General features: G+C 66.5%; 202 protein-coding genes, 1 tRNA gene and 12 pseudogenes (2 of these 215 cut by a window edge). 139 read left to right on the forward strand and 76 right to left on the reverse strand.

Features of this window, described 5'->3' with window-relative positions; translation table 11 throughout:
• From AQ610_RS21850 to AQ610_RS21860, 3 genes are all read right to left on the reverse strand, one after another.
• On the reverse strand, window positions 1–1,358 hold the 5' portion of the coding sequence (locus AQ610_RS21850) for a cytochrome P450 (RefSeq protein ID WP_043283072.1). It extends 91 nt beyond the left edge of the window; only the first 1,358 of its 1,449 coding nucleotides appear in the window; its start codon is at window positions 1,356–1,358; its stop codon lies beyond the left edge, outside the window.
• A 656-nt stretch (window positions 1,359–2,014) separates the two neighbouring features.
• Window positions 2,015–2,452, reverse strand: a complete 438-nt coding sequence (locus AQ610_RS21855; RefSeq protein WP_197417886.1) for a lipocalin-like domain-containing protein — start codon at window positions 2,450–2,452, stop codon at window positions 2,015–2,017.
• Window positions 2,453–2,597: 145 nt separating this feature from the next.
• Entirely contained in the window at window positions 2,598–3,623 is a 1,026-nt protein-coding gene (locus AQ610_RS21860) for a TauD/TfdA family dioxygenase (RefSeq protein WP_009916225.1), read from the reverse strand.
• A 1,088-nt stretch (window positions 3,624–4,711) separates the two neighbouring features.
• Here AQ610_RS21860 and trpC point away from each other — a divergent pair.
• From trpC to AQ610_RS21875, 3 genes are all read left to right on the forward strand, one after another.
• Window positions 4,712–5,497, forward strand: a complete 786-nt coding sequence (gene trpC / locus AQ610_RS21865) for an indole-3-glycerol phosphate synthase TrpC (RefSeq protein ID WP_006028568.1) — start codon at window positions 4,712–4,714, stop codon at window positions 5,495–5,497.
• Window positions 5,498–5,788: 291 nt separating this feature from the next.
• Window positions 5,789–7,822: a patatin-like phospholipase family protein gene (locus AQ610_RS21870; protein ID WP_043283073.1), complete on the forward strand. Its 2,034-nt coding sequence runs from the start codon at window positions 5,789–5,791 to the stop codon at window positions 7,820–7,822.
• Window positions 7,823–7,854: 32 nt separating this feature from the next.
• On the forward strand, window positions 7,855–8,217 hold the full coding sequence (locus AQ610_RS21875; protein ID WP_009916227.1) for a hypothetical protein: 363 nt from the start codon (window positions 7,855–7,857) through the stop codon (window positions 8,215–8,217).
• Between the two features lie 151 nt (window positions 8,218–8,368).
• Here the strand turns inward: AQ610_RS21875 and AQ610_RS36325 are convergent.
• The 3 pseudogenes from AQ610_RS36325 to AQ610_RS34475 form a co-directional block, all read right to left on the reverse strand.
• Window positions 8,369–8,617 (reverse strand): annotated as a pseudogene (locus AQ610_RS36325) (IS110-like element ISCARN26 family transposase); the annotation flags it as partial.
• Window positions 8,618–8,721: 104 nt separating this feature from the next.
• Window positions 8,722–9,021: pseudogene (locus tag AQ610_RS21885) on the reverse strand (transposase); the annotation flags it as partial.
• A 193-nt stretch (window positions 9,022–9,214) separates the two neighbouring features.
• Window positions 9,215–9,511 (reverse strand): annotated as a pseudogene (locus tag AQ610_RS34475) (IS630 family transposase); the annotation flags it as partial.
• Window positions 9,512–9,609: 98 nt separating this feature from the next.
• On the opposite strand from AQ610_RS34475, the gene AQ610_RS21890 reads away from it, so the two are divergent.
• On the forward strand, window positions 9,610–9,858 hold the full coding sequence (locus AQ610_RS21890; RefSeq protein ID WP_144411852.1) for a type 2 periplasmic-binding domain-containing protein: 249 nt from the start codon (window positions 9,610–9,612) through the stop codon (window positions 9,856–9,858).
• Window positions 9,859–9,901: 43 nt separating this feature from the next.
• Here AQ610_RS21890 and AQ610_RS21895 read toward each other — a convergent pair whose 3' ends face one another.
• A complete protein-coding gene (locus AQ610_RS21895; protein ID WP_006028572.1) occupies window positions 9,902–10,534 on the reverse strand; it encodes a VUT family protein in 633 nt (210 codons plus the stop codon).
• Between AQ610_RS21895 and AQ610_RS21900 the strand changes: the two genes are divergently transcribed.
• The 5 genes from AQ610_RS21900 (at window position 10,533) to AQ610_RS21920 (ending at window position 14,512) form a co-directional block, all read left to right on the forward strand.
• Window positions 10,533–11,006: a hypothetical protein gene (locus tag AQ610_RS21900; protein WP_006028573.1), complete on the forward strand. Its 474-nt coding sequence runs from the start codon at window positions 10,533–10,535 to the stop codon at window positions 11,004–11,006. The two genes, AQ610_RS21895 and AQ610_RS21900, sit on opposite strands and share 2 nt — an antisense overlap.
• Window positions 11,007–11,101: 95 nt before the next feature.
• A complete protein-coding gene (locus AQ610_RS21905) occupies window positions 11,102–11,278 on the forward strand; it encodes a hypothetical protein (protein ID WP_231749049.1) in 177 nt (58 codons plus the stop codon).
• Between the two features lie 249 nt (window positions 11,279–11,527).
• Window positions 11,528–12,952 (forward strand): purine-cytosine permease family protein, encoded by a 1,425-nt coding sequence (locus AQ610_RS21910; protein ID WP_006028575.1) that lies wholly within the window; start codon window positions 11,528–11,530, stop codon window positions 12,950–12,952.
• Complete coding sequence (locus AQ610_RS21915) at window positions 12,949–13,872, forward strand: NAD-dependent protein deacetylase (RefSeq protein ID WP_006028576.1); 924 nt, start codon at window positions 12,949–12,951, stop codon at window positions 13,870–13,872. The genes AQ610_RS21910 and AQ610_RS21915 overlap by 4 nt, the downstream gene beginning before the upstream one ends.
• Window positions 13,835–14,512: a DUF938 domain-containing protein gene (locus AQ610_RS21920; protein WP_009916232.1), complete on the forward strand. Its 678-nt coding sequence runs from the start codon at window positions 13,835–13,837 to the stop codon at window positions 14,510–14,512. The genes AQ610_RS21915 and AQ610_RS21920 overlap by 38 nt, the downstream gene beginning before the upstream one ends.
• A gap of 234 nt (window positions 14,513–14,746) precedes the next feature.
• Here AQ610_RS21920 and AQ610_RS34480 read toward each other — a convergent pair.
• Window positions 14,747–14,891, reverse strand: a pseudogene (locus tag AQ610_RS34480) (6-phosphogluconate dehydrogenase).
• Between AQ610_RS34480 and gnd the strand changes: the two are divergent.
• The 4 genes from gnd (at window position 14,880) to AQ610_RS21940 (ending at window position 18,413) form a co-directional block, all read left to right on the forward strand.
• Window positions 14,880–16,295, forward strand: coding sequence for an NADP-dependent phosphogluconate dehydrogenase (gene gnd / locus AQ610_RS21925; protein WP_009916233.1), 1,416 nt, complete (start codon window positions 14,880–14,882; stop codon window positions 16,293–16,295). The pseudogene AQ610_RS34480 and the gene gnd sit on opposite strands and share 12 nt — an antisense overlap.
• 198 nt (window positions 16,296–16,493) lie before the next feature.
• A complete protein-coding gene (locus AQ610_RS21930; protein WP_009916234.1) occupies window positions 16,494–16,826 on the forward strand; it encodes a DUF4148 domain-containing protein in 333 nt (110 codons plus the stop codon).
• Window positions 16,827–17,168: 342 nt separating this feature from the next.
• The gene (locus AQ610_RS21935; RefSeq protein WP_009916235.1) at window positions 17,169–17,531 is read left to right on the forward strand and encodes a cupin domain-containing protein; all 363 of its coding nucleotides are present in this window, start codon (window positions 17,169–17,171) and stop codon (window positions 17,529–17,531) included.
• Window positions 17,532–17,657: 126 nt separating this feature from the next.
• Window positions 17,658–18,413, forward strand: a complete 756-nt coding sequence (locus tag AQ610_RS21940) for a peptidoglycan DD-metalloendopeptidase family protein (RefSeq protein ID WP_080595207.1) — start codon at window positions 17,658–17,660, stop codon at window positions 18,411–18,413.
• Window positions 18,414–18,519: 106 nt separating this feature from the next.
• On the opposite strand, the gene AQ610_RS21945 is transcribed toward AQ610_RS21940, so the two are convergent.
• Complete coding sequence (locus tag AQ610_RS21945; RefSeq protein WP_006028582.1) at window positions 18,520–19,155, reverse strand: Pr6Pr family membrane protein; 636 nt, start codon at window positions 19,153–19,155, stop codon at window positions 18,520–18,522.
• A gap of 261 nt (window positions 19,156–19,416) precedes the next feature.
• Here AQ610_RS21945 and AQ610_RS21950 point away from each other — a divergent pair, with 261 nt between their 5' ends.
• The 5 genes from AQ610_RS21950 to AQ610_RS21970 all read left to right on the forward strand — a co-directional run bounded on the left by AQ610_RS21950 (window position 19,417) and on the right by AQ610_RS21970 (window position 25,260).
• Window positions 19,417–19,953 (forward strand): cytochrome b, encoded by a 537-nt coding sequence (locus tag AQ610_RS21950; protein ID WP_009915702.1) that lies wholly within the window; start codon window positions 19,417–19,419, stop codon window positions 19,951–19,953.
• A gap of 160 nt (window positions 19,954–20,113) precedes the next feature.
• Window positions 20,114–20,509 (forward strand): DUF2946 domain-containing protein, encoded by a 396-nt coding sequence (locus tag AQ610_RS21955; protein WP_043283075.1) that lies wholly within the window; start codon window positions 20,114–20,116, stop codon window positions 20,507–20,509.
• Window positions 20,510–20,595: 86 nt separating this feature from the next.
• Window positions 20,596–22,800: a TonB-dependent copper receptor gene (locus AQ610_RS21960; protein WP_006028585.1), complete on the forward strand. Its 2,205-nt coding sequence runs from the start codon at window positions 20,596–20,598 to the stop codon at window positions 22,798–22,800.
• A 327-nt stretch (window positions 22,801–23,127) separates the two neighbouring features.
• Window positions 23,128–24,222, forward strand: coding sequence for a triacylglycerol lipase (locus AQ610_RS21965; protein ID WP_043283076.1), 1,095 nt, complete (start codon window positions 23,128–23,130; stop codon window positions 24,220–24,222).
• A gap of 3 nt (window positions 24,223–24,225) precedes the next feature.
• Window positions 24,226–25,260, forward strand: a complete 1,035-nt coding sequence (locus AQ610_RS21970; protein WP_006028587.1) for a lipase secretion chaperone — start codon at window positions 24,226–24,228, stop codon at window positions 25,258–25,260.
• Window positions 25,261–25,278: 18 nt separating this feature from the next.
• On the opposite strand, the gene pdxR is transcribed toward AQ610_RS21970, so the two are convergent.
• Entirely contained in the window at window positions 25,279–26,808 is a 1,530-nt protein-coding gene (gene pdxR / locus AQ610_RS21975; RefSeq protein ID WP_006028588.1) for a MocR-like pyridoxine biosynthesis transcription factor PdxR, read from the reverse strand.
• A 108-nt stretch (window positions 26,809–26,916) separates the two neighbouring features.
• On the opposite strand from pdxR, the gene AQ610_RS21980 reads away from it, so the two are divergent.
• The 4 genes from AQ610_RS21980 (at window position 26,917) to AQ610_RS21995 (ending at window position 31,381) form a co-directional block, all read left to right on the forward strand.
• Entirely contained in the window at window positions 26,917–28,029 is a 1,113-nt protein-coding gene (locus tag AQ610_RS21980) for an ABC transporter ATP-binding protein (protein WP_006028589.1), read from the forward strand.
• Window positions 28,030–28,103: 74 nt separating this feature from the next.
• Entirely contained in the window at window positions 28,104–29,150 is a 1,047-nt protein-coding gene (locus AQ610_RS21985; protein WP_006028590.1) for an ABC transporter substrate-binding protein, read from the forward strand.
• 100 nt (window positions 29,151–29,250) lie between these two features.
• Window positions 29,251–30,510 carry an ABC transporter permease gene (locus AQ610_RS21990; RefSeq protein ID WP_006028591.1) on the forward strand — a complete coding sequence of 420 codons (1,260 nt, stop codon included), beginning with the start codon at window positions 29,251–29,253 and terminating at the stop codon, window positions 30,508–30,510.
• A gap of 31 nt (window positions 30,511–30,541) precedes the next feature.
• Window positions 30,542–31,381, forward strand: coding sequence for an ABC transporter permease (locus AQ610_RS21995; protein WP_006028592.1), 840 nt, complete (start codon window positions 30,542–30,544; stop codon window positions 31,379–31,381).
• A gap of 71 nt (window positions 31,382–31,452) precedes the next feature.
• Here AQ610_RS21995 and AQ610_RS22000 read toward each other — a convergent pair whose 3' ends face one another.
• Together AQ610_RS22000 and AQ610_RS37955 are read right to left on the reverse strand one after the other, a co-directional pair.
• The gene (locus AQ610_RS22000; protein WP_043283077.1) at window positions 31,453–33,201 is read right to left on the reverse strand and encodes a S53 family peptidase; all 1,749 of its coding nucleotides are present in this window, start codon (window positions 33,199–33,201) and stop codon (window positions 31,453–31,455) included.
• Window positions 33,202–33,547: 346 nt separating this feature from the next.
• Window positions 33,548–33,682, reverse strand: coding sequence for a hypothetical protein (locus tag AQ610_RS37955; protein ID WP_009915691.1), 135 nt, complete (start codon window positions 33,680–33,682; stop codon window positions 33,548–33,550).
• Window positions 33,683–33,879: 197 nt separating this feature from the next.
• On the opposite strand from AQ610_RS37955, the gene AQ610_RS22005 reads away from it, so the two are divergent.
• The 3 genes from AQ610_RS22005 (at window position 33,880) to AQ610_RS22015 (ending at window position 37,284) form a co-directional block, all read left to right on the forward strand.
• Window positions 33,880–34,242: a hypothetical protein gene (locus AQ610_RS22005; RefSeq protein ID WP_045554764.1), complete on the forward strand. Its 363-nt coding sequence runs from the start codon at window positions 33,880–33,882 to the stop codon at window positions 34,240–34,242.
• 226 nt (window positions 34,243–34,468) lie between these two features.
• Window positions 34,469–34,843, forward strand: coding sequence for a DUF2784 domain-containing protein (locus AQ610_RS22010; RefSeq protein ID WP_015603733.1), 375 nt, complete (start codon window positions 34,469–34,471; stop codon window positions 34,841–34,843).
• Window positions 34,844–35,127: 284 nt separating this feature from the next.
• Window positions 35,128–37,284, forward strand: coding sequence for a c-type cytochrome (locus AQ610_RS22015; protein ID WP_231749051.1), 2,157 nt, complete (start codon window positions 35,128–35,130; stop codon window positions 37,282–37,284).
• A 353-nt stretch (window positions 37,285–37,637) separates the two neighbouring features.
• On the opposite strand, the gene AQ610_RS22020 is transcribed toward AQ610_RS22015, so the two are convergent.
• Window positions 37,638–38,507 carry a LysR family transcriptional regulator gene (locus AQ610_RS22020; RefSeq protein ID WP_009915687.1) on the reverse strand — a complete coding sequence of 290 codons (870 nt, stop codon included), beginning with the start codon at window positions 38,505–38,507 and terminating at the stop codon, window positions 37,638–37,640.
• A 136-nt stretch (window positions 38,508–38,643) separates the two neighbouring features.
• Here AQ610_RS22020 and AQ610_RS22025 point away from each other — a divergent pair, with 136 nt between their 5' ends.
• The gene (locus AQ610_RS22025; protein ID WP_006028598.1) at window positions 38,644–39,816 is read left to right on the forward strand and encodes a multidrug effflux MFS transporter; all 1,173 of its coding nucleotides are present in this window, start codon (window positions 38,644–38,646) and stop codon (window positions 39,814–39,816) included.
• A 307-nt stretch (window positions 39,817–40,123) separates the two neighbouring features.
• Here the strand turns inward: AQ610_RS22025 and acnA are convergent, their stop codons facing one another.
• The 5 genes from acnA to AQ610_RS22050 all read right to left on the reverse strand — a co-directional run bounded on the left by acnA (window position 40,124) and on the right by AQ610_RS22050 (window position 47,296).
• The gene (gene acnA, locus AQ610_RS22030; RefSeq protein ID WP_006028599.1) at window positions 40,124–42,841 is read right to left on the reverse strand and encodes an aconitate hydratase AcnA; all 2,718 of its coding nucleotides are present in this window, start codon (window positions 42,839–42,841) and stop codon (window positions 40,124–40,126) included.
• 47 nt (window positions 42,842–42,888) lie between these two features.
• Window positions 42,889–44,340 (reverse strand): bifunctional 2-methylcitrate dehydratase/aconitate hydratase, encoded by a 1,452-nt coding sequence (locus tag AQ610_RS22035; protein ID WP_009915685.1) that lies wholly within the window; start codon window positions 44,338–44,340, stop codon window positions 42,889–42,891.
• A gap of 84 nt (window positions 44,341–44,424) precedes the next feature.
• Complete coding sequence (locus AQ610_RS22040) at window positions 44,425–44,934, reverse strand: hypothetical protein (protein WP_006028601.1); 510 nt, start codon at window positions 44,932–44,934, stop codon at window positions 44,425–44,427.
• 130 nt (window positions 44,935–45,064) lie between these two features.
• Window positions 45,065–46,108: an HpcH/HpaI aldolase/citrate lyase family protein gene (locus AQ610_RS22045; RefSeq protein ID WP_006028602.1), complete on the reverse strand. Its 1,044-nt coding sequence runs from the start codon at window positions 46,106–46,108 to the stop codon at window positions 45,065–45,067.
• 204 nt (window positions 46,109–46,312) lie between these two features.
• Window positions 46,313–47,296: a malate dehydrogenase gene (locus tag AQ610_RS22050; RefSeq protein ID WP_006028603.1), complete on the reverse strand. Its 984-nt coding sequence runs from the start codon at window positions 47,294–47,296 to the stop codon at window positions 46,313–46,315.
• A gap of 297 nt (window positions 47,297–47,593) precedes the next feature.
• Between AQ610_RS22050 and AQ610_RS22055 the strand changes: the two genes are divergently transcribed.
• The 7 genes from AQ610_RS22055 (at window position 47,594) to gltA (ending at window position 53,514) form a co-directional block, all read left to right on the forward strand.
• A complete protein-coding gene (locus tag AQ610_RS22055) occupies window positions 47,594–48,394 on the forward strand; it encodes a GntR family transcriptional regulator (RefSeq protein ID WP_080595196.1) in 801 nt (266 codons plus the stop codon).
• A 199-nt stretch (window positions 48,395–48,593) separates the two neighbouring features.
• Window positions 48,594–49,010: a succinate dehydrogenase, cytochrome b556 subunit gene (gene sdhC / locus AQ610_RS22060; protein WP_006028605.1), complete on the forward strand. Its 417-nt coding sequence runs from the start codon at window positions 48,594–48,596 to the stop codon at window positions 49,008–49,010.
• A 4-nt stretch (window positions 49,011–49,014) separates the two neighbouring features.
• Window positions 49,015–49,383, forward strand: coding sequence for a succinate dehydrogenase, hydrophobic membrane anchor protein (gene sdhD, locus AQ610_RS22065; protein WP_006028606.1), 369 nt, complete (start codon window positions 49,015–49,017; stop codon window positions 49,381–49,383).
• 4 nt (window positions 49,384–49,387) lie between these two features.
• Window positions 49,388–51,163, forward strand: a complete 1,776-nt coding sequence (gene sdhA / locus AQ610_RS22070) for a succinate dehydrogenase flavoprotein subunit (protein ID WP_009915682.1) — start codon at window positions 49,388–49,390, stop codon at window positions 51,161–51,163.
• Between the two features lie 21 nt (window positions 51,164–51,184).
• A complete protein-coding gene (locus tag AQ610_RS22075; RefSeq protein ID WP_006028608.1) occupies window positions 51,185–51,886 on the forward strand; it encodes a succinate dehydrogenase iron-sulfur subunit in 702 nt (233 codons plus the stop codon).
• A 1-nt stretch (window position 51,887) separates the two neighbouring features.
• On the forward strand, window positions 51,888–52,160 hold the full coding sequence (locus AQ610_RS22080) for an FAD assembly factor SdhE (protein WP_006028609.1): 273 nt from the start codon (window positions 51,888–51,890) through the stop codon (window positions 52,158–52,160).
• A 52-nt stretch (window positions 52,161–52,212) separates the two neighbouring features.
• The gene (gltA, locus tag AQ610_RS22085; protein WP_009915680.1) at window positions 52,213–53,514 is read left to right on the forward strand and encodes a citrate synthase; all 1,302 of its coding nucleotides are present in this window, start codon (window positions 52,213–52,215) and stop codon (window positions 53,512–53,514) included.
• A gap of 97 nt (window positions 53,515–53,611) precedes the next feature.
• Here gltA and AQ610_RS22090 read toward each other — a convergent pair whose 3' ends face one another.
• Complete coding sequence (locus AQ610_RS22090) at window positions 53,612–54,580, reverse strand: helix-turn-helix domain-containing protein (protein WP_006028611.1); 969 nt, start codon at window positions 54,578–54,580, stop codon at window positions 53,612–53,614.
• Between the two features lie 75 nt (window positions 54,581–54,655).
• Between AQ610_RS22090 and AQ610_RS22095 the strand changes: the two genes are divergently transcribed.
• Both AQ610_RS22095 and AQ610_RS22100 read left to right on the forward strand, forming a co-directional pair.
• Entirely contained in the window at window positions 54,656–55,045 is a 390-nt protein-coding gene (locus tag AQ610_RS22095) for a VOC family protein (protein ID WP_015602997.1), read from the forward strand.
• A gap of 233 nt (window positions 55,046–55,278) precedes the next feature.
• Window positions 55,279–56,523 (forward strand): DUF1479 domain-containing protein, encoded by a 1,245-nt coding sequence (locus tag AQ610_RS22100; RefSeq protein WP_009915676.1) that lies wholly within the window; start codon window positions 55,279–55,281, stop codon window positions 56,521–56,523.
• Between the two features lie 90 nt (window positions 56,524–56,613).
• Here the strand turns inward: AQ610_RS22100 and mdeB are convergent, their stop codons facing one another.
• Entirely contained in the window at window positions 56,614–59,346 is a 2,733-nt protein-coding gene (mdeB, locus tag AQ610_RS22105) for an alpha-ketoglutarate dehydrogenase (RefSeq protein WP_006028614.1), read from the reverse strand.
• 169 nt (window positions 59,347–59,515) lie between these two features.
• On the opposite strand from mdeB, the gene AQ610_RS22110 reads away from it, so the two are divergent.
• From AQ610_RS22110 to leuB, 5 genes are all read left to right on the forward strand, one after another.
• Window positions 59,516–60,043 carry an Lrp/AsnC family transcriptional regulator gene (locus AQ610_RS22110; protein ID WP_006028615.1) on the forward strand — a complete coding sequence of 176 codons (528 nt, stop codon included), beginning with the start codon at window positions 59,516–59,518 and terminating at the stop codon, window positions 60,041–60,043.
• A 197-nt stretch (window positions 60,044–60,240) separates the two neighbouring features.
• Window positions 60,241–61,650 (forward strand): 3-isopropylmalate dehydratase large subunit, encoded by a 1,410-nt coding sequence (leuC, locus tag AQ610_RS22115; RefSeq protein ID WP_006028616.1) that lies wholly within the window; start codon window positions 60,241–60,243, stop codon window positions 61,648–61,650.
• The gene (locus tag AQ610_RS22120; protein WP_373281606.1) at window positions 61,647–61,796 is read left to right on the forward strand and encodes an entericidin A/B family lipoprotein; all 150 of its coding nucleotides are present in this window, start codon (window positions 61,647–61,649) and stop codon (window positions 61,794–61,796) included. The genes leuC and AQ610_RS22120 overlap by 4 nt, the downstream gene beginning before the upstream one ends.
• A 77-nt stretch (window positions 61,797–61,873) precedes the next feature.
• Window positions 61,874–62,524, forward strand: a complete 651-nt coding sequence (gene leuD, locus AQ610_RS22125; RefSeq protein WP_006028617.1) for a 3-isopropylmalate dehydratase small subunit — start codon at window positions 61,874–61,876, stop codon at window positions 62,522–62,524.
• A gap of 96 nt (window positions 62,525–62,620) precedes the next feature.
• On the forward strand, window positions 62,621–63,688 hold the full coding sequence (gene leuB / locus AQ610_RS22130; RefSeq protein ID WP_009915672.1) for a 3-isopropylmalate dehydrogenase: 1,068 nt from the start codon (window positions 62,621–62,623) through the stop codon (window positions 63,686–63,688).
• Window positions 63,689–63,869: 181 nt separating this feature from the next.
• Here leuB and AQ610_RS22135 read toward each other — a convergent pair whose 3' ends face one another.
• Complete coding sequence (locus AQ610_RS22135) at window positions 63,870–64,031, reverse strand: hypothetical protein (protein ID WP_009915671.1); 162 nt, start codon at window positions 64,029–64,031, stop codon at window positions 63,870–63,872.
• Between AQ610_RS22135 and asd the strand changes: the two genes are divergently transcribed.
• From asd to AQ610_RS22205, 14 genes and pseudogenes are all read left to right on the forward strand, one after another.
• A complete protein-coding gene (gene asd, locus AQ610_RS22140; protein ID WP_009915670.1) occupies window positions 64,030–65,151 on the forward strand; it encodes an aspartate-semialdehyde dehydrogenase in 1,122 nt (373 codons plus the stop codon). The genes AQ610_RS22135 and asd overlap by 2 nt on opposite strands.
• A 135-nt stretch (window positions 65,152–65,286) precedes the next feature.
• Complete coding sequence (locus AQ610_RS22145) at window positions 65,287–67,707, forward strand: FimV/HubP family polar landmark protein (RefSeq protein WP_006028620.1); 2,421 nt, start codon at window positions 65,287–65,289, stop codon at window positions 67,705–67,707.
• Window positions 67,707–68,519 carry a tRNA pseudouridine(38-40) synthase TruA gene (gene truA, locus AQ610_RS22150; RefSeq protein WP_009915663.1) on the forward strand — a complete coding sequence of 271 codons (813 nt, stop codon included), beginning with the start codon at window positions 67,707–67,709 and terminating at the stop codon, window positions 68,517–68,519. The genes AQ610_RS22145 and truA overlap by 1 nt, the downstream gene beginning before the upstream one ends.
• Window positions 68,516–69,277 carry a phosphoribosylanthranilate isomerase gene (locus tag AQ610_RS22155; RefSeq protein ID WP_006028622.1) on the forward strand — a complete coding sequence of 254 codons (762 nt, stop codon included), beginning with the start codon at window positions 68,516–68,518 and terminating at the stop codon, window positions 69,275–69,277. Before truA ends, AQ610_RS22155 begins: the two co-directional genes overlap by 4 nt.
• A gap of 72 nt (window positions 69,278–69,349) precedes the next feature.
• Window positions 69,350–70,543: a tryptophan synthase subunit beta gene (gene trpB, locus AQ610_RS22160; RefSeq protein WP_006028623.1), complete on the forward strand. Its 1,194-nt coding sequence runs from the start codon at window positions 69,350–69,352 to the stop codon at window positions 70,541–70,543.
• A gap of 10 nt (window positions 70,544–70,553) precedes the next feature.
• Window positions 70,554–71,414, forward strand: coding sequence for a DNA-methyltransferase (locus tag AQ610_RS22165; protein WP_006028624.1), 861 nt, complete (start codon window positions 70,554–70,556; stop codon window positions 71,412–71,414).
• Between the two features lie 42 nt (window positions 71,415–71,456).
• Window positions 71,457–72,272: a tryptophan synthase subunit alpha gene (gene trpA / locus AQ610_RS22170; protein ID WP_009915661.1), complete on the forward strand. Its 816-nt coding sequence runs from the start codon at window positions 71,457–71,459 to the stop codon at window positions 72,270–72,272.
• Window positions 72,273–72,353: 81 nt separating this feature from the next.
• Window positions 72,354–73,226, forward strand: coding sequence for an acetyl-CoA carboxylase, carboxyltransferase subunit beta (gene accD, locus AQ610_RS22175; RefSeq protein WP_006028626.1), 873 nt, complete (start codon window positions 72,354–72,356; stop codon window positions 73,224–73,226).
• Between the two features lie 111 nt (window positions 73,227–73,337).
• Entirely contained in the window at window positions 73,338–74,651 is a 1,314-nt protein-coding gene (folC, locus tag AQ610_RS22180) for a bifunctional tetrahydrofolate synthase/dihydrofolate synthase (protein ID WP_006028627.1), read from the forward strand.
• 119 nt (window positions 74,652–74,770) lie between these two features.
• Window positions 74,771–75,505 (forward strand): SPOR domain-containing protein, encoded by a 735-nt coding sequence (locus tag AQ610_RS22185; protein ID WP_197417887.1) that lies wholly within the window; start codon window positions 74,771–74,773, stop codon window positions 75,503–75,505.
• 6 nt (window positions 75,506–75,511) lie between these two features.
• The gene (locus tag AQ610_RS22190) at window positions 75,512–76,006 is read left to right on the forward strand and encodes a CvpA family protein (protein ID WP_006028629.1); all 495 of its coding nucleotides are present in this window, start codon (window positions 75,512–75,514) and stop codon (window positions 76,004–76,006) included.
• Window positions 76,007–76,058: 52 nt separating this feature from the next.
• Entirely contained in the window at window positions 76,059–77,594 is a 1,536-nt protein-coding gene (gene purF, locus AQ610_RS22195) for an amidophosphoribosyltransferase (protein WP_006028630.1), read from the forward strand.
• Window positions 77,595–77,860: 266 nt separating this feature from the next.
• Window positions 77,861–79,063, forward strand: coding sequence for an O-succinylhomoserine sulfhydrylase (locus AQ610_RS22200; RefSeq protein ID WP_009915656.1), 1,203 nt, complete (start codon window positions 77,861–77,863; stop codon window positions 79,061–79,063).
• Window positions 79,059–79,295, forward strand: a pseudogene (locus AQ610_RS22205) (cupin domain-containing protein); the annotation flags it as partial. The gene AQ610_RS22200 and the pseudogene AQ610_RS22205, both read left to right, overlap by 5 nt.
• Here the strand turns inward: AQ610_RS22205 and AQ610_RS22210 are convergent.
• Genes AQ610_RS22210 through AQ610_RS22220 form a run of 3 tightly spaced genes read right to left on the reverse strand, consistent with a single transcriptional unit; the run spans window position 79,280 to window position 82,372 of the window.
• Window positions 79,280–80,248, reverse strand: coding sequence for an NAD-dependent epimerase/dehydratase family protein (locus AQ610_RS22210; RefSeq protein ID WP_006028633.1), 969 nt, complete (start codon window positions 80,246–80,248; stop codon window positions 79,280–79,282). The pseudogene AQ610_RS22205 and the gene AQ610_RS22210 overlap by 16 nt on opposite strands.
• Window positions 80,235–81,278, reverse strand: coding sequence for a GDP-mannose 4,6-dehydratase (gene gmd / locus AQ610_RS22215; protein WP_006028634.1), 1,044 nt, complete (start codon window positions 81,276–81,278; stop codon window positions 80,235–80,237). Before gmd ends, AQ610_RS22210 begins: the two co-directional genes overlap by 14 nt.
• Window positions 81,279–81,313: 35 nt before the next feature.
• Window positions 81,314–82,372, reverse strand: coding sequence for an acyltransferase family protein (locus AQ610_RS22220; protein ID WP_009915652.1), 1,059 nt, complete (start codon window positions 82,370–82,372; stop codon window positions 81,314–81,316).
• Window positions 82,373–82,465: 93 nt separating this feature from the next.
• Between AQ610_RS22220 and AQ610_RS36330 the strand changes: the two genes are divergently transcribed.
• From AQ610_RS36330 to AQ610_RS22240, 4 genes are all read left to right on the forward strand, one after another.
• Window positions 82,466–82,771 (forward strand): hypothetical protein, encoded by a 306-nt coding sequence (locus AQ610_RS36330; RefSeq protein ID WP_156436736.1) that lies wholly within the window; start codon window positions 82,466–82,468, stop codon window positions 82,769–82,771.
• A 170-nt stretch (window positions 82,772–82,941) separates the two neighbouring features.
• The gene (locus tag AQ610_RS22230; protein ID WP_006028636.1) at window positions 82,942–85,098 is read left to right on the forward strand and encodes an NHL repeat-containing protein; all 2,157 of its coding nucleotides are present in this window, start codon (window positions 82,942–82,944) and stop codon (window positions 85,096–85,098) included.
• Between the two features lie 48 nt (window positions 85,099–85,146).
• The gene (locus tag AQ610_RS22235; RefSeq protein WP_006028637.1) at window positions 85,147–86,613 is read left to right on the forward strand and encodes an oligosaccharide flippase family protein; all 1,467 of its coding nucleotides are present in this window, start codon (window positions 85,147–85,149) and stop codon (window positions 86,611–86,613) included.
• Window positions 86,610–89,072: a glycosyltransferase family 4 protein gene (locus AQ610_RS22240; RefSeq protein ID WP_006028638.1), complete on the forward strand. Its 2,463-nt coding sequence runs from the start codon at window positions 86,610–86,612 to the stop codon at window positions 89,070–89,072. The genes AQ610_RS22235 and AQ610_RS22240 overlap by 4 nt, the downstream gene beginning before the upstream one ends.
• 425 nt (window positions 89,073–89,497) lie before the next feature.
• Here the strand turns inward: AQ610_RS22240 and AQ610_RS22245 are convergent, their stop codons facing one another.
• Window positions 89,498–90,670, reverse strand: a complete 1,173-nt coding sequence (locus AQ610_RS22245; protein WP_009915645.1) for an acyltransferase family protein — start codon at window positions 90,668–90,670, stop codon at window positions 89,498–89,500.
• Window positions 90,671–90,888: 218 nt separating this feature from the next.
• On the opposite strand from AQ610_RS22245, the gene AQ610_RS36945 reads away from it, so the two are divergent.
• From AQ610_RS36945 to galU, 3 genes are read left to right on the forward strand one after another with little or no spacing between them, the layout of a single operon-like run.
• Window positions 90,889–91,032 carry a hypothetical protein gene (locus AQ610_RS36945; protein WP_009915643.1) on the forward strand — a complete coding sequence of 48 codons (144 nt, stop codon included), beginning with the start codon at window positions 90,889–90,891 and terminating at the stop codon, window positions 91,030–91,032.
• Window positions 91,033–91,314 carry a hypothetical protein gene (locus AQ610_RS38200; RefSeq protein ID WP_009915641.1) on the forward strand — a complete coding sequence of 94 codons (282 nt, stop codon included), beginning with the start codon at window positions 91,033–91,035 and terminating at the stop codon, window positions 91,312–91,314.
• Window positions 91,308–92,195, forward strand: coding sequence for a UTP--glucose-1-phosphate uridylyltransferase GalU (galU, locus tag AQ610_RS22250; RefSeq protein WP_009915639.1), 888 nt, complete (start codon window positions 91,308–91,310; stop codon window positions 92,193–92,195). Before AQ610_RS38200 ends, galU begins: the two co-directional genes overlap by 7 nt.
• Before the next feature lie 146 nt (window positions 92,196–92,341).
• Here galU and AQ610_RS22255 read toward each other — a convergent pair.
• Window positions 92,342–93,744, reverse strand: a pseudogene (locus AQ610_RS22255) (acyltransferase family protein).
• On the opposite strand from AQ610_RS22255, the gene AQ610_RS22260 reads away from it, so the two are divergent.
• Window positions 93,743–94,186 (forward strand): HU family DNA-binding protein, encoded by a 444-nt coding sequence (locus tag AQ610_RS22260; RefSeq protein WP_015603490.1) that lies wholly within the window; start codon window positions 93,743–93,745, stop codon window positions 94,184–94,186. The pseudogene AQ610_RS22255 and the gene AQ610_RS22260 sit on opposite strands and share 2 nt — an antisense overlap.
• Before the next feature lie 785 nt (window positions 94,187–94,971).
• Here the strand turns inward: AQ610_RS22260 and AQ610_RS22265 are convergent.
• The 3 genes from AQ610_RS22265 to AQ610_RS22275 form a co-directional block, all read right to left on the reverse strand.
• Window positions 94,972–96,126: a porin gene (locus AQ610_RS22265; protein ID WP_043283081.1), complete on the reverse strand. Its 1,155-nt coding sequence runs from the start codon at window positions 96,124–96,126 to the stop codon at window positions 94,972–94,974.
• A gap of 460 nt (window positions 96,127–96,586) precedes the next feature.
• On the reverse strand, window positions 96,587–97,510 hold the full coding sequence (locus AQ610_RS22270) for a YihY/virulence factor BrkB family protein (RefSeq protein WP_006028645.1): 924 nt from the start codon (window positions 97,508–97,510) through the stop codon (window positions 96,587–96,589).
• Window positions 97,511–97,660: 150 nt separating this feature from the next.
• Window positions 97,661–97,894, reverse strand: a complete 234-nt coding sequence (locus AQ610_RS22275) for a DUF7661 family protein (RefSeq protein WP_009915633.1) — start codon at window positions 97,892–97,894, stop codon at window positions 97,661–97,663.
• Window positions 97,895–98,173: 279 nt separating this feature from the next.
• Between AQ610_RS22275 and AQ610_RS22280 the strand changes: the two genes are divergently transcribed.
• Entirely contained in the window at window positions 98,174–99,196 is a 1,023-nt protein-coding gene (locus AQ610_RS22280; RefSeq protein WP_006028647.1) for a succinylglutamate desuccinylase/aspartoacylase family protein, read from the forward strand.
• A gap of 265 nt (window positions 99,197–99,461) precedes the next feature.
• Here the strand turns inward: AQ610_RS22280 and AQ610_RS22285 are convergent, their stop codons facing one another.
• From AQ610_RS22285 to AQ610_RS36335, 7 genes are all read right to left on the reverse strand, one after another.
• The gene (locus AQ610_RS22285; protein WP_006028648.1) at window positions 99,462–100,220 is read right to left on the reverse strand and encodes a GvpL/GvpF family gas vesicle protein; all 759 of its coding nucleotides are present in this window, start codon (window positions 100,218–100,220) and stop codon (window positions 99,462–99,464) included.
• Window positions 100,208–101,008, reverse strand: a complete 801-nt coding sequence (locus tag AQ610_RS22290; protein ID WP_009915632.1) for a GvpL/GvpF family gas vesicle protein — start codon at window positions 101,006–101,008, stop codon at window positions 100,208–100,210. Before AQ610_RS22290 ends, AQ610_RS22285 begins: the two co-directional genes overlap by 13 nt.
• A complete protein-coding gene (locus AQ610_RS22295; RefSeq protein ID WP_006028649.1) occupies window positions 101,005–103,146 on the reverse strand; it encodes a CDC48 family AAA ATPase in 2,142 nt (713 codons plus the stop codon). Before AQ610_RS22295 ends, AQ610_RS22290 begins: the two co-directional genes overlap by 4 nt.
• A 7-nt stretch (window positions 103,147–103,153) precedes the next feature.
• A complete protein-coding gene (locus tag AQ610_RS22300; protein WP_009915629.1) occupies window positions 103,154–103,663 on the reverse strand; it encodes an Hsp20/alpha crystallin family protein in 510 nt (169 codons plus the stop codon).
• Window positions 103,647–105,047: a sigma-54-dependent transcriptional regulator gene (locus tag AQ610_RS22305; protein ID WP_006028651.1), complete on the reverse strand. Its 1,401-nt coding sequence runs from the start codon at window positions 105,045–105,047 to the stop codon at window positions 103,647–103,649. The genes AQ610_RS22300 and AQ610_RS22305 overlap by 17 nt, the downstream gene beginning before the upstream one ends.
• A 13-nt stretch (window positions 105,048–105,060) precedes the next feature.
• Window positions 105,061–105,663 carry a hypothetical protein gene (locus AQ610_RS22310; protein WP_006028652.1) on the reverse strand — a complete coding sequence of 201 codons (603 nt, stop codon included), beginning with the start codon at window positions 105,661–105,663 and terminating at the stop codon, window positions 105,061–105,063.
• A gap of 62 nt (window positions 105,664–105,725) precedes the next feature.
• The gene (locus AQ610_RS36335) at window positions 105,726–106,115 is read right to left on the reverse strand and encodes a hypothetical protein (RefSeq protein WP_144411851.1); all 390 of its coding nucleotides are present in this window, start codon (window positions 106,113–106,115) and stop codon (window positions 105,726–105,728) included.
• Window positions 106,116–106,138: 23 nt separating this feature from the next.
• Here AQ610_RS36335 and gvpA point away from each other — a divergent pair, with 23 nt between their 5' ends.
• The 24 genes from gvpA (at window position 106,139) to AQ610_RS22445 (ending at window position 128,604) form a co-directional block, all read left to right on the forward strand.
• Window positions 106,139–106,360, forward strand: a complete 222-nt coding sequence (gene gvpA / locus AQ610_RS22315) for a gas vesicle structural protein GvpA (protein WP_009915627.1) — start codon at window positions 106,139–106,141, stop codon at window positions 106,358–106,360.
• 74 nt (window positions 106,361–106,434) lie between these two features.
• Window positions 106,435–106,716, forward strand: a complete 282-nt coding sequence (locus AQ610_RS22320) for a hypothetical protein (RefSeq protein WP_006028655.1) — start codon at window positions 106,435–106,437, stop codon at window positions 106,714–106,716.
• 92 nt (window positions 106,717–106,808) lie between these two features.
• On the forward strand, window positions 106,809–107,756 hold the full coding sequence (gene gvpN / locus AQ610_RS22325) for a gas vesicle protein GvpN (RefSeq protein ID WP_231749053.1): 948 nt from the start codon (window positions 106,809–106,811) through the stop codon (window positions 107,754–107,756).
• 108 nt (window positions 107,757–107,864) lie between these two features.
• A complete protein-coding gene (locus AQ610_RS37570; RefSeq protein ID WP_006028657.1) occupies window positions 107,865–108,035 on the forward strand; it encodes a hypothetical protein in 171 nt (56 codons plus the stop codon).
• 10 nt (window positions 108,036–108,045) lie between these two features.
• Window positions 108,046–108,279, forward strand: a complete 234-nt coding sequence (locus AQ610_RS22335; protein WP_009915625.1) for a hypothetical protein — start codon at window positions 108,046–108,048, stop codon at window positions 108,277–108,279.
• A complete protein-coding gene (locus AQ610_RS22340) occupies window positions 108,266–109,015 on the forward strand; it encodes a GvpL/GvpF family gas vesicle protein (protein ID WP_006028658.1) in 750 nt (249 codons plus the stop codon). The genes AQ610_RS22335 and AQ610_RS22340 overlap by 14 nt, the downstream gene beginning before the upstream one ends.
• Before the next feature lie 8 nt (window positions 109,016–109,023).
• Complete coding sequence (locus AQ610_RS22345) at window positions 109,024–109,251, forward strand: gas vesicle protein GvpG (protein WP_006028659.1); 228 nt, start codon at window positions 109,024–109,026, stop codon at window positions 109,249–109,251.
• A complete protein-coding gene (locus AQ610_RS22350) occupies window positions 109,248–109,505 on the forward strand; it encodes a gas vesicle protein (protein ID WP_009915623.1) in 258 nt (85 codons plus the stop codon). The genes AQ610_RS22345 and AQ610_RS22350 overlap by 4 nt, the downstream gene beginning before the upstream one ends.
• On the forward strand, window positions 109,502–109,864 hold the full coding sequence (locus AQ610_RS22355) for a gas vesicle protein K (protein WP_006028661.1): 363 nt from the start codon (window positions 109,502–109,504) through the stop codon (window positions 109,862–109,864). Before AQ610_RS22350 ends, AQ610_RS22355 begins: the two co-directional genes overlap by 4 nt.
• 10 nt (window positions 109,865–109,874) lie before the next feature.
• The gene (locus tag AQ610_RS22360; protein ID WP_045554694.1) at window positions 109,875–110,195 is read left to right on the forward strand and encodes a gas vesicle protein; all 321 of its coding nucleotides are present in this window, start codon (window positions 109,875–109,877) and stop codon (window positions 110,193–110,195) included.
• Between the two features lie 496 nt (window positions 110,196–110,691).
• Complete coding sequence (locus AQ610_RS22365; protein ID WP_006028664.1) at window positions 110,692–111,243, forward strand: GNAT family N-acetyltransferase; 552 nt, start codon at window positions 110,692–110,694, stop codon at window positions 111,241–111,243.
• A gap of 69 nt (window positions 111,244–111,312) precedes the next feature.
• Window positions 111,313–112,260 carry an ABC transporter substrate-binding protein gene (locus AQ610_RS22370; RefSeq protein ID WP_043283085.1) on the forward strand — a complete coding sequence of 316 codons (948 nt, stop codon included), beginning with the start codon at window positions 111,313–111,315 and terminating at the stop codon, window positions 112,258–112,260.
• A gap of 60 nt (window positions 112,261–112,320) precedes the next feature.
• On the forward strand, window positions 112,321–113,319 hold the full coding sequence (locus AQ610_RS22375; protein WP_006028666.1) for an LLM class flavin-dependent oxidoreductase: 999 nt from the start codon (window positions 112,321–112,323) through the stop codon (window positions 113,317–113,319).
• A gap of 59 nt (window positions 113,320–113,378) precedes the next feature.
• A complete protein-coding gene (locus AQ610_RS22380) occupies window positions 113,379–114,701 on the forward strand; it encodes an LLM class flavin-dependent oxidoreductase (RefSeq protein ID WP_006028667.1) in 1,323 nt (440 codons plus the stop codon).
• 139 nt (window positions 114,702–114,840) lie between these two features.
• Window positions 114,841–116,706 (forward strand): amino acid ABC transporter permease/ATP-binding protein, encoded by a 1,866-nt coding sequence (locus AQ610_RS38000; RefSeq protein WP_006028668.1) that lies wholly within the window; start codon window positions 114,841–114,843, stop codon window positions 116,704–116,706.
• A gap of 178 nt (window positions 116,707–116,884) precedes the next feature.
• Window positions 116,885–117,823 (forward strand): ABC transporter substrate-binding protein, encoded by a 939-nt coding sequence (locus AQ610_RS22400; RefSeq protein WP_006028669.1) that lies wholly within the window; start codon window positions 116,885–116,887, stop codon window positions 117,821–117,823.
• A 216-nt stretch (window positions 117,824–118,039) separates the two neighbouring features.
• Window positions 118,040–118,807, forward strand: coding sequence for a YdcF family protein (locus AQ610_RS22405; protein WP_006028670.1), 768 nt, complete (start codon window positions 118,040–118,042; stop codon window positions 118,805–118,807).
• 479 nt (window positions 118,808–119,286) lie between these two features.
• Complete coding sequence (fdnG, locus tag AQ610_RS22415) at window positions 119,287–122,358, forward strand: formate dehydrogenase-N subunit alpha (protein WP_082262298.1); 3,072 nt, start codon at window positions 119,287–119,289, stop codon at window positions 122,356–122,358.
• 10 nt (window positions 122,359–122,368) lie between these two features.
• Window positions 122,369–123,283, forward strand: a complete 915-nt coding sequence (gene fdxH, locus AQ610_RS22420; RefSeq protein WP_006028673.1) for a formate dehydrogenase subunit beta — start codon at window positions 122,369–122,371, stop codon at window positions 123,281–123,283.
• Entirely contained in the window at window positions 123,280–123,906 is a 627-nt protein-coding gene (locus AQ610_RS22425) for a formate dehydrogenase subunit gamma (RefSeq protein WP_006028674.1), read from the forward strand. The genes fdxH and AQ610_RS22425 overlap by 4 nt, the downstream gene beginning before the upstream one ends.
• Window positions 123,907–124,088: 182 nt before the next feature.
• Complete coding sequence (fdhE, locus tag AQ610_RS22430; RefSeq protein WP_006028675.1) at window positions 124,089–125,048, forward strand: formate dehydrogenase accessory protein FdhE; 960 nt, start codon at window positions 124,089–124,091, stop codon at window positions 125,046–125,048.
• Window positions 125,045–126,487, forward strand: coding sequence for an L-seryl-tRNA(Sec) selenium transferase (selA, locus tag AQ610_RS22435; RefSeq protein ID WP_006028676.1), 1,443 nt, complete (start codon window positions 125,045–125,047; stop codon window positions 126,485–126,487). The genes fdhE and selA overlap by 4 nt, the downstream gene beginning before the upstream one ends.
• Window positions 126,484–128,409: a selenocysteine-specific translation elongation factor gene (selB, locus tag AQ610_RS22440; protein ID WP_015602516.1), complete on the forward strand. Its 1,926-nt coding sequence runs from the start codon at window positions 126,484–126,486 to the stop codon at window positions 128,407–128,409. The genes selA and selB overlap by 4 nt, the downstream gene beginning before the upstream one ends.
• Window positions 128,410–128,508: 99 nt before the next feature.
• Window positions 128,509–128,604, forward strand: a tRNA-Sec gene (locus tag AQ610_RS22445).
• A 78-nt stretch (window positions 128,605–128,682) separates the two neighbouring features.
• On the opposite strand, the gene AQ610_RS22450 is transcribed toward AQ610_RS22445, so the two are convergent.
• Window positions 128,683–129,399 carry a tyrosine-type recombinase/integrase gene (locus tag AQ610_RS22450; RefSeq protein ID WP_006028678.1) on the reverse strand — a complete coding sequence of 239 codons (717 nt, stop codon included), beginning with the start codon at window positions 129,397–129,399 and terminating at the stop codon, window positions 128,683–128,685.
• 248 nt (window positions 129,400–129,647) lie between these two features.
• Here AQ610_RS22450 and AQ610_RS22455 point away from each other — a divergent pair, with 248 nt between their 5' ends.
• The 7 genes from AQ610_RS22455 to AQ610_RS22485 all read left to right on the forward strand — a co-directional run bounded on the left by AQ610_RS22455 (window position 129,648) and on the right by AQ610_RS22485 (window position 137,793).
• Window positions 129,648–131,954: a dermonecrotic toxin domain-containing protein gene (locus AQ610_RS22455; protein ID WP_231749055.1), complete on the forward strand. Its 2,307-nt coding sequence runs from the start codon at window positions 129,648–129,650 to the stop codon at window positions 131,952–131,954.
• Window positions 131,930–132,652, forward strand: coding sequence for a flagellar biosynthetic protein FliR (locus tag AQ610_RS22460; RefSeq protein ID WP_009916373.1), 723 nt, complete (start codon window positions 131,930–131,932; stop codon window positions 132,650–132,652). The genes AQ610_RS22455 and AQ610_RS22460 overlap by 25 nt, the downstream gene beginning before the upstream one ends.
• Window positions 132,649–133,401, forward strand: coding sequence for an EscU/YscU/HrcU family type III secretion system export apparatus switch protein (locus AQ610_RS22465; RefSeq protein WP_009916372.1), 753 nt, complete (start codon window positions 132,649–132,651; stop codon window positions 133,399–133,401). Before AQ610_RS22460 ends, AQ610_RS22465 begins: the two co-directional genes overlap by 4 nt.
• A 6-nt stretch (window positions 133,402–133,407) precedes the next feature.
• Entirely contained in the window at window positions 133,408–135,501 is a 2,094-nt protein-coding gene (locus tag AQ610_RS22470) for a flagellar biosynthesis protein FlhA (protein WP_006028682.1), read from the forward strand.
• Window positions 135,498–136,847, forward strand: a complete 1,350-nt coding sequence (locus AQ610_RS22475) for a FliI/YscN family ATPase (protein ID WP_006028683.1) — start codon at window positions 135,498–135,500, stop codon at window positions 136,845–136,847. Before AQ610_RS22470 ends, AQ610_RS22475 begins: the two co-directional genes overlap by 4 nt.
• A gap of 28 nt (window positions 136,848–136,875) precedes the next feature.
• Window positions 136,876–137,334, forward strand: a complete 459-nt coding sequence (locus AQ610_RS22480; RefSeq protein WP_006028684.1) for a hypothetical protein — start codon at window positions 136,876–136,878, stop codon at window positions 137,332–137,334.
• A 159-nt stretch (window positions 137,335–137,493) separates the two neighbouring features.
• Window positions 137,494–137,793 (forward strand): hypothetical protein, encoded by a 300-nt coding sequence (locus AQ610_RS22485; RefSeq protein WP_009916371.1) that lies wholly within the window; start codon window positions 137,494–137,496, stop codon window positions 137,791–137,793.
• A 135-nt stretch (window positions 137,794–137,928) separates the two neighbouring features.
• Here the strand turns inward: AQ610_RS22485 and AQ610_RS34535 are convergent.
• From AQ610_RS34535 to AQ610_RS22520, 9 genes and pseudogenes are all read right to left on the reverse strand, one after another.
• Window positions 137,929–138,225: pseudogene (locus AQ610_RS34535) on the reverse strand (hypothetical protein); the annotation flags it as partial.
• 145 nt (window positions 138,226–138,370) lie between these two features.
• Entirely contained in the window at window positions 138,371–139,522 is a 1,152-nt protein-coding gene (locus AQ610_RS36340; RefSeq protein ID WP_144411850.1) for a ParB/Srx family N-terminal domain-containing protein, read from the reverse strand.
• A gap of 266 nt (window positions 139,523–139,788) precedes the next feature.
• The gene (locus AQ610_RS22495; protein WP_230479339.1) at window positions 139,789–142,101 is read right to left on the reverse strand and encodes an ATP-binding protein; all 2,313 of its coding nucleotides are present in this window, start codon (window positions 142,099–142,101) and stop codon (window positions 139,789–139,791) included.
• A 69-nt stretch (window positions 142,102–142,170) separates the two neighbouring features.
• A complete protein-coding gene (locus AQ610_RS22500) occupies window positions 142,171–143,016 on the reverse strand; it encodes a response regulator transcription factor (protein WP_231749058.1) in 846 nt (281 codons plus the stop codon).
• 272 nt (window positions 143,017–143,288) lie between these two features.
• Complete coding sequence (locus AQ610_RS22505) at window positions 143,289–143,969, reverse strand: LuxR C-terminal-related transcriptional regulator (RefSeq protein ID WP_015602605.1); 681 nt, start codon at window positions 143,967–143,969, stop codon at window positions 143,289–143,291.
• Window positions 143,970–144,359: 390 nt separating this feature from the next.
• Entirely contained in the window at window positions 144,360–145,619 is a 1,260-nt protein-coding gene (locus AQ610_RS22510; RefSeq protein ID WP_009916369.1) for an immunoglobulin-like domain-containing protein, read from the reverse strand.
• Between the two features lie 268 nt (window positions 145,620–145,887).
• Window positions 145,888–146,705, reverse strand: a protein-coding gene (locus tag AQ610_RS34540; protein WP_085954769.1) for an IS5 family transposase whose coding sequence is annotated in 2 segments (ribosomal slippage) — window positions 145,888–146,357 and window positions 146,357–146,705 — 819 coding nt in all. Because the reading frame shifts where the segments join, the coding sequence is not laid out codon by codon here.
• Window positions 146,706–146,864: 159 nt separating this feature from the next.
• Entirely contained in the window at window positions 146,865–147,173 is a 309-nt protein-coding gene (locus AQ610_RS22515; protein WP_043283088.1) for a hypothetical protein, read from the reverse strand.
• Window positions 147,174–147,360: 187 nt separating this feature from the next.
• Window positions 147,361–148,455 carry an IS5-like element ISButh5 family transposase gene (locus tag AQ610_RS22520; RefSeq protein ID WP_006029868.1) on the reverse strand — a complete coding sequence of 365 codons (1,095 nt, stop codon included), beginning with the start codon at window positions 148,453–148,455 and terminating at the stop codon, window positions 147,361–147,363.
• Between the two features lie 1,068 nt (window positions 148,456–149,523).
• Here AQ610_RS22520 and AQ610_RS22530 point away from each other — a divergent pair.
• Window positions 149,524–150,770, forward strand: a pseudogene (locus AQ610_RS22530) (IS256 family transposase).
• Between the two features lie 42 nt (window positions 150,771–150,812).
• Here AQ610_RS22530 and AQ610_RS22535 read toward each other — a convergent pair.
• From AQ610_RS22535 to AQ610_RS22560, 7 genes and pseudogenes are all read right to left on the reverse strand, one after another.
• The gene (locus tag AQ610_RS22535; protein WP_043283095.1) at window positions 150,813–151,553 is read right to left on the reverse strand and encodes a hypothetical protein; all 741 of its coding nucleotides are present in this window, start codon (window positions 151,551–151,553) and stop codon (window positions 150,813–150,815) included.
• A 294-nt stretch (window positions 151,554–151,847) separates the two neighbouring features.
• Window positions 151,848–152,054 (reverse strand): hypothetical protein, encoded by a 207-nt coding sequence (locus tag AQ610_RS36345; protein WP_009915605.1) that lies wholly within the window; start codon window positions 152,052–152,054, stop codon window positions 151,848–151,850.
• The gene (locus tag AQ610_RS22540; protein WP_006028694.1) at window positions 152,045–153,475 is read right to left on the reverse strand and encodes an amidase; all 1,431 of its coding nucleotides are present in this window, start codon (window positions 153,473–153,475) and stop codon (window positions 152,045–152,047) included. Before AQ610_RS22540 ends, AQ610_RS36345 begins: the two co-directional genes overlap by 10 nt.
• A gap of 412 nt (window positions 153,476–153,887) precedes the next feature.
• Window positions 153,888–154,379: a DUF1842 domain-containing protein gene (locus tag AQ610_RS22545; protein ID WP_009915603.1), complete on the reverse strand. Its 492-nt coding sequence runs from the start codon at window positions 154,377–154,379 to the stop codon at window positions 153,888–153,890.
• Between the two features lie 468 nt (window positions 154,380–154,847).
• Window positions 154,848–157,040 carry a beta-glucosidase family protein gene (locus AQ610_RS22550; RefSeq protein ID WP_006028696.1) on the reverse strand — a complete coding sequence of 731 codons (2,193 nt, stop codon included), beginning with the start codon at window positions 157,038–157,040 and terminating at the stop codon, window positions 154,848–154,850.
• 400 nt (window positions 157,041–157,440) lie between these two features.
• On the reverse strand, window positions 157,441–158,694 hold the full coding sequence (locus AQ610_RS22555; protein ID WP_009915602.1) for an MFS transporter: 1,254 nt from the start codon (window positions 158,692–158,694) through the stop codon (window positions 157,441–157,443).
• 114 nt (window positions 158,695–158,808) lie between these two features.
• Window positions 158,809–159,426: pseudogene (locus tag AQ610_RS22560) on the reverse strand (IclR family transcriptional regulator); the annotation flags it as partial.
• A gap of 168 nt (window positions 159,427–159,594) precedes the next feature.
• Between AQ610_RS22560 and AQ610_RS22565 the strand changes: the two are divergent.
• From AQ610_RS22565 to nosK, 5 genes and pseudogenes are all read left to right on the forward strand, one after another.
• Window positions 159,595–161,946 (forward strand): cytochrome P450/oxidoreductase, encoded by a 2,352-nt coding sequence (locus tag AQ610_RS22565; protein WP_006028699.1) that lies wholly within the window; start codon window positions 159,595–159,597, stop codon window positions 161,944–161,946.
• A gap of 88 nt (window positions 161,947–162,034) precedes the next feature.
• Window positions 162,035–162,560: pseudogene (locus tag AQ610_RS22570) on the forward strand (MFS transporter); the annotation flags it as partial.
• A gap of 495 nt (window positions 162,561–163,055) precedes the next feature.
• Complete coding sequence (locus tag AQ610_RS22575) at window positions 163,056–164,057, forward strand: patatin-like phospholipase family protein (protein ID WP_009915597.1); 1,002 nt, start codon at window positions 163,056–163,058, stop codon at window positions 164,055–164,057.
• 281 nt (window positions 164,058–164,338) lie between these two features.
• Window positions 164,339–165,769 carry a nitric oxide response regulator c-di-GMP phosphodiesterase NosR gene (gene nosR / locus AQ610_RS22580; protein ID WP_009915596.1) on the forward strand — a complete coding sequence of 477 codons (1,431 nt, stop codon included), beginning with the start codon at window positions 164,339–164,341 and terminating at the stop codon, window positions 165,767–165,769.
• Window positions 165,770–165,970: 201 nt separating this feature from the next.
• Window positions 165,971–166,654: pseudogene (gene nosK / locus AQ610_RS22585) on the forward strand (nitric oxide sensor histdine kinase NosK); the annotation flags it as partial.
• 55 nt (window positions 166,655–166,709) lie between these two features.
• On the opposite strand, the gene AQ610_RS22590 reads toward nosK, so the two are convergent.
• Both AQ610_RS22590 and AQ610_RS22595 read right to left on the reverse strand, forming a co-directional pair.
• Window positions 166,710–167,108 (reverse strand): hypothetical protein, encoded by a 399-nt coding sequence (locus AQ610_RS22590; RefSeq protein ID WP_006028704.1) that lies wholly within the window; start codon window positions 167,106–167,108, stop codon window positions 166,710–166,712.
• Window positions 167,105–168,502 (reverse strand): MFS transporter, encoded by a 1,398-nt coding sequence (locus AQ610_RS22595; protein ID WP_006028705.1) that lies wholly within the window; start codon window positions 168,500–168,502, stop codon window positions 167,105–167,107. The genes AQ610_RS22590 and AQ610_RS22595 overlap by 4 nt, the downstream gene beginning before the upstream one ends.
• A gap of 108 nt (window positions 168,503–168,610) precedes the next feature.
• On the opposite strand from AQ610_RS22595, the gene AQ610_RS22600 reads away from it, so the two are divergent.
• The 4 genes and pseudogenes from AQ610_RS22600 (at window position 168,611) to AQ610_RS36350 (ending at window position 170,892) form a co-directional block, all read left to right on the forward strand.
• Complete coding sequence (locus tag AQ610_RS22600; protein ID WP_009915589.1) at window positions 168,611–169,531, forward strand: LysR family transcriptional regulator; 921 nt, start codon at window positions 168,611–168,613, stop codon at window positions 169,529–169,531.
• Between the two features lie 168 nt (window positions 169,532–169,699).
• A pseudogene (locus AQ610_RS38425) lies at window positions 169,700–170,027 on the forward strand (LysR family transcriptional regulator); the annotation flags it as partial.
• 36 nt (window positions 170,028–170,063) lie between these two features.
• Window positions 170,064–170,591, forward strand: coding sequence for a (R)-specific enoyl-CoA hydratase RipB/Ich (gene ripB, locus AQ610_RS22605; protein ID WP_009915588.1), 528 nt, complete (start codon window positions 170,064–170,066; stop codon window positions 170,589–170,591).
• A gap of 118 nt (window positions 170,592–170,709) precedes the next feature.
• On the forward strand, window positions 170,710–170,892 hold the full coding sequence (locus AQ610_RS36350) for a hypothetical protein (protein WP_144411899.1): 183 nt from the start codon (window positions 170,710–170,712) through the stop codon (window positions 170,890–170,892).
• Window positions 170,893–170,901: 9 nt separating this feature from the next.
• Here the strand turns inward: AQ610_RS36350 and sctT are convergent, their stop codons facing one another.
• From sctT to AQ610_RS22645, 8 genes are read right to left on the reverse strand one after another with little or no spacing between them, the layout of a single operon-like run.
• Entirely contained in the window at window positions 170,902–171,786 is an 885-nt protein-coding gene (gene sctT, locus AQ610_RS22610) for a type III secretion system export apparatus subunit SctT (RefSeq protein WP_009915586.1), read from the reverse strand.
• Window positions 171,783–172,301: a type III secretion protein HrpB7 gene (locus AQ610_RS22615; RefSeq protein WP_085954771.1), complete on the reverse strand. Its 519-nt coding sequence runs from the start codon at window positions 172,299–172,301 to the stop codon at window positions 171,783–171,785. The genes sctT and AQ610_RS22615 overlap by 4 nt, the downstream gene beginning before the upstream one ends.
• Window positions 172,298–173,626, reverse strand: coding sequence for a type III secretion system ATPase SctN (sctN, locus tag AQ610_RS22620; protein ID WP_006028710.1), 1,329 nt, complete (start codon window positions 173,624–173,626; stop codon window positions 172,298–172,300). Before sctN ends, AQ610_RS22615 begins: the two co-directional genes overlap by 4 nt.
• Window positions 173,623–174,339: a type III secretion system stator protein SctL gene (gene sctL, locus AQ610_RS22625; protein ID WP_043283096.1), complete on the reverse strand. Its 717-nt coding sequence runs from the start codon at window positions 174,337–174,339 to the stop codon at window positions 173,623–173,625. The genes sctN and sctL overlap by 4 nt, the downstream gene beginning before the upstream one ends.
• Window positions 174,324–175,016, reverse strand: a complete 693-nt coding sequence (locus tag AQ610_RS22630; protein WP_006028712.1) for a type III secretion protein HrpB4 — start codon at window positions 175,014–175,016, stop codon at window positions 174,324–174,326. Before AQ610_RS22630 ends, sctL begins: the two co-directional genes overlap by 16 nt.
• Entirely contained in the window at window positions 175,013–175,852 is an 840-nt protein-coding gene (gene sctJ, locus AQ610_RS22635; RefSeq protein WP_015603946.1) for a type III secretion system inner membrane ring lipoprotein SctJ, read from the reverse strand. Before sctJ ends, AQ610_RS22630 begins: the two co-directional genes overlap by 4 nt.
• Window positions 175,853–175,854: 2 nt before the next feature.
• The gene (locus tag AQ610_RS22640) at window positions 175,855–176,271 is read right to left on the reverse strand and encodes a type III secretion protein HrpB2 (RefSeq protein WP_015602697.1); all 417 of its coding nucleotides are present in this window, start codon (window positions 176,269–176,271) and stop codon (window positions 175,855–175,857) included.
• Window positions 176,272–176,284: 13 nt separating this feature from the next.
• Window positions 176,285–176,860 (reverse strand): HrpB1 family type III secretion system apparatus protein, encoded by a 576-nt coding sequence (locus tag AQ610_RS22645; RefSeq protein ID WP_006028715.1) that lies wholly within the window; start codon window positions 176,858–176,860, stop codon window positions 176,285–176,287.
• A gap of 235 nt (window positions 176,861–177,095) precedes the next feature.
• Here AQ610_RS22645 and sctU point away from each other — a divergent pair, with 235 nt between their 5' ends.
• The 13 genes from sctU (at window position 177,096) to AQ610_RS22715 (ending at window position 188,707) form a co-directional block, all read left to right on the forward strand.
• Window positions 177,096–178,178 (forward strand): type III secretion system export apparatus subunit SctU, encoded by a 1,083-nt coding sequence (gene sctU, locus AQ610_RS22655; protein ID WP_006028716.1) that lies wholly within the window; start codon window positions 177,096–177,098, stop codon window positions 178,176–178,178.
• Window positions 178,175–180,247 (forward strand): type III secretion system export apparatus subunit SctV, encoded by a 2,073-nt coding sequence (sctV, locus tag AQ610_RS22660; protein WP_006028717.1) that lies wholly within the window; start codon window positions 178,175–178,177, stop codon window positions 180,245–180,247. The genes sctU and sctV overlap by 4 nt, the downstream gene beginning before the upstream one ends.
• Window positions 180,244–180,849, forward strand: a complete 606-nt coding sequence (sctP, locus tag AQ610_RS22665) for a type III secretion system protein SctP (RefSeq protein ID WP_006028718.1) — start codon at window positions 180,244–180,246, stop codon at window positions 180,847–180,849. The genes sctV and sctP overlap by 4 nt, the downstream gene beginning before the upstream one ends.
• A gap of 34 nt (window positions 180,850–180,883) precedes the next feature.
• On the forward strand, window positions 180,884–182,122 hold the full coding sequence (sctQ, locus tag AQ610_RS22670) for a type III secretion system cytoplasmic ring protein SctQ (protein WP_043283117.1): 1,239 nt from the start codon (window positions 180,884–180,886) through the stop codon (window positions 182,120–182,122).
• Window positions 182,109–182,759: a type III secretion system export apparatus subunit SctR gene (gene sctR, locus AQ610_RS22675; protein ID WP_006028720.1), complete on the forward strand. Its 651-nt coding sequence runs from the start codon at window positions 182,109–182,111 to the stop codon at window positions 182,757–182,759. The genes sctQ and sctR overlap by 14 nt, the downstream gene beginning before the upstream one ends.
• Before the next feature lie 26 nt (window positions 182,760–182,785).
• Entirely contained in the window at window positions 182,786–183,049 is a 264-nt protein-coding gene (gene sctS / locus AQ610_RS22680) for a type III secretion system export apparatus subunit SctS (RefSeq protein ID WP_006028721.1), read from the forward strand.
• Complete coding sequence (locus AQ610_RS22685; protein ID WP_043283099.1) at window positions 183,046–183,927, forward strand: hypothetical protein; 882 nt, start codon at window positions 183,046–183,048, stop codon at window positions 183,925–183,927. Before sctS ends, AQ610_RS22685 begins: the two co-directional genes overlap by 4 nt.
• Before the next feature lie 183 nt (window positions 183,928–184,110).
• Window positions 184,111–185,118, forward strand: a complete 1,008-nt coding sequence (hrpD5, locus tag AQ610_RS22690; RefSeq protein ID WP_006028723.1) for an HrpD5 family protein — start codon at window positions 184,111–184,113, stop codon at window positions 185,116–185,118.
• A 27-nt stretch (window positions 185,119–185,145) separates the two neighbouring features.
• Entirely contained in the window at window positions 185,146–185,397 is a 252-nt protein-coding gene (locus tag AQ610_RS22695; protein WP_009915561.1) for a hypothetical protein, read from the forward strand.
• A gap of 176 nt (window positions 185,398–185,573) precedes the next feature.
• The gene (locus AQ610_RS22700) at window positions 185,574–185,765 is read left to right on the forward strand and encodes a hypothetical protein (protein WP_009915560.1); all 192 of its coding nucleotides are present in this window, start codon (window positions 185,574–185,576) and stop codon (window positions 185,763–185,765) included.
• A 90-nt stretch (window positions 185,766–185,855) separates the two neighbouring features.
• A complete protein-coding gene (locus AQ610_RS22705) occupies window positions 185,856–186,311 on the forward strand; it encodes a CesT family type III secretion system chaperone (RefSeq protein ID WP_006028725.1) in 456 nt (151 codons plus the stop codon).
• A 346-nt stretch (window positions 186,312–186,657) separates the two neighbouring features.
• Window positions 186,658–187,080 carry a hypothetical protein gene (locus AQ610_RS22710; RefSeq protein WP_009915558.1) on the forward strand — a complete coding sequence of 141 codons (423 nt, stop codon included), beginning with the start codon at window positions 186,658–186,660 and terminating at the stop codon, window positions 187,078–187,080.
• Between the two features lie 175 nt (window positions 187,081–187,255).
• Window positions 187,256–188,707, forward strand: a complete 1,452-nt coding sequence (locus tag AQ610_RS22715; RefSeq protein ID WP_009915557.1) for a helix-turn-helix transcriptional regulator — start codon at window positions 187,256–187,258, stop codon at window positions 188,705–188,707.
• A gap of 126 nt (window positions 188,708–188,833) precedes the next feature.
• Here AQ610_RS22715 and AQ610_RS22720 read toward each other — a convergent pair whose 3' ends face one another.
• Window positions 188,834–189,319 (reverse strand): HrpB1 family type III secretion system apparatus protein, encoded by a 486-nt coding sequence (locus tag AQ610_RS22720; RefSeq protein WP_006028727.1) that lies wholly within the window; start codon window positions 189,317–189,319, stop codon window positions 188,834–188,836.
• 290 nt (window positions 189,320–189,609) lie between these two features.
• Here AQ610_RS22720 and AQ610_RS22725 point away from each other — a divergent pair, with 290 nt between their 5' ends.
• The 4 genes from AQ610_RS22725 (at window position 189,610) to AQ610_RS22740 (ending at window position 193,730) form a co-directional block, all read left to right on the forward strand.
• Entirely contained in the window at window positions 189,610–190,158 is a 549-nt protein-coding gene (locus AQ610_RS22725; RefSeq protein ID WP_009915553.1) for a hypothetical protein, read from the forward strand.
• Between the two features lie 128 nt (window positions 190,159–190,286).
• Window positions 190,287–191,375, forward strand: coding sequence for a sensor histidine kinase (locus AQ610_RS22730; protein WP_006028729.1), 1,089 nt, complete (start codon window positions 190,287–190,289; stop codon window positions 191,373–191,375).
• A gap of 37 nt (window positions 191,376–191,412) precedes the next feature.
• Window positions 191,413–192,162 (forward strand): response regulator transcription factor, encoded by a 750-nt coding sequence (locus tag AQ610_RS22735; RefSeq protein ID WP_015602941.1) that lies wholly within the window; start codon window positions 191,413–191,415, stop codon window positions 192,160–192,162.
• Window positions 192,159–193,730, forward strand: a complete 1,572-nt coding sequence (locus AQ610_RS22740; RefSeq protein WP_006028731.1) for a secretin N-terminal domain-containing protein — start codon at window positions 192,159–192,161, stop codon at window positions 193,728–193,730. The genes AQ610_RS22735 and AQ610_RS22740 overlap by 4 nt, the downstream gene beginning before the upstream one ends.
• A gap of 173 nt (window positions 193,731–193,903) precedes the next feature.
• Here the strand turns inward: AQ610_RS22740 and AQ610_RS22745 are convergent, their stop codons facing one another.
• Window positions 193,904–195,007, reverse strand: a complete 1,104-nt coding sequence (locus AQ610_RS22745; protein ID WP_009915542.1) for a type IV pilus twitching motility protein PilT — start codon at window positions 195,005–195,007, stop codon at window positions 193,904–193,906.
• Window positions 195,008–195,331: 324 nt separating this feature from the next.
• On the opposite strand from AQ610_RS22745, the gene AQ610_RS22750 reads away from it, so the two are divergent.
• From AQ610_RS22750 to sctC, 10 genes are all read left to right on the forward strand, one after another.
• Window positions 195,332–195,829: a toxin co-regulated pilus biosynthesis Q family protein gene (locus tag AQ610_RS22750; protein WP_006028733.1), complete on the forward strand. Its 498-nt coding sequence runs from the start codon at window positions 195,332–195,334 to the stop codon at window positions 195,827–195,829.
• Window positions 195,829–197,592: a PilN family type IVB pilus formation outer membrane protein gene (gene pilN, locus AQ610_RS22755; RefSeq protein ID WP_006028734.1), complete on the forward strand. Its 1,764-nt coding sequence runs from the start codon at window positions 195,829–195,831 to the stop codon at window positions 197,590–197,592. The genes AQ610_RS22750 and pilN overlap by 1 nt, the downstream gene beginning before the upstream one ends.
• 11 nt (window positions 197,593–197,603) lie before the next feature.
• Window positions 197,604–198,893 (forward strand): type 4b pilus protein PilO2, encoded by a 1,290-nt coding sequence (gene pilO2 / locus AQ610_RS22760; protein WP_006028735.1) that lies wholly within the window; start codon window positions 197,604–197,606, stop codon window positions 198,891–198,893.
• A gap of 13 nt (window positions 198,894–198,906) precedes the next feature.
• Window positions 198,907–199,401 carry a type IV pilus biogenesis protein PilP gene (gene pilP, locus AQ610_RS22765; protein WP_006028736.1) on the forward strand — a complete coding sequence of 165 codons (495 nt, stop codon included), beginning with the start codon at window positions 198,907–198,909 and terminating at the stop codon, window positions 199,399–199,401.
• On the forward strand, window positions 199,398–201,029 hold the full coding sequence (locus AQ610_RS22770) for a GspE/PulE family protein (RefSeq protein ID WP_006028737.1): 1,632 nt from the start codon (window positions 199,398–199,400) through the stop codon (window positions 201,027–201,029). Before pilP ends, AQ610_RS22770 begins: the two co-directional genes overlap by 4 nt.
• A complete protein-coding gene (locus AQ610_RS22775) occupies window positions 201,019–202,095 on the forward strand; it encodes a type II secretion system F family protein (RefSeq protein WP_006028738.1) in 1,077 nt (358 codons plus the stop codon). Before AQ610_RS22770 ends, AQ610_RS22775 begins: the two co-directional genes overlap by 11 nt.
• 32 nt (window positions 202,096–202,127) lie before the next feature.
• On the forward strand, window positions 202,128–202,685 hold the full coding sequence (locus tag AQ610_RS22780; RefSeq protein WP_009915529.1) for a type 4 pilus major pilin: 558 nt from the start codon (window positions 202,128–202,130) through the stop codon (window positions 202,683–202,685).
• 39 nt (window positions 202,686–202,724) lie between these two features.
• Window positions 202,725–203,204 carry a type IV pilus biogenesis protein PilM gene (gene pilM, locus AQ610_RS22785; protein WP_009915528.1) on the forward strand — a complete coding sequence of 160 codons (480 nt, stop codon included), beginning with the start codon at window positions 202,725–202,727 and terminating at the stop codon, window positions 203,202–203,204.
• Window positions 203,204–204,886, forward strand: a complete 1,683-nt coding sequence (gene pilV / locus AQ610_RS22790) for a shufflon system plasmid conjugative transfer pilus tip adhesin PilV (RefSeq protein WP_006028741.1) — start codon at window positions 203,204–203,206, stop codon at window positions 204,884–204,886. The genes pilM and pilV overlap by 1 nt, the downstream gene beginning before the upstream one ends.
• A gap of 115 nt (window positions 204,887–205,001) precedes the next feature.
• The gene (sctC, locus tag AQ610_RS22795) at window positions 205,002–206,813 is read left to right on the forward strand and encodes a type III secretion system outer membrane ring subunit SctC (RefSeq protein ID WP_006028742.1); all 1,812 of its coding nucleotides are present in this window, start codon (window positions 205,002–205,004) and stop codon (window positions 206,811–206,813) included.
• A gap of 52 nt (window positions 206,814–206,865) precedes the next feature.
• Here sctC and AQ610_RS22800 read toward each other — a convergent pair whose 3' ends face one another.
• The 3 genes from AQ610_RS22800 to AQ610_RS22810 form a co-directional block, all read right to left on the reverse strand.
• Complete coding sequence (locus AQ610_RS22800; RefSeq protein WP_006028743.1) at window positions 206,866–207,513, reverse strand: hypothetical protein; 648 nt, start codon at window positions 207,511–207,513, stop codon at window positions 206,866–206,868.
• A 358-nt stretch (window positions 207,514–207,871) separates the two neighbouring features.
• Window positions 207,872–208,102 carry a hypothetical protein gene (locus tag AQ610_RS22805; RefSeq protein WP_009915523.1) on the reverse strand — a complete coding sequence of 77 codons (231 nt, stop codon included), beginning with the start codon at window positions 208,100–208,102 and terminating at the stop codon, window positions 207,872–207,874.
• Between the two features lie 198 nt (window positions 208,103–208,300).
• Entirely contained in the window at window positions 208,301–209,110 is an 810-nt protein-coding gene (locus AQ610_RS22810; RefSeq protein WP_043283118.1) for a hypothetical protein, read from the reverse strand.
• A gap of 79 nt (window positions 209,111–209,189) precedes the next feature.
• Between AQ610_RS22810 and AQ610_RS22815 the strand changes: the two genes are divergently transcribed.
• Entirely contained in the window at window positions 209,190–209,531 is a 342-nt protein-coding gene (locus AQ610_RS22815; protein ID WP_063534636.1) for a hypothetical protein, read from the forward strand.
• A 165-nt stretch (window positions 209,532–209,696) separates the two neighbouring features.
• Here the strand turns inward: AQ610_RS22815 and AQ610_RS22820 are convergent, their stop codons facing one another.
• The 6 genes from AQ610_RS22820 to speB form a co-directional block, all read right to left on the reverse strand.
• On the reverse strand, window positions 209,697–211,106 hold the full coding sequence (locus AQ610_RS22820; RefSeq protein ID WP_006028746.1) for a hypothetical protein: 1,410 nt from the start codon (window positions 211,104–211,106) through the stop codon (window positions 209,697–209,699).
• Window positions 211,107–211,285: 179 nt separating this feature from the next.
• Window positions 211,286–211,573: a PAAR domain-containing protein gene (locus tag AQ610_RS34580; RefSeq protein WP_080595205.1), complete on the reverse strand. Its 288-nt coding sequence runs from the start codon at window positions 211,571–211,573 to the stop codon at window positions 211,286–211,288.
• A gap of 11 nt (window positions 211,574–211,584) precedes the next feature.
• Complete coding sequence (locus AQ610_RS22825; RefSeq protein ID WP_231749059.1) at window positions 211,585–212,628, reverse strand: T6SS immunity protein Tli4 family protein; 1,044 nt, start codon at window positions 212,626–212,628, stop codon at window positions 211,585–211,587.
• A complete protein-coding gene (locus tag AQ610_RS22830) occupies window positions 212,622–214,574 on the reverse strand; it encodes a Tle4 family T6SS lipase effector (protein WP_045554760.1) in 1,953 nt (650 codons plus the stop codon). The genes AQ610_RS22825 and AQ610_RS22830 overlap by 7 nt, the downstream gene beginning before the upstream one ends.
• Window positions 214,575–214,611: 37 nt before the next feature.
• Window positions 214,612–217,392 (reverse strand): type VI secretion system Vgr family protein, encoded by a 2,781-nt coding sequence (locus tag AQ610_RS22835; RefSeq protein WP_045554708.1) that lies wholly within the window; start codon window positions 217,390–217,392, stop codon window positions 214,612–214,614.
• A 337-nt stretch (window positions 217,393–217,729) separates the two neighbouring features.
• Complete coding sequence (gene speB / locus AQ610_RS22840; protein ID WP_006028964.1) at window positions 217,730–218,713, reverse strand: agmatinase; 984 nt, start codon at window positions 218,711–218,713, stop codon at window positions 217,730–217,732.
• A 151-nt stretch (window positions 218,714–218,864) separates the two neighbouring features.
• Here speB and AQ610_RS22845 point away from each other — a divergent pair, with 151 nt between their 5' ends.
• From AQ610_RS22845 to AQ610_RS22860, 4 genes are all read left to right on the forward strand, one after another.
• Window positions 218,865–219,779 carry a LysR family transcriptional regulator gene (locus AQ610_RS22845; RefSeq protein ID WP_006028963.1) on the forward strand — a complete coding sequence of 305 codons (915 nt, stop codon included), beginning with the start codon at window positions 218,865–218,867 and terminating at the stop codon, window positions 219,777–219,779.
• Between the two features lie 206 nt (window positions 219,780–219,985).
• Entirely contained in the window at window positions 219,986–220,435 is a 450-nt protein-coding gene (locus AQ610_RS22850) for a hypothetical protein (protein WP_009915517.1), read from the forward strand.
• Between the two features lie 140 nt (window positions 220,436–220,575).
• Window positions 220,576–221,595 carry an AAA family ATPase gene (locus AQ610_RS22855; RefSeq protein ID WP_006028961.1) on the forward strand — a complete coding sequence of 340 codons (1,020 nt, stop codon included), beginning with the start codon at window positions 220,576–220,578 and terminating at the stop codon, window positions 221,593–221,595.
• A complete protein-coding gene (locus AQ610_RS22860; RefSeq protein WP_006028960.1) occupies window positions 221,592–222,128 on the forward strand; it encodes a hypothetical protein in 537 nt (178 codons plus the stop codon). Before AQ610_RS22855 ends, AQ610_RS22860 begins: the two co-directional genes overlap by 4 nt.
• Window positions 222,129–222,155: 27 nt before the next feature.
• Here AQ610_RS22860 and AQ610_RS22865 read toward each other — a convergent pair whose 3' ends face one another.
• Together AQ610_RS22865 and AQ610_RS22870 are read right to left on the reverse strand one after the other, a co-directional pair.
• Entirely contained in the window at window positions 222,156–223,505 is a 1,350-nt protein-coding gene (locus AQ610_RS22865; RefSeq protein ID WP_006028959.1) for a type II toxin-antitoxin system HipA family toxin, read from the reverse strand.
• A complete protein-coding gene (locus AQ610_RS22870; RefSeq protein ID WP_006028958.1) occupies window positions 223,502–223,876 on the reverse strand; it encodes a helix-turn-helix domain-containing protein in 375 nt (124 codons plus the stop codon). Before AQ610_RS22870 ends, AQ610_RS22865 begins: the two co-directional genes overlap by 4 nt.
• 865 nt (window positions 223,877–224,741) lie before the next feature.
• Here AQ610_RS22870 and bcsB point away from each other — a divergent pair.
• The 3 genes in view from bcsB to AQ610_RS22885 are tightly spaced (at most 4 nt apart) and all read left to right on the forward strand, a layout consistent with a single transcriptional unit that may run on beyond the window.
• Window positions 224,742–227,015, forward strand: a complete 2,274-nt coding sequence (bcsB, locus tag AQ610_RS22875) for a cellulose biosynthesis cyclic di-GMP-binding regulatory protein BcsB (protein ID WP_045554759.1) — start codon at window positions 224,742–224,744, stop codon at window positions 227,013–227,015.
• Between the two features lie 4 nt (window positions 227,016–227,019).
• Window positions 227,020–228,429, forward strand: a complete 1,410-nt coding sequence (gene bcsZ, locus AQ610_RS22880; RefSeq protein ID WP_043283173.1) for a cellulose synthase complex periplasmic endoglucanase BcsZ — start codon at window positions 227,020–227,022, stop codon at window positions 228,427–228,429.
• Window positions 228,396–229,982, forward strand: partial view of a cellulose synthase subunit BcsC-related outer membrane protein gene (locus AQ610_RS22885; RefSeq protein WP_043283171.1) — the beginning only. Its footprint extends 2,718 nt past the window's final position; the window shows 1,587 of its 4,305 coding nt (coding positions 1–1,587); its start codon is at window positions 228,396–228,398; the stop codon falls past the right edge of the window. The genes bcsZ and AQ610_RS22885 overlap by 34 nt, the downstream gene beginning before the upstream one ends.

The raw sequence follows: 229,982 nt of genomic DNA on the forward strand, positions 1-229,982 counted from the left end.
AACTTATACCGAGTCAGAACAATGCTCCAAAATACTTTCGCCTCAAGATTCGCCAAGGCGGCGCCGACACAAGTATGAACGCCGTGTCCGAAGGGGAGGTATTGGCCACGATGCCGTTGGTATTCCGCGCGCTCCGGCGAGAATCGCTCGGGGTCGAAGCGCTGTGGATGATCCCAAAGATCGGAATCCTGACCAAGCAGGCCGGTGAAATTGAAGACCAGCGTTCGAGGGGGAACGACGTAAGGGCCGACTTGACATTCGCCTAGGGAAACGCGGGGCGTGATGGCGGATACGGGATACATTCGAAGCGTTTCCTTCCAGACCTGGGTGGTTCGCTCCATGCCGTTGAAGTCCGCCAACGCCGCTTGCTCAGGTAGCCGCATGGATTCTGCTCGCAGGACCTCCTGCCAATGAGGATGCTTGGCAAGCAGATAGGCCATGCTGGTGATTCCCATCGTCGTCGTGTCGAACGCGGCGAAGACAATGTTGAGCATCAAATCAACCAGTTGGTCGTCGTCCAGGCCCCCCGTATCCTCCCTCGACTTGCACAGTTGACTGAACAGGTCCGTCCCTCCTTCGTCGCGGCGCTTTGGAATCAGGTCGTACATGATGCTGCTGAGCGTCGCGACCCCGTCCAAACCACGTCTCCATCGTTCGTTGAGGTGCCGATTCTTCAACACGACGGGAATCGCATTCCAGTAATCACGTGTGGCTCCTTCGAGACGTGCGGCTTCGCTCGAATCCTCAATGCCGAAGAAAAGGCGTGCTGCAAGTTGGGAAAAAATTTGACGGGCCTCCACTCGGAACGGCACTTCTCCATCGCGAGGCCACGCCTCGATATCCCGAGTGAATTCCTGCTGGATGATGGCCAAATAGCTAGCGAGCGCGCGATCGCTGAAAGCAGGCTGAACCAAAGTGCGCACCTGCCGGTGAGCATCGAAATCCAACGACATCAAGCGGCTCTTCTTCTTCAGGTCGATATCGAAACTGAGCCCTCGCGTCACTCTCTCTACCGCAAGTGCAGTCGACCAACATCGATCCCCGTTTTTTAATATTTGAGAAATGACCTCATGATCGACCACGCCGACGATCGAATACGGGCCGAGCTGATTGCGAAACACCTTGCCGTGAATATTTGCCTGATTCGCGAAAAACTGTAGCCCTTCGCGCTTATAGGCGAAGAGGGATTTCATTCCTGCAATGAATCCGCTGGTTCCGGGGATGCTCTTGGGTACTTTTGCCAAAGGAGGAAAGGCTTCAGGCCGCTCCGGGTTTTTGATGATGGCTGCAACTTGAGGATCTATGTTGAAGGGTCTGATCTTGGCCGCATCATATTCAACTTTGCTCATATCTCTCATTTGCGAACTCCATTGTTCGTGATTTAACCGATCTTCCGGCGACCCGCTTCAAGCTCGCGCTCTTGATGGAGTTCGCCCGTTTCGCCGCATCGACCGTCTCCGCCGGCCATCCTCAACGTCGGCTTCACCCGGCTGCTGCGCCTGCGCGTCAAACACCGCGGATCGAACGCCGGCCTCGTCTGCAAGTACGTCTTGCCCTTGAGGATCTGCCGATACGGCTTCCTGAACTACTGCACGACCATGTCCTTCTTCGACGGGGCAACGATATGCGGCAAGCCCGGCAGTCCTGCCGCATGGTGCGACGAGATTGCCTACCGCTTCCCGTGCCAAACCGCTCGAGCTCATTGCCACGCTCGATCGATCGCAGTCGCTCAATTTGGCCACGCGGGCTCGCGGAGGCGGCAAGTCGCCGTTCACGCGAAAGTCGGCGCAGGAAATCTTCCTTCAGTACAGGCGTCTTCGAACTCATCGGCCCCTTGTCTGGATTTGCACGATTTACGCGTCAATATGCTTGCGCCTTGCAATTGCCACTGTGCCGTTTCTGCCTCCCTGTCTTGCTTGGCGCATTGTTCACGTTCAGGCGCGACTCAACGCTCAAGTCGAGTTGTTTCAATAAAATAGCCGGAATTACCAGAACCTCCGTTCTCGGCCGTTGATCAGGTTTCGCGTATCCAAACCAGGCGGCTCGAGCCGGAGGTGGTTGCATTATCGAGAACGAGCTTGCCGTCGTCGCATTTCATATCCCGCAACAAATTCATTCCGGTAAAATCGGGGTAACTGGACAAATCCACGTGATGCAAGACGGTTTTCCCCTCTATGGAATATTTTCCGGAGTAGCTCAGGATTCCGGAATTTGCGCGAATCAATCGAATCATGCCGATCATTTTTTTTATGCTGAATATGTTTTTCCAAAATGCCTCCGGAATGAATTCGATATTTTTCCTTCCTCGGGCGATCATGATCACGGACATGTACCCGGTGTCCGTATAGATGATGCGTCCCATCGGGCTGCGCCCCATCGGGTAGGTGATTCGACCATTCGCCAACCTAAATTCGCTTGCCTCCAGTGACCAAGTTCCGGTCAACTCATTCATGATTTTCTCGCATCGAAAAATTGACTGGATGGTGAAGCTAGTCAAAGTGATGATTGTCCGGTTTGGTCGTCGATAATCGGATGCGATGGCGCCGATGCAATTTATCCAGTCATCGACGATCCAACCGGGATCGTGCCTGAAACATTCAGGAGTTGTGTGCCTCCAACTGCGCCATTGTCATGGAAGTACGGAACGAGCCGAGAATCGTGCGCGTACCGATGCACGCACGGCGGCCATGCGATGCGCGCATGTTGTCGATATAGAGAATGTCGGATTTTTCCCATTCCACATGATATTCACGCTGCTCGTAAGCATGAAGCAAATGCCGTATTACATCGTCGGGAATTGGAGCGCCGTTTCCGTATAAGGCCGTCTGCCATATTTCATCTTGCGAGCGCGGAGGCGGGGCGTTCGGGTACGCCCGCTTGACCAAATCCCACCAACTCGCTGGATGGCAGACGCAAACCGAACTAAAGAAGCTTTCTTCCTGGGTGATGGGGTGACGCCTGACGGCCGTGGCATGCTGGAGAATCTGCAGGTGATCATCGCTGATCCAGATCGGTTCGATCTTCCGCTCCGCGCATATCTCGTTTACTCTGGTCCGGTCGCTCGTTCCAAAAGTATCTTCTATCGACTTGTACGGCATGTGTTTAGGGAAGTTCCGTACATACCGGATGCCAAATTTCAGGAACGGCTCCAGGATCGACGGAGCCATGTCGCGTAAGAATTGGCGGGAATCGCATACGGACGTCGTTCCGCCCGTGCCTGGTGCGGGCGGTTGTTCGCAGAAGAAGAGAACATGCATCGGCCAGTAAAAGTTATAGGCCATCTCATTGTGCTGCGGCAATGCCATGGAACCGGGTACGTCTATCGTGAAGACATTGGCGTCGACGGACGTATGCGGTCCGCTCCCGGCGGTGTAATCGAATTCGGACGGCTCGAGCAATTCCGCGATCGAGCCAAATGCTTTCCGGTCGCAATCCAGCCCGCGAATCAACACGACGCCATAGCGCAGAAGTGCTTCGCGCAGCAATTGACGGTGTTTCGTGACCCACGCGACCGCGGGCGGGCTGGAAGCCGCGTGAACGCGAAGGAGGAATTCCTGCTCGGGGAAGAGGAGTTCCGCCTGAAAATCCTCTATAGATCTAAGTCGGTCTAAAAGAGCTGTCATGAAATGATTCCAGCAAGTTGGATTTCGGTTCCGCCGATGGAAAGTGGGCAGCCGTTCTCTCCAAGGAAACATGGATTTACTCGATTCGGCAGTAATCCATGACGCGCCGAGAGGTTCGCAGATGTGAGCTTTCGGAGTGGAGCGTGCGAGTAAAGCGAGACGTGCCGACCAGCGCCGCGCTCATGGACTTTCAGCTACCGGTCGCTCTTGCCAGGCAGTGTCGTGTTCCGAACACCTTGGTTCACGAGACCGCGCTTCCGAAGGAATGGCCTGCAAAGAGTCGACGCCGAATCGGGCAATGTAATGCGCGACACAGAGCCTCGATCGAGAATGCGAGACAGGTTTTCGGAATGTGCACGCTGGCGAACCTGTCGGTTATGCGGAATTTGCCGTGGTCGATTCATGGGAGCAATTCGTCGTGCACATGAAAAGCGCTGCGTTATCAAGCGTGTTTACGAAGAAAGTTCATCGAAGCGGACGCTGCTTCACTCTTGCATTCCTACGATTCAATGCCATTTCGTCTTCAACGTGGGCAATGCCAATCGATTAACGTTTACGTGGGGCTGGTCAGTAGTCGGCGGCGTTTTGGTGTACTGAGAACAATAGTCGTCTGAAAGCAGTTTGTATGCACTGAATATCCGGTACAACGCGCGGATTTGACGGGTGGGCGAGGCATTCCTTCAATGCAAGTGGGAGATTGTCCGGCGATGCGTCGAGCGTGCCGCCGCTCAGCATGCCGTGCTACGGGCCGGCGAGGTCGCGCAGGGTAAGCGGCGCGTCGGGGCGGTTGTCGTGATCGGCCTCAGCGTCGGACCGATCCTTGAAAAACCATTGCGACGAAGATTCCGGCAAGCCTGATTGCGCTCTGGCAGCGAATCAGCATCCGATCGCCGATGCGAGGAATCATTCATCCATGAAAACCCGGATGCAACGAAGCATACAATTACATTACAGTGGCAAATAAATATCCTTCCAATTGCACCTTTCGAGACGGCGCTGCCGCCAGCATGATCGTCTGACCGGTTCATGTGTGCAATCTGCTCCTGCGGTCTCTATAACCTTGTTTTATGAATTGTGGAGAAACTCAAATGAGCGATATTCTCGAACGCATCATCGCGGTCAAGCGCGAAGAAGTCGCAGCGGCCATGCGCAGTACGCCAGTCGAGGCGCTAAAACGGGAAGCCTCCACATGTGATTTGCGCGATTTCGTTGGGGCGTTGCGTTCGAAGCACGCGACCGGCGACGCGGCCGTCATCGCGGAAATCAAAAAGGCGAGTCCGTCGAAGGGCGTGCTGCGCGAGCATTTTGCGCCAGCCGACATCGCCCTCTCGTATGCGTTGCACGGAGCCGCGTGCCTATCCGTGCTGACCGATGAGCAATTTTTCCAAGGTGGAGTCCGCTATCTCAAGGAGGCGCGTTCCGCTTGTACGCTGCCCGTGTTGCGCAAAGACTTTATCATTGACGCGTACCAGATCATCGAAGCTCGTGCGATGGGGGCGGACGCGATCTTGCTGATTACCGCAGCGCTCGACACGTCACAGATGCAGGATCTCGAGGCGTATGCGCACTCGCTCGGGCTTGCAGTGCTGGTTGAAGTGCACGATAGCCATGAGATGGAGCAGGCGCTGACGCTGAAGACGCCACTTCTCGGCATCAACAATCGCAACTTGCGCACGTTTGAGACGACGATCCAGACGACTCTTGACATGCTCGACATGATTCCGCAGGACCGGATTGTCGTTACTGAATCGGGCATCTTGTCGAGGACCAGCGTCGAAACAATGCGCGCCGCGAACGTGAACACGTTTCTCGTCGGCGAGGCGTTCATGCGCGCGGAGCATCCGGGAGCCGAACTTGCACGATTGTTCTTCTGATGGTGATCGAGTATTTGCGTCAGCGGAATTGTTCGCGGTTGAGATAGACAACCCGCTCTGTCGATGGTGGAACCCCGCGGCTTCGACACCCGGTTGCTTGATCGTCCGCGGAAACAGAATGATCTTGGTCGACATTCTGCTGAATCGGCTACTATTAGGTTTGCCGATTCAGTCGGCCGCCAAATTATCGGTTTGAGATTGAAAGAAACAAAAAATCACTGAAATTTCAGTAATTATCAAAACGAATTTGGAAGCATTATTGACTCTGTTCAGTGAAACAGGAGTAAGTCGATGCCGATCAATAGACGGATTTTGATGGCTGGCCAGGTTCGCGAATCAAAGCCATTATCTCCAATCGCAGGTGCCGCGCCTGGCGTACATATTAATACCGAGTCGAACTTGCTCGCAGATGCTGCGAAAATAGCCGCCGGAATCGGGTTGAAGTTTAACGTGCAGGCAGGGCGAGCTGCCACGTCCGCATCAGCATACGTGCCATTGGCTCAGAACGTGGGGCCGCGCAATTTGACATTGGAAAAAAATCAGGATGGCAAAGCACGAATTTCGCTGAACTATCCGGAAATAGAAAATCTTGTATTGAGTGGTGGAGGTGCAAAGGGAGCTGCGTATCCCGGCGCGGTAGTCGCGCTTGAGGCCCAAGGGGTCATGTCGAAAATTAGGTCAATCTCGGGATCGTCAGCCGGCGCCATTACTGCCGCCCTACTTGCATCTGGTATTTCCAGCGAACATTTCACTAAACTATCCAATAGTGTTGATTTTGTGGATTTGCTTCGGCAGCGGGCTGGCCCGCCGGCATTCCAGATTGGCAGACACGTTGCGGAGGAGATTCTGCGCGATACAAGCAAGCGTATCGGCGAGAAAACAGGGATCGGCAAGAATGTAGGAGACACGCTCACGATTTTGATGAATGCACAAACACGTGCACCTGCGCTGGAAAATCTGATCCGCGAAGAATCACGCGCGAGCGTGATGGCACATTTATCAGGTCTTGATCTGAAAAAATGTGGTGAACAGAAAGCCGCCATCGAAGCAATTCGCTTCCGGCTCGAGGCAGGTGGGGCGGTGACGTTTGGGGATCTTCATACGTTGAGTCCACATATTCCAGCTATCAAGGAGTTGAGTTGCACGGGGACGATGATGGAGAAGAATCGTCCTCAGATCGCGATTTTTTCAGCGGAAACTACGCCGGAAATGGATATTGCAAAAGCGGCTCTCATTTCTAGCTCCTTACCCTTCGTTTTTGCGCAACAGACGCATAGTTCGGCCTTTGGCACCGCGCGCTATCAGGATGGTGGGATCATGTTCAATGTCCCCGCGCCGGCCCTTGTCAATCATGAATCCGCTAGCCGGGCGCTGCCGCACCCGAATGCATTGATTTTGATGTTCAGCGCGGTGCCGGACAAGCCGATCGCGCCTTCCGGCCTATCGGACGTCATCGCGGACTGGCTGACCGGTGCACCGATGTCAGCATTAAATTCGTTGCAAATGCGCGGCTTAGGTGATTTGCGTGAGCAGATTGTGCAAGTGCCATTAAAAAACGAGCGTGGCGACTTCTCGGGATTGATGAGCGGGACGCTGAACTTTGGCATGTCGATAGACGACAAGCGAGCGATGCAGCGCGACTTACAGTCGAAGGTTGAAGAGCACATTGCTCTACGCGGTCAGCAGAAAATCACCATGGAATTCCTGTCCACGGATGCCGCTATGTTGGCACTTGCCGATAGTGAATTTCACACATTACACGATGATCATCCACACTTGACAGCGAATCTGCATAGATTTCGTACTCGTGCGAACGAGATGCTTGGCGATCTCTCGAATTCAATTGCCGGGATGGAGCGTCTTGCACCGGATAGGCTGGCTTTGCTCGTTCAACGACTCGACGAATTGACCGAAGGCGATGCTGATAGGGCGACATATTTGGCGAGGAAAATGTTGGACCCGCAACAGCCCAAATCGCTCGCACGCATCACCGATGCGATTCGCGGCGCGGAGACAAATTCACCGACATTGCGTGCGGTACAGGCGCTGAACGAGAAGCAGGATACAGTCAACGCATCGCGTAGAGCAATCTCGGACATTATCTATCGTGCACGCTTCAAGTATGGTCAAACAGCGGCCAACCACGCATTACTCAATTTAACGGAGGATCGACTCAACAAAGCATCAACGCGTAAAGAGTATAACGAAGCGTTGTCAAATTTGGCGGCGAATTACAAACCGCGAATCAGTGTTTTATCTGAATCTATTTCTTCGAAAACTATCGATGACGCCAAGGCGTATCGCATTCCAGACAGGCGAGTGTGAGTTTGGTCGGCGAATGGAGAAAGGAGACCTTGATGTTTGATTACCAGACTTGGGTCGAGAGTTGGCTCAGTGAGATGCGCGTTCAAGTGTCTGATTCTACCCTGATCACACTTACTATTGACGAACACCCCTTTCTGCTCAAGCAAATGAACGATGTTTATCTGATGGCGGTTGGTATCGGTCCAGTGCCACCTTCGTTGAACCAGGGGCAGGCACTACTACTGCTGAACCTCAATGCGTTCAATGCTAGGACACAGCCGTTGCAGGTAGGAATCGTCAATGGAGGGGACCTCGTGGCATGGCTTCGCGAGCCTTGGGCGACGGCTGATCTTTCTAGCCGTTATAGTTTGATGATGCAGACGGCGGCCGATCTGCGAAAAGAACTATCGATGTGAAGTGGAGCAGCCCCCTGAAACACCGGACATAGCCTCTCACTTAAACTAGCGGGTAGGCATAAGACTGTGTTTTTGACTAACACCAGGCAGGAAGTGATGGAAGTGTTGACGGGCCCGGAGCGCCCGCCGGCGATGCGCCTCCGACCTCTGATTGACAGGAAATGGCATCAAGCAACGCCTGGATGCTCGGGCGTGTGACCGGCCGAGCCAGGCGCTGACGCTCGGAGAGTCGCATGGCCACAAGCTGGCATCGCCGGGTGACCAGAGCCGCCAGATCCTGCTGCGCGGGATCGCTGAGCGGTCGCACGAAGCGCTCGTAGTCGGGACGTTGGGCCAGTACGGCAGCGAACTCGGCGAGGGTGGTTGCATCGATGTGGTCGGTCTTGGCTACGCGCTGCATCTGTATTAGCCGGGACTCGATCTGACAGGTAGTCGGACCGACAAAGAACGAGTCTTTAATGGGGGATGAGTTTCTCCTTGGCGAGTTCGAGCGAATCGAGGAAAGTACGCAATCGCCTTCTCCATCACCGCCGTATCGACAATCATCCGCTTCAGGCTCGAAGTTTTGATGACGTTTGCACGTTTGGCCGCTTCGGTCGTCTCGGCCAACAGTTCTTCTACGCCGGCTTCGCCCAGTCGCTTGCGCCGGCGCGTCAGGCTCGAAGGATCGATCGGCGGCTTCGTTTGCAAGTACGTCTCGCCGGCGAACACTTGCCAGTATGGATTCTCTAACCATTGCCAAATGATCTCTTCGTCCGACAGGTCGAACGCATGTCGCGAGTAGAGCAGCCCGGCGATCTTCCTCTGGTGCTGGCGTCTTCGGATCCACTCATACATCATCAGGATTTCCAGGATTCACGTATCAATATGCTTGCTCCCTGCAAATTCAACAACACCGTTTCGATCTGGCAGCCTCGCTGCATAAATCTTTCAGAACTGTTCAGGGCCGGCTAATGAGGCAGGGCTGCACCGCGATAGAGGAAGAATGATTGCCGAGTTTGCGGAGGGCGGTTTCGACGGCAATCGTGCGCACGCTCCAGTGAGTGGATCCATCTGCCGGCTTCGTGTGCAGGGTCTTGTGAATCAGTTGAGCCAGCCGCTCATCGTCGATCGTGCGTGGCTTGCCGGGACGTTGTGCGATTGCGCTGTTGGATTCGCCGTCAGCAGCCGCCAGCACGATGCGCGCCCGCGCGACCAGCGCAGCCGAAATTGAACGAGAACGTGCTATCGACATCAGTTGCGAGCGTTCGTCTTCGCTCAGCACCAGTTCCGCCTTCGGTCGTTCCATTGGCATGTTGACGTCTCCTGTTCCGTTGACGTCAACATGCTACGCGAACATTTTTCAGTTAACAACGGAACAGGACACTAGCACGTGTCGTAATCGATCTTTGCATGAAGCGCGGTTTCGTGCCAACAGCTTCACGGATCGTTTCTCCCAAAACGTCGATGCTGAATTTGGTCGCGGCTGGTTACGGGGTGGCGATTGTTCCGGAGCGGATGACGACGTTAGGCTTGAGCGATGTGTCCTTCGTACCGCTTTCTGATGAGGGCGCGAAATCGAGATGTGCACTGCTGTTATCCGTCGAACCGACTATCTTGGCGCAGACATTCGAGGATCTATTTGTGCGCGCGCAGAGCTGAGCGTCAGTGCAGCCGTGCCGCCTTCAGCTTACTCCTTCCCGCTTCAGTTGCTTTCGCATCCGGCGACACGGACATTGCGAAAGACAAGCCACGACCAGACAGCGCCGCCGGCGACCTTCGCGAGGAACTGCAGAAACGCGATTGTCGGGAATATCGTGCCGAACGCGATCAGAGGGAAGATGAGCGAATCCGCGGCGGCGCCGGCTATGTTGGCGCCGTTTGCGCGTGCGAGAACGGGATAACGGCGGGCAGCCTGGAATACGATTGCGCTGGCGACGGCCGCGGCACTGAATGCAGCGAGAGACGCCACCGCGATTACGCCCGACGCGGGATTGAGCAAATAGCTTGCGGCGCCCGCGCCTGCGATCAGCGCGAACATGCGTGCCCACAGCGCGCGCCCCCGCCAGTTGAGGTGCAGGCGATCACGGATCGCCAGATCGAGGCCGATCAGCAGGAAGGCGTTGATCGGCGTGGATGCCGGGCCGAAGTGCGCGACGCTCAGGTTCGCTGCGACGACAGCCGCGATGTAGATCAAGACGTACATGGTTCCTCTGCAGTAAAAGTCCTCGTTGCGCCGGCTCCGGAATGTTCGGCGGTGGCATTGCATCAGCGTGTCATGATGCTCGAGCATGAACTGCCGGTGCGCTAGGATAATCGTTCCCGCCATCTTGAGCATGCGTGCCTCGCACGTCTTCGCGGACCGCACGTTCCTCGTCGACGGCAAGGCCGTCCGGCGCGAGGGCGCGCTGAAGGGCGAGCTGAAGCTCGATCCGGGCGCGCGCATCGTGCTGGCCGAAGGCTCGACCGCGTTCCCGTCGCTGACGTTCGCGAACGACGGCGCACCGGACACCGGCCTGTTCCATATCGCCGACGGCCACTTCGGCGTGACGAGCAACGGCGTTCAGACCGTGCATTTCGCGCCGGAAGGAACGTACTTCGACAAACCGGCATTCGGCAGCCACCCGGACGCGAGCGACCGGTCGAATCGCTTTGCGACGACGCAATGGATCGCGAGCGAGCTCGCGTCGGCCACGGTCGGGCAGATTGTCTTCGAAATGCGCACGGCGGCGCGCGCCTGTACCGCATCGGCACCGGCGCGCCCGCCGAGATCACGCAGGCGGGCATCACGCCCGAGGACGCGGGCCTGACGCCGCCGCCGCGGCTGTCGGACGAATACGTGTGGCGCGACGGGACGTGGGTAGTCAATGCGGCGGTGGTCGCGGGCAAGGAGCGGGAGGCGGCGATGAACGCGTTCATGTCGCGGATGGAGAAGGCGCGCGTGAAGAATCTCGGCAAGGCCGACGCGTTCGAGCGCCCGCGCTTCGACGCGCGCGCGCAGTATCAGATGAAGCTAGTGCGCGTGGTGGACGCGCCGGCGGGGGCGCTAGGGCAGAAGTTGGTGTTGGAACCGCAGCGGTAGGCGAAGGTGTAGTCGGAGGCGAAGGTGGAAGTCTCGGCCTATCGAGAGCGGTGCGGCCCGCCATTTCGTTGCGGGCCTCGCAAAGCCTTCGCGTCCGGATTTGTCGCGGGGTGGTTTGCGGAATAGTGCGCGGGGATTCACCACATTGCCGCCTCGGTACAAACCCGAATCCCCAAAAGAGTTGTCTATACAATTTTGAGCGGCTACCGTGAGCATTCCGAACCTCAGACATTTCCGGGACCCGCCGCCATGCCGAACGTCACCGATGCCCAACGCCGCCCGCTGCGCGAACGCCGCACGATCGACCACATCCCCGACCACGAGCGTCACGGCAGGCTGTCGAGCCAGTTCACGCTGTGGCTCGGCGCGAACCTTCAGGTGACGGCGATTGTCACCGGCGCGCTCGCAGTCGTGCTGGGCGGCGACGTGTTCTGGTCGCTCGTCGGACTCGCGCTCGGTCAGTTGCTCGGCGGCGCGGTGATGGCGCTGCACGGCGCGCAAGGGCCGCGGCTCGGCTTGCCGCAGATGATTTCGAGCCGCGTGCAGTTCGGCATCTACGGCGCGGTGATTCCGCTCGTGCTCGTCTGCCTGATGTACGTCGGCTTCTCCGCGAGCGGCACCGTGCTCGCCGGTCAGGCGCTCGCGCAACTGCTCGGCGTCGCCGACACGGTCGGCATCTTCGCGTTCATCGCGGTCGTCGTCGTGCTCGCGGTGTTCGGGTATCGGACGATTCACGCGCTCGGCCGCGTGTCGAGCGTCGTCGGCGTGATCGCGTTCGTCTACATGTTCGCGCGGCTCCTCGGCGGCCATGACGTCGGCGCGCTGCTCGCGATCCGGCATTTCTCGCTGCCGAGCTTCCTGCTCGCGATCTCGCTGTCCGCGTCGTGGCAGATAGCGTACGGGCCCTACGTCGCCGACTATTCGCGCTATCTGCCGCGCGCGACGTCCGCGCGCCGCACGTTCTGGGCGATCGGTCTCGGCTCGGTGCTCGGCGCGCAGGCGTCGATGGCGTTCGGCGTGTTCGCGGCGGCGCTCGCGGGCAAGCAGTTCGCCGGGCACGAAGTGCAGTTCATCGTGAGTCTCGGCGCGAGCGGCGCGACGGCCGCGCTGCTCTATTTCGCGATCGCGTTCGGCAAGCTGACGATCACGACGCTCAACGCATACGGCAGCGTGATGTCGGTCGCGACGATCGTCACCGGCTTCTCGGGCCGCGCGCAGATCACGCAGCGCGCGCGGATGGCCTACGTGCTCGCGATGGTCGCCGCGGTCGCCTGGCTCGCGCTCGTCGGTCGTCACGCATTCCTGAAGGATTTCTCAGCGTTCATCCTGTTCCTGCTCGCATTCTTCACGCCGTGGAGCGCGATCAATCTGGTCGACTTCTACTGCGTGACGAAGGAGCGCTACGACGTGCCCGCGCTCTACGATCCCGACGGCCGCTACGGCCGCTGGAACATCGCGGGCGTATCGATCTACGCGATCGGCGTGCTCGTGCAGATGCCGTTCATCGCGACCGAGTTCTATACCGGGCCGCTCGTCGCGAAGTTGGGCGGCACCGACATCTCGTGGATCATCGGCCTCGCCGTGCCCGGCATTCTGTATTATGTGGCGGCACGCAGGCAGGCCGCGCACGTCCCCGAGCGGCTGATCCTGCCGGACGAGCCCTCATTGTCATGACCGATTCCGCCGTTGTTTCGTCGCAGCCGCTTTCATCGCCGGACGCCGCGCCGTCGGCCGATCCGCGCGCGCTCGACGCGCTGCATGCGTTCGTCGAGCGACATCCGCGCCTCTTCGTGCTCACGGGCGCGGGCATCAGCACCGATTCCGGCATTCCCGGCTATCGCGACCGCAACGGCGCATGGATGCGCTCGCCGCCGATCCAGTACCGCGAGTTTCTCGATTCCGACCATGCGCGCCGCCGCTACTGGGCGCGCAGCATGCTCGGCTGGCCCGTGGTCGGGCGCGCGCAGCCGAACGCATCGCATCATGCGCTCGCGCGGCTCGGCGCGGCGGCGCGCATCGGGCGGCTCGTCACGCAGAACGTCGACGGGCTGCATCAGCGCGCGGGCAGCGTCGACGTCATCGAGCTGCACGGCGGCATCGGCGGCGTCACGTGTCTCGATTGCGGCGCGCATCACGCGCGTGCGGCGATCCAGCCCATCCTCGAAGCGGACAATCCTGCACTGCTCGTTGCCGAGGCGGAGCCCGCCGCCGACGGCGACGCGCATCTCGAATGGCGCGCGCTCGACACGTTTCGCGTGCCCGCGTGCCCGGCGTGCGGCGGGCTGCTGAAGCCGGCCGTCGTGTTCTTCGGCGAGAACGTGCCGCGCGAGCGCGTCGCGGCCGCCGCGCGCGCGCTCGACGACGCCGATGCGATGCTCGTCGTCGGCTCGTCGCTGATGGTGTATTCCGGCTACCGGTTCTGCGTATGGGCGAGCGACCAGCGCAAGCCGATCGTCGCGATCAATCTCGGGCATACGCGCGCCGATCCGTTGCTGACGCTGAAGGTCGAGGCGTCGTGCGGGCGGACGCTCGCCGCGCTCGCCGCGCGTCTCGGGCTTGCGGCGAGCGACGCGCGCGGCCCGCTTCACGTCTGACTCGTCCATCCTGATTCGTTTCGTCATGCCGATCGATTCCACTTCGCGCCAATGGGCGGCCGCCGCCGAACGCAACCGCGAGCCGATTCTCGCTGTGCTGAAGCGCGTGCTGCCCGCGCGCGGCGCCGTGCTGGAGATCGCGAGCGGCACTGGCCAGCACGCGGTCCACTTCGCGGCTGCGCTGCCCGATCTCGTCTGGCAGCCGACCGACGTGGAGTTGGCCGCGCGCGCGTCGGTTGCCGCGTGGGCGGCCGATGCCGCGCTGCCGAACCTGCGCGCGCCGCTCGCGCTCGACGTGTGCGCAAAGCCGTGGCCGCTAGCCGCCGCCGATGCGCTCGTCTGCATCAACATGATCCACATCGCGCCGTGGGCGGCCGCGTGCGCGCTCTTCGAAGGCGCGGCGCGCGTGCTGCCCGAGGGCGGCGTGCTGTATCTGTACGGGCCGTATCGCCGCGGCGGCGCGCACACGGCCGAATCGAACGCGCAGTTCGATGCGCAGTTGCGCAGCCGCAATCCGGCGTGGGGCGTGCGCGATCTGGAGGCGGTAGTCGAACTCGGCAGTGCGTCCGGCCTCGTGCTCGACGAGATCGTCGAGATGCCGGCGAACAATCTGAGCGTCGTGTTTCGAAAGCGCGCGTAGGCGCGTGTGCGTCGGGCGCGGCGCGGCGGCGCTGGCGTGAGCGTCGGATTCGTTGAACGAGACGAACGCGCGATCGTAGAGATCGTAGAACGAGCAGAACGAACCAATCGCGACGGCCCGCGATCGCAGCATGGACACCGCCATCCGTTCGACCACGACACGTCGACAGTATCCCGAATCAACGCCGGAGCGCCGCCGAAGCCACATCGAGGGACCGCCAGACGTCGCGAGGCGTCAAACCGAGCCGCCACCCGATTCGCCTCCGGACGCCTTTCATTCGCGGCGCGCTCGCGCGGTTTCCCTTATCCTTGCGCCTGTGCGCGCGACCCCGGTGGGTCGCGCCCTGTTTTTTCCGGAGAATTGAACAATGGGCAAACAAGCAATCGGTGTGGTCGGTCTCGCGGTGATGGGGCGCAATCTGGCCTTGAATATCGAAAGCCGTGGCTACGCGGTGTCGGTCTACAACCGCAGCCGCGAGAAGACCGACGAACTGATCGCCGAATTTCCCGATCGCAAGCTCGTGCCGGCCTATACGCTCGAGGAATTCGTCGCGTCGCTCGAAACGCCGCGCCGCATCCTCCTGATGGTGAAGGCGGGCGAAGCGACCGATGCGACGATCGCGGCGCTCAAGCCGCTGCTCGACAAGGGCGACGTGCTGATCGACGGCGGCAACACGCACTTCACCGACACGATCCGCCGCAACCAGGAACTCGCGCAGGCGGGCCTGCATTTCATCGGCACGGGCGTGTCGGGCGGCGAGGAGGGCGCGCTGCGCGGCCCGTCGATCATGCCGGGCGGCCAGCGCGACGCATACGATCTCGTCGAGCCGATCCTCGAGCAGATCGCCGCGAAGGCGCCGGCGGACGGCGAGCCGTGCGTCGCGTACATGGGGCCGGACGGCGCGGGCCATTACGTGAAGATGGTCCATAACGGGATCGAGTACGGCGACATGCAACTGATCGCGGAGAGCTACGCGGTGCTCAAGCAGGTCGCGGGCCTGACGAACGACGAGTTGGGCGAGGTCTACGCCGAATGGAACCAGGGCGAGCTCGACAGCTACCTGATCGAGATCACCGCGAAGATCTTCGGCAAGAAGGACGACGAAACGGGCGAGCATCTCGTCGACGTGATTCTCGACCGCGCCGCGCAGAAGGGCACCGGCAAGTGGGCGAGCCAGAACGCGCTCGACCTCGGCGTGCCGCTGCCGCTCATCACCGAATCGGTGTTCGCGCGCGTGCTGTCGTCGCTGAAGGCGCAACGCGTCGCGGCGAGCAAGGTGCTGAGCGGGCCGTCTCCCGCGCCGCTCGAAGGCGATCGCGCCGCGTTCGTCGAATCGGTGCGCCGCGCGCTGTACCTGTCGAAGGTGATCTCGTATGCGCAGGGCTTCGCGCAGCTCGATACGGCATCGAAGGAATACGGCTGGAACCTCGATCTCGGCACGATCGCGAAGATCTTCCGCGCGGGCTGCATCATCCGCGCGCGCTTCCTGCAGAAGATCACCGATGCGTATGCGAAGAACACCGCGCTCGCGAATCTGCTGCTCGACCCGTATTTCCAGGACATCGCGGCGAATTACCAGTCCGCGCTGCGCAACGTCGTGATCGCCGCGGTGAAGGCGGGCGTGCCCGTGCCGGCGTTCGCGTCGGCGGTTGCGTATTTCGACAGCTACCGGTCGGCGCGCCTGCCCGCGAACCTCGTGCAGGCGCAGCGCGATTTCTTCGGCGCGCACACGTTCGAGCGCACCGACAAGCCGGGCAGCTTCCACGCGAACTGGGCCGAGTGACACGCGAGATCGGTAATTGTTGCGATCGTCTACGTTATTGGTCGGTTTTTTCTAGGGATGGAACGGCGATTGTTATCGGTCTCGAAACAGTGTTTTCGTCGATTCATGGTTTTCCCTAAGTGCCTCCGTGACTAGACTGTGATTAATCGCTGCTCGCATGGTGCTTGCGGCGAAGCAAAAAATCACGGAGGTTTGATCATGAAATCGCTTTTCGCTACCGTCGCAGTCGCCGCCGCCCTCGCCGTTCCGGCCGTTTCGTTCGCCCAGCAATCGAATGGCTCGGTGACCCGCGCGCAAGTCCGGGCCGAGCTCATCCAGCTCGAGCAGGCGGGCTATAACCCGGCTTCCGACCGCGTGAACTACCCCGAGGAAATCCAGGCTGCCGAAGCCAAGATCCACGGCCAGCAAAACGTCGCCGCGCAAGCCGACACGAGCGGCTACGGCGCGCAGCCGGCGGCCGCGGCCGAATCGGGCGCGCCGAACAAGGTGAAGCGCATCGCCGACGGCGCACCGGTCTACAAGGGTCGTTGAGCGGCACGGTTGTCCGTCGCGCGTCGCGGCTGAACGCGAGCGCGGCGAGTCGCGGCCCACGCATGGCAGTTCTCAGCCCGCGTGTTCCATTCGTTGGAACGTGCGGGCTGAGCTTTTTGGCGCGCCGAAACAGGGCGGTCGCGCGTGTGCCGCCGTCAATTCCGATCCGGGCACCGGGCGCGCGGCGCGCGGCGGATGGCGCGCCGGGATTCAACACCGCATTCCGGACGCTGCACCGCCGCTCGTAGCGGGTGAGCGCGCTCGTCGCGCGCGCCTTCGCCGATCGGCCGATTCCCCGACAACTTACGTCGGCGATGTCCGGCGAGTTACTATCCGTCCGGCATGGTGCCGCGCGATCGTCGCGCCGGCCGCCACGGTGCCACGGGAATGTCCATGAAGATCGTACGCAGCAAGAGCTTCACCGCGCCGCGGGCGTGGGGCGCCGTCGACATCGCCAACATGCGCGGCATCACGACCCGCCTGCATTGGACGGATCAGCCGTACAAATGGCACGTCAACGATGGCGAAGAGGTGTTCGTCGTGCTCGACGGCCGGGTCGAGATGCGCTATCGCGACGCCGGCGTCGAGCACGCGGCCGTCCTGGAGGCAGGCGACATCTTTTTCGCATCGGCAGGGACGGAACATGTCGCGTGCCCGCTCGGCGAGGCCCGGATTCTCGTCGTCGAAACCGAAGGCAGCGTTTGAGGTCCGATCGGAATGGCGCGGCTCGCGATGCGTCGGCCCGGCCGGGTGCGGTTCGCCGGGCTTGCCGGGCCGATCGCGCACGAAGTCCCGGCGGCGGCGAGCGCGCTGCCGCAGCGAAGTGAATTGATGGAGGTACGCTTGAGAAGCATTCTGTTCGTCCAACGGTCCGGCATCGGCTGGACGGTGCGCACGGCGCTCGTCGCGGCAGGCGCGGCGCTCGTCGGCGGTTGCACGCTGACGCCGTGGACCGACTCCTGGCAGCCGACGCACGTGCCGCCGCAGTCGGCGCAGCGCGCGTCGTCGGGCGTGCCCGCCGGCTATTACCGCGTGAATTCGGGCGATACGCTCGCAAGCATCGCGTCCGCGTTCGGGCAGCGCCCGCTCGACGTCGCGAGCTGGAACCACATGGCGCTGACCGACATGGTGACGCCCGGCCAGGTGCTGCGCGTCGCGCCACCGCCGAGCACGGCGGCGCTTGCGCCACCCGCCGCGCAGCCGCAAGCGGCCGCGCCGGCGCTCGCGTGGCCCGCGCGCGGCACCGTGACGACGCCGTTCGGTGCCGGCAGGAACCACGGGATCGTGATCACCTCGGCGGGCGGCGATCGCACGGTGCGCGCCGCCGCGCCCGGCCGCGTCGTGTACGCGGGAACGGGCGTCGCCGCCTATGGCCCGCTCGTGATCCTGAAGCACGAGAACGGTCTCATCACCGCGTACGGCCACAACGACAGGCTGCTCGTCAACGAAGGCGACGCGGTGAGCGCGGGCCAGCCGGTCGCGGAGATGGCGACCGACGCGAGCGGCCGCTCGACGTTCGAGTTCGAAGTGCGGCGCAACGGCAAGGCCGTCGATCCGCTCGGCCTGCTGCCGCGCAACGGCTACTGACCGACTTCCAGCGCCGCCCGCCGCGCGCGATGCGCGGCTGAGCGGCGCGATCGTGTCGCCACCGGGCCCGGCCATCCGGCGTGCGCGCGTGCGCGCGGCGCCGTCGTCAAGCGTGCTCCGTCTGCGGCGCGAGCGCGCCGGCGCGGTTGCCGAGCAGCACGATCAGCGCGGCGAAACCGAGGCTGCCCGCCGCGATCGCGCCGCTGTATGCGGCGACCATCAGATAGCCGTGCGCGCGCGGATCGACGAACGGGTACGGGTACCAGTCGATCAGCGCGCCGCGCACGAGCGTATAGCCGAGATACGCGACCGGAAACGCGAGCCACCGCGCGAGCTGCGACCAGTCGATCCGCACGCGCGGCGCGACGTACAGCCAGTCGAGAAACACCGTGATCGGGATGATCCGATGCAATATCCAGTTCGTATAATAAGGCGTCGCATGATGCAGCGTGTCCAGATGCGCGAGCAGCAGCTCGTAGACGATGCCCGTGATCGCCATGTACAGCACGACGGCGCCGCGCGCGGACTCGTATCGTCGCGACGGCGGTTTCGTCGCAAGCCATAATCCCGCGAGCAGCACGATGGCCGCATACAGGCTGCTGAGCTGCGTGAAGTAGCTGAGGAAGTTGTCGAGCCGGAAAGTCGGCGTGTTCCATCGGCGTGCGATGCTGTGACAGGTCGCGGAAAGGATCAGTCCGCAGCCGACCAGTCTGTAGGCTGCGACAAAAGCGGCTTTCTGCATGATGGGGCCTTGCGTGTAGCGGTGAAGCGGGCGTCGTGGCGGATGCGTGCCCGACTGCTCGAATATTGATTCGAGAATAGTTCAAGCATTGCCGCGCCGACATGCGGCTCTACCCGAGCCCGCCCGGCACGCGATCCGCGATCATGCGGAAACTTGATCGAGCCGCAGGGCCCGCGCATCGCGCGTCATTACAATTCGACAACGTCGTGTGCGACGCCGCGCGCGATCCGGTGGTTCCCTTCAATACGAACGAGACTGATCATGAATCGTATCCTCGCCGGCCAGGCGCGCTACAGCCGTCCCGCCGTCTTCTTCCATTGGGCGATTTTCCTGCTCGTCGCGCTCGCGTACCTCGCGATCGAAGTGCGCGGGCCGAAAGGGACCGACAGCCGGGTGTTCTGGTCGAACGTCCATTACCTTGCCGGCACGCTCGTGCTCGCGCTGGCCGTGCTGCGGATCGTCTGGCGCTTGGCGGGCGGCGCGCCGCGCGAGCTGCCGCAGCCGGCGTGGCTCGCGCTGTTCGCGAAGCTCGCGCATCTCGCGCTGTACGTGTTCATCGTCGCGCAGCCGCTCCTCGGAATCATGACGCTGAACTTCGGCGGCAAGCCGGTGACGCTCGCGGGGATCGACTGGTCGTTTACGCTGTTCGGTCCGAACGCGGCGCTGCGTTCGACGATCAAGGAAGCGCACGAATTGATCGGCAACGTGTTCTATTACGTGATCGGCCTGCACGCACTTGCCGCGCTCTGGCATCACTTCGTGAAGCGGGACGCGACGCTGCGCCGGATGACGTTCTGACACGCTTCGCCGCCGCGGCGCGCATCGTTGCGGATGCAACGATGCGCGTGCGCGGTTCGCGCGACCACGACCGGCCCCGCGACCGTTTCACGCTACCCAAGCCAGCCAACATTCTGTAACATTCGGGCGGCATTACATTCCCTTTACGCCATCCCGAACCATGTCCAACCGATTCCGCAAACTGACTGCCTGGCTGGGCATGCTTGCGGTCTGGTTGGCGAGCGTCGCGCCGCTCGTCTCGCAGGCAAACGCGCGGCCCGCCGCGCCGTCTTCCGCCGCGGTGATCTGCGGCGACGAGCACGGCGCACGGCCGGTCGCGGCGGGCGTCGCGCACGGCGGCCCGGCGCGCGACGGCGCGGCGCATCACGCGCTGCATCTCGACGCATGCGGATACTGCGCGTTCTTCGCGCACAGCCCGGCGATCGGCGCGGCCGCGCCATCGCTCTTCTCCATGCACGTGGCGGCCGTCGCGCCGTCCGTTCCTTCCGGGGCCGCCGCGCCCCCGCTCGAGCGCTACACGCACGCCTATCCGCGCGCGCCGCCGGCAGACGCCTGAACGCCTGACTTCATTTCCGTTCATGCAGTCCCCGCATCCGTTTGATCCGACGATCGCGCGGAGGGGCGTCTTTCGAGTTTCGATTCATGACATCCAAATTCTTGCGTCACGCGCACGCCGCGCGTGGAGACCGTGCGCGCCGTCGGCGGCGCGCGATCACGCTTACCGTACCCGCGCTCGCAGCGGGTGCGTTCCATCTCACGCCGGCCGCCGCGCAGACCGACGATGCCGCGCACCGTCACGGCGCGCCTGGCGCGATGGGCAGCGTTGCGCCCGACGCGACGGCCACCGCGACGAACCGCACGACAGCCGGCGCTGCGCCGGAAGCCGCGATGCTGCCGACGATCGAAATCGTCGCGGCGCCCGAATCGACGCCGCTCGTCGTCGTCACCGATCCGAAAACGCCGCGCCAGCCGTTGCCCGCGAGCGACGGCGCCGATTACCTGAAGACGATTCCCGGCTTCGCGTCGATCCGCAGCGGCGGCACGAACGGCGATCCGGTGCTGCGCGGGATGTTCGGCTCGCGTCTGAACATCGTCGCGAACGGCATGTCGACGCTCGGCGCATGTCCCGGCCGGATGGACGCGCCGACGTCGTACATCGCGCCCGAGAGCTACGACAAGGTGACGGTCGTCAAGGGGCCGCAGACCGTGCTGTACGGGCCGGGCGCGTCGGCGGGCACGGTGCTGTTCGAGCGCGTGACGCCGCGCTTCAAGACGCCGGGCATGCGCTTCGACGGAAGCGTCGTCGGCGGCTCGTTCGGGCGCAACGATCAGAACGTCGACGTGACGGCCGGCACGCCGGACTTCTACGGGCGCGTGACCGCGAACCACGCGCATTCGCAGGATTACGAGGACGGCAACGGCCGCACGGTGCCGTCGCAATGGGACAAGTGGAACGCGGATGCGGCGCTCGGCTGGACGCCCGACGACAACACGCGGCTCGAGCTGACGGCGGGCACGGGCGACGGCTACGCGCGCTACGCGGGCCGCGGAATGGACGGCGCGCATTTCCGGCGCGAGACGTTCGGCCTGAAGTTCGACAAGAAGCACATCGGCGACGTGCTCGACCGCGTCGAGGCGCAGGTCTTCTACAACGAAGCCGATCACGTGATGGACAACTACACGCTGCGGATGCCCGATCCGACGAGCAGCATGCCGATGCGCATGGCCTCCGAAGTCCGCCGCCGCACGCTCGGCGCGCGCGTCGCGGCAACGCTGCGCTTCACCGACGCGTTCCAGCTCGTGACGGGCGTCGACGCGCAGTTGAACCGCCTCGACTCGCGCTCGGCGATGGGGATGCAGAACTACGGCGACAAGCCGTGGAATCCGCAGGCGAACATGTGGAACGCGGGCGCGTTCGGCGAGCTGACCTGGTATGCGAGCGACGCGTCGCGCGTGATCGGCGGCGCGCGGATCGACTATGCGGCCGCGCGCGACAAGCGCGCGACGACGGGCGGCATGAAGATGAGCATGCGCAATCCGACGTTCGACGATCTTCGCTCGCGCGTGCTGCCGAGCGGCTTCGTGCGCTACGAGCGCGATCTCGCGTCGCTGCCCGTCACGTGGTACGCGGGCATCGGTCATGCGCAACGCTTCCCCGATTACTGGGAACTGTTCTCCGCGAAGCGCGGCCCGACCGGCTCGGTCAACGCGTTCTCGGCGATCAAGCCCGAGAAGACGACGCAGCTCGACATCGGCGCGCAGTACAAGAGCGACAAGCTCGACGCGTGGGTGTCCGCGTATGCGGGCTACGTGCAGGACTTCATCCTGTTCGATTACGCGACGGGCCCGATGGGGCAGACGACGCAGGCGACGAACGTCAATGCGCAGATCATGGGCGGCGAGCTCGGCGCGTCATGGCGCCCGCTCGCGCCGTGGCGTTTCGATGCGTCGCTCGCGTATGCGTGGGGGCGCAACGTGCAAAGCGGCGCGCCGCTGCCGCAGATGCCGCCGCTCGAAGCGCGCTTTGGGGTCGAGTACACGCGCGGGCCGTGGTCGGCGGGCGGGCTGTGGCGAGTCGTTGCGCCGCAGCATCGCTATGCGCTGAACGAGGGCAACGTCGTCGGCAAGGACTTCGGCCCGAGCGCCGGTTTCGGCGTGCTGTCACTGCATGCGCAGTACAACGTGAGCAAGGCGGTGCAGATCTCGGTCGGCATCGACAACGTGCTCGACAAGGCTTATGCGGAGCACCTGAACCTCGCCGGCAACGCCGGTTTCGGCTATCCGGCGAACGTGCCCGTCACGGAGCCCGGCCGTACCGCGTGGGTCCGTCTGAGCACCAAGCTCTAAGCTCCCCCCATCCGTTCCTTTCCCCCGCATCGCAGTGCAGCATCCGCGATGCGGGCGGCTTACCCGCTTGGCCTCGCCGCTAGCGTCAATCGATTAGAGAGCCGTGTCTAACCGACGGAAAATTTTCGTTAGACATGCTTCACTCCTTTGGCCGGCGCAGGAGGCGCTCGTTTCAATCGTCAAAGATCGTCGTCGCGTCCTGGGCGGCGCCGTTGGGCCGTGCAACTGCGTCGGCATGCAGGCTGCGTATTCGGGCAGTGCAAAACGTAGTCAGGCGCACAGAAACAATATCCTCATCCGATACGATTCAAACAAAAGGAGACGTACATGGCCAGATCGATGCGATCCAGAGCAGTGGCGGCGGCGGCCGCGTTCGCGATGAGCGCGGCGCCGGCCGCGAGCATCGGGACTTTTCTCTCGCTTGCCGGCACGCAATCCGCCGTCGCGGCGACGACCGTCGTCGACAGTTACGCGGCGACCCGATATCCGATCATCCTCGTGCACGGCCTGACCGGCACCGACAGATACGCGAACGTTCTCGACTACTGGTACGGCATCCAGGCGGATCTGCAGGCGCACGGCGCGCAGGTCTACGTCGCGAACCTGTCCGGCTTCCAGAGCGACGACGGGCCGAACGGACGCGGCGAACAACTGCTCGCATACGTGCAGCAAGTGCTCGCCGCGACGGGCGCATCGAAGGTGAACCTGATCGGCCATAGCCAGGGCGGGCTGACGTCGCGCTACGTCGCAGCCGTCGCGCCGCAGCTCGTCGCGTCGGTGACGACGATTGGCACGCCGCATCGCGGCTCCGAGTTCGCGGACTTCGTGCAAACCGTGCTGGCGTACGATCCGACCGGATTGTCGTCGACGGTGATCGCCGCGTTCGTCAATGTGTTCGGCATCCTGACGAGCAGCAACAACAACACGAATCAGGACGCGCTCGCCGCGCTGAAGACGCTGACGACGTCGCAGACCGCGACGTACAACCAGAACTATCCAAGCGTGGGCCTCGGCGCGCCGGGCTCATGCCAGACGGGGGCGCCGACGGAGACGGTCGGCGGCAACACGCATCTGCTGTATTCGTGGGGCGGCACGGCGATCCAGCCGACGCTGTCGGCGCTCGGCGTGACGGGCGCAACCGATACGAGCACGATCCCGGTTGTCGATCCGGCGAATACGCTCGATCCGTCGACGCTCGCGCTGCTCGGCTCCGGCACGGTGATGATCAATCGCGGCTCCGGCGCGAACGACGGCCTCGTGTCGCGCTGCAGCTCGCTGTATGGCCAGGTGCTCAGCACGAGCTACAAGTGGAACCACCTCGACGAGATCAACCAGTTGCTCGGCGTGCGCGGCGCGTATGCGGAGGACCCGGTCGCGGTGATCCGAACGCATGCGAACCGGCTGAAGACGCAGGGTGTGTAATCGATGAAGGGTGAGGGCGGCTTCGCGCGACGCGTCGCGCTTTACGGTGCGGCCGGCGTCGTTGCGGCCGGCGCGGTCTGGTATGTCGTCGGCGCGCCGGCGAAGCGCGATGCCGGCGCGGCAGGCGTCGCGCCGGGCGTCACCGCGTCCGCGCCCGCCGTCGCGGCGCAGAGCGCCGATGTGGGCTCCGCTGCGAGCGGGCTGCCCGCGTCGCTGGCCGGCTCGTCGGCGCCGCGGCTGCCGCTCGACGCGCACGGTCATCTCGCGAAGGCGCGGGCCGTGCGCGATTTCTTCGACTATTGCCTGAGCGCGCAGAGCGAGCTGAGCGCGCAGGCGCTCGATGCGCTCGTCGCGCGCGAGCTCGCCGCGCAGCTCGACGGCACGGTCGCGCAGGGCGAGGCGCTCGACGTCTGGAAACGCTATCGCGCGTATCTCGATCAACTCGCGAAGCTGCCGGACGGCGGCGCGCCCGGCAACAAGCTCGACCTCGCAGCGCTGCAGCTCGCGCTCGACCAGCGCGCATCGATCGCGAGCCGCACGCTCGGCGACTGGGCCGAGCCGTTCTTCGGCGCCGAGCAGCAGCGGCAGCGCTACGATCTCGCGCGGCTGAGAATCGCGCGCGACGCTTCGTTGACGGACGCGCAGAGGGCCGCGCGCCTCGCGGCGCTCGAACAGCAACTGCCGCTCGACCAGCGTGCCGAGCAGGCGCGCGAAAAGCAGCAGAACGATGCGATTGCGCGGATCGCGCAATCGCAGAAGTCTGGTGCGTCGCCCGACGAAATGCGCGCGCAGCTCGCGCAATCGCTCGGGCCGGAAGCCGCGGAACGCGTCGCGAAGATGCAGCAGGCGAACGACGCGTGGCGCGCGAAGTACGACGAATATGCGGCGCAGCGCGCGCAGATCGACGCACAGAATCTGTCGCCGCAGGATCGCGACACGCAGATCGCGCAACTGCGGCAGCGCTACTTCACGCAGCCGGGCGAGGCGCTGCGCGCGGCGTCGCTCGATCGCGGCGGCGCGGCGGCGCAGCCGCAATAGCGGCGCGCGTCACGCGCGTCACGCGATACGCTGCTTCGCACTGCGATCCAGATGCACTTCGATCGTTTGCGCGAGCGTGTCGAACGCAGGCGCGATCCGCTCGTTCGGCACGCACGCGTAGCCGAGCAGCAATCCCTCGCGCGCGGTATCCGCGTGGTTGTAGTACGTCGTGAGCGGACGCACGATCACGCCCGCGTCGAACGCGGTCTGCGTGATCGCGCGATCGTCGCAGCCGTTCGGCAATCCGAGCACGAGGTGCAGGCCCGCCTCGTCGCCCATCACCGGCAGCGCATCGTCGAAGCGCGCATGGATCGCGTCGATCAGCAACTGGCGGCGCTCGCCGTACAGCGCACGCATCCGGCGCACGTGCGACGTCAGATAGCCGTCCATGATGAATTCGGCGAGCACGGCCTGCTGCATCAACTGTCCTTCGCGATACAGCTCGGATAGCCCGGTCCTGAACGTCTCGACGAGATGTTCGGGCACGACCATGTAGCCGAGGCGCAGGCTCGGGAACAGCATCTTGCCAAGGCTGCCGACGTAGATCACGCGGCCCGCGTCGTCGAGCCCCTGCAGCGACGCGAGCGGCCGGCTGCCGTAGCGGAACTCGCTGTCGTAGTCGTCTTCGATAATCCAGCACTGATGCTGCCGCGCATACTCGAGCAGCATCCGGCGCCGCGCGAGGCTCATCACCATGCCAAGCGGATATTGATGCGACGGCGTGACGAGCGCGAGCCGCGGCGGGTGCTTCAGGTCCTGCGCGCGCGGCGCGAGCCCTTCGTGGTCGACGGGCACGGGCGCGAGCACGAGCCCCGCCGCCTGCAGCACGCTGCGCACGCCCCAGTAGCACGGCTCCTCGACCCACGCGCGATCGCCGACGTCGGCGAGCAGGCGCACCGACAGGTCGATCGATTGATGAATGCCCGTCGTGATGATGATCTGGTCGGGCGAGCATTTGACCGAGCGCGCGACGCGCAGGTAGTCGGACAGCGCGCGCCGCAGCGGCCGGTAGCCGCCGCCCGGCGCATAGGTCAGCAGTTCCGGATTCGCTTCCTTCCACAGCCGCGCCTGCAGGCGGCTCCACGTGCGCGTCGGAAACTCGGACACGTCCGGCACGCCCGGCATGAACGCGCCCCACTGGCGGCGCGACACGCCCGCATGCCGGATCAACTGCGCGCCGCGCGTCGACAGCGCGCCGTGCGCGCGCTGCTGCACGTCGCGCGATTCGTCTGACGGATGCGCGAGCGCGCCGGCTTGCGCGCGCATCGCCGCCGCGTCGGGGCGCGTGTCGGCGACGTAGGTGCCGCTGCCCGTCGTCGTCAGCACGTAGCCTTCCGTCGTCAACTGGTCGTACACATGCAGCACGGTGTTGCGCGCGATCGCGAGATCGGTGGCGAGCGTGCGCGAGCTCGGCAGCTTCGTGCCGGGCGTGAGCTCCCCCGACAGGATCGCCTGCTGCATCAGGCGCAGCAGTTGCCGGTACATCGGCTCGGCCGAGTGCCGCTCGAGTCGCGCGGCGAGCCAGTCGGAGAGGATCACGGTATCCAAAGTGGTTCTACCGAAAATATTGAAATGGTTCCCTATTGTAGAACCGTGTGCACCGTATAGTGAATCGCATCTCGAAATGTCGAGCCAAGACGAAAAGGGGACGGGACCATGAAGACCGATGATGTGATCGTCAGCTTTCGCGGCGTGCGCAAGACTTACGACGGCGAAACGCTCGTCGTCAAATCGCTCGATCTGGACATCCGGCGCGGCGAATTCCTGACGCTGCTCGGGCCGTCCGGCTCGGGCAAGACCACCTGCCTGATGATGCTCGCCGGCTTCGAATTCCCGACGGGAGGCGAGATCCGCCTCGACGGCGAGCTGCTGAACAACGTGCCGCCGCACAAGCGCAACATCGGCATGGTGTTCCAGAACTACGCGCTCTTTCCTCATCTGAGCGTCGAGCAGAACGTCGACTATCCGCTGAACGTGCGGCGCCTGCCCGCCGCGGAACGCAACGCGCGCGTCGCCGCCGCGCTGACGATGGTGCAGATGGAGCGTTTCGCGAAGCGCTATCCGGCGCAGTTGTCGGGCGGGCAGCAGCAGCGGATCGCGCTTGCGCGCGCGCTCGTGTTCGAGCCGAAGCTCGTGCTGATGGACGAGCCGCTCGGCGCACTCGACAAGCAGTTGCGCGAGCACATGCAGTACGAACTGAAGGCGCTGCACGAAAAGCTCGGCCTGACCTTCGTCTACGTGACGCACGATCAGGGCGAGGCGCTGACGATGTCCGATCGCGTCGCGGTGTTCGACAAGGGCATCGTGCAGCAGCTCGACACCGTCGACCGGCTCTACGAATCGCCATGCAACGAGTTCGTCGCGAATTTCATCGGCGACAGCAACCGGCTGCGCGGCACCGTCGCGAGCGTGAACGGCGAGTTTTGCGAGTTCCGGCTCGACGACGGCACGCGTCTCGTCGGCCTGAATACGGGCAACGCGCAAGTGGGCGCGTCGGGCATCGCATGCATTCGTCCGGAGCGGATGAACGTCGCGCCGGGCGGCGGCCGCGCGGCGAACGGCGCGGCAGGCGGCGCGGCGAACGCGCTATTCGGCGAAGCGCGCAGCCTCATCTACTTCGGCGATCACGTCCGGATGCGCTGCGCGTTGCCGGGGCAGGACGAATGCTTCGTCAAGGTGCCGCTCGGCACCGGCGCGCTCGATGCGTTCGCGCCCGGCGCGCCGGTCTCGCTCGAGTTCCAGCCCGAGCATCTGCGGGTCTTCGCATGAACGCGAAGCCGCGCGTTGCGCGTCGCTCTTCGTATAACCACCACGCTCCATCATCCGTCACGAGAGGAAACATCATGCACCACACGTTCAACACGCCGCGCCGCGCGGTTGCGCTGCTGTCGCTCGCCGCGTTCTGCGCGACGGCCGGCGCGGCCGAGCTGACCGTCGTCAACTTCGGCGGCGCGAATGGCGACGCGCAGAAGGCCGCGTTCAACCAGCCGTTCGAGAAGACGACCGGCAACAAGGTGACGGCCGTCGAATACAACGGCGAGCAGGCGAAGGTGAAGGCGATGGTCGAGGCGAAGCACGTGAACTGGGACGTCGTCGAAGTCGAGTCGGGCGACCTGAACCGCGGCTGCGACGAAGGCCTGTACGAGAAGCTCGACTGGGCGAAGATCGCGAAGAAGTCCGATCTGATTGCCGAATCGCCGCAAACCTGCGGCGTCGGCTTCTTCGTGTGGTCGACGGCGCTCGCATACGACGCGGACAAGCTCAAGAGCGCGCCCGCCGGCTGGGCCGATTTCTGGGACGTGAAGAAATTCCCGGGCAAGCGCGGGATGCGCAAGGGCGCGCGCTACAACCTCGAGTTCGCGCTGATGGCGGACGGCGTCGCGCCGAAGGACGTCTACAAGGTGCTCGCGACGAAGGCGGGCCAGGATCGCGCGTTCAAGAAGCTCGACGAGCTGAAGCCGAACATCCAGTGGTGGGAAGCGGGCGCGCAGCCGCCGCAGTTCCTCGTCGCGGGCGACGTCGTGATGTCGACCGCTTACAACGGCCGCATCAGCGCCGCGCAGAAGGAAGGCAAGAACCTGAAGGTGGTGTGGAACGGCAGCATTTACGATCTGGACTACTGGGCGATTCCGAAGGGCACGCCGAACAAGGCGCTCGCCGAGAAGTACATCGCGTACACGCTGTCGTCGAAGCCGCAGCAGGACTACGCGCAGCACATCGCGTACGGCCCCGCGAACGTCGCCGCGATCAAGGCGCTCGACGCGAAGACGCTCGCGAACCTGCCGAACTCGCCGGCGAACGGCAAGAACGCGGTGCTGCAGAACATCACGTTCTGGACCGATCACGGCGACGAACTCGAGCAGCGCTTTGCCGCTTGGGCGTCGAAGTGACGGCCGCATGAGCCGATGAAGCAAACGGCCCCGCGCGTCATGACGGCGCGCGCGGCGTTCCTCCGAACGGCGTTTCGGCTGGAGACAACCGTTGAATACGATGACGATCGCTACGCAGTCGGCGCCGCCGACTCCATCGCTCAAGCGTGAACTGAAGGCGGCCGAGGCCAGGAAGCGTGCGATGGCGCTGCTGCTCGTCGCGCCGCTCGCGATATTCCTGCTGCTCGTGTTCGTGGTGCCGATCGGCGCGCTGCTCACGCGCGCCGTGCAGAATCCCGAGATCGCGGCTGCGCTGCCGCGCACCGTCGCCGCGCTGTCGAACTGGGACCGCAAGGCGCCGCCCGCCGATGCCGCTTACGCGGCGCTCGCCGCCGACCTCACGCAGGTCGCCGACGGCGAGGCGATGGGCGCGCTCGCACGGCGCCTGAACACCGAGATTCCCGGCTATCGGTCGCTCGTCGCGAAGACCGCGCGCGCGATGCCGCTGACGGGCGACGCGAACGCGCCGCTCGCGCCCGCGCAGACGCGCGCGAAGCTGCTCGAGCTCGATGCGCGCTGGGGCGACCCCGCGTACTGGCAGGCGATCGCGAAGAACAGCGGCCGCTATTCGCCGTTCTATCTGCTCGCGGCGCTCGATCACAAGCAGGACGGTTTCGGCAGCATCGTGCCCGCCGATCCCGATCAATCGATCTATCTCGCGGTGTTCGGCCGCACGCTGCTGATCGGCTTCGCGGTCACGCTGTTCGCGCTCGCGCTCGGCTACCCGCTCGCGTACTGGATCTCGACGCTGCCCGAGCGCCGCGCGAATCTCGCGATGATCCTCGTGCTGATTCCGTTCTGGACGTCGGTGCTCGTGCGCGTCGCCGCGTGGATCGTGCTGCTGCAAAGCGAAGGGCTCGTCAATCGCGCGCTGATCGACGTCGGCCTGATTTCGCAGCCGCTCGCGCTGCTGTTCAATCGCGTCGGCGTGTACATCTCGATGACGCACATCCTGCTGCCGTTCATGATCCTGCCGCTCTACAGCGTGATGAAGTCGATTCCGCCGAGCTATCAGCGCGCGGCGGTGTCGCTCGGCAGCCATCCGTTCGCGGCGTTCTGGCGCGTGTACGTGCCGCAGACCTATCCGGGCGTCGGCGCGGGCGCGCTGCTCGTGTTCATCCTCGCGATCGGCTACTACATCACGCCCGCATTGCTCGGCGGTCCGAACGATCAGATGGTCAGCTACTACGTCGCGTACTTCACGAACGTGACGATCAACTGGGGAATGGCGTGCGCGCTCGGCGGCCTGCTGCTCGCCGCGACGCTCGTGCTGTACGCGATCTACGGACGCTTCACGCGCTCGCAGCCGAGCCTCGGCTGAGCAAAGACGGGACCAACAGGGGGAAACGAACATGAAACTGCTGGCGAAGCCGCTTTTCGCGCCGCACATGTCGGGGATCGAGCGCGCATGGTATTTCGCGCTGCGCGGCCTCGTCGCGCTGACGCTGCTGTACCTGATCCTGCCCGTGCTCGCGATCGTGCCGCTGTCGTTCTCGTCGAGCACGTTCCTCGTCTATCCGATTCCGGGCTTTTCGATGCGCTGGTACGAGAACCTGCTCGCGTCCGACGAGTGGCGGATGGCCGCGAAGAACAGCTTCATCGTCGCGCCGGCCGCGACGCTCGTCGCGACCGTGCTCGGCACGCTCGCCGCGATCGGCCTCACGAAGACCGATTTTCGCGGCAAGGGGCTGCTGATGGCGGTGCTGCTGTCGCCGATGATCGTGCCCGTCGTGGTGGTGGGCGTCGGCATGTATCTGTTCTTCGCGCCGCTAGGCCTCGCGAACACGTACGCGGGGCTCATCTGCGCGCACGCGGCGCTCGGCGTGCCGTTCGTCGTGACGACGGTCGCCGCGACGCTGCAGGGCTTCAACCAGAATCTCGTGCGCGCGAGCCTGTCGCTCGGCGCGAATCCGGTGACCACGTTCTTTCGCGTGACGCTGCCCGTGATCGCGCCGGGCGTGATGTCGGGCGCGCTGTTCGCGTTCGCGACGTCGTTCGACGAAGTGGTCGTCACGCTGTTCCTCGCGGGCGCCGATCAGACGACGCTGCCGCGCCAGATGTTCACCGGCATTCGCGAGAACATCAGCCCGACGATCGCCGCGCTCGCGACGATCCTCATCGTGTTCTCGACGTGTCTGCTGCTCGCGCTCGAATGGCTGCGCGGACGCAACGCGAAGCGCGCGGTGAGCTGACGCATTGGCGGCGCGCGGCGCGTCCTCCTGCCGCGCCGGCCGCTTGCCGCTATCGCGCTACGAGCGCCCGCTCAATTGAAGCCGCCCGACTGGATCAGTTGATTCAGGTTCGAGATGTTGATGCTGCCCCAGCCGGTCGGGTAGTCCCAGCCGGTCGACGCCTTGTAGCCGTATCCCGAATAACCGTTGTTGCCGGACGTGACGTCGTAGCGCACGAGCGACGCATGCGTCGGAATCGAATGGTAGAAGCGCGCGGCCGGGAAGCCGAGGCCGGTGCCGTTCGCCGACAGGATCCGTGCCCAGAAACCGGTGAAGATCGGCGCGGACAGGCTCGTGCCGCCGATCTGCTGCAACTGGCCGTAGTTGTAGATATACGCGCCCGTGCTCTGCGCGGCGTCGAACGACACGTCGGGCAGCTTGCGGTTGCTGCCCGACTGCCACGACGGATTCGGCAGGATCGTGCTGACGCCGCCGCCCGTCGCCCACAGCTTGCCGTTGCCGTCGAGCCCTTCGTTCCACACGGTTTCGTTCGAGAATGCGCCCGACGATGACGTGTAGAGCGTCGTGCCGCCGATCGCGAGCACGTGCGGCGAAGACGCGGGCCACGATACCGAGTAGTTCGAACCATCGGGATAGCCGCGGTTGTTGCACTCGTAGACGCCTTCGTCGCCCGACGACACCGCGAACGTCTGGCCTTGCGCGACCGCCTGCGTGAAGATCTGCTCTTCGGCGGAAAGCGTGCCGTCCGCGTTCGCGTCGGTTTCGCACCAGCCGAGCGATACGTTGATCACTTTCGCCGTGTTGTCCGACACGGCCTGGTTGAACGCCTGCGTGAGGCCGGTGTTGCCCGACGCGTTGAGGTCGGCCATGTAGAAGATCAGTTGTCCGACCTGACCGCCCGCGGCGCCGACGATCGACTGGCTGTCGAGATCCCATTCGCCCTGGCCTTCCTGATCGTCGCTGTAGTTGCCGCCGGAACCGTTGGTCTGCACGGTCTGCGTCGACACGTCCGGATAGCTGTTCGCGCTCGTGAACTGCTGCAGATCCGACAACGCTTGCGACACGCCGCCGATCGTCATGATGCCGACCGTCGCGTTCGCCGCGTTCGGCACGCCGGTCGCGTTGTAGAGCGCCGGGAATTCGGACGGATAGTGGCCCGTCGCCGTGCCGGATGCGAGCGCCTGCGGCTTCGCGATCGCGCCGATCTTCGACAGCGGCCGCGCGCGCGCGACGTTCTGCAAACCGAGCACGGAGCCGACGATGTCGCCGAGCGCGCGCGGCACTTGCGCCGTCGAAGCGTTCGCGAAGCCCGAGCGGCCCGCGTACTCGAAGTGGACGAGCGGCGTGTTGAACGCCTGCTTGACCGTGCCTGCGGTGCCGCGCGCGGAGACGAGCATGCGGTTCGGCGCGACGCGGACGTCGACGAAGCCGTTCTTGCGCAGATAGTCGACGACCTGCTTCACCTGCGCGTTGGTCGGCGCGTAGTTCGACAGGAACTGCGCGCTCGTGATGTACTGCCGGTACTGCGAGCTATGCGGATCGTTGACGTTGCGCGCGACGGCTTTCAACTGCTCGGCGTTGCGCAGCTTCAGGCTGATCACGACGTGCGCGGCTTCGCCGGAGGCGAGCTCGAGCGACGGGGTGTTCGCGCTGCGGGCGAGCGTGTCGAGTTGCGCGTGATTCAGGAAAGCTTGGGTATGCGTATCGACCCAGTCCGTCGCGCCGTGCGCGACGCCGGCGGCGAGCGCGAGCGGCCACACGCAGGCAAGTCGCCTGCACAGCGGGGAGAGGGAGAGTGCAAAATCGGCGGTCCTGTTCATCGAGTGTGTCCTTTTGAGAGAGTGCGACGTTGTCAAGCTCTGACCCTTGTGGGGACGAGAGCGCGCTAAGCGTATGCGAGCACCGTTCTCTCGGGTAACTGCCAGTTTCGTTAGCTGTCACTGTTGACAGAGAAAAAGTGACACACCCGTTCACTATTTGAGTGGCGAACGAAAAATGAAAGTAAAAAGGCGGGCCGATGAAATGATTTGGGATGCTGAATGAAAGGGTGTGACGCGCACGTGCGACATTCGCCGTTTTTGACGGGTTCTTCTAGAGTTCGCGTCGCGGCGGCGAACCGGCGCCGCCGAGATGTCGAGATGTCGCCCGCGGCGTGCCGTGGCCGTTTTACGGACGAAGCAGATCGAAGCTGGCGAGCGCGACGACGCCGCTCATCGCCATCATCGGCACCGAATGCCGCCCCAGGTAGAGCATTGCGGCGGCCGCCCAGGTTGCGATGAAAAACGCGCCGATTCGCTTCATGATGGATTCGCGGCAACGGCCGCGCAAAATGTGACGCGGATCGGGCCTCCGCGCGTGGCTTGTCGGTCGGGCGGGGATGAACGAATAGAACCCGCGCCGACGCCGATATTATAGGGTTTTCCCTTGGGCCGACGCATGACGCGATGACGCAGCCGAAGAGCCGCGTCGCGCGTGATCGGGCGGCGCGGACGGTGCGAATGCGCGTGCGAGAAGCGACACGCGACGATATCGACGAGCTCGGCCATCCGATCGCGGCGCCAATGGGCGTCTTCAAGGGACGTATTTACGGCGATGGCTGGGAACTGACGCTGAGCGGCTACATCGACTACGGCTCGCCCAATGCGGTGAGGTTCCAGGGCCGCGGCAAGGTGGGCGGCGAGGAGTGGATCTACGATTGCGTCGGCTACCTGAGTCCGGCCTGGCCGAACGGCACCAAGCAGCGGCCCGCGCTCGCCGGATCGATCGTGCGCACCGCGCCGCATTCGAACGGAGCGGGCGGCGTCGCGCCGGCGGGCGTGGTCTGCTCGTGGTATGCGGTGCTCGACAAGCCGGCGCACTGAGGGCCGGTACAGGACCGATACGACCAACTAATCGCAACCAATACGACCGAGTCCCGGTGCTCCGGACGAAGCGCCCGGGCCGGCCGGGCCGCTAGCTGCCGCCACGATGCAGCCGCGGCGGCGCGCGTTCCGCACGCGTCGACATCGATACAATGATCCCGGCGGGCAGCGTGCCGACATGCGCATGCCGCCCGCGCGGCATGCCGCCGCTCGCGCATGGGACCTCATGACCTGGCTCGCCGATATCGTACTCGTCGTGCACGCGCTGATCGTGCTGTTCATCGTCGGCGGGCTCGCCGCGATCTGGACGGGCGCGGCGCTCGGATGGCGCTGGGTGCGCGACCGGACGTTCCGGCTCGCGCATTTGCTCGCGATCGGCGTCGTCGCCGCGTTGGCGGTGCTCGGCATCGATTGCCCGCTGACGGTGCTCGAAGACCGGCTGCGCACCGGCGCACCGGGTGCGCAGGGCTTCGTGCAGCGCTGGGTCGGCCGGCTGCTGTACTACGACTTGCCTGCGTGGGCGTTCACCGTCGCGTACGTGCTGTTCGCGCTGATCGTGTGGCTGACGTGGAGGCGGATTCCCGCTCGCGGGAACCGATAGCTCGCCCGACGGCTAAGCCGAATCGAATCGTCGCATGCGGTGTCCATCGATGATCGCGGGCCATGCCGGCCGGCATGCCGCCGCGGCTGATCCTGCTTGACGGGAATCAAGCGCACAGCGCAAAGATGACCTCATACTGACCCCGTACTGACGACCCACAAAGGCATCGCGATGCGCCGGGCTCGCTGCGAAGCGCGCGTCGGCGCCGACGCGCGCGGCACGCGCGCCGCGTCCTTCCCACGCATGCCGCCGATCAAAATAAAGCACGCCTTCCGGGGACCACTATGAAGTCATGGGGTAACACGCTCGCACGATGTGCGATCGCGGGGCTTTTCGTGGCAGCCGCCTTCGCCCAGATTTCGTCTGCGAGGCCGGCGTCCGCGCACGCCGCCGCGCCGCGGATCATCGACGATCTGCCGGCCGACTATTCCTCCGATCTCGACGCCGCGACGCGCGCGCAGGCGGAGCGCGGACGTTACATCGCGCGACTGGGCGACTGCGTTGCGTGCCACACCGGCGACAAGTCGAAGCCGCTGGCGGGCGGCCTGACGTTGCAGACGCCATTCGGCGAGTTGCACTCGACCAACATCACGCCCGACCCGCAGACCGGCATCGGGCGCTATACGTTCGAGCAATTCGATCGCGCGATGCGCACGGGCGTCGCGGCCGACGGCCATCATCTCTACCCGGCGATGCCTTATCCGTCGTATGCGAAGGTGTCGCCGGAGGATATGCGGGCGTTGTACGCGTACCTGATGAAGGGCGTGGCGCCGGTGCCGCAGGCCAACCGCGCGCTCGCGTTGCGCTTTCCGTTCAACCAGCGCTGGGGCCTCGCGCTGTGGAAATGGGCCTTCCTCGACGACACGCCGTTCCAGCCCGACGCGACCCGGAGCGCCGAATGGAACCGGGGCGCCTATATCGTCCAGGGGCTCGGCCACTGCGGCGCCTGCCATACGCCGCGCGGGCTCGGCCTCCAGGAGAAGGCGATGTCGGGGGCGGGCTCCGCCGGCCAGTATTTCCTCGCCGGCGAGACCGTCGAAGGTTGGCGCGCGCTCAGCCTGCGCGCGCTGTGGACGCCGCGGGACACGGCCGAGATGCTCAAGACCGGACGCAACCGCTACGGCACGGCGTCGGGCAACATGGTGGACGTGGTCCAGCACAGTACGCAGTACATGAGCGACGGCGATCTGCTGGCCGTGGGCGCGTATCTCGAATCGCTGCCCGCCGCCGGGCACGACAAGCCGATGCAGGTGCCGCGAGGCGCGGCGCCGGCGATCACGCCCGCGGGATCGCCGGCCGCCGCTCCGTCGTCATGGGTGCCGGCCGATCTCTACACGTCGCGAGGCGGCTTGGGCTACCTGCAGTTCTGCAACGACTGCCACCGTTCGGACGGGGCCGGCGTGCGGGACGTCTTTCCGCCGTTGGCGGGCAACGCCGCGCTGCAGTCGGAGGACCCATCCACGCTGGTCCACATCATGCTGACCGGCTGGCGTTCCGCGCAGACGGTGCGTCATGCGCGGGTGCTGACCATGCCTGCGTTCGCGCAACTGAGCGATCAGGAGATCGCGGAGATCCTGAACTTCGCGCGCAAGAGCTGGGGCCGGGCGGACGCCCGCGCGATCGGCGCCGGTACGGTCGGCGGCATGCGCAGGCAACTGCGCGCGGGCGCGGGAGACGGCACGCGGTTCCAGACGCCGCGCCTCGCCGACATGCTCGCCGCGCCCAACGCGGGCCAACTCACGCTGGGGGCGCGCCTGAACATCGACACGCGCCAGATGCTGCCGAAGAACGTCGGCAATGCACTGAACTGCGCGAGCTGCCACCTCAACGCGGGCACGGTCGCCGGCGGCTCGCCGTACGTCGGCGTATCCGCGTTCTTTCCCGGCTATGCGCCGCGCGCCGGCCGGGTGATCACGCTCGCGGACCGCATCAACGGCTGCTTCCTGCGGTCGATGAACGGCAAGCCGCTGCCGCCGGACTCGGAGCAGATGAAGGCGATGGTCGCCTACTTCGACTGGATGCGACGCGAAACCAAGCCGGGAGACAAGGTCGAGGGCCGTGGCGTCGGCAGGATCAGCCAGCGGATCGTGCCCGACGTCGGCAACGGCAAGCAGATCTATGCGGCGCAGTGCGCGCTGTGCCACGGCTCGAACGGCGAGGGCGTCAGGAATGACGCAGGCCGGTGGGTGTACCCGCCGCTCTGGGGCGACGAATCGTTCAACATCGGCGCGGGCATGGCGCGCACGTATACGGCCGCCGGATTCGTCAAGCGCAACATGCCGATCGCATTCCACGATCGTTTTCCGCTTGGACAAGGCGGGCTGACCGATCAGGAATCCGTGGACGTCGCCGAATATTTCACGCACCAGCCGCGGCCGGACTTCGCGGGCAAGGTCAAGGACTGGCCGAGGGACAAGAAGCCGGCCGACGCGCGCTATTGATCGCGCAAACGCCGCGGAACGGCTGGTTTTCGCGGCGCCTCGCGAGTGCCTCGCGATCCGGCTTGCGCATCGAGGAACGCGATGCCGGCACGGTGCGCTTCGCTGGCCGCGCGCTCGCGCCGATCGTCGTTCGGCTCTCGACGAATCCGGTTCGCGACGAATCGAAAAAAGGTCATCGAAGATTACCGGGGCGCGCGGGGCAAACTGCCGGCGCTCGCCCAGTTTGAGTCGTTGGCGCGTCTGCGGCGAGCGACAGAAATCGGGCGCATAACGGTCAGACGTCAACGAACGCATATTCGCGAAAGTGATCGCTCCAGGCGCCGAAGCGTCGGCTGACTGGTTGCGCGCTCTAATCAAAGGTTGAATTGCCCGGCAAGCGCGTCGACTACGACGCGGACCCGCGCCGTGCGCGCGAGGTCAGCGTGCAATACCATCCACGCTTCATAGGGCGAGCTCCTTCGCCGGGCTGGCCAGATCCGAACAAGCTCCGGATATCGCTGCGCCATATATGTCGGCAATTCCCCCAGTGCGAGACCGGCCCGCACGAACGCACTGAGCATCAGGCTGGAATCCAGCTCCGCGACGACACGTCCCCGCGCTCTCGACTCGCCGACGAACGTGTCGTGCTGACGTTTCGTGACGCCCGGCTGGTAGACCGCAAGATCGTGGCCGGAAAATTCGCCGCCTGGTCTCGGCTCTCCTCGCCGCGCGACATAGCTGCGCGACGCGTAAAGCCCGACCTCCCAGCTTCCGAGCCGCCGCACGATCAAGCCCTGCAGTTCCGGCCGCTCCGTGCGGATGGCGATGTCCGCCTCGCGGCGCGACAGATCGAGCAGACGCGGAGTCGTGCTCAGAAGCACCCGGATACCGGGATGTCGTGTCTGGAGCCGCTCGATTGCCGGAATGACGAAATCGATGGCCAGCGTATCGGTCGTGGTGACGCGCACGTCCCCTTCTATGCGTTCGTCGGCGCCTTCGCTGCGGCGCTCGAACGATACCGCGAGGCGCTCCATTTCCCTCGCAGTTTCCAGCACCTGCTCGCCGCTGCGGGTCAGCACGAATCCTTCGGTGGTGCGCAGGAACAGGCGGCTGCCTAGCGCGCCTTCGAGGCCGCCCAGGCGCCGTCCGACCGTGGTCTGATCGATGCCCAGTTGCTGCGCGGCCCCAGTCAGCGTGACCGACCGATGCACGGCCAGAAAGATTCGAACGTCGTCCCAGTTCATGTTGGATATCGGTCTGCAAATTTGCAGGTATGGTATGCGATATCGTGCATTTTCACACGAAGCTCGAATCTCTAGCATGACGGCTCCCACTGCCATAACCGCATGCCCCCTGACGGCGTGCAACGGAGCCCAGTTCATGCCGCGCATGTCTTTCATTTTTACGATCGCGATGCTCAATGCGTTCGGCCTGATCGCATCGGACGTCTATCTGCCCGCGATGCCGCACATGGCCACCGTATTCGGGGTCGCCGACTGGCGGATGCCACAAACGGTCTCCGTGTATCTGCTGGTACTCGCGATCGCGCAGCTCGTCTACGGCCCGCTTTCGGACCGCCACGGCCGCAAGCCCGTCCTGTTCGCCGGCATCGCGTTGTACTTCGCTGGCTCGCTAGGTTGCGCAGCGGCCACGCACTTCGGCGCATTCCTCGCGTGGCGCATGGTGGAGGCCGCTGGAGCCGCGGCGGGCCTCGTCATCGGTCGGGCGCTGATTGCCGATACGTGCAGCAAGCAGGCGTCCGCCAAGGTCTACGCCGTCGTTTATCCGCTGGTATCGCTGTCGCCGGCGCTGGCTCCGGCGGTCGGCGGCTATCTTGCATCGAGGTTCGGCTGGTACGCCGACTTTCTCTTCGTCGCCGGATTTGCGTTCGCCGCACTACTGATGGCGATGACGATGCTGCCGGAAACGCTCGCACCGCATGACAGGAAGCATCGCGCGCCACTCGCGGGCTTCGCGCACGTTCTCCGCGACGGAGCCTTTCGACGTTACACCGTCATTGTCTGTGCGATCTATTGCGCCTGGTTCATCTACCTGACGCAATCGCCTTTCATATTCGCGAGCCTCGGTTTGCGCGAGGCGCAGAGCGGTTGGCTATATCTGCCCCTGACCGGAAGCATCGTAACGGCCAACCTGCTGGCCCGGCGATGGCTGGATCGCTGGACGTACGACCGGATCGTCACCACCGGCGTCGCGTGCTTCGTGCTGGGCGGACTGGCGTTCGCCGTCGTCGCGACGCGCGGCGTCACAAGCGTCGCGGCAGTGATCCTCCCGATGTGCGTGGTCAGTCTCGCAAACGGCTCGTCACTGTCGCTTGCCGTATCGGGCGCGGTCACGGGCGCGCACGGGCAGGCTGCGACCGCATCCGGACTCGTCGGGTTCTTCCAGATCAGCAGTTCCGCATTGGTGGCATCGTTGATCAGTGCAGCATGCGGCACGGGGTCAGCGGTGCTGGCATCTTCGATTTTGCTTTTGGCGCTGCTCGCGATGGCGGCGTGCATCTCACCGCGTCCGGAAGGCGAGTGTATCGAGTGAATTACTGGCTTTAGCGCCTGTTTCTGCCAGTCGAACGCCCGCAACATTCCGTCGCGCCATTTAGACGGACCAAGCGAAGCCGCGCCTCATTGAACCATCTAACGACGGAAGTCTCGCGTTGCCATTTGCATATCCCCTTGGGCACGGCAAGCGGACATTTCCTTCGGTGCGGTGACAGGCCGCTTCGGGCGGGCACGCACCATCCACGAAACTCCGCGACGAATCGAAAAAAAGCCCGGCCAGGCCGGGCTTCAAATCGACCGCGCACGCATCGCTGCATCGCGCGGTCCCTGCAAAAACAGTGCGCTTACGCCGCGAGCAGCGAGCGCAGCACGAACGGCAGGATGCCGCCATGCTTGTAGTAGTCGACTTCGATCGGCGTATCGATGCGCAGCAGCACCGGCACGCGCTTCGTTTCGCCGTTCTTGCGATGGATCACGAGCGTGACGTCCTGCTGCGGCTTGAAGTCGTCGCCGAGGCCTTCGATGTCGTACGTCTCGTCGCCGGTGATGCCGAGCGACTGGATGCTGTCCGAGCCCTTGAACTGCAGCGGCAGCACGCCCATGCCGACCAGGTTCGAACGGTGGATCCGCTCGAAGCTGCGTGCGATCACGGCCTTCACGCCGAGCAGTTGCGTGCCCTTGGCCGCCCAGTCGCGCGACGAGCCCGTGCCGTACTCTTCGCCCGCGAACACGACGGTCGGCGTGTCGGCGTCGATGTACTTCATCGCCGCGTCGTAGATCGACAGTTGTTCGCCGCTCGGCTGGTGGATCGTCAGGCCGCCTTCGACGCGCGTGCCGTCCGCCTTCGCCGGGATCATCAGGTTCTTGATCCGCACGTTCGCGAACGTGCCGCGCATCATCACGTCATGGTTGCCGCGGCGCGAGCCGTAGCTGTTGAAGTCGGCCTTCTGCACGCCGTTCTCCTTCAGCCACTTGCCTGCCGGAGAATCCTCCTTGATCGAGCCCGCCGGGCTGATGTGGTCGGTCGTCACCGAATCGCCGAAGATGCCGAGCGCGCGCGCGCCCTTGACCGTCGCGATCGACGCGGCCGGCTCCATCGCGAAATCGCTGCCGAAGAACGGCGGCTCGGCGATGTACGTCGACTTCGGCCAGTCGTAGACCTGGCCCGATTCGCCCTCGATCTTGCTCCAGAGGTCGCCCTTCTTGGTCAGGTGCGAGTAGTTCTTCTCGAACTTCTCCGGGTCCAGCGCGAACTTGAGCAGCGACTGGACTTCTTCGCTCGACGGCCAGATGTCGCCGAGGTAGATGTCGCGGCCGCCCTTGCCCTGGCCGACCGGCTCGGTCATCAGGTCCTTCGTGATGTTGCCGGCGATCGCATACGCGACGACGAGCGGCGGCGAAGCGAGGAAGTTCGCGCGGATGTTCGGGTGGATGCGCGCCTCGAAGTTGCGGTTGCCCGACAGCACGGCCGCCGCGACGATGTCGTTCTTCGTGATCGCTTCGTTCAGTTCCGGCGTGAGGTCGCCCGCATTGCCGATGCAGGTCGTGCAGCCATACGCGGCCACTTCGAAGCCGAGCTTCGCGAGGTACGGCAGGAGGCCCGTCTTCGTCAGGTACTCGGTGACGATGCGCGATCCGGGGGCCAACGAAGTTTTGATGTGCGGCGCGACGGTGAGGCCCGCTTCGACGGCCTTCTTCGCGACCAGGCCGGCGGCCAGCAGCACGCTCGGGTTCGACGTGTTCGTGCACGACGTGATCGCGGCGATCAGCACGTCGCCGTTCTTCACGGTGATGCCGTCGCTCGTCTTGTACTCGGCCGTCAGATCGTCGGCCTTCTTCGCGAAGCCGTTTTCCGCGACGGGCTTCGAGAACAGATCGGTGAACGTCGACTTCACGTTGCCGATCTCGATGCGGTCCTGCGGGCGCTTCGGGCCTGCGAGCGACGGCGCGACCGTCGCGAGATCGAGCGTCAGCGTCTTCGTGTAGTCGATTTCGCCGGCCTTCGGGATGCCGAACAGTTCCTGCGCCTTGAAGTAGTTCTCGAACGCGGCGATTTCCGCCTTCGTGCGGCCCGTGCCCTTGAAGTAGTCGATCGTCTTTTCGTCGACCGGGAAGAAGCCCATCGTCGCGCCGTATTCCGGCGCCATGTTCGCGATCGTCGCGCGGTCCGGCAGCGCGAGCGTCTTCGTGCCTTCGCCGAAAAATTCGACGAACTTGCCGACGACCTTTTCCTTGCGCAGCATTTCGGTGATCGTCAGCACGAGGTCGGTGGCCGTCACGCCTTCGCGCAGCTTGCCCTTCAACTCGACGCCGACGACGTCCGGCGTGAGGAAGTACACCGGCTGGCCGAGCATGCCGGCTTCCGCCTCGATGCCGCCCACGCCCCAGCCGACCACGCCGATGCCGTTGATCATCGTCGTGTGGCTGTCGGTGCCGACGAGCGTGTCGGGGTAGTAGACCGTGTCGCCGTCGTCCTTCTTCTTGTGGACGCCGCGCGCGAGGTACTCGAGGTTCACCTGGTGGACGATGCCGACGCCCGGCGGCACGACCTTGAACGTGTCGAACGCCTGCATGCCCCACTTCATGAACTGGTAGCGCTCGTTGTTGCGCTGGAACTCCAGCTTCATGTTCAGGTCGAGCGCGTCCTTCTGGCGGAAGTAGTCGATCTGCACCGAGTGGTCGACGACGAGATCGACCGGCACGAGCGGCTCGATCTTCTTCGGGTTCTTGCCCGCGCGCTTCGCGACGCCGCGCATGGCCGCGATGTCGGCGAGCAGCGGCACGCCCGTGAAGTCCTGCAGCACGACGCGCGACACGACGAACGGGATCTCGTCGACGCGCTTCGCATTCGGCTTCCAGTTCGCGAGCTGCTCGATGTGCTCTTCGGTGATCTTCTTGCCGTCGTAATTGCGCAGCACGGACTCGAGCACGATGCGGATCGACACGGGCAGGCGCTCGATCTTCGTCTTCAGTTCCTTGCCGAGCTTCGGCAGCGAGTAGAACTTGCCTTTGCCGGAACCGCTGTCGAATTCCTTGAGTGTTTTGTGGAGATTGTGGGCCATGGTGATTTCCTGGGTTTAAGGCTAGGAAAGAACTCTGTATTTGACGGCTAGATCACATACAGATCGACGTATTCATCGACCGGCATCGCCTCGAGCTTTGCCTGGTCCAGCGACACGTCGAGAATCGCTTGTTGCTGCTTCGCCGGGAAGCGGCGCGCGAGATTCGTCCTGAACTTGTCGATCAGGAGCGCCATCCCTTCGGCGCGCCGCCGCATGTGGCCGATCGGGTATTCGACCGCCACCTCGGCGAGCGTCGATCCGTCGTCGAACTCGATCGTGAGCGCATTCGCGATCGAGCGCTTCGCCGGATCGTGATAATCCTTCGTGAACTGCGGGTCCTCGACGCACGCGATCTTCGCGCGCAGCGCGTCGATCCGCGGATCGGCGGCCACCGCGTCCTCGTAGTCGGCGGCCGCGAGGCGGCCGAACAGGAGCGGCACGGCGATCATGTACTGGATGCAGTGATCGCGGTCGGCCGGGTTCGCGAGCGGGCCTTGCTTGTCGATGATGCGGATCGCCGCCGCGTGCGTGCGCACCGTGATGCGGCGGATCTCGTCGGCGGTGCGCCCGGCAGCCGCGAGTTGCGCATGCAGCGCCATCGCGGCCTCGACGGCCGTCTGCGCATGGAACTCGGCCGGATACGAGATCTTGAACAGCACGTTCTCCATCACGTACGTGCCATACGGGCGCTGGAAGCGGAACGGCCTGCCGCCGAACGATACGTCGTAGAAGCCCCAGGTCTTCGCGGTCAGCGCGGACGGATAGCCCATCTCGCCCGTCTTCGCGATCAGCGCGAGACGCACCGCGCGCGAGGTCGCGTCGCCTGCCGCCCACGACTTGCGCGAGCCGGTGTTCGGCGCGTGGCGATAGGTGCGCAGCGCCTGGCCGTCGACGAACGCAAGCGACAGCGCGTTGATCAGCTCGTCGCGCGTGAGGCCGAGCAGGCGGCCGACGGCCGCGGTCGACGCGACCTTCACGAGCAGCACATGGTCGAGGCCGACTGCATTGAACGAATTCTCGAGCGCGAGGCAGCCCTGGATCTCGTGCGCCTGGATCATCGCGACGAGCACGTCCTTCATCGCGAGCGGCCGCTTGCCGGCCGCGACGGCGGTGCGCGACAGCCAGTCGGCCGTCGCGAGGATGCCGCCCAGGTTGTCGGACGGATGGCCCCATTCGGCCGCGAGCCAGGTGTCGTTGAAGTCGAGCCAGCGGATCGCCGCGCCGATGTCGAACGCGGCCTGCACCGGGTCGAGCTGGAACGACGTGCCGGGCACCTTCGCGCCGTGCGGCACGATCGTGCCCGGCACGATCGGCCCCAGCAGCTTGGTGCAGGCGGGATACGCCAGCGCCTCGAGCCCGCACCCGAGCGTATCGATCAGGCAGTGGCGCGCGGTTTCGAGCGCGAGCGCACTGTCGATGCGATGGTTCAGCACGTAGTCGGCGATATCGACCAGCACTGAATCCGGCGCTGGCCGGACGTTCGGGATCGGGGCGGACATGGACATCCAGGCTCCTGTCGACCGGAGTCGGCGCTTCAGCGCTTGCTCCGGTCCGATGCAAGATGGTTGCTGTCGGGATCGACGTCAGTTCGACGGCTTCAGCTCGTTCGACTGGGTCGGCGCGACCGCGTTGCCGGCCGCCATTTCGGGCGTCTGGCACTCGTCGGCGAGGCGGCTGTCGTCCTTGTCGCTGAAGAGCATGCCCTTCGTCGGGATCACGACGAGCTTCATGCCGCTCGCCGGGTCATAGAACACGTCCGCGCCCGTCGTCGTCTGCTGGCGAGGCAGCTTGTAGTTCTTGTTGGCCCAGTGGACCGTGACGATCTGGTCGCGCTTCATGTCGCCGGCCAGATCGTACGACAGGCCGTCCTTGCACGCCCACTTGACCGCGCCTTCCGGCACCGGATCGGTCTTCGCGGCGGCGCGCGCCTGCGCCTTCTTGCTGCGCGGGATCAGGTGGCGCTTCGGCGCGGGGCGCTTCGGCGTGGCCTTCTTCGCGGTGGCCGACGAATCCTGCGCGAACGCGCTCGGCGCCGCGGCCAGCATCGTGGCGGACAGAGCGCCGATGGCGGTAGCGATCAGCAGTTTCTTCATGGAATCAGAACCTTACGTTTAATCGGTTAACAAGGGCGGACGCACAGCTCGTCCACCGGGTGGGGTTGGAACTGCACGCGCCCCGGAAGCGCGCAGCGGCCGCTATTTTCACCTATTTGGCGTGTCGCATTCAGTTTTTGCGCCCCGTGCACTGTTCATTTTCGCGTGGCTCCGCCGCCCGCTCGTCGGCATCGCGAAAGAGCGGCGCCGACTCGGCCGGCAGCGGCTGGCCGGTCGCGCGCGCGCGGCGCAGCACCGACCAGTAGTAGCGGTAGCTCGCGCGGTCGTGCAGCGCGTCGTCATGCCGCGTCGGGCCCCAGTCGGCCGCCTGCGCGGCGAGCAGGATGCGGCTCGCGCGCGCGATGTCGTCCGCGCGCGGCGCGAACGCGGCGACGATCTCGCGGATCTGCGCCGGATGGATGCTCCACATCCGCGTGTAGCCGAATTCCTCGCGGGCGCGGCGCGCGTCGTTCGCGACGACGCGCATGTCGCGCACCTCGGTCGTCACGTTGTGCGACGGCGTCTTGCCGTGCGCGTGGCACGCGGCGGCGATCTCGAGCTTCGCGCGGCGCACGAGCGGGTGATCGAACTGGCCGGGCGAGCGCATCGCGTCGTCCGGAATCGCGCCGTGATGCGCGGACACGAAATCCATCAGGCCAAAGCTCAGCGTCGCGACGCTCGGCAGCGCGGCGATCCGCGCGGCGTCGGCGAGCGCGCCGTGCGTCTCGATCAGCACGTCGACGGGAATCGGCTGCGCGATGCCGAGCTCGATGCGGGACGCCTCGATGAACGCGCACATCTCGGCCGCGTCGGCCGCGCCGCCGGCCTTCGGCAGCGTCAGATAGGCGGGTGGGCGCGCCGCGCGCAGGATGATGCGCACGTCGTCGCGCCAGTGAGGGTGGGAAATGTCGTGGAGGCGGGCGCCGACGCGCCCGAAGCGGTTCGCCTCGCCGCCGACGAGCGCCGCGACGAGCGCCGCGTGCCCGGCTTCGCGGCCGACGGCCGCGCCGTCCTCGCAGTCGAGCGTGATGTCGAACACGGGCCCGAGCTCGGCCTGCAGCGCGAGCGATTTGAGCATCAGCTTCTCGCTGCCCGCGTAATGATCGCAGCACGGCAGGATCGCGGGCGGCGCAACGCCTTCGTACAGCACTTCTGCGGGTGTGAGCGAGGACATCTGTTCTTCTGCGTCGGTTCAGGGGCTGGGCCAGCGTGAAAATCGGATTCGGGCGGGCTCTGCGAGGCGCCGGGGTGCGGCGCCTGGGGCAAAGCCCGCGCGAATCGGATATCGACTCGATTCGCGCGGCCGGCGCGGCTGGGCGCGACGCCCGGGCGCCGGCTCGGCCGGGCCGCCGCGGCGCGGCGGGCCCGGCCAGGCGCATTACTTCAGCAGGTGGGCGACGCCGTCGCGCTCTTCGAGCAGCTCGGCGAGCGTGCCGTCCATCTTCTCGCGCGAGAACGCGTCGATCTCGAGGCCTTCGACGCGCTTGTACTCGCCGTTTTCGCAGACGACCGGCACGCCGTAGATGATGTCCTCGGGGATGCCGTACGAGCCGTCCGACGGGATGCCCATCGTGACCCACTTGCCGTTCGTGCCGAGCACCCAGTCACGCACGTGGTCGATCGCCGCGTTGGCCGCCGACGCCGCCGACGACAGGCCGCGCGCCTCGATGATCGCCGCGCCGCGCTTGCCGACGGTCGGGATGAACGTGTTGCGGTTCCATTCGTCGTCGTTGATGAGCTTCAGCAGCGATTCGCCTTCGGCGCTCGCGAAGCGGAAGTCGGGGTACATCGTCGGCGAGTGGTTGCCCCACACGGCGAGCTTCTCGATCGACGCGACCGGCTTGCCCGCCTTGGCGGCGAGCTGCGACAGCGCGCGGTTGTGGTCGAGGCGCAGCATGGCCGTGAAGTTCTTCTTCGGCAGATCCGGCGCCGACTTCATCGCGATGTACGCGTTCGTGTTGGCCGGGTTGCCGACCACCAGCACCTTCACGTCGCGGCTCGCGACTTCGTTCAGCGCCGCGCCCTGGACCGTGAAGATCTCGGCGTTCGCCGACAGCAGGTCCTTGCGCTCCATGCCCTTCGAGCGCGGACGCGCGCCCACCAGCAGCGCGACGTCGGCGTCCTTGAACGCGACCTTCGGGTCGTCGGTGATCACGACGCCCGCGAGCAGCGGGAACGCGCAATCGTCCAGCTCCATCACGACGCCTTTGACGGCGGCTTGGGCTTGCGGGAGGTCGAGCAGTTGCAGGATGACCGGCTGATCCTTGCCGAGCAGGTCGCCGTTCGCGATGCGGAACAGCAGCGAGTAAGCGATCTGACCTGCGGCGCCGGTGACGGCAACGCGCTTTGCGGGCTTAGCCATTGAAAATCTCCAGGACATTGAGCGTGGGACGCTAGGGAAAACGCCATTCTATGCGCGTTACGCGAAGCGTTGCTTTAAAGCAGGGCGGAGGACTCGCGGCATGCTGCGCGACGACGCCTGAAGATAGGCAGAGGCACGTGGCCCGGGACGCGCAGCAGCCCCGCGAACCCTTGCTCGACCCGGAGTTTAGGAGTCGGGGCGGGTAAAGTCAAACGGTATCTTATGTCTTATATAAGACAGATGTTTTCGAGGGAAAAATCTGGACGAAAAAGCGCGATTCGTGATGAAATGCGCGCCATGACTTCCAATCAGGCGAGCGCACCCAATCCGAACGGCCAGGCCGGCTCCACGCAGCCCGGCGGCGAGGCCGCGGCCGCGCCATCGCCCACTTTCAGCCCGCTCTACCGGCAGATCAAGGCGCTCATCACGCAGAGCCTCGAGGCGGGCGAGTGGAAGCCCGGCGAGATCATCCCGAGCGAAGTCGAGCTCGCCGGCCGGTACAAGGTGAGCCAGGGCACGGTGCGCAAGGCGATCGACGAACTCGCGGCCGACAACCTGCTCGTGCGCCGCCAGGGCAAGGGCACGTTCGTCGCGACCCACAGCGAGGAGCGCGCGCAATTCCGGTTCCTGCGCCTGCTCGCCGACGACGGCGCCGAGCATCCGCACGTGAGCCGCCTGCTCGAATGCCGGCGGATGCGCGCCCCCGCCGAGATCGCGCGCCAGCTCGACCTGAAGCCCGCCGATCCCGTCGTCCAGGTGCGGCGCGTGCTCGAGTTCGACGGTGCCGACACGGTGCTCGACGAAATCTGGCTGCCGGGCGCGATGTTCCGCGGGCTCACATTCGAGCGCCTGAGCGAATACAAGGGGCCGCTCTACGCGATGTTCGAGAGCGAGTTCGGCACGCGGATGATTCGCGCGAGCGAGAAGATTCGCGCGATCGCGGCCGAGCCCGCCGTCGCGGACGTGCTCCGCGTGCCGCCCGGCTTCCCGCTCCTGTCGGTCGAGCGCGTGTCGTACACGTATGGCGATCGTCCCGTCGAAGTGCGGCGCGGATGGTATGTCACAACCGGGTACTACTATCAGAACGATTTGAGCTGAAATTCGGATTCAAGGTAAGGCTTAGCCTGAACCAAGGTAAGGCGAAACGACAGGTAATTGCGCACCCCATGCGCATAGCACGTTTCGCGGCGCGTTTATACCGTGAATTGCAACGCTCCAGAGCAGAGCTTTCGCTGCAGCGCGAAATAAAAAGGCGCTAAAATCACGGATTAGTGTGACAACATAGTAGGGGTCTAGCATGTCTGAAACAGTAAGAAAACCGAGGCCGGAGTACCGGAACATCGGGTTCGGCGACATCACGCTCAAGTACCGCATGCCGCTCGCGGCCCGGGTTTCGATCCTGCACCGGGTCAGCGGCGCTCTGCTGTTCCTGTTCCTTCCTTTCCTGCTGTACCTCTTCGACCAGAGCCTCACGTCCGAACTCAGCTTCGAAGTCTTCAAGGCCTTCCTCTCCAACATCATCGTCAAGCTGATCGTCCTCGCGCTGTCGTGGGCGTTCCTGTTCCACTTCTGCGCCGGCATCCGCCATCTGATGATGGACATGAACCACGACGCGGTGTCGAAGGAACGCGGCCAGAAGACGTCGGTCGTCGTGTTCGCGGTGTCGACCCTTCTCACGATCGCCGTCGCGCTCAAACTGTTCGGAGCATTTTAAGAAAATGGCAGCGAATAACCGTATCGGCTCGAAGCGCCTCGTCGTCGGCGCTCACTATGGTCTGCGCGACTGGCTCGCGCAGCGCGTCACCGCCGCCGTGATGGCGATCTACACCGTCATCCTGCTCGTCTGGTTCTTCACCGCGCGCGATTTCTCGTACGAGGGCTGGGCGTCGATCTTCGCGACGCAATGGATGAAGCTCGCGACCTTCGTCACGCTGCTTTCGCTCTTCTATCACGCCTGGGTCGGCGTGCGCGACATCTGGATGGACTACATCAAGCCCGTCGGTGTGCGCCTGCTGCTGCAATCGCTGACGATCGTCTGGCTGCTCGCGTGCGCGGGCTACGCTGCGCAGATTCTCTGGAGAGTTTAAAAGAATGGCTGCAATCAAAACTTCCCTGCCGCGTCGCAAGTTCGACGTGGTGATCGTCGGCGCGGGCGGCTCGGGGATGCGCGCGTCGCTGCAACTGTCGCGCGCGGGCCTCTCCGTCTGCGTGCTGTCGAAGGTGTTCCCGACCCGTTCGCACACGGTCGCCGCGCAAGGCGGGATCGGCGCGTCGCTCGGCAACATGAGCGAAGACAACTGGCACTATCACTTCTACGACACGATCAAGGGCTCCGACTGGCTCGGCGACCAGGACGCGATCGAGTTCATGTGCCGCGAAGCGCCGAACGTCGTATACGAGCTCGAGCACTTCGGCATGCCGTTCGACCGCAACGCGGACGGCACGATCTACCAGCGCCCGTTCGGCGGCCACACGGCCAACTACGGCGAGAAGCCCGTCCAGCGCGCGTGCGCGGCGGCCGACCGCACCGGCCACGCGCTGCTGCACACGCTGTACCAGCAGAACGTCGAGGCGAAGACGCAGTTCTTCGTCGAATGGATGGCGCTCGACCTGATCCGCGACGCGGACGGCGACGTGCTCGGCGTGACGGCCCTCGAAATGGAAACGGGCGACGTCTACATCCTCGAAGGCAAGACGACCCTGTTCGCCACGGGCGGCGCGGGCCGGATCTTCGCGGCGTCGACCAACGCGTTCATCAACACGGGCGACGGCCTCGGCATGGCGGCCCGCTCGGGCATCGCGCTGCAGGACATGGAATTCTGGCAATTCCACCCGACGGGCGTCGCGGGCGCGGGCGTGCTGATCACCGAAGGCGTGCGCGGCGAAGGCGGCATCCTGCGCAACGCGAACGGCGAGCGCTTCATGGAGCGCTACGCGCCGACGCTGAAGGATCTCGCGCCGCGCGATTTCGTGTCGCGCTCGATGGACCAGGAAATCAAGGAAGGCCGCGGCGTGGGGCCGAACAAGGACCACGTGCTGCTCGACCTGTCGCACATCGGCGCCGAGACGATCATGAAGCGTCTGCCGTCGATCCGCGAAATCGCGCTGAAGTTCGCGAACGTCGACTGCATCAAGGAACCGATTCCGGTCGTGCCGACGATCCACTACCAGATGGGCGGCATCCCGACCAACATCCACGGCCAGGTGGTCGGCACGTCGCGCGACCACAAGGAGCCGGTCAACGGCTTCTACGCGGTGGGCGAATGCTCGTGCGTGTCCGTGCACGGCGCGAACCGCCTCGGCACGAACTCGCTGCTCGACCTCGTCGTGTTCGGCCGCGCGGCCGGCAACCACATCGTCGAGCACGTGAAGAACCAGAAGGAGCACAAGCCGCTGCCGGCCGACGTCGCCGAATTCTCGCTGTCGCGCCTCGCGAAGCTCGAGAAGTCGACGTCGGGCGAGTACACGCAGGACATCGCGAACGACATCCGCTCGACGATGCAGAAGCACGCCGGCGTGTTCCGCACGTCCGCGCTGCTCAAGGAAGGCGTCGAGCAGATGGCGGGCCTGAAGGAGCGCGTCGCCAACGTCCACCTGAAGGACAAGTCGAAGGTGTTCAACACCGCGCGCGTCGAAGCGCTCGAGCTCGCGAACCTGATCGAGGTCGCGCGCGCGACGATGGTGTCGGCGGAGGCGCGCAAGGAAAGCCGCGGCGCGCACGCGCACAGCGACTACGAGCACCGCGACGACGAGAACTGGCTGCGTCACACGCTCTGGTACAGCGAAGGCGATCGCCTCGACTACAAGCCCGTCCAAATGAAGCCGCTGACGGTCGAGTCCGTGCCGCCGAAGGCGCGTACGTTCTAAGCCAGCGCAAAGGAATCTGAAATGGCAAAACGCATTTTCGAAATCTACCGCTACGATCCGGACAAGGACGCCGCGCCGCGCATGCAGACGTATGAGCTGGAGCTCCAGCACGAGCGCATGCTGCTCGACGCGCTCGTCAAGCTGAAGTCGGTCGACGAGACGCTGTCGTTCCGCCGCTCGTGCCGCGAAGGCGTGTGCGGCTCGGACGCGATGAACATCAACGGCAAGAACGGCCTCGCGTGCCTGACGAACCTGAACGACCTGCCGCAGAAGATCGTGCTGCGTCCGCTGCCGGGCCTGCCCGTCGTGCGCGACCTGATCTGCGACTTCACGCAGTTCTTCAACCAGTACCACTCGATCCGCCCGTACCTGATCAACGACGAGCCGCCGCCCGAGAAGGAGCGCCTGCAGTCGCCGGAAGAGCGCGACGAGCTCGACGGCCTCTACGAGTGCATTCTGTGCGCGAGCTGCTCGACGTCGTGCCCGAGCTTCTGGTGGAATCCGGACAAGTTCGTCGGCCCGGCGGGCCTCTTGCAGGCGTATCGCTTCATCGCGGACAGCCGCGATCGCGCGACGGGCGAGCGCCTCGACAACCTCGACGATCCGTACCGTCTGTTCCGCTGCCATACGATCATGAACTGCGTCGACGTGTGCCCGAAGGGCCTGAACCCGACCAAGGCGATCGGCAAGATCAAGGAATTGATGGTTCGTCGCGCGGTCTGACATGAGCGAATCGTCGCATCAATCCGACCCGCATCGCCGCGCGCGGCTTCGCTGGCGCGCGCGGCGCGGTCTGCTGGAGAACGATCTGATTTTCGAGCGTTTCTTCGCCAGACACGAGCACGACCTCAGCGACGCAGACGTGAGCGCACTGTCGCGCTTGCTGGATCTAAGCGACAACGACCTGATGGACTTGCTGCTCGCGCGCAAGGAACCAGAAGGCGACCTTGCCAGCCCGGACATGTCCAGGCTGCTGGAGATGCTGCGCAGCGTTTGAGAGCGTTGTGCCCGTTATCGAATCCGTTTCTATTTTCGATTGAGGATGTGTCATGACCCCGTCTGATGTTAAAGCCACGCTATCGTTCAGCGATAACTCGCCGAGCGTAGAACTGCCGATCTACAAGGGTACGATGGGCCCCGACGTGATCGATATCCGCAAGCTGTATGGCCAGACCGGCAAGTTCACTTACGACCCGGGTTTCATGTCGACGGCAGCTTGCAATTCGGCGATCACGTACATCGACGGCGACAAGGGCGAACTGCTGTACCGCGGCTACCCGATCGACAATCTCGCTCAAAACGCGGACTTCCTCGAATCCTGCTATCTGCTGCTGAAGGGAGAGCTGCCGAACGCGGCGCAGAAGAAGGAGTTCGTCGCCACCGTCACGAAGCACACGATGGTGCACGAGCAGATGCAGTTCTTCTTCCGCGGCTTTCGCCGTGACGCGCACCCGATGGCGATTCTCGTCGCCGCGGTCGGCGCGCTGTCCGCGTTCTACCACGACTCGCTCGACATCAACGATCCGCGTCACCGCGAAGTGTCGGCGATCCGCATGATCGCGAAGCTGCCGACGCTCGTCGCGATGGCATACAAGTACAGCATCGGCCAGCCGTTCGTGTATCCGCGCAACGATCTGTCGTACAGCGCGAACTTCATGCGCATGATGTTCGCGAACCCGTGCGAGGAATACCAGGTCAACGACGTGCTCGTCCGCGCGCTCGACCGCATCCTGATCCTGCACGCCGATCACGAGCAGAACGCGTCGACGTCGACGGTCCGTCTCGCCGGCTCGTCCGGTGCGAACCCGTTCGCGTGCATCGCGGCCGGCATCGCGTGTCTGTGGGGCCCGGCGCACGGCGGTGCGAACGAAGCCGCGCTGAACATGCTCGAGCAGATCGGCACGCCGGAAAACATTCCCGAGTTCATCAAGCAGGTGAAGGACAAGAACTCGGGCGTGAAGCTGATGGGCTTCGGCCACCGCGTGTACAAGAACTACGATCCGCGCGCGAAGCTGATGCGCGAAACGTGCTACGAAGTGCTCAACGAGCTGGGCCTGCACGACGATCCGCTGTTCAAGCTCGCGATGCAGCTCGAGAAGATCGCGCTCGAAGACGAATACTTCGTGTCGCGCAAGCTGTATCCGAACGTCGATTTCTACTCGGGCATCGTCCAGCGCGCGCTCGGCATCCCGACGTCGATGTTCACGTGCATCTTCGCGATGGCGCGCACGGTCGGCTGGATCGCGCAGTGGAACGAGATGATCGCCGATCCCGAGCAGAAGATCGGCCGTCCGCGGCAGCTCTTCATCGGCGAAACGCCGCGCACGGCGAAGCCGATCGATCAGCGCTGATCGACGGCGCGCGTCGCGTGCGGGCGGGTTGCCGCGCGCCATGTGCGCAACGTGCAATGAAACACCCCGACGGGTCGCCCGTCGGGGTGTTTCTTTTTCAGCGGCCGGTTTTGCCGGTGCGCGGCGGGCCGTGGTCGAGCGAAGGCGGGCGCGCGTCGATGCTGGCTGCATTCGCCGGCGCGTCATCGGGCGCGCGGCCGTGCTCGGCGAGGAGTCGACGGTACGCGCGCGGCGTCATCCGGCGCGCGGCGAGGAACTGACGATTGAAATTCGCGAGGTTCCCGTAGCCGGAGCGCGTCGCGACGAGCGACACGGGCCAGTCGGTCGACGCGAGCAGCCGCGCCGCGTGCGCGAGCCGCAGCCGCTGCAGGTAGCGCCCGATGCTCTCGCCGACGTGTTGCGCGAAGCGCCGCTGCAGCGAGCGCTCGGACAGGTGCGCGAGCGTCGCGAGCTCGGCGACGCGCAGCGGCTCGTGAAAGCGGCGGTCGAGCAGATCGAGCACGCGATCGAGCCGCTCGGCCTCGGGCGCGAGCGCTGCGCCCGAGGCCGCGCGGTAGGCGGCGGCCGTTGCGAGCGGCGCCGCGGGCGCGTCGGCGAGGAACGCGAGCACGTCGAGCGCGGCCGCGAGCCGCACGCGCGGCGCACGATCGACGAGCGCGGGCAGCCGCGCGCGCATGTCGGCGGCGGCGTTTGGCGCGAACGCGAGCCCGGGCGCGGCCCGGCGCAGCAGCGTGCGCAGGCCGGCGAATTCCGGGCAGCAGTCGGCGACGCGTTGCGCCCAGTCGCCGTCGAACCACAGGACGAGCGCGACGAGCGGCTCGTCAGGATCGAGGCGCTCGTCCGACGCCCACGTATGCGGCAGGTTCGGCGGCACGAGCACGAGATCGTCGCCCGCGTAATCGGCGACGTGATCGCCGACGAAGCGCTTGCCGCGGCTATTGAGCGTGAGCGTCAGCTCGTATTCCGGGTGGTGGTGCCATTCGAACGGAATTCGCGCGAGCCGGCGCCGATAGACGCGCACCGAGCAGCCGTCGGGAATCGCGACTCGCTCGTAGCGCGGCTTCATGTCCGCCTCCGTTCGCTCGCGCGCGGCGCGCGCATGGCATCATCGTCGGGTTTCGACGACACAGGAGGCACGCAAATGTTTTCACATGTCTGCATGGGCGTAACCGACGTGGAACGCGCTTTCGCGTTCTACGCGCCGTTGATGGAAGCGTTGCAGCTCGACCTCAAGTTTCGCGATCCGCACGGCTGGACGGGCTGGAAGCCGGCCGATGCGGCGCGGCCGCTGTTCCTGATCGGCCGGCCGTTCGATGGCGCGCCGCACGCGCCCGGCAACGGCCAGATGACCGCGTTCCTCGCGGCGAACCGCGCAACCGTCGATCGCGTGTACGCGCTCGCGCTGCGGGCGGGCGGCACGAGCGAAGGCGCGCCGGGCTTGCGGCTGCATTACCACCCGAACTACTACGGCGCGTATTTTCGCGATCCTGACGGCAACAAGCTGTGCGTATGCTGCCACGAGCCGGCGTAGCTGTGCGCGTCGCCGCGCTGAGGCGGGTGCGCGCGCCGGCGTTCGGACAGCCCCGTCGACGATCGCCCTGGATTCGGGGCGAGCGGGCAGGCTGTCGGTCCCGGCCGGACGCTTGGCGTCATCGTATCGATAGTTGGCGGGATGGCATCGCTTTGGACGGTTCGGGCGATCTACGCTGAATGCCCGCGTTGCATTGCGCGGCGCCCATTCAGATCAGATCCAGGAGACATCCGATGCCGTTACATATCGACGACCTGCCGGCGGCGATCCGCACGACGAAAGCCACGCTGCGCGCCGCATTGCCGAACCGCACGCAGGTGTTTCGCGAGCTGGAAGGCGAGATTGCGCGGCAGGCCGACGCGATCCTCACCGATCGCGCCCAGGGCCGCGATACCGTCCCCGTGCTGCATTTCGCCGACGTTGCCGCGAACCGCGTCGATCCGGCGTCGCTCGCCGCGCTCAAGACGCGCGGCGCGTGCGTGATCCGCGGCGTGTTCGACGCGCGGCAGGCGAGCGACTGGAACGACGAGATCGCCGTGTACGTCGAGTCGAACCGGCTCGACGACAAGCTCGCGCATCGCGCCGAGGACCGCTATTTCGGCGCGCTCGCGTCGAGCAAGCCGCAGATCTACGGCGTCTACTGGTCGAAGCCGCAGATCGCCGCGCGCCAGTCGCCCGCGCTCACGCAGGCGCGCGTGTTCTTGAACCGACTGTGGCGCGCGCAAGGCGAAGGGCGGGCGCACTTCGATCCGGCGCGTGTGCCGGCCTATGCAGACCGCATCCGCCGGCGGCCGCCGGGTTCGTCGTCGCTCGGCCTGTCGCCGCACGTCGACGGCGGCTCCGTCGAGCGCTGGCTCGGGCCGAACTTCCGGCGCGTGTACCGGCACGTGCTCGCGGGCGACTGGCGTGCGTACGACCCGTTCGACGCGGCGTTCCGGCCGGACGTCGAGGAGATTCCGTCGCCCGCCGTCTGCTCGATGTTCCGCACGTTCCAGGGTTGGACCGCGCTTACGCCGCAAGGGCCGGGCGACGGCACGCTGCAACTGATTCCGGTCGCGAACGCGATGGCCTACATCGTGCTGCGCGCGCTGCAGGACGACGTGCCCGACGACGACCTGTGCGGCGCGCAGCCGGGGCGCGCGCTGTCGGTGCTGCCGGCGTGGCATGCGCCGCTGCTCGCGGCGCTCGTGCCGATTCCGCCGATGGAGCCGGGCGATGCGGTGTTCTGGCATGGCGACGTCGTGCATGCGGTCGAGGATGCGCATCGCGGAACCGGTTACAGCAACGTGATGTACATCGCGTCGGCGCCGGGCTGCGTGAAGAACGACGCCTATCTGAAGCGGCAATTGCCGAGCTTCCTGCGCGGCGAGAGCCCGCCGGATTTTCCGGCCGATCACTTCGAGACGGATTTCGCCGGGCGTGCGCTGGCGGACGATCTGACCGCGCTGGGGCGGGAGCAGATGGGGTTGGGTGCGTGAAGCGCGGGCGCCGTCGGCGGGCTGCGCGATCCGTGCCTCCGCTCGCTCGCCGAAGCGCATCGAGACGCCGCACGCGCCGAATCCGCGTCGTCACCGTTCCCAGGGCGGCGTGCGCGGCGCGTCCTGCTTGCCGTACCGCGCGATCGCATCGCGCACGACCGCGCGCGCGACGACCCCATCGTCGGCGAGCGCATGCAGCGCCGCGATCGCGATCGATGCGCGATCGACCTCGAAGAACGCGCGCAGCGCCTGGCGCGTGTCGCTGCGGCCGAAGCCGTCGGTGCCGAGCGTCACGTAGCGGCGCGGCACGTACGCGCGAATCAGCTCGGGCAGCGCGCGCGCGTAGTCGGTTGCGGCGATCACGGGCCCTTGCGTCGCGGCAAGCGCCGACGCGACGTAGGACGCCGGCGCGCGCCCGCTCGCTCCGTCGGCATCGTCGGCGCCGAACAGGCGCTGCGCGCGCTCGGCCGCGATGCCGTCGCGCTGCAGCTCGGTGAAGCTCGTCACGCTCCAGACGGCCGCATCGATCCGCCAGTCGTCGCGCAGCAGGCGCGCGGCCGCCTGCACTTCGCCGAGAATCGCGCCCGAGCCGAGCAACTGCACGCGCGCGCCGGGCAGCGCGGCCGCATCGAGCGGATACATGCCCTTCAGGATGCCGTCGCGCGCCGCGTCGAGCCGGTCCGCGGGCAGCGGCGGCTGTGCGTAGTTCTCGTTCGTGACGGTCAGGTAGTAGAGCGTGTCGCGCTGCCGCTCGACCATCTCGCGCATCCCTTCGTCGACGATCACCGCGACTTCGTACGCGAACGCCGGGTCCCACGCGCGGCAGTTCGGCACCGTCGACGCCGCGAGATGGCTCGTGCCGTCCTGGTGCTGGAGCCCTTCGCCGCCGAGCGTCGTCTTGCCCGACGTCGCGCCGATCAGGAAGCCGCGCGCGCGCTGGTCGGCCGCGGCCCAGATCAGATCGCCGATCCGCTGGAAGCCGAACATCGAGTAGTAGATGTAGAACGGCAGCATCGGCAGGTCGTGCACGCTGTACGACGTCGCCGCCGCGATCCACGACGACATCGCGCCCGCTTCCGAGATCCCTTCCTCGAGGATCTGCCCGCGCGTGTCCTCGCGGTAGTAGAGCATCGAGCCGAGGTCTTCGGGCTCGTAGCGCTGGCCGAGCGGCGAATAGATGCCGACTTGCCGGAACAGGTTCGCCATCCCGAACGTGCGCGCCTCGTCGGCGACGACGGGCACGATGCGCGGCCCGAGCGTCGCGTCCTTCAGCACGCCGCCGAGCATCCGCACGATCGCCATCGTCGTCGACATCTCGCGGCCGCCGTCGAGCGCGAATTGCCCCCAGGAAGGCAGCGACGGCACGGTCAATGCCGTCGTCGCCGCGGTCCGCCTTCTGGGCAGACAGCCTCCCAGGGCAGCCCGGCGCGCATGCAGGTAGCGCATCTCCGGGCTGTCTTCCGCGGGCTTGCAGAAACGCAGTTGCGCGACGTCTTCGTCCGTGAGCGGCAGCCGGAAACGGTCGCGGAACGCGAGCAGGTGCTCGACGTCGAGCTTCTTCTGCTGATGGGTCGTCATCCGGCCCTGGCCGGTCGCGCCCATGCCGAAGCCCTTCATCGTCTTCGCGAGAATCACCGTCGGCCGGCCCTCGTGCCGGACGGCGCGGTCATACGCGGCGTACAGCTTGCGCGCGTCGTGGCCGCCGCGGCGCAGCCGGTCGATATCCTCGTCGCGCAGATGCGCGACGAGTGCCGCGAGCGCGTCGTCCTGGCCGAAGAAGCGCGCGCGGTTGTACGCGCCGTCATTCGCCGAAAACGTCTGGAACTGGCCGTCGACCGTCTGCGCGAACGCGCGCGCGAGCGCGCCCGTCGCGTCGCGCGCGAAGAGGGCATCCCAGTCCGAGCCCCACAGCACCTTGATCACGTTCCAGCCGGCGCCCGCGAACTGCGATTCGAGCTCGTCGACGATGCGGCCGTTGCCGCGCACCGGGCCGTCGAGGCGCTGCAGGTTGCAGTTGATCACAAACACGAGATTGTCGAGCCCCTCGCGCGCGGCGAGCGACAGCGCGCCGATCGATTCGGGCTCGTCCATCTCGCCGTCGCCGAAGAAGCCCCACACCTTGCGGCCGTCGGTGCGCAGCAGGCCGCGGTTCTGCAGGTAGCGCATGAAGCGCGCCTGGTAGATCGCGTTGATCGGCCCGATGCCCATCGAGCCCGTCGGGAACTGCCAGAAATCGGGCATCAGCCACGGGTGCGGGTACGAGCAGAGGCCCGGCCCGGCGATCTCGCGCCGGTAGTGCTCGAGCTGCGCATCGCTCAGGAAGCCTTCGAGGTACGCGCGCGCGTAGACGCCCGGCGACGAATGCGGCTGGAAATAGACGAGATCGCCGCCCGACGCGTCGCCCGCCGCGCGGAAGAAGTGGTTGAAGCCGACCTCGAACAGATCGGCGGCCGACGCGTAGCTCGCGATGTGGCCGCCGAGCTCGCCATACGCGCGGTTCGCGCGGACCACCATCGCGAGCGCGTTCCAGCGCAGCACCGCCGCGAGGCGCTCCTCGAGCTGCGGGTCGCCCGGATACGGCGGCTCTTCGTCGACGGGGATCGTGTTCACGTACGGCGTCGCGCTCGCGTGCGGCGGCGCGAGCCGGCGGCGCGCCGCGTGCTCGGCGAGCCGCGCGAGCAGATACTGCGCGCGCTCCGCGCCCGCGTGCGCGACGACGCCGTCGAGCGCGTCCAGCCATTCGGCGGTTTCCTGCGGATCGGTGTCGTCGTGGCGGCGCGCGGTCGCGAGGACCGGGCGGATTCCGTTCGATAAATCGTTCATGCGCGGCTCCGGGCGGGTTCGAGGTGGCGACAGCGGGTGGAGACAGCAGCGGCAACAGTCATCAAGGTTATCCATCGAGCCGCAGAATGTGCATCTCTTTTGCGTGGGATTTGGGTTCCGTGTAACGTATAAATTCCTGAAAAATCGCCGTTTTCGGAATATTTGCACGATGAGCGCACCTTCTCGCCGGCTGGACCGGATCGACATCGGCATCCTGAACCAACTGCAGCAGAACGCGCGGATCACGAACGCCGAGCTCGCGCGCGCGGTGAACCTGTCGCCGACGCCGTGCTTCAACCGCGTCCGTGCGCTCGAGAAGCTCGGGCTCATCAAGCAGCAGGTGACGCTGCTGAATCCGGAGCCGCTCGGGCTGCGGATCAACGTGTTCATTCAGGTGAGCCTCGAGAAGCAGGCGGAGGATGCGCTGCGCCGCTTCGAGGAGGCGATTGACAAGCGCCCCGAGGTGATGGAGTGCTATCTGATGTCGGGCGACGCCGATTACCTGCTGCGCGTCGTCGTGCCGAGCATGAAGAGCCTCGAACGCTTCATCCTCGATCAACTGACGACGATTCCGGGCGTGTCGAACATCCGCTCGAGCTTCGCGCTGAAGCAGGTCCGCTACCGGACCGCGCTGCCGCTGCCGGCGGACGGGCTCACGCTCGCCGACGGCGACGACGAGCCGCAGGAATGGGTGTGAGCGCGGCGTTCGCGGTTTTGCCGGCGCGAACGCGTCCGGAGGTAGCCGGGTAATTCTGATACCCGTATCGGATGTACCATTCAACTCACTGTTTTTTATGGGTTTTTTCGTTTTCCTGGTACAAGAGTGCGCGCTTCGCGTGGCATAATTGACCGCATCCGAACGCTTGTTCGCCGTTACAACGACCCCGCATACCCATGGCACAGACGCTCTACGACAAATTGTGGAATTCGCACGTCGTCCACACCGAAGAGGACGGCACCGCATTGCTCTATATCGATCGCCAACTGCTGCACGAAGTCACGAGCCCGCAGGCGTTCGAAGGGCTGAAGCTCGCGCAGCGCCCGGTGTGGCGGATCAGCGCGAACCTCGCGGTGTCCGACCACAACGTGCCGACCACCGACCGCAGCCACGGCATCGCCGATCCGGTGTCGAAGCTGCAGGTCGACACGCTCGACGCGAACTGCGACGCATACGGCATCACGCAATTCAAGATGAACGACGTGCGCCAGGGCATCGTCCACATCATCGGCCCCGAGCAGGGCGCGACGCTGCCCGGCATGACGATCGTGTGCGGCGATTCGCACACGTCGACGCACGGCGCGTTCGGCGCGCTCGCGCACGGCATCGGCACGTCGGAAGTCGAGCACGTGCTCGCGACGCAGACTCTGCTGCAGAAGAAGAGCAAGAACATGCTCGTGAAGGTCGAGGGCCAACTGCCGCGCGGCTGCACCGCGAAGGACATCGTGCTCGCGATCATCGGCAGGATCGGCACCGCGGGCGGCACCGGCTACGCGATCGAATTCGGCGGCTCGACGATCCGCGCGCTGACGATGGAGGGCCGGATGACGGTCTGCAACATGGCGATCGAGGCGGGCGCGCGCGCCGGCATGGTCGCCGTCGACGACACGACGGTCGACTACCTGAAGGGCCGTCCGTTCGTGCCGACGGGCGCGGAGTGGAATCAGGCGGTCGAGTACTGGAAGACGTTCAGGTCCGACGAAGGCGCGCAGTTCGACCGCGTCGTCGAGCTGAACGCGGCGCAGATCGTCCCGCAGGTCACGTGGGGCACGTCGCCGGAGATGGTCACGTCGATCGACGGCCGCGTGCCCGATCCCGAGCGCGAGAAGGACCCGGTCAAGCGCGACGCGATGGAGCGCGCGCTTGCGTACATGGCGCTCGCGCCGAACACGCCGATCGAGGCGATCAAGGTCGACAAGATCTTCATCGGCTCGTGCACGAACGCGCGCATCGAGGACATCCGCGCGGCCGCGTATGTCGTGAAGAAACTCAATCGCCGCGTCGCGCCGAACGTGCGGCTCGCGATGGTCGTGCCGGGCTCGGGCCTCGTGAAGGCGCAGGCCGAGCGCGAAGGGCTCGACAAGGTGTTCACCGAAGCCGGCTTCGAATGGCGCGAGCCGGGCTGCTCGATGTGCCTCGCGATGAACGCCGACCGGCTCGAGCCGGGCGAGCGCTGCGCGTCGACGTCGAACCGCAACTTCGAGGGGCGTCAGGGCCAGGGCGGCCGCACGCATCTCGTCAGCCCGGCGATGGCCGCGGCGGCGGCGATCGAAGGCCACTTCGTCGACATTCGCCAGTTGGGGTGAGCATGGACGCAGCGGTTTTCCGGCGCATTGCCGCCGTGTTCGCGCTGGCGGGCTTCGTGTTCGGCCTCGCCGGCTGCAACACGGTCGCGGGCGTGGGCGAGGACATCAACGCCGCCGGCCGCGCGATCAAGCGCGCGGCGGACTGACGGCGCGCGCGAGCGCGCCGATTCGGGATTCGATTTCGCCGGCACTTGCGGCCGGCCTCCAATCTGGTTGACGGATCATGGAAAAATTCAATGTGCATACCGGCGTCGTGGCGCCGCTCGATCGCGAGAACGTCGACACCGACGCGATCATTCCGAAGCAGTTCCTGAAGTCGATCAAGCGCACGGGCTTCGGCCCGAACGCGTTCGACGAGTGGCGCTATCTCGATCATGGCGAGCCCGGCCAGGACAACTCGAAGCGTCCGCTGAACCCGGACTTCGTGCTGAACCAGCCGCGCTACCAGGGCGCGTCGATCCTGCTCGCGCGCAAGAACTTCGGCTGCGGCAGCTCGCGCGAGCATGCGCCGTGGGCGTTGCAGCAGTACGGCTTCCGCGCGATCGTCGCGCCGAGCTTCGCCGACATCTTCTTCAACAACTGCTACAAGAACGGGCTCTTGCCGATCGCGCTGACCGAGCAGCAGGTCGATCACCTGTTCAACGAGACGGTCGCGTTCAACGGCTACCAACTGACGGTCGACCTCGACGCGCAGGTCGTGCGCGCGCCGGACGGCCGCGAATATCCGTTCGAGATCACCGCGTTCCGCAAGTACTGCCTGCTGAACGGCTTCGACGACATCGGCCTCACGCTGCGCCACGCGGACAAGATCCGCCAGTTCGAGGTGGAGCGGCTCGCGAAGCAGCCGTGGCTCGACAACCGGCTGATCGGCTGACCGACGTCCTGCGTTTCTCGCGCGAGCGCGCGGGCCGTGCATCGCGGCGCGCTCGCGTCGCCCGAATCCCACCATTCATCTAGTCAGGAATTTCGCATGAAGATTGCAGTGCTGCCCGGCGACGGCATCGGTCCGGAAATCGTCAACGAAGCGGTGAAGGTGCTGAACGCGCTCGACGAGACGTTCGAACTGGAAGAAGCGCCCGTCGGCGGCGCGGGCTACGAGGCGAGCGGCCATCCGCTGCCCGACGCGACGCTCAAGCTCGCGAAGGAAGCGGACGCGATCCTGTTCGGCTCGGTCGGCGACTGGAAGTACGATTCGCTCGAGCGCGCGCTGCGGCCCGAGCAGGCGATCCTCGGCCTGCGCAAGCACCTCGGGCTGTTCGCGAACTTCCGCCCGGCGATCTGCTACCCGCAGCTCGTCGATGCGTCGCCGCTGAAGCCCGAGCTCGTCGCGGGCCTCGACATCCTGATCGTGCGCGAGCTGAACGGCGACATCTATTTCGGCCAGCCGCGCGGCGTGCGCGCCGCGCCGGACGGCCCGTTCGCGGGCGAGCGCGAAGGCTTCGACACGATGCGCTACTCGGAGCCGGAAGTGCGCCGCATCGCCCATGTCGCGTTCCAGGCGGCGCGCAAACGCGCGAAGAAGCTGCTGTCGGTCGACAAGTCGAACGTGCTCGAGACGTCGCAGTTCTGGCGCGACGTGATGATCGACGTGTCGAAGGAATACGCGGACGTCGAGCTGTCGCACATGTACGTCGACAACGCGGCGATGCAGCTCGCGAAGGCGCCTAAGCAGTTCGACGTGATCGTGACGGGCAACATGTTCGGCGACATTCTGTCCGACGAGGCGTCGATGCTGACGGGCTCGATCGGCATGCTGCCGTCCGCGTCGCTCGACAGGAACAACAAGGGCCTGTACGAGCCGTCGCACGGCTCCGCGCCGGACATCGCGGGCAAGGGCGTCGCGAACCCGCTCGCGACGATCCTGTCGGCCGCGATGCTGCTGCGCTACTCGCTGAGCCGCGCGGAGCAGGCGGACCGGATCGAGCGCGCGGTCAGGACGGTGCTCGAGGCGGGCTACCGGACGTCCGACATCGCGACGCCGGGCTGCAACAAGGTCGGCACGACGGCGATGGGCGACGCGGTGGTCGCGGCGCTGTAAGCGCCGCTAGCCCGGCAAGCGGGCCGCGCGCCTGAGCGCGGCTCGCCGCCGCAAGGCGGCGCGGCGGCTGCGAAAACGGGGTCCGTCCGGCTTTTCCGGCCGTTGTGCGGCCCCTCAGGTTTGTGTAGACTCGAATGATGGCGACTTCCCTGATCTCCCCGGTCTCGAAACTCCACGGCAATCAAGCCCGTGCGGGTGCGCGCGCCATCGTCATCGGCAAAATCACCATCATCACGAAAACGATCACGAAAATCTGATCGTCGTCCGTCGTGCCCGCCTGTTTCCCCGCGCGGTCGCGCCGGGGACGGAAAAGGCGGGGAAGCTCCAGCAAAGGGTTACTCATGAACGTAGGTCTCGTAGGTTGGCGCGGCATGGTCGGCAGCGTGCTGATGCAGCGCATGCAGGAAGAAGGCGATTTCGATCTGATCGAGCCGGTGTTTTTCAGCACCAGCAACGCGGGCGGCAAGGCGCCGTCGTTCGCGAAAAACGAGACCACGCTCAAGGATGCGACGAGCATCGACGACCTGAAGAAGTGCGACGTGATCATCACGTGCCAGGGCGGCGATTACACGAACGACGTCTTCCCGAAGCTGCGCGCGGCCGGCTGGAACGGCTACTGGATCGACGCGGCTTCGGCGCTGCGGATGAACGGCGACGCGGTGATCGTTCTCGATCCCGTGAACCTGAACGTGATCAAGGACGCGCTCGTCAAGGGCACGAAGAACTTCATCGGCGGCAATTGCACGGTCAGTCTGATGCTGATGGCGCTCGGCGGCCTGTTCCGCGAGAACCTCGTCGACTGGATGACGGCGATGACGTACCAGGCCGCGTCGGGCGCGGGCGCGCAGAACATGCGCGAGCTGCTCGCGCAGATGGGCGCGCTGAACGGCGCGGTGGCGGCGCAGCTCGCCGATCCGGCGTCGGCGATCCTCGACATCGACCGCCGCGTGCTCGCCGCGATGAACGGCGACGCGATGCCGACCAGCCAGTTCGGCGTGCCGCTCGCGGGCTCGCTGATTCCGTGGATCGACAAGGATCTCGGCAACGGGATGTCGCGGGAAGAATGGAAGGGCGGCGCGGAAACCAACAAGATCCTCGGCAAGCCGGCGATGGGCGAGCCGGGCTCGATTCCGGTCGATGGCCTGTGCGTGCGGATCGGCGCGATGCGCTGCCACTCGCAGGCGCTCACGATCAAGCTCACGAAGGACGTGCCGCTCGACGAGATCAACGGCATCCTCGCATCGGCGAACGACTGGGTGAAGGTCGTGCCGAACGAGCGCGACGCGTCGATGCGCGATCTGTCGCCGGCGAAGGTGACGGGCACGCTGTCGGTGCCGGTCGGCCGCCTGCGCAAGCTCGCAATGGGTGGCGAATACCTGTCGGCATTTACCGTCGGCGATCAATTGTTGTGGGGCGCGGCCGAGCCGCTGCGCCGGATGCTGCGCATTCTGCTCGACAAGTAAAGTAAACTACGCGATTACGACGCGTACACAACCCGAAAGCGTCGCGTTTCACGCGACGCTTTTTTTATTTGCGGTCCGATTTTGTCTCAATCCAAACGCGAACTCAGGCCGCGTCATGCCGCGGCAACCAAGCCGATGACGCTTCGATTCCTTTCTTCGACGACGATCTCCGATGGCCTGCCGTCCGCGCGGCGCGCAGTCGCGGTCGCCGTTCTCGCGCTGGCCGGCGCGAGCGCCGCCTACGCGGCTCCGGATGCGGCGAGTGCCGCGGCGGCCGACCAGGCCGCGCCGCTCACGATCACCGTGCGGCCGGGGCAGTCGCTCAACGACATTGCCGTTGCCGTCACGCAATCGCACGATCCCGGCGTGCTGGCGCGCGCGGGCCGCGCGCTCTTCGACGCGAATCCGCAGGCGTTCATGAAGCGCGATCCGAGCCGCCTGAAGATCGGCGCGCAGTTGACCGTGCCGGCGCTCGACGCGACGGGCGCTGCGGCCGGCACGGCTGCAAGCGGCGCGGCGGCGAGTGGCGCGCCGGCGGCTTCGGCGGTTTCGGCAATTGCCGGCGCGGCGTCGCATGCGGGCGCATCGGCCGCGCCGGCTGCGGCGTCGCATCCGGCAGCATCGCATGCCGCGGCGGCAAGCGGCGCGACGGCGTTCGCGGCTTCCGGCGCAACCGGCTCGGCCTTCGGCGCGAACGGCGCGTCGGCGCCCGGCGCGGCGTCGGTGCACGCATCGTCGGCGGCCGCTCAAGTGGTGGCGTCTGCGGCTCAAGCGGCGGCGCCTGCGGCTTCGTCCGGCGTCGGCAGCGCGCACGTCTGGAGCGGCTCGATTCAGCAAGCGCCGGCCGGCGCGAACGGCGCGTCGGCGGCCGGCGCGGAGGCATTGCTCGCGCCCGGGGCCGCGAGTCATGGGCTGTCGGGTTCGGCCGCGCAGGCGGCGACGGGTGCCTCGCAGGCGCGACCGTCGAGCCTGCAGCAGTTGCTCGCACTGAAGAATCGCGTGCTGATGGAGTTGCAGAAACACGGAATCGGCAAGCCTGCCGCGAACGTCGCGCCTGCGCCGGCGCCCGCGGCGGGGAGTGCGCAGAAGCCGCAGGCGAGCGCCTCGGCCGGTACGGCGACGTCAGCGCCGACATCGGCGTCGGCGAGTGCCGAAGCCGCCGCATCCGAAGCCGCGGCCGGATCGGCGACGAGCGCCGCGTCCGCATCCACCGCGACGCCGCCCGTGAGCGCTTCGCCGCGCGCGGCAGCGCCGCAGGTGCCGTTCAACACGGGCGCCGCGATCGCGGTCGGTGCGGCGGTCGTCGCGCTGATCGCGGGCTTCGCGCTGCGCCGACGCAAGAAGGGCGCGTCCGCCGACGCGATCGAGCCGGGCGCGTTCACGCCGGCGCCCGCGCTCGATCCGGACGCGGTTGCCGCGATCGCCGGCGCGCCGGCCGGGCCGGATGCGAAGGAAGAAGACCGGCACGATAGGGACGACGAGGCCGACAGGGGCGGGCGAGGCGTGACGGCTGCCGCCGCGCAGCACGCGCCCTTGCCGCGGGGACCGGAGCCATCGCCGGCTGCCGACGAGGACGCCGCGCCGGCTCGCGAGCCGCAAGCGCCGGCCGTCGAGCCGCTGACGCTGAAGATCCCGGGCCCGGACGAGCAGGGCGGCGCGCCGCACGCGCCCGAATCGACCGGCGACAAGCCGTCCGGCGTTCCGCAGACGGGCGCGAAGCTGGCGCCGCACGCATGGCGACAGGCGTTTCCGAGCGACGCGATCGCGGCGCTCGACAGTCTCGACATGCCGTTGCCGCCGCGCGAGTCGACATCGACCGATGCGGACCAGGCGGCGCAATTGCAACATGCCGAGCCGACCGATTCTCGCGGTGCGCAAAGTGCAACTAACGGTCCACCCGCCGCCCATCCGCCAATTGGCGCGGAAAATCCGCGTGGAGCGCAAACACATGGTGAAGCAGCAGGGGCGTCGGACCTTGACGGGGTCGAATCGTTTGACGACGACGCCCGCGTCGCGCCGCGGCAGACGGAAGGGGACGCTGCGGGGCCTGGCGAAACCGGGCGCGACGACGGCCAGGCGCAAGCCGCGCCGCTCCCGGCCGGCGATGTGCCACAGCCGCCGCGAGCCACCGCGCTGCACGAAGCCGCGACGCCGCGCATCGAACCGCCGGACGCGCCGCCCGCGCACGCCGAGCCGCCGTCCGCGGCCCCGCGGCCGCCCGGCGCATCGTTCGCCGCGCCGGTGCCGGCCGAGCCGGGCCATGCGCCGGCCGCGCAGACGGCGAACCCGCCGCCGCTCGGCGTCGCGCAATTCGGCGCGCTGAACCTCGATTTCGACCTCGAGTTGCCGTCCGGCCCGAGCGCGTCGCTGCCGGCGTTCACGCCCGAGGCGCTCGCGAAGATCGCGCGCAACAAGCTCGAGCTCGCGTCCGAATACGTCGAACTCGGTGACTTAGCCGGCGCGCGCACGCTGCTGCACGAAGTGATCGAAGCCGATCACGCCGACACGCGCGACGAAGCGCGCGTGATGCTCGCAAAACTCGCCGATCTGTCGTGATGAGAATCGCACTCGGCATTCAGTACGACGGCGCGGCGTTCTGCGGCTGGCAGTCGCAGCCGCACGGCAAGACCGTCCAGGACTCGCTCGAGGCGGCGCTCGCGGAATTCGCGCAGACGTCGCTGCACACGACGGTCGCCGGCCGCACCGACACCGGCGTGCACGGCCTCGGCCAGGTCGTCCATTTCGATACCGACCTCGATCGCGCGGATTTCTCGTGGGTGCGCGGCACGAACGCGTTCCTGCCGTCGACGATCGCGGTGCAGTGGGCGAAGCCGATGCCGGACACGTTCCACGCGCGCTTCGCCGCGTACGAGCGCACCTATTACTACGCGCTGTACGTGCATCCGGTGCGCTCGCCGATGCTCGCGGGGCGCACGGGCTGGGTCCACACGCCGCTCGACATCGACGCGATGCGCGAAGCGGCCGGCCACCTCGTCGGCGAGCACGATTTCTCGGCGTTCCGCTCGTCCGAGTGCCAGGCGAAATCGCCCGTCAAGCATCTGTACCAGATCGGCATCCGCCCCGACGGCGATTTCATCCATTTCCGCTTCCGCGCGAGTGCATTTCTGCACCACATGGTGCGCAACCTGATGGGCTGCCTCGTCGCGGTGGGGCGCGGCCGCTATCCGGCGTCGTGGCTCGCCGACGTGCTCGAGAGCCGCGACCGCGATTGCGCGGCGCCGACTTTCATGCCCGAAGGGCTCTATCTCGCGCACGTCGGCTATCCGGCCGAATTCGCGGTGCCGCCCGCGCAGCTCGGCAGCGTGCCGTGGAGCAGCGTGTGGGCCGATCTGGACGGACGACCATGACGACCGATACGACCCATCCGGCCCATCCGGCCCATCCGGCCGTTGCGACGACGACCGACGCGCCTGCCGCCGGCGCGCACGGCGACACGGGCGGCGACGCGCCGCCGCCGCGCACGCGGATCAAGCTCTGCGGGCTGTCGAAGGCGGGCGACGTCGACTGGGCGGCCGAACTCGGCGCCGACGCGATCGGCCTCGTGTTCTACCCGAAGAGCCCGCGTGCGGTGACGCTCGAGCAGGCGGCCGCGCTCGCCGCGCGCGTGCCGCCGTTCGTGTCGGTCGTCGGGCTGTTCGTCAATCCGACCGAGGACGAGATCGCGCGCGTCGCGAACGCAGTGCCGCTCACGCTGCTGCAATTCCACGGCGACGAGACGCCCGAACAGTGCGCATCGCTCGCCGCGGCGGCGCGGCTGCCGTGGCTGCGCGCGCTGCGCGTGGGCGTGGCGAGCCGGCCGGCCGATTTGGTAGAATCGGCACTTCACTATTCGGCAGCCCGCGGCCTGTTGTTCGACACGCTCGTCGAGCACTACGGCGGCAGCGGCAAGGTCTTCGATTGGTCACTTATCCCAGCAGAGCTCGCGCGTCGGGCCGTTTTGAGTGGTGGGTTGAACGCGCAAAACGTCGGTGACGCGATCCGTCAGGTGCGTCCGTTCGCGGTCGATGTCTCGAGCGGCATCGAAGCGCCGGGCGCGAAGGGCGTGAAGGATCGCGCCCGCATGGCGGCGTTCGTGCGCGCAGTGCGCGAAGCGGACGCCGGGTGATGCCAGTCCGCGCGGCGGGCGCCGGAATCGAGAATCCGGCGCCCGCCGCGCGGTCGAACCGAGAGTGACGTCATGTATAACCTTCCCGATGATCGTGGCCATTTCGGCCCATATGGCGGCGTGTTCGTCGCCGAAACGCTGATTCACGCGCTCGACGAGCTGCGTGCCGCTTACGAGAAATTCAAGAGCGATCCCGATTTCGTCGCCGAGTACGACCGCGAGCTGAAGCACTTCGTCGGCCGTCCGTCGCCGATCTATCACGCGCAGCGCTGGAGCGAGACGCTCGGCGGCGCGCAGATCTACCTGAAGCGCGAAGACCTGAACCACACGGGCGCGCACAAGATCAACAACGTGATCGGCCAGGCGCTGCTCGCGAAGCGGATGGGCAAGAAGCGCGTGATCGCCGAGACGGGCGCGGGCCAGCACGGCGTCGCGACCGCGACGATCTGCGCGCGCTTCGGGATGGAGTGCGTTGTCTACATGGGCTCGGAAGACGTGCGCCGGCAGGCTGCCAACGTCTACCGGATGAAGCTGCTCGGCGCGACCGTCGTGCCCGTCGAATCCGGCTCGCGCACGCTGAAGGACGCGCTGAACGAGGCGATGCGCGACTGGGTCACGAACATCGAGAACACGTTCTACATCATCGGCACGGTGGCGGGCCCGCACCCGTACCCGATGATGGTGCGCGACTTCCAGCGCGTGATCGGCGACGAATGCAAGGTGCAGATGCCCGAGCTCGCCGGCCGGCAGCCGGATGCGGTGATCGCGTGCGTCGGCGGCGGCTCGAACGCGATGGGCATCTTCTATCCGTACATCGACGACGCGGCCGTCCGGCTGATCGGCGTCGAGGCGGCGGGCGACGGGCTCGACACCGGCCATCACGCGGCTTCGCTGATCGCGGGCAGCCCGGGCGTGCTGCACGGCAACCGCACGTATCTGCTGCAGGACGGCGACGGCCAGATCATCGAGACGCATTCGGTGTCGGCGGGCCTCGACTATCCGGGCGTGGGCCCCGAGCACGCGTGGCTGAAGGACAGCGGCCGCGCGCAGTACGTCGGCATCACCGACGACGAGGCGCTGAAGGCGTTCCACGATTGCTGCCGGATCGAGGGGATCATCCCGGCGCTCGAATCGAGCCACGCGATCGCATACGGCGTGAAGCTCGCGCCGACGCTGCCGAAGGACAAGATCCTGCTCGTCAACCTGTCGGGGCGCGGCGACAAGGACATGCACACGGTCGCCGAGCGATCGGGCCTCGTGCTCTGAACCCCGACCGATGCGCGACCTGATCGAAGAGCCGGGCGGCGGCGCCGCGAGCGACGCGGAAGCGGTTCAGCCTGCCGCCGTCGCGCCGCGCGCGCTGTCCGCCGGCATCGAATTGCACAACCGCGATTTCCTGCACGACGCCGCGAGCCTGCCGGACGCGTCGATCGACCTGATCGTCGCCGATCCGCCGTACGGGCTCGGCAAGGACTACGGCAACGACTCGGACAAGCGCTCGGGCGACGAGCATCTCGCGTGGACGCGCGAGTGGCTCGAACTCGCGATACCGAAGCTCAAGCCCACCGGCTCGATGTACGTGTTCTGCACGTGGCAGTACGCGCCCGAGATCTTCAGCTTCCTGAAGACGAAGCTCACGATGGTCAACGAGATCATCTGGGACCGGCGCGTGCCGAGCATGGGCGGCACGACGCGCCGCTTCACGTCGGTGCACGACAACATCGGCTTTTTCGCGGTTTCGAAGGGCTATTACTTCGATCTCGATCCGGTCCGCATCCCGTACGACGCCGATACGAAGAAGGCCCGCTCGCGCAAGCTGTTCGAAGGCAGCAAGTGGCTGGAGATGGGCTACAACCCGAAGGACGTCTGGTCGGTCTCGCGCCTGCACCGGCAGCACGCGGAGCGCGTCGATCATCCGACCCAGAAGCCGCTCGAAATCATCGAGCGGATGGTGCTCGCGAGCTGCCCGCCGGGCGGCCGCGTGCTCGATCCGTTCATGGGCAGCGGCACGACCGCGGTGGCCTGCGCGCGGCAGCGGCGCGACTTCGTCGGCTACGAGATCAACGAAAGCTATTGCGCGATCGCACGCGAACGCGTCGCGTCGCTCGCGGCAATCTCGGCGCCGGCCGACGCGTGAGCAGCGCGATACGCGCGATAGCAAAACGATTTGGAAAAAGTCATGTCCCGTATTCAGAATACTTTTGCCGCACTCGCCGCCCAAGGCCGCAAGGGGCTGATCCCGTTCATCACCGCGGGCGATCCCGATCCGGCGAGGACCGTCGAACTGATGCACGCGCTCGCCGAAGGCGGCGCCGACGTGATCGAGCTCGGCGTGCCGTTCTCCGATCCGATGGCGGACGGCCCCGTGATCCAGCGCTCGTCGGAGCGCGCGCTCGCGAAGGGCGTGACGCTTCATCGCGTGCTCGACGACGTGAGGCGCTTCCGCGAGCGCGACCAGAAGACGCCCGTCGTGCTGATGGGCTACGCGAATCCGATCGAGCGGATGGGCGAGGATGCGTTCGCGGCGGCCGCGCGCGACGCGGGCGTCGACGGCGTGCTCGTCGTCGACTATCCGCCCGAGGAATCGCACGATTTCGCCGCGAAGATGCAAGCGGCGGGCATCGATCCGATTTTCCTGCTCGCGCCGACCTCGACCGACGACCGGATCGCCGCCGTCGGCCAGGTGGCGAGCGGCTACGTCTACTATGTGTCGCTCAAAGGGGTGACGGGCGCCGCAAATCTGGATGTTTCCAGCATTGCGGGTAAAATCCCGGCCATCAAGTCGCGCGTGCCGCTTCCCGTCGGGGTCGGTTTCGGCATCCGCGACGCCGCGACGGCGCGCGCGGTGGCCGGGGTGGCGGATGCCGTCGTGATCGGCAGCCGCCTCGTCCAGTTGCTGGAGCAGGCCGCGCCGGAGAACGCCGCCGCCGAGCTCCAGGGGTTCGTCGCCGAGTTGCGCGCCGCGATCGACGGCGCGGCGAAGCCGGCGGCGTAAGCCGCACGCGACACGTCAACACAAGCTGACCGCGGGCCGGGCGCGCAACGCCCGGTCCGTCACCGAACAGGAAACCATACGATGAGCTGGCTCGACAAACTGTTGCCGCCGAAGATCAAGCAGACCGATCCGAAAAGCCGCAAGGGGATTCCCGAGGGCCTGTGGGTCAAGTGCCCGTCGTGCGAAGCGGTGCTGTACCGCAACGACGTCGACGCGAATCAGCACGTGTGCCCGAAGTGCGATCACCACATGCGCATCGGCGCGCGCGAGCGCCTCGACGCGCTGCTCGATCCGGAAGGCCGCTACGAGATCGGCCAGGAGATCGTCCCGGTCGATACGCTGAAGTTCAAGGACAGCCGCAAGTATCCGGACCGTCTGAAGGAAGCGATGGACGAGACGGGCGAGACCGACGCGATGGTCGTGATGGGCGGCGCGATCCACACGCTGCCCGTCGTCGCCGCGTGCTTCGAGTTCTCGTTCATGGGCGGCTCGATGGGCTCGGTCGTCGGCGAGCGCTTCGTGCGCGGCGCGCAGAACGCGCTCGAGCAGCAGGTGCCGTTCATCTGCTTTGCCGCGTCGGGCGGCGCGCGGATGCAGGAGAGCCTGCTGTCGCTGATGCAGATGGCGAAGACCACCGCGATGCTGACGAAGCTGTCCGAGGCGAAGCTGCCGTTCATCTCGGTGCTGACCGATCCGACGATGGGCGGCGTGTCGGCGAGCTTCGCGTTTCTCGGCGACGTCGTGATCGCCGAGCCGAAGGCGCTGATCGGCTTCGCCGGCCCGCGCGTGATCGAGCAGACGGTGCGCGAGAAGCTGCCGGAAGGCTTCCAGCGCGCGGAGTTCCTGCTGCAGAAGGGTGCGATCGACATGATCGTCGACCGCCGCAAGATGCGCGACGAAATCGCGCAGTTGCTCGCGCTGTTGCAGCGCCAGCCGGCCGACGCGCTGGCTTGACGGCCGCGCGCGTGATCGCACGACCGCGCGCCGCTCGGCTTGCGCCGAGCGGCGCGTTTGTTTTTTCGGCGTATCCGTTTTGATTCGCCGCTTTGATTCGCCTTGGATTCGATGAGCACTTTTTCCACTCTCGACGCGTGGCTCTCGCACCTCGAAAGCGCGCATCCCGTCGGCATCGACATGGGCCTCACCCGCATCGGCCGGGTCAAGGACGCGTTGAAGCTCGAATTCGCGTGCCCGGTGATCACGGTCGGCGGCACGAACGGCAAGGGCTCGACCTGTGCATTCCTCGAGACGATCCTGACGCGCGCGGGCTACAAGGTCGGCTGCCACACGTCGCCGCATCTGCTGCGCTTCAACGAGCGCGCGCGCATCGACGGCCGGATCGTCGACGACGAAGCGCTGCTGCCGCACTTCGAGGCGGTCGAGGCGGCGCGCACGAGCCTGCCGGAGCCGGTGTCGCTCACGTACTTCGAGTTCACGACGCTCGCGATCATGCACTTGTTCGCGTCGCGCGGGCTCGACGCGGTGATCCTCGAAGTGGGGCTCGGCGGCCGGCTCGACGCGGTCAACGTGATCGATACCGATTGCGCGATCGTGACGAGCATCGACGTCGACCACATCGACTATCTCGGCGACACGCGCGAGAAGATCGCGTTCGAGAAGGCGGGCATCTTCCGGCCGGGCAAGCCCGCGATCTGCGGCGACCCGGCGCCGCCGCACGCGCTCGTCGACCATGCGGCCGCGATCGGCGCGGATCTGTGGCTCGTCGGGCGCGACTTCCGCTGCTCGACGCAGCCGGGCAGCGAGCGCCAGCAATGGGCGTACCTCGGCCGCGACAAGCGCTATCCGGCGCTCGCGTATCCGGCGCTGCGCGGCGCGAACCAGTTGCTCAACGCGTCGGCGGCGCTCGCCGCGCTCGAGGCGCTGCGCGAGCGGCTGCCCGTGTCCGCGCAGGACATCCGGCTCGGGCTCGCGAACGTCGAGCTGCCGGGGCGTTTCCAGGTGCTGCCCGGCAAGCCGCTCGTGCTGCTCGACGTCGCGCACAATCCGCACGCGGCCGCGGTGCTCGCGCAGAATCTCGATTCGATGGGCTACTACCCGTACACGCACGCGGTGTTCGGCGCGATGGCAGACAAGGATCTCGTGGGAATCGTCGCGCGGCTGAAGGGCGCGATCGATCACTGGCATCTGACCGATCTGCCGCTGCCGCGCGCGGCGTCGGCCGACGTGCTCGAGCGCGTGCTGCGCGGCGCGGGCGTCGAGAACGGCGCGCAGCACAGCGTCACGCGCCACGCGGCGCCGGCCGATGCGTTCCTCGATGCACTAAAAAGCGCATCCGACAATGATAGAATTGTGGTTTTCGGTAGCTTCTACACGGTAGCGGGCGTGATGCCCGTCGTGGACCGCCGCCATGACCACTGACTGACGAGTAGCTTCGGGTTCAGCCATACATGGGAATTTTCTCGTTCGGCAAGAAAGAGGACGACGCGCCGCAAAGGCGCGGGGCGCGGTCCGGCGCCCGGGCCGTGCGCACCGAACGCGTGGAACGCCGTTCGCGCCGCACCGAGCGGCCCGATACCGACGCACTGCTGCTCGATCCGACCCTTCCTGAAAAACAACGCGCGCGCCGGCGGCTCGTCGGCGCGATCGCACTCGTCGTCGCCGCGGTGATCGTGCTGCCGATGGTGCTCGATTCGCATCCGAAGCCCGTCACCGACGACGTCCAGATCGACATCCCGAATCGCCCGTCGCACCAGGCGGCCGCCGCGAACGACGAAGACGCGTCGGACGTCCAGGCGGGCGTCGCGCACGACGAGCCGCCCGCGTCCGAGACGGCCGCTGCCGCCGCGCCCGCGCCTGCCGTAGCCGCCAAATCGGATGTGAAGCCGGATGTGAAGCCGGACACGAAGACGGGCGCCAAGGAAGCCAGGAAGGCCCAGACCGCCGCCGCGCAGAAGCCGGCCGCGCAGCCGTCGGCCGATGCGGTCCCGGCGTCGCGCGCGCCGGCCGCGACCGCATCGGCCGACGGCGACGCGTCTTCGCCCGCATCGCCGCCCGGCGCGCGCTTCGCGCTGCAGCTCGGCGCGTTCCGCGACGACGCGGCCGCCCGCAACTGGGCGACGAAGCTGAAGGCGGCGGGCGTGCCCGCGTATGTCGAGCACCGCAAGCAGGCCGACGGCAGTACGGCTACACTGTTGCGCGCGGGGCCGTTCGCCGATCGCGTGGCCGCTTCCGCCGCGATCGCGAAGGTGCGCGAAGCGGGCCTCACGCAGTAACGGGCGATGCTGACTGCTTTCGATTACGCCGTGCTGCTGGTGATCGGTTTGTCGGCGCTGCGCGGCGCGTGGCGGGGATTCGTCGGCGAGATCTTCGGCCTGATCGGCTGGATCGCCGCATTTCTGATCGCGTGCCGTTTCGTCGGCGTCGTGCTGCCCTATATTCCGGCGACTTGGCCGGGCGGCGCGCTGACCCAGTGGGTCGTCGCGTTCGCGTTGATCATCATCGGCGTCGTGCTCGTCGCGGGCGTCGCGAACGCGCTGCTGTCGCGGATCGCGCAGGCGACGGGCCTGGGCGGCGTCGACCGGTCGCTCGGCATGATGTTCGGCCTCGTGCGCGGCGTGCTGCTCGTGCTGCTGCTCGTCGCGGCGGCGGGACTCACCGAGCTGCCGAAACAGGATTTCTGGCGCGACGCGTTGCTGCGTCCGTTCGCCGAACAGGGCGTGCGCGAGCTCAAGCCGCTCTTGCCCGACGGGCTCGCTGCGTACATTCACGTCTGATCCGCGCGAGCGCACCGACCGAACCGTTTTTTGTATCGTTGAAGGACATGCCATGTGCGGCATCGTAGGCGTTATCTCCCAGTCCCCGGTCAACCAGCTTGTCTACGACAGCCTGCTGCTGCTGCAGCATCGCGGTCAGGACGCGGCGGGCATCGCGACGGCGGACGGCAGCAATTTCCATATGTACAAGGCGAACGGCATGGTGCGCGACGTGTTCCGCACGCGCAACATGCGCAGCCTGCCCGGCACGGCCGGGATCGGTCAGGTCCGTTACCCGACGGCGGGCTCCGCGTCGAGTGAAGCCGAAGCGCAACCGTTCTACGTGAATGCGCCGTTCGGCATCATCCTCGCGCACAACGGCAACCTGACGAACTGGCAGCAGTTGAAGGACGAGATGTTCCGCATCGACCGCCGCCACATCAACACGAATTCCGACAGCGAGGTGCTGCTGAACGTGCTCGCGCACGAGCTGCAGCTCTCGACGACGGGCCTCGAGCTCGATCCCGATTCGCTGTTCAAGGCGGTCGCGGGCGTGCACCGCCGCGCGCGCGGCTCGTATGCGATCGTGTCGCTGATCGCGGGCTACGGCCTGCTCGCGTTCCGCGATCCGTTCGGCATCCGCCCGCTTTGCATCGGCAAGCTCGAAACCGAACAGGGCACCGAGTGGATCGTCGCGTCGGAATCGGTCGCGGTCGAGGGCATCGGCTTCGAATTCGTCCGCGACGTGAAGCCGGGCGAGGCGGTCTTCATCGACGTGAACGGCAGGTTCCACAGCCGCCAGTGCGCGGACAAGCCGAGCCTGAACCCGTGCATGTTCGAGTACGTGTACCTCGCGCGCCCGGATTCGTGCCTCGACGGCGTGCCCGTCTACAACGTGCGCCTGCGCATGGGCGACTACCTCGCCGAGAAGGTCAGGCGCGAGCTGCCGAACGTGCCGATCGACGTCGTGATGCCGATTCCCGATTCGTCGCGGCCGGCTGCGATGCAGGTGGCGGCGAAGCTCGGCGTCGAGTATCGCGAGGGCTTCTTCAAGAACCGTTATGTCGGCCGCACGTTCATCATGCCCGGCCAGGCGGTGCGCAAGAAGTCGGTGCGCCAGAAGCTCAACGCGATGAGCATCGAGTTCAAGGACAAGCACGTGCTGATCGTCGACGATTCGATCGTGCGCGGCACCACCTCGCACGAGATCGTGCAGATGGCGCGCGACGCGGGCGCGAAATCGGTGATCTTCGCTTCGGCGGCGCCGCCCGTGAAATTCCCGAACGTCTACGGGATCGACATGCCGACGCGCGGCGAGCTCGTCGCGCACGGCCGCACCGACGAGGAAGTCGCGAAGATCATCGGCGCCGATTACCTGATCTACCAGGACGTCGACGATCTGCGCCGCGCGGTGCGCGACATCAACCCGTCGCTCGAGGGCTTCGAGGCGTCGTGCTTCGACGGCGACTACATCACGGGCGACGTCACGCCCGAGTATCTGGACGCGATCGAGCGCGCGCGCCTCGCGCCCGCGTCGCAGGCGGATCGCGATCCGAGCGGCGAAGGCGCCGAGCGCTCGCAGATGAACCTGCAACTGTCGGTCGAGTGAGCGCCCGCGCACATGACCGAAAAGGCGTGATACGATGGCGCCTTGCGTCGATTTGATTTCAGCTTGCGGACGCGGGGCAACCCGAAACAGCTAAAGCGAAGGCCGGCGAGCAGCGCCACGTCGGCCCGAGTCGATAGCTGTTCGTACCGCACACCAAGCCCGCTGATGCCGACGCATGAGCGGGCTTTTTGTTGATCTGCGCATCGCGGCATGCGCGCCGTGCGGTGCGCATGGCGGCGATGCGCTTGAAAACGGATGAACGGAACATGGACGACTCTCTCAACTTCGACACGCTCGCCGTCCGCTCGGGCACGCTGCGCAGCGAATTCAACGAGCATTCGGAAGCGCTCTTCCTGACGTCGAGCTTCTGCTACGCGAGCGCGGCCGAGGCGGCCGAGCGCTTCAAGCATTCGGAAGACTATTACACGTACTCGCGCTTCACGAACCCGACCGTCACGATGTTCCAGGACCGCCTCGCGGCGCTCGAGGGCGGCGAGGCGTGCATCGCGACCGCGTCCGGGATGGCGGCGATCACGTCGGTCGTGATGGCCGCGTTGCAGGCGGGCGACCACCTCGTCAGCTCGCGCAGCCTGTTCGGCTCGACGCTCGGGCTGTTCGGCCAGATCTTCGCGAAGTTCGGGATCACGACGACGTTTGTCGATCCGGCCGATCTCGACGCATGGCGCGCCGCCGTGCGCCCCGAGACGAAGATGTTCTTCCTCGAGACGCCGTCGAACCCGATGACGGAGCTCGCCGACATCGAGGCGATCGGCAAGATCGCGAAGGCCGCGAACGCGCTCTTCGTCGTCGACAACTGTTTCTGCAGCCCGGTGCTGCAGCAGCCGCTCAAGCTCGGCGCGGACGTCGTGATGCACTCGGCGACCAAGTTCCTCGACGGCCAGGGCCGCGTGCTCGGCGGCGCGCTCGTCGGGTCGAAGGCGTTCATCATGGAGAAGGTGTTCCCGTTCGTGCGCACCGCGGGGCCGACGCTGTCCGCGTTCAACGCGTGGGTGCTGCTCAAGGGGATGGAGACGCTGTCGCTGCGCGTGAACCGGCAATCGGAGAACGCGCTCGAGATCGCCCGCTGGCTCGAAGCGCATCCGGCCGTCAAGCGCGTGTTCTATCCGGGGCTCGAATCGCACCCGCAGCATGCGCTCGCGAAGCGTCAGCAGAAGTCGGGCGGCTCGGTCGTGTCGTTCGAGCTGAAGGGCGACACGCCGGAGCAGCAGCGCGCGAACGCGTGGCGCGTGATCGACGGCACGAAGATCGTGTCGATCACCGCGAACCTCGGCGACACGCGCACGACGATCACGCATCCGGCGACGACGACGCACAGCCGGATCGCGCCAGAGGCGCGCGAGGCGGCGGGGATTACCGAAGGGCTGATCCGGCTCGCGGTCGGACTCGAGGCTCCGGCGGACATCCGCGACGATCTCGCGCGCGGGCTCGCGGGCGGGTTCGCGGGCTGACGAGGACGAGATGTTCTACGTCGTCTACGGCAGCTTGCGCATTCAATTCGAGGGGCGCGACGACGTCGTGCTGAATGCCGGCGACTTCTGCATCGTGCCGAAGAACACGATGCACAACCCGGTCGCCGATGCGGAGTGCGGGATCGCGCTGATCGAGACCGTCACGACGCTGCACACGGGCGACACGCCGTCGCCGCTCGCGAAGAGCATCGACGCTCAGCTCGCCGGCTGACCCGCGCGCGCGGCGAGCGCCGCGCGCATGTCGCCGTACATCCAGCGCAGCGTCTCGTCGAGCGGCGTGCGGCGCGCGTCGCCGATCACGCCGCGCAGCTTCTGCCGCGAGCCGACCAGCTTCTTCACCTCGTTTGCGCGCACGAAGCGCGGATCGACGCTCACGTCGATCACGTAGCCCGCGATCCGCGCGAGCATCGCCAGCACTTCCTTCAACGCATGGCCGCGCTCCGCGCACACGTTGAACGTCTCGCCCGCGGGCGCGGCGTCGACGAGCCGCGCGTAGGCGTCGACGACGTCGCGCACGTCGGAGAAATCGCGGCTCACGTCGAGATTGCCAAGCGAGATCCGCGGCTCGCCGCGCGCGTAATGCGCGACGAGCTTCGGCAGCAGATACGCGTCGCTCTGGCCGACGCCCGTATAGTTGAACGGCCGCGCGATCACGATCGGCAGGCGGTCGAGCCAGAGCTTCGCCATGTATTCCATCGCGAGCTTGCTGACCGCGTAGTCGTTCGCGGGCCGCGGCGGCGCCGATTCGTCGAGCACTTCGATCGGCGCGTTGCCGTAGACGTTCGCGCTGCTCGCGAGCAGCACCGCGTCCGGGCTCGCGTCGAGGCCCGCGAGCGACGCGAGCAGGTTGCGCGTGCCGACCACGTTGACGAGGTACGTGTCCTGCGGATCGCCGTGCGCGACGTGCGCGCGCGCGGCGAGGTGCACGACCGCGTGCGGCCGTGCGTCGGCGACCGCCGCGTGCAGCGAGTCGACGTCGAGCAGATCCGCCTTCACGCAGCGCCAGCGCCGCAGCAGCGGGTCGCCCGGCGCGTCGGTGTCGGGCGCGACCGTGCCCCACACGTCGTAGCCGTCGGCTTCGAGGCGCGCGGCGAGATGGCGGCCGGTGAAGCCCGCGATGCCGGTGACGAGCGCGCGCCGCGCGCCGGGCTCAGAAGGTCTCATGGTGGCGGTTGCGCGTGATGTCGGCTTCGACCATCATCCGGCACAGTTCCTCGAGCGTCGTCTTCGGGGCCCAGCCGAGCTTGTCCTTCGCCTTGTCCGCGCAACCGATCAGCAGATCGACTTCGGCGGGGCGGTAGAACTTCGGATTCACCGACACGAGCACGTTGCCCGTCGCCGTGTCGATGCCGCGCTCGTCCTCGGCCTTGCCGCTCCATTCGAGCTGGTAGCCGGCCGCCGCGAACGCCATCCGCACGAAATCGCGGACCGTCTCGGTGCGGTTCGTCGCGAGCACGTAGGTATCGGGCCTGTCCACCTGCAGCATTCGCCACATCCCTTCGACGTACTCGAGCGCGAAGCCCCAGTCGCGCTTCGCATCCATGTTGCCGAGCTCGAGCCGGTTCGCCTTGCCGAGCTTGATCTTCGCGACGGTGTCGGTGATCTTGCGCGTGACGAACTCGCGCCCGCGCAGCGGCGATTCGTGATTGAACAGGATCCCGCTCGAGCCGAAGATGCCGTACGACTCGCGATAGTTGACCGTCGTCCAGTGCGCGAACAGCTTCGCGACGCCGTATGGGCTGCGCGGATAGAACGGCGTGCTCTCGGTTTGCGGAATCGCCTGCACCTTGCCGAACATCTCCGAGGTCGACGCCTGGTAGTAGCGGGTCTTCGGGTTCACAATGCGGATCGCCTCGAGCAGGTTCAGCGCGCCGAGGCCCGTGACTTCGGCCGTCGTCGCCGGCTGGTCGAACGATACGCCGACGAAGCTCTGCGCGGCGAGGTTGTACAGCTCGTCCGGCTGCGTGCGTTCGATGAGGCGCAGGCTCGAGCCGAGATCGGTCAGGTCGTGCTCGACGAGCGTCAAGTTCGGATGCTTGTCGACGCCGAGTTCGGCGATGCGCCAGAAGTTCACCGAGCTCGTGCGGCGATACGTGCCGACGACTTCGTAGCCCTTGTCGAGCAGAAGCTTCGTCAGATAAGCGCCGTCCTGGCCCGTTATCCCGGTGATGATCGCCTTGCGTGCTTGGGTCATTGCGGTTTCCTAATCGAACGATGGAGTGAATCGGATCATGCGGATGCGCGCGCGGCGCCCGCGAGCGCCGGCCGGGGCGCGCCGCGCGTCAGGCGCCGCTCGAAGCCGTACCAGCTCGCGCTCGCGTACCCGAGCGTGATGGCGAACGCGAGCGCGGCCGTCAGGTAGCGGTTCAGATGCAGCGGCCAGAGCGCGTACAGCACGCTCAGGTGGACGAGATAGATCGTGTAGCTGACGGTGCCGACATAGACGAGCGCGGGATTCGTCAGCACGCGCTGCACGAGGCCGCGCCCGCGCAGCGCGATCACGACGATCGACGTGCACAGCACGAGCGACACGCTGTAGAGCGTCGCATTGGAGAGGGGCGTGTTTGCCGCGCGAAAGCGCGGGAACGACAAATGCAGCCACGCGAGCACCGCGAGCGCCGCGCAGGCGGCCGCGATCGCCGCGCCGTAGTACGGCTCGAGCGCGCGCCGGTCGCGGCGCAGCGCGACGGCGAGGAGCGCGCCCGCGGCGAGCAGGTCCATCCGGAACGGCGTCAGGTAGTAGATCGGCCAGAACGAATCGAACCACGGCGTCGCGAGCGCGCGCAGAAGCGGCGCCGCGACGATCAGCGCGGCCGCGACCCACGCGAGCGCGCGCGCCGGAACGAGCAGCACGACGAACGGCCAGAAGATGTAGAACTGCTCCTCGACGGCGAGCGACCACAGCACGTTCAGGCTGTCGTGCCCGATGCTGCCGAGCGACAGCCCGATATTCGTCGAGAAGAACGCATACCAAGGCCAGTGCCTCGCCCATTCGACGCCGAACAGGATCGACGACACGACGAGCAGCAGCAGATACGGCGGCAGGATGCGGCGCACGCGGCGCGCGTAGAAATAGCCGAAGTACGACGCGCCGCGCGCCTTGCGCTCGAGCAGGATGCCGGTGATGAGCAGGCCGCTCAGCACGAAGAAGAGGTCGACGCCGATCCACAGCGGGGCCTTCAGCGCATGCTGGAAGAACACCGCGAGCACGGCGAGCGCGCGCAGGCCATCGAGCTGGACGATGCGGCCGGCGTGGGCGGGCGGGGCAACGAGCGTATCGCGAGTCATCGGGCACGGGGGCGAACGACGACGATCCGGCGCCGGCCGCGCATTGCGCTTTCTGCGCGCTCGCTCCGAATCGTTGTGCATCCGCTGAAATAAATGAAAGATCGAGTCGAAATCGATTCTAGGGAAAAGAAATCGGCAAAAAAACGCGCCGAGATTCGTTCGATTTTTTCCGCAAGCGGCGCGGCGGCCGCATTCACGGGGCGCGGCGAGCGAATTCGGCGTGGCATTCGACCCCGATCGCCTTGGCCGCGCATGCTGCGGCGCGGCATTTTCTACGCGTCCGCGCGGGTGCCGCCGGTCGTTCTTGCCGGCGCGCGGCCATGCGAAACGATTCGATTTGATCATTCGATACATTCTTGCGCGTCGAAATATCCGCAAATATTTCCAAATTTCTTGTGAATATTTTTGCTTGTAACCTGCTTCGCATCGTTTGAAACCTATTTTGCGATGCATGCATGCGTCGCAAACGCACGAGCGTTTCGCGCGTCGGGCTCGCTGGTGGCCGGGCGCGCCGGCGTCTCGTCACGGTCGAAGGGAGAAGCGTCTTGCGACGTTTGATGCGAATGGGAGTGGCGGTGTGCGCGGCGGCGACGCTCGCGGGCGCCGCGCGAGCGGAGAACGTGCTGCCCGCGACGACGTCGTGGATCGGCAATACCTATGGCTACGGCGACGGCACGTGGACGCAGATCGACATTCGCGCGATCGCGGTCACGCCCGACGGCAAGGTGTATACGAACGCGCCGTGGGACGAGAGCGGCGCGGAGGCGAGCGTCTATCAGGACGGCAAGATGCTCGGCTTCGCGGGCGGCACGCACGGCTGGGGCAACGCGGGCGGCAGCGCGATCGCGGTGAACAGCCGTTATGCGTACGTCGCGATCGCGGTCGGCAACGAGAAGGGCCGGCTCGTCGCGCCGGGCATCTGGCCGGACAAGGGCCGGCAGTGGTACGGCATCTCGCGCCGCGAGATCGGCGATGTGAAAGAGGCCGCGCCGTTTCGCAGCGCGAAGGCGGGCGACGCGCGCGCGAAGCTCGCGGCGAGCTTCCTGATGGTCAACGACGTGCCGACCGACACGCACGCGGAAGTCGCCGGGCTCGCCGCGAACGACAACGCACTGTACGCGACCGATCCGCTGCACGACACCGTCAACGTGTACGACGCGCAGACGATGCAGAAGAAAGGCGCGTGGAGCGCGCGCGAGCCGGGCCGGATCGCGCTCGCGGCCGACGGCACGCTGTGGTTGTTGACCGACACGCGCAACGGGCCGGCGAAGCTCGCGCACGTGCGGCCCGACGGCCGCGCGATCGACGACGCGCCCGAGCTGCCGTCGGGCGTCGACGCCGTCGACGTCGCGACCGACGCGAAGGGCCGCGTGCTCGTCGCCGACAATGGCGCGCGCCAGCAGATCCTGATCTTCTCGAAATCGGCCGAAGGCGGCTACGCGATGAGCGGCGCGCTCGGCGAGCGCGGCGGCATCTTCTCGGGCTACGCGGGCCGGCCGGGGCCGCAGCGCTTCAACGGGCTGACGGGCGTCGGCGTCGATCGCGCGGGCAATGTGTATGTGGCGACGAACGGCATCGGCCCGCGTCACGGCACGATCGGCGCGGGGCTCGGCAGCACGCTCGAGAGCTATGCGCCCGACGGCCGGCTGCGCTGGCAGGTGCAGGGCCTGTTGTTCGTCGACGGCGCGTGGATCGATCCGGGCCGGCCGAACAGCGTCTACACCGGCAACAAGCGCTTCGAGCTCGATCTGTCGAAGCCCGTGGGCAAGGAATGGAAATATGCGGGATTCCTGTCGAATCGCTTCAAGTATCCGGACGATCCGGTGTTCAACACCGATCAATGGCCGGGAATGCCGTTCGCGCGCAAGGTCGCGGGCCGCACGTTCCTGTACCTGACCGACATGTACGCCGATCATCTGAAGATCTATCGCTTCGATCCGAAGCGCGACGGCGAGACGGCGATTCCGTCGGGGCTGCTCGCGGGGCGCGCGCGGCCCGTCGACAAGGTGCCGAACCGGCCTCCGGGCGGCGACTGGATCTGGCGCGACGCGAACGGAAACGGCCGCTTCGACGAAGGCGAATTCGAGCTGAACACGACCGGCAAGGGCATGGCGGGCGGCTGGGGCTGGTGGGTCGACACGAACGGCGACATCTGGCGCACGAGCGACACGCGCGGCATCCGGCGCTTTCGCTTCGGCGGGCTCGACAAGGCCGGCAACCCGATCTACTCGTACGACAAGCTGACGACGTACCCGACGCCCGCGCCGTTCACCGAGCTGCGCCGCGCGCTGTACGACGCGTCCGCGGACACGCTGTACGTGACGGGCTACACGGCCGACGCGGCGCGCGTCGGCGGCCTGTCGAAGGAGGTGGGGCGCGTGCTCGTGCGTTTCGACAAGTGGTCGAGCGGCTCCCCCGTCGTGCGCTATCAGGTTTCGCTGCCGTGGCAGCTCGACGCGAAGCCGATCTTCACGCTGATCGGGCTGACGCTCGAGGGGCGCTATCTGTTCGGCGTCGAGCCGGTCGGCACGGTGCACGTGTACGACAAGGACAACGGCCGCGAGCTCGGCGTGATCAAGCCGGGGCCGGAGGTCGGGCGCGCGTCCGGCTGGGTCGACGTGCCGTTCGGGATCAGCGCGTACCGGCGCGAGAACGGCGAGTACCTGATCTTCGTCGAGGAGGACGCGCGCGGCAAGGTGATGATGTATCGATGGAGGCCGCAATGACCGGCGCGGGAGCGACGGCGGGCGCGAACGGAGCGGGGCGGCGCGACCATGGATAAAGGCATGCTGAAGAACGTCGCGATCAATTTCTTCGGATTGATCCTGCCGACCTTCGTGTCGCTCGTGACGGTGCCCGCGTACATCAAGGCGCTCGGCGTCGAGCGTTACGGCGTCGTGAGCCTCGTGTGGACGCTGATCGGCTATTTCGGGATTCTCGATCTCGGGATGAGCATGGCCGCGCAGAACCACATCTCGAAGGCGCTCGCGGGCGGCGACGCGAAAGAGAGCGCGCGCGTGTTCTGGAGCGCGTTCTGGCTGAACCTGGCCACGGGCGTCGCGGGCGGCCTGCTGATCTACTTCGGCGCGTTCATGTACACGGCGTACTTCACGAAGGTGTCGGCCGAGCTGCAGCACGAGGTGTATCTCGCGCTGCCGTGGCTCGCGCTCGCGATTCCGCTCGCGAACGTGTCATGGGTGTTCGCGGGCGCGATCAACGGCGCCGAGCGTTTCGGCGTGTTCAACACGAACCAGACGATCGGCACGTTCCTGTTCCAGTTGATGCCGCTCTTCGCCGCGTGGCTCGTCGCGCCGACGCTGCAGGTCGTGCTCGCGGCCGCGGTGGGCGCGCGCCTCATCGCGGCGGTGATGCTCGGCGCGGCCAGCATGAAGGTGCTCGGCATCCGCAGGATCGAGCCGCCGCAGCTCGGCACCGCGAAGGGGCTCTTCAACTTCGGCGGCTGGATGCTGATCGCGAGCATGACGGGCATGATCGCCGACACGCTCGACCGCGTGATGCTCGGCGCCGGGCTCGGCGCGAAGTACGTCACGTATTACACGGTGCCGCAGAACCTCGTCACGCGCCTGAACATGCTGCCGAACGCGCTCGTGCGCACGCTGTTCCCGCGGCTGTCGGCCGTCGGCCGCGATCACGCGGACACGCTCGTCAAGCAGTCGCTCGAATTCCTGAACGGCGTGTTCACGCCGATCGCGATCGCCGCGGTCTTCGCGCTCGGGCCGTTTCTCACGCTGTGGGTCGGCCGGGATCTCGCGGAGCTGTCGGCGCCCGTCGGGCGCGTGCTCGTGATCAGCGTGTGGCTCGTCGGCCAGGCGAGCGTCACGCGCATCCTGATCCAGTCGCAGGTGAACCCCGCGCGCGCGGCGGCCGCGGGCCTCGTGCAGATGCCGTTCTTCGTCGGCGCGCTGTGGGTCGGCATCCACCATTTCGGGCTGATCGGCGCGGCGGTGGTCGTCGCGGCGCGCGCGCTCGTCGATTACGGCGTGCTGCTGTATCTGTCCGCGATCCGGATGCGCGCGATCGCGCTCGACATGTTCGCACACCTCGCGTTCCTGCTCGCGAGCCTGTACGTCGCGCATGCGCTGCCGGGCCTCGCCGCCGCGATCGCCGCGTGCGCGGCCGCGGTCGCGCTGAATGTCGGCTGGTCGATCACGATGACGCCCGGCATGCGCGCGCTCGCGCGCAGCGTGCTCGTGCGTCTGAACCCGAGGAAGAGCGTATGAATCGCGATCTTGCAGAACATCCGTTGCAGCGCGCCGCGACGTTTCAGGACGTCGAGCGCGCCGCGCGCGACGCGCGCATCGCCGATGCGCCGCCCCCCGCGCATCGCGCGCGCGATGCGGCGCGGCCGCTGCGCGTCGCGGTCGTCCACGACTGGCTCGTCACCTACGCGGGCGCCGAGCGCGTGCTCGAGCAGATCGTCGCGTGCTTTCCGGACGCGGACCTGTTCGGTCTCGTCGATTTCCTCGACGACCGCACGTTCCTGCGCGGCAAGCCGGTCACGACGTCGTTCATCCAGAAGCTGCCGTACGCGCGCACGAAGTACCGCAGCTACCTGCCGCTGATGCCGCTCGCGATCGAGCAGCTCGACGTATCCGCGTACGATCTCGTGATCTCGAGCAGCCACGCGGTCGCGAAGGGCATCCTGACCGGGCCGGACCAGGTGCACGTGAGCTACGTGCATTCGCCGATCCGCTACGCGTGGGATCTCCAGCATCAGTACCTCGAACAATCGCAGCTCACGCGCGGCGTCAAATCGGCGCTCGCGCGGCTGATCCTGCATTACATCCGCAACTGGGACGTGCGCACGTCGAATTCGGTCGACCGTTTCGTCGCGAACTCGGCGTTCATCGCGCGGCGCATCCACAAGGTCTATCAGCGCGACGCGGCGATCGTGTTTCCGCCCGTCGACGTCGACGCGTTCACGCTGTCGATGAAGAAGGAAGACTTCTATCTGACCGCGTCGCGGATGGTGCCGTACAAGAAGATCGACCTGATCGTCGACGCGTTCGCGCAGATGCCGGAGCGCCGGCTCGTCGTGATCGGCGACGGGCCGGACATGCGCAAGATCCGCGCGAAGGCCGCGCCGAACGTCGAGATCATGGGCTATCAGCCGTTTTCGGTGTTGCAGGACCGGATGCGCCGCGCGAAGGCGTTCGTGTTCGCGGCCGAGGAGGATTTCGGGATCTCGGTCGTCGAGGCGCAGGCATGCGGCACGCCCGTGATCGCGTTCGGCAAGGGCGGCGCGCTCGAGACGGTGCGCGACGCGGCGTCGCACGAGCGGCCGACCGGCGTGTTCTTCGACGAGCAGAGCGCGCGGGCGATCGTCGCCGCGGTCGACGATTTCGAGCGCGCGCCGGCGCGCTTCAAGCCGGAGGATTGCCGCGCGAACGCCGAGCGGTTCTCCGCTGCGCATTTCCGGCGGCGCTTCGTCGCGCAGATCGACGCGCTGCTGCCGAACGCGCAGGCGCGCGCGAAGCTGGCGGGCGCGGCGCAGCCGGCCGGCCGCGCGTCGCTCGCGGCGCGCGGCCTGAAGGCGCTCGTGCTCGATCAGAGCGGCGTGCTGGGCGGCGCCGAGCTGTCGCTGCTCGAGATCATGAAGCACCTGCGCGATTCGGCCGACGTCGTGCTGTTCGACGACGGGCCGTTTCGCGCGGCGCTCGACGAAGCGGGCGCGCGGGTCGACGTCGTCGGCCAGCGCGCGCTCGCGGGCGTGCACAAGCAGGGCGGCGTGTCGCTGCGCGCGGCGGGCAGCCTGCTCGCGCTCGTGCGCGAAGTCGCGCGTCGCGCGCGCGACGCCGACGTGATCTACGCGAACACGCAGCGCGCGATGGTGGTGGGCGCGCTCGCCGGGCGGCTCGCGCGCAAGCCGGTGGTCTGGCATCTGCGCGACATCGTGAGCGAAGCGCACTTCGGCCCGAAGCAGCGGCTCGCGATCAAGCAATGCGCGCGGCTCGGCGTGACGCGCGTGATCGCGAACTCGGACGCGTCCGCGCGGGCGTTTCTCGAATTGACGGGCTTCGAGCGGCGCGCGGTGCAGGTCGTCTTCAACGGCATTTCGGCCGAGCCCTTCGTCGCGCTGGAACCGGTCCGCCAGGCCGCGCTGCGCGTGCGCTTCGGGCTGCCCGCCGATGCGTGGATCGTCGGCTCGTTCAGCCGGCTTGCGCACTGGAAAGGGCAGCACGTGCTGCTCGAGGCGGCGCGGCTCTATCCGGACATGCACGTCGCGCTCGTCGGCGCGCCGCTCTTCGGCGAGGACGAGTACGCGGCCGAACTGCGCGGCTTCGTCGCACTGCACGGGCTTGGCGAGCGCGTGCATTTCCTCGGCTTTCAGCGCGACGTCGCCGCTTGCATGAAGGCGGTCGATGTCGTCGCGCACACGTCGATCACGCCGGAGCCGTTCGGCCGCGTGATCGTCGAAGGGATGCTCGCGAAGCGGCCCGTCGTCGCGGCGCGGGCGGGCGGCGTCGTCGAGATCATCGACGACGACGTGAACGGCCTGCTCCGCGAGCCCGGCGACGCGCATGCGCTCGCCGACGCGCTCGCCGCGCTGCGCACCGACGCGGTGCTCTGCGAGCGGCTCGTCGCGAACGGCTACGACACCGCGGTGAACCGGTTCGGCACGCAGACCTACGTCGAGCAGGTCGAGCGGATTCTCGTCGAGACTGCGCGGCGGCGGTGAAACCGGTTTTGTCGTGAGCGCGGGCGCGGCGAGCGGCTGCGGGAATGACTTCGCGGCCGGCGATATCGGCGACCGGATGCCCTGATTGTTGCGTGCTCGTTCACGTTGCTGAACGCCGCGCCCGATGCACACATGCGGCCGTTCATTTCCGGTTGTTTCGTCGACGTCCGGACAAGACGCGCTGTCGGCCGATATCCGAATCCACGTGAGATCCGCAGCGGGTTGCGCGCTTGCGGCAACACCACGTTAAGCCGTTCGTCGCGACGCCGCCGTGCCAATGCGCGATCTGACGGAGGATGAAGCGAGCGTCGGCTGCATGGATTCGTGCCGTGGCGGGCGATCCGGCTCGATTGGCTGTCCTGCCGGTTTCAAGAGGGCGACTGCACGCAGCCGGCTCGCGTGCCGTGAGCCGCGCGCATCGCCCGTCAGACGGGCATCTGCCGCTGCGCGGCCGCCGCGACGGCCCGCTTCGGCTTGAGGCTCGCCGACCAGCGCATCGCCGGCAGCTCGAACATCCGGTAGAACAGGTACGCGACGGGGACGACGGCCGCGATGAACGCGAACGACGGCCAGATCGACAACTGCAGCTCCGAGCGGTACAGCACCGACGCCAGGCACACGAAGAACGGCAGGTGGATCAGGTACAGCGAATAGCTGAAGTCGCCGAACCACGACAGCACCCGCATCGGCACGGACGCGGACACGGGCCGCGCGAGCGCCGCGTACAGATAGCATGCGAAGCCGGCTGCCCATAGCTGAAACGCGCCATACTGCCCGAAATGGAACGCGACGCAGCCGAGCGCGACGCCGGCCGCCGCGGCCGCGTACCAGAGCCGCGACGGCGCCGGCGCAGCGTGCGCGTCGCGTTGCGCGCGGACGTCGGCGATCCACGCGCCGACCGTCCAAGACAGCCAGTACGACGTGAAGAATTGCAGATCGTGCCGTTCGAGCAGCCAGGCCGACACGACGTTGACGAGCGCGATCGCGACGACGACGGGCAGCATCCCGAAGCGGCGTCGCGCCGCGAAGAGGAGCGGATAGATCGCGTAGAACTGCACTTCGAGCGACAGCGTCCACAGCGCGCCGTTCGAGCCGTACGTGTAGCCCGCGACGCCCTGCAGCGACAGCAGGTTGACGACGAACGACGTGAGCCCGATGTCGCGGATCTTGTGGCTGACGGGCTCGAACTGCAGGCTGATCGAATCGAACACGAGCGTCGCGACGAGCGCGGCGAGCAGCACCGGGTAGATGCGCGCGAAGCGGCGCGCCCAGAAGTTCGGCGCGTTGAGCCGGTATGACGGATCGGCGGCGAGCTTGAGCGCCGCGTTGCGATGGATGCAATAGCCGCTGATCACGAAGAAGATCGGCACGCCGGCCGAGCCCCATGCGAACGGAAACGTCAGGTAGCCGGCGATCGCGCTCGGGTCGAGCGAATGGCCATACGTCCGATGGAAGTGCTGCATTCCCACCCACGCGACCTGCCGGCAGTGGAAGTACGCGACAAGCAGCGCGGCGAAGCCGCGCAGCGCGTCGATCAGGTGTTCCTTGTGGTCGGTGGCGCTCGGCCGCGCACCCGACGCCATGCTCGAAGCATTCATGCGATCCGGTTCCTTGCAATGAGAAAGGCGCAAAAGACGCCATTCGATCGTAATCCGCAAGAAATCCGGACGGGAGAATAAAAAAATCGCCTATTGAATAGATGTAATTAAACGTATCCGTTCGTAACGGTTCTCGCGTTGCGGCATGGCGGCAAATTATTTATCGATTTTTTTCTGATAGCTTGAGATCCCATGTCGATTGAAGGAAGGAGTGCGCGATGGACATGCATTGGATTGCAAGCGGCGCCGTATTGCTCGTGATGGCCGTTCTGTCGGCCTATCGGGACGCATTGAAGAACGAGCCGATCAACCGTTTCGGCTTCGGTCGCGGCGGCGCGCCGTATTCGGAGGAATTCGAATAATTGAACGCGCCGGATCGAATCGGTAAATTGTCGCGAAGCACCCGGCGGGTCGGCAAGATCGACCGACTTCGCGGCGATTATCCGAATATGCTTATATCCGGACAACTCTTTCATATTAATGAGAGCAGCGCCGGAGCGAGCGGATCTTTATTCAGATTGATGGGTTGCCGGCGCGTCGAATGCCGAGGCGCACCGTCCGTCGAGCGCAGCCGCGCCCGGCGTGCGCCCCCGACATTTGACGTCCGGCCAATCGTCAACACTTTCGGGATGCGATCATGTTGAAAGTCACCAAAGCCGTGTTCCCCGTTGCCGGTCTCGGCACACGGTTTTTGCCCGCCACCAAGGCGAGTCCGAAGGAAATGCTGCCCGTCGTCGACAAGCCGCTGATCCAGTATGCGGTCGAAGAGGCGATCAATGCGGGCATCACCGAGATGATCTTCGTGACGGGCCGCAGCAAGCGCGCGATCGAAGATCACTTCGACAAATCGTTCGAGATCGAATCCGAGCTCGAGGCGCGCGGCAAGGAAAAGCTGCTCGAGCTCGTGCGCGGCATCAAGCCGAGCCACGTCGACTGCTTCTACGTGCGCCAGCCGGCCGCGCTCGGCCTGGGCCACGCGGTGCTCTGCGCGGAGAAGCTCGTGCACGGCGAGCCGTTCGCGGTGATCCTCGCCGACGATCTGCTGCACGGCGACCAGCCGGTGCTCAAGCAGCTCGTCGACGTCTTCAACCACTATCACAGCTCGGTGATCGGCGTCGAGACGATCGAGCGCGAGGACAGTCGCTCGTACGGCGTCGTCGAGGGCCGCGAGTGGGAAGAGGACATCATCAAGCTGTCGGGCATCATCGAGAAGCCGGCGCCCGAGCATGCGCCGTCGAATCTCGGCGTCGTCGGGCGCTACGTGCTGATGCCGAGCATCTTCGAGCATCTGCGCAAGATCAAGCCGGGCGCGGGCGGCGAGCTGCAACTGACGGACGCGGTGCAGTCGCTGCTGACCGAGGAGCAGGTGCTCGCGTACCGCTACTACGGCACCCGCTTCGACTGCGGCAGCAAGCTCGGCTATCTGAAGGCGACGGTCGAGCTCGCGCTCCAGCATCCGGAAGTGGGCCGCGAATTCGAGGCGTACCTGCGCAACTGCCTGCCGGTGCTCGCCGCGGTCGCTTAGCATCCCTGTCTTTTGACGTCCAAGGTGTGTGGTGGTTGTTCCGTTGGCCCCGGTTCTCGCGAGCCGGGGCATTTTTGTATCCGGACGGAGCGGAGCGAGGCGGGAAGGCGCTCGCCGCGGCACGCGCCCATGCTCCGGCGCGCCGGTCAGCGCGCGGCCGGACGTTCGCTCGGCGCGAACCGGCGGCGCAGCGCGGCGTCGAGCGGCTTCTTGTAGTCGAGCACGCGCTTTTCCAGGTACTGCCACGACAGATGTGCGAGCAGCACCGCGAGCAGGAATTGCAGGATTTCGGGCAGCAGTTCCTGCAGCGCGAGCGGAACGCGCAGCCGTTCGTAGAGGCCCGGCATCACGCCGATGCGCTCGGGAATCAGGTTGTGGAACAGATAGAACCCGTAGCTGATCGTGCCGAGGTACGCGAGCGGCGCCTGCTCGAGCAGCGAGACGGCCGGATGTTCGGGACGGCTCACGATCCAGAACAGCAGGATGGCGATCGACACGCCAAGGCCGATGTCCGCGACGCCGCCCGCCGTCGCGGAAAGCGGTGCGGCCCATAGCGCGAGCGTCGCGCAGAACGCGGCGCCCGCCGCGCCGATCCACGGCATCAGCGCGCCCGCGACGCCTTCGGGCGCCGCCGCGCCGCCGCTGCGCAGGATTGCGCCGATGCCGCCGAGCGCGATCAACGCGAAATTCCACGGCGAAAACGCGTAAATGAGCACGGGCGACGCGTGCTGCAAATAGAGCAGCAGATGCGCGGCGGCGGCGAGCGCGACGGTCGCGGCGCAAATCGCGAGATGGCGCGATGCGCGGGTGGCGAGCAGCACGATCGGCGCGATCAGGTAGAACTGCTGCTCGACGGCGAGGCTCCAGAAGTGCGACGTGCTGCCCGGCCAGCCCTCCTTGACGACGCCGATCCAATAGTCCGATAGAAACACCGCGTGCCAGCGCAGCCCGAGATCGACGTCGTGCTGATAGAGATGGCGATGCGCGATCGCGATCGCGGCGAGCAGCAGGTAGTAGACGGGCAGGATGCGCAGCGCGCGCTTGCCCGCGAACAGCCAGAACGCGTAGCGGCGGCACGACGTGCCGCGCTCGATCGCGAGCCGGCTGCGGTGCAGCTCGCCGACGATCAGGAAGCCGCTGATGAGGAAGAACGTCCAGACGCCGATCTGGCCGACGTCGACCGCGCCGAAGTGCGCGCGGTGCGACAGGAAGACGAGTGTGACGGCGACGGCGCGCAGGCCGTCGAGCCCTCTCACGTGTTTGACTGCGCGCATTCCAGGTCCCAAGCGATGCGATGCCGACGGACAGTATAGGAATGCAAATGTCGAACATAATTCGCTCGGGCGATTCGATATGCGACGTAAAACCGCTGCGCGCGCGGGCCGAAACGACATCCGTAGTCAGCGGCGCGCAACAAAACCTGCGGGAAACCCGCGGATAACGCATAAAAGTGCTGCACGAAGCGGCGCGGCGCTTGTAGAATCCGGCGTTGAAGCTCGCATGTCGCGCGCTTCGTGTATCCAACGACCACACCTGGTAGGAGAAACATGGCGACTTCCGCAAAAAAGGTGGCTAAGAAGGCTGCCGCACCGGCCAAGAAAGTGGCTGCCAAAAAAGCAGCGCCCGCGAAGAAAGTAGTGGCGAAGAAGGCTGTCGCGAAGGCGCCCGCCGCTCCGACGCCGCTCAAGGACAAGTTCACGAAGGCTTCGCTCGCGACGCACATCGCCGAGCGCGCAGCCATCGAAGTGAAGGCTGTCAAGGCAGTGCTCGCGGCACTCGAGAACGTCGTGCTGGGCTCGGTCCACAAGAAGGGCGCAGGCGAGTTCACGCTGCCGGGTCTGCTGAAGATCACGGCGCAAGCCGTGCCGGCGAAGAAGAAGCGCTTCGGCAAGGACCCGTTCACGGGCGAAGAGCGCTGGTTCCCGGCGAAGCCGGCCAGCGTGCGCGTGAAGGCTCGCGCGCTGAAGAAGCTGAAGGATGCGGCAGCGTAAGGACGGCGTGCGGTTTGCCGGAATCGTCCGGTAGCTGCGACAGTCCGAAAAAATCCCCGCGTGCGCGAGCGCGCGGGGATTTTTTTGTCCGCGTGCGGGCGGAGCGCAGCGTGCGGTTGCGAACGCAAGGCGCGTGGCGTGATGACGAGCGTCGATCGGGAATGCTCGCGGCAACGTAGTGAGATGTACGTTTCTCGTTTGCCGTCGAACGATGGACCGATGCGGTTGCGGTGCGACGAGATGTCACCGCGCGATACGCGATGCGCGCGGAGTCGCTGACGTTCGAGCGAGCGGCCGCGGCAGCCGCACGGCGATCGATGACTCGCCGCATGAAGGTGCGGGTTCATTTTGAGAGGGCGCACGGACTGATACGCCGGCACAGGCGTTCAAATTCGCATTCGCTGGGGCAGCGGCGTCATGCTGGATGATCGGGAGGCCGATGCGACGCGTCGACGATGCTTCCTGCACGATCCCGAAGCGATCGACCAGTCGTCGACGACGTTCGTCCTTGCCGAGCCTTGGGCGCGTCGAACAGGCCGGCCCGGGGCAGAGGCGTTGCCGAAGCCTTCGGAGCGCGCGTAGCGCCCGCTATGCGGCTCCGCGCGCATGGTCCGCACGCGGCGTCCCGCGCGATGTCGTCGATCGGTCGCCGCCTCGCGATTCACGCGTCACGCACGGCGCACGCATCACAAAAAAGCCAGCCTGGCGCATCTGCGCCAGGCTGGCTTTGCGGTTGCGGCCGGCGACGCCCGAAGGCGCCGGCGAGCCGCGCGTCGCGGCTGCGCTTAGAACTTGTGGCGCAGGCCCAGCGCGACCATCTCTTGCGACTTCGTACCGTTGACGCTGTACGAGCCAATCGACGCTTGCGCCGATTGCGTCGTCGTCGCATCGACGCGCTGTGTGCCGCTCGCGTGCTGGTATGCACCCGCGAGGTAGACGTCCGTGCGCTTCGACAGTGCGTAGTCCGCGCCGATCGACACCTGGTGGTACTTCGCGTCCGTGTCGCCGCTCGCCTTCGTGTACGCGTAGCCGAGGCCGAGCAGCAGTGCCGGCGTGGCCTGGTACGTCGCGAAGCCGCGGCCCGTGTTGTACTTCTCTGTCGACGAGAAGCCCGAGAAGCCGTCCGGCTTGTATTGCGCGTTGCTGTAGCCGAGGCCGACCGTAACCGGGCCGAACACGTACTGGCCAGCCACCTGTGCGATGCCGATCGACTTCGCGCTTGCGTAGCCGGAGTTGATCGCGCCGTCGAAGATCGCGTCGGACGAACCGCTCCACGTCGTGCGCACGCCGCTCGCCGGCGACGGGTTCGACGTGTAGAAATAACCGGCTGCGACGCCGATCGGGCCGTTGTTGTACGCCGCCGCCGCCGACCACGTCTGGCCTTGGCCCGCCGCACCCGCAATGCCGCTGAAGCCATACAGCGCTTCGAACTGGAAGCCCGCGAACACAGGCGACGTGTACTTGACCGTGTTGTTCACGCGCAGGCTGTTGTCGTTGTTGTCGACATCGCCAGGGGTGGCGAACAGGCTGCCGAAGTAGTTGTCTGCCGTGAGCGGCTGCACCAGGTCGACGAGCGGATCGTACTGGCGGCCGAGCGTCACCGTGCCGTATTGATCGCTTTGCAGACCGACGAACGCCTGGCGGCCGAACATGCGCTTGCCCTGGCTGAGCGTGCCGTCATTCGAGCTGAAGCCGTTTTCCAACTGGAAGATCGCCTTCAGGCCGGCGCCGAGATCCTCGGTGCCCTTCAGGCCCCAGCGGCTGCCTTGCAGATTGCCGCTGCCCATCAGCCATGCGTTGTTGGCCTTGCCATCGTTACCATGAACATAAGTGATCGACGTATCAATCACGCCATACAGCGTGACGCTGCTTTGAGCCTGGGCTGCACCGGCTGCGCCCAGCAGCGCGAGCGAGAGGGTAGACAGAGCGAGTTTCTTCATCGAGTTATTTCTCCACGCGAGTGAGTCGTTATTTGTTGCGGATTGGAGAATAGCGCACTGCACCAGACGCAAGAAATCCAAAAAAATAAAGTGTCTCAAAAAGGTGACAGCGATGGAAAGTCGTTTTATATCAATCACATAAACGACTATTTCGATTCGAGGAACACTGGCCGATTGCTGCGTTGCGATTGTTGTGGGAACAAGTATCTTGCTCGCGGAGGGGAGGGTTTTCGGGCGGTTTACGCAACAAAAACAGGGTGGGCAAACGTTTGCGGATGTGCGGCCGGCCAGCATGGCGACAATCGTGCGCTCGAACGCCGCGACGTGATGCGGCTCGACGCACGCCTGCACCTTTCCGCTCTTGACACGCGGCATGCCGAGCCGGATGTTTGCTCGCGCGCAACAACCGGAAAGGCCGGCGTAAGGCGCGGGCGGCTTCCTGATGCGCTCGCCGGGCGCGTCAGTCGTGCGGGCTGTCGCGCGCCGGCGTCGCATCGGCTTGCGGCGCGGCCGCGTTCGATGTGCGCGCCGCGCCGCGCGCCGCCGCGAATTCCGCGCCGAGCAGCAGCACCGCGGCCGAGAAGTACAGCCACATCAGCAGCACCGCGAACGATCCCGCGGCGCCGAACGCGCTCGCGGTGCCCGCGTGCGCGAGATACAGCGCGAAGAGCTTCTTGCCCGCCGAGAACAGCACGGCGGAGACGATGCCGCCCGTCATCGCGTCGCGGTTCGACACGCGCGCGTCCGGCAGGAATTTCATCAGCGTGCCGAATGCGAACGCGAGCACCGCGATGCCGATCGAGAACTGCAGCAGGTTGCCGATCGCGACGTATGGCGACGCGCCCCACAGCCAGCGGCCGATGAACGTGATCGCGGTGTCGAGCACGAGCGACACGATCAGCAGGAACGCGACGCCGAGCACGAGCCCGAACGAGATCAGCCGCACCCGCACGAGACCGAGCACCGACGACGCGCGTGTTTCGGTCGCGGGCCAGATCACGCTGAGCGCGGTGTTCAGCGATGCGAACGTCGCCGACGCGCCGATCGCGAGCATCGCGAACGAGATCAGCGCCGCGGTGCCGCCGCGGCTGCCGCTGCGATGCGCGTTCTCGACGATCGTCTGCACGCCGGCCGCCGCCTCGTTGCCGATCAGCTCGTGCACGTGGCTGAACACCTCGCCGCGCGCGGCGTCGGCGCCGAAGAACCAGCCGGCGACCGCGATCACCATCACGAGCGTCGGCGCGAGCGAAAACGCCGAATAGAACGCGATGCTCGCCGCCATCGCGGCGCAGCGATCGGCGGAGAAGCGCTTGAACGCATCGAGCGCCCAGTTGACGTTGTGACGGACGAGCTTTTGCCGTTGTTGCGGGATCAAGGATTTCATGGGTTGCGCATACGGGCGCGAGCATCGCGCGCCGGGGTCGTTTGCCGTTTTTGCGTCGGACGCCGCCTGATCAGAAAAGTTTACTCAATCCGGCGAAGCAGGGCGACGACGTGCGGCGGCTGCGGCTGCGGCTGCCGCGCGCGGCGCCGTTCAGTCGGGCTCCGGCAGATCGAGGCGCTCGACGTCGCCGTTATCGGGTGTCGCGCTCTCATGGAACAGATCGCCGAGATACTGGCCGAGCTCGTCGGCTTCGAGAAAATCCGGAATGACGAAATGCGCGGGACGGCGCTTGCCGTCCGCGCCGGGGTAGAACGGCACCCAGCGGTCCTGCGCGCGCTCGACCAGGATCTGCTTGCCGAACACGTTGAAACGATGTGTGGTCATGCGCAGGCTCCCGAGGGATCGGTGCTTCGGTGGCGTGCGTCCGGAGGCGGGCCGCGCGAACGACCGTGTGCCCGGCGGCTCGCGCATGCGCCGGCCGAACGCGGCCGTAAGGCGACATTAGCAGAAAACCGCGCCGCACGGCATTCGAGGCGTCCGGCGGCATCGACGGCGCGGCGCCGCTCGGTCGCGCATCGCGCCACCGAGCGAGCGCCGGCGATTGCCGGTATGCTCCTTTTCACCGCCTTGTTATGCTCAGGCCGCCGCAGGCCGATGCCGACCATGACCGACACCTCCCGCTTCCGAAATCCGATCCGCAGCGAAGTCGATCTCGACGCGAACGGCAAGCACGCCGGCTATCTGCGCGTGCCGCACTCGGTCCATCGTTCGGCGTACGGATGGATTCCGGTGCCGATCGTGTCGATCCGCAACGGCAGCGGCCCCGTCGTGCTCGTGATGGCGGGCAACCACGGCGACGAGTACGAAGGCCAGATCGTCGTGTCGCGAGTCGTGCGGGAGATCGACGCGGCGCAGGTCGCCGGGCAACTGATTTTCCTGCCGATGGCGAATTTCCCGGCGGCGGACGCGGGCTCGCGCGTGTCGCCGATCGACGGCGGCAATCTGAACCGCAGCTTTCCCGGCGATCCGGCCGGCGCGCCGACCGCCGTGATCGCTCACTACATCGAGCACACGCTGCTGCCGCGCGCGCAGTATCTGGTCGATCTGCATTCGGGCGGCAGCTCGCTCGTCTATCAAGGCGGCAACATGCTCGCGCTCGAGCCGCGCGACGCGGCCGAGCGCGCGCGTGTGCGGGCGCTGCTCGCCGCGTTCGGGCTGCCGCGCGCATTCCTGCATGCGCCGAATCCGGTGCACGCGTCGTCGGCCGCGCGCAGGCAGGGCGCGATCTCGATCCTGACCGAGCTGGGCGGCGGCGGCATGTCGGACCCGGCGCTGATCCGCGACGCCCGTCGCGGCCTGCTGCATTTCCTCGGCTTCGTCGGCGCGCTGCACGGCCCGCTCGTGCCGGACAGCCCGCCCGCGACGACGCGTTTCATGCGGGTGAGCGGCGCGCATCACTATGTGTACGCATACGACAAGGGCCTCTACGAGCCGCTCGTCGAGCTCGGCGCGCGCGTGCGCGCGGGGCAGCCGGCCGCGCTGATCCATTTTCCCGATACGCCGCTGCGCGAGCCCGTCATGCAGTGCTTCGCGAGCGACGGCGAAGTCGTTTGCAAGCGCGTGCCCGCGCAGGTGCGGCGCGGCGACTGTCTGTTCCAGCTCGCGGAAGACGACGCGCCGGCGTGATCGCGCGGACTTGTGCGTCCGGGCGAGCATTGCGACGCGAATGCGTTGTGGAGGGCGCGCGACGAGGCCGGCGTCTCAACGGCGCGCCATGCATCGCGAAGCGCCGTGGCGTCTTGCGCCGGGCGGTTGAGGCGAGTGCCCGTGACGGATTGCGTGACGAGGCGTGCATCGCGAATCGCTGGCTTCCGGCAGCGAACCGCATGCTACGCCCCGTGCCTCGCGCGCAAGCGCGGGGCACGGTCGCACGGTAGTCGGCACGCGGCTTTCAACGAGCGCTGTCTTTCTTTTCCGGAGCCGCGACGTTTGCAGATATTGAAACGGCTGTCGACGGGCGGCGCATCAGGCGGAGCGCGCGATGCGGTTCCGGCGCCGACGAGCGCTCGTCCGTGGCGAAGCTGTACGGCGGCCATGGGCCGGACATATAGAGCGGAAAGGCGGTCTCGCGCGCCGCTTGCCGACATCGATCGACGAAGTCGTCGAGCGTCGTTTGCCGAACGAGAAAACTCAGGCTCACGAAGCCTTCCACCAGCCCGTCGAACCGCCAGTCGCGGTACAGGTTCCGAAGCACCGCCGCGATGCGTTCCCCGTGCGACCGCGCGACGGAGTTTGGCGCGCCGCGAGCGGCAAGATAGGCGTGGCCGGGACCACCTGCCTGCGGCCGAGGCTGTGCGCGCGGCGCTTCGGGAAGCCGGAATCGCAGCCCCATTTCCACGCAGCCGTCGATTCGCTGCAACAGATCCCGATACATGTCGCTTTCGTCGTCGAGCCAGTCGCGCACGGCTTGCTTGCTGTCGAGGCAAGTGGGAAAGCGCATCGGCACGATGGCGCCGTGCCGGAAGAGCGCGGCCACGGTCTGGCCGAAGTCGAGTGCCGACGGTATCGTCGCGGACGGCGCCCGAGGATGTTCCGAGACGATGGTGCGCAGATGCGCGCCGTCCACGATTTCGAGCCGCGCGCCGGCCACCCCCGGCGGCAGCGTGATGGAGCGCTTCGGTGTCAGCACGGCGTAGGTCAGCCAGACCATGTCGTCTCTTCGGTGAGCGGGGCGCAAAAGCTGTACGGCGGCCATGGTCCCGAAAAGTCGAAATGCAATCCCCACGTGGCGAACTCGGCGTCGATGGCTTCCGCTTGTCGGCGGAATGCCGGGACATCGCGGTTTCGCACGAGGAACGCCCAGTTCGCTACGATTTCGTGCTCCGAATCCGATGCGCGGCACGGCCGGCTGCACATCTCCACCGCGTGGCGCTGCAACCGTGCCGAGATTGGCGGCACGCTCTGCTCGAGCCAGTCGCGCAGGTTTTGCCCGGCCCGCGCCTGAAGCTGTCGCTCGCGCAGATAACGGGCGCCCGCCGTGCGAGCCGCCGATTCCGGCTCGTCGGCGCGAAGCAGCGCGGCTTGCGAGTCGGCGGCCGCCTGCCGATCGAGCCAGCCTTTGACAGCCCACTCCGTCTTGCCCTCGACGTGATCGAGGACGCGGCCGATATGCGCGTGACAGCTTTCCATCAATGCGATGACCCGGCCGGCGCCGGAAAACAGGGTGCCGAACTGAGCCGGAATGACCGGCGAATATCGCATCGTCCACTCGATCGCCGCCGCGTGGACGGCCACCCGGCCAGCGATCCAGGCCGGGTCCGCCAGCCGCCGCTCGGCGTCGGCTCCGGCAAACTCGCTGCGCGACACGTCGCAGAGCACCGCAGCCAGATTTCCCTCGTGCAGCAGTTGCAGCCGCGGCTCGCCCGGCGCTCTCTTGGCCCATGCGGGGGCGAGAGGTTCGGCTCGCGCGAAGCAGAACAGATAAAGGGCGTCGTTCATTGGGTCTGCTTGCGCCGCTGCCTTGCTTCCTGGATCGCATCGGTCAGGTCTGCGGTGCTCAGATGCAGCCGCGCCGGATCGCGGATATCCTCGGCGACCGCGCGCCGCACGGCCGACAGCGCTGCGCGGCGGCACACCGAGGCGATCTCGGCGGCGGAGAACCCGCTGCTTTCCTCCGCCATCCGGTCGCTGGCCACGTCGGCGGCGAGCGGCTTGCGGCGCAGGTGCACGTCGAAAATCTCGCGGCGCGCAGCCGGGTCTGGCAGCGCAATTTCAATGATCTCGTCGAAGCGGCCGGGACGCAGCACGGCCGGATCGAGCATATCGATGCGGTTCGTGGCGGCGAGTACCATCACGCCTTTTAGTTCCTCTATGCCGTCGAATTCGGCCAGAAACTGCGACAACAGACGCTCCGGCACATGCGCGCCGGTTGCGCCTTCGCTGCGCCGGGGGGCAAGCGCATCGATTTCGTCGAAAAACAGCAGGCAGGGCGCCGCGTGCCGTGCTTTGCGGAACACGTCGCGCACGCCTTTTTCCGATTCGCCGATGTATTTCGACATCAACTCCGGTCCTTTGACAGGAATGAAATTGACGCCGCACTCATTGGCCGCGGCCTTCGCGAGCCAAGTCTTGCCGCAACCGGGCGGGCCGACGAGCAGGATGCCCTTGGAAGGCTTGGCGCCCGCACGAGTCAGCAGTTCCGGATACTTGAGCGGCCATTCCAGCGCTTCGATCAACTGCGCCTTCGCGTTGCCGAGGCCGCCGACATCTTCCCAGCGCACGTTGGGAACTTCGACGAAGACCTCGCGGATTGCCGACGGATCGATCTCGGCCAACGCGGACAGGAAATCGTCCATGTTCACGACGAGGCGATCGAGCTGCTCGTAGGAAATCGAGCGCAGGCCGAGATCGAGTGTCGACATGAGACGACGCAGGCAAAGCATTGCCGCTTCTTTGCACAGCGCCTCGAGATCTGCGCCGACGAAACCGTGGGTGATGTCGGCGAGACGATCCAGGTCGACGTCGGCCGCGAGCGGCATGCCGCGACTGTGGATTTCGAGCACCTCGAGACGGCCGTTGCGATCAGGGATCGGAATCGCGATTTCGCGATCGAAGCGGCCAGGCCGGCGCAATGCCGGATCGAGCGTGTTGGGCAGATTGGTGGCGGCGATCACGATGACCTGCTGACGGCCGCTCAATCCGTCCATCAACGCTAGCAGTTGCGCGACCACGCGCTTTTCCACTTCGCCGACGACAGTTTCGCGCTTGGGCGCGATCGCATCCACTTCGTCCAGAAAAACGATGGCGGGGGCCTTGCGCGCGGCTTCCTCGAAGATCTTGCGCAGATGCGCCTCCGATTCGCCGTAGAACTTGTGGATGACTTCGGGGCCGGACACCGAGAAGAAAGCCGCGTCGCATTCGTGTGCGATGGCCCGCGCAATCAGCGTCTTGCCGCAACCCGGCGGGCCGTACAGCAATACCCCTTTGGGCGCGTCGACGCCGAGCCGCTCGAAGACTTCGGGATAGCGCAGCGGCAGCTCGATCATTTCGCGGATGCGCATCAATTGCGGCTTGAGGCCGCCGACATCCTCGTACGACAGCGACGGGGCGACCACCGCAGGCTCCCCCTTCGCGGGCCGTCCGATCGACAGCTCGGTGTTCGGGCCGATCAGCACCGGTCCGCGCGGCGTGCAGCTCGTCACCTTGAAATCCGCGCAGCGGCTGCCGAACAGCGTCGCGCGGATGCGGTCGCCCTCGATCACCGGCAGGCCGTCGAGCAGGCCCGCGATGTAGTCGAGATCGCCCGGCGCGGGGGCGGCGTTGATGGGCGTCAGTTGCACCAGGTTCGCCGGACGCGCCGCCACTTTTTTCAGCGTGACGAGCTCGTCGATACCGGCGCCGGCGTTGCCGCGGACGACGCCGTCCAACTGCACCCTCGACTGGGCGCGTAGTTCCTTGTGCGCGAGCATGGCCTTGCATACGGTGGCACGCTTGCCGCGCACTTCGACCAGATCGCCTACCGCCGCGTCCAGCAGTGCGAGATCCTCCGGCCCCATGCGCGCGAGCGCCCGGCCGACGTCGCGGGCGTTGCCTTCCGTCACGCGCAGTTGGAGCCCGCCCTGTTCCGCTTTGTCCATGGTCGCCTCAGTCCGTGCACCTGATTTCGAGAATTCCGTTGTTGCACCCGAACTGCATCTGGTCGCGCGTATACGGGCGCGGCAGCAGTACTTCCTTGATGTATTTTTTGGGGCGGTGCTCGGCGACGATCGTGAGCATGTCGTCCTGGACGTCGAGTCTGATGTCTTCCATGCTCACGCCCGGCATTTCGGCCACCACGAGCGTATGGTCGCTTTCCTCGAACACGTCCACGATCGGCTCGATGACTTCCTGCACCACTGCGTGGCCGGACTTGTCCTTGCGGATGTTGCCGAACGGCTCGACCGAGACGCGGTCCTTGTCTTGCCCCAGGCCGACCTTGATGTTGATGCCGTAGACACCTCGGATACCCGTATCGGTCGCGCGCTCCTTCAGCAACTGAAGTTCGTTGCCGGTCTGGGCCAGTTCGTTGAGCTTTTCCACCAGGTTCACGATGCCCGACATGATGCCTTCGAAGCCACCGTCCGATTCTTTCGCTCCGTCACGCTTGGTCTTCATCGTCGACTCCTCGGAATTCGATGCGGTATTCTTTGACCTTCGAATGGATGGTCTTGTAGTCGACTTGCAAGACTCGTGCCGCTTGGGCCTTGTTGCCATGCGTCGCCTGCAACACCTGTTCGATGACCCGCCGCTCGATGTCGGCGATATTGCGTCGTACCACCTCCTTCAGAGACAGTCCTTCCCAGCCGAATTCGGGCGGCGGCGCCGCGCGCTTGCCGGACGACGCGATATTCAGGTGAGCCGGCTGCACGACGTTGCCGGCGACGAGGACGGCTTGCCGGATCGTGTTGCGCAACTGCCGGACGTTGCCAGGCCATGAGTGATTCAACAAGACCTCGCAAGTCGCGTCGGCGAACGTGACGGCGGGCTTGTCGAGTTCGGCGCAGGTTTGCGCGGCGAAGTGCTGTGCGAGATAGACGATGTCGTCCCGCCGTTCGCGTAGCGGCGGGACGTGAATCACGAATTCGGACAGTCTGAAGAAGAGGTCGCTGCGGAAGCCGCCTTCGAGCGCCTTTTGCTCGACGTCTTCGTTGGCGGCGGCGACGATGCGCACGTCGAGCGGCAGCGGTACGTTGCCGCCCACGCGATACAGCGTGCGCTCCTGGATCACGCGAAGCAGCTTAGCCTGCGAAGCGAGCGGCAGGTTGGCGATCTCGTCGAGAAACAGCGTGCCGCGATTCGCCGCCGAGAACTTGCCGGGCTTGGCGATGGCCGCGCCGGTGAACGCTCCCTTTTCGTAGCCGTAGAGTTCCGATTCGAGTAGCTGCTCCGGAATCGCGCCGCAGTCGATCGCGACGAACGGCGCCGCGCGCCGCCCGCTGCCGCGATGGATCGCGCGTGCAACCAGTTCCTTGCCGGCGCCGCTTTCGCCCAGGATCAGGACCGAAAACGTGCTCTTTGCCACGAGTCCGATCCGTGCGACCAGACGGGCGATGGCTTCGCTCGGCCCCATGCTTTCGCACAGGCTGGCGGCGACCGACGGCTCGCTGTTCCGGCCGCTGCCGCTTGTCAGCGCCGTTCTGATCGCGCTCATCAGGACGTCGTCGTCGACCGACTTCGACACGCAGTCCTGGACGCCCTCGCGCATTGCGCCGATCGCGCCCTGCACGTCCGGCTGATCGGTCAGCATCACTGCAGGCATTTGCGGTGTCCGTCGCCGGATCGCCTGCAGCAGGTCCAGTCCGCTCATGTCCTGCAGGCGGTCGTCGAGCACCACCGCATCGGAGCGCTGTTGCTCCAGGGTTCGGAGCGCCGCGTAGCCAGTTTGAGCGGACACGGCATCGAGGCCGGCGCTGCGCAGCAACTGCGTCAGCCGCGAGCCGAAAATCGGTTCGTTGACGATCAGAACGCGCGCCGGCAGCGCGCTTGAAACCGTGTTCATGACGTTCGTCGTGTCAGATAGTCGGACTGCCGAGCGGATAGCTCACTGCGAGATCGGGCGGCAGCAGAGGCGCGACTCGGTGCAGCGCGCCGATAAACAGCATGCCGGTGCCGCCCGCCGGCAGCGTCTCGTCGATGCGGCGCGCGATGAATCGATCGCGTCGTTCCAGCAGATCGGATGCGATCCGGTAATTGGCATCGATTCGTTGTCCGTCGGCGGAGGCCGCGTTGAGCAACCGCCACGCGAGTTCGTATTCCTCCACCAGCAGCTCCGGCGCTTCGGTGCCGACGAGCGTCGCGCCTTGGCGACTCAGCGACTGCAACAAGCGATGGTTGCGACTGCCCGCCTTCGCGAGGTCGTCGACGATCTCGAGCTCGCGGCCGCACACCGGCAAGCCGTCCTGATAGATGCGCAGGGTTTTCAGGTCGAGCTCGAGCCGAGGAATGGCTTCTTCGATGCCGTCCCACATGTGCTCGATGTCGATCGCGCGGCGCTGCGACGAGGTCGCGCCGGATTTGGTCTGCGCGGCGTCGGTGAGGAGCGGCGCAATCTGCCCCATGTCGATGCCGGTATGGAGAATCGGAATGTAGATCAATGCGCGGCTGCTGTCGGGCATGGCCGCTCCCCTTTCTATTTTTCCGCTTTATGTATGGTGTCCGAACTATGCTGCAATTGTCATCATAGGAAATATACTGGCATCTGCGGCGGCATTTTTTGTGGTGCACGATTCGCACATTGGCGGCTGTATGGAAAGCGTTCCATGGAATGCTTTCCATACAGCGACGCCGCTTCCCATACGCCGGATATGCGCGTTTGCGCAAACGGCGCTTCAATCGATTTCAATATTGATCGAAACACAAAAATGGAAAATCGCAATGCCGGAACAATGTTCCGAACGGCGGGTTTCGCATCGATTTTGTTCGCGTGGCAATCGAGGTCGTCGACTATCGGCGCCGCACGATCGACGAACACGTTCCCGACGAATTTCTTGCGCGAAGCACCGCGCCCCGGCACGGGGGTTGCTTCGAGGCCGTAGCCTGCTTCTGCAGCGCAAAGGTCTTTTCCCATCAACGCATTGCAAGGAGGCCATCATGGCCAAAGTGCAGAAATCGACTGACTCTTCGAGCCTGGCCGAAGTTGTCGATCGCATTCTCGACAAGGGAATCGTCATCGACGTGTGGGCAAAGGTATCGCTCGTCGGCATCGAGCTGCTTTCGATTGAAGCGCGCGTCGTCATCGCATCGGTCGAAACCTATCTTAAGTATGCCGAAGCAATCGGCCTGACCGCGACTGCCGCAGCGCCAACCGCGTGACCGACGTTGCCGCCGCATGGCGGGCAACTTGGTTTCCGGCTGCGGCAAAGCGGTCGGCCTCGAAAGGAACAGCCATGAACAGCATGACGCAAGACATGACCCGCCTGCATCAGGAAGTCACGGCGGGTCACTGGGAGAGGCAGAGACTGCTGCAGAAGCTGACGGATTCGCGCGAGGACCTGCGAATGGAAGTCGCCCAACTGCTGCGGCAACTGCATCTGGCCAATGCCGACATGTTCAGCCAAGCGCTCGACGCGCGAACTGCTTTCGTGACGGACCTGGTCGGGCGCGTGCATGATCTTCGACAATCGTTCGTTGCCGATCTGAGGGGAGCCCGCCGCGCCTGGCGAGGCTAGTACCGTTTGCAACCGGGCGCGGCGGCCCCCACCGATCGATGCGTTCGGCCGCCGCTGCGCCTGCCGATGCTTTCCGATAACTGGAGAGAATCATGACCGATCTCGCCCCACCGCCGGAACTGGTTGCAGCGGCGCGCGGCGTGAATGGCGATGGCGGCGCCCGGGACAGGGTGCGATTGGAAGCGAGTGCTGAGTTCGTGCAGACGCCCGCCGTTCGCAACCTCACCGAACGCGCGTTGACCTATCTCGGCGCTGGCTATGGGGTGCATCTTGCGGGGCCGTCGGGCACCGGCAAGACCACGCTCGCGTTCCACATCGCCGCTCAGCTCGGTCGGCAAGTCGTGCTGATGCATGGCGACGACGAACTCGGCAGCGCCGACCTCGTCGGCCGCGGCGCAGGATACCGCCGCTCCCGGGTGGTCGACAACTTCATCCATTCGGTGGTCAAGACCGAGGAGGAAATGACCACGACCTGGATCGACAATCGCCTGACGACGGCCTGCCAGCATGGCCTCACGCTGATTTACGACGAATTCAACCGATCCCGGCCGGAAGCGAACAACGCGCTCTTGCCGGTGTTGTCGGAAGGCATCCTGAACTTGCCCAATCGCATGACGGGCGCCGGTTATCTGACGGTGCACCCCGGCTTTCGCGCGATCTTCACGTCGAATCCGGAAGAGTACGTGGGCGTGCACAAGACGCAGAACGCGTTGATGGGCCGGCTGATCACGATCCAGGTGGGGCACTACGACCGCGAGACGGAGGTCGAGATCGTCCGGGCCCGCTCCGGAATCGCGCGCGCGGATGCGGAGCGCATCGTCGATCTCACCCGCCGGCTGCGTGACGCCGACGACAACGGGCACCACCCCAGCATTCGGGCGGCCATCGCGCTCGCGCGTGCTCTCTCCTATTGCGGCGGGGAGGCGACGCCCGACAATGCCGGCTACGTATGGGCCTGCAGGGACATTCTCGGGGTGGACCTGGAGCAAGACGCGCGGACACGCAGTCAAGCAGGCCGGCGCACGAAAGCGCGGAGATGAATCATGCCGATTCCGAAAAAAGGGTTGCACGACATCCGTTTCCGGCATGCGCCCGGCGCGACTCCGCTGCCGGTGCACAGCATGTACATGCGGATTTCATGCATCGAAATGGAGAAGAGCCGGCGGACCATCGAGCGGCGAGCCGCGCAGCGCCGCATCGCCGCCGTCGACAGTCGGGTCGCCGATCTGGAGCGGGAAAAGGCCAGGCTGTATGCGGCGATCGACAACGAAGCGCCTCAGGCGGGCGACATTCGCGGATCGTTCCGGATCCGATATTGAGAGGCACATCATGCACATCAACTGCATTTCCTGTGGACACCAGATCGAAGTCGACGACGATTCTTACGCTCGATACCGTGGCGCGCTGCGTTGCTGGGTCTGCCATTCGCTGCTGACGGTGGACATCGTCGAAGGCTGCGTCGAATCCGTCCGTCTTCAGGAGGCCTCCGTGATCGTGCCTCCCAACGCGCAGCCGAACATGCGCAAGCCGACGCCGCGCGAGGTACAGCATGAACAGCCGTAACGGCGCCCGCTATCTGTACGCTGTCCAGCATGCGCGAGACGTGCCGGCAAGCCTTCCAGCCGGGATCGGCGGAGCGGCTGTCCGTGCGCTGACCGACGGTGACGTCGCGGCGATCGTCAGCGATACGGGGCTCGCGAAGGTCCGTCCCGAGCGACGCCATTTGCTCGCCCATCACACGGTCATCCAGAGCCTCGCGGCCGCCGGCACCGTATTGCCGGTGGCGTTCGGCACGATCGCCACGAGCGAAGTCGCGCTGCGCAGGATGCTCAGGAAACACCGCAACGCGCTCGCCGGCGAGCTCGCGCGGCTCGTGGACCATGTGGAAATGAGCGTGCGCCTGAACTGGGATGTGACGGATCTCTTTCGCCATCTGATCGACGTCCGCCCTGATCTCAAGGCCGCGCGCGACGCCATGCTGGCGCTTGGAAGCGCGGTCACGCGCGACGACAAGATCGAGTTGGGCAGTCGCTTCGAGCGCGTGCTGAACGAAGAGCGGGCGCGCCATGCGGCATTGGTGGACGAGGCGCTCGACGCGTGCTGCAAGGAGATCCGGAGAGACCCGCCACGGCACGAAACGGAAATCCTGCACTTGACCTGCCTCGTGCGGCACGCCGAACTCGGCAGATTCGAGTCGGGCGTGGCCGCTGCGTCGCGCGAACTCGACGATTCGCTGGTGCTGAAATACAGCGGACCATGTCCGCCTCACCATTTCGTCAATCTCAACATGAGTCTGTGAAGGGTGCCATGTTCATTCTCGATAACCTGCTTGCCGCGCCGATCAAGGGCATGTTCTGGATCTTCGAAGAGATCGCGCAGGCCGCCGAGGAAGAGACGATCGCCGATATCGAGATGATCAAGGCGGCGCTCGTCGAGCTCTATCGCGAACTCGAATCCGGCCAGATCGACGAGACCGAATTCGAGACGCGCGAGCGGGCGTTGCTCGATCGTCTGGACAGTCTGGAAACGTCGTGACGTCGCCTTGCTCGTCGCCATCACATGCCGTGCGCAGCGCGGACGGCGAACCCGTTTCGGCCGAACTCGCGCAGCGGTTGTCCCTGTGCGAGTCGCTGGACCGGATTCTCAACAAGGGCGCGGTGATTTCCGCGCAGGTGGTCGTGTCGGTAGCCGACGTCGATCTGCTCTACTTGCATCTGCGCCTCCTTCTGACGTCGGTGGAAACCGCGTTGGTCGGCCGCGCGATGCCGCGCGAAGAGGCCTCCCGATGAATGCGCCGCACGCGGCGGCGGTATCGGACGCCGCCGCACTAGCCGCCGCGCTGGAACAAGCGCTGGCTCAGCAACAGGCGCCGCCGCCGCGCGCGACGCAACGTTTCGATGTCGCGACTGCTTCCGCGGGCAACGGCCTCGCGAAGCTCGTCCTGGCGCTGATGAAGCTGTTGCATGAACTGCTCGAACGGCAGGCGTTGCGGCGAATCGAGGCCGGCAGCCTGAACGATGACGAAATCGAGCGGTTGGGGCTCGCGCTGATGCGGCAGGCCGAGGAGATCGAGCGGCTCGCCGCGCAGTTTGGCTTCACCGATGCCGATCTCAATCTCGATCTCGGCCCGCTCGGCCGTCTTTTTTGAGAGCTGTCCAATGAGCCCGACACGCACCGCTTCGCCGCCGCACAGCGTTTCCAGCACGACCGTGGCGGATCTGCTCGAACGCGTGCTCGACAAGGGCGTCGTCATTACCGGAGATATCCGGATCAATCTGGTCGACGTCGAGCTTCTGACGATCCGCATCCGGCTGCTGGTCTGCTCTGTCGACAAAGCGAAGGAACTCGGCATCGACTGGTGGAATGCCGATACGTTCTTCCTGGGGCCGGATAGAGGGCAATCCGCGCTGCCGGGCCGGGCCTCCGCCGTCGATGTCGCGGCGGGCTCCGCAGTGCATGCCGACGCGGCGCATCGGTGATGCTCGCGCCGCTTCGCACGCCGTGTGGCGTTCGAGAAATCCGGATGGATCGGGAGGCGGGCGCGAGCGCGCTGATTTTTTCCGACGCCGCGAGCGGACCACGTTCGTCCGTGCGCGGCGAAGCATCCGCGCCGTCGTTCACGCCGGATCGCTGACGCGCGGTGCGGTCGGCGGCCGGCACTGCTGTTACGTCGAGCCGATCGCATCGCCGGATCGCGCAGCGCGCCGCCCGTTCCATCGAAATCCTTGCTACGCCGCCGCCGATATCGATATCGAAATTGCTTGGTTAGGCTTTGCGAGTCGAAACGCTAATGTGATGAACAGCGGTAGCGCGATGACATCGCGAAAGGCGCGCATCGGATCATGCGGGTGCGCGTCGGATAGCGATGCCGCGCCGCTGCCCGGATTCCGCAGATCGAACGGGCGCGCCGCCGCGGCGGGCCGTCGTATCGGCCGCGCCGGCCGTGCGCAACCGTTCGCCATCGACGACATCGCCATGACCGACAGCATTATCGATACCGCGCCGCACGACGCGCGCGCGAAACCCCTGATCGACGCGCTGATCGACGAATACGCGACGCGCTATCACGCGTATCGGCCCGACAGCCGTGCTTCGGCGCAAGCGGAGCTCGCGCGCTATCCGGCCGAGCTGTTCGCGCCGCCGGAGGGTGCGTACATCCTGCTGATCCGCGGCGGCGAGACGATCGGCGGCGGAGCCTTCAAGCGATACGACGCGCACACGGCGGAGCTCAAGCGGATCTGGACGCGCGCCGATCTGCGGCGGCAAGGGCTCGCGCGGCGCGTGGTCCGCGAACTCGAGCTGCGCGCGGCGCGCCAGGGCTATCGGCGCGTCTATCTGACGACGGGCTTCCGGCAGCCGGAAGCATGGGCGCTGTATCTCGACACGGGCTACGCGGCGCTGTTCGATCGCGACGTCGACCCGGAGATCTACGTGCATTTGCCGTTCGGCAAGGATCTGATCGAGCCGGGCCGCGTCGGCACGCTCGACGACCTGCGCGCGCCCGTGCCGGCCGCGCCGGTCGAGTGACGCGCCGCGGCCCGTCTGTCGCCTCGAACGCGACCACGCATTCGCCACGAACGAGAACAGGAATCGTCGATGAAATCACCCTACATGAAGTCGTTCGCCGGACCGATCGCGCGCGCCGTCGTCGCGGCCGTGCTGGCCGGCATCGGCGCGGCGGCGTTCGCCGCCACGTTCGATCTGAGCCCCGAGCAGCCCGGACGCGTGCGCGGCGCGCGCGACGAGGCGGTGATCCGCGCGCTGCCCGCGGGCTTCAGGTTCGCCGAGCCCGATACGCTGACGGTCGGCATCGCGCCGAGCCAGCCGCCGATCAGCGCGTATGCGACCGACGCGCACACCGTCGTCGGCTTCGACGCCGATCTCGCGCAACTGCTCGCCGACAGCCTCGGCCGCAAGCTGAAGATCGTCGCGCTCGCGTGGGCCGACTGGCCGCTCGCGCTCGAATCGGGGCGCGTCGACGCGGTGCTGTCGAACGTGACCGTGACCGAGGAGCGCAAGGCGAAGTTCGATTTCTCGACGTATCGCAAGGATCAGGTCGGCTTCTACGTGAAGTCCGACAGCAAGATCGCGTCGATCAAGGAGCCGAGGGACGTCGCGGGCCTGCGCGTGATCACCGACGCCGGCACGAACCAGGAGAAGATCCTGCTCGAATGGGACCGCGAGAACGTCGCGCACGGGCTCAAGCCCGTCACGGTCCAGTATTACGACGATCACGCGGTGAAGAACGTCGCGCTGCAATCGGGCCGCGCGGACGCGATCTTCAGCGTGAACTCGGTGCTCGCGTATCAGGCCGCGCAGCAGCGCCGGACGAAGCTCGTCGGCACCGTGAGCGGCGGCTGGCCGCGCACGGCGGACCTCGCGGTCACGACGCGCAGGGGCAGCGGCCTCGCCGCGCCGTTCACGCTCGCGATCAACGATTTCATCCGGAACGGCGCGTACCGGCGCGTGCTCGATCGCTGGAGCCTCGGCTCCGAAGCGATCGACGCATCGCGAACCAACCCGCCGGGCTTGCCGAAGACGTGACGCGCGACGCCGGACGCGCGCGGTTTCCCCGATTTCCCGTAGCCTGAATACGTACCCGCCATGTCTTATTCGTTATCGCTGCTGGACAAGAGCCCGATCGCCGAAGGCGCGACGGCGGCCGACGCGCTGCGCTTCACGGTCGCGCTCGCGCGGCGCGCCGAGGCGCTCGGCTATCGCCGCTTCTGGATCGCCGAGCATCACGGCGCGCCGGGGCTCGCGAGTTCCGCGCCCGAGATCGTCGTGTCGCACGTGCTCGCGCATACGTCGACGATCCGCGTCGGCTCGGGCGGCGTGATGCTTCAGCACTACAGCCCGTTCAAGGTCGCCGAGACGTTCAAGCTGCTCGCGTCGCTCGCGCCGGGGCGCGTCGATCTCGGCGTCGGCAAGGCGCCGGGCGGCCTGCCGCTCACGACGCGCGCGCTGCAGTCGCTGCACGGCAAGCCGCGCAAGCCCGCGTTCGCCGACCAGCTCGCCGAGCTCGACGCGTTCCTGAACTGGGGCGTCGCCGAGGAGCATCCGCTCGCCGGCGCGCTCGCGCTGCCGGTGCCGCCCGAGGCGCCCGAGCGCGTGCTGCTCGGCGGCTCGCCCGAGAGCGCCGCGCTCGCCGCGCGGCTCGGCTGGCAGTTCTGCTATGCCGGGCACTTCAACGGCGACGAGGCGAACGTCGAGCGCTCGCTCGGCGCCTACCGCAGCGCGACCGGACGCGCGCCGCTCCTCGCGCTGTACGCGGTCGCCGCGCCGACGAAGGGCGACGCCGAGCGGCTGATCGGCGCGCTGCGGATCTTCAAGCTGAAGCTCGCGGGCGGCCAGAGCTTCAATCTCGGCAGCGCGCAGGCGGCGGCCGAGTTCGCGCGCCAGAGCGGCGCGACCGATTACCGGGTCGACGAGCTGCGTCCGCACGTGATCGCCGGCGCGCCGGACGACGTGCACCGCGAGCTCGATGCGCTGTCGCGCCGCTACGGCGTCGCCGAGTTCGTCGTCGATTCGCCCGTCACGCACTATCCGGCGCGGCTCGCGTCCGTCGAGCTGCTCGCGCGCGAGCTGCCCGTGCGGACCTGAGCGCGCGGCGCGCGCGGGCCGCGCGCCTTCACCCGATCCCAACGACACCGATCTTCGCCATGACCCAGTCCACGATCCCATTCGGCATCATGCTGCAAGGCGCGGGCAGCCACATGAACGCGTGGCGGCACCCAAGCAATCCGCCCGACGCGAGCGTCAACCTCGACTTCCTGGTGCGCGTCGCGCGCAAGGCGGAGGCGAACGGCATCGCGTTCGCGTTCGTCGCCGACGGCCTCTACATCAACGAGAAGTCGATCCCGCACTTCCTGAACCGCTTCGAGCCGATCTCGCTGTTGTCCGCGCTCGCGACCGCGACGTCGAAGATCGGCCTCGCGGGCACCGTGTCGACGTCGTACAGCGAGCCGTTCACGGTTGCGCGGCAGTTCGCGTCGCTCGATCTGCTGAGCGGCGGCCGCGCGGGCTGGAACGTCGTGACGACGCCGCTCGAGGGCACCGCGAAGAACTACGGCACGAAGCACCCGGAGCACGACCTGCGCTACGAGATCGCCGACGAATACCTGAGCGTCGCGCAGGGGCTGTGGGATAGCTGGGACGATGACGCGTTCGTGCGCGACCGCGCGAGCGGCCGCTTTTTCGCGCGCGACAAGCTGCATGCGCTCGATCATTCGGGCCGGTTCTTCGAGGTCGCCGGGCCGCTCAACATCCAGCGCTCGCCGCAGGGGCAGCCGGTGATTTTCCAGGCGGGCTCGTCGGACGCGGGGATCGCGCTCGCGGGCAAGTACGCGGATGCGGTGTTCACGCATTCGCCGTCGCTCGACGAGACGCGCGCGTTCACGCGGCGCGTGAAGGACAGCGCGCTCGCGCACGGCCGCCGGGCGGACGACGTGAAGATCTTCCCCGGCATCGGGCCGATCGTCGGGCGCACCGCGGCCGAAGCGGAGGACAAGTACCGCGCGATCCAGGATCTGCTGACGATCGACGACGCGCTCGCGTATCTCGGCCGCTACTTCGACCACCACGACTTCACGCAATACCCGCTCGACGCGCCGTTCCCGGAGCTCGGCGACGTCGGCCGCAACAGCTTCCGCTCGACGACCGACCACATCAAGGCCGACGCGCGCGCGAAGGGGCTCACGCTGCGCGAGACCGCGCTCGCCGTCGCGACGCCGCGCCCGCAGTTCATCGGCGCGGCGCAAGACGTCGCCGACGCGCTGATCCGCTGGATCGACGCGGGCGCGGGCGACGGCTTCATCCTCGGCTTCGCGGTGCAGGCGCAGGGGCTCGACGATTTCGTCGAGCTCGTGATCCCGGCGCTCGAGGCGCGCGGCCGCTACCGGCGCACGCTCGCCGGCGCCACGCTGCGCGACCACCTCGGCCTGCCGCGCAAGGAAAGCCGCCGCGCGGCGGCCGAAATCGCATGACGGCGCGGCCGGCGGCGGCGCGGCGCCGCGCGCATGCCGCGTCGCGCGCGAGCGCTGCGGCCGCGCTCGCCGTTGCAATCGGCATCGGCGCATCGAAGGTGCGCGCGGCACGACATCGAATCAGCAAGGAGCCACGCTCATGAGCGACGTCACTCACGCTGTCGGCGGCGCGTTGCCGGCGCCGGGCATTCCCGCCGCGCGCGCCGACGCGCCGCGTTTCAGGATCGTGCCGGCCCGCTATCGCGCGCGCACGGCGGGCACCGTGCTCGCCGCCGTGCTGATCGCGCTCGTGCTGAACTCGGTGCTCGGCAATCCGCAATGGGGCTGGCCGGTTTTCGCCGAATGGTTCCTGTCCGGGCCGGTGCTGTCGGGGCTCGCGCGCACGCTGTTGCTGACCGCGCTCGGCGCGCTGTTCGGCTTCGCGCTCGGCGTGCCGCTCGCGCTCGCGCGCGTGTCCCGCTCGCCGCTGCTCGCCGCGTGCGCATGGGCGTTCATCTGGATGTTCCGCTCGATTCCGCTCGTCGTGCTGCTGCTGATCCTGAACAATCTCGGCTATCTGTACGACCACGTGTGGCTAGGCGTGCCGTTCACGGGGATCACGTTCGCCGACGTCGCGACGGCCGACCTGATCAGCCCGTTCTGCGCGGCCGTGCTCGGCCTGACGCTCAATCACGCGGCGTTCGCGGCCGAGGGGATTCGCGGCGGCATCCTGTCGGTCGATCAGGGGCAGCTCGAGGCGGCCGCCGCGCTTGGCCTGCCGCGCGTGCGTCAGGCGACGCGCATCGTGCTGCCGCAGGCGATGCGCGCGTTTCTGCCCGTCGCGTTCAACGATCTGATCTCGCTCGCGAAGGGCACGTCGATGGTGTATGTGCTCGCGATGCCCGAGCTCTTCTACACGGTGCAGGTGATCTACCGGCGCAATCTCGAGGTGATTCCGCTGCTGATGGTCGCGACGGTCTGGTATTTGATCATCCTGACCGTGCTGTCGATCGTTCAGGCGCAGGTCGAGCGGCGCTACGCGCGCGGCGCGGTGCGCCATCCGGGGCGGTTGCCCGTCGCGGCGCTCGTCGGCAAGCTGGTCGATGCATTGCCGCGGCGCGGGCGGGCGGTGGTGTCGGCGGCCCGCTCGGACGATGCGGCGCGCGCCGTGGAAAAAGGCGCGCGTCCGGCCGGCGAGGCGTCGGCTTCCGGCGCGCGATTCGCGCGCGGCGACAGGGCGGCCGCCGCGCCGGCGGGCACGCGCCGCGGCGGCGAGGTCGCCGTGCGTCGCGTATCGAAGAGCTTCGGCCCGCACAAGGTGCTCGACGACGTGTCGTTCGTCGCGCCGGCAGGCAGCGTCACCGTGATCCTCGGCCAGTCCGGCTCCGGCAAATCGACGCTGCTGCGCACGATCAACCATCTCGAGCGCGTCGACGGCGGCTTCATCGACATCGACGGCGAGCTGGTCGGCTATCGCCGCGACGGCGACACGCTGTACGAGTTGAAGGAAAAGGACGTGCTGCGCCGCCGCGTCGACGTCGGCATGGTGTTCCAGAACTTCAACCTGTTCCCGCACCTCACCGTGCTCGAGAACGTCGTCGAGGCGCCCGTCGCGTCGGGCCGCGCGACGCGCGCCGAGGCCGAGCGCATCGCGCGCGAGCTGCTCGCGCGCGTCGGTCTCGCCGCGAAGGCCGACGCGTATCCGCGCCAGTTGTCGGGCGGCCAGCAGCAGCGCGTCGCGATCGCGCGCGCGCTTGCGCTGAAGCCGAAGGTGCTGCTGTTCGACGAGCCGACGTCCGCGCTCGATCCGGAGCTCGTCAACGAGGTGCTCGACGTGATCAAGGAGCTCGCGCGCTCGGGAACGACGCTCGTCGTCGTCACGCACGAAATCGGCTTCGCGCGCGAGGTCGCGGACACGATCCTGTTCATGGAGCACGGCCGGATCATCGAAGCGGGGCCGCCCGCGCAGGTGCTCGGCGCGCCCGCGCATCCGCGCACGCGCGCGTTCCTCTCGAAGGTGCTGTGATGGCGGCGCGGCGACAGGCGGACGTGCGGCGCGGCGGCCTGGGCGAAGGCGGTCGCTGCTGTGACGACGTCGCCGAGCGCGATCGCATCGCGCAATCGCACGCGCTCGCATTGCACCGCGCCGCGTCGATCGCATCGGAGGCATCGGAGGCATCGGAGGCATCGGAGGCATCGCCGCGATGATCGACCGACGCACGTTCATCGGCCGCGCGGCGGCGTTCGCGGCCGCGTTGGCCGCCGCGCCGTCCGGCGCGCGCGCCGCCGGCATCGCGGTCGATCTCGATCCGCGTCAGGCGGGCCGCGTGCGCGCCGTCCGCGATCCGGCCGCCATCGACGCCGCGCGCCGCTGCCGTTGGGTCGACGACGGCGCGTTCACCGTCGCGATCGCGCCGCATGCGCCCCCCGTCGCGACGTTCGCGACCGACGCGCGCACCGTCGTCGGCGCGGACCCGGATTACGCGCAACTGATCGCCGATGCGCTAGGCCGGCGGCTCGCGCTCGTGCCCATTGCGTGGGCCGACTGGCCGCTCGGGCTGAGCTCCGGCAAGTACGATGCGGTGATCTCGAACGTCGGCGTCACCGAGAAGCGCAAGGAGAAGTTCGATTTCACGACGTACCGGCTCGGCCTGCACGGCTTCTATGTGAGGACCGCGAGCCCGATCGCGCGGATCGCCGGGCCGCGGGACGTCGCGGGCCTGCGGATCATCACCGCGTCGGGAACGAGCCAGGAGCGCATCCTGCTCGAATGGAACCGGCGCAACGTCGCGCAGGGGCGCAAGCCGGTCGACGTGCTGTACTTCGACGACGACGGCGCATCGCGCGTCGCGCTGCTCTCGGGGCGCGCGGACGCCGAGCTGAATCCGAACGCGACGCTCGCGTACCAGGCGGCGCGCGACGGCAGGATCCGGTGCGTCGGCAACGTGAACGCGGGCTGGCCGGTCAGGGCCGACGTCGCGATCGCGACGCGCAAGGGCAGCGGCCTCGCCGACGCGCTGACGCTCGCGACCAACGATCTGATCCGCGACGGCAAGTACCGGCAGGCGCTCGCGCGATGGGGGCTGCTGTCGGAGGCGGTCGACCGGTCGGAGACGAATCCGCCGGGGCTGCCGTCGTTCTGAGCGCCGACGACGTCCGCTCGGCGCCTTCGCCCCCGCACGCCGCGCAAACGCGCTGGCCGCGATGCCGATGCCCGTGCATAATCTCGGGTCTGATGATCGAGTGACCGCCGCCATGCCCCGATTTTCGCGCCCGACGCCGCCGGCAACCCGGACCGCCGCGCCATACCGTTCGCGCCCGCGCCCGCGCGCCATCGCGTGCGCGCCGGAGGCCGCCGCATGACGCTCGCGCTGCTGACCGCCGTCGTTCTCGTCGCCGCGCTGCTGCGGCTCGCGAAGCGCCGCCGCGCGAGCCGGGCACTGTTCGTCGCGGCCATCGCCGCGTTCTTCGCGATCGGCTGCGGCCCCGTGCCCGCGTGGCTGCTGCGCGGATTGCAGGCGCCGTACGCGGCGCGGCCGGCGATCGAGTGGGGCGCGCGCAACGCGATCGTGATGCTCGGCCTCGGCACCGAGAAGATCGCGGCGACGGGGGCGGTCGAGCCCGGCACGTTCTCCTATTCGCGGGTCGTCGAGGCGGCGAGCCTCTACCGCGACTGCCGCCGCGCGCGCGCGAACGCCGACTGCAAGCTCATCGTGAGCGGCGGCGACGCGCGTCGCAACGGCGTGCCGGAGGCGGCCGTCTATCGCGACGCGCTGATCGGCCTCGGCATCGACGCGGCCGACGTGCTGTCCGAGCCGCGCAGCATGAACACGTGGCAGAACGCGCAATTCACGCGCGCCGTGCTGGACGGCTATCGCGCGGACCGCGTGCTGCTTGTCACGTCGGGCATCCACTTGCGGCGCAGCGTGCTGTATTTCTCGCATTTCGGCGTCGCCGCGACTCCCGTGCGCGCCGAGTATCTGCAAGCGGTGACGTTCCCGCTGCCGCTCGCGCACAACTTCTCGGTCGCCGATCTCGCGCTGCACGAATATCTCGGCATCGCGCGCTACCGGCTCTACGACGCGCTCGGCTGGAACCAGGCGAGGACGCGGCCCGGCGACGCGTGACGACGACGCGCCGCCCGCGGTCGCTGCGCGTCGCTCCCTCAATATTTCGTGCCGGATGCCGTAAACGCGCGAGAGCGCCACGCGGCAAGGGTGGTCGTCGCGTTCGCCGGGCGCCGTCGCCGGCAACCCGGCGAGATCCCGCGACGACGATCTTCCGGCACGCGGCGCGCGGGGCGACGGGTGACGGGGGACGAACCGTCGATCGGCTCGGCGCTGTGCTGGTGCGCGAGCGCCTCGCCCGACACGCCGCGTTTTCGCGCGATCTGATAACCTTGCGCGCTGTAAGAAATGGTTTTCCCTTATTGGTGACGGTTCCGCTATCCGATTCTCTCGCGTTGTCATATAAAGGAAAGACGATAGGCAGCACGGCCCGTCGCCGCCGCGCACGGAGCGGCCGCGCAATCCGCAACCACGCATTCGTTACCCCAGCCACGCAAAATCCAATCCTTCCCCTTCAATACAACCCGCCCGAGACCACCATGCTCCAACTGTCCCGGCGCCAGTTCCTGAAGCTGTCCGCGACGACGCTCGCCGGATCGAGCCTAGCCCTGATGGGCTTCTCGCCGGCCGAAGCGCTCGCCGAGGTCCGCCAATACAAGCTGGCGCGCACTGTCGAAACCCGCAACACCTGTCCATATTGCTCGGTCGGTTGCGGAATCCTGATGTACGGCCTCGGCGACGGCGCGAAGAACGCCACGTCGAGCATCATCCACATCGAGGGCGACCCCGACCACCCGGTCAACCGCGGCACGCTGTGCCCGAAGGGCGCGAGCCTCATCGACTTCATCCATAGCCCGAGCCGCCTCACGCAGCCCGAGTACCGCGCGGCCGGCTCCGACAAGTGGCAGCCGATCTCGTGGAGCGACGCGCTCGACCGGATCGCGAAGCTGATGAAGGCGGACCGCGACGCGAACTTCGTCGAGACGACGGACGACGGCATGAAGGTCAACCGCTGGCTCACGACGGGCATGCTGGCCGCGTCGGCGGGCAGCAACGAGGTCGGCTATCTGACGCACAAGACCGTGCGCAGCATGGGGATGCTCGCGTTCGACAACCAGGCTCGTGTCTGACATGGCCCGACGGTGGCAGGTCTTGCCCCGACGTTTGGCCGTGGCGCGATGACGAACCATTGGGTCGACATCAAGAACGCGGACGTTATTCTCGTGATGGGCGGCAATGCCGCCGAGGCACACCCGTGCGGTTTCAAGTGGGTCACCGAAGCGAAGGCGCATCGCAACGCGCGCCTCGTCGTCGTCGATCCGCGCTTCACGCGCACCGCATCGGTCGCGGACTATTACGCGCCGATTCGCACCGGCACGGACATCGCATTCCTCGGCGGGGTGATCAACTACCTGCTGACGAACGACAAGATTCAGCACGAGTACGTCAGGCACTACACGGATTTCTCGTTCATCGTTCGCGAGGACTTCGCGTTCGACGACGGCATCTATTCCGGCTACGACGCGGACAAGCATGCGTACCCGGACAAGTCGACATGGGACTACGAGCGCGGCGACGACGGCTTCGTGAAGGTCGACGACACGCTTGCGCACCCGCGCTGCGTATACAACCTGCTCAAGCAGCACTACGCGCGCTACACGCCGGAGATGGTCGAGAAGATCTGCGGCACGCCGAAGGACAAGTTCCTGAAGGTGTGCGAGATGCTCGCGACGACGGCCGTGCCCGGCCGCGCCGGCACGGTGCTGTACGCGCTCGGGTGGACGCACCACTCGGTCGGCGCGCAGATGATCCGCACGGGCGCGATGGTGCAGCTCCTGCTCGGCAACATCGGCATCGCGGGCGGCGGGATGAACGCGCTGCGCGGGCACTCGAACATCCAGGGGCTCACCGACCTCGGGCTGATGTCGAACCTGCTGCCGGGCTACATGACGCTGCCGATGCAGGCCGAGCAGGATTTCGACGCCTACATCCAGAAGCGCGCGCAGCAGCCGCTGCGGCCGAACCAACTGAGCTACTGGAAGAACTACCGCGCGTTCCACGTGAGCTTCATGAAGGCGTGGTGGGGCGACGCGGCCAGCGCCGCGAACAACTGGGGCTACGACTACCTGCCGAAGCTCGACAAGCCGTATGACCTGCTGCAGACGATCGAGCTGATGCACGCGGGCAAGATGAACGGCTACATCTGCCAGGGCTTCAATCCGCTTGCGGCGTCGCCGTCCAAGCGCAAGACGTCCGAGGCGCTCGCGAAGCTGAAGTGGCTCGTGATCATGGACCCGCTTGCGACCGAGACGTCCGAGTTCTGGAAGAGTCACGGCGAGTTCAACGACGTCGATTCGTCGAAGATCCAGACCGAGGTGTTCCGGCTGCCGACGTCGTGCTTCGCGGAGGAGCGCGGCTCGCTCGTCAATTCCGGCCGCGTGCTGCAGTGGCACTGGCAGGGCGCGGAGCCGCCCGGCCAGGCGAAGAGCGACCTCGAGATCATGTCGGGGCTCTTCCTGCGGATGCGCGACATGTACCGGAAGGACGGCGGCAAGTATCCCGACCCGATCGTCAATCTGAGCTGGCCGTACGCAAACCCGGAAAGCCCGACGCCCGAAGAGCTCGCGATGGAGTTCAACGGCCGCGCGCTCGCCGATCTGCCGGACCCGAAGGACCCGGCGAAGACGCTCGTGAAGAAGGGCGAGCAACTCGCCGGCTTCGCGCAACTGAAGGACGACGGCACGACCGCGAGCGGCTGCTGGATCTTCTGCGGCGCGTGGACGCAAGCGGGCAACCAGATGGCGCGCCGCGACAACGCGGACCCGACCGGCATCGGCCAGACGCTGAACTGGGCGTGGGCGTGGCCGGCGAACCGGCGGATCCTGTACAACCGCGCGTCGTGCGACGTGAGCGGCAAGCCGTTCGACCCGACCCGCAAGCTGATCGGCTGGAACGGCAGCGCGTGGACAGGCGCGGACATTCCGGACTACAAGGCCGACGAGCCGCCCGAAAACGGCATGGGGCCGTTCATCATGAATCCGGAAGGCGTCGCCCGCTTCTTCGCGCGCGCCGGCATGAACGAAGGCCCGTTCCCCGAGCACTACGAGCCGTTCGAGACGCCGCTCGCCGCGAACCCGCTGCATCCGGACAATCCGCGGGCGCTGAACAATCCGGCTGCCCGCGTGTTCCCGGACGATCGCGCGGCGTTCGGCAAGGTCGACCAGTTCCCGCACGTCGCGACGACCTATCGTCTGACCGAGCACTTCCACTACTGGACGAAGCATGCGCGGCTGAACGCGATCATCCAGCCCGAGCAGTTCGTCGAGATCGGCGAGGAACTCGCGAAGGAGGTCGGCGTCGCGCACGGCGACCGCGTGAAGGTGTCGTCGAACCGCGGGCACATCGTCGCGGTCGCGCTCGTCACGAAGCGGATCAAGCCGCTCACGGTCGACGGCCGGAAGGTGCAGACGGTCGGCATTCCGTTGCATTGGGGCTTCAAGGGGTTGACGAAGCCCGGCTATCTCGCGAACACCCTGACTCCGTCCGTCGGCGACGGCAACTCGCAGACACCGGAATTCAAGTCGTTCCTGGTGAAAGTGGAAAAGGCGTAAGGGGAAAGAGATGGCATTGCAATCGCTCGACATCAAGCGCGTCTCGGCCACCACGACGCCAGCGCCCACCGCGCGCGAGCCGGCGACGGGCAGCGTCGCGAAGCTGATCGACGTATCGAAGTGCATCGGCTGCAAGGCGTGCCAGACGGCCTGCATGGAGTGGAACGACCTGCGCGACGAAGTCGGCACGAACGTCGGCGTCTACGACAACCCGGCCGACCTGACCGAGCACTCGTGGACGGTGATGCGTTTCGCCGAATACGAGAACCCGGCGGGCGACCTCGAGTGGCTGATCCGCAAGGACGGCTGCATGCACTGCGAGGACCCGGGCTGCCTGAAGGCGTGCCCTTCGCCGGGCGCGATCGTGCAGTACAACAACGGGATCGTCGATTTCCACGAGGAGAACTGCATCGGCTGCGGCTACTGCGTGACCGGCTGCCCGTTCAACATCCCGCGGATCTCGAAGCAGGACAACCGCGCGTACAAGTGCACGCTGTGCTCGGACCGCGTCGCGGTCGGCCAGGAGCCCGCGTGCGTGAAGACCTGCCCGACGGGCGCGATCGTGTTCGGCACGAAGGAGGACATGAAGCGGCACGCGGCCGAGCGCGTCGCCGATCTGAAGGGGCGCGGCTTCGAGAACGCGGGGCTGTACGATCCGCAGGGCGTCGGCGGCACGCACGTGATGTACGTGCTGCATCACGCGGACAAGCCGTCGCTGTATCACGGCCTGCCCGACAATCCGTCGATTAGCCCGATGGTGAAGCTGTGGAAGGGGATCGCGAAGCCGCTCGCGGTGGCGGGCATCGCGCTGTCCGCGCTCGTCGGCTTCTTCCATTACACGCGCGTCGGCCCGAACGAAGTGACGGACGACGAGGAAGCCGCCGCCCGCGACGAAGCGCGCCGCATCAAGGAGGACGCGAAATGAAGCATGACGACCCGAACCTGATCGTCCGCTACACGGCGAACGAGCGCTCGAACCACTGGATCACCGCGATCTCGTTCGTGCTGCTCGCGCTGTCCGGGCTCGCGCTGTTCCATCCGTCGATGTTCTGGATGACGGCGCTGTTCGGCGGCGGGCAGTGGACGCGGCTCCTGCATCCGTTCGTCGGCCTCGTGATGTTCGCGTCGTTCGCGGTGATGGTCGCGCGCTACTGGCATCACAACCTGCTCGACGCGGGCGATCGCCAGTGGCTGCGGCAGATGGACGACGTGCTCGCGAACCGCGAGGACAAGCTGCCGGAAGTCGGCCGCTATAACGCGGGACAGAAGCTGCTATTCTTCGTGATGGTGGCGTGTCTGCTGTTGCTGCTCGTCTCCGGGATCGTGATCTGGCGGCGCTATTTCTCGTTCTACTTTCCGATCGGCGTGATTCGCGCGGCGGCCGTCGTCCATGCGACGGCGGCGTTCGCGCTGATCGTCGGCATCGTCGTGCATGTTTACGCGGCGCTGTGGGTGAAGGGCTCGATCGGCGCGATGGTGCGCGGCACCGTGACCGTCGGCTGGGCCAGAAAGCACCATTCGAAGTGGTTTCGCGAGAGCGTGAAGTAACGTCGCATCGCACGAAGCCGGCGCGGCGCGCGGACTCGGTCGGTTCGAGCGCTGCCCGCCGCCCGCCGCTTGTCCGCCCGTCCGCCCGTCCGCCGAGTCGCCCATGCGGGCGGCGGGCGAGCGGACGGCGGACGGAACCCAAAGCGCCGACGATTCGGCGCTTGTTTTTTTAGGGCACTCACGTGACTGACCCAACCCAACGCATTCTCGAACCGGGCGAAATCGCATCGCTCGACCATTCGGCCATTCCGCGCGTGCGGATGCCCGAGCGCGGCGCCGTGTTCGCCGCGCGCGCCGCGCGGCTGCGCAAGCTCGCGGACCTGAACCCGATCGCGGGCTATCTGCGGCTGATGGCGGCCGCCGCCGACGCGCAGCACGAATTGCTGCAGACGTTCGAGCCGAACGCGCCCGCGAAGGCGGCGATCGAGCAGGCGCAGCGCCATTCGATGCCGCTCGCGCCGGCGCTCGGCGGCGCGCGCGATCCGCGCTGGCGCGACGTGCTGCAAAGCCTGCTCGACCGCGTCGAGCGCGCGGGCCTCGTGAATCCGCCGCTCGCGAAACTGATCGACGGGCTGCGGCTGCGCGAGCCCGCCGCGCTCGACGCGCAGGCCGACGCGCTTCTCGCGCAGCGCTTCGCCGAGATCGAGCCGGCGTCGGCGCCGTTCCTGATGGCCGCGCTGCAGGTGGTGTGGACCGCGCTCGCGAGCCGCATCGCGCCCGCCGACGTCCCGTATCTCGAACAGCCCGGCCTGTGCCCGGTGTGCGGCGCGCAGCCGGTCGCGAGCATCGTGCGCGTCGGCGGCCAGCATCAGGGCTACCGCTTCCTCCAGTGTGGGCTGTGCTCGACCGAGTGGCACATGGTCCGCACGAAGTGCTCGCACTGCGATTCGACGAAGGGGATCGCGTATCACGGAATCGAAGGCGGCAGCGAAGCGATCAAGGCCGAATCGTGCGACGAGTGCCATACGTACCGGAAGATCGGCTATCAGGAGAAGGACTACGACGTCGAGCCGCTCGCGGACGATCTCGCGAGCCTCACGCTCGATCTGCTGATGGGCGAGGCGGGCTACCGGCGCGCGTCGCCGAATCCGCTGCTGTGGCCCGACTTGCCGGCCGACGCGGCAGGGGACGAGCGGACGTGAGCGGGACGGGCGCGAACGAAGTCAACGTGCTGCTCGCGCGCGTGCCGTCGGTCGAGCGCGTGCTGTCGTCGGGCGAGATGAAGCCGCTCGTCGACGAATACGGCCGCACGCGCGCGCTCGCCGCGGTGCGCGCATCGCTCGACGCGTGGCGCGACGCCGCGCGCCGCGATCCGGCCGCGGCCGGGGTGCTCGACGATGCGCGGATCGCCGCCGACGTGCGCGCGCGGCTCGCCGCCGGCGCGGCGGGCGCGATGCGCGCGGTGTTCAACCTGACAGGCACCGTGCTGCACACGAATCTCGGCCGTGCGCTGCTGCCGGACGAAGCGGTGCGCGCGGTCGTGCAGGCGCTCACGCAGCCGATGAATCTCGAATTCGATCTCGCGACGGGCCGCCGCGGCGACCGCGACGATCTGATCGACGCGCTCGTCTGCGAGCTGACGGGCGCGGAGGCGGCGACCGTCGTCAACAACAATGCGGCCGCCGTGCTGCTCGCGCTGTCCGCGCTCGCGCCGAAGAAGGAAGTGATCGTGTCGCGCGGCGAGCTCGTCGAGATCGGCGGCGCGTTTCGCATTCCCGACATCATGAGCCGCGCGGGCGCGAAGCTGCGCGAGGTCGGCACGACGAACCGCACGCATCTGAGCGACTATGCGCAAGCGATCGGGCCGCGCACCGCGCTCCTGATGAAAGTGCATTGCAGCAATTACGCGATCAGCGGCTTCACGAAGGAAGTGACGCTGCAGGAGCTCGCGCCGCTCGCGCGCGAGCATGGGGTGCCCGTCGCCGTCGATCTCGGCAGCGGCACGCTCGTCGACCTGACGCGCTGGGGCTTGCCGAAGGAGACGACGGTGCGCGAGACCGTCGAAGCGGGCGCGGATCTCGTCACGTTCAGCGGCGACAAGCTGCTCGGCGGCCCGCAGGCGGGCCTCGTCGTCGGGCGGCGCGACCTGATCGCGAAGATCAAGCAGCATCCGCTCAAGCGCGCGCTGCGCGTCGGCAAGCTGACGCTCGCCGCGCTCGAGCCGGTGCTGCGCCTGTACCAGGCGCCCGAATTCCTGCGCGAGCGGTTGACGACGTTGCGGCTGCTTACGCGCGCGCAGGCGGACATCGCGGCGACGGCCGGGCGCGTTCGGCCGGCGCTGCAACGCGCGATCGGCGCGGCGTTCGCGGTCGACGTCGAGCCGATGTTCAGCCAGATCGGCAGCGGCGCGCTGCCCGTCGATCAGTTGCCGAGCTGCGGCCTCGTCGTGCGCGCGAGCGACGGCAAGCGCAGCGGCCGCGCGCTCGCGCAGCTCGAGAAGCGCCTGCGCGGCTGGCCGCGCCCGGTGCTCGGCCGCATCGCCGACGACGCGCTGCGGCTCGATCTGCGCTGCCTCGAAGCGGACGACGAAGCGGCATTCGTCGCGCAATGCGCGCAAGCGCCGACGGATACGCGCGCATGATCGTCGGAACCGCGGGCCACATCGATCACGGCAAGACGACGCTCGTGCGCGCGCTGACGGGCGTCGACACCGATCGGCTGAAGGAAGAGAAGGCGCGCGGGATCTCGATCGAGCTCGGCTACGCGTACACGCCGCTGCCGAACGGCGACGTGCTCGGCTTCGTCGACGTGCCCGGCCACGAGAAGCTCGTCCATACGATGGCGGCGGGCGCGTGCGGGATCGATTTCGCGCTCGTCGTGATCGCCGCCGACGACGGCGTGATGCCGCAGACGCGCGAGCATCTCGCGATTCTGCAACTGCTCGGGCTCGCGCACGGCGCGGTCGCGCTGACGAAATGCGATCGCGTCGACGCGGCGCGCATCGCGCAGGTGTGCGACGAGATCCGCGCATGGCTCGCGACGTCGCCGCTCGCCGATGCGCCGGTTTTCGAGACGCGCGCGACCGAGCCGGACGATGCGGGCGTCGCCGCATTGAACGCGCATCTGCGCGACACAGCGCTCGCGTGGCGTGCGCGGCGCGACGACGGCTTGTTTCGGCTCGCGGTCGATCGCGTGTTCACGCTCGCGGGGCAAGGCACCGTCGTGACGGGCACCGCGTTCGCGGGGCGCGTGCGCACGGGCGATACGCTCGCCGTCGCGCGCACGGGCGAACCGGTGCGGGTGCGCGGCGTCCATGCGCAGAACCGCGCGACCGACGTCGGCCATGCTGGCGAGCGCTGCGCGCTGAATCTCGCGGGCATCGACAAGGCGGCGCTCGCGCGCGGCGACGCGATCGTCGATCCGCGGCTCGCGACGCTTTCGCCGCGCATCGACGTCGAGCTGACGCTGACGGCGGACGCCGACGTGACGATCTCGCATTGGACGCCGCTGCACGTGCATCTCGGCACGCTGCACAGGGTTGCGCACGTTGCGCTGCTCGAGGGCGATACGCTCGGGGCCGGCCAGCGCGCGCGCGCGCAATTGAATTTCACGGAGCCGGTGTTCGCGGTGCCGGGCGACCGCTTCATCGTGCGCAACGCGCAGGCGACGCGCACGGTGGGCGGCGGGCGCGTGCTCGATCCGTTCGGCCCCGCGCGCAAGCGGCGCACGAGCGCGCGGCGCGCATGGCTCGACGCGCTCGCGCTCTGGCTCGACGAAGGCCGCCTCGATGCGCTGCTCGACGAAGCGCCGCTCGGCATCACGCGCGCGACGCTGATGCACCTGACGGGCTTGCCGGCGGATGCATGGGCGTTGCCGGCCGATGCAGTGAACGTCGCCGCGCCGGGCAGGCATGCGGACGAAGCGCGCGTTGTCGCGCGCGGGCATTGGGACGCGTTGCGCGCACGCGTGCTCGACGCGCTCGCGACGTTTCATCAGCGCTCGCCGGACGAGCAGGGGCCGGATGTCGCGCGGCTGCGCCGGATCGCGGCGCCGCTCGCGGACGACGCGTTGTGGCGTGCGTTGACCGATGCGCTGATCGCCGAAGGCGCGATCGTGCGCAGCGGCCCGTGGCTGCATCTGCCGTCGCACGCGGTGAGCTTCGATGCGCGCGAGGAGGCGTTGGCCGGGCGCTTGCTGCCGCTCGTCGCGGCGGGCCGCTACGATCCGCCGTGGGTGCGCGATCATGCGGCGGCGGTGGGCGCGGCGGAGGACGCGGCGCGCGCGCTGCTGCGCAAGCTCGCGCGGCGCGGCGACGTGCATCAGGTCGTGCGGGACCTGTTCTATCACCGCGACGTGATTGCGGAACTTGCGCAATTGATCGCGCGACTCGCGAGCGAGCACGGCGGCGCGCTCGATGCGGCGACGTTTCGCGACGCGACGGGACTCGGCCGCAAGCGCGCGATTCAAATTCTCGAGTTCTTCGATCGCGTTGGGTATACTCGCTTCCACCGCGATCTTCACTGGTTGCGCGCCGATAGCCGGTTGCTGATCGGTTCGCAGTAGTCCGGGTTCGGGCTCGTGTAGTTCGCTACGGTTCTCTACGGTTCTTGACGGGGCGGCATGCTTTTTATATCGGCTCCCGCTTCCGTTCCCGTTCTCGCAGGAAGGCATTCGTATCCGGTGGTGCGGCTGGGCTTCAAACCCAGTTGGTGCGGTCAGCCCGCGCCAGGTCGGTTCGACTCCGGCTGCCTTCCGCCATGAGGCTTTGCGGCTAATTGCGCAATCTGAATTCGAAGCAATTCAGTTCCGCAAATGTCATTCTTTTCCGCAATTCCGTTATTTCGTCGGCTTCACCTTGTCGCCGCGGCGATTGCGAACATAGTGCTCCGTCATGGCGACCGAAGTGTGCCCGAGCTGCCTTTGTGCTTGGCGAATATCGCCCGTGCTGTCCGTCTTGTCGGTGCCAGCCTTCGCCCGCAGATCTCGAAATTGGAATTCGTTGTCGCGCACGTCGGCTTTTCTTCTGGCGTCGCGGAAGCGTCGTTGAAGAGTATCGAGCGTCATTCGTTCACCTTTCTCGTTGACGACTAGCGCGGTGCTGACAATCTTGTATCCGGCTTTGCGGGCGCGAATGCGATTGATCACGGCCATAAGCGCGCCCGTCACCTCCATTCTGAGCTTCTTGCCGGTCTTGCCCTGATCGATGTGCAGGAAGTTGTCACGGATATCGCGCTCGTCATGCGGCAAGGTATCCTGCGGTTGCTGGCCCGTCAGGTAGGCGAGGTCCATTGCGTCGCGCGTCGGCTGGTCCGCATGATCGTAGACTTTTCGGAACAGGTCATCTTCCACGTACACATCGCGCCCAGACTCGCTGTATTTCTTGATTCCCAAGCAGGGATTCGCCGCCTTTGTCATTCCGATTTCGCGTGCGAAGTTGAACATGTGGCTCAAGACTTCAATGTCCCGATTCGCGCGTACACGGCCGGCGTTGGGAGGCACAGGACGCTTCTTCGATTCGTACCACTCGACCGCCTTCTTGTGGCGCCAGTGCATGTACTGCTTGAGGGATCACCATTTTGGCTGTCTGGGCGTAGTCGATTCTCCCGATCTTGTGCGCATACTTGATTGCCGCTCGCAGGTACGAAATTCGTGAAAAGGCGCCCTGAATTGCGCAAGCGACGACAAAAAGCGCTTTGGTTTCGCTGTGGAAATGAGACTGGTCAGATATTTGTGCCGTATGGAAATTGATAGGCTGGGCGAAGCAGTTTGCCCTCTATCTTTTTTTCCTATGCGGAATGGATATGAAAATTACGCCGTCTATTTCAAGCCGCTCGTTTCATCATGAGCGAGAGCAGCGGAATTCACTAAGCGAGCGCAAGGTTGGCGGCGCAGTGACCAATGTTCCGAAATACGAACCGGAGCAGTCGGGTACTGAAGCGTCGTCCGGCTCGACGGAGCTCGACAACCGGAAGCGCAGTGTCAGCACGGTGGATGCAATCAAACCTCGGCAGGCGCCGTCGGCGCAAAGGTCCGAGGAGCAAGACGCGAAGGCAGCCAGCTTGGCGGATTTCCAGGATTTCGTGAAGCGGGAAGCCAAGCGGCTCGTCAAGGAGAAGTTTGCCGGGCAGAGCCTCGACCCCGACCAGGTTTATGTCAACCGGCGCGATCCGGTGACGGGCCGCGTGACGGTTTCGCGGACGTTAACAGAGGAATTGCTGCATGCAATCCGAGACGGAACGCCGACCTACGACCTGAGCAATGCCGGATTGTTTCGTTCGCCGAACTGGAACGATGCGGACAGGATTGCCCGGCAAAGCTCGCGCGGACCGTCGAACGCCCTCATCGATATCGAGGACTATGTGACGCCTCGGTTGCTGAACGATCCGACTCGCGGATCGCTCGAGACGCGCTATCAAGCGCATGTCCGCGCTCGGACCGAGCAGCGGCTGTATCCGAAGGCGACCGAGCGGGACCTCGGGCCGTTGCGTCAATATGAAGCTCAGCGAAACAGCGACGGGGCGGCGGTCGATCGTCTGATGGCCGACGTCGCGCCCGAGGCCCACGTGCGCCAGCGAATTCGGCAATACATGGAGCAGCAGGGCGGAACGCCGGTGGATCCGGACCGCGTCAGGATTCGTGTGGAGAGCCGTGCCAACGGCCGCACGACGTCGACCGAACTGTCGTTGACGGAGGCGGTTCTTCTGGGGCCTTACGCGAACGGGACGACCTTCACGCTGGGCACGCCGTCGGAGCCCGCGGCCGATAATACGACCGCGTTGACGCCGGCATTTCTGAAGCGGATGTTGGGCGAACTCGACGTGCGGCCCGGCTATATCGAGACGCTGAGACAGCGATACAACACGGCGAGCGCGCAAAGCGCGCTGAATGACGCGCTGGCCAGCCGGACGCAGCACGCGGCTTATAGCGCCAAGCTGAAGGGCGAAATCACGTCGGCTGATTACGAGCTGATTCAGCGCGTTCAAAACGGGGGCGGCGAAGCGAATTCGGGCAAACGGGTCGAACTGGGCGGGGTAACGATGTTCGGCGGGGACCAGTTGAGGGACATCCAGGTCTATCGGGAAACCGATTCGCGCACGCAATCCGAGCGCTATGTGATGTATGCGCCGGGTGCGCCGGACAACGAGTTCTACGCGGCCAACACGCCATATCAATTGAGCCAAATGATTGCCGGATGGGCGGCCACAGAGGCGGGGCGTCGGTATTTGACCGACCAGTTGGACCCAAGCAATCGTCAGAAGGGCGAGAAGTTCTTCCGGCAGATCGCCCAAATGCCGTCCGAATGGAAGGGCGGTTTGGGCGAGGGCGCGTCAGTGAGCTGGAAGTCGTTCGGCGACGGGGGGTACCGGGCGCAACTGGGCGCGGTGGCGGCGGAAAAGGGCCGGGCGAGCGTGGCGGAGGCGGAGAGCGTGTTGTTGCCTCCGTGGTATGCCGGGGCGACGCCTAAAGAGCGCACGCAGTTCAATTCTCTCGATGCGGCGGCGCGATCGGCGCTGCAGGCTTATCAGGGATTGCGGCAGCCGGAGCCCTTCCATGAGTTTGCACAACGGGAAGTCGGCAAGTGGCTGAATGAGCGGTTGCGCGAGCAGGAAGTCAAGGAGAACATCGATCCCAATACGGTCAGGGTGGATCTGGACGGCACGGGGCAGAAGGTCATGACGCTGACCGATCTCGTGACCTTTGGCTACCGCGACCATCGAGGCGATATTGCGAAGACGATGCGATTCAGCTCTACGATCGGGCAGGATCTGTCCGGCCTCGAATCCGACGCGATGCGCGGCTATATCGCCACCAAGCCGCGAAACGCCTATCTCGGTGAACGATATATCAACAAAGTGACGGTGGACTTCCTGTCGGAAGGGCCGGCGCTGGACGAGCGGCGAGCGCTGTATCAAAGCAGCGCGCAATCGTCGATGGCGCGGGATGCGCTGGTGTCAAAGCTGAAGAATGAAATCACCGAGACGCAATATCGGACGGTACAGGCCGAGATCAACCGCCTGTCGGATCCCGATTCCGCTACCGTCGACGATCGGCGAGAGAAGAGCGGGCGCCGCGTGGCTACGGATTGCTGCTCGCGATTCCGCCGTTGATGAAGGCGGGGCACGCGTGGACGATGCGCTTGCCGATCGCGCTTGCGCTCGCGTTGCCGTCGCTTCCGTTCGCCTATCACATGATGCCGAGTGCGCTGCCGGCCGGTCAGATCGCATTCGTGGCCGCCAGGGAGTTCGCGCTGGGCGTTCTGACCGGCATGTTTTTCCTGCCGCTCTTCTCGGTGCCGCGGGCGGTCGGAACGTTCGTCGATCAGCAAGCGGGCCTGATGTCGGTGCAATTGTTCGACCCGACCTCTACCGAACGATCCGCGACGGTTTTCGCCGACGTGTTCGAGCAAAGCGCGCTCTTCATGTTCGTCGCGTCCGGAGGATTCGGCGCGCTTGGTGAACTGTATGCAATGTCGCAACGCTTTTGGCCGGTGACGGAAATGAATGCGCCGCCGATCGCTGATGTGACCGACATCGCAAGGCAGGGCTTCAACGCGATGGTGGATACGGCGATTCGTCATGCAGGGCCGTTCGTTGCGACGTTGATTCTGGTCGAATACGGAATCGGCCTGATCGGGCGCGCCGCGCCGCAATTGAACATTCTGACGACGTCGGTCGCGATCAAGCTGGTTTTCGCGTTGGTTTTGATCGCGATCGTCGGTCCGGGGTTTATCGATGCGTTCGTCGACGCGCTTCATGAAGCGCAGGCATTCGCCGCGCAGTTTCTTCGTCGGGTGGAAGGGGCATGAGCGAGAAGACCGAGCAGCCGACCGAAAGCCGGCTGCGCCGGGAGAGGCGGGCGGGGCGAATTTCCAAGTCCCGCGATCTGACTCAGGCCGTCGCTGGCGCAGCGTGGCCGCTTGCGTTTGCGTTGTCGTTCGACTTCGTGTTCGGAGCGGCGGTGCGAGTGCTGCACGGCTTGTTCGAGCTGATCGGCGAAGGAGGGCCACCCGATTCCGCGCGAATGGATTTCGCGATGAGCAGGGTGATCGTGCCGACTATCGCATTGAGCGTCGGTGTGGCTGCGGCGGGAGCGGCAATCTCGATTGCGCTCGAACTGATGCAGACGAAAGGCCTGCTGAGCATGAAGCCTGTGACGCCGAACTTCGGCAAGCTGAATCCGATCAATCAGCTCAAGAGCATTTTTTCTCTGCGCACGCTCGTCGAACTGGCGAAGAATCTCGTCAAGGTCGCGGCGGTCGGGGCGTGCACGCTCGTGGTGATTCGCGTCGCGCTGCCGGATCTTGCCGTCGTCGCAACTGTCGATTTACCGTCGGCCCTGAATTTGACGACGAGCCTGCTGTTCAGGATCGCGACGGCGTCGATCGCCGTGCTCGTCGCGCTCGCGGTGATCGACGTGGGCTATCAGCGGTACGAATACATCAAGGGTTTGAAGATGACGAAGGACGAAGTAAAGCGGGACTACAAGCAGCAGGAGGGCGACCCGCTCGTCAAGGGAGAAAGGCGGCGGCAACACGCCGAACTGGCCGATCGATGACACGGCATGGGCAAAACGACGGGAGCGAAGACGATGGCGGACGAACAATACGGACGGCGGCTGCAACGCGCGCTCGGGCGGCACGTGGACAGCATTCCGATCGTCTCGGTGTTAGGCGTGCTCTGCCTGATTATTTTTCCGCTGCCGATTCCGATCCTGGATGTCGCGCTTGCGCTGAACCTCACGGCATCGGTGCTGATCCTCGCATTGAGCGTGTACATTCCGCATGCGCTGCATCTATCGACATTTCCGACGCTGCTGCTCGTAGCGACGCTGTTTCGCCTCGGATTGAACATTGCAACGACGCGTCAGATCCTGCTGAACGGCTACGCGGGCGACATCATCACGACGTTCGGTAAGCTGGTCGTCGGCGGAGACGTCGTCGTGGGCTGCGTGGTCTTCATCATCATCGCGATCATCCAGTTCGTCGTCGTTGCGAAAGGCGCGGATCGCGTTGCTGAAGTGGGCGCGCGCTTTTCGCTCGATGCGTTGCCCGGCAAGCAAATGGCGATCGACGCGGATTTGCGCGCGGGCATGATTAGCAAGGCCGATGCGTTGGAGCGCCGGCGACAGCTCGAGCAGACGAGCCAGTTTTACGGCGCGATGGACGGCGCAAGCAAATTCGTCAAAGGGGATGCGATTGCCGGTTTGCTGATCGCAATCGTCAACGTGGTGGGTGGAATCGTGATCGGCACGGCTGTCAATGGTCATGCGCTTGCGGACACCGCCCGCCTGTATACGGTGTTGACGGTCGGTGACGGCCTGGTGTCGCAGATTCCGTCGCTCCTGATTTCGTTTGCCTCGGGCATCCTGATTACGCGCGTCGCGTCGATCGACAGCGCGACCGCAGTCGGCGCGGATATCGGCACGCAGATCGCGAGCCAGCCGCGAGCGATTTTCGCGGCGGCGATCGTGGCGGCCGGCTTCGCGCTCGTTCCCGGCTTCCCGGCGATGGCGTTTCTTGGTCTGGCCGCTGCGCTTGCGCTGCTGGCTGCGTTGATTCCGCGGCTGAACGTCATGAGAGGCGGCAGTGCGTCGGCTCGCCAGCATTGGGCGCGTCGGGACGGCGGCGCGAACGCGGTCGTCGACGGCGATCTCGGTGTGTCGGTGCCGTTGCGTGTGCGACTCGGCCCCGATCTCTTCCATCGGCTGAGGCCGCTCGAGCTCGATCGTCTGCTGCTTGCGCTGAGGGAGCGCTTCAGGGAAAGCGGCGTGCCTTATCCCGGGCTGGCACTTTCGGCCGATCCTGCGCTGCCGGCATACGGCTATGCCGTGGATGTCGACGAGGTTCCCATCGCGGCCGATCAACTGGAACTCGCATCGGATGACGTCGAGCGCGCGCGGCGGATGCCGCTTGACGTTCTGGCCGGACGGCATCGCGAGGACGACGAGAAGCCCGTTGCGCCCGAGGCGGCGCTCGTCGAGCGGATCGGCGAGGCGATTTGCTCGAGGCCGTGGCGTTTCCTCGGCATTCAGGAAGCGAGCTATCTACAGGATGCGCTATCCCGGCATTATCCGCAGCTCGTCAATCTGCTCGCCGAGCGGATTCATCTATTCGTCTTTCGTGACGTGCTCGTCGAGCTGCTCAGATCCGGCATTGCGATTCGCAACACGCGCGCGATTGCAGAGGGGTTGACGAAGGGCTGTGCGCAACCAAACGACATCGATGGCCTCGTTTCGTCGGCGCGGCAAGCTTTGTCGAGCCAGATCTCGAATCAGTGGGGCGGTGCGGAGCACTGCATTCCGATCGTCGTGCTGGCTCCCGATTTGGAAGCGATATTGAGGCAAAAGTTGATCGTCACCGGGCAAGGAAAGTTTCTCGATCTGCAGGTCGACGAACAACATCTGTTTGTCCAACGGGTGGTCGACGGGATGAAGGAAGCCTGGCGTGAGCAGCGCGGTGCAGTGCTCGTGACCGGTCAGGATCTGCGCCGCTCGGTCGAGATGTTGGTGGCTGGCGGAGGAGGACGTATGACGGTGCTTGCGGTCGAGGAGATTTCGGACGAAATCGAGTATCGGGTGCTGCATACGATTTGCGTCACCGAGTTCGAGCAGCCCGGAGCTTGCATGAGCGGCAGCGTCGAAGGATTCCGCGAATGAGCGACGCCGGGCACGAATCGCTTGGCGCGTCGTTCGAGCGGCGCCTGGATCGTGCGCTGCGGGGCCGGCGATTCGGCAGGCTCGTTGAAGTGACGGGGGCGCAAGTCAAGGTAGCGGGCGTCGATCTGCGCGTCGGTCAGCTATGCGAGCTGTCGCATTTCGGAAGTGATGAGCGTGTACTGGGCGAGGTCGTCGGACTGACGCGCGAAACCGCGCTAGTCACGCTGCTGGGCGATGTGGCGGGACTCGGTACTTCGACGCTCGTGCGACCGTGCGTGGACAGCCATCGCGTCTGCGTCGGCACAGGTTTGCTCGGACGCGTGCTGGACGGGTTGGGGCGGCCGCTCGACGGCGGTCCGGCACTCGATGGCATGGCCGCGCGTCCGAGTGCGGCGGCGCCTCCTCCGCCGTTGACCCGGCCCTTGATTCGGGCGATTCTGCAGACCGGCATCCGGGCGATCGACGGATTTCTGACGATGGGGCGCGGGCAGCGCATTGGCATATTCGCTCCGGCGGGCGCCGGGAAAAGCACGTTGCTTGGCATGATGGCGCGCAATATGGCTTCCGGGACCGTGTGTGTCGTTGCGCTGATCGGGGAACGGGGGCGCGAGGTGCGCGAGTTCCTGGATGAGATTCTCTCGGTGACGCAGCGGCAAAGCACTGTCGTCGTCGCAGCGACGTCGGATCGGCCGTCGATGGAGCGCATCAAGGCCGCATATACTGCAACGACGATTGCAGAATATTTTCGCGACGAAGGGTACGACGTGCTGCTGCTGTGCGATTCCGTGACGCGTTTCGCGCGCGCGATGCGCGAAACCGGGCTGGCGGCCGGGGAGCCCGCGGTACGGCGCGGCTATCCGCCGTCCGTATTTGCCGCGCTGCCTGGCCTTGTCGAGCGGGCGGGCCCGGCGAAAAACGGAAACATTACGGCGTTGTACACGGTGCTATTGGAAGACGCCGAGATAACAGACCCGATCGGAGAAGAGATTCGCTCGCTGCTGGACGGACATATCGTGCTGTCTCCGAAGCTGGCGAGTGCCGGACATTATCCGGCGATCGACATACGAAGCAGCATCAGCCGTGTGATGCCGCAACTGGTCGACTTCACGACGGCAAGGGCGGCGGCCCGATGTCGCGAATGGATCGCGCGCTACGACGATGCCGAATTGCTGCTGCAAATCGGCGAATATCGCGACGGAGGCGACCCGGTATTGGATAGTGCAATTGCGGCGCATGGCGATCTGGCCGACTTTCTCAAGCAAGGCACGCGGGAATCCGTACCGATCGAGGAAACCACGATGCGTTTGCGCGACATTGCACAGCAGTACGCGGGAGCGGGCGATTGAACCCGATCGACCATTCGAGGAGGCGCGCGTGAGCGAGAAATCGAAAGTGCTGCTTTTGATGAGCCGGGTGACCGGAATGCGAAGCGAGCGGACGAGGGATGAACTCGCGGGAACGCTACGCGCGCTTCGCGCGATCGACGGCAAGATTGCTGTGTTGCGGCAGCGGCTCGGCAAGCTCGTCGCGATGCAGCGAAACTGGATGCGCGCCGTGCCCGAAAATGCGGGCAGGCTGGCCGGCACGTCCGACGAGATGCGCATGCCGCTGAAGTGGATCGAGCAGCAGATCTTCGAGACGTTGGACGCAGAGCGCGAGCTCGAGCGGGGAAAAGCGGCATTGATCGAGGCGCGCAATGCCCAGAAGCGCGCGATGCTCAAGCACGACGAATTGGGAAACGTTTACCGGATGAGGCGCGCCGCTCTCGGGAAATGGCGGGAGGCGGCAGCCGAAGAGGACCACGAAGATGCCATTGCACGGCGCGGCTGCTAAGGCGCGCTGCTGCGCGGCCCGAGCATCGCGCATGCCGAGTCGCCGGTCGGGCGATTCGTGAAATCGATCCCGTTTCGGGACCTTTGTACGTACAATTTTCTAGCTTCAGTGAGGCAGATGATGGAAATTTTGTTTCGAAAGCATGGATGGCGCCCGGCGATGGGCGTACTGTCGTCGTGTCTGGCATTGACTGCGTGCACCGGCGTGTCCGAGGCCGCGCGTGGCGGCCTCTCTCCGGACGGCGCACAAGAGACTCGCGCGCAATGCCGAGCGGACGCCTTGCCGGACGACGCGCTGCAAGGGAAAACCGAAGCCGAAGCGGCAGCGCTGCTGTCGGGTTGTACCTGGCGAATCGGGGAAAGGGATGGAAAGGCGCTGCCCGGAACGATGGACTATCAGGCGCAGCGGCGGACCTTGGGAATCGAGAAGGGCAAGGTCATCTGGGTAAGGCGCGGTTGAATTCCATTCGACGGCGTCGCGTTGCTCAAGGCCCTGGGTTCGATCTGGCCTTCCGTCGCGGCGCCTGCCCGGGCTACGTCCCATTTCTGCCGGAAGATCGCGCCGGCGATTACCCGTTGGCAATCCGCTCACCTTCTACGCCTTACACAAAGCCTTGCGAGCCATCCACAGGTTGTCCGGCGCAAACAACGTGGTGATCTGGGCGACGTTCTTCATTAAGCTCCGGTAGCGCGTCTTCATATAGCAGAACTGGCGCTTCAGGACGCGAAACGGATGCCCGACCCTGGCACGGATGCTGCCTTTCTGCGTCTGCTGCATTTCCGGGTCTCGCGTACCGGACGCATTCTTTGCCGAGCTGGGTGCGGAAATCAATGTCGCGTCTGCCGCCGAGCCAACTTTCGGAATCAGACCATTCTCGCGTGCGCGTGCGTTTCGCTCACAGGTTCAATCCAAGGTCCAGTTTCATCTCTGTGCACCTCGTTCGTCCAGTTTTCCGAGGATAGCTCACGGCATCATCAAATCCAGGACTTTTGTAAACCTTCCTTAACAGCAACTGTGCGTATTTTTGAAACTGTCTCTAACGCACAATTTCGTATGGAACAGTCTTTAACCCCAGCACGCGTGCAGCGGCAAGACGGTGATTGCCGTTAACGATTTCGAATTTGGTTTCCCCTTCTATGGAAACAATTTTTACCTGAACTGGCTCAATGCGCACCCCTTTTTTTACTGCTTCAATTACGCTCCCGTAACGCTTCCCGTCCAGCGAATCACGGCTCTGAACAAATTTATCGGTCGGTGCGTACTTCTGATCTGGATTTCCGGTTCTCCATGTATAAATTTCCTGATAATCATAAGTCTCAGTGGGATACCAAGTCTCATTTGATTCGATGGAGATATAAGATTTATCATCCGGGTCATAAATCAGATATGTCTTTTCACCAGTTTTTGATGTATGAACTCGCACGTCTAGGGAATCTTCAAATGTCTCATTAATTTTCTGAACTAAATCATCGTTCAGATCATCCTTGGATTGACGATTCCAAGTTTCCCGGGATAACAATTCCGGCTCTCGCTCGGCAGGTAGATGGGCTCCGCCAGTTGGCTCGGGCGCCACACCTGAATCCTGGATCACCGCGCCACTCTCTCCACCTGACAAGCCACCATCTTCATTGAGTTCGATCTGTGGCCTCACAGGGGACGGCCGCGCACTGATTTTAGACGGGGCGCCAGATTTTGGTGGAATCAACGGCGTGTTCTCGAAGGAAATCGAGGACGATCGCGATGCAGCGAGGGACGGGCGTGGTGACGGGATGGTGGACGGACGCGGAGATGGACGGACCGGGATTGGCCTGACACCGGGGCCCCCTCCTATCGGCCCACCAGCAGCAAAAGTAAATAACAGTTCTAATGCAATGTCCCACGGAGATCTACGAGACTCCTGAGGATCGGCCGGATAACCCGCCGCCATTCTTCGTTTTTGATAGTCTGAATAGCTTTCGTTAATATAACGTATAGGTTCTTGCAGCGCCCGTGGCCTTCTGTTCGATCGTTCATTTTCGTATTTTGTTAGTCGATCGATAGTTGCGTCTGAATGGCCGGTACGGAACACCTGTGAATTTGCGACCGGAATGACGTCGACCGATATGGGTTCACCTGCGCCTCGAACATCCGTACTGGCATGAATCGGAACTGTAAGCGACCCAAGAGGCTTGGAATTAACTGATGTCATTCTGCTCTCCATGAAATGGATGGTTCTCATCGAATTCTGGATGCCATCCCGGTAGCGAAAATCGGCAGAGACACAATATGATGTTTCTCGTGCGCAGCAAATAGGACTGGCACGAAAATCATCTAGCGAAGGCGGCGAATGGAACGAAGCATTTCTGTCGCCGCGCTCGAAGTGGGCGAACTCTGCGCGACGACGCGATGTGACAAGACAGATCGAAAGTCGAACAACTCCAAGTCAACCTGCCGCGTCGCCAGCGCGTCGCGTGGCTACGGGAATAGCGGCAACCTGATGACGAATTCGGTGCCGCGTCCGAGTACGCTGGATACCTGAATCGTTCCGCCGTGACGCTGAATCACCGCCCTGACGAACGGCAGACCTAGGCCGACGCCCCCATCGATATCGTGCTGACGCTCGGCCTGATAGAACGGCTCGAACAAATGCCGGAGCGTGTCATCCGACATGCCGATGCCCTGATCGCTGATGTGCAGCGCGACGTGACGATCGTTGGTTTCCTCGATCCGCACGCGAATTTCCGTTTGATGATCTGAATATTTGATGGCGTTGTCCAGCAAGTTGACGATGGCGCGCACCAACATGTCCGGGTTTGCGCGGATCAGCACAGTATCGGCGCTCACTTCGGGGCCGTGCAACTTAATGGCCTTTCGCTCTGCCGCAAACCAGACCTGATCGATTGCGTCACGAACAATGTCCGCGGGAGCGATCGGCACAAACGTGTCTTTTTCCAGCCGCTCCGCACGCGCGAGCTGCATGAACTCCTTGGCGATCCGAAGCGAATAGTCGGCATACCGGCGCAAGTTTCGCAGGAATTCGTGATCGTGTTGCGTCGCATCGGCCACGGCGGTTTCGGCGCTGCGCCGCTCGATCAGCATGAGGATCGTCGTTAGCGGACTGCGCAGATCATGTGCGACGTGGCGCAGCATTTCTTTATCGTACGCGACGTAGTTTTTCGCGTCAGCAAGGTCGATGAGGCTGATGAGTTGCGACGCGGGCCAAGCGTTCGTTTGTCCGTGCTGGTCGGCTGCTTCGGCAAGCGGTTCGCAAAGCAGGACGTATTCCCGGCTCCGCCATACGATTTCACGAGGTGTGCCCGGCGCAGCATGCAGCGCCGCGTCGATTTTTTGCTTGAGCATGTTGAGCGGAGCTGTTCGCTTTTTCAACGAGCAGTCGGCGGCGTCTGAAGCGTCGGGAAGCAACAGGTTGTTCGCCTTGTCGTTGCGCACCGCGAGCCGACCCTCGAGTTCGAGAAAAACCGGATAGGGCAGCCGATCGATCATGCTCACATAGGTGCGTTGCCATAAGCGGATTTCGTGGATCATGCTTTCTATGTGACGCAGTTCGCCGTGTGCCGCGAGCGCCGGGATCGACGTCAGTTTGGTGACGTCGGACGATTGAATCGACGCGAGAACCGTATTGAGCTCGGACACTTCGCGACGCAGCAGCATGAGGGTACGGTGATGGCGCACTGACGCAAAAAAGCCGTAGATCACTATGCACACGACCGGCAGAAAGCCAATGGGCAGCCAGACATGAAACAACAGCAGCCCGAGAGCAATTGCGAATATCAGCAGTACCCAGGCGAGCGCGGCCAAGTGCATCGCACGCCCCGGCACGACAAAGCAGATGAGCGCGATGCCGATCGTAATGACGAATTGGATCGCCACCTCGGCCGGATAGGCTATTTTCCGCGTGAGACTGCCGGACGCCACCGCTTCCGTAATCAGTGCGTCGAGTTGCACGCGCGATATCGCTTCTGAATGCAGCGACGACGTTTGATAGGTACCTTCGCCTAGCCAGGCTTCGTGTCCGACGAATACGATCTTGCCGGCGAACGCGTCGCCGGGAATGCGCCCTTGCACGACGTCGAGATAGGAATATTGCCGCGTCGCTTCGATGGGCGGCATCACGATCGACACTGCCTGAACGCGTTGCGCATCGACCGACGGCGCATACGGTTCCAGGTAGTCCTCGAACGGGACGGGCGCTTCGATACGCGCGACGCGCAGCGCATCGAGTGCAATATGCGAGATGGTTCCGCTCGCAGTGCGGATGTACGGCACGAAGCCCGTCACGACGCCATAGTGGCCGATCGTAACGTCGCGCTGGCTGATTGCGGCAGCATGATCGGCCAGCGCGCGCGGCAGCGGCAGGACCGGATTGCCCGAGACGTCGGTGGCGTTGCTGGGCCGTACCAGAATGACCTGCGGATGATCTTGCATGCCTCGTTCGAGGCTGCCGTAATCCAAGCCGGGCGCAAGAGGCAAATCCAGCACGATGCTCCGGGCACGCCCCATTCGATCGAGCAACGCCTTCGAGTAGGCCGGCAAGTTGCGCGCGCCGAGCGCTGTGAGCGTGGGTTCGTCGATGTTGACGACGACGATGTCGCCGGTTGGTTTGTGTGCGACCATGCGCGCCATCAAGTCGAACAGAACGCGGTCGAGCGTGCCCGACACGACTCCGCCTGCGGGATACGAGCCCAGCAGCGCCAGCGCGAACATCGCGAACATGAATGCGATCGGGCCGCTTCCGAGCGCCGCGAAGAAGTTCAGTAGCTTTCGCACGCGGCAATTCTTCGGAATAGCGACCACCGCAGACGCGATGGCGGAGCGGAGAACAATCGTGCGGCCGCGCTAAGCGGTATATTTCTCATCGCTTCCCTGGCCGCGGATCTGTTCCAGCCGATAGCCATAACCGTAGATGGCGGTTATCACGACCCCGTGGCGTGCGCCGAGCTGGAGGAGCGTGCGCAATTTGCTGATATAGGTCGAAAGCATCGCTTCTTGACTGCGATTGCCTTTTGCCGATTCCTCCAGTTTGGCATCCGAATCGGCGCTCCAAATTTTCTGAATGAGCGCCTTCTTGGTGACGATCCGGCCTAGATTCGAAAACAGTAATTGAGCAAGCCTGAATTCCCGTTCGGGCAGGTCGATCGATTGGCTGCATAGCATGATGACTCGCGAGCCCCTCAATTCGTAGTCTCCGGCCTTGATGACCGGCTCGGCCGGAGCCGCGGGATAGTAGCGGCGCAATTGCGCGCCGACGCGGGCGATCAGGATATTTTCAGTGACAGGCTTGACCAGATAATCGTCCGCGCCGTGCTCGAGGCCGTAGACGACGTCGGCTTCTTCGTCATGCTGAGTGACGAGCACGATCGGCATTGCGTGCGCAATGCGTTCGCGAGTTCGTTGCAGGACGTTGATGCCGGACGCACCCGGAACGTCCCAATCGAGGAGCAACATGTCGAATGGTTGTTGCTCGATGAGATCGAGAAAGCGATCGCCGTCGGCGCAGGTAGCCGTGTCGTAACCGGCTTTTTCCAGCCAGGCTGTGAGCGTCCTGGCTTGATTGACGTCGTCTTCGAGGATCGCAATGCGTTTTCTGAATTCCGTTTGCATGGACGAGCCCGTGACCGTAACTGGGGTTAGGTGATCTTTTGAAAGGTTGTTGTTAGAAAATCGAACGGAAGCAGACTGCATGATAGTTGCATAAATGAATATTAATTCGCGACGACTTTTATGCAAGCTCGTCGGCGCTGACGAAATCGCCAATAAGCAAATCGGAAAAGATCACGCGGACGTTTTTTGACGTTCATGCCGTCTGAGGCGGCTATCGGGGGACGGCACGGCAGATCTTTCGATGCGCCTCGTTTCTCTTTATCTGGCCGGCCCTCGGAGACTCCGAATGAAAATGTCCGCAACTTCATAAACCAGACATTGCCGCAGGAAAGGCATGACGCCCGCGGCGCGTGTCACGAAGCAGTTGCGCTGATTGAGCAAGCGAGCTTCGTGTCGACGGCATATTTGATGAGATCGATGTTCCGCTTGATGCTCATCTTGCGCATTGCGTTATTTTTTTGTGAGCTGATCGTTTGTTTGCTGCGACGCAGGCGAGCAGCGATTTCGTTGATCGTGAGACCGGACACGAAAAGCCGCACGACTTCCAGTTCACGAGGCGTCAATGCGAGACCGCGGTTCGAGGTCGGGGCGTCCGTCTTGCTCTCCCGAACAATCGAGGCGATGACCGGCGAAAGATAGGCTTCTTCAGACTTGGCCGCGCGCACGGCGGCCGGCATTTCGTCGGCATGGTCTCGCTTGCTGAAGATGCATGAAATGTGTTTCGACAACAGTGAGCGAATCACGCCGGGATTGTCGATTGCCGTGAACACGACGAGGCCGACACCGGGATGGCGGCGTCGAATCAACGACAACATCGCGATGCCGTCGCTGTATTTTTCGCAGCCGGAGGACATCGTGTAATCGGAGATGACGACGTCGCACTCGCGCCGTGTCAGCATGTCGACGAGATCGCCCGGACTCCGTGCGGTGCCGACCACCTGTATGTTCGGATCACGTTGGAGCTCATATGCGAGCCCGGAAATCATGACGGGCTGGCTGTCGGCAATGACGACTTTGGTCGGGGGTGAACGCACGGATGTTCCTCGCTATGGAAACGGTGCTGCGGCATTGGACTCCTCAAGCGGCGCTGCCATTGCGCTGGGACAACCTGGACGTTGTCGCAGCCGCGGTTCCCAACACGGGGTGGACAGCGCGGATGCACCGGTAATGACGATGACGCCATTCTCATCGGGGGACTCGGATAGGGGAAATATTCTGGACGTTTGTTAAATTCGGTGGCTGATCATGAAGGACGCAGCCGCCCCGGCCGGACGTTCAATCGCTTTTGGCGTCGAACGAGTGCGTTCCGATTCGCTCGTCAGGCCGTTGCGGGCCGGTGCCCGCAACGGATAAAGGGCTCAAACGGCGGCGCTTCGAACAGAATTCGCCGCGAATTGAACGACGCTGGACGAATGTCGATTCATCTAACGAATGCCGACTCCCAAATGGCTGCCGTAGTGATAGTTATGTCCTTCCAGCCCGGTCACGATGTTCTTTATCCAGTATCGCGTGAAAGGCAGATAGGCCTGTATGTCGGAAGACCAGTACCAATCATTTCCCATCGGCCAGCGGCTTCCGTATAGCGCATTCATCTCGCGCAACTGCGCCATGTTGGGGATGTGCACCCCTTGCGAGCCGGCGACGCTCGAGATCTGGGAGTAAGTACCTTTGCCGAGACCGACGCACTGTATGACGCCCGTTGCCGACACTTGATAGCTCTTGGTCGCGCCGATGCTGTCCAGGACAGTGATGGCCGTGGTGCCGTTGCCTCGCACCGTCACGTATCCGTTGTTGTCGACGACTGCTATGCCGCTGTTGCCGGATTGATAGCTGTACGGCGGAATTCCACCGGTCGCGGTACGTTGAATCGTGGTGTTGGCAGGCCACGCGCCCGGCAGGAGAGCCGGGTAAGCCGGCAAGAGATAAACCCGGCCACTGAGCGTAACGGGCGTCGTGTCGATTGCGAGCGGCGGCGGGCCGCCGTCGCCGACGGCCTGGTCGTCGCTGCTGTACGCGAACGTCGCCTTGCCACTCGAATTGGCCGGGAGGGTCAAACGAACGATCGGCACCACCTCTTTGTAACTGCCGTAAAAACGCAATTGGTCGTTTTGCGCGTTGGCGAGGGCGCCAGGCTTTCCGGAAATATAAAAGAACGACTGGATAGGGAGATTGGCGCCATGGCCGGCCGGCCAGGTTGCCAGACGCAGTTCGTTCTGGACGGCCCACCATTGCGGAATCATGGCTTGCCTGGCAAGGATGGCCTGATAGAAGCGATTCGCCGTGTCGATCTGTCCGTCTCTCACGTTCCAGCCACATTGGTACCGATACTTGTTCGCGCCAAGATTGAAGTGGTCGATCCACTGCTGGGCGGTGATGATGCCCTGCTCATTGCACGGCTGGCTTTCCAGCGGATAAGTGTTGCTCGGGCCGCATCCCTGAAGCGAATTCCGGTTATTCGTGTCCGCATCCATCGGGAAAGCACAAAGCACGGCGATGTTGCTGTCCTTGTCGGAGGGGGTTTCAAGGGCGGGGAAAAAAATGAACCCGTTGTTGTAGTTGAAAACCAGATTCGCGAAATTGTTGTCCGTGCGCAGCCACGAGAAGGAGACGCCGCCGCTTTGTATGGAGCCGGGGCTGGGATCCCATGGAAAGAAGGCGGGATTGGTCTCCGTTGCACGAAGCATCACGCCGCTGCAGAGAAATGCCGGCTTGCTTAGGCCGCCACAGTCACGATCCGTTCGGTTGTACCATCCGTTCAATTGGGTTGCGGCTTCGGGCCCTGCGACGGTCAATGAAGTCGACGGCGCCTGCGCCGTTTGAGGAGCGCCCTGGTGCGGGCTCGATCACGACGGCAGGCGGGGGCGGACTGGTAGCGCATGCAACCAGTAATGTGCATAGCGTCGCGACCAGTACATATCTGAAGCCATCTGATTTCATGACTAAGAGACGGTTTCATAAAGACTGCTGGGCTCGCCGCAGGGTATTCCAGCAGATCAGGCAGCAGCCGAGTTTGAGGAACGCTTCGTGAATGTCGGCGCGACGTTCAAAGCGAATACGTAGACGGCGGAAATGATGCAGCCAAGCATGAGTACGTTCGACGACCCAACGGACTTTTCCAAGGCCACTACCGTGCGGCTGACCGCGCCGCGCGATGCTGGTGGGGATGTTGCGCTCGTGAAGGATGCGTCGGTATTTGTCGTGGTCGTAACCACGGTCGGCGTAGACGCGGGCAGGACGGCTCAGAGGCCGTCCACGCACGCCGCCGATCGGCACAATGGCCTCGATCAGCGGAACCAGTTGGGTGACGTCGTTACGATTGGCGCCGGTCAGGATTGCCGCGATCGGCGTTCCGTTGGCGTCGGTGGCGATGTGGTGCTTCGACCCGGGTCGAGCTCGATCGGTGGGGTTCGGGCCAGTTTTTCGCCCGCCCCAACCGCACGAATCGACGATGAGTCGACGACCACACGGGAGAAGTCGATCTTCTCGGCTGCTCGCAGTTTCGCCAGCAGCACCGCGTGCAGTCGATCCCACACACCGGCTTGCTGCCAATCGCGCAGCCTGCGCCAACAACTTACGCCTGAGCCGCATCCCATTTCGGACGGTAAGTCGCGCCAACGAATGCCCGTCTTCAGCACAAAAAGGATGCCCGTCAAAGCCGCACGGTCCGCTACCGGCTTGCGACCGGGGTACTTGAAGCGGCGCGGCTTTGGCGGAGGTAGCAGTGGTTCGACCAGTGCCCACAGTTCGTCATCAATGATTGGCTTACCCATCTCCTTGGCCCGTCTGTCACGACGGCCAAGGTTAACAGGATGCTGAAAAAGTTAACAGCCCCTTGGACTCTTTTTGAAACCGTCTCTAAAGCCCTTTGTCAAATTCCATCGACCTTGTTTTATTTCACATGCTGTTTGTATATTTTTCTCCTGCGGGAATCAGAGATTGACGCGCAATACTCGAGAGAATTGAAGTTGCGCATCGGAGTCGATCCATCCGACGCTGTAGTTGATCAGCACTCTGGAGCCGCTATTCTCTGTCGCCCACGCCGCCGGAATATCGAAGATGGAGGGTTGTCCCTTGACGACACGCTGGATTTCGGTATGCCGCGTTACCACGCCATCCCATCGGACCCGAACGGTTTGGTCGTCTTCCATACCGGAATACAAGACCGTCACTTGTGTGCGCGCCCCGTCGAGCAAGGGAGCGGGAAGCGTCAGCGACTGCCCCTCGACATGCAAGGTCAAGGTGTCGGATGGATGAACCGGGCCGCCTAGCAGGCTGTTGAAAAGCGCCTCGTTTTGATGGCTGGGGCACTGTTTAAAAGGGTTTCGTATGCGATTGGCTGCTGAGTTGCGGATAAATCGTCGCGGCTGCCCTGCTGGCGAGCGGGCCAGCAGGCGCGTTGCCGCGCGACGGTCGCGTTTGGGCGGCTCATTTCACTGCTCCCTGCGGCACCGCCGCCAGTATTCGGGCCATTCGAGTCAGGTTGCTCGCCAGCATCGTCAACTTGAAGTGCTGGTCGACTCGCTTGATGCCGCGATACACGGTCTGTCGAATCCTGCCGACGGTCTTGCCCCAGCCGAAGTGCTCCTCGATGCGTTTGCGAATCACCTGGCTGATGCCGTAGCCGACGTGCCGCGACGTGCGCCCGTCGATCGCGCTACCGCCCTGATGCGCGTCGTTGCGTGCGACATGCGGCGTCACCTTGCGCGCACGACAATCCCGCACAAAGTCGCGCATGTCATAACCCTTGTCGGCCCCAAGCGTCTTGGCATGACGGCCTGGCACGCAATCGAGCAGGCGCAATGCGCTCGCGCGTTCGCCAAAGCCATCGGCATGGCTGACCACCGCGCCAACCACCAAACCCGAACGGTTCTCCATCAGGATGTGCCCCTGGTAACACAGGATGGACGGCGTGCCTTTGCTCTTCCTGAACAGCCGCGCATCCGGATCGGTGCTCGACTCGTGAGTCTCGTTGCTGCGCCGCTTGCCCTTCCAGTCGGTGTCGACATTGCGGCCGCCACCGGCCGGCGGATCGTCCGAACCGTCCTTGGGCCGGAAGCTCTTGTGGCTGGCCCACGCCTGGATCAGCGTGCCATCGACCGAGAAGTGTTCTCTGGACAGCAGCCCTTGCTTGTCGGCCAAGCTCATGACTTCGGTAAAGAACGCTTCGACCACTTCGTGCTCGAGCAGACGATCGCGGTTCTTCGAGAACACCGAGTGGTCCCAGACGGCGTCTTCGATCGCCAACCCGACGAACCAACGAAACAGCAAGTTGTAGCGCATCTGCTCCATCAGCATGCGCTCGCTGCGCACCGAATAAAACACTTGCAGCAGCAACGCACGCAGCAGCTTCTCAGGCGCAATCGAGGCTCGACCGCTGTCTGCATAGATCGTGCTGAACAGCCCGTTGAGCCGCTTCAACGCCTGATTGACCAGCAGCCGAAGCGGCCGCAGCGGGTGATCGGCCGGCACGAAGTCTTCCAGCTTCACCGTCGTGAACAGCGGTTCTTGCATCTCGTCCATTCCGCGCATCGCTCTCGTCTGCCCAAGATCATGAACACGATATCTCTAACGCACCGCCCGCAGCGCCCGTTTACACCGTATCCAATTTCAACAGCCTGCTAGACGCTGCTGTACGGAATAGCTGATGCGCACGTCGCGGCCGATTGCGTCGATGACCTCCATGCGCGGGATTCGGAAGTCCATATGCCCCGGCAGCCCGACAGGACGAACGTCTGTGTTGTAGGTTACGGCCGCCACCCATTGAACCCGAACGGTGTCTGCGCCGGCCATGTCGTCATACCGGCGCACTTGAACGATGATGTACTCGTTTATATGGAGATGTTGTCGGCCTAAATAATGCTAGAGACGACCAAAGAAGATATAATTCTCTTTATTGGCAAATAATCCCAATCGTGCGAGTTCAGCTTCCGATAAATAAAAGTGGTAAAGCTGTTTTCTGTTGCAGTGATTCCGATCAAGCTGCCGCAATTATTTGGGGGGATTTTTAAGAAATTCCCCAAGGTGGACTTGGAAGACATGTTGGAACACGATACATTGATTTTACATCAGAAAACAACTTTAGTTTGGAAGGTGGTGTAAATTATCCACCATTCGTAACTGATCATGCTTTACTTGTAAAAAATGGTAAGCTGGAATTCGCGATTTTTCCCCGTCGCGTTGAGTTTGGATACAGATCAATGAACTCTCCAATTCGCCTGCATACATTTTATAGTGACGGGTCGGATGCGTGCTGTATTACACTTCGTGATGCTGCCACGGGGGATCGATTTTCAAACACCGCCCCGCCGGGAAAACTAATCAAGTCATTCGAAATTGATGAGGCGCTATATTTGGATAATTTTTCAATATCAAATTAGAAAATATACCATTTGTATGATACTTTATTTTGCATTTTGACTGCGTTGTTGCATAATTCTGCTAACGGCGAGTGAGTCAGCCCCCCCACGAAAACTGGACCCGAGATGACGCTTAAACTATGAGGTACTCTTACGCCTATGTTTAAGCCTATGCCTAACGGGGGACCCGTCGAGGTTCTGACGCGGCTTGAACAGCGCCGCCGGCATTCCGTTGAAGAAAGGAAAGGTGCCGAAGCTGTTCCCCGATGAACTGATCGATCAGTTCCTTGCGCAGGTGCAGAGCAAGGACGCCGAGTCGATCCTGGGCGAATCGGGGCTGGCCGGCCAGTTCAAGAAGCAACTGGCCGAGCGCATGCTTGCGGCCGAGTTGAGCCACCATCTGGAAGCCGAGACTGAGCAGGGCAAGGCCGGCAACCACCGCAACGGCACCAGTCCCAAGACGGTTCTGACGCCCAACGGCGAGCTGAAGCTGGATATTCCGCGCGATCGGCAGGCGACGTTCGAGCCGCAATTGGTCGGCAAGTATCAACGCCGCCTGCCCGGCTTCGACGACCACGTCATCAGCATGTATGCGCGCGGCATGAGCGTGCGCGAGATTCAGGGCCACCTGCTGGAACTGTACGGGCTGCAGGTGTCGCCCGATCTGATTTCGACGGTCACCGACGAGGTGCTGGCCGACGTCGAGCAGTGGCAGCAACGCCCGCTCGAGGCCATGTATCCGATCGTGTACTTTGACGCGCTGCGGCTGAAGATCCGCGACGAAGGCACGGTCAAGAACAAGGCGGTCTATCTGGCGCTGGGCATCCGCGCCGACGGCCGCAAGGAAGTGCTGGGTTTGTGGATCGAGCAAACCGAAGGCGCGAAGTTCTGGCTGAAGGTCTTCAACGAGTTGAAGAACCGCGGCTTGCACGACATCCTGATCGCGGTGGTCGATGGATTGCGCGGCTTCCCCGAAGCGATCGAGGCAGTCTATCCGGCCGCCCAAATCCAGACCTGCATTGTGCATCTCATCCGCAATTCGCTGAATCTGGCGAGCTGGAAGGACCGCAAGCCGCTGGCTGCCGCGATCAAGCCGATCTATCAGGCCACCACGGCCGAGGCGGCGGCCGCGGCGCTCGACGCCTTTGCGCAGAGCGAGTGGGGGCGCAAATTCCCTACCGTCGCGGCCATGTGGCAGCGCCAGTGGGAACAGGTGATCCCGTTCTTCGCCTATCCGCCCGAGGTGCGTCGAATCGTATATACGACGCCATTGAGAGCATGCACATGCAGTTGCGCAAGATCGTCAAGAGCCGCGGCCACTTCCCGAGCGACGAAGCCGCCAGCAAGCTGCTGTACCTGGCCTTGCGCAACATCGAAAAGGATTGGAAGATGCCGCCTATCACTTGGCGGCAAGCAGTCAATCAGTTCGCCATTCTGTTCGGCGAGCGATTCACCTCCGCCATTAGCCGAGACCTTTAACCTTTGTTCGAAGCAAGGCGGCAGCGTATGTATTCCGAGTCTTCAATTCACCACTGTCACGATTCCACGTTTATCTTCTACGCAGCCCACTTGAGGCGCGCGTGCCTTCGCTGTAACGGGATACGTTCCCAAGACATACGGCGTGAAGGTAAAGGTCGGTAGAAAATTGTTCACGCCGGCATATCCGTACTGCTGGATGTAAAGGAAGCCGGTCGCGCCGGACGAGAGCGAAATATCCACGTTGCCTGCCACCGGCGCGGACGTCCAGACGGCAATCGGCAGAGATGACTGATGCGCGAATTTCACCTGCACAGCGGGAACGATGATCGTGACGCCGTAGTCCGGCAGCTTCGCGGCCGCGCCATCCTTGTTCGAGACGGGCTGCTGCTCCAAGGTCTTGCAGAGCGAAAAATTCAGGATTTGATCGTTGATCGTGATCTCGCCCTCGTTGGTGGCATCGACCCCGCCCATTTTCTTGCACACCTTCTGCCTGTAGAAGGTCGCATCGGCCGGCTGTTCGCCCCGTACGAAGGTCAATTTACCCGGCCCCGTTCGCGTCAGCACCTGCTCGATCGTGATGGTCTTTCGCGGATCGTCGGGATCGGTGGTGAGAATGGTGCGGCGGACTCTATTCGGACCCGACGGCATCTTGAATTCCTGACAATTGATCAAGCTGTCCGTCGTGTCGGCGACGGCGGTCGAGGCGCCGGGTTGTTGTTCGGCGCAAACCGGAGGAGCAACCAAAGCGGCAAGCAACGTGACGGTCAACAGATTTCTTTTCATGTAATCGCTCTCACGATGGTGGATTGGTACGCCTGTATCGGGACGGCAATGCGTGGAAACTAGCGGTGCCGTATTTGACCGATATTAACTAATTGATCTTGTAAGCGACATTTCGTTAATGTCGGAATATGCCGAGGGAAATTGGCATTCAGCCGCCTCATTACATCATTACCCTTATGTTAATGACGAGATGAAACCATTGCAAAATAAGTCAGGCGAATTGAAGCTGGATTTTCGTGATCAAATCAATCGGCCACTCGCGTGATATTGGGCATGGATTGGCCGATGTCTTAATTAATGACGCGGCTCTTTTTTAAGGTAGAAAGCGGTTGAGCCGGCGGCGTACACGTGTTCATATTCGCTACGGCTCGTGGTTGCATGCTCCGATGTCCGCTCCCGCACGGACGCCGCCGCTTTGGCGAAGCGAGCGGGCTTCAAACCCGGGAGGCGCAGCCGCTCGCGGGCGGATTCGATGCCGGTTGTTTCCCGCATCAGCGGCATGAGTTTTTCTGTTCGATCGCGCTGGTGCCCGACATCCTCGGGTGTCGCAGGTGCCATTCCGTCGCCGCTTGATACGCATCCGCAACGCATGCGAGTCTGGCTTCGGAAAAGTGCGCGCCGATCATCTGAAACACCAGCGGCAACCCGTTCGCGGACATGCCGCACGGCAGAACGATGGATGGAATGCCCGCCATGTTGAACGGGCATGTAAACCGATGGAGATCCACAATCAAAGCGTCGTCGACCTTCGACATCCGCTCGATCGTCGGCACGCCGCCAGCGAGCACCGGCAGGGCCACGATGTCGACGACGTCGAACACGGCCGCGAGCTTGCCCCGGAAGACCTCACGTCGCAGGAGCAATCGCTGGAGCGCCATTCCGGAAAGTGCGCGGCCCTGTTCGATCAGCGCGGCGAGGCTCGCACTGTATTCGTCCTTGCGCGACGGATACGTGGCCTCGTGTGCAAGCGCCGTTTGCACGGCGCAGACCGGGAACCAATCCCGGATCATGTCGCTCACGTCGGGCAATGTCACGGCGACGATTTCCGCGCCGAGTTCGCGCAGTACCGCGATGGCGTTCGATATCGCGTGCTCGGTCGCGTCGTTGAGGCGAGCGCCGAGCCACGAATCGTCCACGCCGAGCCGGATGTCTTTCAGATCGCGAGTCAGCGCTTTCGAGAAATCGGGGACGGGCAATCGGGATGTCGTTGGATCGGCAGGGTCCGTGCCCGCGATCGCTCCGAGGACGGCGGCCGCGTCGGCGGCGGAGCGTGCAATGACGCCGACATGATCGAGCGTCGCGGCGAGTTCGAAGGTCCGATGGCGGGAGACGCGGCCCCATGTAGGCTTGATGCCGGTGACGCCGTTGGCTGCCGCGGGAAGCCGGATCGATCCGCCGGTTTCCGATGCGAGCGCGGCGTAACAGAGTCCCGCGCAGATGGCGACGGCGCTGCCGCTGGACGACGCGCCGGGCCAGTACGCGTCATGCCACGGATTGCGCGGAGCCGCGAACGGCGTGCGGTGCTCCGCATACGCGCCCTCGGTCATCGACAGCTTGCCGAGCATCACCGCGCCGGCGTTTCGCAAACGCCGGACGACCGTCGCATCTTCGTCGGCGACGGCGTTCGCGTGAATGCTCATGCCGGCCGTCGTCGGGACGCCTTTCATGTCGAAGATGTCTTTGATGGCGACGGGAATGCCGTGTAGCGGCCCCCGATCGATTCCGCGCGCGATTTCCTGCTCGGCGCGTCGAGCGTCGGCGAGCGCGGATTCCGCCGTGACACGGTTGTATGCGTTCAGATGCGGATTGAGTTGCGCGATGCGTGCGAGCATCGCCTGCGTCAGTTCCACCGGAGACAGGCGCCCTTGCCGCAATTGCGACGATACGTCCAGCAGGCCGAGATACTCGAAATTCTCGTGCATGGCTATAGGCTCCTGATCGCACAAAAGGGAGCGGCCCACGGACGACAATCGATCGTCGTCGAGCCCGCGCGTATCTGTCGGCTCGAGACGTCGAACGGCTGAGCCGGTTTGCGGCACGAGTGCCATCATCTCTCGATTTGACGATCGAACGGAACAACGACGGCGCCGCGACAACGCAACGTCGATATTCGATCGGCGACGATTGCAACAATCGTCGCGAATCACGAGAACGACGCAGGCATCGCCGCGGCGATCGTTCTGTCGATTCCCTCGGCTCTCGCTTCCGAAAATGATCGCGCGCCGGCGAATTCGCTTCGCCGGCGCGCGATCCGTCATCGCTCATCGCATCCGGTACGGCCGCCTGCGCCGGATAGCCGAATGCCGTCCGAATGCGAACGATCCGCCCGCGCGATCAGAACAGCAAATGGCGAATCGTCGCATCGGTCACGGAAACGTTGCTTTCCGGATCGCTGGGGACGCCATAGTTGTACGCCGCGTACCCCGACTGGGAGCCCACGGGAATCACCGCGTTCAGGTGGAAGATGATCGGAAGTTGCGGGCCGATCCCCCAGTGCGGATTCCAGTGCAGGTCCGGATAGCCGACCAGATTGATCTGCTGGGTCTTGACCGGAAAATTCGGATCGCGTTGCTTCTTGACCGGCGGGAAATAGCCGAAGTCACCGTGGATGATGAGATCGACGAATTCCGACGTGACCTTGGGCGGCTTGTTCTTGCCCCAGGCGATGCGGCCGAAGCCGGTGATGCGATGGCTTTGATCGTCGAAATGCAGCTTGAGCTCGACGGTCGGGGCCGAGACGGACGACGGAGTCACTTCTCCGCCCGTCACGCTGTAGACGTTGTGAACGATGTGCAGCAGGACGTCTTCTTCGGTGGTGGTAGCCATGATGCGAACTCCTATCTTGATGGTGACGACGACCGTCGTGCCGATTCGGCGGCTCCAGTCGCGCCGGGTGTCGGCCCTTTGCAGACGGGCCATGCTTGAGTTCGTGAAACGGGAATCGCCTTGACGAGACGCATGTCGATCGACATCGCGGTTTGCAATTTGATTTTCTGTTTGATTGGATAGGTCTTGCTTCCTCGTTTTTACGGGATATGCGCATCTTGTGTCGGCTGTGCGCTTGCGGGAACCATCGTAGGTGGGAAAGGTGCGGGGGGAAACTACAAGTTCTGGTAGTCCGATGCGGAGGAGATCGGGAGGAAATCGAGAGAACGCGGAAGAGGAGCAAGAAGGGGGAACAAGAAGAGGCGTGCGCTCGATGGCCGATTCCGGATGACCGGCGTCCTGAGCATTCCTGACGATCGCGTCGGATTGCCGATCGGATGGCGGCGCCGCCGCCATCCGTCGCCACCGTCACGGCTGCTGAAGTCGAATATCGCGCGAAGACGCTCCCACGTAAATGCGTCCGCCGTTCGCGAGCGTCCATCCGTTCCGGTTCGTATCCCACACGCGCCGCATCTCGGAAGGAATCACGATGCGCACGCGCCGCGCTTCGCCTGCGCGCAGGCCCACCTTGTCCCATCCGACGAGGCGCTTCGGCGGCTCCTGCGGGTCGTCGAGATCGCCGAGATAGACCTGCGGCACTTCGGCGCCGGCGACCGTGCCGTCGTTGGTGAGCGTGAACGACACCGTCGTCGCATCCGGGTGCTGCTTCACTTCCAGCCCGGAATACGAGAAGTGCGTGTACGACAGGCCATGACCGAACGGGAACATCGGCGCGATGCGATTCGCGTCGTACCAGCGATAGCCGATCTTCAGCTTTTCCGAGTAGACGGGGTTCGGCGCGAGCGTGCCGCCGGCGCCCCAGGTCGGCGTGTCCTCGTCTCGCACCGGGAACGTGACGGGCAGCTTGCCGGACGGGTTGACCTTGCCGAACAGCACGTTGGCAATCGCGTTCCCGCCGCCTTCGCCGGGGAACCATGCCTGAAGGATCGCGCTCACCTGGTCGCGCCACGGCATCAGCACCGGATTGCCGCTCTCGACGACGACGATCACGCGCGGATTGGCCTGCGCGACCGCCTGGACGAGCGCGTCCTGATTTGTCGGATTCGCGAGCGCGAGGCTGCGCAGCTCGCCGAAATCCTCGCCGGCCGCTTGCGTGACGAAGACGATCGCCACGTCCGAGCGCCGCGCCAGATCGACGGCCGCATCGATCTGCTGCTGCGTATACGCGGCGAACGGCGATTGCTGGTCGCTGTTTCCGGCGAAAGCGACCGTCGCGCCCGGCGCGAGGTTGCGGATCGCCTGGACGATCGGCACGTCGAGCTTCAGCCACGGATTCGGCCACCAGTTGCAGCCCGTCGTCGTCGGGAACGTCAGGCCGCCGCATCCGGCGAACGCGCCGGTGACGGGATGCCGCGTATTGCCCGATCCGCCGCCCGTCAGCACGGCCGCATCCGCATGGCCGCCGATCACCGCGATCCGCTTCAGGCTCGCGGCGTCGAGCGGAAGTTGGCGATCCTGATTTTTCAGGAGCACGATCGACTGTTCCGCCGCATACTGGGCAAATCGATTGGCCGCGGCGAAATCGATCGCGCCGCCACCTTGCGGCGGATCGTCCATGACGCCCGTGCGGATCATCGCGTAGAGCTTGCGCCGGACCATGTCGTCGAGACGCGCCGGCGTGATCTCGCGATTCGCGAGCGCCTGCTTGACGAGATCGGGCGTGAGGAACACGGTCGGCCCGACGTCTTCCTCTTCGTCGAGCCCGGCGTTGATCGCGTTCGCGGTGCTGTGCGCGGCGCCCCAGTCGGACTGCACCTGTCCCTGGAAGCGCCATTCGTTCTTGAGCACGTCGGTGAGCACGTGTGTGTTCTCGCAGGCATAGTCGCCATTGATGCGGTTGTAGCTGCACATCACGTTGCCGGGGCGCGCGGCCTTCATCGCGATTTCGAACGGCAGCAGATAGAGCTCGCGCAGCGTGCGTTCGTCGATCTGGTCGTTGCCGCCCATCCGGTTCGTTTCCTGTTCGTTGCCGACGTAGTGCTTGATCGTCGCGATCACCTTGCGGTCCTGCGTGCCGCGCGTGCGTGCCGCGAGCATCTCGCCGGCGAGAACGGGATCTTCGCCGAGATACTCGAACAGGCGCCCGCCGCGCGGCTCGCGCGCGAGGTTGGTGCCGCCGCCCAGGCCCATCGCGAATCCTTGCGCACGCAACTGACCGGCGATCACGGCGCCGAATGCGTACGAAAGGCGTTTATCCCAGCTCGCCGCGAGCCCGATCGTCGCCGGAAACGTCGTGCTCGGCTGCGACGTGCTGCCCGAGCCCGTCGCCGAATCCACCATGTTCAGATCGGGAATGCGAAGCCGCGGAATACCCTGGATGAAGCCTGCGCCGCCGCCTGGCACGTCGCTCATTTGGTACTTCGAATGAATGAGCTGCAGCTTCTCGTCGAGCGTCATCTGGCGAACCAGCAGGTCTGCGCGGCGAAGCGCGAAATCGTCCTGAAAGGCGAAGTCCTTCGACGACGCGCCGTTTTCGGCGGCATGCGAGAAAACGCACAGCGTGGCGGAAAGAAGGGCGACGGAAAAGTGTTTTGCGTGCATGGGTTTGTCTCCGTGAATGCCTGTTTCGTTCTGGCGCTTGGTGCGACACGTCACGCCGCGCGAGCGTGGGCTCGCCGTAGCGACGTTGCGTCGTCAAGCGTGTGACGGATGAAACTCGATCATGCGTCGCGGGCAGCCGGGCGCAGCCGGTGAAGCATTCGGCGCGAACGGCGGGCGCGTGGAGATGTAGCAAAACTTCAGGGTTAGTGATAGCGCATAAGTAGACTGACTACAAGTAAACTTTTGAACGATTTGGTTATCGATCGATGCCGTTTGGGATTCGCGAAGATTGGGCCGCGCGTGCGCAATGGATCTGCGCTCGGCCGAGCGGCTTCGTGGCTGGCGGCGCGCCGTCGAACGATGTTTTGGTTGCCGAATCGTCGTCGGGTTGGCGGCGGATTCAATGCCGACGTTCCAGGCCGACCTGCAGCGATTCCGTCGCAGCGACGCGCAGGAACGGCACGATCAGCAGCAAGGTTGCGAAGGCGAGCACCGCGAACGCGGCGCGCATGCCCAGCGGCTCCGCGATCGCGCCGGCGAGGCCCGCGCCGATCGGCATCGCTCCCCAACTGAACAGGCGAGCCGCCGCGTTGTACCGTCCGAGCAGCGGCCCCGGCACGAGATGCTGGCTGATCGTTCTTGCGTTGACCGTCCACAGCGTGCCGCCCAGGCCGCCCGCGAATGCGCTCGCCGCGATGGCCCACAGATTCGTGCTCAGGACCGGCACGGCCATCATCGCGAACGTGCCGAGCAGATCCGTCAGCATGACGGCGCGCCGCCCGAAGCGGCGATTCAGGGAGGCGACGGTCAGTGCGCCGACGAAGCCGCCGATGCCGAGCGCACTGACCGTCACGCCGTAGCCGCGCGAGTCGAGACCCAGGGTCGTCGTCGCGAACAGCGGCATCAGCGCGAGCCATGCGCCCCAGCACATGCAGAGCACCGTCAGCGCGACGGCCATCAGCCGGAGCAGCGGCTGATGCCACAGGCATCCGAGCCCTTCGGCAATCTGCCGGCGCACGGGCTCCGGGCGCGCGTGCGCCGCATGCGCGACGCGAAACCGCCCGATCAGGAAAAATAGCGTGACGATGCCGGCGAAATAGCCGACGGAGACGGCGCCGAGTGCGATCGCCGTGCCGGCCGCGACCAGCATTCCACCGGCGAGCGGGCTGCAGAATTCGTTGCAGACGGTTTCCGCGCCGGCGATCCACGCGTTGGCGCGCTCACGGCCCGAGGGCGCGACGGCGTCGGGAATCAATGCGGCTGCGGAAGTGAGCGCGACGACCTCGGCGACGCCGAGCGTCAGGCCGCTTGCGTACAACATCGGGAGCGTGACGCGGCCGGACAGCAGCAGGGCGACGAGCAGCGCTATCGCGGCAATGCGCATCGCGTTCGCGATCCACAGTAGCGCGCGGCGATCGGCGCGGTCCACCAGCACGCCAACGTGAAGCGCGACGAGCAGCCACGGCAGCGTCAGCGTCAGCGACACGCCCGAGACCCGCGCGGGGGAGTGCGTGAGCGTGGTCGCCATCAACGGCAGTGCGACCTTGGTCACGCCATCGGCGAGATTCGTCAGGGCGGTGAAGATGACGAGAACGGCGGTATTGCGATTGCCGATGGCTTCGCTTGCCTGCGAGGGTTCCGCGATTGACGTCAACACGACCTCCGATTGGATGGCGGCGCCGCGCGCACGCCGAGTTTTCAGCGCATTGCTCGATCGGCAACGCGACGAACGCGAACGCTACGCCTGCCGTCGATAACCGAGCGCCGCGCTCGTTGCGTCGGCTTCCCGCCGCAGCGCGGCCGCGAGTTCCGCCTGAGCCATCGCATCGATCGTCGAGTCGTCGAGCAGGCCGAGAAACAGCCGCCCCGTCGCGGACCCGAGCAGCGACAGCACCGAACCCGCGCGCACGTTGACGATCACGGGCAGCCCCGGTTCCTCGATGCGCAGGATCGTCGGCCCGCGATTGCCCATCACCGCGACGAAGCACGTCAGCGCGAGCGTCTCGCGCAGCCGCACGAGCGCGGGCTCCGCCGCGCGGATCGGCTCGGCCTGGCGCATTGCGGCGACGCCGATCAGCAACGCCTCGGTGCCGAGGCAGTACTGCTGCGTGCCGCGGTCCTGCGACACGAAGCCTTCCTCGATCAGGCTCGCCAGATAGCGATGCACCTTCGCCGGACTCTCGTCGACGTGCGCCGCGAGCGCCGTCAGCGTCGCGCGTCCGCCGAGCCGGGCCAGCCCCTTGAGCACCGCCATGCCGGTCGCGGCCGCCTGCACGCGCTGCCGGCGCTCGCGCGGAGCGGACGGATCGGCGGCGGACGCGGTCGCATCGCGCGTTCGGGTACGGATGGCTCTCGCGGGTTTCAGGGTAGGGGCCTTTTTCGTCATCCGGGGATTGTAGTGCGTCGTGCGGAGTGGTGGAGCGTCGCCGGCAGGCGCACTGCGCCCGCCGCGTGACTACGATAGGAATGCGATGCAGGTTAACCCCTCGATCATTGCTTTGCGCAATGCGTACTAGAGTTACGCAAAATGTGATTCGACCACTGGAGGACTGCCATGACGCATCCCGTGTCCACGCCGCCGGCTTCGCCTGCCGCGCAGTGTCCGTTCCATCCCGCTTCGGCGGACGTCGCCCCGCATCCAGCCGGTTGCCCGGCGAGCGCGGCGGCGGCGGCATTCGATCCGTTCGCCGACGCCTATCAGCAGGACCCGCCCGAATATGTGCGCTGGGCGCGCGAGCAGGAGCCCGTGTTCTACAGTCCGAAGCTCGGCTACTGGGTGGTCGCGCGCTACGATGACATCAAGGCGATCTTCCGCGATAACCGGACGTTCAGCCCGTCGATCGCGCTCGAGAAGATCACGCCGACGGGCGCCGACGCAAACGCGGTGCTCGCATCGTATGGCTATGCGATGAACCGCACGCTCGTCAACGAGGACGAGCCCGCGCACATGGCGCGGCGGCGTCTGCTGATCGAGCCGTTCACGCCCGATGCGCTGCGCGCGCACGAGCCGATGGTGCGGCGGCTCGCGCGCGAATACGTTGACCGCTTCGTCGACGACGGCCGCGCGGACCTCGTCGACCAGATGCTGTGGGAAGTGCCACTCACGGTCGCGCTGCATTTCCTCGGCGTGCCCGAAGAGGACATGGACACGCTGCGCCAGTACTCGATCGCGCACACCGTCAACACGTGGGGAAGGCCGCGGCCCGACGAGCAGGTCGCGGTCGCGCACGCGGTCGGGCAGTTCTGGCAGTACGCGGGCAAGGTGCTCGAGAGGATGCGCGAGGATCCTTCGGGGCCTGGCTGGATGCAGTTCGGCATCCGCATGCAACGCGAGCATCCGGACATCGTCACCGATTCGTACCTGCATTCGATGATGATGGCGGGCATCGTCGCGGCGCACGAAACCACCGCGAACGCCACAGCGAATGCGCTGAAGCTGCTGCTTCAGCATCCGCACGCGTGGCGCGAGCTGTGCGAAGCCCCTTCGCTGATTCCGAACGCGGTCGACGAATGCCTGCGCCACAATGGCTCGATCGCCGCATGGCGGCGGATCGCGACGTGCGACACGATGGTCGGCGGCGTGGCGATTCCCGCCGGCGCGAAGCTGCTGATCGTCACGTCGTCGGCGAATCGCGACGAGCGCCGCTTCGCCGATCCGGACCTGTTCGACATCCACCGCGACGATTGCGCCGATCACCTGACGTTCGGCTATGGCTCGCATCAGTGCATGGGCAAGCATCTCGCGCGGATGGAGATGCAGATCTTCATCGACGAGCTGACGCGCCGCCTGCCGCACATGCGGCTTGCCGAGCAGCGCTTCACGTACATGCCGAACACATCGTTTCGCGGTCCGGAGCATCTGTGGGTCGAGTGGGACCCGGCCGCGAATCCGGAGCGGCGTCGCGCGGATGCGCGGCGCTCGGCGCTCGCCGTGCGGATCGGCGAATCGAACGCGCGCAGCGCGGGGCGCGCATTGTGCGTCGACAGCGTGACGCCCGCGGCCGAGCGCGTGCTGCGCGTGCGCCTCGTCGCGCCCGACGGCGCGGCGCTGCCGCGCTGGAGCGCGGGCGCGCATATCGACGTCGAATGCGGGGATACCGGCCTTTCCCGACAGTATTCGCTGTGCGGCGATCCGGCCGAGCGCGGCGCATACGAGATCGCGGTGCTGCGCGAGCCGGCGAGCCGCGGCGGCTCCGCCTGGATGCACGAGCGGCTGCGGCCCGGCATGCGCGTGACGATTCGCGGGCCGCGCAACCATTTCCGGCTCGACGCGCACGCGGGCCGCACGATCCTGATCGCGGGCGGCATCGGCATCACGCCGATCGGCGCGATCGCGCGCGAAGCGCGTGCGCTCGGCATCGACTACACACTGCATTACTGCGGACGAAGCCGCCGGACGATGGCGTTCGTCGACGCGCTCGCCGCGCTGCATGGCGGGCGGCTTCGCCTGCACGTGTCGGACGAAGGCACGCGGCACGATTTCTCCGCGCTCGACGTCGCGCCCGGCACGCAGGTCTATGCGTGCGGGCCCGCGCGCATGCTCGACGCGCTCGCCGCCCGCGCCGCGCATTGGCCGGCGGACGCGCTGCGCGTCGAGCATTTCGCGGCCGCCGCGCCGCGCGTCGATCCGGCCGCCGAGCAACCGTTCGAAGTCGAGCTGAAGGATTCGGGGCTCACGCTGACGGTGCCCGCGAACCGCTCGCTGCTGGCGACGCTGCGCGCCGCGAACGTCGACGTGCAGAGCGATTGCGAGGAAGGGCTGTGCGGCTCGTGCGAGGTGCGTGTGCTCGCGGGCGAGGTCGATCATCGCGACAGCGTGCTGAGCGCGGGCGAGCGCGCGGCGAACACGCGCATGATGGCATGCTGCTCGCGCGCGAAGCGCGGGAGGATCGTGCTCGAGCTGTAGCGCGAAACCCTTTGCCCGGTGCAGCGCGGACGACGACGGCGACATGACAAGGAAACGACGAATGACGACGCGAGTAGACGCGCGCGAGATGCTCGACAACCGCCGCTTCGGCGCATATCAATGGGCGATCGTCGCGCTGTGCGCGGCGTGCCTCGTGATGGACGGTTTCGACGTGCAGGCGATGGGCTACGTCGCGCCCGTCGTGATCCGCGAATGGGGGATTGCGAAGGAGGCGCTGTCGCCCGTGTTTGGCGCCGGATTGTTCGGCATGCTGATCGGCTCGCTCGTGTTCAGCGCGCTTGCCGATCGGATCGGCCGGCGTCCGGTGCTGATCGGCGCGACGCTGTGCTTCTCCGTCTGCATGATCGCGACGGGCTTTGCGCAAGCGATTTCGCAACTGATCGACTGGCGCTTCGCAGCGGGGCTCGGGCTCGGCTGCATCATGCCGAACGCGATGGCGCTCGCCGGCGAATACAGTCCGCGGCGCATCCGCGTATCGCTGATGATGATCGTATCGTGCGGCTTCACCGTGGGCGGCGTGGCGGGCGGGCTCATCACCGCGGCGCTGATTCCGCACGTCGGCTGGCGAGCCGTGTTCTTCGTCGGCGCCGCGGGGACGGAGGGGCGAGCGGCTCGCGCGGCGCCGGCGGCTCCGGGGCGAGGCCGGCCCCGTAGATCGCCGGCGGCGCCCACCGTGCGCGATGCGCCGAACGTCGAGCGCGCCGGCATCGAATCGTTGCGTCGCGGCCTGGCCAAAGCGTCTCGCGCATCCTAATTTAAGAATATGCGTCGCCGCGCGATACGCGATACGCGATACGCGATACGCGATTCGCGATTCGCGATTCGCGTCGACGCGAGCGAGACGGGAGCGGGTGTCCGGCATCGACAACGCGATTGCAGCCGGCGGTCCGCGAAGCCGCTATTGCGGCGAAGCGATCGCAACAGGTTGATCCGAATGAAATGCCGAGCCGGATTGACACGGCGATGTCAACGCGCAAGCGCGATCGAATGCGTGCTGCATCCGATGTGCGCCTGCACGGCGTCGCCGCGTTCGTTCGGAAGCATCCGCACCTGCATTTCACGAATTTCACGAGCCGAGGAGAACCGCGATGGCATTCAAGATTCTCAGTTGCGACGGTGGCGGCATCAGGGGATTGATCACCGCGTTGCTCATTCAGGATCTCGATCGACGCAGCGGCATCCTGGCGAAGGCGGACGGCTTCGCCGGCACGTCGACGGGCGGCCTGCTCGCGCTCGCGCTTGCGCGCGGCGTGTCGATTTCCGAAGTCGTCGACGTCTACCGGAACCGGGGAGCCGAGATATTCCAGGAGAGCGGCGCGTGGCTTGAGCAGAGAGAGACGATCGCGACGGGCGCGGCGAGCTTCGCCGCGTCCGCCGGGCCGGGGCTTTTCGCGTGCCAGTACGTGAACACCGGGCTCAAGCGCATCGCGCAGGAACTGCTGCGCGGCGGCGATCTGACCGAGTTGCGCCGGCTGACCGTCATCAATTCGTCACGGCTATGGGACCCGGCGCTGCGCAGTTGGTCCGCATGCACGTTCTCGAACGCGAGCGGCAATGCGTATCGCCATGTCGCGCTTGTCGACGCGGCGCTCGCGACGTCGGCCGCGCCTTCGTATTTTCCGCCGTACGAAGTGCCGTCGCTCGGCTATTTCGCGGACGGCGGCCTGTTCGCGAACAATCCTTCGATGACGGCCGTTTCCGAGGCGCTTGCGAGCCGTCTCGGCGGCGAGCTCGGCAATTTGCGGGTGCTGTCGCTCGGCACCGGCATCAGTCAGGAAGGCATCCGCCCGAGCGCGATCGGCGATCCGCTCAGATGGGGCGTGACGACGTGGTTTTGGCCCCTCGAGAGCCACGATGTGCCGGCATCGGCGCTGCTCGGTCTCACACTCGATACGACCGCGATGCTCGCGACGCAGCAGGCGACGCAATTGCTCGGCGGATGCTACCGGCGCGCGAATTTCGTGCTCGGCGAAACGGTCGGGCTCGACGACTGGCGCAAGGCGCCGCTGCTGGAGAGCGAAACGGCCGCGTACATGAAGACGCCGGCGTGGGAGGGCGTCTGCCAGTGGGTCGACGCGAACTGGCGCTGACGCCGCGCGCGAATCGCTCGCGAAAGATGGACGACGAAGACGGTTCCAGTCTTGAATGAAGCGGAATGAAAAGCGAATGCGAAAATAGTGCGTTAAATAGCCGTTTAACGAATTGAATGAGACTGAAGCCGATTATGCCCAATCGTCGGGATGACTGAGATTGAGTGATTCGCACGCGGCGCTTCTCGCGTCTTCCGGTATCTCCCACGTTTTCCCTAGTGCGCCTGATCGTTCGCGCTGCCGATATCCAAGAAAAAAGAGAAATCGGGAATGAGGGCATCATGAGCGAACGAGCGAAAGCGAGCAGTCCTTCGATATCGATACCCAGCAACGGGTCCGCCGGGGAGGACGACGCACGGCCGGCGTGTGCGGCGGGCGACGCGCCCGCCGATGAGCCGGTCGTGCTGCTCGTCGACGACGAGCCGAGCGTGCTGTCGTCGCTCAAGCGCGTGTTCCGCCCGAAGCGTTACCGGATGCTGTGCGCCGACAGCGGCGAAGCGGCGCTCGCCCTGCTGGCCGCGGGCGAAGTCGACGTGGTCGTGTCCGATATGCGGATGCCGCGGATGAGCGGCGCGGAACTTCTCGCGCGCGTGGGCGAACGGCATCCGGACACGATGCGCATTCTGCTGACCGGTTATTCCGAAATCGATTCGGCGGTGCGCGCGATCAACGAAGCGGGCATCTACCGGTACCTGACGAAGCCGTGGGACGATCACGACCTGTTGCTGACCGTCGAGCAGGCGCTCGAGCAGCAGCGCCTGCGCCGCGAGACCGCGCGGCTCGACGCGCTCACGCGCAAGCAGAACGACGCGTTGCGCGCGTTCAATGCGGGGCTCGAAGCGCAGGTGCAGGCGCGCGTCGAGGAGATCCGCCAGACGATGCTGTTTCTCGAAGACGCGCAGCGCGACCTGACGCACAATTTCACCGCGATGGTTCAGGCGTGCGCGAACATGATCGAGCTGCGCTGCGGCGCGCCCGGCGGCGAATCGCAGCGCGTCGGCGAGGCGGCGCGCAATCTGGCGCTCGCGCTCGGCATGAGCGGCTGGCAAGCGCAGGAGCTGTTCTTCGCGGGGCTGCTGCACGGCATCGGCAAGCTGTCGTTGCCGGACGAGCTGCTGCACAAGCCGCTCGACCGGATGGCGCCGGACGAGAGCCGGCTCTATTTCCAGCACCCGTTGCGCGCGCAGATGGTGCTCACGCCGGTTCAGCAGCTCGGCCGCGTCGCGCACCTGATCCATCATCAATACGAGCGATTCGACGGGCGCGGCACGCCCGACGGACTCGCCGCCAACGCGATTCCGCTCGGCTCGCGCATTCTGGCCGTCGCGCGCGACTTCGACGCGCTGTGCAGCGGCAGCATGTTCAAGCGGCTGTACACCGTGCAGCAGGCAATGGCGGTGCTCGTCTCGCAAGCCGGTCTGCGCTACGACGCGCGCGTCGTCGACCGGTTCGTCGCGCTCTCGAAGGAATCGCCGGCGCTCGACCGGCGCGCGAGCGTATCGCGAATCAACGCTTCGCAACTCGCGGAAGGCATGCGGCTTGCCGACGACCTGCACAACAGCCGTGGCATCCTGCTGATGACGAAGGGCAGCGTCGTGTCGTCGCATCAGGCCGCGCAGGTGCGCCGTTTCGAAGCGAACGAAGTGGCTCCGTTCGTGATTTTCGTCGATGCGGGAAGCGGCGAGCCGCCGCCGCGCGGCCTGCTCGATTGACGCATCGCGGCTCGCGGCGGCGATCGGCGCCGCGCCCGGCCACGAAGACATCGGCGCGTTTGACGCCGTCTGATGAAGGGGAGATCTGGCGTGACCTCGTTGTCCTCTTCGATTCCCGCCGTGCACTCGACATGCGCTGCCGCGCGCGCTGTTCACGGCCGAGACCGCGCTGCTCGAATCGCTGCAGACGTTCACGATCGAGAGCGGGCTCGCCTGCGCGCCGCGCACGAGGAAGTCGATCTCGATTACCTGCGCCGGGACATCGGAACGCTGATCGACGAATCGATCGAGGGCGCGCCGCGCGTGCGGCGGATCGTGCAGGACCTGCGCGACTTCTCGCGTGCGGGCAGCGAGGAATGGAACTTCGCCGACATCCACGAGGGATTTGAGGCGACGCGGACCGTCGTGCGCAGCGAGCTGAAGTACGAGGCGGAGGTCGTCAAGGATTACGGCGAGCTGCCGGCCGTCGAATGCATGCCGTCGCAGTTGAACCAGGTCGTGATGAACCTGCTGATGAACGCCGCGCACGCAATTGCCGAGCGCGGCACGATCACGATCCGCACGCGCCGGGACGGCGACGGCGTGACGATCGCGATCGAGGATACGGGCGTGGGCATTCCGGCGGACCGGCTCGCGAAGATCTTCGATCCGTTCCATACGACGAAGCCGGTCGGCAAGGGCACGGGGCTCGGGCTATCGGTGTCGTACGGGATCGTCGAAAAGCACGGCGGCCGGATAGCGGTCGACAGCGAGCCGGGCAACGGCTCGCGCTTCACGATCTGGCTGCCGATCGTTCGGCAGCGATCGCTTCAGGATGCGTCGGCCGGCGTGCGTCGATGCGTGCCGGATGCGCCGAGTGTGCGGCAGCGGCGCTGGCGCCGATGACATGCGCGCTTTCGGTGCGCACGTTCGAACCGATTCGACGTCGCCCGGCCGGGTCTCACGTCGCGAGCGGCGTTTCATGCAGATGCCGCCAGACGATGCGCGACGCCGCGTCGTACTCGAACACGACCGTCGAGCGTCTCGTGTTCGGGCGATCTTCACCGTCGATCTGCGTTTCCCGGTAGCCGATCACCGCGCCGTCGCGCCACGCGCCGATCCGTTGCAGTTCGTCGATCTCGATGCGCAGCCCCGGACGTTGGCCGTGTCCCCGGCGGAACAGTTCGTCGAGGCCGGCGCGGTCGAGCGACGCGCCGCGCGCGGCGATCATCGAGAAATGCGGCGAAAAGCGGCCCAGCAATGCGGGCAGGCGGTCGAATTCGGCCTGCCCGGACAACCAACGCTCGATGTCGACGTGCGCGTCGATGACTTCCTGAAAATACGGGTTCGTTTCGTTCATGATCGACTCGATTGGGTGTCCACGGAAACAGCGGGCGAGACCGCCGCGCGACGCGAGCCGAGCCGCGCGACGAGCGGCAGCGGCAGCAGCGTCAGCAGCGCGCCGAGCGCAAAGCACTGACGATACGCAAGCGGCGCGGCGCCGCCGTTGAACGTCAGCAGGAAATTGAGCGCGCTGCCGAGCGCGGCGACGCCCAGACAGAAACTCAACTGACGATTGAGGTTCCAGAGCGCGCTCGCTTCGCCCATGCTGGCGGCTGGCACGTCGAGAAACGCGGCGCTTTGCGACGTGCTCGTGCAGAGGCTCGCGCCGAAGCCCATCGCGGCGTAGGCCAGCACGCGGCCCGCCTCGTGCGCCGCGAACGGCGTTGCGAGCAGTGCGACGCCGACGCAGTCGATCACGATGCCGCAGGCGAGCAGCGGCCTTGCGCCGGCCGATGGGAAGACACGCCGTGTCGTCGCGATCGCGGCGAACGATGCGGCGGACCACGGCACCATCAGCGCGCCGACCTGCGTCGCGCTGAGCCCCAGCGCGTTCTGCAGAAAGAGCGATGCGATCAGATTCACGCCCGTGAAGACGCCGGGCACGCACAGATAGACGACGATGCCGACGCGCGGGAGCGGCTGCGAGAGCAGCGCGAGATCGAGCAGCGGCGCGCTCGATCGGCGCGCATGTCGGACGTATGCGAGGCCGGCGGCGCACGCGGTCGCGAGCGCGGCGATCGCCGGCATTTCCGCGCCGCGCCGGCTCGCGAACGTGAGGCCGAGCAGCAGCGCGACGAGCGCGGCCGCGCTGAGGCCGAGGCCCGCTGCATCGAGCGGGCGAGGCGCATCGCTGGCGACGTCGGCAGGCAGCCACGCGAGCGCGAGCGCGCACGACAACGCGGCGAGCGCGAGCATTCCCGCAAACACAGCGCGCCACGAGGCATGGTCGACGATCACGCCGCCGAGCGCGGGCGACGTCGCGGGAACGAGCAGCGCGACCATCATCACGATCGATGTCAGGCGGGCGCGCGCTTCGCGCGGATAGGCGCGATAGGTCATCGCCTGGCCCACGGGAATCAGCAGGCCGCCGCCGAGCCCCTGCACGAGCCGCGACGCGAGCAGCGCGCCGATCGACTGCGCGCTCGCCGCGCCGGCGCTGCCGAGCGCGAACACGAGCAGCGACGCCGCGAGCAGACGGCGCTCGCCGAACCGGTGCGCGAGCCACGCGCCGAGCGGAATCACGACGGTGAGCCCGAGCATGTAGAGGTTGCCGATCCACGCGAGCTGCGCGACCGATGCGTGCAGCTCGCGCTGCAGCGCCGGGTACGCGGCGTTGATCGCGAACATGTTCGCGAGGTCGATCGAGAAGCCGAGCAGATAGACGGCGGCGATGTGTGAGCGGGCGGACATGGAAGCAGCCGGTGACATCAGGCTGCGTAGTGTAAAGTCCGCGATCCGTGGCCGTCAGTCCGATTGACCGGATAGACTGATCGAAAAATTTTGACAATCGAGGGCGCGATGGTGAGCTTGGATCGTTTCGACGTGTTTCGCGCAGTCGTGGAGGCCGGTTCGTTCACGGGCGCGGCGGACGTGCTGAACCAGGCGCGCGCGGCCGTGAGCTTCAACGTCAAGCAGCTCGAGGCCGAGCTCGGCGTGACGCTGCTCACGCGCACGACGCGGCGCGTGGAGTTGACCGAAGCGGGCGAGCGTTTCTACGAGCGCTGCCTGCGCGTGCTCGCCGAAGCCGAAGAGGCGATCGACGATGCGCGCGGCGAGCACGGCGGGATGCAGGGCAGCTTGCGGGTCACGTCGACGGTCGAATACGCGCTGCGGGTCGTCGCGCCGGCGCTGCGCGAATTCACGAGCATGCATCCGGCGCTGCGCGTGCGGCTCGAGACGCATACGTCGCAGGCGGACCTCGTGCGCGATCGATTCGACGTCGCGATCCGGCTCGGCCGCTTCGAGCAGTTCCAGGACTTGCCGTACCGGGGCGTGTGCATCGACACCTACGACGTGCGGCCGGTGGCTTCGCCCGCGCTGCTGGCCGAGCACGGCGCCGCGCGAATCGAATCGCCGGACGCGCTCGCGCGCTTGCCGCAGCTCGGGCACAGCCGTCTGTCGCAGGTTGCGTCGTGGTTGCTGCACGATCGCGACGGGCGAGAGCACGTATATCGGCCTGCGGCGAAGCCGCATCTGATTGCGGACAACGCATCGGTGCTGTGCGCGTTCGCGCGGCAGGGCAGCGGCGTCGCGCTGCTGCCCGAGTGGCTCGTGCGCGACGATCTGGACAACGGAACGTTGATCGACGCGCTGCCGGATTATCGGTTTCCGCAGCAGGGCGTCTATGCGCTGTATCCGTCGACGCGGCACGTGCCGCAGAAGGTTCGCGCGTGGGTCGATTTCATCAAGTGCTACGTGCGGCGGCGCACGGAGGGCTGATGCGGGGTTGGGCGTGCCGTCTCTGGCGACGAAGGGGGCGGCATGGCGTGAGCCGCGCAGCGGGCGTTGCTTCGGCGCGTTGTGAAAACCACCCGCGTCGTTCACAATGCCCGATAGCTCGAATCGAGCCTTCGATTCGACCGTGGGCTCGTCGATCCGGGAGGGCGCGTGCGTTTCGACATCACCGATCTGCGTCTGTTCGTCGCCGTCGTCGAGGCGGGCAGCATCACGCACGGCGCGAGCCGGGCCAATCTGGCGCTCGGCTCCGCAAGCGGACGCATCAAGCAAGATGGAGGCGATGGCCGGCGTGCCGCTTCTCGTGCGCGAACGGCTCGGCGTGAAGCCGACGGAGGCGGGGCACACGCTCGATGCGATCTGCCGCCTCGTCGAAAACGGCGTCGGCGTATCGGTGGAGCCCGAGTCGGCCGCGCGGCGCTGCAAGCGAACGATGTCGATCAAGACGCTCGAGTTGCGCGACGACTGGGCGCGGCGCGATGGCGATACCCGTTCTTTCTTCAACAAGGAGGCGAGCATGAGCACGACGATTTCCGCGTATCGACAGATCGGCGACAAGCGGTTTCGCGAGATATCCGGCCTGTATTTCGAGGATTTCGAGCCGGGCAACGTCTATGAGCACCGGCCGGGCCGCACGATCACGGACGTCGACAACATCTGGATGACGCTCCTGACGATGAATACGCAGCAGGTGCATTTCGATGCCGAATACGCGGCGAAGACCGAATGGAAGAAGCTGCTCGTCGACAGCACGTTCACGCTCGCGCTGCTGACCGGCATGAGCGTGCGCACGGTCAGCGCGAAGGTGGTGGCGAATCTCGGCTGGGACAAGGTGAGGGCGAGCGCGCCGGTGTTCGCGGGCGACACGCTGTACGCGGAATCGACGGTGCTGTCGCGCCGCGAATCGAAGAGCCGGCCGACGCAGGGGATCGTGACCGTCGAGACGAAGGGCGTCAACCAGCACGGTGTCGTCGTGATGTCGTTCGAGCGCACGATGCTGATCTACAAGCGCGGTCATTCGCCGGAAGCCGACGCCAACTACTGAACGGCGAAAACTGAACGCCGGGGAGGTTCGGGATGCTGAAGAAAGTCTATGCGGGCAAGCTGACGTCGCCGGAGCGGGCGGTGTCGGAAGTGCGCAGCGGCTCGGCGATGCATTCGACGTGCCGGGCATGCTGCGCGAGGCGCCGCACGCGGAGCAACCGGGGCGGCGCATCACGGAGGCGCTCGCGGCGCACGGCGCGCCGACGCTCTTCTGCATTCCGGGCGCCGGCGCGAGCGTGACGACGCGCAACCCGCTTGTCGATCGAGCGATCGGGATGCCGATCGCGTGCCCGCCGGCATGATTCGCCGGATCAGCGAACGGATGTGACACTGGTCGCCCCCGAAGCTCCCGAAGCGCGGCCCCCTCGATCCGTCTTCCCGTCGCCCCCCGGCCGCTGCGCGAGCCGCCGGACCTGCTGCGCCAGCTCCGCAAGCGAAATCTGCCCGCGCATCTCGGTCACGAAATTCCCCGCCAGCACCGCGACGATCAGCACTGCGATCGCGCCCTTGAGCGGCTGGCCGACCGACATCAGATCGAGCTTCTGCGCCGACCGCGCGACGAACGCGAGGCCCAGGTCGACGAGCACCAGCATCGCCATCATCGGCGTCGCGATCCGCGCGATCATGTTCATCAGCATGTCGATCCGCGCCTGCGCGAACGCTTCGAGCAGCGGCGCGGGAACCGGATCGAACGACCCGAGCGGCCACCATGCATACGATTCGACCAGCGCGCCGAGCAGGAACGTCATGCCGCCCAGCAGCCAGAACGACGCGATCGTCAGTTGCCCGAACAGCGTCGCCATCAGCGATGTCTGCGTGCCCGAGCTCGGGTTCTGCATCTGCACGTTGTTGAAGCCGGCAACGTCGTCGACATACGTGCCGATCGCCTCGGCGGCCCAGAACACCGTCGACGCGGCGATGCCGAGCACGAGCCCGATCACGGCCTCCTTCAAGCAGGCGATCACGAGAAACGCGCCGTGAAGCTGCGGAATCAGCGCCTGCTGCCCGCACGCGATGAACAGGCACCACACCGCCGCCGCGCCGCTGCGCATCGGGCCTTTCATCACGGTGTCGGCGGTCGCGGGCAGGATCGACATGATCACGAGCAGCCGCTCGCTCGACAGCGCGAGCAGCACGATGAAGCCGATGAGTTCGTCGCCCAGGTGCAGCAGCGCAAAGATGTCGCTGGTGTTCATCCGCATGCCTCGTCCGATGCCCGCGCGGCCGCGAGCCGGCGTGCGAGCACGCCTTCTTCGATGTCCTCGTCCTGCGTGTCCTCGGCGGCCGCCTCGGCCGTGCGCGCGAGCTGCTTGATCCGCTCGCGCACGACGTCGATCTGCGCGTCGTTGCGCGCGATCCGGCGCGCGGTCGCGGCGAGCTGGTCGAGCTTCGCCTGCAGCGCCGCGCGCAGCCCCGCGCATTGCGCGCTCGCGAGCGCGTGCTCGTCGAGCAGTGCATCGCGATAGCGGCGGCACGCCGCGTAATCGCCGACCGCGAACGGCGCGTGGCCGGCCGCCATCGCGTCCACGCGCGCCGCATAGCGATTCGCCGCATCGAGCTTCGCGTGCGCGTGCGCTTCGCCCTGCGCGAGTTCGGCCGCCGCCGCGTCGCGTTCGGCGCGCAGCGCGGCCTGCTCCGCGCGCAGCCTCGCGCCGCGCTGCTCGCGCCGCGCGAGGAGCGTCTCGAAGGCGCGCTGCCTGCGGCGCATCACTGGACGAGCGCGTGCAGCGCGGCGAGCGTCGCGTCGGGCGGCGAGTACTCGTCGGTGCGCTGGTTGAGGAACGTGCGAATCCGGTCGATCTTCGCGACCGCCTCGTCGGCCGCCGGATCGCTGCCCGCCTGGTATTCGCCGAGCTGCAGCAGCGTCTCGATCTCTCGGTGCTTCGCGAGCAACTGGCGCAGCCGGCCCGCCGCGCCGACGTGCTCGCGCGTCGCGACCTGCGGCATGATCCGCGACAGGCTGCCGAGCACGTCGATCGCCGGATACTGGTTGCGCGCGGCGATCTCGCGCGACAGGATGATGTGGCCGTCGAGAATGCCGCGCACTTCCTCGGCGATCGGGTCGCTGCCGGAATCGTCCTCGGCGAGCACCGTGTAGAGCGCGGTGATCGAACCGTGCTCGCCCATCCCGGTGCGCTCGAGCAGGCGCGGCAGCTCGGCGAACACGGAAGGCGGGAAGCCGCGCCGCGCGGGCGGCTCGCCGGCCGCGAGGCCGATCTCGCGGCCGGCGCGCGCGAAGCGCGTGAGCGAATCCATCATCAGCAGCACGCGCTTGCCCTGGTCGCGGAAATACTCGGCGATCGCGGTGGCCGCATACGCGGCCTTCGCGCGCTCGATCGACGAGCGGTCGGACGTCGCGCACACGACGACCGAGCGCGCCATGCCGTCCTCGCCCATGATCAGCTCGACGAACTCGCGCACTTCGCGGCCGCGCTCGCCGATCAGCGCGATCACGTTGACGTCGCACGACGCGCCGCGCGCGAACATGCCGAGCAGCGTGCTCTTGCCGACGCCCGCGGGCGCGAAGATCCCCATGCGCTGGCCTTCGCCGAGCGTGATCAGGCCGTCGACGATGCGCACGCCGGTGGCGAGCGGCGCGTCGACCATCCGCCGCGACATCGGGTTCGGCGGCGGCGCGATCACGGGACGCAGCGCGTCGTAGTCGAGCTCGCCGCGCCCGTCGATCGGCTCGCCGAAACTGTCGATCACGCGCCCGAGGATGCCGTGGCCGACCTTCACCGACAGCGGCCGCCGCAGGCCGATCACGCGCGTGCCGCGATTGATCTCGCCGAGCGTGCCGAACGGCGACAGCAGCGCGACGTTGCGGGTGAAGCCGACGACTTCCGCATGCTGGATCAGCGCGCCCGACGCGCTGCGCAGCTCGCACAGCTCGCCCAACGTCGCTTCGAGGCCGACCACGCGCATGAGCGTGCCGATCACTTCGAGCACCTTGCCCGTCATGTCGACGGCGGGCTCGATCGCGAGCCGCGCGGCCATCGCGTCGGCGACGCGGGACAGATCGGTCAACGCATTCATGGGCGGCCCGCGTCGTCGAGCGCGCGGGCGAGCGCCGCGCGGATCGCGTTCAGTTGCGTGTCGAGGCTCGCGTCGACGGTGCCGAAATCGGATTCGCACACGCAGGTGCCGCGCGCGACGCGCGGCTCGACGACGACGTCGACGGGCGCGTTGCGGCCCTGCCGGCGCCATGCGTCGGCCAGCAGCCCGAACTGCTCGCGCGCGGCGTCGTAGTCGGCGTCGCACACGCGCACCGTCAGATAGCTCGCGCCGGCGACGACGCGCTCGACGGTCTCCGCCGCGCGCGCGAAGAGGCCGCGCGCGTCCTCCGCGCGCACCATCTGCTGGACGGCCGCGGCGACGAGCTCCGCGAGCCGCTCGCGCATCCGGTCGCGCACGCGCCGCTCCTGCTCGAACGAATCGGCCGCCTGCGCGTGCCAGTCGGCGATCGCCTGCGCGCGGCCCGAATCGTAGCCGCGCGCGTATGCGCTGTCGTGCTCGCGCCGCGCGGCGTCGACGAGCGCGGCGGCCTGCGCGCGCGCGTCGGCGGCGATCCGTTCGGCTTCGTCGCGTGCCGCGCGCAGCACGGCGTCGCGTTCCGCCGCGAGCGCGTCGAGCGCGGCGTCGAGCGCCTGAACCGTTTCGAACGCGTCTCGGCGCAGCACGCCGTGCGGCGCCGCGATGCAGAGATCGTCGGCGAGCGCAATCCCGCGGTTCTTCAGCCAAAAAGCCATGACCACTCCGGAAACAGCGACGGCAGGTGCGCGAGCAGCATCGCGCCGTCCGCGTCAGCCGCCGCGCGTTCGATCCACGGCGCGCGCGCGGCGTCGCGCGGCAGCGCGAGGCGCACGATGCGCATCGGCCCCGCCGGCGACCAGGCCCGGTCGCGCTCGAACAGGCACCAGCCTTCCCAGGCGAGGTCGTCGCCGGACAGCCGTGCGAGCGGCGCGGCCGGCTCGCGGCGATCGAGATCGCGCGCGCGCGGCGCGTCGGGCAGCGCGGCGAGCGCGCGGCAGCCGCCCGCGCCGACCCAGCCTGCAAGCCGCTCGCGGCTCGCGCGGCCGATCCAGTGGCGCAGCTCGGCGCGCCGGAACAGCAGCGCGCGCACGCGCATGAGCCGCAGCGCATCGGCCACAGGCAGCGCGGCGAGCCGGTCCGCGGGCGCGTCGAAGCCGTCGAGCGCCGGCGACGGGCCCGCGAGCGTGCGCAACAGCAGCCGCGAGCACGCGGCGCGCAGCGCGGGCGCGCGCTCATGCATTGTCGCGACGAGCGGCGCGAGCGCGCCGTGCCAGCTCGCGTGGACCCAGTCCGCCGCGCGTCGCGCGTTCGCATCGTAGCCGGCGAGCCACGCGGCCCGCGTCGAGACGCTCGCGACGCTCGCGACGCTCGCGGCCGGCGCGCCGCCGCTCATCGCGCGCCGGCCTGCCGAGGCGCGGCCGCGGCCTTCGCGCCGCCGCCGCGCAGCCGCGCGGCGAGGCCGCCCACACCCGAGCCGCCGCCCTTGCGCGCGCGCCACCACAGTGCGCCGCCCGCGGCCGCGAGCGCGACGCCTACGAGGATGGCGACGAGCACGCCGGCGAGCGTCGCGCCGCCGGATTTCTGCGCGGGCGGCTGCGCGGCCGACACGAGATCGACCGGGTCGGCCGCGACCGACGTGACGCTCACTTCGTCGTACGTCAGCCCTTCGACGCTATGGACGACGAGGTTCTTGATCTGCGGCGTGAGCGTCGCGAGATTCGCGTTCGGCCGGTACTTGATGAACACCGACGCCGACGAAGGCTTCGCGACCTGCGCGAGCGGATCGTTGTTCGGCAGCACGATGTGCACGCGCGCGACGACGACGCCGTCGATCTTCGACAGCGTATCCGACAGCTCCTGCGACACGCCGTAGATGAACCGCACGCGCTCCTCGGTCGGCGTCGACACGAGGCCGTCCTTCTTGAAGAGCGCGCCGAGATCGTCGTAGCGTGCCGCGGGCAGCCCGCGCGCGCGCAGCACTTCCATCGCCTTGACGATCTGCTTGTCGTCGACGGCGAGCGTCCACGTCTTGCCGCCGTCGGGCGTCTTCTTCTGCGCGTCGACGCCGTTTTGCAGCAGCGCGGCCATCATTTCGTTGCAGTCGCGCTCGGCGAGGCCGCCGTACAGCTCCTGCCGGCAGCCGGCGGCGAGCGCCATGCACGCGACGAGCGCGGCGAGCCGGGCCCTGCGGCCGGCGGCCGCGGAGATCGGGAGACGGAGTGTGTTCATGATCACTGGTTCTTCATCAGCGAGCCGATCGCGTCCTTCGTCGACGTGACGACGCTCATCTTCGCCTGCAGGTCGATCTGCATCGCGGTCGCCTCGGCCGACACCTGGATCGACGCCGCGACCATCTCGCTCATCGACATCTCGTTCGCGTGCCGGCTCAGATAGGCGGTGTTCTCGAGCACCTGCTTGAGCGCGGCGTCCGACGTCTCGACGAGTTTCGACACCGCGCTCGTTTCGTGCGCCTGCGCGACGGGCGGCGTCGGCGTCGCGTTCGACATCAGCGCCTGGAAGCGGCCGGCGACGTCGGCAGGTACTTCCGGCGGGACGTTAGGCATCGACGCGGCCGGCGCGGCGGCCGCGTCCGAGAACGCGACGTCGAGCGCGCGGGTCAGATCCACCGGGGAAAGCGGGGCGTTCATGCGGATCTCCTCGTCAAAGACGCAGATATTGCTGGTGCGAGAACGCGGCCTGCGCATCGAAGCCGCTCGACGGATTCGCGGGCGGCGCATCGGCCGCGTCGCCGCTCGGGTTCGCGTTCGCGACCGATTCGGGCAGCTCCCATACGCCCGTGCGTTGCGCGTGCTCCTTCGCGAGCATCACGTCGTGCTGCCGCTCGAGCGCCTTGACGAGCGCGATCGCCTGCGCGGGGCCGCCCGCCGCCAGCACGTCGTCGGCGGCGATTCGCCATTGCGGATCGCGCTTCAGTTGCAGCGCGAACGCGAGCAGCGCCTTGCCGTAGATCGCGTTCGTCGGGCCGTTCGCGACCGCCGCGAACACGCGCACCGCGTCGTCGAAGTGGCCGAGCGCGACGTGCAGCATGCCGTCGAACATGTCGGCGGCGGGCAGTTGCGGCGCGAGCACGCGCAGCGCGTCGATCAGCAGGCCGATGTCGTAGGGATCGGCGGCCGGACCGCCGAGCGCGCCGCCGAGCGAGAGGCTCGCCGCGTCGATCAATACGTTCAACGCTGCCTGGCTGCATCGCAGATAGGTCGGCCGGGATTCGTCCATGGTGTGCGCTCCGTGTCGCCGCGCGAGCGGCGCATGTCGTTGAGGAAAAGGCGTATGGGGCGCAAGGTAGCAGCGCGCCGCCGCCGCCCGGCCGCCGATGCGAAGCGCGCGCGTGCGGCGCGAAGCGTCGCGCGCGCTTCGCGCCGCACGGCGCGGCTTCGGGCCGGCGCGCGCGCGCGGCGCGGCGCGCCGCTAACGTACGCGCCATGTCCGACTCTCGACAGGAACGGCGGCGATGGCCGAAGAGAAAACCGAGGAGCCCACCGAGAAGAAGCTGAAGACGGCCCGCGAGAAAGGCCAGGTCGCGAAGAGCAAGGACGTCGCGGACGCGGTGACGCTGGCGGCCGCGATCGGCGTGCTGACGGCGGGCGAATCGATGCTGACGGGCGGCCTCACGCGCGCGATCCGCACCGCGCTCGACTTCGTGCACGGCGAGCGCACGCCGCAGGCGACGCTCGCCGCGCTGCACGATCTCGCGGCGAGCGCCGCGCTGACGATGCTGCCGTTCGTCGCCGCCGCGATCGTCGCGGGCGTCGCGTCGCAGGCGCCGCAGGCGGGCTTCATGATCACGCTCGAGCCCGTGATGCCGAAGTTCGACGCGATCAATCCGATGGCGGGCATCAAGCGGATCTTCTCGCTGAAGTCGCTGCTCGAGCTCGTGAAGATGATCGTCAAGGCGATCGTGCTCGCGTGCGTGATCTGGAAGATGATGACGTCGCTGTTTCCGCTCGTCGTCGCGAGCGTGTACGAGGCGACGCCGCAGCTCGCGCGCGTGCTGTGGACCGTGCTGATGAAGCTCGTCGGCGTAGTCGCGCTCGTCGTCGCGGTGTTCGCGGCGGCCGACTACAAGATCGCGCGCGTGATGTTCATCCGCGACAACCGGATGACGAAGGAAGAGACGAAGCGCGAGCACAAGGAGAGCGAGGGCGATCCGCACACGAAGGGCGAGCGCCGCCGGCTCGCGCGCGAGATCGCGACGAGCGCGCCGCCGCGGCAGAAGGTCGGGCAGGCGAACGTGCTCGTCGTCAACCCGACGCACTACGCGGTCGCGATTCGCTACGCGCCCGACGAGCATCCGCTGCCGCGGGTGATCGAGAAGGCCGTCGATGCCGGCGCGCTCGCGCTGCGCCGCCACGCGCACGCGCTCGGCGTGCCGATCGTCGGCAACCCGAGCGTCGCGCGCGCGCTGTACCGCGTCGAGCGCGACGCGGCGATTCCCGAAGAACTGTTCGAAACGGTGGCCGCGATCCTGCGCTGGGTCGAATCCATCTCGGGGGCGCGCGCCGATGCCGCCCCTGCCTCCGCGAGGTCGTCATGACGCTGAAAACCCTCAAACTTCCCGCCGGCGGCGAGGTCGGCATCACGGTGCTCGTCGTCGCGATCGTGTCGCTGATGATCCTGCCACTGCCGCCAGAGGTGATCGACGTGCTGCTCGGCATCAACATCGCGATCAGCGTCACGCTGCTGATGGTGACGATGTATGTCGGCAGCATCGTGTCGCTGTCGGTGTTTCCGTCGGTCCTGCTGTTCACGACGCTGTACCGGCTGTCGCTGAACATCGCATCGACGAAATCGATCCTGCTGCACGCGAACGCGGGCGACATCATCGAGAGCTTCGGCGAGCTCGTCGTCGGCGGCAATCTCGTCGTCGGCCTCGTCGTGTTCCTGATCATCACGACCGTGCAGTTCATCGTGATCGCGAAGGGTTCGGAGCGCGTGGCCGAAGTCGGCGCGCGCTTCACGCTCGACGCGATGCCGGGCAAGCAGATGAGCATCGACGCCGACCTGCGCGCGAACATCCTGACGCCCGACGAGGCGCGTCGCAAGCGCGCGACGCTCGCGAAGGAGAGCCAGTTGCACGGCGGGATGGACGGCGCGATGAAGTTCGTCAAGGGCGACGCGATCGCGGGGCTCATCATCACGCTCGTGAACATCGTCGCGGGCATCGCGATCGGCGTGATGTACCACGGGATGACGGCGGGGGAAGCCGCGAACCGCTTCTCGATCCTGTCGGTCGGCGACGCGATGGTGTCGCAGATTCCGTCGCTGCTGATCTCGGTCGCGGCGGGCGTGATGATCACGCGCGTCGCCGACGATCACGACGAAGGCGAAGGCACGTCGCTCGGCTCCGAGATCGCGAGGCAACTGGGCGGCAGCCATCGCGCGCTGTATTTCGCGGCGGTGCTGCTGCTCGGCTTCGCCGCGGTGCCGGGCTTTCCGGCGGCGCTCTTCGTGCTGCTGTCGGCGACGCTCGCGTTCGCCGGCTACCGGCTGCAAAAGGGAGCGCGCCGCTCGACCGCGCGCGGCGAGCCGGTGATCGCGCTGCAGCGCGCGGGCGCGAAGAGCGGCACGCCGTCGATCCTGCCGCGCGCGCCGCTCTTCACGTGCGCGATCGGCGTGCGCGTCTCGCCCGATCTCGTCGCGCGGCTCGCGCCCGCCGCGCTCGATCGCGCGTTCGACGAGGAGCGCGCGAAGCTGCAGGAGGAGCAGGGGCTGCCATTTCCCGGCATCACGCTGTGGACGAGCGGCGCGCTGCCCGCGGCGACGTGCGAGATCCTGATGCGCGACGTGCCGCAGGCGCGGCTCGAATTGCCGGCTGACCAGACGATGCTGCCCGACGCGGCGTCCGATCCCGCGCTCGCCGGCCGCTGCACGAAGCGCGGGCCCGCGGGCGGGCTCGCCGAGAGCTACTGGATCGACGACAAGGCGGCGCCGGCCGGCGCGCGCGCGTGGCGCGCCGAGCAGGTGATCGCGCACGAGACGATCGCGCTGCTCAGGCGCAACGCCTACCTGTTCCTCGGCATTCAGGAAACCCAGTGGATTCTCGACCAGCTCGGCCTCGACTATCCGGGGCTCGTCGCCGAGGTGCAGAAGGCGCTGCCGACGCAGCGCATCGCCGACGTGCTGCGCCGCCTGCTCGAAGAGCACATCCCGATCCGCAACGCGCGCGACATCATGGAGAGCCTCGTCGCGTGGGGGCCGAAGGAGAAGGACATGCTGATGCTCGCCGAATACGTGCGCGGCGACCTGTCGCGCTATCTCGCGTATCGCGCGGCGCGCGGCGCGCGGCAATTGCCGGCCGTGCTGCTCGACATGGCGGTCGAGCAGCACATCCGGCAGTCGATCAAGCAGACGCCCGCCGGCAACTTCCTCGCGCTGCCGCCCGAGCAGGTGCGCTATCTGGTCGACAGCATCGCGTCGTTCGTCGGCGACGCGCCGCGCGACGACGTCGCGCTCGTCACGTCGATGGACGTGCGCCGCTACACGCGGCGGATGATCGAGGCGCGGCTCGGCTGGCTGCCCGTCTATTCGTATCAGGAGCTCGGCGACCAGGTCGAATTGCGGCCGGTCGGCCGCGTGACGATGCCGACGGCGGCCCACGCATGAGCGCCGCCGACCTGAGGCCCGTGCGGATCATCGCGGGCGAGCCCGCGCCCGAGCCGGGCGGCGCGCCGCGCGCCGCGCGCCGCGGCTTCGACTACGCGCAGTTGATGCGGCGCTCGCGCGTCGCGCCGGCCGGCGAGCGCGCACCGGACGGCGGCGACGCGCGGCGGCGCGACGCGTCGAGCCAGTGGCGCGGCGGCGCGACGCCGCGCGTCGAGCGCGATCCGGCTGCGCTGCCGGACGCGGTCGGGCGCGAGGCGATGGCGCGCGCGCGCGCGGGCTCCGATGCGTTCGTCAATCAGGTGTTCGCGCAGCGCGAGCGGATGGTGCGCGTGGCCGAAGCGCTCGCGCCCGAGATTGCCGCGCTGTGCGCAGACGACGCATCGAGCCGATGGGAGATCAGCCTGCCGCTCGACGCCGCGCTGCTGCCGGACACGGTGCTGCATCTCGTTCTTTCGCGTTTCGACTTGCGGCTTCGGTTCGACACGCCGGACGCGGCGACGCGGCACTTACTCTCTACGCATGGCGCGACGCTGCACGCGCGACTCGACGCGCTGCTCGCGCATGACGGCGCGCCGCGCACCATCGAGATCGACGTCGGCTGAGCGAGCGCGCAACCGAACCCAACCCACCATGACGATGGATACCGAGCCGATCGAACTGGAACCCGACACCGCCGAGCCGCCCGGCATCAGCGCCGCGCTGCCGCTGCCCGCATGCAGCGCGTTGGACGCGGCGCTCGCGCGCCTCGTCGCCGACGCGCGGCTCGCCGCGTGGCTCGCGCGCTTCCCGACGGTGTCCGGCTGGCGCGCGGCGACCGGCGAACGGCCGCGCTTCGAGCGCCCCGGCGTGCTCGACCTGCGGCGCGACGGCGCGACCGCGCGCGTCGCGATCGACCTCGCGGCGTTTCCGGCGCTCGACGTCGTCGCAGCGCCTGCGTTCGATGCGCGCGGCGACGCGAGCGTGTCGCTGCGCACGGCGCTCGCGTCGGCGCTGCTCGCGCCGCTCGTCGCCGCGTTCGCGGCGGCGGGGCTCGACGGCGTGACGATCGGCGCGCTGCGCGCCGCGCATCCGGCTGCGCTCGGCGCTGCGCGCTGCGTGCTGTCGTTCGCGCTCGACGGCGCGCCGCTGCGCTGCGCGCTGCTCGACGCGCAGACGCCGTGGCTCGACGCGCTCGCGGCGCGGCTGCGAAGCGAGCGGCCGCGTGATGCGGCGGGCCTGCTCGCGCGCGTGCGCCTGCCGGGGCGCGTGCGGCTCGGCTCGCGCAGGCTGCCGCTCGCGGTGCTGCGCAGCCTGCGGCCGGGCGACGTGCTGCTGGGCCTGGCGCCCGCCGCGCTCGGCGTCGCGCGCGCGGGCCCGCTGCATGCATGGTGGGGCGCGCGTCGCGCGACGCAATGGCACGCAACCGTTCTGATCGAGGGAAACACGATGACGATGACCGACATGCCCGACACCGCCGACGATCTCGACGAGCCAATCGTCGCGGGCGATTCGCCGGGCGATTTGCGAGGCGATTCGCGGGCGGATTTGCAGGCCGATTCGCAGGCTCATTCGCGCTCCGATTTGTGGACGGATTCGCCGACCGATTCACCAAGCAATTCGCCCGCCCGCGACGCGCCGTCCGCCGTGCCCGAGCCGGCGGACCTCGGCGACGTCGATCTGCCCGTGCACGTCGAGATCGACACGCTGTCGCTGTCGATCGCCGAGCTGGCCGCGCTGCGGCCGGGCTACGTGCTCGAGCTGCCGCTCGCCGCGCGCGATGCGCCGGTGCGGCTCGTCGCGTACGGCCAGGCGATCGGCGGCGGCCGGCTCGTCGCGGTGGGCGCGCATCTCGGCGTGCGGATCGACCGGATGGCGGGCGACGATGGTTCAGTTTAACGACATCACCGGCCTTTTGATCGCCGTGCTCGTGATGAGCATGGTGCCGTTCATCGCGATGGTGGTCACGTCGTACGCGAAGATCGTCGTCGTGCTCGGCCTGCTGCGCAACGCGCTCGGCGTGCAGCAGGTGCCGCCGAACATGGTGCTCAACGGCATCGCGATCCTCGTGTCGCTGTACATCATGGCGCCCATCGGCTTCGCCGCGCAGCAGCAGCTTCAGGGGCAGGCGCTGTCGCCGCAGCCGACGCAGGCGATGCTGCAGGCGTTCGGCGCGGCGAAGGAGCCGTTCCGCCGGTTCCTCGCCGCGCACTCGCGCGAGCGCGAGAAGCGCTTCTTCCTGCGCTCGGCGTCGGTGATCTGGCCGAAGGCCGCGGCCGCGCAGTTGCGCGACGACGACCTGATCGTCCTCGCGCCCGCGTTCACGCTCGCGCAGATGACGGACGCGTTCCGCATCGGCTTCCTCCTCTACATCGCGTTCATCATCGTCGATCTCGTGATCGCGAACGTGCTGATGTCGATGGGGATGAACCAGGTGCAGCCGACCAACGTCGCGATCCCGTTCAAGCTGATGCTGTTCGTCGTGATGGACGGATGGTCGACGCTCGTGCACGGCCTCGTGCTGACCTATTCCTGAATCCCGATTCCGAGGAGGCTCGCCCGATGGAAATCGACGACCTGATCCGGCTCACGTCGCAAGGCATGATGCTCTGTCTTTACATCTCGCTGCCCATCGTGCTCGTCGCGGCCGCGTCCGGCCTGGCGATCTCGTTTTTGCAGGCGATCACGTCGCTGCAGGAGCAGAGCATCTCTTACGGCGTGAAGCTCATCGCGGTGACGGTGACCGTCGCGATCGCCGGGCCGTGGGCGGCTGCCGAGATCCTGCATTTCGCGCAGCAACTGCTGACCGAGGCGGTGCCGTCATGAGCCGCATCACGCGCGCGACCGCGCACACCCTCCACGCGGCGAGGCATGAACCGCGGCGGCGCCGGCCGGTGCGCGCGCGCGCCGCGACGACCTACGGCAAGTACGGCACGCGCTTCGCGTATTCGAACGGCTATCAGGCGAGCATGATGGCCGCGCGCAACCAGATGCTCGCGAAGCTCAAGGCGCGCACGAAGGCGGCCGTGGCGGGATCGCGCCGCCGCCGACGCGCGGACAGCCCGGGAGACGCATTCGACGCCGGCGACGAAGCGCCGGCGCCGCACGCGCAGGTCGCGCCGCACGACGAGCACGAGCGCGGCGGGCATGCGGGCGGGCGCGGCGGCGGCAGGCAGCAGCGCGATCAGGACGAGCGCGACGGCGAGCCGGCGACCGTGTCCGCGCTGCCGTGCGTGCGCGCGCGGCCGGCATCCGCGCCGTTCCCCGCGCAACACGCGCTGCGCGACATCGCGCGCACGCTCGCGGACGGCGCGCAGCGCGAGCAGGCGCTGCGGCATCTGTGGGCCGACACGCTGCTCCAGCTCGGCCGGCGCGTCGATGCGCAGCCCGACGCGCACATCACGGCCGCGCTGCTGAATCACCACGCGGACCTGCTCGCCGCCCGCTTGCGCACGGGGCCGTGGACGCCGAGCGGCTGGAGCGGCGTGAAGCAACTGCTGCTCGACGCGATGCGCAGCGAGGGCGGCGCGCCGCGCGACGCGTCGGTCGCGCGCGGCGAGCGTGCGCGCACGCACTACCTGCTGCTGCCGCTCCTCGTGTTCAACGCGGAGCGGCCGTCGACGAACGTGCAGCTCGCCCGCGCGATCGCGAGCGTCGAGACGCTGCGCGGCGGCATGGCTGCCGCGCGGCGGCCGCGATCGTGAGCGCGGGCGTCGCGATGAGCGCGGCGCTTCGCAAACGCGGCGGCGAATTCGCGCGGCGAACGCACCGCGTTGCCGCATCGAACTATTCTGGCTGCATGGATGAACGATGCGGCGCGATCGAAACGGCGCACCGTTCTCGATCGATGCGAATGAACCACACGACGCAAGGATGAGGAGCGACCGATGAAGCTGCTGCGGATCCTGACCGGCCTGCACGCCGGCGCGGAAATCGCGCTCGACGCGGGGGAGCACCGGATCGGCGCGGGCGACGACGCGGAGGTTCGCATCACCGACTGGCGCGACGGCGACCTGCTGCTGTCGATCGACGCGCAGGGCGCGACGCGCGCGCGGCGCGCGGCGAGCGTGCCGCCCGAGACGGCGGCGGACCCGTTCGATGCGGACGGCTCGCCGCTCCTGATGCTCGACTTCGTGCCGGTGCCGTTCGGCGAAACCGCCCTGTGCGTCGGGCCTGCGGACGGCGCATGGCCGAGCGATCTCGAACTGCTTGCGACGCTATGGGCGCCGCCGCCCGGCGCCGATGCGGCGCGGCGCGGCGCGCAGCGCAAGCTCGCCGCGTGCGCGGCGGCGGGCGGCGCGCTCGTCGCCGGGCTGCTCGCGATGGGCGCGATGCTCGCGAGCGCGCATCCGGGCGCGCCGCCGGCGGTCGAGACCATCGGCGCGCTCGCGAACCGCGTGGGCGGGGAGCTGAAGCGCGCGGGCTACGCGGAGCTGCACGCGGCGCCGCGCGGCGCGATGGTGGCCGTCACAGGAATGGTCGCGACGCCCGCCGACGACCTCGCTGCGCGCAAGCTGCTCGAGCGCCTCGCGGCGCACCGCGTCGAGCGCCAGTACGACGTCGCGCAGGACGATGCGCAAAGCATCGGCGAGTCGCTCGGCACGTCGGGCACATCGGGCGCGACGGTCGCGTATGCGGGGCAGGGGCGCTTTCGGGTGTCGGGCGTCGTGCCGGATCTCGCGCAGTTGCGCGCGGCGGTCGAGCGGGTGCGCGCGGACGTCGGGCCGAACGTGCGCGCGATCGAAGTCGACGCGCGCCAGTCCGGCGACGCGCCCGTGCCCGTCGCTTACTCGGGCATGCTCGAGATCGGCGACGTGCGCTACATCGAGACGCCGGACGGCGTGAAGCACGTGTTTGCGGGCGCGCCGGCCGACGGCGCGCCGGAGCTCAACTGACGGGACTCAACTGACGGGAGAAGCGGCATGTACGAAGCATTGGAACGGGCGGGGGAGGAATTCGGATCGCTCGAGCGGGCGCTCGCGGCGCCCGACGCGGCCGCGCGGATCGGCGCGATTCGCCACGCGCTCGGCGAGACGGCCGAGCGCGTGAGCGCGGCCACCACGCACGCGGCGAGCGATTACGAGCGCGACGCGATGCAGAAGATCTATCGCGGGCTGCTCGCCGCGCAGCGAATCGTCGCGACGCTGCACGAGTCGAACGCGACGGCCGCCTGACGGCCACGGTTTCGCCGCGCAGCGTGCGGCGGCTAACGGAGCGGCGCGAGCCGTTCCGGACGATGCCGCACGCTGCGCGGCAAAAAAGCGGCGGGCCGCGCGATGGGCAACAAGCGGCGGTTGCGCCGGATCTTTGTCGATGCGTGTACGCACGCACTATCTAAGGAGTGTTGACTATGAGCATGATTAATACGGCATTGCAGGCTGGCGGAGCTGTGTTGAATTCAGGCGCCAGCGCCGATGCGGGCATCGCGGCGATGAAACAGATGGCTCAGGATCAAATGAAGATGACGATCGCACAGTCGGAAATGGAAGTGCAAAAGGCTGCCGTCGGCCTGATGCAAAAAGGCGCGGAGAAGATCCAGTAAGTTGGCCGCTGCTCGCCGGGTGTCGGACAGCCGGCGCTTCGTGCGCCGGCTGTTTTTTTGCCGCGTGCCGGATTCCGGAACGGAATAGCCATGAGCCAGGAACGCTACGAGAAAGTCATCGCCGAGGTGTGCGCGATCGTCGATTTGCCGGATGTCGACCATGTGCTCGACACGCGCTCGATCGAGGTCGAAGGCTTCGACGTGCGGCTCGAACACTTCGAAGACGATCCGGATTCGATGTACGTGAACTTCCATTATGGAATCGTCAGCGCGGGCCGCACGCTCGCGGTGTACCGGCTGCTGCTCGAGGCGAACCTGTTGATCTACGCGCAGGACCAGGCGCAGCTCGGGATCGACGCGGACACGGGCAGCATCGTGCTGCTGATGCGTTTGCCGCTCACGCCCGACGTGACCGGCGAGACGCTCGCCGACCTGTTCGCGCATTACGCGGAACACGGGCGCTACTGGCGGCAGAACATCATCGAATCGGGCGACGAGATGTTCAACGGGATCGCGTCCGGCGAGTATTTCTGGCTGCGGGTGTAGCACGCGCCATTTATCAACAAGTTCTTCGAGGTTACTCAAAATGGGAAATTGCATCAGTAACGACGGTACTCATTCAGGTCGCGTAAGCGGCGATTACCAGGAGTCTCATGAGCTGACAAGGCCAACCCGGTCCGATGCTCGTCGCCCGTCGCGACGCACGACGGCCGGCCCGGTTGCCGGTCTCGATGCGCGTTCGCGCGCAGCGCTTCCGCCACGACTTCGGGCCGCAGAGGGGGGGCATGGCACGCTGCACGGGTGGATCGAGGCCATCAACCATTCCGCGCGCTCGGCGCGGCCTATAAGCGTCGCAGACATTCAAAGCCGAGACGTTCCGATCCCTCCGACGGTGTACCGCGCTGCGAGGGACGACGCAGACGATATCGCGGAAAACGGCGTTCCCAGCGGCCGGTCTCCTCACCAGACCGACGACCAATATCTCGCGGACATCATTCGCCATACCGCAAGCACAGGCGGCAGCGGGGGGCGGGTGCCATCGTTCAGTGCGAATCAGGCGACGTCATTGCGCTTCCTTAGACCGGGTATCGGAATGTCGTTTGTCACAGTCGACACGACCCGCGATCCGCGGGGCTTTCGCACGGCGGCCAACATCCTTCTGCATGATGCCGAGCGCCTGGTGCAGCAAGGGCTTGTTAGCCCGGGCACGGTCGCACGAGCGATCGAGAAACTTGTCGACGAGAACGAGAGCGAGGTTTTTTATGTACGTGGAAACGTACCGCACTCGATGATTCAGAGCGCCTTGGCGCGATGAGCCGCGGCTGGACCGCAATCGTAACGGAACGTCACAAACTGCTGCGCGGATCCGGCTCGAACGAGACGATGACGGCACGCATCCACGCCCGGCGCGTCGCGAAAGACGCGGCGCCCGGCGCGCGGATCGGGCTTGAACACTTCGTATTCGACACCGTTTGCCGAGAGGACCCGCCATGTTTTCGACACTCTATTTCGCTACCGCCGCCGCGCTCGCCAACCCGTCGTCGCATGACGCTTACGTTGCCCGCGTGCTCGACGGCCGCTTCTCCGAAGCATCCGCGCTCGTCGCCGCGCGCTGCGACGGCGAGCCGGGCGGCATCGCCGCCGACGTGCGCGACATCCACGCGTATGCCGACATCCAGCTCGTGCTCGGCCGCTTCGAGGAGGCCGAGGAAACGTTCCGCCGCGCGCAGAAGCTGCTGCGCGAATCGCGCGACCAGACGCGCGTGATGACCTGCCGCAACGCGAGCTGGCAGGCATTCTTCCAGAATCGCTTCGGCGTCGCGCAGGCGGGCTTCCAGCGCATCGCCGACGATCGGACGGCGAGCGGCGAGCAGAAGCTCGAAAGCCTGATCGGCGCGTGCGTCGTCATGCACCACCTGGGCCGCGCGGAAGACGCGATGGCGGCGCTCGATGCGCTCGACGCGGCCGCGCGCGACGCCGTCGATTCGCGTTGGCTGCAACTCGCGCGCGCGCTGCGCACGGATCTGCTGCTGCAATACCAGATCGGCCGGACCGACGCGCTCGGCGATCACGTGTACTGGCGCTCGGCGCTCGCCGATCTGCCGCCCGCGGCGTTCGTCGATGCGGGCGCGGGCGCGGACGAGGCGGCGGCCGGCGGCCCGGCGGTGCCGCTGTTGCGGATGCGCGTCGGCTACATGCGGGAGGTGAGCGCGCTCGCGCTCGGCGATCATTCGGCGCTCGCGCGGATCGATGCGCACGTCGGCTGGTGCGCGCAGCGCGGCATCGCCGACTATCAGCGCAGCGTGCGGCTCGAGGCGGCGCTCGCCGCGCTCGCCGGCCACGCGCCGAACGTCGCCGATGCGATGATCGCGCCGTATCGCGACGCCGCGGCCCGCTGCGGCACGCACGTGCGCTGGACGCTCGACTATCTGTATTGCGCGGCGAAGGTCCGCGAACAGCAGGGGCGGATTCGCGAATCGTCGGCGCTGTATGCGCGCTATGCGCTCGCGTCGGTGCGGCACGTGCGTTCCGACGGCGCGGCGCTGGCGCCCGCGCTCGCGATCGCGCGCTGCGGCACGCATGCGGCCGCGCCGAGCGACGACGTCAGCGCGCGGCTGCCCGGCAAGTACCGGCGCGCGTATCGCTATCTGATGGAGCGGCTCGATCAGCGCGACCTGTCGGTGCGCGAGATCGCCGCGCACATCGACGTGACCGAGCGCGCGCTGCAGGCGGCGTTCAAGACCTATCTCGGGCTGTCGCCGAGCGAGTTGATCCGTCGGCAGCGGATGGAGCGGATTCGCGGCGAACTGCTGTCCGACTCGCCGCGGACCGCGAGCGTGCTCGAGATCGCGAGCCGCTGGGGCATCCAGCACCGGTCGACGCTCGTCAACGGTTATCGGCGAATGTTCGACGAGGCGCCTTCGCAGACGTTCGACCGGTGACGTCGCGGCGGCGGCGCGCATCGAGGCATGCGCTGCCGCTCGGCGGCGTGAACGGACGGCGGGCCCGAACGGGTGTGCTTGAACGGGAGCGCTTGAACGACGCGTGAACCCGTACCCGCCCCGTCCTCACCCCATCCCGCTCGCATGCACGCGCCGCGCCCACTGATACCGATCGAGCCGCAGCAGTTGCGAGATGCGCGCGGCGACATCGTCGTCATGCGCGCCTGCGTCGTTCGCGCGCTCGTTCACGTCGAGAAACCGGCCGACGAGCGCCGTCGACGCGCGATCGCCCGACAGCAGCACGGTCTGCGCATAGCGCCGCCAGTCGTCGTCCTGCAGCGCGTACAGGCACCAGCTCTGCAGCGCCGCGCACAGCGGCGTGCCGCGCTCCTGTTCCTCGAGCGTGCGCAGGATGTGCAGCGCGCCGATCCAGTCGCGCCGGCTGATCCGCAGCCGCACGTCGCACAGGTCGACCGCGGCGTTGCGCGGCTGCAAGATGCGCAGCGCGAGCAGCAGTTCGTCGAGGTCCGCGTGCGCGCTCGCGCGCAGCCCGGCCGAAAAGACCGAGAGCAGCGCGCGCAGGGCGGCCTTGTTGCACGGTTTGATCGCCATGTCGGTGCGATGCGTCGAGAAAAGATGATTCGCCGACGATGATCGCCGTCGCGCGCGCGCACGCGGCCGTCGTGCGCGAAGCGGCATCGCGCGCGACGAAGCGCCGCGTGCCGCGCAGCGGCGGCGCGCACCCCGCCGCCGGTCGTTTCGGGCGCCGCGACGCCGCTTCGCGCGCTTTGCGGCGCGCACGGACGCGCTGCCTAAGCTTGTCGTCGAACCGCGGGCGCACCAGGGCCGTGCGCGTTCTTTTTCCTTTCCCTCAGTCGATGCACATTCATAGCGAGACGATCATGAGCGTTAACGGCATTTCGAACCAGACTCTCAATCCGACGCAGTACTCACCCTCGTCGACGTCGTCGAGCAGCCGCGATCAGAAGATCGAGGAACTGCTCCACGAAATCGAAGACCTGCTGATGCAGGGCGATTCGGGCGACGGCGACGATTCGACCGTCGGCAGCGATTCGGACAACAACCCGCCGGCCGGCAACCGCGGCGCGACGAACAACGCGGCCGCGCCGGCGGGCAACCAGCCGGGCCAGGGCCTGCACGACGTGAAGCTGAACACGAAGGCGGGCGGCGAGGCGCTGCATCTGCAGGAAGACTCGCAGGGCAACCTGTACAACGGCAGCGGCAATTCGGTCGGCGTCGTCGACAAGAACGGCAACGTCACGCTGAATTCGGGCGCGACGAAGGAGCTCCAGCGCCTCGAGACGGGCGGCAGCCACGATCTGTCCAACTTCGCGAACGTCGGCAAGCGCGGCGCGGGCGGCAACATCGAGTTCACAGCCGACGAAGTGACGGTGAGCGCGGGCGACCTGAACCAGAAGAACGACTTCTGACCGCGCGGGCGGCGCGGCGGCACTGGACAAGCGCTTTCGAATCGGTCCACACTGCGCGCTTGCGCCGCCGCGTCGCGGCCCGTCCAATCATTCGCGGATTCCGACGTCCGCCGGAGTCGATCTTGAGCGTGTCGCAACGGGCCGATGCCCGAATTTTCGAGGTGATGCAGGCCCGGCTGCCGTGGGGCACGCTCGCGCTCGACCACGACGGCGCGATCGTCGCCGCCACCGCGCGCGCGCACGCGCTCCTCGGCCGCCCGCTGCCCGCCGGGCTGCCGCTCGCCGCCGTGCTCGGCGACGCGGCGCCCGCGGATTGCGCCGCGCTCTTCGACGCGCTCGAACAAGGCTTCGAATTCGAAACCGACGAAGCGATCCTGTGGCTCACGCTGCAGCCGGTCGAGCACGATCCGGCGATCGCGGCGACGGTCTCGGTCGCCGACGTCACGCCGCTGCGCCGCGCGCTCGACGAGCGCGTCGCGTCGCTGCGCTTTCTTGCGCACGATCTGCGTTCGCCGCAGAATTCGATTCTCGCGCTGACCCAACTGCACGACGCCGATCCCGATGGGTTCGCCGCGTGCGGCGGGCTCGAGCGGATCGGGCAGCTCGCGCGGCACGCGCTGCTGCTCGGCCAGGACTACCTCGTCGCGTCGGCCGCGGACGATCTGCGGCAGCGCCATTTCGTGCGCTTCGACCTGCGCGCGATGCTGCGCGAGCTCGTGCCGAAACTCGAAGTGAGCGCCGTCTATCGCGGCGTCGCGTTGCAGCTCTGGCTCGACGACGCCGCGCCGCTATGGCTGCGCGGCGCGCGCGTGTTCGTCGCGCGCGCGTTGCAGAACCTGATCGACAACGCGGTGCAGGCGTCGCGGCAGGGCGCGCGCGTCGAGATCCGGCTGCACGTGCGCGATGCGCACGCGGAGGTGACGATCCGCGATTGGGCGGGCGGCTTGCCGGGCCTCGCGGCGGATGGGCGGATGACCGATTTCGCGCCGCTCGCCAAGCGTGGATCGAGCGGCTCGATGGGCTTCGGCCTCGGGCTGCAGCTCGCCGCGCAAGTGGTGGCCGCGCATGCGGGCGCGCTGTACGCCGAATCGAATCGGGGCGTCGGCACGACGTTCGTGATGCGTGTGCCGGTGCTCGCGCCGGCGGCCGGCGCCGCGCCGCGGGCCGTGCCGGACGGCGTCGCGCGCTGGCGCGCGAGCGTCGCGCCGGATGGCTGAGCCCGTTTTTTTTCGCTTGACGTTCCTTATTCTTGCGATGTCCGAACCGAACATGCAGCGCACCGTGCAGCAGCCCAAGCAGATCGTCGTCGTCGAGGACGATCCGGTGCAGCGCACGCTGCTCGTCACCTGGCTCAAGGCCGAGGGCTACCGCGTCGCGGCGTTCGACGACGGGCTCGACGCGCGCCGCTTTCTCGGCGAGAGCTGGGCCGATCTGCTGCTGCTCGACTGGGACCTGCCCGGCATGACGGGCGAGCGGCTGCTCGCATGGGTGCGCGGCCGCGCGCGCTCGATTGTCCCGGTGATCTTCCAGACCGTGCATTCGGACGAAGAGGACATCGTGAAGATCCTGGACGCCGGCGCGGACGATTTCCTCATCAAGCCGCTCGAAAAGCAGACGCTGCTCGCGCGCGTGCGCGCGCTGCTGAGGCGCTTCGCGGCGCTCTCCGCCGATAGCGCTCGCATGCGGCTCGGCGGCTACCTGCTGTCGCGCGCGACGCTGACCGTGTCCGGCGGCGGCGCGTCGCACGCGTTCAGCGCGAAGGAATTCGACATTCTCTGGCATCTGGCCGAGCATCCGGGCGCCGTCGTGCAGCGGCAGGATCTGCTGCGGCTCGTCTGGGGCGCGGACGCGTCCGCGCAGACCCGCACGGTCGACATGTACGTGAGCCGCCTGCGCAGCCGGCTGAAGGCGGCGGGCATCGGCTGGACCGTGCATGCGGCTTACGCGACCGGCTATCGCCTGAATCTGGGCGCGGACGCGGAAACGGCGGATCATCCATCGTGACGCCGCGCGCGGCCGCGTCGGCTGCCGCTGTGGCGCTCGCGCTCGCGAGCCATGCGCAGGCGCTGCACGCGGTGCCGCTCGCGTGGCCGCTCGCGCGCTTCGACTATCGCGTCGGGCCGGTGAGCGCCGCCGTCGCGTTGAGCGAGCTGAGCCGCCGGTCCGGCGTCGCAATCGACGTCGACGCGCACGCGCCATGCCGGCTCGACGTGCGCGATGCGTTGCCGCCGCAGCGCTTCGTCGACTGGGTCGCGCGCACGTGCGGGCTCGCGTCGTATTACGACGGCGCGGTGTTGCAGCTCGTCGCACCCGATGCGTTCGAGCGCGCGGCGGTGCGGCTCAATTACGCGACGCCCGCCGAGCTGCGCGCGACGCTCGCGCGGCAGCGGATCGTCGACAGGCGCTTTCGGCCCGGCTACGACGACGCGGCGCGGATCGTGCGCGTGGCCGGCCCGCCGCGCTATGTCGCGCTCGTGCTCGCAGCCGCGCGCGCGCTCGACGAGGCGGCGCAGGCGCGCGTGCGCACCGAGACGCGCGCGTTCCCGCTGCGTGCGCGCACGGCGGCCGACCGCGTCGCGCGCGGCGATGGGGATGGGGGGAGCGATGCGCCGCTGCCTGGGCTCGCGACGCGGTTGCGCCGCCGGCTCGAGCAGGACGGCGCCGCGCGGCGCGCAGTGCCGGGCGTGCGCGAATTCACCGCATCGCTGCCGATCGTCGACGCGGACGCACGCTCGAACACCGTGCTGATCCGCGACGCGCCCGCGCGGCTTGCGCGCGACGCGCGGCTCGTCGCGCAGCTCGATACGCTGCCCGCGTCGATCCGGATCGACGCGTTCGGCGTGACGCTCGCGCCCGCGCAGCTCGACGCGCTCGGGCTGCGGTGGCGCGACGACGCGCAGGCTTCGGGGGCGCCGCGCGCGGCGGGCGATGCGCCCGTATTGCCTGTATTGCCCGAATCCACCAGCGCATCCGCGCCGCGCGTCGCGATCGCGTCCGCGCCGGACGGCTGCGCGGCGACGCGCGCGCGCATCGCCGCGCTCGCCGCGCACGGCGACGCGTCGATCGACGCCGACGGCTCGACGCTGACGCTTCCCGACGGCAGCGCGGACTTCGGCCGGCTGCGGCTGGCGTTCGTCACGTCGGGCGACGGCGACGCGCGGTCGCTCGATGCACAGCGCAACGGTTTCGCGATGCGGGTCACGCCGCGCGAGACCGCGCAGCCGGACCGCTATGCGCTCGACATGCGGATCGTCGAGCGCTGGGCCGACGGCGCCGGCCGCGCGGCCGGCGCGTCGTCGCGTGAAACCGTGTCCGGCGTGACGCTCGCGGCGGGGGAATGCGCGGCAATCGCGCTGCCGCTTGCCGCGGGGCGCGGCGAGCAGCGGCTCGTGCTGGTGACGCCGCGCGCGATGCCGGCCGATCCGGCGCGCGTGCCGCCGCCGGCATCGCCGAGCGCGCCGGCCGCGGCACGCCCGCGCACGGCGTCACGCACGCATCCGCCGGTGCCGCCGCTTTCGCCGCCGCTCGACGGCCTCGGCCTCAGGACGCAGACACGCCTGCTCGGCAATTGATGCGAATCCCGCCCATTATTAAACGGCCATCGCGCACGATTCAGGTGCGCGATGGCAATCGTCTTTTGAAATTAATGTGGCCAGTCGATTAACACGGCGATTCGGCTTGTTTATATGATTTTTTTTCGACTTTAGACCGGCGTATAAAAATGCCAGATCGGCTCCGCACACGGCTAGCGATTGACAATGGACTGCATCATTTCATGCAGTTCGAGCCGATTGTAAGTTGCCCGTAACGCGTCTTTCGTCGTGATCCGGTTGCGGGCCGCGAGCGCGGCGAGATCGTCGTTCAGCGAGCGCGACATGTTGTCCTCCCGGCGCCGCAGGAACTCGTTGACGAGGTGCAGCTTCGTCGGATCGGCGATCAGCTTCGCGACCTGGTTGTTGTTGTTGAACAGCAGCTCGCTCGCGAGCACGAGGCTCTCGCCGTCCGCGCTCGGCACGAGGCTCTGGCAGACGATGCCGATCAGCGATTCGGCGAGCGCGACCGCGTGCCGGTCGCGCTCGCCGGCCGGAAAGAACGACAGCAGCTTGTTGAGCGCGCTGACCGCGCTGCCCGTGTGCATCGTCGCGAGCACGAGGTGGCCGGATTCGCCCGCCTGCAGCAGCGTGTCGGCCGTCTGCGCGTCGCGCACCTCGCCCACCATCACGACGTCCGGCTTCTGCCGCAGCGCCTCGCGCAGCCCGTGCGGGAAATTCGGCGTGTCGGTCGGCACTTCGCGTTGCGAAATGATCGACTGGCGGCGCTCCAGATAGTATTCGATCGGCTCCTCGATCGTGACGATATGCGTGTTGCGCGTCGCGTTGACGTGCTCGAGCAGCGACGCGATCGTCGTCGTCTTGCCCGAGCCCGTCGGGCCCGTGACGAGGATGATGCCCTTCGTGTTGTCGAGCATCGAGCGCACGTACACGGGCAGGCCGAGTTCCTCGAGCGGCAGCGGCTTGAGCGGCAGCCGGCGCATCGAGATCACGATCTTGCGGCCGCCGCCCGCGCGATACACGTGGCAGCGCAGCCGGCAGCGCGTGAGGACGAACGGGCGGTCGAGCGTGCCCTGACGCAGCGCGCTCTCCCAGTGCTCGTCGATCGCGTCGAGCAGCGGGCGCATGTCGTCGAGGAGTACCGGTTCCTCGCTCGTCTCGACCCAGCCGCGCGGCGTCTTGATCGTGACGGAGCGGTCCTGCTCGATGTGGATGTCGGTGAACATCTGCTTCAGATCGATCAGGCCGAGCACTTCGCTCGCGAGATCGCGCATCGGGGCGGCGGCATGCTGGTTCATCTTGGCGATTCGAATGAATGGAATGGGCGGCGCATTGCGGTGGAGCATTGCGCGCGGCGATTGGGAAATTGAATGGTCTATTGAATTTTGCACGTCAACTAGCTTTTGTCAAACTGTTCGGGGTATATTTGCCGCGCAATAATCAATTCAATAATGCGACTGCGTGCGCAGACCTATTATGTAAAGCCGAGGTAATCCAGGGTTCGGAAAGCCATTTCCGGCCGCGAGGGCAGTCCGACGCGTCGGGCGCGGCATCCGGGAACGTCGGGCGGCCAAGCGCGAGGGCCAGCGGCGCAAGGCAGCAGTCGAGTAACGAGGAAAATCATGATGCACGGCGCCACGGTCGCCGCGGCCGCGTTCATCGCGATCGCGCTTCTTGCAACCGATTGCGCGGCGAGCGGCCCGCCCGCCGGCACCGATCCGGCATCGGGCAGCTCGTTCGCCGAGCGTTTCGATCACGCACCGCTGACGGCGCCGCGCGTCGATGTGTTTCGCGCGCCATCGCCGGCCGCGTCGACCGCGCCATCCGCGCCGCAGCCGACTGCGGACATGTCCGTTCAGGACATGCCCACGTGGGACGTGCGCGCCTCCGACGGCACGATTCGCGGCGTTCTGTCCCGATGGGCGAGCACGGCGGGCTGGCAGCTCGTCTGGGATGCGCCCGTCGATTTCAGCGTCGATGCGCAGGCGACGCTGCGCGGCTCGTTCGAGGATGCGCTGCAAGCGCTCGTCGCGAGCCTCGGCCGTACGTCGACGCCGATCCAGGCGATTCTCTATCGAGGCAATCACGTGTTGCGCGTCGTCGCGCAAGGAGCGGGCTGATGCGTGTCCTTTTTGCCGTTTCATTGCTGGCCGCCGCATGGCTCGCCGGCTGCACCGGGCTTCGCGGCGGCATCGAGCGTGACGCGCGGCGCGATTCGAACGAATCCGGCGCGCTCTTCAAGCGCGCCTCCGACGGCGACAACAGCGTGCACGCGCTCGCGCCCGTCGTCGTCGACAACGGGCTGTGGGTGTCGGCGGGCGCCGTCAAGCTGCGCAGCAGCGAGCAGTTGCCGCCGCTGTTCGACGAGCCGGCGTCGTTCGACCGCGCGGTCTCTTCGTTGTCCGAATTCGCCGAGCAGATCACGCGGCTGACCCAGGTGCCGACGCAGGTCGCCGCGAGCGCGCAGCAGGCGGCCGCGCGTGCGCAGCGCGGCGGCGGCGCGGAGGGCGCCGCGCGCGGCGCGCCCGCGTTTCTCGACGCGGCGGGCGGGCGTTCGGTGCCGCCGCTGCCGCCCGGCATGCCGGGCGGCGCGTCGGCGGGCGGCGGCAAGGCGGGCGGCAGCGGCGCGGGTGCGGGTGCGGACACGGACGGCGGCGGCACGTCGTTCGCGCCGGTGCGCGTTCTGTACGCGGGCGGCACGCTGAGCGGTCTGCTCGACGCGGCGTGCGCGCGCTTCGGCGTCTTCTGGAAATACGAGCAGGGCGCGATCCGCTTCTTCTTCACCGATACCCGCACATTCCAGGTCAACGCGATTCCGGGCGATTCGTCGCTGAACGCGTCGGTCGTGAGCGGCGCGACGAGCGACGGCACGTCGGGCGGCTCGGGCGGCTCGGGCGGCGGCCTCAACGGCGCGAGCTCCGGCACGACTGGCCTCACCGCGAACAACACGGCGAACACGGCGGTGAACTCGCAGCTATCGGTGTTCAACGGCCTGCAGAGCGCGATCCAGTCGATGCTCTCGCGCTACGGCAGCTCGGTCGCGTCGCCCGCGACGGGCTCGATCTCGGTGACCGACACGCCCGACGTGCTCGAGCGCGTCGCCGCGTTCATGGCGCAGCAGAACCGCTCGCTGTCGCGGCAGGTGCTGCTCAACGTGACCGTGCTCAGCGTGTCGCTGAAGGCGGGCGACGCATACGGGATCGACTGGAGCCTCGTCTACAAGACGATGTCGGCGGGATTCAACATCACGAATCCGTTCAATCCGGTGTCGCTGACGAATCCGGCCGATCTGTCCGCAACCGTGCTCAGCCCGACGAGCCGCTTCAACGGCACGAAGCTGCTGATTCGCGCGCTGTCGCAGCAGGGCACCGTGCGGCGCAAGACGTCGGCGTCGGTCACGACGCTGAACAACCAGCCGGTGCCCGTGCAGGTCGCGACGCAGACGGGCTACCTCGCGTCGGTGTCGACGACGAACACCGCGAACGTCGGCTCGTCGACGGCGCTCACGCCGGGCACCGTGACGACGGGCTTCAACATGACGCTGCTGCCGCACGTGCTCGACGACGGCACCGTGATGCTGCAGTTCTCGACGAACATCTCGTCGCTGCTCGAGCTGAAGGAAGTGTCGAGCAGCACCGGCGGCAGCGGCGCGGCGCGAATTCAGACGCCCGACGTCGACATGCGCAACTTCCTGCAGCGCGTCGCGATGAAGTCGGGCGAGACGCTCGTCATCAGCGGCTACGAAGGCACGAACGATTCGCTCGACGAGCGCGGCGTCGGCACGCCGAAGATGATCGCGCTCGGCGGCGGCTACGAGGCGCAGCGCGCGCGCGAGGTGATCGTGATCCTGATCACGCCCGTCACGCAGCGCGGCGGCGCGTAACGGAGCCGGCGATGAGCGCGCAGGTGATTCAACTCGGCCGCCAGCGCTTCGTCGGCGGCCTGTTCTGGCAATCGCTGTCGAGGCGCAACGAGCTGCGCGCCGAAGCGGTCGAGCTCGCGAAGAAGCTGAAGTTCGACCTGATGGTGCTGCGGATCGATCGCGGCGTCGCGGCGGCGGGCTACGCGAACACGCGCGACGGCTTCGCGCCAGGGCATCTGTCGCTCGGCGCGATGGTGTCGCGCGCGATCGCGCTCGAAGGCGCGTTCTACAACGGGCGGCGTCAGCCCGCGCCGAACTGGCTCGGCGCGTTCGCGCTGCCCGACGGGCGCTGGGCGTACTTCGCGGTGCGCGACCACGCGTTCATGCCGAACGGCGACTGGGTGGGCAGCCGCGAGGAAGCGCTCGAGCGGCTGCATACCGATTACGCGTGGGGCGGCTGGAACGTCGTGATCGGCGAGCCGGAGCTCGAGAAGCAGGGCTTCCAGAATTTCCAGCCGAAGCGGCTCGACGATCTGCTGCCGCGCCGCGGCGGCCGGCCGCGCACCGAGCGCTGGTGGGCGCTCAAGCCCGTCGAGCGGCGCCTGTCGCCGCGCGCCGCGCTGATCGCCGCGACGGTGGCGTGCGTCGCGCTCGGCGGCGCGCTCGCGTATTGGCATCATCGCGCGAAGGTCGAAGCGCAGGAGCGCGAGGCGGCGCTCGAACGGGTGCGTGCGGAGCTTGCCGCGCGGCAGGCGAGAAGCGGCCCCGTTGCGCCTCCGTGGGCGACGCTGCCCGATGCGGTCGCGTTCGCGCGCGCGTGCGCGACGCGCTTCGGGCGGCTCGCGCCGGGCGGCTGGCGGCTCGAGCGCTACGAGTGCACGCCGGGCACGGCGCATTACGCGTGGGCGCGCAACGGCTCGAACGTGCGCTACCTGATCGCCGTCGAGCCCGCCGCGACGGTCGACACCGACGGCGAGCGCGCGACGCTCGACGTGCCGCTCACCGCGCCGACGGCGAACGACACGCCGCTCGTCGACGATTCGGTTGTCAGGACGCAACTTCTGTCGCGTCTGCAATGGCTCGACGCGGCCGCTAAACTGGACCGGCTGCTTCCCGATCAGGCGTCGCGCGCGCCGCTCGCGAACCTCGCGCAGCAGGCGGCCGCCGCGCCCGCGTGGCGCGCGTACCGGCTGAACGCGCGCCTCGGCGGCGTCGCGCCGCCGGAGTTCGTGCGCGCGATCGACGTGCCGGGGCTGCGCGTCGAGCGCATCGCTTACCAGAACAATCAGTGGACTCTCGAAGGAGTGCTCTATGCGAAATAGTCGCGTCCGATCGATGTGCGCGCTTGGCGCGGCGCTCTTCGCCGGCATCGCGCGCGCGGCGGGGCCCGCGCCGTCCGACGACGACGGCGGCGCGACCGCCGAACGGCTCACACGGTTGCAAAGCGAGACCGTTCTGCTGCAGGCGCAGTTGAAGAAGCTCGAGACCGAGCAGCAGGTCGCCGAGCGCACCGCGCAGCTCGCGCGCGCGCGCGGTGGCGGCGCGCCCGCCGGGCAGTTCGCTGTGACGGCGATCGAAGGCGTCGGCAAGCGCGCGTTCGCGACGCTGCGGATGAACGGCGGCGCCGAATTCGAGGTGCAGCGCGGCGACGCGCTGCCGGACGGCGGACGCGTCGCCGCGATCGAGCCGCGCGCGGTCGTCGTGTCGAATCGCGGGCGCACGTACCGGTTGTCGACGGCGTCGCCTTCCTATGCGGGCTATCCGCCGCTGCCGGCCGACGCGGCCGCGCCGCTGCCGACGCTGCCCGCCTTGCCGGCGAGCGGATCATGAGCCGGGACGCGCAACGGCCCGACCCGGCGGCCGCGCGCGCGACGCCGCACGCCGCCGCCGACGACACTGCCGATACCGCCGCCGTCGCGCCGCCGCGCGGCCCGCGCGCCGTCAGCGAAGCGGGCGACTTCGCCGCGAGCGTCGAGGAGCGCAAGTTCGTCTGCCTGTTCGACGACGGGAGGCTGCTCATCGCCGAAGGCCACGAGATGAACCCGTTCGTGCTGTCGTATCGCGCGCGGCTCGACCGGATGGGCCGGCCGTACCGGCCGACGCCGGCGACGCTGATGCAGGTGCGCGAGGCGTACCGGCGGAACGTCGCGGGCGGCGGCGAGCGGCTCGACCACACGGTGATGCAGGTGCTCGCGAAGGAGCTGATCGGCCGCGCGTGCCGCGAGCGCGCGTCCGACGTTCACATCCGCGTGCGCCGCTTCAGCACCGAGGTCTACTTCCGGGTCCACAACGAGCTCGTGCGCGTGAACGAGCACACGCGCGAGCACGGCGAGCGCCTGCTCGCGACGCTGTACGGCGCGATGACGACCGTGTCGGACAACAGCTACCGGCCGAGCGAGCGGCAGGACGCGAGCATCGGCGACCGCGACAAGCTGCCGGACGACCTGTACGGCGTGCGGATCGCGACGACGCCGACGAGCGAGGGCAGCCTGATGGTGCTGCGGCTGCTCTATAACGACGCGGGCGACGCGACCGATCTCGCGGCGCTCGGCTTCGCGCCCGAGCACGTCGCCGCGTTTCGCGCGCTGCGCGCGCAGCCGCACGGAATGAACATCATCAGCGGCCCGACGGGCTCCGGCAAGTCGACGACGCTGCAACGGATGCTCGCCGCGCAGATCGACGAATCGCACGGCAGCCTGCACGTGATCACGGTCGAGGACCCGATCGAATATCCGATCGACGGCGCGGTGCAGACGCCGGTGGCGAACGCGCCCACCGAGGACGCGCGCGCGCTCGCGTTCGCGGCGGCGATCACGAACGCGATGCGGCTCGACCCCGACACGATCATGATCGGCGAGATCCGCGACCGCGCGTCCGGGCAGACCGCGCTGCGCGCGTCGATGACGGGCCATCAGGTGTGGACGACGGTGCACGCGAACAGCGCGCTCGCGATCGCCGACCGCCTGATCGATCTCGGCCTGCACGCGCGGATGATCACCGATCACACGGTGATCTCCGGGCTCATCAGCCAGCGTCTCGTGAAGCTCTTGTGCCCGCATTGCAAGCTGCGGCTCGCCGATCATCCGGAGCGCATCGAGCCGGGCCTCTTCGCGCGGCTGCGGCTCGCGCTCGACACCCGGGTGCACGACGTATGCATCGCGGGCGACGGCTGCGCGCAGTGCGGCGCGGCCGGCACGATCGGCCGCACGGTGGTGGCCGAAGTGATCCTGCCCGATGCGCGGCTCTTCGAGTTCCTGCGCGACGGCGACAAGGTCGGCGCGCTCGAGTACTGGACCCGCACGCTCGGCGGGATGACGCTCGCCGAGCACGCGCTGCGCAAGGTCGCGGCGGGGCTCGTCGATCCGCGCGGCGTCGAGCGCGTGGTCGGCACGCTCGCGCCGGCGGCGGGCGAGGCGCGGCAGCAACTGTCGCTCGTCGGGTTCAGCTATGGCACTTGAGCTGAATCGCCATTGGGCGAAGCTGTGCCTGAATGCCGACGAGCGGCTGCGCGTGTACCGGAAGATCGCGAAGATGCTCGGCAACGGGCTGCCGCTCCTCAAGGTGCTCGAGGAGCTCGAATGGCGCGCGTCGCGCGAGGGCCGCAAGCCGCGCGAGCCGCTCGCGATCGTGCTGTCCGACTGGCGCCTCGCCGTGCAGAACGGCGGGATGCTGTCCGAGGCGATGGACGCGTGGGTGCCCGCGACCGAGCAGATGATCGTCGCGGCGGGCGAGCAGGCGGGGCGCATCGAGGACGCGCTCGCGTCGGTCGCCGACATCGTGCAGTCGAGCCGCAAGATCCGCCGCGCGGTGACGGGCGGCGTCGCGTATCCGGTCGGCCTCGTCGTGATGGTGATCGGCTATCTGTACCTGTTCGGCACGCACGTGATTCCGAAATTCGCGCTGATCGCCGATCCGTCGCACTGGCACGGCGCCGCGCGCTCGCTGTATCTGATGTCGCTGTTCGTGCAGGGCTGGATGCTCGTCGTCGTCGCGGCGCTCGTTGCGGCGCTCGTCGCGCTCGCATGGTCGCTGCCGCGCTGGCGCGGGCCGCTGCGCATCTATGCGGACCGCGTGCCGCCTTATTCGATCTACCGGCTCGTCGCGGGCAGCGGCTTTCTGATCGCGTTCTCGGCGCTGCAGGCGTCGGGCGTCACGGTCGAGAAGGCGCTGCTGAAGATCGGCGCGGTCGCGGGGCCGTGGCTGCGCGAGCGGATCGACGACACGCTCGTCGGCGTGAAATCGGGCCTCAACGCCGGCGAGGCGCTGCTCAACACCGGCTATCAGTTTCCGTCGCGCGAGATCGTCGAGGATCTGTGCATCTACGCCGAGTACGGCGGCTTCGACGCGGCGCTCAGGATGCTCGCCGACGAATGGCTCGAAGAGGGCGTCGCGCGGATCGCCGCGCAGATGCGCGTGCTGAACGGCGTCGCGATCGTCGTGCTCGCGGTGCTGATCGGCTGGCTCGTGACGGGCTTCTTCGGCATCCAGCAGGAAATCGCCGCGATGACGCGCGCGATGCATTGACGTCGCGCATTTTCAATTCAGGAGAAACCAACATGAAACCACTCGCCGCCCATCCCGCCTACCGCCACGAGCCGGCGCTCTGCCGGCGCCACCGCCACGAGCGCGGCGCGTCGCTGCTCGAGAGCATCGCGTATCTCGGCGTCGCCGCGATCGTGATCGTCGGCGCGATCGCGCTGCTCGGCTCGGCGTTTTCCAGTGCGAACACGAACCGGCTCGCCGAGGAGCTGAACGCGATTCAGACGGGGACCAAGAAGCTTTATATGGGGCAGGTGAACAATTACGGGAACAATGCTCCGCTCAATGCGAACCTGGTTGCGGCGAAGGTGTTTCCGAGCACGCTGCCGACCGACAACAACGGCAACGTATCGAACGCGTGGGGCGGCGCGGTCACGGTGACGGGAGTCGGCCAGACCTTCACCGTCCAGTACACGAACGTCCCGCGCGACGTCTGCATCAATACGCTGACGGCGGGCGGCAACTGGCGGACGGTTGCGATCGGCGGGAATGCCGCGATCGACTATCCGGTTTCCCCCGGTAACGCGACGACAAATTGCGCGGACAACGCGTCGATCGTCTGGACGTCGAACTGACGCCGCCCACGCCGTTTTCCATCGTTCGCACCGCCGCTCATGTACGCCTTGGCCGTCGCGCTGACCTTCGCATCGCTCGCCGCCGTCTACGCGACACTGCAAGGCCCGTCCGCCGTTCCCGCGCTGCAACCGTCGCGCGCCGCGCAAGCGCTCGCGGACAATCTCGCCGTTTACCGCCAGGCGGCGCTCGACTACGCGCGCACGCATCCGGGCACGCGCGGCGCGGTGCCGAACGCGCAGCTTCCGTTTCCGACGTGGTATCCGGGCGCGAACCCGCTTTGGCGCAACTACGTCGAGCGCGGCACGGTCGTCGCGTATGCGGCGTCGCCGCCGCCCGTGAACATCGCGGGCGAGATCGCGGCGCTCGCCGACGGCTCGCTGCTCGCGGGCGTTGCGTATCGCGGCGCGGTCGTGCGCCCCGGCTACGCGAATCCGAACGCGCCGGCGGACGGCGTGCCGCTGCCCGCGGGGCTTTCGATCGCAAACGGCCTTCCGGTCTGGATGGGGCAAGCGTACTGATGCATTTCATGTCTTCCCGCCGCCGCGCGCGCGGCTTCGCGCTGATCGAGATGCTCGGCGCGCTCGCGATCGCCGCGCTGCTGCTCGCCGGCATCGCGGCGATGCTGGACACGTCGCTCGACGACGTGCGCGCGCAGCAGGCCGCGCAATACCAGGCGCAGGTGACGGCCGCGGCGACGCGTGCGTTGAAGCGCGACTACGACGCGTGGCTGCAGCGCGCGAACGCGCAAGCGCCCGTCGTGATGACGCTCGCCGATTTGCAGGCGACGAACGATTTGCCCGCCGCGCTGCAGACGCGGAACGCGTATGGTCAGCACACGTGCGTGCTCGTCAAGCGCACCGCGAGCGGCGTCGGACTCGACGCGCTCGTCGTGACGACGGGCGGCGAGACGATCGGCGACAAGGAGCTCGGGCTCGTCGCCGCGAGCGCGGGGCCGGGCGGCGGCTCGATCGCCACGAGCGCGCCCGCGCTCGCGCGCGGCGCGTTTGACGCATGGCGCATGCCGCTCGGCACCTACCTCGGCGGCAGCTCGCCGACATGCGATCCGGCCGACGCCGCGCCGCCGAATGCCGGCCATCTCGCCAGCGAGATCTTCTTCAACGGGCCGGGCCAGCAGATCAACAGCGATTACCTGTACCGCGTCGGCGTCGGCGGCCATCCGGAGGCGAACGCGATGCAGGTGCCGATCTGGCTCACGCACACGTTCGTCGAAGGCAGCACGGACGCGGCGAACTGCGGCGCGGCGGGCAGTTACGCGAACGGCAAGCTCGGCGCCGACGCGGCCGGCAATCTGCTGAGCTGCAAGAGCGGCGTGTGGCGCGGCGCGGGCGGCCACTGGAAGGACCCCGTCGCCACGGCCGACGATCTGCCCACCGACGCATCGAACGAAACCGGCGACGTGCGCCTCACGCTCGACACGTTCCGCGCGTTTGCGTGGACGGGCTACGCCTGGAAGGCGCTCGCCGTGGACCAGAACGGCAACCTGATCGTGCCCGGCGTCGTCTCCGCGAACCAGTACGAAATCACCGGGCGCGTCGTCATCAACACGCCGTGCGCGCCCGATCCGAGCCGGCCGAACGCGGGACTCGTGTCGATGGACCAGGACGGGCAGGTGCTGTCGTGCCAGGACGGCAAGTGGCTGCCGCAATCGGGGATCAAGATCGGCGGCACGGAGACGGCGTGCGAGATCCTGATGGAGACGCCCGGCGCGACCGATTTCTCGTGCGGGTACACCTACCGCGGCCCCTATCCGAACCCGCCGCTCATCACGTACGAATCGGACGGCACGTACACGTACACGATCGACCGGCCGGTGAAGCTCGACAACAACGGGCTCATTTCGGTGAGCGCGTACATGCACATGAGCTACGCGACGTGCGCGCTGAAAGGGCGGGAAGGACAGATGCGTCTCGTCGTCGACGTGATCGACGTTCAAAGCGACCGGGTGATCGCGCACGGCGAGGCGCAATCGACGAAGCTGATCGAGGACGCCGCGACGATCAACGTCACGCTGAATCAGGCCGCCGAGCCGCGCAGCGGCTACACGGTCAGGCTTTCGAGCAAGTGGGCGACGTACGACAGCTACTCGGGAACGCCGTGGACGTCGACCTATTGCAGCGGCGGCAAGACCTTCCTCCAGACGCCGCTCGTGACCGGCTGGACGATCAATTCGTTCTATTGAACGGGCCTTCGCCGCGCGCGGGCGCCGCCGCGCGGCGCTGCGGTTAACTGCAGGGGTCTCCCATTCGCGGCGCGCGATCCGACCGACGGTGCGCGCGCTCCCACCGGACGGACCCATGAAGGCCAAGATCCCCGTTTTGCTGTCCCTGCTGTGCTCGCTCGCGAGCCTTTCCGCCGATGCCGCGCCCGTCCGCTGGCGCAGCGCCGAAATCCAGTACGCGGCGGAAGGCAAGGACGTGAAGGACGTGCTGCGCGATCTCGCCGCGAGCCAGAACATCGCGGCGAACGTTGCGCCCGGCGTGAGCGGCGCCGTCAGCGGCAAGATGAGGATGTCGCCGCAGCGCTTTCTCGATACGCTCGCCGCGTCGTTCGGCTTCGTCTGGTATTACGACGGCACCGTGCTGTACGTGACGCCCGCGAGCGACATGAAGAGCACGCTCGTCAAGCTCGATCACGCGAACACGGGCGACCTGCGCGATCTGCTCGAACAGATGAAGGTTGCCGATCCGCGCTATCCGGTCACCTACAACGCGCGGCAGCGCACCGCGCTCGTCGCGGGGCCGCCGCGCTACGTCGAGCTCGTGACGAGCGTCGCCGCGCGGCTCGACGAGAATTCCGCGCGCACGGGCGGCACGGCGATCCGCGTGTTCTCGCTGAAGCACGCGTGGGCCGCCGATCGTGACGTGAACGTCGACGGCACGACGGTGACGATGCCGGGTGTCGCATCGCTGCTGAACCGGATGTATCACCCCGGCGACGGCAAGCGCGCGTCGCAGACGACGGTCGGCCAGCCGATCAGCCGCGCCGCGCCGATGACGGATCTCGGCGGCGGGCGCAGCGGCGTGCCGCCGTTGCCGCCGCTGCCGCCGTACATGCAGGCCGCGCAGTCGGGCGACGGCGCGGGCATGCCGGCGGGCGGCGATCCGCGCCCGGGCGGCCTGCTCGCCGCGGCGATCGCGAATCCGGGCGCGGCGCGCGCGCCCGGCGGCGGCATGCCCGACGCGAACGGCTTGCCCGGCGGCGCGAGCGGCGTGGCAGCGGGCGCGGGCGACGCGCCCGACCTGCCGGTGATCCAGGCCGACCCGCGCACGAACTCGATCCTCGTGCGCGACGTGCCCGAGCACATGGCGCAGTATCCGGACCTGATCGCGCTCCTCGACGTGAAGCCGCGCCTGATCGAGATCGAGGCGCGCATCATCGAGATCGACGACGGCGCGCTCAGGCAGCTCGGCGTCGACTGGCGCGCGCACAACAGCCATGTCGACCTGCAGACGGGCACGGGGCTCACGTCGCAGAATTCGTATGCGAACGGCTCGCTGAATCCGACGTTCGGCTCGATCTCGCTGTCGGGCAACGATTCGGTCGGCGTGCCGGCGAGCCCGCTCGGGCTGTCGCTGACGGCCGTGCTCGGCGATGCCGGCCGCTACCTGCTCGCGCGGATCAACGCGCTCGAATCGTCGAACCAGGCGCGCACCGACGCAAGCCCGAAAGTCACGACGCTCGACAACGTCGAGGCGGTGATGGACAACAAGAAGCAGTTCTTCGTGCGCGTCGCGGGCTACACGTCGGCCGACCTTTACAGCATCTCGACGGGCGTGTCGCTGCGCGTGCTGCCGATGGTCGTCGAGGAAGGCGGACGCACGCAGATCAAGCTCGACGTGCGGATCGTCGACGGCGAGCTGTCGCAGCAGACGGTCGACAACATTCCGGTCATCGTGTCGAACGAGATCAACACGCAGGCGTTCATCGAGCAGGGGCAGGCGCTCCTGATCGCGGGCTACAAGGTGGACGCGCGCTCGAACACGCAATCGGGCGTGCCGGTGCTGTCGAAGCTGCCGTTGCTCGGCGCGCTGTTCCGCTCGACCGACAAGCAGGACAGCCATAGCGAGCGGCTCTTTCTCGTGACGCCGCGGGTGATCGAGCCTTGAGCGGGCGGCATGCGGCCGCGTCGCGCCGGCCGGGTGCTCGCGCGCATCGCGCTCATCGGCCGAGGTAGAGATAGAGCGACGCGAGCGCCGCCGTGACGATCGTCGCGGCGAGCGGCAGGCGGAACTGCGGCGCGCATCGGGCGATCTTGAGCATGAAGCCGGTATGCAGGCGCTTCGGCGACGCGAGAAACGCGACGTACCAGACGGCGAGATTCAGGCCGAAGGCGATCGAGAACAGCACGCCCATGCCGGCCGTGCGCAGAAACGCATGAAGGAGGCCGGAAGCCGGCGGCGCGCCGATGCCGATCCACTGTCCGAGCAGCAGGCCCAGCATCAGCGCCCCAAGCGAATAGGTATTGAGCATCACCTGGTGCGCGGCGAGCGCGAGCCACTTTTGCCGCGGCGCGGCGACGAGCATGCCGAAGAGAACCATGCCGAGCGTGGCGAACACGTTCCAGATGTGCGGGCCGATGCCTTCCTGGATCGCCGCCTGAAGGTACGTGACCGACCGGTGGCTGCCGAGCCAGCCGGTCACGATGACGCCCGCGATCGCGGGCAGCACCCACGCGGCGAGAACCGTGAACGCTTCGAAAAGCGTGCGGCCGGGCCAGAAATCCGACCGCGCGAAGTCGCGCGTGTGATGGCGGAGCCAGTGACGGATTCGAAGCAGCAGCGTATGCAGGACGGGAGCGGCGATCATGTTCGAGCGTGGGCCATGCGCGCCGGACGCGCGCGCGATGCATGTCGCGGGGCGGCGGGTGACGGCGCGCCGTGACGGTGGATGATTCGAGGTTGACGGCAGCGTGCGGCGAAACTTGATAGCCGGTTTGCTTGCGCGCGCATCGGATCATCGCCGAAAACGTCCGCGTCCGGGCCCGGCCGCGATGCCGACGGTGCGGAGCTGTCGCGATTGCCGCCGACATGCGCGAGCGTTCGCATGCTGCGTTGCGCGTTTTGCATGCAGACGGGACACGGCGATCCCCACGGTTCGACGCGCGCCGGCGTAGCCCGGCATCGCGCATCGTCGATGCGGGCGGCGTGGAGAAGGCGCGGTCGCTTCAGTTGCGCTTGCGCGAGCGCATCCGAACCGCGGAATCGAATCGCGCCTGAGCACGGGCGAGCTCGTCGAGCGCGCGATCGAGGCGCGACACCGCGGCCGCGTATTCGATGCTCGACGTCGTCTCCCCGGCGTCGCCGCGAACGGCGCGGAATGCGCGATCGACGTTGCGCGTCGCCTCGAAAAAACGCTGTGCGGCCTCGGCTTCCCGGGAATGCGGGATGGACGACATGGACGTTTCTCCTCCGTTGCCAGACATGACAGGCCGATCGCAAGCGCTTGCATCGCGCGATGCTCGCTTTGTCCCGATCGGGCCGCCGTGACCGGATGGCGACAGATGACCGGCGCGCAACGATGGTGAGCAGACGACGCAACGCTTCGCGCGTCGTCGCGCGGCGCGCGTCAGGCTGCACGTCAGACGCGCGGCCCGTCACCACGCATGGTTCGCATGCGCATGCGCGGGCGCGGCGTGGCCGAACGGCGCGGCGGATTCGACAGGCGACATGTCGAACAGATCCCGCGTGAACCCGCGCGCCTGCTCGGCGGCGGCGGGCTGGCTGCGCAGACGCGTGACCTGCTCGACGAACGTATCCAGATCGCCGTCGCGCGTCGCCTTCGTGATTTTCGCGAGATCGCGCGCCTTCAGCACGCTCGGTTGCGTGAGCCGCACGAAGTACGGCGCCTCGAGCTCGACCGACAGCGCGAGCGGATAGCTCCTGCCCGTCTGCTCCGTCTCGCGGCCGACGCAATCGACGACCGCCGCGCTCTGCGCGGCGCCGAGCACCTTGCCCGTGCTCACGCTGCGCAGGTGATCGGGATACACGCGCAGGCGCGTGCCGATGCTGAGCTCGGTCGGCGACGCGCACACGAGCGCGTAGTAGTGCTCGCGACGCCGGCCGGAAGGCAGCGTCGCGCGGCTCGTGATGAACGTATGCGGCGGCAATTGACGCACCTGGCCGCTCGCATCGATCCACGCGTTCCACAACAGCACGTCTTCCGTTTTTCTTTCCGGCTGCCTCGCCTTGCTCGACGCCGGCGAGAACAGCGCGATCAGCGAGCCCGTGCGGTGCGCGGCGATCTGCGCGCTGTTGCCGAGCGGCTGGCCGATGCCCCACAGAAACCGCCCGCCTCCGAGCCGGCGCTCCCATTCCTTTCTCAGCACGGTCGTCGGGAGCGCTTCGCCGGATTCGTGACCGATCTTGGTCCAGCAAAACGTCGGGGGGAGGTGTTTCAGTGTCATCAACTTTCTCGGAATGCGGCCGACCGTCGGCTTCGACGATCAATTCATTAGGCGTTAATGTATATGTATAATGCATGCTATGGAAGCCCCCAAGAGACATTTTTCTGTTCAGGACCTGTTGAGCCGATTATTGGCCGATACCCGCTCGTCCAGCGAAATAGCGAGGCTTTCGGGCGTCAGCCAGCCCACCGTCTCGCGACTCAGGTCGTCGAGCGGGCGTCGGCTGCGCAGGAGCGCATCATTCAATAAGCTATGCAGTTTCTACGGTGTCGAGACGCGGCAATCGGGCCGGTTGTCGGCGCCGTACAACGATTTGCTGCGCGAGGCGATCGTCGAGGCGTGGGACGGCTCCGAAGAGCACGGCCGCGCGCTGCTCGGCGTGATCAAGGGGTTGAAGGAACTGAGCGGCAAGCCGGGATGAGGGCTTGCGCGATGCGTGGGCTCGATCGCGTGCGGATTCGCGGTGCGCCGTGCGGGGCGTCGCGATCGCGCGTGCCCGCCGGTTGCGTCGGCGCAGCAGGCCGGCCCTACCCGCGATGCGATGCGGCCCGCCGAAGGCGGGCCGCATTTCTCGCGCTGACGGTTGTTACTTGCGGCCGAGATACTGTTCGGTGCAGATGTGCGTGAAGTGGATGATCGACGTCCGCTCCCGGATTTGTGCGTTGTCGAGATACGCGACAGCGAACGCATACGGGTTGTAGGTGATCCGCCAGCGATCCGAGGGCACCGACATCGTGTTGAAGTCGCCCGTCACCGTTCCGCCGCCCTGGCACACGCCGACGTTCAGATCGACGAGCAGGTTGCCGTTCGCGTCGGTGTAGCCCGACGTTTCCGTCAGCAGCGTGTTGGGGCCGTTCGGGCCCGCGCTGTCGTATGCGCGCAACCAGATGCGCTCGCCGGGCGGCAGGCGGACGTTGCCCGTCGAATCCCACGCGATGGCGCCTGCGGACACGACCCGCGCGACGTTCTCGTTGCCGCGCACGAGATGCGTGATGTTCTCGTTGTCGAGGAGGCGATAGAAGCCCGCGGTGCCCGCGCCGTCCGACACGCGCAGCGTATACGCTTGCGCGGCGGGCGCGGTCGTGCCCTTGTCGTAGACGCGGAACATCAGCGTCGCGCCCGCGGGCGACGTGATGTTGTACGACGTGCCCGACGCGAGCGTCGCCCACGTGTTCGGCGCGGTCTCGAGCTCGGCCGTCTGCGTGCCCGCACCCTTGAACGTCACGTAGTTCGCCGTTTGCGTCGACGGCACCTGCACCGCGTAGTAATCGAAATCCGCGACCGTATCGAGGTTCGCGCTGATCTGCTGGTTGCCGGTCAGCTTCGTCGGATGCAGGATCGAATCGTTCGGCTCGTAGCTGTCATAGCCCGTCGTGCCGAACACCTGGAACTGGAACGGCGCGTTGCCCGCGCCTTGCTGCGCGCTGACGAGCAGCAAAAGGCGCACCGGGCCGTTCGGCACCGCCTCGACGATCTTGTTCGGCGACAGGTCGGCCTGGCTGTCAAGCACTGTCCACGAGCCGTCTTCGTTGACTTGCACGAGATGCGCGTCGTGCTGTTCGTTGGCGGGCAGGCTCACGACGTACGCGACGATCTTCGTCGCGCTCGGCGCGACGAACTGGAAGCAGTCGGCCTGGCCGGCGGGCGCGGTGACCGCGTTGTACGCGGCGCCGATCGTGACATCGGTGCAGTTCGCGACGGGCGGCGCGACGGTTGCGGCGGTTGCGGTGGTCGTTGCGGCGAGCGTCGCTTGGCGCTTCGCGAGCGGCGCGCGCGCGCCGGCCTGCCGGATCGCGCTGGCGGACAGCGTCGGCAGCGGCCGCGGCAGGGTCGGCAGCGACGCGCGGCGCGCGGCGAGCTGTTTGCCGATTTTCGTCGGCTCGGCCCGGCTGACGCCGTCTACGTGCGATTGCGCGACGAGGGTTGGCGCTTGCGCCCACGATGGGCTCATCGCCGCCGCGGTCAGCAGCGCTGCCGCGTACTTCAGTCTTTTCATAGGGTCTCCGTATGTGGATGCGCTTGATGCGCGGCAATCATCATACGTTTGCCACGGGGAAATAGGGCGGGAAAGTTTCGGAATTGTTTGGGGGGCGTGTGCGGATGCGCTGATGGACCGTCAATGAGCTGTATTAGCCAACAATCGATACACATTGCTAGCTTCGAAGTGTCGAGCATTCAGACTTCGATATATGACGCCGACTGAGATGCCACCAGTTTCGGCGACGGCGAACACAAGCAGATACAAAGATCGTCGCTTAACGCCGCCTGTCGCCCATCCGGCCCCGTGCTCGAAATTCGGGGACCATCACACGCAATCTTGCCGATTGTTTTACACGCCGGGCACAGCACAGGATCGTGCTCATATGCTTGTTCGCGGCCATTCAGCAGGTCGCCGCCATCGCCTCTTTGCACGATGCCGCCGGCTGTCGTCAGGTCGCCTTTCACGATGTCATATCGTCGCATGTCGTGCTCTCTTAAACCGCGCCCGGACGCAACCGCAAGCTATTCAGCAGCGTGTCCCATGTTTGCAGTGCGCCAGTCTCGTCCACTGGCGACGTTGCTTGATCCGGCGGCAGATCAGGGGAGGGGGAACCCAGCAACAATTGGATTGCCGTATGCGGCTTCGCGAGCGTGCTTGGATCACCCGGAGCCAGCAGGTAGAAACGATACGACGTAATCGGGCCGTCCTTTAGTTCGAATAACACTTCTTCGCCGTCCATTCCGCCCACCGTGCGTTTGCCTTGACGCAGGATGCGATAGCTCCCGCTGCCTGCGACCCGATCCATCTGCGCACGCAGGTCGGGCAATGTCTTGGTTAGTGGCTTCCCTTGATCCTGACTGATGGACTCCCGCATCTGGATCACCAACAGCGCCGGACGTCCCGGCATCAACGCAATAGACTGGCTCAATTCTTCCGGGTACGTAGACGAACCTGTCACGATTCCACCGTCGAAACAGAAACCCGATTCCGTCGGCACCGACCAGTTATCGCGTGCTTTTATGCGCCGATAAACATCCCTGTAGATTCCATCTGCGTCATTAAGGGCTGTTTCGCCAATGCTGCCGGTCGTATGAAATAACATATGGTCGTCGTAAAGGTAGCCTTCGGTGTGAAATGGTAGGCTGACGCCTTTTGCTACGCCTTTCTGAAAAACAAAGACCTTAGAATCCTTCGTCGGTGCAATCATCTTTTCTAACCATGAGAGTCCCGTTTTTTCTTCTAAATTTATCGGATTAACGCGCTGCCTGGATTTCAAGTCTTTTTCTAAAGATCCAACTTTTGATTGATAGATCTCAAGCGATGTTTTGTACTGCGTTTCGAGTTTTTCGCCCCGGAACTCATACCGCTGATTAGAAATTTCACTCGTCGAGGGACGGTCGAATACAAAGCGACCGACACACCACGGACGCGGCTTGGACAACAAAGGATTGGTCATCGTCGGTTCCCCGGAGTAGGTTATCGAGCTGGCGCACACGCCCACCACCACAATCAGAATTCGTGAAATACGAGTCAGCATGACGGCTCCGGCGCTTCTTGCGCAATTTGTACAATGCTATAGAGCAACGCCCATCGGGTCCACGGATGGTTGTAGCTGAACTGATGTTCGTAGCCGCCTTGATCGAACACCATCTGTACACCCGGAGCCGCACCGCCACTTGCACTGCTTGCGGGGGCTTCCGCCGACCATACGGGCACCGTGCCGTCACCTGGAACGATGCCATTCTTGCTTGGGTCGGTTGTGGTGCTACCGGGAGGAAGCTTTGCCACCTTTTGCACTTCGAATTCGACGACCAGCTTACGCGATTCCAGATAGATTCGCAGGTTTCCCTTGCCCGAGTCCGAATTGGGATCGACATGCAAGAAGGTCGCGGCACGCAGTTCATCTTCCGTCACATCGGCCGGCAGGTTTCCGGTCCAAATCACCGTGCCCCATCCCAATAGATCTTCAAGCTTCTCGCCCGGCTCGATAGCGGGTTTACCTTTCTCCCCGCTCGGCCTAGATTTTTCTCTCGACTCCAGTCCGCCACCCGCATAAGAAATATACGTCTTCCCGTGGTAAGCATCTTTGATCTTACTTTGCCTGGTTACGACATCTAGCATGACATCTTTGAAGCCGCTAAAAATAGTCTCTTTATTTCCCTTTGCTTTCAAACGTTCATTCACAATTCCAGCCGGGTCGAGCAATGATGCATCTGGCACCAATCCGTACCACTGTGGATTTGCGTAAATATCGCCGTACGCGTTGCCACCTTTCGGCAACTGCATTACCGGTTGGCCATTGATCCGCGCAAATATCCACCACGGCTCACCCTTGTGATAGTCCGGCATCGGTAATAGCTCCAGCGGCCCCGGTGCGTTCGCTGCAACCGCCGTGAACTCCGCCGCGTTGTTCCCGACCAGGCTGCCGTTGATGAAGCCCTTCAACGCGCCCTCGTTACCGGCTCCGGTCCTGAACCGCTTCGCCGCAACCGGGGCGCCGGTTGCGGGCTGCACGCTATGAAACACCCCATACATCAGGTTCCCCGCGCCGTGCATCGCAATCGCCATCCGTGCGACCAGTCCACCCATCGAATGCGTCAGAATGATCGCCTTGTCGGTATGGTTCTCTGCGATGATTTCCTTGATGCCCATCAGGCGCGTTATCTTCTTGGTCTTCGGGTCTTTGTAATCCGAGCCGTTTATTACATCGAGTCCGGATTTTTCGTTCGATTGCAGCCAGTTATAGCCAATCGCATAGACCCGATATCGAAACTTCGCGAAGTGATTGAATGCAGTCGATTTCTCGTCAATCGCTTGACCCTTGCCCTGCGTCCCCGCGTCGGTCGCCCCATAGTCGGCAGGTTCGGTTCCAAGCAGCGGCTTGAGCGCCCACTTCTCACCCGTTGAATCGGGCGTCACCCACACCCCATGCGGCTTACCCATAAACTTAGGGCGATTGAGTTGTTCTTCCAGCCAAGCCAAAACCGGGTGATAGCTGGTCCGGTGTATCGACCCCCACCCCCGGCGGCGTGCTTCCGCCTCGTCCACGTACTGCTCCGGGCTATCGTTCTCGCCATGTTTGCCGACATTGATCGGCCCATGTGGCGTCACCGCCGCCTTGGTCGGATCGAACTGCGTTTCGCGCGTGGACGCGCCCTTGAACCACAATCCAAGCAGCGCGGGAAGTCCGCCCAGGTTCCCCAGCATCCCGTCCGTGTTTGGTGCGAAGAACATCTCGTCGCCGGTATCGGTGTTCGTCAAGAGCGAGCCCATGACGCCCGGCAGAAAGATCACCGGAATGATGGGCCGCACGTCGCACAACAATTCCTTGCTGCGCGTGTCGCTCGCTGGCGTCAACGTAAAGTGGCCGTACGACGATCCATCCGGGGCAGTGCGCCCCATCACCTGCACGACCTCTTGCTCGGCCGCATCGCCATCGGACGGCGCAACGCCGCCCGGATTGTCAGTCGGGTTATCGCTCATCGTGGATTGCTCTAATCATCTTATTTGAATTGGGATGTCATGCCGACGTGTCGCCCGTGCTCGGAGTAGGGCGCAAAGCGTGGAGTTTCAGCGACTCGACATCCTCGTTCTTCTGCTCGGCAATGTGTCCCAATTCGTTCGTCATGCCTTTGATGCGCGTGCCGTCGCCGCGCACAATCTCGTACGGATGGTTTTTCATTACTTCGCCCGTGATTTGATTTCGCAGTACGTACGGGTCATTGAATTTCGCCTGCGGCAAGCTGTTCAGGTGCTGCGCGACGGAACTCGGCCCCTGACGGCTGAAGGATGCAGACTTGACCGTGCGCGGGCCTTGCGTGCCATCCTCGATGCCGCCAGCCGTCCACCGGGTGTACGAACCACCGGCCTTGATCCAGATTTCATCGGCATCGAGCACGATGCGCTTGGCCTTCATCGTCACGTCTTTGCCCGCGTTGATGCTCACGTTGTCGGTGTTGGCCGACATTTTGATGGGGCCTTTCGCCGTGACAAAGAACGCGCCAAGTTTCTGCGCGAAGAAACTGACCTTTTCCGCTGCCGCCACGATCATCGCTTTGCCCGTCGCAACATGGGTATTGCCGTTGCTGACGATATTCGCCTCGCCCTCGGCAACGATATGGGCCGATCGATCCGCTACGAGCGCAAGGTCTTTCGGCGTCGATACCAGAATGTTGGGCTGCGCAAATCCGTTCGCGCTGCCCGTGCCGCCGCCCGCCGTCACGCCGCCTGACGTTGAGCCTGATACCGCGTGCTGAATCTCCTTCGATAACCCCTTGAGCGCGTCCTGGCCCGCTTGCAGGGTTTCCGCCTGCGCGGTCGTGCTTGCGCTCGATAGGGACTCGACCAACATGCCCGCCTGCTGCAACTGGGTTCGCGCCTCGTCCACGCTCATCTGCTCGTCGTCGTAGCCCTTCGGATGCGTACTGATCGACAAGCCCTTGCTCGCGCGAACCGCACCGAACTCGTCGGCGTGCAGGGCGAAACCCGAACCCAGATATCGGCCGCGCGTGTTGCCGTCCTGCTGAATCAGATAGCCCTGCATCAGGGCGGCATAGCTCTTGCCCGTGTAGCTGATGATCCGCGTGCCGCTTTGATGCGTGGCATCGTCGTGGACAAATGCGTTGTATGCGCCCGTGCCGCCAAACCCTTGCGACTGGAATCCCGACAGCAGCACATTCGAATGCCATTGCGAAGGGGTCGTGCCGCCGTTGACGCGCCCCAAAATGAATGGCTTGTCGCAATCGTTTCCCCAATAAGCGACGAGTACCCATTCTCCGGCTCTGGGCACATGAACCGAACCATAGCGGTTACCCGTGTCGGCCTGCATGGTCGACAGCAGCGGCGACGATCCGAACGCATCGTCTGGATTCTTCCGGTCCCACGCGAAATGCACGCGGACCTGATTGCGTTCATTCGTCCACGCCTCCATCCCTTTCTGTGTGACGACGATGGCGTGCTCAATCGTCATCTGCGGCTTCCGATGCACAAGCGGGCTACGATATTCGACGCTCGCCTCCTGTGCCTCGACTTCCATCACGAAGAATCCCGCCGTTCCATCCACGACGTGCCCCGGTGTCGAAAAGCGCGTCCCGTGTGCCGCCTGCTGCTCGGCCAGCGTCGCACGCAGACTGCGCGGATATTCGGTCACCTGCTGACCAATCGGTACGTTGTTTTCGATAAACCAGCGCGCCTCGATCACGAGGAATTCCCGCTTCGCCGGGTCACTGTCCGCATGGCGCGGGTGGTTGTTCAAGGTGAACCGCAATCCCGCATCGAGCCACCGTAGACCAGCGACGCCGAAATACCGGCGCGCGCGTGATTCCCAGACTTGCACGTGGCGATGCGCACGCGTCTCGCCGCTGTCCATGTCGGCATAACCGTAGGCCGTCGGCTCGTAGATCGTCATCGGCGCGCGCGGAATGCCATGTGTGTACCGGTGTCGTCCATCGTCTTCGACATAGGTCGTCGATTGCAGCGCACTGCTCGCCTCAAAATGTGAGGTTGGCCGTTTGTAATCGAACGAGCGGGACATGAATTGCAGGCTCTGCATCGTCTGCATGATCGCCCATTGCGTGAACCCGTCGGCCTCGTGATCGGTGTTGCCTCGATAGTATTCAGCGGGTTTCGCTGCCGGCAATGTCGACACGCGATCCAGAACGATAAGGGTCGTTTTTGGCGATTCGCCGTCGCGTGTTGGCTCATGCACCCAATAGAAGTACCAACCTTCCTCTTCGAGAAGGCGGTGGACGAAATGCAGGTCGGACTCGCTTTGCCGACACCACGAGCGCACAACCGGCTCGTTCGTCAGATCGAAGCGGAACCGCCCCCGAAGCTGCGGATACCGATTGAGTATTTCTGAAATGATTTCGCGCGCATCTTTTTCGAGCCATCCTTCGTCGTTGCGGGAATGGCTCAGGAAAATCAGGGCGGAGGAAAATTCGAGCTGGTACGTTGACAGACCGCCGTCCCCGCCCAGATAGCCGACCTGATGCACAAAGCCGTGCACCGGACGATAAACCGGATCGGCATACAGCACAGTCCGCTGCTGAATCCAAAGGGTAACGGGCTGGTGCATCAACGAAAGCAACGCGGTGTCGTCGTTCAGCGACGCCACATCGACCGTCCAGTGGTAGTCGCCGCCGATGCCGGACGATCCGCGCGCCCGCAATGGCGTCAATGCGTTTTTGCCGAGCGGGGTGTCCAGCATCAACAGCCGGTCACGCTGAAGCATTCCCCGGTGGACGGCCTCATAGAGGTCGCGGTATTTCAGTTCCCCGAGCTTGGGTGGTCTGAGTACCATTTTTCGTTATCCTTTCTCTCAGGTTCGACCGTCAAGAAAGTGACACGAGGACGGTCAGCCATGACGACCAAGGGTTGCTCGCGCGATTGTAGCTTACGTCAGACGAAACCAAGGATTGGCGTCAGAATCATTTGACAATCGCTGATGCCCGCTCATGTCCCAAATAACCGGATTGCATGCGCGCGGAATGATCGTCGTGAACGCCGTGGAGAACCCCTCGCAATATCAATGACGAGCCGGCCTCGTCGTATTGCCGCCGTATTTCGCCATCCAGTATCGGGAGGCGGTCAGGCGCAATCTATTGTCGCGTGACTATTCGTGCGCCGGAGACGCCCTTTCATGCGCTGATGCGCGGCTCAGGCGAGCCTTGCGCGCGCCGCTTCACGCCGGGCAGCACGCAGAGCATCTCGTAAGCGAGATTCGCGCCGACGAGAGCCGTGGTGCCGAACGGATCGTACGGCGGCGCGACCTCGACGAGATCGGCGCCGACGATGTCGAGCCCCCACGCGCCGCGCACGATCTCGAGGCCCTGCGGCACCGTGAGGCCGGCGATCTCCGGCGTGCCCGTGCCCGGCGCGTACGCGGGATCGATGCCGTCGATGTCGAAGCTCAGATAGACGGGGCCGCCCTGCACGCGCGCGCGCACCTCCTCCATCAGCGGCGCGAGCGACCGGTTCCAGCACGCCTCGGCCTGGACGACGCGAAAGCCCTGGTCGCGGCACCAGTCGAAATCCTCGGCCGCGTAGCCGGTGCCGCGCAGCCCGATCTGCACGACGCGCCCGCAGTCGAGGAGGCCTTCCTCGACCGCGCGGCGAAACGGCGTGCCGTGCGCGATCTTCTCGCCGAACATCGTGTCGTTGACGTCCGCGTGCGCGTCGACGTGGATGAGGCCGACGCGCCCATGCCTGCGATGCATCGCGCGCAGGATCGGCAGCGTGATCGTGTGGTCGCCGCCGAGCGTGACCGGGCGGCAGCCGTGCGCGAGGATTTCGTCGTACGCGGTTTCGATCCGCGCGATCGAATCGGCGAGGTTGTACGGGTTCGTCGCGACGTCGCCGACGTCGGCGACGCGCAGCGAATCGAACGGCGCCGCGCGCGTCGCCATGTTGTACGGGCGCAGCAGCACCGATTCGCTGCGGATCTGGCGCGGGCCGAACCGCGCGCCCGTCCGGTTCGACGTGCCGAGATCGAACGGCACGCCGACGAAGCACGCGTCGAGCCCCGCGGCGCTCGCCGCCTGCGGCAGCCGCATCATCGTCGCGATGCCCGCGAAGCGGGGCATCGCGTTGCCGCTTTGCGGCTGAAAGTCGTGGTCCGGCATCGTTTTCCTCCATCATATCGAATGCGCCGTATCATGCGGATACGACGACAGTTGGCGTTGTACGCCGCCAAAATGGCGGCTTGAATCACGAAGATCGAACATTCACATTGATGAATGTCGATGCATCGGCGGCGCTCGCCAAGGAGAACGCATGCTCGGCACCCTGACGGACCTGGACCTTCGGCTGATCCGCGTGTTCGTCGCGGTGGCCGACGCGGGCGGCGTGAGCGTCGCGCAATCGACGCTGAACGTCAGCCAGCCGACGATCAGCACGCAGTTGTCGACGCTCGAGACGCGCCTCGGCTTCCGGCTGTGCGAGCGCGGGCGCAGCGGCTTTCGGCTGACGGCGAAGGGCGAGCGCTTCTACGCGCTCGCGAAGAAGCTGTACGCGGCCGTCGATGAATTCACGAGCGAAGCGCGGCACATGGACAAGACGCTCGTCGGCACGCTCTCGATCGGCCTCATCGGCCACACGCCGATCAGCGAGAACGCGCGCGTGAGCGAGGCGATCGCGCGCTTCCGGCAGCGCGACGAGGCGGTGCGCTTCGTGATCTCGGTGCGGCCGCCGGGCGATCTCGAGGAACGGCTGCTGGGCGGCGACGTGCAGATCGCGATCGGCTATTTCTGGCATCGCGTGCCGACGCTCGAGTACGCGCCGCTCTTCGTCGAGCGTCAGGTCGCGTACTGCGGGCGCGGTCATCCGCTTTTCCGGCGGGCCGGGCGGCTCGCCGCGGCGGGCGTCGCGGATTTCGAATGGGCGTGGCGAACCTATCCGTCGCCGGAAGTGACGCTGTCGACGACGCCCGCGAAAGTCACCGCGCACGCCGACAACATGGAGGCCGTCGCGCTGCTGATCCTGTCCGGCCATCATCTCGGCTATCTGCCGCAGCATTTCGCGGCTCCGTACGTGAAGCAGGGGCTGCTCAAGGCGCTGAATCCCGGCGCGCTGCGCTACGACGTGACGTTCGACGTGGTCACGCGGCGCGGCGGCCGGCGCGATCCGATCGTGCAGGCGTTTCTCGACGATCTGACACACGCGCACCGGGGCGACGCGGCGCACGCGTGAGCGGCGATCCGCTCGAAATCCGCTCGATTTCCCGCATGACGCCCGACGGTGCGCGCCCCGTTTTTTTCCGCGGCGGCGCGCGCGGGTGGACCTGTTCCATTTGAGCCAGGTCAAGTCGGCCGGCTTCGACTGCACGCAGTATGCATTCGGGCGAACGGAGTTTCGCCGGCGCGCGTGCGTCGGCGGGATCGCAACGGAGCAATGCAATGGAACGCGGGGACGGGCATCGTCGACGGCGAAGGCTGGCCAGGTGGATTCATGCAGTCGGGCTGAGCGCGCTGTTCGCAATCGGCATCACGTGGATCGGCGCGGCCGTCGATCATCCGGTCGAGCAGGCGATCGTCGACGGGATGGCGGCGCCGGAATGCGCGAGGGTGCGCGCGATGCCGGCGGGCTCGCTGCTGTCGGCGCAGCAGCCGGACAGCGCGGTCTGCCGGTCGTTCTTTCTGTACCGGGCGGCGTATGTCGACGCGGCGAGCAACCCGGACGGCTATTCGGCGGCCGTGATGCGGGCGCGCGTCGACGAGTTCTGGCAGCTCGTCGGCTATGTGCTCGCGCTGTGGTTCGTGTTCGTCTGCGTCGTCGTCGGCATCGTCCTCGTCGTGCGGCGGCTGTTCGAGCAGCACACGAGACACCACAAGTCGACGCCCACTTGAATCGAATCGCGCGGGCCCGCGCCGGGCGGGCGCGGCCGCGAGGCGCGCGACGCAAACCCGCGTCGTTGACTACGATCAATTGCCGCGCTCCGAACCGTAGCAGCATGAGCGTTACGCCATACGAATAATGCTCGTGTGCCATGTCCGATTTCCTGTCCCTGCGTCTGCCTCCCGAAGCGCTGCGCCGCGTGTGCGACCCCGCGCAGTTCGACTTTTCCACGGCCGCCGAGCTGCCGGACCCCGACGGCATCGTCGGGCAGCAGCGGGCCGTCGACGCGATCCGCTTCGGCATCGAGATCGCGCACGGCGGCTACAACCTGTTCGTGCTGGGCCCCGCGGGCGCGGGCAAGCATACGGTGCTCGACCAGTTCCTGAGCGCGCGCGCGAAAGCGGAGCCGGCCCCCGACGGCTGGTGCTGCGTGCACGACTTCGCGCATCCGCACAAGCCGCACGCGCTGCGCCTGCCGCCCGGGCGCGCGTGCCGGTTGCAGCGCGACATGGCGCAGCTCGTCGACGAACTGCGCGCGGTGATTCCCGCGACGTTCGAGAGCGACGCGGCCGCGCAGAACGTCGCGCTGATCCGCACGCCGCTCGGCTTTTCGCTCGCGCCGCAGCCCGTGCCGCTCGACGTCAAGGTGATCCTGTTCGGCGATCGCTGGCTGCACTACCTGCTGCACGAGCCCGACCCGGATTTCTGCGAGCTGTTCAAGGTGTCGGCGGATTTCGAGGAGGACTTGCCGCGCGAGCGCGGCGGCGTCGTGTCGCTCGCGGACACCCCCGTGCGGCAGTCGCTCGCGGTGACGGGCTCGATCGATCAGCACGGCGACGTGCAGGCGATCGGCGACGTCAACGAAAAGATCGAAGGCTTCTTCGATCTGTGCCGCGCGCGCGGACTGACGGGCGAGCAGGGCGTCGTGATTCCGCGCGCGAACGTCAAGCATCTTGATGTTGCGCGAGGATGTCGTCGACGCGGGCGCCGCCGATGCGCAGGGCGATTTCCCGCGCGACAGCGTCAACGGGCGGGTCTGCGCGAAGCTCGCGTCGTTCGCCGACGTGCGGCGCATGTTCGCGCAGTCGCCGTCGGCAGGCGGGCGGTACCGGTGGCGGCCGGCGGTCGACGCACACGTGCGGATCGTCGCGACGAAGGGGAGGCGCAATGAGTGAACCGGCGAATTTTCTGGCGTTCCTGCCTGCGGGCAAGGGGCTGATGTGCGCGACGACGATGGCCGTCGTCGACGAGGACGTCTACGGCTGGTACACGGGGCCGAGTGCGCGCGGCCTCGTCGCGGCGTTCTTCATGCTCGAGCACTACTACTCGACGCACGAGACGGCGTTCTATCACAGCGTCGACGACGACGCGCGCGGGCCGTGGGTGCTCGCGTGGCCGAGCGTCGAGATCGATGCGGGGCGGCTGCCGCCCGTGTCCGATGCGATGTGCGCGGAGCTCGAGCGCATGCAGGACGCATTCGCCGCCGAATGGCTGTTCTATTGCGACGATCCGGCCGCGGCGGCCGAGGCCGCATGGTATCGGACGCAGGGGCTGCCGCTCGAAGGCGTCGGCATCCGGCATGCGCGGCTCAATCGGCTCGACCGCGGCGGGACGCTGTGGACGTATGCGTCGCCGTCGCTCGATCTGAACATCGTCGACTGCCTGCGGCAGCGCTGGGCGCTCGATTACGCGCTCGCGCCGTAGCGGCGCGCCGGCGGCCGCGCCGCGTCGTCACGACGCTCGCGCGGCCGCGCCGGCCGCGAGTTTCGCGCTCAGGCGACGCATCCCGTTGAAGATCGCATCGGCGACGTCCATCGGAAAATCTCGCGGCAGCCTGGCCGATACTTCGTCGGCGACGCCCTCGGTGCGCGCGGTCAACGCGCCGATGATGTCGTCGACTTCGGCCGGCGCGAAGCCGACGCGCTGGCCCTGCGCGATCCAGTGCCGCCGCTGGATCTGGTGGATCAGGTAATGGACGTGCTTGCCGCGCACGCCCATCGCGAGCCGCGCGCGCTGCGCCGGCAACCGGTTCGCCCCGCGGCCGATCACCGGATGCGCGGACAGCACGTCGTAAAGCGGCGTCGATCGATAGCGGTTGCCCGGCAGATGCGCGATGCTGAAGTTCTTCGCGTGGCCGTCGGTCGCGGCGAGCAGCCAGAACACGATCTGCGCCGCGAAGAACGCGTAGCGGTCGGCCGCGCGCTCGGAGCCGGCGAGCACGCCCATGATCGTCTCGATGCCCGGCCCGCCATCCGCCTGATATTTGTCGAGCGCGGACGTGCCGGTTGCCTGGCACATGTCTTCCTGCGGCAGGCGCAGAATCCAGCGCGCGTCGCTCGACGGCCTGCGGTCGAAGCGCTCGACGACGAGCGCCTTCTGGCCGTCGAAATGCGCGATGTCGCAATGCGCGACCGGCAATCCGTATGCGGCGACGATCTTCGAGCACAGCCATTCGTTCTCGACCGACGTGCGCATGTCGGCGCGCCGGTTGCCGACGAGCCCGAGCGGCAGCTTCAGGATGTGCGTGGTCGGCGTGCTGCCGTCGGGCAGCAGCCAGCGGCCGCGATGGCGCAGCAGCGCGGTCTTTTCCTGCGCGCCGGCGATCGACAGGCGCAGGTCGTCGAGCGGCTCGTGCTCGCCGGCTTGCGGCGCGGACGTGATGTCGCGCAGCAGGCGTGCGATGTCCGCATCGGCGAGCGCGTGGCCGCGGATGCGTTCGAGATCGTCCGGCGCCTCGTCGGGCGGCAGCATCTGCAGCGCGCCGACGCAATCGCGGCCGAGCGTCGCGAGCAGCTCGAACGGCGACGTGCCGCCCGTCCTGTAGCGCATCGCGATCCGCCGGCGGATCGGCTCGCTGTCGGGCAGCAGGTTGTCGAAGTAGTCGCTGACGAGCCGGCCGCGATACGGCTGGTTGCCCGGCGTGAACGGCAGCGACAGCGACAGCGGGCGGCCTTGCGGGTCCGCGATCCATTCGTCGAAGTAGACGAGGCGCTCGCCGTCGCGCGCGTGCTCCCAGTAGCCGACGGGCAGGCCGTTCATCCACAGGTGAAGGCGCGCGGTGCGCGCGCGGCGCGCGCTCACCAGTCCTCCCGCTGCTTCGGGGCGGCGCGCTTGCGCGCGGGGCGGGGCGTGCGCTCGGCGGCGCGCGGGGCGGGCATCGGCCGGTTCGCGGCCTTGCGCGCGGGCGCGGCGGCCTGCTTGACGACTTGCTTCGCGGAAGTGGTATGGACGTGGGTCAGCGTGAGCTCGACGTCGAGGACGCGCAGCACCTTGAACAGCCGCTCGACGCTCGCCGACGCCGGGTTCGCCTCGAATTGCGCATACGTCTGCTGCGTGACGCCGAGACGGCTCGCGAGCATCGCTTGCGTCAATCCGGCCACCTTGCGGAAGCCTCGCAGGATGGGCCGCAATTGGTCGAGCGTCTTGATCTCGTGTTCGATGATGATGGCCATGCGCGCACCTGATTGAAGTACAAGGGATTGCCTGTAATCGAAGAAAACAGTTTATATGCTGTAAGTTGAATTTACAAGGTTTGGGCTGTTTTTTATAAAAACAGCTTATATCCTGTATTTTGCCGGGTGCGAACAGATCGCGCGACGGCGTGGGAGGGGCGATTTGCCGCGGCGTGGCTTGCGTGCCGAAGCGGCCGTCGGCGCGGCAACGTTTGCGTGCGCGCGGTTTTTCGTTTGCGTATGACGATTCGCGCATCGTCCCTGTTTTCAGGCGGTTCGGACCGCGCCGCGGCCGTCGGTTTCCCGTCAAAAATTGCGCCGGCCCATGCGCTTTTAAGCGGCGATGTCCCGTATAATTCGCAGCTTTTTGACAGTCTGACGATCGGCTCCATTCGGGCCTCGCATCAACGCCGGACACGGCGGGCGGCGATCGCGCGATCGAAATCGTCAGACCGAAAAACGGCAAGCCGACGATGCCGTTCCGGCGCGTCCGCGCGATCGCAGTGCCTGCGTTCGCGCCGCGCGCTCAGGAGGAATTTCCCGGCAGGGCGGCGCGCGCGGGGGATTTCCGCGCGCCGGCCGCAGCGTGGCATGACGGGGGCGTTGCCGTTCGGGGCGGGATGACGGCGCGCGGTCACGCACGCGAACAATCGACAGCCACAGGCCGTAAGCGGTCTGTCGGCCGGCAGGCCGCTCGCGCCTGCGCGGACGATTGCGCGCGACTCGATTTCGAGACAGTCAGCAGGCCAATCCAATGTTCGCCGACAACAGGCCAGGTTTTTCGCGGGGAAGCTACGGACATCGACGCACGGCAGTGCCAGTCGTCCGGCATCGAGGACGGTTTCGCCTCGGCGCGGCGGCGCCGATGAAGCCGATTGCAACGTTTGCGTGCGCATTCGCGATCGCCGCCGCGCTCGTTCATCCTGTTCCATCGCTCGCCGCCGGCCAGGCCGGCGCGTCCGCGCCGCTTGCCGCCTCCGCGCCGCTCGTCATGCCGCTCGCCGCGACGGCGCCGTCGGGCATCGCCGGCGCCGCGATCCGCGTGCCGTTCGCGACGCTCGGCGCATACGAGCCGCTGCGCCTGCGCGGCAGCGATACCGCGCGAACCGTCAACGTCGGCGTGCGGCTCGACCGGATGGTCACGGCCGCGCGGCTGCGGCTCACGTATACGTATTCGCCGTCGCTCGTGTTCCCGGTGTCGCATCTGAAGGTGTCGATCAACGGCGAAGCGGTCGCGACGCTGCCGTTCGACAGCGCTCACGCGGGCCGCGCGATCACGCAGGAGATCCCGCTCGATCCGCGCTACTTCGCCGATTTCAACCAGATCGAGCTGCGCCTCATCGCGCACTACACGCTCGATCATTGCGAGGACCCGGAGCATTCGGCGCTTTGGGCCGACGTGAGCCCGACGAGCGAATTGATCTTCGACGAGGCTTCGGTGCGGCTGCCGAACGATCTCGCGCTGCTGCCCGCGCCGTTCTTCGATCGCCGCGACAACAGCCGGCTGCGGCTGCCGTTCGTGCTGCCCGCGACGCCCGACGACGCGACGCTGCGCAGCGCGGGCGTGCTCGCATCGTGGTTCGGCGCGCTCGCCGATTACCGGCACGCGCGCTTTCCGGTGTCGTCGGCGCTGCCCGCGAGCGATCATGCGGTGGTCGTCGGCACGGCGGCCCGGTTGCCGGCGTCGCTCGCGCTGCCGCCGATCGACGGGCCGATGCTCGTCGTCGCCGACAATCCGGCCGCGCCCGACAAGAAGCTGCTCGTCGTCACGGGCCGCAGCGCGGCCGACGTCGACGCCGCGACGAACGCGCTCGTGCTCGGCAACGCCGCGCTGTCCGGCCCGTGGGCGCGGGTGTCGCGCATCGACATCGGCGCGCCGCGCAAGCCCTACGATGCGCCGCGCTGGGTGCCGGTGAACCGGCCGGTGACGTTGCGCGAGCTCGTCGACAATCCGGCCGACCTGCAAGTGCGCGGCAGCGCGCCCGATCCGATCCGCCTGAACCTGCGCGTGCCCGCCGATCTGCATTCGTGGGGCGGCTCGGGCGTGCCGCTCGCGCTGCACTATCGCTACACCGCGCCGACCGTGCGCAGCGATTCGATGCTCGCCGTCGAGATCAACGACCAGCTCGTGCAGTCGTACCGGCTCTCGCCGCGCAGCCAGGACGCGCGCGGCCGCGTGCAGTTGCCGCTCCTGTCCGGCGCGGACAGCCGCGCGACGAACGACGTCGACATCCCGGCGTTTCGCGTCGGCAGCGCGAACCAGTTGCAGTTGCGCTTCACGCTCGATTCGGAGAAGACGGGGCTTTGCACGGGCGTCGCGAGCGAGCCGCAGCGCGCGGCGATCGATCCCGATTCGACGATCGATTTCTCGCGCTTCATCCATTACGCGATGCTGCCGAACCTCGCGTACTTCGCGAACAGCGGCTTTCCGTTCACGCGCTACGCGGATCTTTCGCAGACCGCGGTCGTGCTGCCGGAGCGGCCGTCGCCCGCCGAGCAGGAGGCGTATCTGACGATGCTCGGCCACATGGGGCAGTGGACCGGCTTTCCGGCGCTGCGCGTGCAACTCGCGCGGGCGGCCGATGCGCCGCGGATCGCGGACAAGGATCTGCTCGTGATCGACGGCGCGCCGCCTTACGCGCAACTGGCGAACTGGCGCGACGCGCTGCCCGTTGCGATCGGCGCGGCCGGCGGCGGTTTTTCGCGCGCGGCGTTCTCGGTGAAGGAGCGCTGGCGCGACGACGCGCGCTCGCCGTCCGGCGGCGCGCGCTTCGAGCAGAGCGGCACGCTGGCCGCGCTGTTCGGCTTCGAGCGGCCGGGCAGCGACGGGCGCAGCGTCGTCGCGCTGACGGCGACCGATGCGCGCCATCTCGGCGATCTGCTCGACGTGTTCGAAAAGCCCGGCCTCGTCGCGCAGTTGCAGGGCGACGTCGCGCTCGTGCGGGCGGGCGCCGTCGAGAGCCTGCGCGTCGGCGAGCCCTATCTCGTCGGCTACGTGCCGTGGTATGCGCGCGTGTGGACGGCGGTCGCGAAGCATCCGGCGCTGCTCGGCCTCGTCGGCGCGGCGGCCGGGCTGCTGCTCGCGCTCGGCGCGTTCGGCGCGCTGCAGCGGATCGCCGCGCGGCGGCGGGGGATCTGACGCGATGGCGCGGCGGGCGGGGCGCGGCGGGCGCGAGGCGGGGGAGGCGCGAGAGATGCGACAGGCGCGGGCAGGCGCGGCGCAGCGGCGATCGTCGCGCGGGCGGCGGATGCTTGGGCGCGTGGCTGCGCGCGTCGTGGCGGCGGGCGTCGCGGTGGCGGCGCTCGCGGCGATGTCGGGAAGCGTCGCGTGGGCGGCGGAGCGGGCACGGGGCGATGACGAGCGGCTCGACGCTGGATTGCGCGACGCGGCGGGTGCGATCGCGGCGTCAGCATCGGCATCGATGTCGGCATCGCCGCCGGCGGAGCCAGCCCGCGCGTCCGCGGGCGCCGCCGCCTGCACGCCGTCCTGGCCGCGCTGGGCGCGCTTCAAGCGCGATTTCGTGTCGGCCGACGGTCGCGTGATCGACGTCGGCTCGGCCGACGAGCGGACCGTGTCCGAGGGGCAGGCGTACGGCCTCTTCTTCGCGCTCGTCGCGAACGACCGGCCGGCGTTCGACGCGCTGCTCCGCTGGACCGAGGACCACCTCGCGCAGGGCGACCTGGCCGCGCATCTGCCCGCGTGGCTGTGGGGCCGAGCGGCGGACGGCGCGTTGCGCGTGCTCGACGCGAACGCCGCATCCGACGCCGATCTGTGGATCGCGTACGCGCTGCTCGAAGCCGGGCGCCTGTGGCGCGAGCGCAGCTACACCGCGCGCGGCGCGCTGCTCGCGAAGCGCGTGCTCGACGACGAGACCGCGACGCTGCCGGGGCTCGGCCTCGTGCTGCTGCCCGGCCCGACGGGCTTTCGGCCGGCGCGCGACGCATGGCGGCTGAACCCGAGCTATTCGCCGCCGCAGGCGATTCGCGGGCTCGGCGCGCATCTGCCCGGCGACGCGCGCTGGGCGCGGCTCGCGGCGAGCGTCGGCCGCGTGCTGATCGACAGCGCGCCGCGCGGCTTCGCGCCGGACTGGGCGCTGTACCGCCCGGACCACGGCTTCGAGCCGGACGCCGACACGCACGGGGCGAGCGCGTACAACGCGATTCGCGTCTATCTGTGGGCGGGCATGCTCGACGCGGACGACGCGCTCGCGCGGCCGCTCGCCGCGCATTTCGCGCCGTTCGCCGCGCACGTCGCCGCGCACGGCGCGCCGCCGGAGACGGTCGATGCGACGACGGGCGCAGCCGGCCCGCACGACGGCAACGCCGGGTTTTCCGCGGCGGCTGTGCCGTTTCTCGATGCGCGCGGCGAGCGCGCGCTCGCCGACGCGCAGGTCGCGCGCATCGCGCGGCTCGAACGCGAGACGGCGAGCGGCTACTACGCGAACGTGCTGACGCTGTTCGGGCTCGGCTGGCGCGACGGGCGTTACCGGTTCGCGGCGGACGGCACGCTGCGGGTCCGATGGAGCGAGCCGTGCTCGATGCCTGCTCGTTGAAGGCGAAGCGGCTCGCGGCTCGCGCGCGATGCGGCGTGCGGTTCGCCGGGATGGCGACCGCCGCGGCACTCGCGGGCGTTGCTTCGATTGCCGTGTTCGCCGCGCCTCGCTTAGCGTTCGGCGCGGCGACGGATGGTTTCGCCGTGGCGGCGGCGGGGCAATCGTTCGCTTCCGTTTTCGTTCCCGCAGGAGGGGAGCCGCGCGCATCCGGACGAGCCGTCTCGATGGCGAAGGCATTGTCGCCGCGGTTCTCGCCGGGCCCGCGCACGTCGTCGGACGCGATGTCCGTGCGGACCGAATCGACACCGCCCGGCGCGCCGCATCGGCACGCGCCGCTTGCCGCGATGCGCGCGCGCACGGCCGCGGCATCGTCGCCGTTCGCGCTGGCCGGCCCCGAGCCGGCCGCGCTTCGATCGATCGCGCCGCCGTATCCGACGCCGGCTGCGCAAGCGCCGGCGATCCGCTTCGTGCCCACCTTGCCGCGCGGCGCGCCGGCGACGCCGCAGCCCGTCGCGACGCCGCACGCGCCCGACGCCGACGCCGCGCGCGAACTGTACGCGACCGCGCGCATGTGGGCGAACAAGCACCGCGACGACCTCGCGCGCGACGCGCTGCGCAAGGCGTTGCTGATCGCGCCGCGCGACCCGGCGCTGCTCGCCGGGCAGACGCGGGTCCTGCTGCGCGCCGGCGACGCGAAGGGCGCGCGCGCGTCGCTCGAACGCCTGAGGCAGGCGGCGCCCGGCGCGCTCGTGACGCGCCAGGTCGACGACGAATACCGCGTCGCGACGAGCGGCCGCGAGGAGATGGCGCAGATTCGCCTGCTCGCGCGCAGCGGGCGCGGCGACGAAGCGGCCCGCCGCATCGTCGCGCTGTTTCCGCACGGCGCGCCGGCGGGCTCGCTCGGCGCAGAGTATTACCAGATCGTCGCGAGCGCGCCCGACGGCCGCGCGCGCGCGATCGACGCGCTGCGCCGGACCGTCGCCGCCGATCCGGCGGACGTCGACGCGGCAACGGTGCTCGCGAAGCTGCTGAACCAGCGCGGCGACACGCGCGCGCAGGCGAACCGGCTCGCGTGGTTGCTCGTCGCGCGGCCGGACACGGACCGGCGCGCGTCGCTCTCGCTGTGGCGCAGCGTGCTGCAGTCGGCGGGGCGCGATCCCGCGTATCTCGACGCATTCCGCGCGTATCTGACGTTCGTGCCCGACGACGACGAGTTCCGCGGCGACGCCGCCGCGCTCGAGCAGCAGCGCGACGCGCGGCTTCGCCTCGAACGCGATCCGGACTACATCGCGCAGCAGCGCGGCCTGCAGGCGCTCGCGCGCGGCGATCTCGCGGCCGCCGAGCCGCTTCTCGCGCGCGCCGCGGCCGCGCGCGCGGGCGACCCGGACGCGGTCGGCGGCCTCGGGCTGCTGCGTCTGCGGCAGGGCCGCCACGACGAAGCGCGCGCGCTGTTCGTGCGCGCGGCCGCGCTCGCGCCGGACAATCGCGAGAAATGGACGAGCCTCGCGGGCACCGCGCGCTTCTGGGGCACGCTCGCGCAGGGCCGCGCGGCC

It is taken from the genome of Burkholderia humptydooensis (genome assembly GCF_001513745.1).
GTDB classification, from domain to species: Bacteria; Pseudomonadota; Gammaproteobacteria; order Burkholderiales; family Burkholderiaceae; genus Burkholderia; species Burkholderia humptydooensis.

Coding starts and splice junctions, on each gene's coding strand:
- AQ610_RS21855 (WP_197417886.1), bottom strand. CDS start 2,452: ATGAATGAGTTGACCGGAACTTGGTCACTGGAGGCAAGCGAATTTAGG.
- AQ610_RS21860 (WP_009916225.1), bottom strand. CDS start 3,623: ATGACAGCTCTTTTAGACCGACTTAGATCTATAGAGGATTTTCAGGCG.
- trpC (WP_006028568.1), top strand. CDS start 4,712: ATGAGCGATATTCTCGAACGCATCATCGCGGTCAAGCGCGAAGAAGTC.
- AQ610_RS21870 (WP_043283073.1), top strand. CDS start 5,789: ATGCCGATCAATAGACGGATTTTGATGGCTGGCCAGGTTCGCGAATCA.
- AQ610_RS21875 (WP_009916227.1), top strand. CDS start 7,855: ATGTTTGATTACCAGACTTGGGTCGAGAGTTGGCTCAGTGAGATGCGC.
- AQ610_RS21890 (WP_144411852.1), top strand. CDS start 9,610: ATGAAGCGCGGTTTCGTGCCAACAGCTTCACGGATCGTTTCTCCCAAA.
- AQ610_RS21900 (WP_006028573.1), top strand. CDS start 10,533: ATGCGTGCCTCGCACGTCTTCGCGGACCGCACGTTCCTCGTCGACGGC.
- AQ610_RS21895 (WP_006028572.1), bottom strand. CDS start 10,534: ATGCTCAAGATGGCGGGAACGATTATCCTAGCGCACCGGCAGTTCATG.
- AQ610_RS21905 (WP_231749049.1), top strand. CDS start 11,102: ATGAACGCGTTCATGTCGCGGATGGAGAAGGCGCGCGTGAAGAATCTC.
- AQ610_RS21910 (WP_006028575.1), top strand. CDS start 11,528: ATGCCGAACGTCACCGATGCCCAACGCCGCCCGCTGCGCGAACGCCGC.
- AQ610_RS21915 (WP_006028576.1), top strand. CDS start 12,949: ATGACCGATTCCGCCGTTGTTTCGTCGCAGCCGCTTTCATCGCCGGAC.
- gnd (WP_009916233.1), top strand. CDS start 14,880: ATGGGCAAACAAGCAATCGGTGTGGTCGGTCTCGCGGTGATGGGGCGC.
- AQ610_RS21930 (WP_009916234.1), top strand. CDS start 16,494: ATGAAATCGCTTTTCGCTACCGTCGCAGTCGCCGCCGCCCTCGCCGTT.
- AQ610_RS21935 (WP_009916235.1), top strand. CDS start 17,169: ATGGTGCCGCGCGATCGTCGCGCCGGCCGCCACGGTGCCACGGGAATG.
- AQ610_RS21940 (WP_080595207.1), top strand. CDS start 17,658: ATGGAGGTACGCTTGAGAAGCATTCTGTTCGTCCAACGGTCCGGCATC.
- AQ610_RS21945 (WP_006028582.1), bottom strand. CDS start 19,155: ATGCAGAAAGCCGCTTTTGTCGCAGCCTACAGACTGGTCGGCTGCGGA.
- AQ610_RS21950 (WP_009915702.1), top strand. CDS start 19,417: ATGAATCGTATCCTCGCCGGCCAGGCGCGCTACAGCCGTCCCGCCGTC.
- AQ610_RS21955 (WP_043283075.1), top strand. CDS start 20,114: ATGTCCAACCGATTCCGCAAACTGACTGCCTGGCTGGGCATGCTTGCG.
- AQ610_RS21960 (WP_006028585.1), top strand. CDS start 20,596: ATGACATCCAAATTCTTGCGTCACGCGCACGCCGCGCGTGGAGACCGT.
- AQ610_RS21965 (WP_043283076.1), top strand. CDS start 23,128: ATGGCCAGATCGATGCGATCCAGAGCAGTGGCGGCGGCGGCCGCGTTC.
- AQ610_RS21970 (WP_006028587.1), top strand. CDS start 24,226: ATGAAGGGTGAGGGCGGCTTCGCGCGACGCGTCGCGCTTTACGGTGCG.
- AQ610_RS21980 (WP_006028589.1), top strand. CDS start 26,917: ATGAAGACCGATGATGTGATCGTCAGCTTTCGCGGCGTGCGCAAGACT.
- AQ610_RS21985 (WP_006028590.1), top strand. CDS start 28,104: ATGCACCACACGTTCAACACGCCGCGCCGCGCGGTTGCGCTGCTGTCG.
- AQ610_RS21990 (WP_006028591.1), top strand. CDS start 29,251: ATGACGATCGCTACGCAGTCGGCGCCGCCGACTCCATCGCTCAAGCGT.
- AQ610_RS21995 (WP_006028592.1), top strand. CDS start 30,542: ATGAAACTGCTGGCGAAGCCGCTTTTCGCGCCGCACATGTCGGGGATC.
- AQ610_RS22000 (WP_043283077.1), bottom strand. CDS start 33,201: ATGAACAGGACCGCCGATTTTGCACTCTCCCTCTCCCCGCTGTGCAGG.
- AQ610_RS37955 (WP_009915691.1), bottom strand. CDS start 33,682: ATGAAGCGAATCGGCGCGTTTTTCATCGCAACCTGGGCGGCCGCCGCA.
- AQ610_RS22005 (WP_045554764.1), top strand. CDS start 33,880: ATGCGCGTGCGAGAAGCGACACGCGACGATATCGACGAGCTCGGCCAT.
- AQ610_RS22010 (WP_015603733.1), top strand. CDS start 34,469: ATGACCTGGCTCGCCGATATCGTACTCGTCGTGCACGCGCTGATCGTG.
- AQ610_RS22015 (WP_231749051.1), top strand. CDS start 35,128: ATGAAGTCATGGGGTAACACGCTCGCACGATGTGCGATCGCGGGGCTT.
- AQ610_RS22020 (WP_009915687.1), bottom strand. CDS start 38,507: ATGAACTGGGACGACGTTCGAATCTTTCTGGCCGTGCATCGGTCGGTC.
- AQ610_RS22025 (WP_006028598.1), top strand. CDS start 38,644: ATGCCGCGCATGTCTTTCATTTTTACGATCGCGATGCTCAATGCGTTC.
- acnA (WP_006028599.1), bottom strand. CDS start 42,841: ATGGCCCACAATCTCCACAAAACACTCAAGGAATTCGACAGCGGTTCC.
- AQ610_RS22035 (WP_009915685.1), bottom strand. CDS start 44,340: ATGTCCGCCCCGATCCCGAACGTCCGGCCAGCGCCGGATTCAGTGCTG.
- AQ610_RS22040 (WP_006028601.1), bottom strand. CDS start 44,934: ATGAAGAAACTGCTGATCGCTACCGCCATCGGCGCTCTGTCCGCCACG.
- AQ610_RS22045 (WP_006028602.1), bottom strand. CDS start 46,108: ATGTCCTCGCTCACACCCGCAGAAGTGCTGTACGAAGGCGTTGCGCCG.
- AQ610_RS22050 (WP_006028603.1), bottom strand. CDS start 47,296: ATGGCTAAGCCCGCAAAGCGCGTTGCCGTCACCGGCGCCGCAGGTCAG.
- AQ610_RS22055 (WP_080595196.1), top strand. CDS start 47,594: ATGACTTCCAATCAGGCGAGCGCACCCAATCCGAACGGCCAGGCCGGC.
- sdhC (WP_006028605.1), top strand. CDS start 48,594: ATGTCTGAAACAGTAAGAAAACCGAGGCCGGAGTACCGGAACATCGGG.
- sdhD (WP_006028606.1), top strand. CDS start 49,015: ATGGCAGCGAATAACCGTATCGGCTCGAAGCGCCTCGTCGTCGGCGCT.
- sdhA (WP_009915682.1), top strand. CDS start 49,388: ATGGCTGCAATCAAAACTTCCCTGCCGCGTCGCAAGTTCGACGTGGTG.
- AQ610_RS22075 (WP_006028608.1), top strand. CDS start 51,185: ATGGCAAAACGCATTTTCGAAATCTACCGCTACGATCCGGACAAGGAC.
- AQ610_RS22080 (WP_006028609.1), top strand. CDS start 51,888: ATGAGCGAATCGTCGCATCAATCCGACCCGCATCGCCGCGCGCGGCTT.
- gltA (WP_009915680.1), top strand. CDS start 52,213: ATGACCCCGTCTGATGTTAAAGCCACGCTATCGTTCAGCGATAACTCG.
- AQ610_RS22090 (WP_006028611.1), bottom strand. CDS start 54,580: ATGAAGCCGCGCTACGAGCGAGTCGCGATTCCCGACGGCTGCTCGGTG.
- AQ610_RS22095 (WP_015602997.1), top strand. CDS start 54,656: ATGTTTTCACATGTCTGCATGGGCGTAACCGACGTGGAACGCGCTTTC.
- AQ610_RS22100 (WP_009915676.1), top strand. CDS start 55,279: ATGCCGTTACATATCGACGACCTGCCGGCGGCGATCCGCACGACGAAA.
- mdeB (WP_006028614.1), bottom strand. CDS start 59,346: ATGAACGATTTATCGAACGGAATCCGCCCGGTCCTCGCGACCGCGCGC.
- AQ610_RS22110 (WP_006028615.1), top strand. CDS start 59,516: ATGAGCGCACCTTCTCGCCGGCTGGACCGGATCGACATCGGCATCCTG.
- leuC (WP_006028616.1), top strand. CDS start 60,241: ATGGCACAGACGCTCTACGACAAATTGTGGAATTCGCACGTCGTCCAC.
- leuD (WP_006028617.1), top strand. CDS start 61,874: ATGGAAAAATTCAATGTGCATACCGGCGTCGTGGCGCCGCTCGATCGC.
- leuB (WP_009915672.1), top strand. CDS start 62,621: ATGAAGATTGCAGTGCTGCCCGGCGACGGCATCGGTCCGGAAATCGTC.
- asd (WP_009915670.1), top strand. CDS start 64,030: ATGAACGTAGGTCTCGTAGGTTGGCGCGGCATGGTCGGCAGCGTGCTG.
- AQ610_RS22135 (WP_009915671.1), bottom strand. CDS start 64,031: ATGAGTAACCCTTTGCTGGAGCTTCCCCGCCTTTTCCGTCCCCGGCGC.
- AQ610_RS22145 (WP_006028620.1), top strand. CDS start 65,287: ATGACGCTTCGATTCCTTTCTTCGACGACGATCTCCGATGGCCTGCCG.
- truA (WP_009915663.1), top strand. CDS start 67,707: ATGAGAATCGCACTCGGCATTCAGTACGACGGCGCGGCGTTCTGCGGC.
- AQ610_RS22155 (WP_006028622.1), top strand. CDS start 68,516: ATGACGACCGATACGACCCATCCGGCCCATCCGGCCCATCCGGCCGTT.
- trpB (WP_006028623.1), top strand. CDS start 69,350: ATGTATAACCTTCCCGATGATCGTGGCCATTTCGGCCCATATGGCGGC.
- AQ610_RS22165 (WP_006028624.1), top strand. CDS start 70,554: ATGCGCGACCTGATCGAAGAGCCGGGCGGCGGCGCCGCGAGCGACGCG.
- trpA (WP_009915661.1), top strand. CDS start 71,457: ATGTCCCGTATTCAGAATACTTTTGCCGCACTCGCCGCCCAAGGCCGC.
- accD (WP_006028626.1), top strand. CDS start 72,354: ATGAGCTGGCTCGACAAACTGTTGCCGCCGAAGATCAAGCAGACCGAT.
- folC (WP_006028627.1), top strand. CDS start 73,338: ATGAGCACTTTTTCCACTCTCGACGCGTGGCTCTCGCACCTCGAAAGC.
- AQ610_RS22190 (WP_006028629.1), top strand. CDS start 75,512: ATGCTGACTGCTTTCGATTACGCCGTGCTGCTGGTGATCGGTTTGTCG.
- purF (WP_006028630.1), top strand. CDS start 76,059: ATGTGCGGCATCGTAGGCGTTATCTCCCAGTCCCCGGTCAACCAGCTT.
- AQ610_RS22200 (WP_009915656.1), top strand. CDS start 77,861: ATGGACGACTCTCTCAACTTCGACACGCTCGCCGTCCGCTCGGGCACG.
- AQ610_RS22210 (WP_006028633.1), bottom strand. CDS start 80,248: ATGAGACCTTCTGAGCCCGGCGCGCGGCGCGCGCTCGTCACCGGCATC.
- gmd (WP_006028634.1), bottom strand. CDS start 81,278: ATGACCCAAGCACGCAAGGCGATCATCACCGGGATAACGGGCCAGGAC.
- AQ610_RS22220 (WP_009915652.1), bottom strand. CDS start 82,372: ATGACTCGCGATACGCTCGTTGCCCCGCCCGCCCACGCCGGCCGCATC.
- AQ610_RS36330 (WP_156436736.1), top strand. CDS start 82,466: ATGAAAGATCGAGTCGAAATCGATTCTAGGGAAAAGAAATCGGCAAAA.
- AQ610_RS22235 (WP_006028637.1), top strand. CDS start 85,147: ATGGATAAAGGCATGCTGAAGAACGTCGCGATCAATTTCTTCGGATTG.
- AQ610_RS22240 (WP_006028638.1), top strand. CDS start 86,610: ATGAATCGCGATCTTGCAGAACATCCGTTGCAGCGCGCCGCGACGTTT.
- AQ610_RS22245 (WP_009915645.1), bottom strand. CDS start 90,670: ATGAATGCTTCGAGCATGGCGTCGGGTGCGCGGCCGAGCGCCACCGAC.
- AQ610_RS36945 (WP_009915643.1), top strand. CDS start 90,889: ATGGACATGCATTGGATTGCAAGCGGCGCCGTATTGCTCGTGATGGCC.
- galU (WP_009915639.1), top strand. CDS start 91,308: ATGTTGAAAGTCACCAAAGCCGTGTTCCCCGTTGCCGGTCTCGGCACA.
- AQ610_RS22260 (WP_015603490.1), top strand. CDS start 93,743: ATGGCGACTTCCGCAAAAAAGGTGGCTAAGAAGGCTGCCGCACCGGCC.
- AQ610_RS22265 (WP_043283081.1), bottom strand. CDS start 96,126: ATGAAGAAACTCGCTCTGTCTACCCTCTCGCTCGCGCTGCTGGGCGCA.
- AQ610_RS22270 (WP_006028645.1), bottom strand. CDS start 97,510: ATGAAATCCTTGATCCCGCAACAACGGCAAAAGCTCGTCCGTCACAAC.
- AQ610_RS22275 (WP_009915633.1), bottom strand. CDS start 97,894: ATGACCACACATCGTTTCAACGTGTTCGGCAAGCAGATCCTGGTCGAG.
- AQ610_RS22280 (WP_006028647.1), top strand. CDS start 98,174: ATGACCGACACCTCCCGCTTCCGAAATCCGATCCGCAGCGAAGTCGAT.
- AQ610_RS22285 (WP_006028648.1), bottom strand. CDS start 100,220: ATGGTCTGGCTGACCTACGCCGTGCTGACACCGAAGCGCTCCATCACG.
- AQ610_RS22290 (WP_009915632.1), bottom strand. CDS start 101,008: ATGAACGACGCCCTTTATCTGTTCTGCTTCGCGCGAGCCGAACCTCTC.
- AQ610_RS22295 (WP_006028649.1), bottom strand. CDS start 103,146: ATGGACAAAGCGGAACAGGGCGGGCTCCAACTGCGCGTGACGGAAGGC.
- AQ610_RS22300 (WP_009915629.1), bottom strand. CDS start 103,663: ATGAAGACCAAGCGTGACGGAGCGAAAGAATCGGACGGTGGCTTCGAA.
- AQ610_RS22305 (WP_006028651.1), bottom strand. CDS start 105,047: ATGAACACGGTTTCAAGCGCGCTGCCGGCGCGCGTTCTGATCGTCAAC.
- AQ610_RS22310 (WP_006028652.1), bottom strand. CDS start 105,663: ATGCCCGACAGCAGCCGCGCATTGATCTACATTCCGATTCTCCATACC.
- AQ610_RS36335 (WP_144411851.1), bottom strand. CDS start 106,115: ATGGGAAAAGACCTTTGCGCTGCAGAAGCAGGCTACGGCCTCGAAGCA.
- gvpA (WP_009915627.1), top strand. CDS start 106,139: ATGGCCAAAGTGCAGAAATCGACTGACTCTTCGAGCCTGGCCGAAGTT.
- AQ610_RS22320 (WP_006028655.1), top strand. CDS start 106,435: ATGAACAGCATGACGCAAGACATGACCCGCCTGCATCAGGAAGTCACG.
- gvpN (WP_231749053.1), top strand. CDS start 106,809: ATGACCGATCTCGCCCCACCGCCGGAACTGGTTGCAGCGGCGCGCGGC.
- AQ610_RS37570 (WP_006028657.1), top strand. CDS start 107,865: ATGGAGAAGAGCCGGCGGACCATCGAGCGGCGAGCCGCGCAGCGCCGC.
- AQ610_RS22335 (WP_009915625.1), top strand. CDS start 108,046: ATGCACATCAACTGCATTTCCTGTGGACACCAGATCGAAGTCGACGAC.
- AQ610_RS22340 (WP_006028658.1), top strand. CDS start 108,266: ATGAACAGCCGTAACGGCGCCCGCTATCTGTACGCTGTCCAGCATGCG.
- AQ610_RS22345 (WP_006028659.1), top strand. CDS start 109,024: ATGTTCATTCTCGATAACCTGCTTGCCGCGCCGATCAAGGGCATGTTC.
- AQ610_RS22355 (WP_006028661.1), top strand. CDS start 109,502: ATGAATGCGCCGCACGCGGCGGCGGTATCGGACGCCGCCGCACTAGCC.
- AQ610_RS22360 (WP_045554694.1), top strand. CDS start 109,875: ATGAGCCCGACACGCACCGCTTCGCCGCCGCACAGCGTTTCCAGCACG.
- AQ610_RS22365 (WP_006028664.1), top strand. CDS start 110,692: ATGACCGACAGCATTATCGATACCGCGCCGCACGACGCGCGCGCGAAA.
- AQ610_RS22370 (WP_043283085.1), top strand. CDS start 111,313: ATGAAATCACCCTACATGAAGTCGTTCGCCGGACCGATCGCGCGCGCC.
- AQ610_RS22375 (WP_006028666.1), top strand. CDS start 112,321: ATGTCTTATTCGTTATCGCTGCTGGACAAGAGCCCGATCGCCGAAGGC.
- AQ610_RS22380 (WP_006028667.1), top strand. CDS start 113,379: ATGACCCAGTCCACGATCCCATTCGGCATCATGCTGCAAGGCGCGGGC.
- AQ610_RS38000 (WP_006028668.1), top strand. CDS start 114,841: ATGAGCGACGTCACTCACGCTGTCGGCGGCGCGTTGCCGGCGCCGGGC.
- AQ610_RS22400 (WP_006028669.1), top strand. CDS start 116,885: ATGATCGACCGACGCACGTTCATCGGCCGCGCGGCGGCGTTCGCGGCC.
- AQ610_RS22405 (WP_006028670.1), top strand. CDS start 118,040: ATGACGCTCGCGCTGCTGACCGCCGTCGTTCTCGTCGCCGCGCTGCTG.
- fdxH (WP_006028673.1), top strand. CDS start 122,369: ATGGCATTGCAATCGCTCGACATCAAGCGCGTCTCGGCCACCACGACG.
- AQ610_RS22425 (WP_006028674.1), top strand. CDS start 123,280: ATGAAGCATGACGACCCGAACCTGATCGTCCGCTACACGGCGAACGAG.
- selB (WP_015602516.1), top strand. CDS start 126,484: ATGATCGTCGGAACCGCGGGCCACATCGATCACGGCAAGACGACGCTC.
- AQ610_RS22450 (WP_006028678.1), bottom strand. CDS start 129,399: ATGCACTGGCGCCACAAGAAGGCGGTCGAGTGGTACGAATCGAAGAAG.
- AQ610_RS22455 (WP_231749055.1), top strand. CDS start 129,648: ATGAAAATTACGCCGTCTATTTCAAGCCGCTCGTTTCATCATGAGCGA.
- AQ610_RS22465 (WP_009916372.1), top strand. CDS start 132,649: ATGAGCGAGAAGACCGAGCAGCCGACCGAAAGCCGGCTGCGCCGGGAG.
- AQ610_RS22470 (WP_006028682.1), top strand. CDS start 133,408: ATGGGCAAAACGACGGGAGCGAAGACGATGGCGGACGAACAATACGGA.
- AQ610_RS22475 (WP_006028683.1), top strand. CDS start 135,498: ATGAGCGACGCCGGGCACGAATCGCTTGGCGCGTCGTTCGAGCGGCGC.
- AQ610_RS22485 (WP_009916371.1), top strand. CDS start 137,494: ATGGGCGTACTGTCGTCGTGTCTGGCATTGACTGCGTGCACCGGCGTG.
- AQ610_RS36340 (WP_144411850.1), bottom strand. CDS start 139,522: ATGACATCAGTTAATTCCAAGCCTCTTGGGTCGCTTACAGTTCCGATT.
- AQ610_RS22500 (WP_231749058.1), bottom strand. CDS start 143,016: ATGCAGTCTGCTTCCGTTCGATTTTCTAACAACAACCTTTCAAAAGAT.
- AQ610_RS22510 (WP_009916369.1), bottom strand. CDS start 145,619: ATGCTTCGTGCAACGGAGACCAATCCCGCCTTCTTTCCATGGGATCCC.
- AQ610_RS22520 (WP_006029868.1), bottom strand. CDS start 148,455: ATGGACGAGATGCAAGAACCGCTGTTCACGACGGTGAAGCTGGAAGAC.
- AQ610_RS22535 (WP_043283095.1), bottom strand. CDS start 151,553: ATGAAAAGAAATCTGTTGACCGTCACGTTGCTTGCCGCTTTGGTTGCT.
- AQ610_RS36345 (WP_009915605.1), bottom strand. CDS start 152,054: ATGCCGCTGATGCGGGAAACAACCGGCATCGAATCCGCCCGCGAGCGG.
- AQ610_RS22540 (WP_006028694.1), bottom strand. CDS start 153,475: ATGCACGAGAATTTCGAGTATCTCGGCCTGCTGGACGTATCGTCGCAA.
- AQ610_RS22545 (WP_009915603.1), bottom strand. CDS start 154,379: ATGGCTACCACCACCGAAGAAGACGTCCTGCTGCACATCGTTCACAAC.
- AQ610_RS22550 (WP_006028696.1), bottom strand. CDS start 157,040: ATGCACGCAAAACACTTTTCCGTCGCCCTTCTTTCCGCCACGCTGTGC.
- AQ610_RS22565 (WP_006028699.1), top strand. CDS start 159,595: ATGACGCATCCCGTGTCCACGCCGCCGGCTTCGCCTGCCGCGCAGTGT.
- AQ610_RS22575 (WP_009915597.1), top strand. CDS start 163,056: ATGGCATTCAAGATTCTCAGTTGCGACGGTGGCGGCATCAGGGGATTG.
- nosR (WP_009915596.1), top strand. CDS start 164,339: ATGAGCGAACGAGCGAAAGCGAGCAGTCCTTCGATATCGATACCCAGC.
- AQ610_RS22590 (WP_006028704.1), bottom strand. CDS start 167,108: ATGAACGAAACGAACCCGTATTTTCAGGAAGTCATCGACGCGCACGTC.
- AQ610_RS22595 (WP_006028705.1), bottom strand. CDS start 168,502: ATGTCCGCCCGCTCACACATCGCCGCCGTCTATCTGCTCGGCTTCTCG.
- AQ610_RS22600 (WP_009915589.1), top strand. CDS start 168,611: ATGGTGAGCTTGGATCGTTTCGACGTGTTTCGCGCAGTCGTGGAGGCC.
- ripB (WP_009915588.1), top strand. CDS start 170,064: ATGAGCACGACGATTTCCGCGTATCGACAGATCGGCGACAAGCGGTTT.
- sctT (WP_009915586.1), bottom strand. CDS start 171,786: ATGAACACCAGCGACATCTTTGCGCTGCTGCACCTGGGCGACGAACTC.
- sctN (WP_006028710.1), bottom strand. CDS start 173,626: ATGAATGCGTTGACCGATCTGTCCCGCGTCGCCGACGCGATGGCCGCG.
- sctL (WP_043283096.1), bottom strand. CDS start 174,339: ATGGCTTTTTGGCTGAAGAACCGCGGGATTGCGCTCGCCGACGATCTC.
- AQ610_RS22630 (WP_006028712.1), bottom strand. CDS start 175,016: ATGAGCGGCGGCGCGCCGGCCGCGAGCGTCGCGAGCGTCGCGAGCGTC.
- sctJ (WP_015603946.1), bottom strand. CDS start 175,852: ATGAACACACTCCGTCTCCCGATCTCCGCGGCCGCCGGCCGCAGGGCC.
- AQ610_RS22640 (WP_015602697.1), bottom strand. CDS start 176,271: ATGAACGCCCCGCTTTCCCCGGTGGATCTGACCCGCGCGCTCGACGTC.
- AQ610_RS22645 (WP_006028715.1), bottom strand. CDS start 176,860: ATGGACGAATCCCGGCCGACCTATCTGCGATGCAGCCAGGCAGCGTTG.
- sctU (WP_006028716.1), top strand. CDS start 177,096: ATGGCCGAAGAGAAAACCGAGGAGCCCACCGAGAAGAAGCTGAAGACG.
- sctV (WP_006028717.1), top strand. CDS start 178,175: ATGACGCTGAAAACCCTCAAACTTCCCGCCGGCGGCGAGGTCGGCATC.
- sctP (WP_006028718.1), top strand. CDS start 180,244: ATGAGCGCCGCCGACCTGAGGCCCGTGCGGATCATCGCGGGCGAGCCC.
- sctQ (WP_043283117.1), top strand. CDS start 180,884: ATGGATACCGAGCCGATCGAACTGGAACCCGACACCGCCGAGCCGCCC.
- sctR (WP_006028720.1), top strand. CDS start 182,109: ATGGTTCAGTTTAACGACATCACCGGCCTTTTGATCGCCGTGCTCGTG.
- sctS (WP_006028721.1), top strand. CDS start 182,786: ATGGAAATCGACGACCTGATCCGGCTCACGTCGCAAGGCATGATGCTC.
- AQ610_RS22685 (WP_043283099.1), top strand. CDS start 183,046: ATGAGCCGCATCACGCGCGCGACCGCGCACACCCTCCACGCGGCGAGG.
- hrpD5 (WP_006028723.1), top strand. CDS start 184,111: ATGAAGCTGCTGCGGATCCTGACCGGCCTGCACGCCGGCGCGGAAATC.
- AQ610_RS22695 (WP_009915561.1), top strand. CDS start 185,146: ATGTACGAAGCATTGGAACGGGCGGGGGAGGAATTCGGATCGCTCGAG.
- AQ610_RS22700 (WP_009915560.1), top strand. CDS start 185,574: ATGAGCATGATTAATACGGCATTGCAGGCTGGCGGAGCTGTGTTGAAT.
- AQ610_RS22705 (WP_006028725.1), top strand. CDS start 185,856: ATGAGCCAGGAACGCTACGAGAAAGTCATCGCCGAGGTGTGCGCGATC.
- AQ610_RS22715 (WP_009915557.1), top strand. CDS start 187,256: ATGTTTTCGACACTCTATTTCGCTACCGCCGCCGCGCTCGCCAACCCG.
- AQ610_RS22720 (WP_006028727.1), bottom strand. CDS start 189,319: ATGGCGATCAAACCGTGCAACAAGGCCGCCCTGCGCGCGCTGCTCTCG.
- AQ610_RS22725 (WP_009915553.1), top strand. CDS start 189,610: ATGAGCGTTAACGGCATTTCGAACCAGACTCTCAATCCGACGCAGTAC.
- AQ610_RS22735 (WP_015602941.1), top strand. CDS start 191,413: ATGTCCGAACCGAACATGCAGCGCACCGTGCAGCAGCCCAAGCAGATC.
- AQ610_RS22745 (WP_009915542.1), bottom strand. CDS start 195,007: ATGAACCAGCATGCCGCCGCCCCGATGCGCGATCTCGCGAGCGAAGTG.
- AQ610_RS22750 (WP_006028733.1), top strand. CDS start 195,332: ATGATGCACGGCGCCACGGTCGCCGCGGCCGCGTTCATCGCGATCGCG.
- pilN (WP_006028734.1), top strand. CDS start 195,829: ATGCGTGTCCTTTTTGCCGTTTCATTGCTGGCCGCCGCATGGCTCGCC.
- pilO2 (WP_006028735.1), top strand. CDS start 197,604: ATGAGCGCGCAGGTGATTCAACTCGGCCGCCAGCGCTTCGTCGGCGGC.
- pilP (WP_006028736.1), top strand. CDS start 198,907: ATGTGCGCGCTTGGCGCGGCGCTCTTCGCCGGCATCGCGCGCGCGGCG.
- AQ610_RS22770 (WP_006028737.1), top strand. CDS start 199,398: ATGAGCCGGGACGCGCAACGGCCCGACCCGGCGGCCGCGCGCGCGACG.
- AQ610_RS22775 (WP_006028738.1), top strand. CDS start 201,019: ATGGCACTTGAGCTGAATCGCCATTGGGCGAAGCTGTGCCTGAATGCC.
- AQ610_RS22780 (WP_009915529.1), top strand. CDS start 202,128: ATGAAACCACTCGCCGCCCATCCCGCCTACCGCCACGAGCCGGCGCTC.
- pilM (WP_009915528.1), top strand. CDS start 202,725: ATGTACGCCTTGGCCGTCGCGCTGACCTTCGCATCGCTCGCCGCCGTC.
- pilV (WP_006028741.1), top strand. CDS start 203,204: ATGCATTTCATGTCTTCCCGCCGCCGCGCGCGCGGCTTCGCGCTGATC.
- sctC (WP_006028742.1), top strand. CDS start 205,002: ATGAAGGCCAAGATCCCCGTTTTGCTGTCCCTGCTGTGCTCGCTCGCG.
- AQ610_RS22800 (WP_006028743.1), bottom strand. CDS start 207,513: ATGATCGCCGCTCCCGTCCTGCATACGCTGCTGCTTCGAATCCGTCAC.
- AQ610_RS22805 (WP_009915523.1), bottom strand. CDS start 208,102: ATGTCGTCCATCCCGCATTCCCGGGAAGCCGAGGCCGCACAGCGTTTT.
- AQ610_RS22810 (WP_043283118.1), bottom strand. CDS start 209,110: ATGACACTGAAACACCTCCCCCCGACGTTTTGCTGGACCAAGATCGGT.
- AQ610_RS22815 (WP_063534636.1), top strand. CDS start 209,190: ATGGAAGCCCCCAAGAGACATTTTTCTGTTCAGGACCTGTTGAGCCGA.
- AQ610_RS22820 (WP_006028746.1), bottom strand. CDS start 211,106: ATGAAAAGACTGAAGTACGCGGCAGCGCTGCTGACCGCGGCGGCGATG.
- AQ610_RS34580 (WP_080595205.1), bottom strand. CDS start 211,573: ATGCGACGATATGACATCGTGAAAGGCGACCTGACGACAGCCGGCGGC.
- AQ610_RS22825 (WP_231749059.1), bottom strand. CDS start 212,628: ATGCTGACTCGTATTTCACGAATTCTGATTGTGGTGGTGGGCGTGTGC.
- AQ610_RS22830 (WP_045554760.1), bottom strand. CDS start 214,574: ATGAGCGATAACCCGACTGACAATCCGGGCGGCGTTGCGCCGTCCGAT.
- AQ610_RS22835 (WP_045554708.1), bottom strand. CDS start 217,392: ATGGTACTCAGACCACCCAAGCTCGGGGAACTGAAATACCGCGACCTC.
- speB (WP_006028964.1), bottom strand. CDS start 218,713: ATGCCGGACCACGACTTTCAGCCGCAAAGCGGCAACGCGATGCCCCGC.
- AQ610_RS22845 (WP_006028963.1), top strand. CDS start 218,865: ATGCTCGGCACCCTGACGGACCTGGACCTTCGGCTGATCCGCGTGTTC.
- AQ610_RS22850 (WP_009915517.1), top strand. CDS start 219,986: ATGGAACGCGGGGACGGGCATCGTCGACGGCGAAGGCTGGCCAGGTGG.
- AQ610_RS22855 (WP_006028961.1), top strand. CDS start 220,576: ATGTCCGATTTCCTGTCCCTGCGTCTGCCTCCCGAAGCGCTGCGCCGC.
- AQ610_RS22860 (WP_006028960.1), top strand. CDS start 221,592: ATGAGTGAACCGGCGAATTTTCTGGCGTTCCTGCCTGCGGGCAAGGGG.
- AQ610_RS22870 (WP_006028958.1), bottom strand. CDS start 223,876: ATGGCCATCATCATCGAACACGAGATCAAGACGCTCGACCAATTGCGG.
- bcsB (WP_045554759.1), top strand. CDS start 224,742: ATGAAGCCGATTGCAACGTTTGCGTGCGCATTCGCGATCGCCGCCGCG.
- bcsZ (WP_043283173.1), top strand. CDS start 227,020: ATGGCGCGGCGGGCGGGGCGCGGCGGGCGCGAGGCGGGGGAGGCGCGA.